Genomic DNA, 222,035 nt, shown 5'->3' with positions numbered 1-222,035 from the left:
TTCCTCCTCGTCTACGCCCTCTTCCTCCTCTGGCCGCTGCTCTACGGCGTCAAGATGAGCCTCGGCGACGACAACATCACCGGCACCGACAGCCACTTCATCGGCTTCGACAACTACGCCGAGGCCCTCCGGGACCCCGATGTGTGGTCCTCGCTGTGGAACACGGTCTGGTTCACCGTCCTGTCCACCGTCCCCCTCGTCCTCGTCGGCCTGGGCATGGCGCTGCTCGCGCACCATCTGCGCGTGGTCCAGTGGCTGTGGCGGCTGAGCTGGTTCGCGCCCTTCCTGCTGCCGTCCGGGGTGGTCGGGCTGCTCTTCATGTGGGTGATCTTCCCGTCCGACTTCGGCTTCGCCGACCAGGCGCTGGCCTCCCTCGGTCTGCACCCGGGGATCGGCTGGCTCACCGACGAGCGCTACGCCATGCTGTCCATCGTCCTGACCACGGTCTGGTGGACCGTCGGCTTCAACTTCCTGCTGTACCTCGCCGCGCTCCAGGCCATTCCGCAGCATCTCTACGAGGCGGCGGAGCTGGACGGCGCGGGCGCCTGGGCCCGGCTGCGCCACATCACCCTGCCGTTGCTGCGGCGCACCACGGGCGTTGTGCTGGTGCTCCAGATCCTGGCCTCGCTGAAGATCTTCGATCAGGTCTACATCATGACCGCCGGCGGCCCGGACGAATCCACCCGGCCGATCCTCCAGTACGTCTACCAGACCGGCTTCACCGGCTACCGCATCGGCTATGCCTCCGCCGTCTCGTATCTCTTCTTCGCCCTGATCGTGATCGTCTCCCTGGTGCAACTGCGGCTGACCCGCCGCTCGAGTGAGGAGGGTGCGCGGTCATGAGCGCGGAGACAGCTGGTCTGAAGGAAGGCGCGGAGCACAGGGGCCGCTGGGCACCGGGGCGGCTCGCCATGCTGCTGGTCGCGCTCGGGCTGGTGGTGGTGTGGCTGCTGCCGCTGGCCTGGGCGGTGGCCACCTCCCTCAAGCCGGAGGGGGAGACCACCACGACCCCGCTGAAGTGGATCGGCTCGACGATCACCTTCGACGCGTACCGCGAGGTGTGGAAGTCCGGCGACATCGGGCAGTGGATGTTCAACTCCGCCTATATCTCGGTGATGACGACCCTGCTGACCGTGGTGCTGTGTGCCATGGCCGCGTACGGCTTCTCGCGGACCGAGTTCCGCGGCCGCAAGGTGCTCTACGGTCTTGTGCTGGCCGGGATCATGGTGCCGCCGCAGGTGCTGATCGCCCCGCTGTTCGCGGAGATGGTCTCCATGGGGCTCGTCGACACCTACTGGGGCGTGATCCTGCCGCAGGTCGCCGTGCCCGCGATGGTCTTCATCCTGGTGAAGTTCTTCGACGGGGTGCCGCGCGAGCTGGAGGAGGCGGCGTTCGTGGACGGGGCGGGGCGGTGGCGGGTCTTCTGGACCATCGTGATGCCGCTGTCCCGGCCGGTGCTCGCGGCCGTGGCGATCTTCACCTTCATCTCGACGTGGAACAACTTCCTGTGGCCGTTCCTGGTCACCACCGACCCGAACGGGATGACGCTGCCGGTGGGGCTGGTCAACGTCCAGTCCTCGTACGGGCTGCGGTACGCCCAGATGATGGCCTCGGTCGTGATCGCGGGCCTGCCGCTGCTGGTGGTCTTCACCCTCTTCCAGCGCCAGATCGTCCGCGGCGTGGCCCACACGGGCCTGGCGGGCCAGTGAGCGTCCTCCCACGAGGTGTCCCCCCACGAGGTGTCCCCCCACGGGGTGGGCTTGGTTCACCCGGCCGGGTGAACCAAGCCCACCGGCGACGCTCAGCTCCCCAGCACCACCGTGGTCAGGGACCGCGCCGGAAGCTCGACGCCCAGCCTGCCGTCGCGGACGGCCGCCGACCCGACCCGGCTCAGCGAGTGCGTCTCGTCCGTGCGGTACACCGAGCCGCGCGCGGAGCCGCCCGCACCGCCGCCCGTCAGCGCGTAATCCGCCCGCACCGCGTCCGTCCCCGTGTTGAGGATCTCCAGCACCCGCGCCCCGTCCCGGTTCCGGAACGCCGTGACCTTGACGCCCTCCGCCCCGGACGACGCGGCCACCCGCACCGCCCCCGGCCGGATGAACCTGCTGTACGCGGCCAGGGCCCACAGCCGCTTGGAGACGTGGTAGTCCGCCCCGTCCAGCTGGATCAGCCCACGCGTCGCCCCGATCGACGCGCCGAACCAGTACACGTACGCGCTGGCGCGGGCGTCCGCGAGCGTGGTGTGGATGGCCTCCGCGACGGCCAGCCCGTCGTAGCCGGAGCCGTCGTCCCACGCCTCGTTCCAGGTGGCGCCGTTCGGGCTCCACTCGGACATCCAGGTGCGGCGTTCGGTCGGCAGCGGCTGGTCGGAGGGGGTGACGTACGGGTGGCCGGTGTGCACCCCGACCAACGCCGCGGCCCGCGGATCCGCCTCGATCGCCGCGGTCAACTCCGCCTGCTGGTCCCATCCGGCGGCGTCGCAGCACACCAGGTCGATCCCGGCGCGCCGCACGGTCGGCCCGAGCGCCTTGACGGTCTCCACCGCCTGCTCGGGCGTGAACTGCATGGAGGCGTACGACGTGGCGAGGTCCGGCTCGTTGGTGAAGCCGAGGTCGGTGATCCGGACGCCCTCCTGGCGGTAGAACTTCGCGTACTGGACGAGGTAGTCGGCGTAGGCCTGCCGCCACTCGGGCTTGAGCGTCCCGCCGTTGGCATCCGTGCCGTTGGTCTTCATATAGCCGGGCGCGCTCCAGGCGTCGGCGTAGAAGCGCTTGACGCCGTACGCCTTCGCCTCCTTCGCCAGCCACACCTGGCCGCCGTCGTCGCCGTCCCACTCATAGCGCGGCGTGGCCTCGGGGCCGCCCGGGTCGGTCGGCTGGATCGACTTCATGTGGTCGTACACCTCGTCCGAGGACGAGCCGATGCCCAGCCGCAGAATGCTCAGACCGGCCCCGGACTTCCGGTCCAGCAGCAGGTCGAGCACCTCCCGCTGGTGTTCGGGGGTCAACCCGCGCGCGCCGTGCATGATGTCGGCGCGCTGGAAGGCCTGCGAGAAGCCGAAGCCGTCGATGGGCTGGAGGCGTTGGCCGAAGTCCACCCGGCCCGAGGCCCCCGCCGCGGGGGCGTCACCGGCATGGGCCTCCGGTACGGTCGCCGCCGTGCCCAGGAGGGCGACGGCCAGCGCGCCCGTCACGGCGGCGCGCATCAGCTTGGTCACGAGAGCGTCCCTTCCCCTGCCTCCGAAAAACTTCCGGAAGGTCACCGAAACGTCCGGGGGAAAGTAGAGGCAGCTGAGGGGCTAGTCAATCCCCTGGGACGAGGGAGGTGTTGAGGCCACCGATCGCGCCATGTACGGCCATGTGTTTCGGAGGGGCACCGAAAACATTCCGAAGGAGAGCCGAATGATCCATGCCATGTTCGCGTATGCGCGCGCAGGCGGCCGGCGCATCGCCGTCCTGGCGGCCGCCGCGACCCTCGCCCTGCTGCCGACCAGCGCCTCCGCCTACCCCAACCCGGGCCTGGTGACGGGTGACATCGTCGTGCACGACCCCACCATGATCCGCGCGAGCGACGGCACCTACCTGCTGTACTCCACCCACGGCGGCCTCGAGGCCCGTACCTCCACCGACCGGATCGCCTTCAGCCGCTCGGGGAACGCCTTCAACACCCCGCCGTCGTGGTGGAAGAACTACTCCTCGAGCAATGACCCCTGGGCGCCCGACATCTCGTACCAGGGCGGCAAGTACCTGATGTACTACGCCGTCTCGTCCTTCGGGTCCAGCAACTCCGCGATCGGGTTCGCCACCTCGTCCAGCGGCAAGGCGGGCACCTGGACCGACTACGGCATCGTGCACTCCACCACCGGCAGCAGCAACTACAACGCCATCGACCCCAACCTCTTCGTCGACGGTGACGGCAAGTGGTGGCTGTCCTTCGGATCCTGGTGGTCGGGGCTGAAGATGCTACGTATCGACCCGTCCTCGGGCAAGCAGTACGCGGGCGACAAGACCGTCTACAGCATCGCCTCCCGGCCCACCGGCACCAAGGCGGTCGAGGGCCCCACGGTCGTCAAGCGCAACGGCTACTACTACCTGTTCGCCTCGTACGACACCTGCTGCGCGGGCACCAGCTCCACGTACAAGATCAAGGTCGGCCGCGCCACCAGCCCCACCGGGCCGTACCTCGACAAGAACGGGGTCAACCTGATGAACAACGGCGGCTCGGTGGTCCTGGAGTCCCACGGCCGCTACATCGGCCCCGGCGGGCAGTCCGTCATGAGCGATGTCGACGGCGATCTGCTCGTCTACCACTACTACGACGGTCAGGACAACGGCACGCCCAAGCTCGGCGTCAACCTCCTGAACTGGAGCGGAGGCTGGCCGACCGCGTACTGATCATGGCCTGACATGAACCTGACGGTTCGAGGAGGTGTACCCAGGGCAAATCTGGAGACGGATCACCAAGATCCTACGCGCGTAGCGCCCCCGTCCCCCGCCACCGAGGGACGGGGGCGCTACGGCACATCACCGACAGAGAGCGAAGATCCGTGACGCAAGACCGCACCTGGAACAGACGCCGGTTACTGAAACTCGGCGGCGGTGCCGCGGCGGGCGCCGCGCTCGGCCTGGGGGCCAAGGTGGCCACCGCGAGCGAGGCCGCCCCGACCGCCGTACCGACGTCCTCGCGCTTCGACCTGACCGAGCCCTCGTACGACCTGTTCCGCCACGCACGCCTGCACGATGCGAGAGTCCAGCAGTCGTTCTGCTTCGACAACGTCAACCGGCGCCTGTTCGTGGCCCAGCTCAAGGACGGCTCCGCGGACAGCAGCGGCGACCTGTGCATCACCCAGCTGGACTTCTCCGGCAATGAGCTCGGCTCTATGTATCTGCTCGGATTCGGGCACGCCGTGTCCATCGCCGCGCAGCCCGTGGGCACCAGCACCTATCTGTGGACCGAAGTGGACGTCAACAGCGGCGCCCGCGGCAAACGGCTGGCCCGCTTCCGCTGGAGCAGCGGGACGACCCTCTCCAACACCTCCTCCGCCCTGACCAAGCACTCGCCCGTCTCCGACGCGACGGAGACCACCTGCGCGATCGACCCGGTGAACAACCGGATGGCGATCCGCTATCTGAACACCGCGGGCAGCAGGCGGTACGCGATCTTCAACGTGAACGAGGTCGCGGCCGGCAACTACACCAACCGCCTCGCGGACTTCGCCCAGCCCAGCGACTCGGCCGTCTTCCAGGGCTACACGCTCTACGGAAGCTACGTCTACCAGCTGACCGGCACCGCCTACGGCGCCGACAACCCGTCCCCCGGCAACGCCTACACCTCCAGCGTCAACGTCAACACCGGCGCGCTCACCCAGCGGGCCTTCACCGGGGCGGGCTCGACGCTCACCTACCGGGAGCCCGAGGGGATGGGGGTGTACCGGACGGCCGCGGGGGAGGTCCGGCTGTTCCTCGGCTTCGCCTCCGGCGAGGCGGGCGACCGCCGCAGCAACCTCTTCTACAAGAACGTGCTCGTCTGAGCCGGTCCCCCATGGGCCGGGCTCGCGCCCAGCGTCCCGTCACGGTAGCCGCTGGGCGCGAGCCCGTGGACCGCGCGGAAGGCGCGGGTCGTTTGCCGAACCGGCAACAGGGCTCGCGGCGGGGCGGCATCCGGCACAGGATCGCCGCAACGAGCCGCCGCGCCCGGCACCTGGCAGATCGGGCGGCCGGCACATCGCAGTCCCGGACGGAGAAGTCATGTCGCAGCCCGCCCAGGCCATGGACGTCACCCATCGCATGGTCCCGACCCCCGCAGGCAGGATCCACCTGGTGGAGCAGGGCACCGGGCCGCTGGTGCTGCTGGTGCACGGCTTCCCGGAGTCCTGGTACTCCTGGCGCCGTCAGCTGCCGGCGCTGGCCGCCGCCGGGTACCGCGCGGTCGCCGTCGACGTGCGCGGCTACGGGCGGTCCTCGAAGCCGGAGAGCGTGGCCGCGTACCGGATGCTCGACCTGGTCGAGGACGGCGCCGCCGTGGTGCACGCGCTCGGCGAGGACACCGCGGTGATCGTCGGCCACGACTGGGGGGCGACCATCGCCGCGAACTCCGCCCTGGTCAGGCCCGACGTCTTCCGCGCGGTCGGCCTGCTGAGCGTCCCCTACGCCCCGCGCGGCGGACCGCGGCCCAGCGAGATCTTCGCGGGGATGGGCGGGGAGGAGGAGTTCTACGTCTCCTACTTCCAGGAGCCCGGCCGGGCCGAGGCCGAGATCGAGCCGGACGTCCGCGGCTGGCTCGGCGGCTTCTACGCCGCCCTGTCCGGCGACACCATGCCCGCGTCCGGCGCCCCCGACCCGCACTTCGTCAGCCGCGGCGGGACGCTGCGCGACCGGTTCCCCGCTGACCGGCTGCCCGCCTGGCTCGGCGAGGACGACCTCGACTTCTACGCCGGAGAATTCGAGCGGACCGGGCTCGGCGGCGCCCTGGGGCGCTACCGCAACATGGACCGGGACTGGGAGGACCTCGCCGACTTCGACGGCGCCCCCATCACCCAGCCGTCGCTGTTCCTCGGCGGCGCCCTGGACGCCTCCACCACCTGGCTGACCGCCGCGATCGACGCCTACCCCGCCACCCTCCCCGGCCTGCGCTCCTCGCACATCCTCGACGGCTGCGGCCACTGGATCCAGCAGGAACGCCCCGAGGAGGTCAACCGCCACCTGACCGACTGGCTCGCCTCCCTGCCCGCCTGACGGCGTAGCCCCGGGCGCTCGGGGTACCTGGAGGGTCCGTCCGCTGACGAAGGGAACCGGCAGTGACTGACCGACGACTGGAAGCGCCCGGGAACCATGCCCACGCCGTACCGAGGGATCTGCCGGACCAGCAGGTACACGACGGTCCGGACCCGCTTGATGTGGGCGGCCTGGATGTGGGCGGCCCGGACTGGGGTGGCCCGGACTGGGGCGGCCCGGACCGGGGCGGCGGTGCGGGCCGATACGGAGCACCGGACGGCCGCGACGACGGCGCGCATCCGACTCCGGACGAGCCATCCGGGTGAAACCGCGCAAAAGCTGCGAACATGAATGTAGGGACAATCGATCAGCTCAGCGCATCAGTGAAGAAGGTGCCCGCCATGGCCAACGTGGAATGGCACGCCGAGCATGTTCTGGTGACCCTCACCGGAATCTCGCGGGACGACGCCGGCGCGGTCTTTGACGTACTGCACCGGTGCTACCGCTCCGACGAGGCGTACGCAGGCTTGCCGGAGCACATGCTCGAGGGCCACCCGGTGGTGTGGACCTCGACCTTCGAGGTGACCCCGAGCCACCCGGAGCCCGAGCCCACCACCCTGACCGCCCCCATCACGGCAGACCTCCAGGGCTGCCCGTGCCAGGTGGAGCAGATGCGCGAGGTCCTGGCCCGCGCCTTCGCCATCGAGGAGCGGGGCCGGGTCGCCGGCGATCAGGAGCGCCAGATGGAGGTGCGGCTGGTGAGCCGGTGAGCGCCGGCGTCAGACGCCAACGGTCCCGTCGACGCCCTCGCGCAGGAAGTCGGCGTGGCCGTTGTGCCGCCCGTACTCCAGGATGACGTGCATCATCACCGCGCGCAGCGACACGTCCGTGCCCCACCGCGCGGCGTGGACGGTCACATCGAGCGACTCCGCGGCGGCCTCGATCCGCCGCGAGTGCTCCACCTCCGCCTGCCACGCCGCGAAGGCCTCCGCCCGCGTGGCCTCCCGCGCGTCGTAGGCGGCCTGGAAGTCGAACGAGTCCGACCACACGAGCGGGATGTCCTCGCCGTCGATCACCCGGCGGAACCAGTTGCGCTCCACCTCGGCCATGTGCCGCACCAGCCCGAGCAGCGAGAGCGTCGAGGGCGGCATGGACTGACGCCGCAGCTCCTCGTCGGACAGGCCGTCGCACTTGCCGGCGAGGGTCGCCCGGTGGAAGTCGAGGAAGCCGCGCAGCGTCTCGCGCTCGTCCGCGGTGGTGGGTATGCGGGGGCGTTCGGTGGTCACGGGTGAGTCCCTTTCGTACGGGCCGATGCTCGCGGAGGATTTCAGTCCGGCTCTACGCCGAACCGGCTTGCCCAGTTCCCCGTTCGTGCGTTGCCGTGACGCATGCCTTCCCATCGAGGCAAGTGAATCACGGAGTGATGTAAGGGCCCCATGGCCACGCTTCGGACTTCCCGCTCCGCCGCCACGTCCACGCCGTCGTCCCTGACCCGCCGCCGCGCCGTGCTCGCGGCGGGGGCGGGGGCGGTGGCCGCCGGGGCGGGGATCGCCTCGGCGCCCGGCGCCTCGGCCGACGCGAAGGCGACAACGCGCTCCGCCTGCTGCCCCGACTCGGGGCCCGGCTGAGGCACTGAGCCGACCTTGTGGTGGGAATGGGACAGCGACACGCCGTGACTTCGGCGTGTCGTCGTCCGAAAGTCACCGCAAACTCAACACCGGGGGTGCGTCGGCTTCTCCCGCGCGCCGAGCAGCGTCGCGCTGCGCGAGGCGTTGACGCGCGCGGGAGCGAGATCTTACCGTCTCGTTCGAAGTTGCGATCGGTATCCGAGATCTCGGACAAGCGACCAAGCGACAGCGCGCCAGCGCAGGAGAGAGACGCCGCAATGCAGCCGACGACCCCCAGCAACCGCACCGCCGCCGACACCCCCGCTCCCGCCCGACCGGCCCGCTTCACCCTCGACCCCGCCTTCGCCGTGGGCGACGTCGACCCGCGAATGTTCGGGTCGTTCGTGGAACACCTCGGCCGCTGCGTCTACACCGGCATCTACGAACCCGGCCACCCCACCGCCGACGACGCCGGGCTGCGCACCGACGTCCTGGAGCTGATCCGCGAGCTGGGAGTGACCGTCATCCGCTACCCGGGCGGCAACTTCGTCTCCGGCTACAAGTGGGAGGACGGCGTCGGCCCGGTCGACGAGCGGCCGCGCCGCCTGGACCTGGCCTGGCGGTCGACCGAGACCAACCGCTTCGGTCTCGGCGAGTACATCGACTTCCTCCGCAAGGTCGACAGCGAGCCGATGATGGCGCTCAACCTCGGCACGCGCGGCGTGGCGGAGGCGCTGGAGCTCCAGGAATACGCCAACCACCCCTCCGGCACCGCCCTGTCCGACCGCCGCGCCGCGCACGGCGACAAGGACCCGTACGACATCCGGCTGTGGTGCCTGGGCAACGAGATGGACGGGCCCTGGCAGACCGGCCACAAGGCGGCCGAGGAGTACGGGCGGCTGGCCGCCGAGACCGCCCGAGCGATGCGGCAGATCGACCCGGATGTGCAGCTGGTGGCCTGCGGCAGCTCCTCGCAGTCCATGCCGACGTTCGCGGAGTGGGAGGCGACGGTCCTGCGGGAGGCCTACGACCTCGTCGACTACATCTCCCTGCACGCCTACTACGAAGAGCTCGACGGCGACCGCGACTCCTTCCTCGCCTCGGCCGTCGACATGGAGTCCTTCATCGAGAACGTGGTCGCCACCTGCGACCACGTAGGCGCCCGGCTGAAGTCCAAGAAGAAGATCAACCTCTCCTTCGACGAGTGGAACGTCTGGTACCTGACCCGCTTCCACGGCGCCGAGCCGCCCAACTGGGACGAGGCCCCCCGGCTCCTGGAGGACAACTACTCCGTCACCGACGCCGTCGTCTTCGGCTCGCTGCTCATCGCGCTGCTGCGCCACGCCGACCGGGTCACCGTCGCCTGCCTCGCCCAACTCGTCAACGTCATCGCGCCGATCATGACCGAGCCGGGCGGCCCGGCCTGGAAGCAGACCACCTTCTTCCCGTTCGCCCAGGCCTCCCGCCACGGGCGCGGGCGGGTCCTCCAGGTCAACGTCGACAGCCCGACGTACGAGACGGCCAAGTACGGCGAGGTGCCGCTGTTGCACGCCACCGCCGTCGCGGACGAGGAGAGCGGCGAGGTCACCGTCTTCGTCGTCAACCGCGACCAGACGCGGCCGCTGCCGCTGGAGGTGGACCTGCGCGGGCTCGGCGTGGCCCGTGTCGTCGAGCACAGCGTCCTCGCGGACGCCGACCCCGAGGCCCGTAACACCCTGGCCGAGCCGGAGCGCGTCACCCCGCACCCCGCGACCGGCACGGTCCTGGCGGACGGGGTGCTGCGGGCCACGCTGGAGCCGATGTCCTGGAACGTCATCCGGCTGGGGTGAGCGGCGCGGTCAGCGCCGCGCGGTAGGCCTCCTCCGGCTGCGCGCCTTCGAGGACGGCCCCGTCCCCGAAGGCGACGTACGGCACCACGTCGACATGGACGCCGAGCGCGCGTACGCGGTCGAGTTCGGCGCGCAACTCGGCTGTTCCGTCGGTGTCGTCGGGGCCGGGGGCCGCCACCACCCCGGCCTCGGCGGCCAGCCGGGCCAGGGTGGTGCGGTCGGAGATCAGCAGCCCGTCGGTGAAGTACGCCCGGAACAGCCGCTCCGCCATCCGCTCGCCGAGCCCCTGGGCGGAGGCGTGGGCGACCAGCCGGTGGGCCTCGAAGGTGTTGGTGAACAGGGCGCGTTCGAAGCGCAGGTCCAAGCCGTCCGCCACACCGAAGGCGGTGTCGGAGGCCACCTGCTGGACGAACGCCTCACCACGGGTCCGCCGCCAGACCTCGAACAGCGGCTCACCGGCGGACGGCGCGTCGGGCTCGGCCTGGAACGGGCGGATGGTCAGTTCGGCCTCGCCGCCGGCGGCCCGGGTGAGGCGGGTGAAGCCGAGGTAGCAACGGACACAGACGAGGTCCAGGGCGATCTCAACACGGCGTTTGGTTCGCATGCCCATAAGCCTCGGCCTGGCGGGAAGGGACAGGAAGTACAAGGTTCTTCCTGGTAAAAGCGGTACCAGGCTGGGCCCGCGACGCCCGCCGCCCCCGGCCGGATACTGAACCGATGAGCGGAACAGGGAGCGGAGACGACGCGGCCGGCGACCTCGCGGGCGCGCTGCGCCGCTGGCGCGACCGGCTCGACCCGGCGACGGTCGGCCTGCCGGCCGGGCGCGTGCGCCGCGCGCCGGGGCTGCGGCGCCAGGAACTGGCCCAGCTCGCGGGGATGTCCGTCGACTACGTCATCCGCCTCGAACAGGGCCGCGCGACCTCCCCGTCCCCTCAGATCCTCACCGCCCTCGCCCGCGCCCTGCGACTCTCGGAACCGGAACGCCGCCACCTGTTCCTGCTCGCGGGCCGGCCCGCGCCCACCACCGACCGCATCTCGTCCTACCTCACCCCCGGCGTCCAGCGCATGCTCGACCAGATGCGGGCCACCCCGGTCGGGGTGTACGACGCGGCGTGGACCCTGATCGCCTGGAACCAGCTGTACGCCGCGCTGCACGGCGACCCCTCCGGGCGCTCGGAGCGCGAGCGCAACGTCCTGTGGCGCCACTTCACCGGACGCCCCGACCGCGTGACCCACACCCCCGAACAACAGGCCCGCTTCGAAACCGCCACCGTCGCCGACCTGCGCTCCGCCACCGCCCACTACCCCGCCGACCGGCCCTTGCGCACCCTCGTCGCCGACCTGCGCCGCGCCAGCGACCGCTTCGCCCGGCTCTGGGACGCCCACGCGGTGGGCAGTCACACCATGGACACCAAGACCGTCCACCACCCCGACGTCGGCCCGCTCGTCCTCGACTGCGATGTCCTCAACGCCCCCGGCAGCGACCTCCACGTCGTCATCCACACCGCCGCGCCGGGCACGGATGCGGCGGACAAGCTGAGCCTGCTCGCGGTGATCGGTACGCAGGCGATGACGGGAAACGCGTGTGCCTGACCCCACCGGGGCCAGGCACACGCGGTCCGGCTCGCCGCCGTCTCGTGGCGATACCCGCTAAACGACCAGCCAGAGCAGGCTCGTCAGCAGGAAGCCCGCCACGCCCATCGCGGTCGTCAGGACGGTCCAGGTGCGCAGGCCGTCGCCGACCTCCAGGCCGACCAGGCGGGTGAACATCCAGTAGCCGGCGTCGTTGATGTGCGAGACCGACAGGCCGCCCGCGCCCATCGCCAGGCAGACCAGGGCCAGCTGCTGCGGGGACAGGTCGGTGCGCTGGAGCAGCGGGGTGATCAGGCCGGCCGTGGTGACCAGGGCCACCGTGGTGGAGCCCTGCACCGCGCGCAGCAGCATCGTCATCGCGAAGGCCAGGGCCAGCAGCGGCAGGCCCGTACGGTCCAGGACGTCGGCCACGGCGTCGCCGATGCCGGTCTTCACCAGCACCTTGCCGAAGACACCGCCCGCGCCCGCCACCAGGATCACCATGGCCACGCCCGGCAGCGCCGAGCCCATGACCTCGGAGATACGGGCGCTCGACCAGCCGCGCCGGGCGCCCAGGAAGTACGCGGCGAGCGCCGCCGCGACGAGCAGCGCGACCATCGGGGCGCCCAGGACGGTGAGGACGGCGCGGAGGGTGGAGCCCTCGGAGAGGAAGTTGGTGCCGATGGTGCCGAGCAGGATCAGGACGATCGGGGTGACGATGAGGCTCACCACCATGCCGAAGGACGGCGGGTTCTCCGCGCCCTCGACCACGGCCTTGGGCGCGGGCCCGGCCTCGGCCCCGGCCTCGTTCTCGGACCCGTCCCCGGCGCCGAACACCTTCGCGTACACATCGGCCGTCATCGGGTACTCGCGGCGCGTCATCCGCTTGGCGAGCAGATAGCCCAGCAGGATCACGACCGCCGTCACCGGGATGCCGAAGAGCAGCACCCAGCCCTGGTCGGCGCCGATCGTCGTGGCCGCCGCCACCGCGCCGGGGTGCGGCGGCAGGAAGGCGTGCACGGTGAGCATCGCCGCGCCCATCGGCAGGGCGTACACCAGCAGCGGCTTGCGCGACGCGCGGGCCACGCCGTACGCGATCGGCATCAGGATGATCAGGCCGACCTCGAAGAACACCGGGATGCCGAGCAGAAATCCGGCCGCGGTGAGCGCGAGCGGGGTGCGCTTCTCCCCGAAGCGTTCCATGAGCGAGTGCGCCAAGGACGCGGCGCCGCCGGACAGTTCGATGATGCGGCCGATCATCGCGCCGAGGGCGATGATCGTGGCGATGTGGCCGAGCGTCGAGCCCATGCCCTCTTCGATGGTGGCCACCAGCTCCGCGGCCGGGACACCCGCCGTGAGCGCCACGCCGATGGACACCACGACCAGGGCGACGAAGGGCTGGATCTTCGCCTTGATGATCATCAGCAGCAGGAGGGCCACGCCCCCCGCCGCCACCGCCAGAAGCGCGCCGTGGCTCATCGGCCTTCTCCTCTCGGGGACAGGACGGTCACGATGGAGGAGTCGTCGCGGGCCGCGAGCCCGGCCCGCTCGCCCAGCAGATACAGCTGCTCGGCCGCCGAGGCCAGCGGCACCGGCACATGCGCGTGCTTCGCGATGCCGGTCACGATGCCCATGTCCTTGACGAAGATGTCGAGGCGGGAGCGGACCTCGACGGAGTCCGCGTCGTCCCCGTACACCTGCGCCATGCGCGGACCGCGGTCGGCGAACATGAACGAGCCCGCCGCGCCCTGGCTCAGGCTGTCGATGACCGTCTGCGGGTCGAGGCCGAGGCCGCGCGCGAGGGCCACCGCCTCGGCCGCGGCGGCGATGTGCACGCCCGCCAGCAGCTGGTTGATGGCCTTGAGGGCCTGGCCGTCGCCGGGCTTGTCGCCGATGACCGTCAGGGTGGAGGCGAGCCGGTCGAGCACCGGGCGGGCCGCCTCCAGGGCGGCCGGCTCCGCGCCGACGACGATCAGCAGATCGCCGTTCCCGGCGCGGGTCGGACCGCCGCTGACCGGGGCGTCGACGAGCCGTACGTCCGCGCCGCGCTCGGCGAGGGCGGCGGCGGTCGCGCGGGCCGCCTCCGGGCCGACGGTGCTGGTCAGTACGACCACGGCCCCGGCCTTCAGCGTCGCGGCGGCGCCCGAGTCGCCGAACAGCGCGCCGTCGACCTGGGCCTGGTCGCGTACGGCCAGCACGACGACATCGGCGTCGCGGGCCGCCTCGGCCGGGGTGGCGGCCTCGGTGGCCCCGTGCTCGACGGCGAGCGCGCGGCGCTCGGCCGCGATGTCGAACACGGCCACCGGGAACGCCCCGGCCAGCCGCTGGGCCATGGGCAGCCCCATGGCGCCCAGGCCGATGACCGCGGTCCGGGGTGTGGATGTTGACGGGTAAGCGGATGTGGACATGCGGGTTCCTTGGGAGGGAGGAGGGGGAGGGGACGAGAAAAAGGCATGAGAGGGCACAGCGGGGCTGTCGCCGCTGGGGGACGCCCACGCCCAGCGTCTGTGAGGGGTTGGCCCGGGCCGGCGCGGGTCGCGCCCGGCCCGAGCTACGTTGCGGAGGGGGAGCGGGGCTACGCCGCCGAAGTGGCCGGCGACAGCTTCCGCGTGATCCGGAGCGCGGTGGCGGCGACCGCCTCCCGCCCCGCGGCCCATGTCGACACGACATCCGAGCCGGGCAGCGCGCCGGGCAGGGCCGCAGCCATTGCGTCCAAGTACGCGCGCCGCAGCTCCGCGTTGACGTTCACCTTGGCCACGCCGCGCCGCACCGCCCCGAGTAGCTGCTCCTCGGGCAGCCCGCTCGCGCCGTGCAGCACCAGGGGCACCGGGACGACGTCACGGATGCGCTCCAGGCGGTCCAGGTCCAGCCGTACCGGCTCGGCCGTGAAGCCGTGGACGTTTCCGACCGCGACCGCCAGCGCGTCCACACCCGTCGCGGCCACGAACTCCGCGGCCTGCTCCGGGTCGGTCATGGAGCCGCCGGCCGCGCGCGCGTCGGTCGAGACGTCCTCGTCGCCCGCCAGCGCGCCCAGTTCGGCCTCGACCCAGACGCCCGCGGCGTGGGCGCGCTCGACGGCCTTGCGGGTGAGCGCCACGTTCTCCGCGAAGGGGAGGTGCGAGCCGTCGACCATGACCGAGGTGTAGCCCGCCTCGACGCAGGCGGTGATCTCCTCCAGGTCCCGGCTGTGGTCCAGGTGCACACCGAGCTCGGCGTCCGAGCGCCGGGCGGCGGCGAGGGCGAGGGCCATCAGGGCCTCGCGGCCCGCGTGCTTGAAGGCGCTCGACCCGGCTTGGAGCAGCACCGGCCGGCCGGCGGTCTCGGCCGCCGCGACGATGCCCTGCACGGTCTCGAGGTTGTAGGCGACGAAGCCGGGTATCGCCCGGCCCTCGCGGGCGGCGGCGGTCAGGGCGTCGGTTCCATGCAGCAGCATCATCGGCTCCGGAGCAGGTCGATGGCGTCGGCGAGGGCGTTGTCGTCACCGACGTTGCCGGCGAAGACGATGTACGGGATGCCCACGCTGGGGCCGGACTCGGGCTCCCAGAGCGAGACGATGCCGGGGAGCAGGGTGCCGCGGGCCCAGGCCCGGCGGATCTCCAGGCCCTCGGTCGCGATGTCGCTGGAGGTGATGCCGCCCTTGGCGACGACGAACGCGGGCCGCCGCTCGGCGGTGACCGCCCGTACGGTCTCGACCAGCGCGGCGGACACGCTCCGGGCGATGGCGAGCGAGTCGTCCGCGTCGGCGCCGGTGACGACCGAGCGGGTGGTGCGCACCACGACCTCGCCACCCTCCAGCGCCCCGGCGCAGGCCTTCGCCACCTCGGCGATGTGCGCGGCGCGGCGCTCTTCGTCGAGCAGGGCGGGCACATCGAGCTCGAACTCGGCGATCCCGCCGCGCTCGCGCAGCCGGTCCAACTGGCGGGTGGTCAGCCCCACATGCGAGCCGACGGCGATCAGGCCGTGGCCCGCCGGGGCGGCCGCGTCCCGTCCCGCCCGGAGCTCCGCCGCCGTCAGCGGGGCGCGGGCGGCCTGGCCGGCGCGGGCCCGTACGAAGGAGGGACCGCAGCGGTACAGCAGCCGGGCGCCGCCGGCCTCCGCCTTGGCCGAGGCGAGGGCGAGGACGCGCAGGTCGTCGTCGGCCAGGGCGTCGGCAACGGCCGTCCGGCCCTCGCGCAGCGAGCCCAGCAGCCCGGCCACGTGCTCGGGGCCGCGCACCCGCAGGTCCTCCAGCGTGATGCGCAGCACGTCGGCCGCGGCCACCCGGCCGCCGGTCTTCTCCTCGATCCACTCCGGGAGGCGGGAGTTGGCGTAGCCGAACGTGGCGTCGCGCGCGAACTCGCTCCGCCCGACCGGCAGCATCCCCTCCGCCGTGCGCATCCAGTGCACCGAGTCGGCCGTGAGCCGGCCGGCCTCGATGTACGCGGGGACGAGCACGACGCCGTCCACGGGCACCTCGTCGGCCAGGACGTCCGTCTCCAGCGGGAAGTGTCCGCGCAGCGTGGAGTCGCCGCGGCTGGCCAGTACGTAGCCGATGCCCTCGGCGGCCGACGCCTGGGCCAGGGCGCGGACGACCTCACGGTTGCGGGCGGCGGCCGCGTCCGGGTCGAGGCTGCGGGTGTTGGTGAGCACGAAGAAGGCCGTGCTGTCCTGGCGCAGCGCCCACCGCAGGTCCTCGACCGTCCAGGTGGTGAGGACGGGCACATCGGCGACGGTCTGGGTGCCGGTCGGGTCGTCGTCGAGCACGACCAGGCGGCGGTCCGCGGCGAGGGCGGCGGCCACCTCGGCGGGGGTCACCTCGCGGGGCGGGGGCAGCTCGTGCGCCTCGGGGAAGTGGAGGGTCTGGGACATCGGTGGATCTTCTTTCGTGCGGTGTCCGGGCAGGCCGGGGCCGTGGCCCGGCCCCTCGGGTGTGATGGGGGCGGGCCCGGGAGGTGGTGCGTCCGGCGAGGCGGGGTGAAGCGGTCGGCTCAGGCGTCCTGTTGCTGGTCGACCCGCATGACGTGCGTACGCAGATCGTCCGTCGTCTGCGCCATGTGGTCGTCCATCGCGCGCCGGGCCTTCTCCGGATCCGCCGCGCGCAGCGCCTCCAGGACGGCCTCGTGGTGCTGGATGGCGTTCGTACGGATCTGGGGCACGGCCGAGGTCTGCCGGCGGCCCTCGACGAGCAGCCTGCCGAAGGGCTCGAAGAGGAGGGGGACGAAGGCGTTGCCCGAGGCCCGCATCACCACGTCGTGGAAGGCGATGTCCGCCTCGACGAACTGCTCGGTGTCCCCGGCCCGCGCGGCGGCCCGCATCTCCTCCAGCAACTCGTCGAGCTGCGCCAGGTCGTCCGCCGAGCGCCGGGCGGCGGCCAGCTGGGCGGCCCCGACCTCGATCATCCGCCGGGCCTCGATCAGCTTCTCGGAGACCGCGCCGCCCGTCCGGGGCCCGGCGGCAGCGGCGCGGATCATCGGCTCCAGCGCGGTCCACTGGTCGGGCGTGTTGACGTAGGTGCCCCGGCCGCGGTGGATGCGGACGATGTTCTGCGACCGCAGAACCTTGATCGCCTCGCGGAGCGTGAGCCTGCTGGCCTCGTGCTGCTCGGCCAGCACGGCCTCCGGGGGGAGCGCGGTGCCGGGCGGGTAGTGGCCGTCGATGATCGCGGACAGCAGTCGCTCGGCGATGTCGTCGGACAGCGGCATTGCTGTCGACCTCCTTGCCGTGTGCATCAGACATCAGACATCTGATGTCTCAGCGAAGGTAGGCAGGGTTCGGGCGGCCGTCAACCCCCCGAGGCAAAAAAACGGCCCCCGCCGGGCCGTGGGTGGCGTGCCGGGCGGGGGCCGGAAGGGGTGAGGGGGGCGGGCCGGTCAGGCGTCCGGGTCCACGCCGACCGTGAGCGTGCCCTGGTAGCCCGCCGAGGGCGAGGAGCCGAGCGCCGTCAGGGTCAGCAGGCCGGAGGAGGCCCCGCCGCCGTCGTAGATCCCGTCGGCGTCGAGGGTGGTGCGGGGGACGGTGTTGGTGGAGTACGGGGAGAGTTTCGCGACGGCCTGGGTGACGGTCTCGGAGAAGAAGAGCTGGCCGGTGTGGAGCTCGTTGCCGCCGGTGAACGAGCCGTCGGAGGTGAGCGTGACGTCGGTGTGCACCTTGAGGTGGATGTGGATGCAGCGGCCCCGGTACCAGCCGGGATAGATGCCGGTGAGTTTGGCGACCCCGTCGGTGCCGGTGAGCACACCGCCGCGAAGGAACTTGCCGTTGTCCGGCTCCTGGTGGCCGTTGTTGCCGACGAAGCCGGAGTACTCGCCGAGCGCGTCGCAGTACCAGATCTCCACGAGCGCCTTGTCGAGGGGCGCGCAGGTGGCGTTGTCGACGACGGTGAGGGTGAGCTGGAGCGGGATCCCGGGCTTGCCCTCCGAGACGTCGGAGCGGACGAGCGCGTGCTGGAGGTAGTAGGGGCCTTCGGTGAGCTCCTTGGTGAGGGTGCATACGGCGGCCGCCGCGGGGGCGGCTTGGAGGGTTCCAGCTTCGGTTCCGGCTTCGGCGCGGCCGGTGGCGGTGGCGGCGGCCGTGCCCAGGCCGACGGCCGCGGCGGCGGCGCTGCCGGCGATCAGTACTCTGCGGCGCCCGATGGGGGCGTGAGATGAGTCTGTCATGAGCATGCAAAGTAGGAGGGCTCTCTGTGTGCGTGCTGTGGGTTCGGCAAAGTCTCGGCGCGTCAACGTCCCTTTAAGGCCATCTCCTTGTGACGCGAGTGAACCGATTGCCTTTCTGTGAAAGGTTGGCTGACGGCTGCGCAAGGGCGTTGACATGACTACAAGCGCTTACTAGCTTCGTCCGTGGTAGCTGCCCTCTGCTGGCGCGGACTGACCACCCGCTTGGCAGCAGAGTCGAAACACGTCAGAGCCGCACCTTTGGCGATCTCCACCGGCCCTAGCGACCAGCGTGCTTGCCGCCAATCAGCAAGCGCTTGCCTCCCCTCCCGTGTGGAGATCTTCTCGAAACGAGAGGACTCCCCCCATGACAGACCAGCGCACCATCCTCCGTCGGCGCAACCTGACCGCTGTCGCCGCGGGCGCCGTGGCCGCGCTCGCCCTCGGCACCATCTCGGCCGTCTCCGCCCAGGGCGCGCCGACCGACGCCGCCACCGACACCTCCGCCTCGGCCGCCTCGGCCGCCATCACGGCCGAGAACTCGCCGATCGGCTTCGGCGCGGGCACCACGGGCGGCGGAAACGCCTCCGCCACCACCGTCTCCACCCTGGACGCCTTCAAGAGCGCCGTCGCGAGCGACAGCGCGAAGGTCGTCAAGGTGTCCGGCCTCATCTCGCTGACCGGGCAGGTGGACATCGGCTCCAACACCACCGTGCTGGGGGTGGGTTCGTCGTCCGGCTTCACCGGCGGCGGGCTGCGGCTGAAGGAGTCGACCAATGTCATCATCCGCAACCTGAACATCAGCAAGCCGCGGAAGCCCTCCGACGCGATCACGATCCAGGAGTCCACGAGGGTGTGGGTCGACCACAACACCCTCTCGGCCGACCGGGACCACGACAAGGACTATTACGACGGCCTGTTGGACATCAACCACGGGTCCGACAACATCACCGTGTCCTGGAACAAGTTCGCCGAGCACTTCAAGGGCAGCCTGGTCGGGCACAGCGACAACAACGCAGGCGAGGACACCGGCCACCTGAAGGTGACCTACCACCACAACTGGTTCACCAACGTGTACTCGCGGATCCCGAGCCTGCGGTTCGGAACCGGACACTTCTACGACAACTATGTGCAGGGCGCGGAGACGGCCGTGCACCCCAGGATGGGCGCGCAGATGCTCGTCGAGAACAACGTGTTCCGTGACACCCAGGTGGCGGTGACCACCAACCGCGACAGCGACGTGGACGGATACGCGGTACTGCGCGGCAACGACCTGGGCGGCGCGGCCACCGAGATCTCCCAGGTCGGCAGCTTCACCAACCCGCCGTACTCGTACACCGCCGAGCCCGCGTCGTCGGTCGTCTCGACGGTGACCGGGCAGGCCGGGGCCGGCAAGCTCTGAGCACCACCCCCACACCCGTACCGCCCCGCCGGAGCCGACTCCGGCGGGGCGGTACTCCCCGTGAACCCCGGGAGAGGACCCCACATGAGACATGCCGGACGGCTGGGAATCGTACTGACGGCGGCGCTCGTCGCGGCCACGGCAGCGCTGGGCGGCGGCACACCGGCCGCGGCGGTGGACACCCCCAACGCCGCCCCCGACAGCGGCTCGTTCAACGTGCTCACCTACAACGTGGCCGGGCTGCCCGAGGGTCTTTCCTCCGGCCACCCCGAGAAGAACACCCCGCTCATCTCCCCGCGCCTGGGCGCGTACGACCTGGTCAACGTCCAGGAGGACTTCAACTACCACGCCGCGCTGTACGCGGGCGACGACCACCCGTACCGCACCCCGACCAGCGGCGGAGTGCCCTTCGGCGACGGCCTCAACACCCTTTCCGACCTGCCGTACGACGACTTCGAGCGGGTGAAGTGGGCCAGCTGCAATGGCACCGACTGCCTCACCCCCAAGGGCTTCTCCCTCGCGCGGCTGCGCGTGGCCGAGGGCGTCCACGTCGACGTCTACAACGTGCACACCAACGCGGGCACCACGGCCGCCGACCTCGCCGCCCGCCGCGCCAACATCACCCAGCTCTCCGACTTCATCGCCGCCAACTCCGCCGGCAACGCGGTCATCGTCATGGGCGACACCAACACCCGCTACACCCGCTCCGAGGACAACATCCGCGACCTGACCGGCCGCAACGGCCTCACCGACGCCTGGGTCCAGCTTGTCCGCGGCGGCTCCGCCCCGCCCGCCGGATCCGACGCCCTGGTCTGCGACCCGGACCACGTCACCAACACCTGCGAGGTCGTCGACAAGGTCCTCTACCGCTCCAGCCCGCTGCTCACCCTCACCGCCACCCGCTACAACAACGACCACCCCGGCTTCCTCGACGCCGCCGGTGAGCCGCTGTCCGACCACTACCCGCACACCGTCGACTTCTCCTGGAAGCTCCCGCAGGGCCTGCGCGCCAGCGACCAGTTCGGCGGCCCCCACGGCACGGCCTTCAACGACGCCGACGACCTCCCCGCCACCCCCGCCGCACCCCGCACCCTCACCCTGCGCGGCGCCTCCCGCCTCGACGCGGTGTCCCTGTCCCTCGACGGCGGCACCACCCTCACCCACGGCGGCCCCGGCGGCACCGCCACCTCCCTCACCCTCGCCCCTGCCGAACACCTCACCTCGGTCACCCTCACCCAGGGCACCAAGGACGGCCGCACCCGCCTCTTCTCCGCCGCGTTCACCACGGACACGGGCCGGCGGCTCGCCGCCGGAACGCCGACCGCCGACGCGGTGACCTACGCCGCGCCCGCCGGCTGGCAGATCACCGGCTTCACGGGGCGTGCGGGCGACGAGATCGACAAGCTGGGCGTGGTTTACGCGCCCAAGTAAGCTACGGCCCCATGCGTGATCTTGCGGCCGGGTTCGGCTACATGGTGAAGGGGCAGCGCTGGGTCGCCCGGCACGGACGGTGGTGGGGGTTCGGGATGATTCCCGCCCTCATCACCCTCGTCGGGTACGCGGCGGCGCTCGTCGCCCTGTTCTTCTGGACCGACGACATCATCGACTGGTCCACCCCCTTCGCCGACGGCTGGCCCTCGCCGTGGCTCGACGTCTTCCGGGGCGCGCTCGCCGTCCTCTTCGTCGGCGTCTGCCTCTTCCTCGCCATCCTCACCTTCACCGCGGTCACGCTGCTCGTCGGCCAGCCCTTCTACGAATCCCTCTCCGAGCAGGTCGACATCTCCGAGGGCGGCACCGCGCCCGAGTCCGGTCTGCCGCTGTGGCGCGAGCTGTGGATCGGCCTGCGCGAGGCCATCGGCCTGCTGCTGCGCGCCGCGATCTGGGGGGCGCTGCTCTTCGCGCTCGGCTTCGTACCGGTGATCGGCCAGACCGTGATCCCGGTGCTCGCCTTCTGCGTCACGGGCTTCTTCCTCACCGAGGAGCTCACGTCGATCGCGCTGCTGCGGCGCGGCGTGCTCCTCAAGGAGCGGCGTCGGCTGCTGAAGGGGCGCCGCATGTTCACCCTCGGCTTCGGCGTCCCGCTGGCGCTGGCCTTCTTGCTGCCGCTGGTCGCGGTGTTCCTGATGCCGGGGGCGGTGGCGGGGGCGACGCTGTTCACGCGCGACCTGATGGGGGAGGAGGCGCAGGCGGATGACGATGAGGACGGGGACGACGACCGTACGCCGCCGGGCTACCCTGCGGCGCCTTATTCCGGGGCGCAGCCGTAGCGGCTACGGGGTGAAGCGAACTGTCACGTTCGCCCAGCCGTCCGGACTCGCGTACTGCCATTCGCCGACTTCATCAGCCGACAGCATCGCCTCGGAGTACAGGGCTGCGACGAGGAGTTTCCAGGGCTCGTCTCGCTCGGCGGTTTCCTCGTGGGCCAGGTCCCGTAGCGATGTGGAGGCCGCTGTGAAGATGGCGGTGCGGATGTCGAAATACCGCGTGTGGTCGGCTTTTCCTGTGGTGACGCCGGATGTGCTGATGAACGTCCATTCGGCGTGCCAGGGGCCATCTGCCATGGGGGCTTACTCCGGCGAAGTGCTCTGCGGCATGACTTTGCGGTGAGTATGAGACGACGACACGCCGTGGGGTCGGCGTGTCGTTGTCTCATACTCACCGCAGATGGCGATCTTGACCGGTCCCGGCCATGCCTCGTTGGCGCTGGGCGTGAAGCGTGGCGATGGCGCGTAGCTGCCGCCGCTCGTACGCGGTGGCCGGTCGCACCGAGGCACAGTGCGATCGCCATTTGAGGCCGGTGGGTCGGGTGAGGCAGACCATCGGGCCGTCGAAGTCGGCGATGGTCGCGGGCATGTCGTAGTGCCGGTCGTAGACCACCATGCCGACCGCGAGGCTGGGCAGGAGGGTGGTCCAGTGCGCGCCGCTCACTGCGACCCCCGCGCCAGGTGCTGAGCGATCTGTTCGCCCAGGGCCACCGACTGCTGCCGCAGGTCCTCCAGGGTCGGCTGGTCGTCGCCGCGCTGCTGCCCCTGCTGTTCGTGCTGTTCGTCGGCCTGTCCTGGCGGGTTCACGGTTTCGCCAGCCATCGGCCGCTCCTCTCCGTAGTGTTTCCGCTACTAAGTGCGTTCAGCGTGGCCTACGGTGGAGACCCGTTCAACGTGTCGGCAAGGAATGGAAGGTAGCGAACGGACCATGAACAAGAACGAGTTGAACCCGGACGCCTCCGCTGAGGCGGCCTACGGGGCGCGTTTACGCAGCCTGCGGGAGGCTCGCGGCTGGACTCAAGAGAGCCTTGCCGAACGTACGGAATATTCCAGCGTGCATATTTCGGCCGTCGAGAATGGTCGGAAGCCTCCAACCCTCCGTTTCTCGCGCAGCGTGGATGTGGCGTTCGGTATCGCGGGCACGCCAGAGTCGTTCGAGCGCGAGTACCGCGAGATCAAACACGGCGGTCTGTTGGAGGGTTTCCCGGAGTACGTCGGGTTCGAGGGTCGGGCAGTCGAGATCCGGCTGTTTCAGATCGGGCTGATCCCCGGTCTGTTGCAGACCCCTGAGTACGCGCGGACGGTCGCGGATGGTGACGTGCGGCGCGGGGCCATCCCGCCCGAACAAGCTGAGGAGCGCGTGTCCTTCCTCGTGGAGAGGCAGGCCGCGCTGGTGCGTCCCCGGCCCCCCATGGTGCTTGTCGTGATGGATGAGAGCTGTCTTCGTCATGAGGTGGGCAACGCCGCAGTCATGGAGGGTCAGCTACGGCGACTGGTCGAAGTCGCCTCTCTTCCCAACTGGGTACTGCAAGTGTCGCCCTTTGCGATAGGAGCGCGGCGATCGTTCAACCTGCCGGTCAACCTCCTCACTCTGGCCGACCGATCCGTGATGGCGTACACCGAGTCACAGGCACGGGGGCACTTGGAGCGCGAAACCACCGCTGTCGTACCCATGCTGACGGCATACCATCAGTTGCAGGCCGAAGCACTGTCGCAGGCGGAATCCGTGGCCATGATCGAGCAGGTACGAAAGGGCATCTCGTGACGACCGAATCCCCCCGCTGGTTCAAGTCCTCCTACAGCAGCAACGGCGGCGACTGCGTCGAGGTCGCCGCCAACCTCGTCGCCTCGCGCGGCATAGTCCCCGTCCGTGACAGCAAGGAGCCGCACGGCCCGGCGCTCGTCTTCGAGTCGCCCGCCTGGTCGTCGTTCGTCGCCGCCGTCAAGGGCGGGGAGTTCCCCGCCGCCTGACCACGAAGAGAACGGTGCACCGCGTCGACCGTACGGCGACCTACCCCTCGTCCACGCCTTCGGTGAGCTGATCGAGCAGGGCAGCCAGCCACTCGACGTCTTGGTGGCGCGAGAAGGCGGTGTCGAGCGGTGCGAGTGAGGCGTACACGGTCCGGAGCGCGGAGATGTCTTCCGGGGTGAGGGGAGAGCCGAGAGAGCGCAGCTCGTCCACGGCCTCCCTGACCCAGTACAGGCTGCGGAGTTCGGTGTTGCCCGCAGACACCGCGAGCACCTTCCGGTACTCGGCGGCCGCCTCGCCCTGCTTGCCGCAGCATGCCAGGAAGCCGCCGAGCAACGCGAATTCGAAGGCGTACGTGGCCAGAGCTGACCACCGTCGGAGCACATCCTCCAGAGCCCCCCGCTCGCCGCACCGCTCCAGCATCCGGGCCAGATGCACCAAGTCCCGCCCGGACAGGTGGGGGGAGGCGGCCGCTTCGAGCAGCAGGGCCCGTCCCTCCTCGGGGCGGAGCGCGGACAGCAGCCGCAGGGGCGTGGCGAGATCCGCCCCCATCTCACAGGTGTCGGGATCGCCCATGCACGCGTGCACCAGGGTCAGCGCGAGGCGGCTGGCCTCGTCTTCCACCCCCGCACCGGCGAGGAGCCGGGCGATGTCCAGTGCCGCACTCCCCGATACCGGCCGCCGGGACAGTGCGATGAGCGTTTCGACCGCCACCGCGTGGAACTCTCCGCCGAGCAGGTCCTGGACCGCGCGCAGAGCAATTGAGACCTCAGTGTCCGGGTGGTTGGCGATGGTCAGCAGCGCCTCCAGGCCCCGCGGGTCTCCAGCCCATACGAGGTACTTGGCGATCTCCACCGCCTCGTCCAATGGGATGGGACGGGCGAGACGCGCCTCCGTGGCCTTCCGTACCTCGTCGACATAACCCTCGCCATGCAGCGTGCGGGCGACTTCGGCCCAGTAGGGCCCCCACAGCGGGGGTGAGGTGCCGTCCTGTCCGGGAGCCAGTGCGGCCAGGGCCGGCTCTGGTACGCCCGTTCGCACCAGCACGGTGTACGGGGTGGCGTTCACCTCGTCGGACGGGAGAGGAGCGCCGAGGATCCGCCGTGCGAGAGCCGCGGCTGCCTCATCCTGTCCGGCGGACAAGTAGGCCTCGGCAGTGGCACACAGAGCCTGGACGATGTCCCTGAGCCGGTACTCCCGCTCGCCCCTCCACATGTGGCTGTCAGCGGGCGGCCAGTTCTCGACCATGGTGAAGAGCGCGTCGGTCATGGAGTCCGCTGTGTCATACGCACCCGCCTGGATCAGTAACCGCATGTTGTCCTTGTCGGGCAGCCGATCACCGTCGGGGGACAGGTCCAGCAGGCGCAGCAGCGATACCGTATCCCCCAGTGCGAGAGCGCAGTTGCCAAGGAGGAAACGCCCCAGTCCGTCGGCGGCCCACAATGACACATCGGTGAGGACACGTCGCACGGAGCAGTGGATCCGGCTGCCCAGGGCCAGCAGGTGGTACGCCGCGGCGATCCGTCCTTCGCTGACCGCACCGCTCCAACTCCTCCCGGAGTTCGGCGACCTATAAGTCGTGTGCTCAAAATGCCGCGACGCCAGAAGACGCTCGGCCTTTGCCAGTGCGGCCTCGAAACCGAAGATGCGCCCGAGTGCAACGACGGCACCTGTGCGCGCGGTGATGCTGAGCCGATCGTTGTCGGCCATGGTCACCAGGGCCTGGTACGCCGCGTCGCGCATGGGCTGGGCAGCAATCAGAGCGCAGAACTCCTCTGCGTGCCAGAAGGAACCGGCCCTCTCCAGCAGCCGGTTCAGCACCGAGCTGGTGAGGACATCGGGCACTCGCACCCCCTCCGCCAGCAGCCGCCCGGCCAGCGCTGCGTGGTCGTCCGGAACACTGCTGTCCCCGCTCACGACGGCGATGCTGACCCTCCGGTGCACGCCAAAGAGGTCGTAGTCGTCACTGCTCCGCAGCAGCCACCCCACCAACCCCTCCGCATCGGCCCCCGCCCGCCTCGCCCAACATGCGATGGCCAGCACCCCGAAGTCCCGCCGCTCTCCCCGCAACGCATCCCGCACCAACTTGTCCCGCAGCGGCTCCGCCCCCGGCCAGTCGGCGGGCAGCCGACTCGCCGTGTCATGGGCGGCCAGGTATTCCGCGAAGCTGCGGTGAGCCCAATGCAACTCGCCCGAGCCCCGCTCGTACAACAACAACCCAGTGCCGCTCAGCAGACCGGTGACCACCTCGCGCCAGCCGTGTAGGAAGTCCGTGGCCTCGTCGGCCTGCTGCGCGATCCACCGCAGCGCCTCCTCCAGCAGCGGCGCGTCAGACGTCAGCGTGTTGTGGGCGAGCGCGGTGAGCAGCGGGACACGCGTGCCGTACAGCCACTCCGCGAGCCGCCGTGAGCCGCCCGCCTGAGCCACGGCCCGCAGCAGCCCGGCCCGCCGTTCCTCCTCCCCTGGACGGCCGCTGAGCAGATAGCCGACGCATTCCTGGTACAGGCCGGGGCGGCCGGTCGGGAGCGCGGCGCCCGGCGCTCGGCGGAAGATCGACAGGGTGATCGCCGCGACCAGGGGCGTACGGACCAACTGCCGCAGGCCGCTGCGTTCGACCTCCCGCAGGAAAGCCTCGGCCCGCTCGGCATTCCCGTTCAGCCAGCGGCGAGCCAGCTCGCGGAGCTGGGACTCGTCGAAGGGCGCGAGGGCGTACGAGGCGAGGCCCGCATCCCGCAAGGGGGCCAGCTCGTGCGCGGGCAGGAAGCGGGTGGTGACCACCCAGCGGTACGGCCCCGACGCGTTGGCCGCCACGATGGAGATCACGCGGCGCCGCGCCGCCGTGTCCACGATCTCGTCCAGGCCGTCGACCAACAGGAGCCAATTCGTGCCGCCGGACTCGAAGAGGTCGCGGGGGAGTTCGGTCCCCAAGTGGCCTCCCAGCCGCCGCTGCACCGACTCGCGCAGCAGGACGGGCAGCGGGGCGCCGCCGGTCAGGTCGACGGCGGGGATGCGTACGGCGTGTTCCCGCGCCCCGGGCGCCTCCGCACCGCGCCGCGCCACCCGCTGCGTGAACGTCGACTTGCCCGCCCCCGCCTCGCCCTCGATCAGCACATGCCGGTGCCGGTCCAGGATCTCCTCGGCCGGGATGGGCTCGGGGGTGGCCGCTTCGGTGTGTTCCACCACCCGCTGGTGGACATAGACGCGTTCCAGAGCAGGAGCGTCGGCGTCCAGGAAGCGGTAGGGCTGGACGTCGGAGTCCGTGCGCTCGGCGCTCAGCAGGGCCCGTATGGCCTCCTCCCGCTGCCCCGCTCGCCCGGCGGGCACGCGGACCTCCCGTAGCCCCTCCCGCCGCGCGGGAAAGCCGGTGAACAGGGCGAGTTGGGCCGACTCCGCCTGGCTCAACACCTCGTGCCAGCGGTCCACGCGTGAGGCCGTGAGCCGTCCCAGGCCCTCCGAAGCGTGATGTTCGATGACGACGCCGATGAGATGGCCCTCGCTCCACACCGCCGCACCCGACATGGCCTCCCAGGGGGACACCTCGGGGTCGGGGTCCGGAGCGGGGGCGTCGACCCGGATGGACAGGGTCTTCTGGCGGGCGTTGGACCAGGGGGAGGTGGTGCCCTGCTGGTGGTGGGCGTCTCGGAAACGGGTGCCCGAGCCGGGTGCGTCCTCGCGGAGCTTGAAGCGTGGGAAACCCATCATCGAGCAGGGGAGTTCGCCGTCGGCGGCCATGATCCGGCCGAAGGTGACCGGAGTGACGGGAGGCAGGTCCGGGGCGTCCACCACGGACACCACTGCTACGTCGATTTCCGGGGCCGTGAACACGACAACGCCGTCCGCGCTCCAGGCCCCGGGCTGGTCGGCCCGGAGGCGCAGGCGGACGGCGGTGGCCTCACGCACCACATGCGCGGCGGTCAGCACCGTACGACCGGTGACCAGGTACCCCGATCCGCGCTCACCCGGCCGCCCGTCACCGCGCTTGACGATGATCTCCGCGACCCGGTCAGGGTCCAGACCCGCCATGCGATCTCCCTCCCGCCCCGCACTGTAGCCAAAGCCCTGGCGGCGGGGCGGGAGGGAAACCTCAGCGCGTCGAGAACGAGTGCACCGTCGTCGACCGGTACGTCTCTCCCGGCCGCAGCACCGTGGACGGGAAGCCGGCCTGGTTGGGCGAGTCGGGGAAGTGCTGGGTCTCCAGGCAGAAGCCGTCGCCCTGCCGGTAGACCTGCCCCGATGTGCCCGCCAGCGTCCCGACCAGGAAGTTGCCGGTGTAGAACTGCACACCCGGCTCGGTGGTCGCGATCCGCATCACCCGGCCCGACTCCGGCTCGCTGACCGTCACGATGTGTTCGGGACGGCTCGTGATGCCCTTGTCCAGGACGAAGTTGTGGTCGATCCCCTGACCGAAGAGCACCTGCTGGTGCGCCTCGCGGATGTCCCGGCCGACCGCCTTCGACCGACGGAAGTCGAAGGGCGTGCCGGCCACCTTCGCCAGTTCGCCGGTCGGGATGAGGGTCTTGTTGACCGGGGTGTAGCGGGAGGCGGCGATCTGGAGCTGGTGGTCGTAGATGGAGCCGGTGCCCTCGCCTCCCAGGTTGTAGTAGGTGTGGTTGGTGAGGTTCACGACCGTGGGCTTGTCGGTCGTGGCCTCGTAGTCGATGCGCCAGTCGCCCGTCGGCGTGAGGGTGTAGTCGACGCGCACGGTGAGCTTCCCGGGGTAGCCCATCTCGCCGTCGGGGCTGACCCGGCGCAGGGTCAGGCCGACGTTGCCGCCGCCCTCGAACGGCTCGATGGACCACACCCGCTTGTCGAAGCCCTTGTCCCCACCGTGCAGGCTGTTGGGGCCGTCGTTGACGGGGAGTTGGTAGGCGTGTCCGTCGAGGGTGAACTTGCCGTTCGCGATGCGGTTGCCGTAGCGGCCGATCAGGGCGCCGAAGTACGGGCTGCCGGCCACGTACGAGTCCAGGTCGGCGAAGCCCAGCGACACATTGGCCATGCGGCCGTGGCGGTCGGGGATCTCCAGGGACTGGACGATGCCGCCGTAGGTGAGTACGGAGAGCCGGGTGCGGCCGTTCTCGATCGTCCAGCGGTCGACCTTGGTGCCGTCCGCCAGCGTTCCGAAGTGTTCCTTCACCGCGCGTCCGCCGCCCTTCGCGTCCTTCGCGTCCTTCGCGTAAGCCGTGCCCGTGCCCGTACCGACGGCCGTGGCCGCCAGCCCGGCGGCCGCTGCCGCCGTCATGAGTGTGCGTCTGCTCGTGGTCATGTGCGGCTCCATCGGTAGTGGTGGGAGACGGACTTACGAACCGACCCTGCGCTTGTTCCAGATGTCGAAGCCCACCGCGGCGAGCAGCACCAGACCCTTGATGACCTGCTGGTATTCGGTGCCGATGCCCACCAGCGACATGCCGTTGTTGAGCACACCGAGCACCAGACCACCGATGATCGCGCCCAGCACGGTGCCGACGCCGCCGCTGGCCGAGGCGCCGCCGATGAACGCGGCGGCGATGGCCTCCAGCTCGAAGTTGAGACCCGCGCTCGGGGTGGCGGAGCCCAGCCGGGCGGTGAAGACCAGGCCGGCGAGGGCGGCCAGCAGGCCCATGTTGACGAACACCATGAAGGTGACGCGCTTGTCGCGGACACCCGACAGCTTGGCCGCGGGCTGGTTGCCGCCCAGGGCGTACACATGCCGTCCGACGACGGTGTTGCGCATCACGAAGGCGAAGACGGCCAGCAGACCGCACAGGATCAGCAGACCGACCGGCGCGCCGTGCCAGCTGGAGAGGGTCATGGTGAAGGCCATCACCGCGGCCACGATCGCGGCGCACTTGACGTAGAAGAGGCCGATCGGCATCACGTCCAGCTCATACGCCGCACGCTGCTGCCGGCCCCGCCACTCCTGCCAGACGGCCGCCGCGCACACCGCGAGGCCGATGACCATGGTGGGGTTGTGGTACTGCGTGTACGGGCCCATCTCCGGGATGAAGCCGATGCTGATCTTCCGGAAGCCCTCCGGGAAGGGCGACAGGGACTGCCCGTCCAGCAGGATCTGGGTGCCGCCGCGGAAGACCAGCATCCCGGCCAGGGTGACGATGAAGGACGGGATTCCGACATACGCGATCCAGAAGCCCTGCCACGCCCCGGCCGCCGCGCCGACCAGCAGACAGAGGATGACCGCGAGTCCCCAGGGCACATCGTGGTTGACCATCAGCACGCCCGAGAAGGCGCCGACGAACGCGACCAGCGAGCCGACCGACAGATCGATATGGCCCGCGATGATCACGATCATCATGCCGATCGCGAGGATCAGGATGTAGCCGTTCTGCTGCACCAGGTTGGTGACGTTGAGCGGCCGCAGCAGGATGTTGTCGGACCATATCTGGAAGATGACGATGATCAGCGCGAGCGCCACCAGCATCCCGTACTGGCGCACATTGGCCCGCAGGCTCTGCACCAGCAGCGTCCCGATGCCCGGGGAGCCGTCGGCCGGCGGTGGTGCCGGGTTCTTGGTGTCCTGGGTCGCCGTGCTCATCCTTCGTCTCCTCTGTCCCTGGTCATGTGGCGCATCAGAACCTCCTGAGTCGCCTCGGCCCGCGGTACCTCCCCGGTCAGCCGCCCAGCCGCCATCGTGTAGATCCGGTCGCACATGCCCAGCAACTCGCCCAGCTCCGAGGAGATGAAGACGACGGCCTTGCCCTGTGCCGCCAGGTCGTTGATGACCGTGTAGATCTCGTACTTGGCCCCGACGTCGATGCCCCGGGTGGGCTCGTCGAGGATCAGCACTTCGGGACCCACATGGATCCACTTGCTCAGCACGACCTTCTGCTGATTGCCGCCGCTGAGCTTGCCCACCTGCTCGAACACCGTGGGGGCCTTGATGTTCATGGTCTTGCGGAACCGCTCGGCCACCCGCGACTCCTCGTGCTCGTTGACCACGCCGCGGCGCGCCACCTTGGCCAGCGAGGAGAGCGAGATGTTCCGGCTGATGGTGTCCTCGAGGTTGAGCCCGTAGTGCTTGCGGTCCTCGGTGACATAGGCGATGCCGTGCTCGATCGCCTCCGGGACGGTGCGGGTACGGACCTCCTTGCCGTCGCGGTAGACCCGGCCGCCGGTGTACCGGCCGTAGGCGCGCCCGAAGACGCTCATCGCCAGCTCGGTGCGGCCCGCGCCCATCAGGCCCGCGATGCCCACGATCTCGCCGCGCCTGACGTTCAGCGACACCCCGTCCACGACGTTGCGCTGCTGGTCGATGGGGTGGCGTACGGTCCACTCCTCGATGGCCATGGCCACCTCGGAGGCGTCGTCACCCTCGTACGGGGTGCGCTCGGGGAAGCGGTTGTCGAGGTCCCGGCCGACCATCCCGCGGATGATGCGGTCCTCGGAGACCTGCGGCTCCGCCTCCGGCGACTCGCGGACCACCATGGTCTCGATGGTCTGGCCGTCGCGCAGGATGGTGACGGAGTCGGCGACCCTGCGGATCTCGTTCAGCTTGTGCGAGATGATGATGCAGGAGATGCCCTGGGCCTTGAACTCCATCAGCAGATCGAGGAGTTTGCCGCTGTCCTCGTCGTTGAGCGCCGCGGTCGGCTCGTCCAGGATGAGCAGCTTCACCTCCTTGGAGAGCGCCTTGGCGATCTCCACGAGCTGCTGCTTGCCCACCCCGATGTCGGTGACCCGCGTCTGCGGCGACTCCGTGAGACCGACCCGCTTGAGCAGCGCGGTGGCGTGCTTGAGCGTCTCGTTCCAGCTGATCAGACCGCCCTTGGCGTGTTCGTTGCCCAGGAAGATGTTCTCGGCGATGGACAGATACGGGATCAGGGCCAGTTCCTGGTGGATGATGACGATGCCACGCTGCTCACTGGCCTTGATGTCCTTGAACGCGCACGCCTCCCCCTGGAACTGGATCTCCCCTTCGTAGCTGCCGTGCGGGTACACCCCGCTGAGCACCTTCATCAGGGTCGACTTCCCGGCGCCGTTCTCCCCGCAGATGGCGTGGATCTCGCCCTCGCGGATCAGGAGGTTGACGTCCGACAGCGCCTTGACGCCGGGGAAGGTCTTCGTGATGGAGCGCATTTCGAGAATGTGGTTCATGTTCCCGGCCTCCATCCCTACTTCAGCTGGCCGGCGGTGTAGTAGCCCTCTTTTACGAGGAGCTGGGTGTTGGACTTGTCGATGCTGACCGGGTTGAGCAGATAGGCCGGCACCGTCTTCTTGCCGTTGTTGTACGACTTGGTGTCGTTGACCTGGGGCTTGCCGCCGGTCAGCTCCGCGGTGGCCATCTGGACGGTGGCCTTGGCGAGCTTGCGGGTGTCCTTGTAGACGGTCTGCGTCTGCTCTCCGCGGATGATGGACTTCACCGAGGCGAGCTCGGCGTCCTGCCCGGACACGGCCGGGTAGGGCTTGTCCTTCGTGCCGTAGCCCACGCCGCGCAGCGCGGACAGGATGCCGATGGACATGCCGTCGTACGGCGAGAGCACGGCGTTGACGTCGGCGTTGCTGTAGGCCGCGTTGAGCAGGTCCTCCATGCGGTTCTGGGCGGCGCTGGCGCTCCACTTCGCCGTGTACAGCTGGTTGAGCTTCGTCTGCTTGCTGCGGACGACGAGCCGCCCGTCGTCGAGGTACGGCTTGAGCACGCTCATCGCGCCGTTGAAGAAGTACCGGGTGTTGTTGTCGTCCGACGACCCGGCGAACAGCTCGATGTTGAACGGGCCCTTCTTGCCCCCCTTGTCCTTGGGCAGCCCGAGCTTGTTCACGAGGTACGTGGCCTGGAGCACGCCGACCTTGAAGTTGTCGAAGGTCGCGTAGTAGTCGACGTACTTCGAACCCAGGATCAGCCGGTCATAGGAGATCACCGGTATGTTCGCGTCATGGGCGCTCTGCAGCACATCGGTCAGCGCGGAGCCGTCGATCGGGGCGATCACCAGCAGCTTGTACTGCTTGGTGATCATGTTCTCCAGCTGGGCCACCTGCGTGCGTACGTCGTCCTCGCCGTACTGCAGGTCCGTCTTGTAGCCCGCCGCCTGGAACTGCTTGGCCATGTTCTTGCCGTCGGCGATCCACCGCTCGGAGGACTTGACCGGCATCGCGATGCCGATGGTGTTGCTGCCGCCGCCTTTGTAGCGGCTGCCGCCGACCGCCTCCTGGCCGCAGGCGGTGGCGGTGAGCGAGAGCGTGAGCAGGGCGGCGAGGGCCGCCAAGGCTCGTACCGCTCTGGCCTTACGCATGATCATCGGGTCGTCCTTCCCTTGTGCGTCCGTGGCTCAGGATTCTTGGGGCGCGGGCTGTGACTGCGCCGTGGCGAAGCGCCGCAGCGGCCCGGGCAGCCGGGAGCCCAGCGGGGACATCCCGCCGTCCGCGCCCAGCCGGGCGAGCATGTCGAGCACGAGCCGGCCGCGGCGTACCCGCTCACGGGCGCTGTTCAGCGCGACATCGCGCAGCTGGGCGCCGTAGGGGTAGATGCCGGGGGACTTGCTGAGCCCGAACTTCAAGTAGATGGGGGCGCCGCGGCGGATCAGCTCGGCGGCGTCGTAGATGCGGACAAAGCCGCCCAGGTCATCGGGGGCCTCCACATAGAAGTCCATCGGGGCGCCGGAGACCCGGCGGATCTCGGTCAGGTGCTCCAGCGTCAGGTCCGAGGGGATGTTGATGGAGTCGGCGCCGAGCTGCTCGTACACCGCGAACGAGGCCGGGTTGACCGGGCCGACCAGCGCGGACAGCTTGAAGGTGGTGTCGGCCGGCAGCTCGCCGCGGTCGCGCAGCTGGTGCAGCAGCCACAGCACGCCCTCGTCCGCGACCAGCAGGCACTTGACGCCCAGCGAGGCGGCGCGCAGCGCGTCCTCGACGCAGCCGGCGACCGCGTCATGGCCGCGGGCGCGCAGGCCGCCGCCGCGGGAGTCGGTACGGGTGGCGGCGCCGATGTCCCAGGTGCCGCGCGGGCCGGTGAACAGGCACAGCTCGGCGTTGCGCTCGGCGCAGGACTCCACCATCTCGGTGATCTCGGAGTCGGTGAGCATCCACACGCCGCTGCCCTGGCTGATCCGGTGGATCGGCACATCGAGGCGACTGGCCTCCTTGAACACGGTGGCCAGCGCCTCGGGCCCCTCCACGGAGGGGATCTCGGTGCGCCAGGTGCCGCCGTCCGGGAAGGAGTGCGGGGAGGCGTCGGCGGGGTCGGCGGCGGGGGCGGAGTGGCCGAGCGACGCGAGGGCCGCGTCGGCGGGGCGGCGGGGGCCGGAGGTGGTGGCTGAGGCGGCGGTCACGGTGCTCCCTGTGGAGTGATGGCCGGTGTTTCGGCGTCCGGCTGCTGTGCTGCCCGGCACGTCGTCGTCCGGGGGTACGGAGTTGATCTCATGGCGCCGTCCGGCCGGTCGGTATGCGGCTAGCGCCGCGTGGTCGGACGACATTCGGGTGGCTGGGTGCACGCCGGTACGGGCCGTGTCAGGGCGGCCCGTACCGGCGCGCGGCTACGGGAGGCCCTGCGGGCGCAGCAGGACCTTGCCGACCTTCGGATCGCCGCTGCCGACCAGGTCGATCGCGGCGCCGAAGTCGGTCAGCGGGAGCTCGTGGGTGACCAGCGGGAGGAGGGACAGCAGCCCGGCGTCGAAGACTCGTACCGCGTGCGCCCATGCGCCGGGCGGGGCGCCGAAGACCGTCTGCACCTCGATCTGGCGCACCACCAGGTCGGTGGGGTCCAGGCCGTCCGCGCCCGCCGCCGGGATGCCGGTGAGCACCAGCCGCCCGCCGCGCCGCAGCAGTGCGGCGGACTCCCGGGCCGCGGAGGCGGAGCCCGCCGTCTCGATAACGATGTCGTACGTCCCGGCCTCGGCCTCTGTACCGGCCTCGGCCAGGGCGTCCCGAGTGTGGAACGCCGTCGCGCCGAAGGACAGCGACAGCTGCTCGCGGTCCCGGCGGGTGCCGACCACGAGCAGCTCGGCGGGGGAGGCGGCGGCGAGGAACTGGACCGCGATCATGCCGAGGGTGCCGGTGCCGACCACCGCGACCCGCTCGCCCGGCTGGGCGTTCGCCTTGAGCGCGGCGGCCGCGATGCACGCGGCGGGCTCCAGCAGCGCGGCGGCCGTGAGGTCGGCGTCGTCGGAGAGCGGGTGCAGCAGCCGGGCGGGCAGGGTGAGGGTGGTGGCCATCGCCCCCGGCTGGGTGAAGCCGGTCTCCTCGTAGCCCGCGGTGCACAGCGTGGTGTCTCCGGCGTGGCAGCGATCGCACACCTGGCAGTTGCGGAACCCCTCGCCGACCACCTTCCGCCCGACCAGCGAGACCGGCACCCCGGCCCCGACGGCCTCGACCGTGCCCGACCACTCATGGCCGGGGGTGACCGGATACCGGACGTATCCCTCGGGCCGGCTCCCCTGGAAGACCTCGCGGTCGCTGCCGCAGATCCCGGAGGCGTGCACCCGCACCCGAGCGTCCCCGGGCCCCGGCTCGGCCACGGGGCGGCGCTCCAGCCGGTGGCTGCCGGGCCCGTCGAGTACGAGGGCGTCTTCTGTGCCGCTCACATCTGCTCCGTTCCTGTCCCGCCCTGGACGGGGACCACCGGGTGGGCCCTCCCGCCGGGCGTGTTCTGCCCCCTCGCCTCCGCGGGAATCGCGTTTGTACACCCCTTCGGGCCAGGACGAGGGATATCCCTACTCACTCGGCACTCACTCGCCGCTGGTCTTTGAGGGTTCCCGCTTCTCCCAGCCCTCGGCCCACAGGTCGAAGCGGGCCTGCTGCTGCGGGAACTCGGCGGCCGCGTCGGTGTCGAGCTCGACGCCGAGGCCGGGCGCGTGGGACAGCTCGAAGTAGCCGTCCACGACCTGCGGGGCGCCCTTGACCACCTTCTTGATGTCCGAGTCGGCGAAGTCGTTGAAGTGCTCGAGGATCTTGAAGTTGGGCGAGGTGAAGCCGACCTGGAGGGAGGCGGCGGTGAGCACGGACCCGCCGACGTTGTGCGGCGCGACGAGCACGTAGTGCGTCTCGGCGGTGGCGGCCAGCTTGCGGGTCTCCCAGATGCCGCCGATGTGGCCGACGTCCGGCTGGATGATGTCCACCGCCTGACTCTCGAAGAGCTCGCGGAACTCGATGCGGTCGTGGATCCGCTCACCGGTGGCGACCGGGATGTCCACCTTGGCCGCGACCTTCTCCAGCGCCTTCAGGTTCTCCGGCGGCACCGGCTCCTCCAGCCAGGCCGGCTTGAAGGGGGCCAGCTCGTTCGCCAGGCGGACGGCGGTGGCGGGGGAGAAGCGGCCGTGCATCTCCAGCATCAGCTCGGCGTCCGGGCCGATCGCGTCCCGCACGGCCTCGATGAGCGAGACCGCGTACAGGGTCTCCTTGTGGTCGAGCTCGAAGTGCCCGGTGCCGAACGGGTCGATCTTCAGCGCCTTGTAACCGCGCTCCATGACCCCCTGGGCGGCCTTGTGGTAGGCCTCCGGCGTCCGCTCGGTCGTGTACCAGCCGTTCGCGTACGCCTTGACCTTGTCCGTCACCTTGCCGCCGAGGAGCTGCCACACGGGCACGCCCAGCGCCTTGCCCTTGATGTCCCAGCAGGCCATCTCGACGCAGGCGATCCCCGACATCACGATTTCGCCCGCCCGGCCGTAGTCGCCGTACTTCATCCGCCGTACCAGGTCCTCTACGGCGAAGGGGTCGGATCCGGCGATGTGATTGGCCTCGGCCTCACGGAGGTAGCCGACCAGTGCGTCGGTGTGGCCGAGCATGCGGGTCTCGCCGACGCCGGTGATGCCCTCGTCGGTGTGGACCTGCACGTAGGTCAGGTTGCGCCAGGGGGTGCCGACGACATGCGTGCTGATTCCGGTGATGCGCAAGGCAGTCTGCCCTTTCGCGAGTGGTGCGTTGCGTGGCGTTCGATATTTCGTCACACGTTCGAAATCCTGGCGTGACGGTAGTCACCGGGCGTAAGGGGTGTCAATGGCCATGCGTCGATCGGTTGTCGAATGATTTTCACGTTTGTGGCGGGGGCCGCGCGGGGGGTCGGCGCGTTCGTTGTCGAACGGATATCGGAGCGGGTCCCGGGGCGGCTCTGGCGTTCCGTGAGGTGCGCCCGACCGCGTGTTCGCGGCCGCCGTGGCTGCTTCCCCTCCCCCGGAGGGCGGCTGCGCGGAGTCACGGGCGGTCACTGAGAGCGGCCGGACCACCCCGAGCGCTGTCCAGTCGTGGGGTGGTCCGGCGTCGCATATGTGGTTGTCGTGCGGGGAACCCGCCCGGCCCAGGGCAGACCTCAGTACCGCTGTCGGCCGCCGGGGCGTGAACGCGTACGGCGCGCCCGTCTGGCACCTGCGCCGATACGGCGATCTCTCCCGGGGACGGCGGTCCGCGAGGTGAGGGAAGAGACCGGACTGGACGTAGAGATCACCGGACTCGTCGGTTGGTTACTTGATCTCTACTCGGATCTCGTTTCGCAGGTCAGCCGCGATCCTGGCGCCCTCTTCGAGGGACAGCTTCTCCTTGGTGGCATCGACCACGATGACCACGCCAACCGAGCTGTGGTCGCCCCAGACGCACAAGGGGGTGGTATCCGGCTGGCCGGGCTCGGCGTCGGCCTTCCGGTACTGACACTTCATGATCCCGTGCTTGAACCCTGCTGGTGACTGCTTCTCCTTACTGCCGATGGATTCGGAGGTCAGGGATCCTTGCTGCGCGATGTCGAAGTACGCGTCCACGGCCTTCTCCGGATCGTCCACATCGCCGTAGAAGCCCACGAAGACGATGCTCTTGTTGTTGTCGAAGTCCGAGTCGGGGTCGGTCGTGTCGAGCGTCGACCAGTTGTTGATGACCTGCCTCCCGTTACTGACGCCGAGCAGGAGCGCCTGGTCGCTCCCCCTGTCCTGCCCCTGGGCTGAATCACCCCAGACCTTGTACTCGCCCAATACGGTGTCCGGCGCGGTGAGTTTGTAGCGCTTTCCGTCATCGGGCACGGTTTCGGAGCCGTCACCGCCCCCGCCGAACAGTGCGAAGCCGCCGGCGATCGCGCCGACAACGATCAGCGCACCGACCGCGATGCCGATGGTCTTCCGCTTGGTGTCACCAGCCTGCGGAGGGGTGGGGGGATACCCCGGCCAGCCTGGGGGCGTGAGGGCTTGCGGGTAGCCATAGCCCCGTTGTTCCGGCGGAGGCTGACTGTGACTCATGGGTGAGATATCCCAACTGGACGCGAGGTTGGACGCTTCGTGGTGCGCTGATTCGATCACCGAAGTATCCCAGTCGCGCGCTGCCACCACCTGCCTACGGTGGAGTAGCGGCGGAGGCATCCGCCCCGTGAACCGATGGGCGGGTTGGGCCGGTTGGGCCTGTTGGCTCAGTGGCCGGCGGACCCGTTCCAGTCGACGAGCTGGACGATGACGCCATTGGGGTCGCGTACCTGGAAGGCGCGCTCACCCCACTCCTCCTCCTTCAGCGGCATGGTGATCGCGACGCCCTCTTCGCGCAGGCGGGCCAGCTCGCCTTCGAGGTCGTCGACGACGAGGGCGAGGATCAGGCCGGCGGCGTGCTCGTCCCGCTGGTCGGCGGGCAGGGACTCCAGCCCGCGGCGCAGGAAGATGACGTTCATGCCGAGGTCGTCGCGCGTCAGGGACGCGAAGCCGTCCGCGGCCATTTGCTCGTGGAACCCGAAGTGTTCGACGAGGAAGGCGCTGGAGGCGGAAACGTCCTCGACGTTGAGGGACACGGCACAAGAGGTGACCTTCACGGGCTCTCCTTACGAGATCGCACTGACCAGTTTCTCTATACACAGTACACTATACTGCGTATAGAGAAACTGGCTGTGGGGCGGCCTGGTACACCTGAGTCATGACCGCCGACGACCCCACCACGCTGCCCGGCCTCGGCGCGGAGCCCGCCACCCCGCGACGCCGTGTCACCTGCCGCATGTGCGGGCGGCCGTTGCGGGGGCGTGAGGCGCGGCTGTGGGGGCTCGGGGACGAGTGCCGGGCCAAGTTGGCGGTGCGGAGCGCGCCGAGGCCGCCCGCGCGTGATGTCGAGCAGGACACGCTGCCGGGGATCTGACGGCGGCGCGCTGCCGGGGGTGCCGGGGCGGTTTCGCCGGACCCGATGGCTGACCGCCGATGCGCCGGTGGGAGCATGATCCGGAAGGCTGACGGAGGCCGGCCGACGGATTCTCAGAAGCATGCCGTGATCACTCCTTGGCGCCGCGCTGCTTCCTGCGCGGCGGTCGGCCGTCCGGCGGAGGTGTGGGTTGTTGATGACGGGACGTCTTTCTCGCACGGCGCGGATCGCCGTTGGCGTGGCCGCCGCCGGGCTGGTTGTCGCCGGTGTTCTCGTGGTGCGTGAGGTGAGCTCGCCCGCGTACGGCGTGGAGGCGGCGCCGAGGGGCGACGCGCCTGAGTGCGGGCGGATCGCGAAGGGCTATCCGGCCGACCTGGCCGGGCGGGAGCGCGCTCGTGGCGGGGCGCCCGGGGTCGCTGTGTGGGGTGACCGGGCGGTGATACTGCGCTGTGGGGTGCGCCCGCCCCTGCCGACCGTCGACGCGTGCGTGAACGTCGACGGTGTGGACTGGGTGGTCGAGGAGGCGAAGCTCAGCACCGACCGGAAGGTCCTCGTCTCTTACGGCCGGGACCCGGCGGTGGAGGTTTTGGTCTCCGACCGGGTCGCCGAGATCGACGGTGTCCTGGTGGAGTTGAGCAAGGCCGTGAAGCCGATCCGGCAGGAGCGGAAGTGTCTGTCCCTCAGCGACGTCCCACGGGGCGGCGGCTACGCGCACTGAGCGCCGCCGTCAGTGCGATGCGCGCTTGCCCCCCGTCTGGCGGTCGCGCTCGTAGACCTCCTCGGGCGCGAGGAGTTCGGTCGCGCCGGTGAAGCGGAGGAACTCGGGGTCCAGGCAGTTGTCCCAGTCGTCGGCGCAGCGGTGCTGCCAGGAGGGGCCGTCCCAGTCGTCGTCCTCGCGGGCGCGGTGGACGACCCGGCCCCGCCAGCGGTACTCGATCAGCGTGGCGGCCGGGTGGTCGTCGGCGAACGGGGCGAGCCAGCCGGGGTCGATGGCGGCGAGCGGCTCGCCCCAGTCGGTCGGGGTGGTGGGGGTGGGCAGGGCCGTCGGCGGCGGGTCGGGCAGCGGGGTCGCGGGCGTGGCCATGGGGCCGACCTCGGCGTCACGGTTGTTGCCGGTGCGGTAACTGCCGTTGACGGACAGCCGCCACGAGCCGTCGGGGTGGCGCCGCCACGCCGCCTCGGGGGCGTCGGCCTCGGGCGCGACGGGCGGGCGGTCGCCGGTCGTGGTCGCCACCCGCACCTCGTCGAAGCCGTACCGGCAGTACCGGTACGGGCCGTCGTTCACATCCTCCTGCCAGATCAGGTCCAGTTCGCGGCCCTCGTTGTAGTGCCGGCCCCAGACCGCGCCGTAGAGGTAAGGGGCGTGGTCCTGGCAGAAGTTCACGATGTCGGGGCTTTTGCCCGAGCCGTACTGGATGTCGACGTAAGCCCCCTCCGGGCCGCACCGGGTCACCACCGGGACGTGGTACGAACCGCCGCGGCCGAGCAGCATCCAGGTGATCCACTGTGCCTCGACACCGTTGATGCGGTCGCCGGGGCGGGCGTAGACCCGTATGGCGTCGGTGAGGATGTTCGACATGCGCTCATGGTGTCATCCGGCGTGGCGCAGGTTCAGTTGGCGATCCCCACCGTGTGGCGCACCGTGTCCGGGTCGGCCAGGCAGGTCAGCAGCGCGTCCGCCACATCGGCGCGGCTGATGGTCATGCCGCCCGGGACGTTGTCGTCGATCACGCGCCGATACGTGCCCGTGTGGGGCTTGTCCGTGAGCTTGGGCGGCCGTACGACGGTCCACTGCGTGTTGCTCGCGCTGATCGCCTGCTCCATGGCCGCCAGGTCCGCGTAGAGGTCTCGCAGCATCCTGCGCAGCAGCGGATAGACCATCACGCGGGTGAGCGCGCCCTCGCCCTCGGCCACGGGGCCGACCGGGGCGGCGCTGATGGCCGACAGCCGGCGTACGCCCGCCTGGTCCATGGCCGTGGCGATCGCGCGCAGGGCGGTGCCGGCGATGGGGGTGCTCTTGGCCTGTGCGTTGTTCGTCGGGCCCACGGCGGAGATCACCGCGTCCCGGCTGGCCACGTGGGGGAGCAGTGGCTCGTGGTGGGTGAGGTCGGGGACGGTGACCACCTCGAGCCGCGGATGGGCGGGGACGGGCAGCCGCGCGGGGTCGCGCACCACCGCGGTCACCTGGTGTCCCGAGTCGAGGGCCTGCTGCACGACGTGACGGCCGACGCCGCCGGTGGCGCCGAACACGGTGAGCTTCATGGGGTTCCCTTCAGGGGCAAGGGGGGTGAGTGAGCACTTACTCACCCCCGTCTCCGGTAGGGTGAGTGAATGCTCACCCCGAAGTCAAATCGGCCCACCCCGGAGCGTCTGCTGGACGCCGCCGAGAAGCTGATGCGCACCACCGGACTGGCCAACGCCACCACCAAGGCCATCGCACGCGAGGCGGGCTGCTCGGAGGCGGCGCTCTACAAGCACTTCGCGAACAAGGAGGAGTTGTTCGTGCGGGTGCTCACCGAGCGCTCGCCCAACGCCGGGCCACTTCTCGCCGCGCTCACCGGCGACCCGGGGGAGCGCACCGTCGAGGAGCGCCTGGCGGAGATCGCCCGCCACGCCTCGCTCTTCTACGCCGACGCCATGCCGATGGCGGCCTCCCTCTTCGCGGAGCCGGCGCTGCTCAACCGCCACCGGGACGGCATCCAGCAGATCGGCAGGGGCCCGCACATGGTGCTGGAGGCGCTGACCGGCCATCTGCGGCGGGAGCGCGAACGCGGGCGGATCCGGGCCGACGCCGACCCGCGCGCCGCTGCCGCGCTGCTGCTCGGCGCCTGTTTCCAGCGGGCGTTCTTTCTGCACTTCTCGGGCGAGGACGCGGTGCAGCCGGTGGCGGAGTTCGCGCCGGCCGTGGCCCGTACGGTGTGGGCGGCGGTCGGGTGAGCCCGTCCCCGGGAGGCCTCTCGGGAGGCGTGCCAACTGCGCTGTCGCCGAAGGGCCTTGCGTATGATGCGGGCGGTCTCGCAGCCGCGGGGCCCTTGTGCGTTTCTTATGAGAAAGGCGGACCACCACCGTGTCCGATCACCAGGAGGACGAGGTCCACGAGGTGCTCGACGAGCTGGAAGACGCCCTGGAGGACATGGGCATCGACGTCGAGATCGACGGCGACTGAGCGGCGGGGGTAGCCGACGCCCGTTGGCTACCCTTCTCGTGCGAGCCAGTCCGCGAGCGTGGCGAAGCCGGCGAACCGCCCTTGTCTACCGCGTGGTGGTCCAGGCGCTCTGTCCGGGAGACGGGCTGGTCGAGGACGTCTCCTCCGGGGCGGACCAGGGGCTTACGCCCAGTTTGCCGGTGTTGCCGAGGTCGAGCATTTCGGTCACCGTGTGCGCGGGGCGCCCCGTGGCCGGAGTGACCTCCACCTGGCTGCCGGTGACGGCCGGGGTCGTCGCGTCGGTCACGGTGTTCCGCCACGCCAGGCCCGCCACCGCCTTCTCGCCGGGCCGCAGCGTGACCGGCCGCGGAGCGGCGTCGAAGTTGTCGAGGGTGGCGATGCCCGCGGACCCGTGGCTGACGCGGATGTCCAGTGCCTTTCCGTCCTCGTCCAGGACGCGGATGGCCGGATAGCCGTTCAGCGTGTACGTCTTCTTGCCGCAGTTGACCAGCTCCAGGGTCATGACGCGCAGGCCCATCGCGGCGCTCGGCTCCTCGCCCCGGACGGACACGCCGGCCGGTGAGCAGGTGGGCGGCGCGGTGGGGGTGGCGGTCGTCAGGTCGCCGTAGCGGGGGCCGTCCTGGAGGCGGTCGGGGGCGACGGGGGCGGGCGGCGGGGCGGGCGCCGCGACCGACTCGGAGGCGGGCTTGGTGCCGCAGGCGGTGAGCAGGCCGAGCAGGCCCGCCGTCGTGGCCAGCGCGGCCCGGTGGCGAAGGGGCGACCTACGGGGTGCGGCCGGGGCCGTCGGTCTGTCGGCCTCTGGGCCACTTGTCGTCATGGCGTCATCCTCGCACGGTCGGGCGTGAGTTCGAGTGGTGTCGCGGGTATCCCGACGAAAGTCGGATACGGACCTGGCGATCGGCAGTGGGGCGGGGGCCCGGCGCCGGGCCAGAGTCGGGACATGCGATTCATGACTTCCGCCGCGTCGCGGCTCTCACGGCGTCAACTGATCGGCGGCCTGGCCGCCACGGGGGCCGCGGTGGCCCTCGGGTCCGCCTCCCTCGCCTCCGGAGCGGTGACCCCCGGCAAGGGCCGCAAGGGCGGCACAGAACAGGCGCGCGACGGCGACGCCGTACGGGTCGAGTTGCCCGCGCCCACCGGCCGCCACCCGGTCGGGATGACCGAGCTGCACCTCGTGGACCAGGGGCGGAAGGAGCGGTGGGGGCCCGGGGACCGGGAGCTCATGGTGAGCGTGTGGTACCCGGCGCGGCAGGGGGCGGACGGGGCCTCGGCCCCGTATATGCGGGCGGGCGCGGCCGCGGCGTTCGGGGCGGGCGCCGCGCGGATCCTCCGGATCGAGCCCGGTGCCGTCGACTGGGCCGGGTTCACCACGCACGCCCGCGAGGGGATGGATGTGGCGCCCGGGCTGGGGCCCAGGCCCGTGGTGCTGTACTCGCCCGGGATGTACAACGAGCGCACGCTGGACACCGACGCGGTGGCGGAACTGGCCTCGCGGGGCTATGTCGTGGTGACCGTCGACCCGACCTACGAGGCACACGCGGTGGAGTTCCCGGGCGGCAGGGTCGTCGAGGCGTCGTCGGAGATCGGCAAGATCGAGCCGGTGGCCGAGCGGAACAAGACCGTGCTGGAGGTGCGCGTGGCCGATGTCCGGTTCGTGCTGGACCGGCTGGAGGCGCTGGCGCGCGGCGACAACCCGGACGCCGGACGGCGCCGGCTGCCCGGCGGGCTGGGCGCGGCGCTGGACATGGGGCGGGTCGGGATGTTCGGCCACTCGCTCGGCGGCATGACGACGGCGGAGGCCATGCGGCTGGACCGGCGGATCCGCGCCGGGGTCAACCTGGACGGGCCGCTCGGTTACGACTGGGCGGACCCCGATCTGCTGCTGCCGGTCGCGCACAGCGGGCTCGACCGGCCGTTTCTGCTGATGGGCGCGTGGCTGGACACCAAGTCGGAGCGGCTGCCGCACACCCATGAACACTCGCCGTCGTGGCGGGCGCTGTGGCAGAACTCCACGGGCTGGAAGCGCGACCTGTGGACACGGACGGCCGAGCACAACTCGTTCACCGACTACGAGATCGTCCTCCCCGCCCTCGCCGAGCGCCTGACGCTGCCGGAGGGGCTGCGGAAGCAGATGATCGGCACCGTGGACCCGGCCCGTTTCTCGGCGAGCCGGCGGGCGTACCTCACGGCGTTCTTCGACCGGCATCTGCGCGGGCTGCACCGGCCGCTGCTGGACGGGCCGTCCCCGCGCCACCCGGATGTGGCGTTCATCGGCTGAGCGGGGTGACGACGACGGGCGTCAGCCGCGCGGCGGCGCCGACTGCCCCAGCAGGGTGAGGAAGGAGCGGAAGGCGGCGGGCATGTCCAGCGCCTCCGGGTCGTGCAGCCACTGGTACTGGAGCCCGTCCATCACCGCCACCAGCAGTGGCGCGGCCTCCTCGGGCGTGAGCCCGCCGGGCAGCCGGTCGCCGAACTCGCCGCGGAGGGTGGCCGCCATGTCGGCGCGCACATGCTCATAGCGCCGGGTGAAGTACTCGCGGGCCGGGTGGTCCTCGGTGACGCTCTCGCCGAGGAGGGCGGAGAAGGTCTGCACGATGCCCGGCCGCATGGCGTTGTACTCCACCAGCGAGGCGAGCAGATCCAGCGGCCAGGCGCCCGACTCGCCCTTCCGCGCCGAGCCGGTGTCCCACTGGTCGCGCTCCTCGAGCACCGCGACGAGCAGCGACTCCTTGGTGGGGAAGTAGTGGAGCAGGCCCTGCTGGGTCAGGCCGACGCGCTCGGCGACCGCGCCCAGGGTGGCGCCCCGGTAGCCGCGCTCGGCGATGACCTCGAGCGCGCAGCGTACGATCTCGGCGCGCCGCTCCCCGCCGCGCGCCCCGCGTCTGGTGCCGCCGGGGCCGCGGCCGCCGTGGCCGCCACCACCCCGGCCACCCCCGCCGCCCCGCGTCCCCTCGGCCATCGCCGTCTCCGCCTTCCCGCTCGTGCCGTTTGTCATATGCCGTCGCCCGACCGTACGGCATTCCCGGATCGGCGCGGCCAGCCGAAATCGCATAACGAAAAGATAACTATACCTACCTGGCTACAGGTCATCGCGGGCGGTTACGGCCACCATGGCCTGAACCGTCAGCACTGATCAGGAGGTGGCGCGGTGAAGGCCGTGGAGAACGCGCTCGGCAAGCTCGATCTGGACACCAAGGCGCGGCTGCTCTCCGGCCAGGACATGTGGTCGCTGCCCGCCGTCCCCGAGATCGGGCTGCGGTCGCTGGTGATGTCGGACGGCCCGATCGGCGTGCGCGGGGTGCACTGGAGCGCCGACGACCCGTCCATCGCCCTGCCCAGCCCCACCGCCCTGGCCGCCACCTGGGACCCCGCCCTCGCCCGCCGCGCCGGCCACCTCCTCGCCCAGGAGGCGCGCCGCAAGGGCGTGCACGTGCTGCTGGCGCCGACGGTCAACCTGCACCGCTCGCCGCTGGGCGGCCGCCACTTCGAGGCGTACAGCGAGGACCCGTACCTCACCGGCGAGATCGGCACCGGCTATGTGACCGGCGTCCAGGAGGGCGGGGTGGGCACCACCGTCAAGCACTTCGTCGCCAACGACGCCGAGACCGAGCGCTTCACCGTCGACAACAGGGTCAGCGCCCGCGCCCTGCGCGAGCTGTACCTGGCCCCCTTCGAAGCCATCGTCAAGAACGCCCGCCCCTGGGGCGTCATGGCCGCCTACAACGGCGTCAACGGCTCGACCATGACCGAGCACCGCGAGCTGCAGCAGGGGGTGCTGCGCGGCGAGTGGGGGTTCGACGGCTTCATCGTCTCCGACTGGCTGGCCGCCCGCGACACCGTACGGGACCTGCTCGGCGGGCTCGACGTCGCCATGCCGGGGCCGCGCACCGTCTACGGCGAGGCGCTGGCCGCCGCCGTACGGGCCGGGGAGGTCCCCGAGGCCGATGTGGACGAGGCGGTGCGCCGCGTGCTGACCCTCGCCGCCCGCGTCGGCGCGCTGGACGGTGCGGACCCGGCGGTGGCCGCCGCCGACCGGCCCGAGCCCATTGATAACGCTGCCGGCGAGGCCCTGGCCCGTGAGATCGCCCGGCGCTCCTTCGTGCTGCTGCGCAACGAGCCCGCGACACCTGGGCGGGGTCGCCCCGCCCTGCCGCTCGACCCCGCCCGCCTGACGAGCGTCGCGCTGCTCGGCGCGGCGGCCCGCGACGCCCGGGTGCTCGGCGGCGGCTCCGCCCAGGTCTTCCCCGAGCGCGTCGTCTCGCCGCTGGAGGGGCTGCGCGCCGCCCTGCCCCCGGACGTGCTGACCTACGCCGTCGGCGCCGACCCCACCGATGAACTCGCCCCGGCGTCCCAGGGGTTCGAGCTGAGCGCCACCGTACGCGCCGAGGACGGCCGGACGCTGGGGGAGTCGCGGCTGCCCAACGGGGAGGTGCGCTGGCTCGGCGACTTCCCGGCGGGGGTGACGTACGAGGAGCTGCACACCGTCGAGATCACCGGCACCTTCACCCCGCGCGAATCCGGCCGCCACACTTTCGGCACCCGGGGCCTCGGCAGGTTCCGGCTGACCGTCGACGGCAAGGTGCTCTACGACGGGGTGCAGGACATGATGGAGGATGCGCGCGACCCCTTCGAGGCGTTCTTCGGCGAGCCCGAGCCGCGCGCGACCGCCGAGCTGACGGCGGACAAGCCCGTACGGATCAGCCTCACCTGCGTGGTCGTCAAGATCAAGGACGCGCCGCTGCAGGCCGTTGTCCTCGGCCTGATGCACCGCGCCCCCGAGCGCGACGCCGACGAGCTGATCGAGGAGGCCGTGGCGGCAGCGGCGGCCGCCGAGGTCGCCGTGGTGGTGGTCGCCACCACCGAGCGCGTCGAGAGCGAGGGCTTCGACCGTTCCGATCTGCGGCTGCCGGGCCGTCAGGACGAGCTGGTACGGCGCGTGGCCGCGACCGGCACCCCTACCGTCGTGGTCGTCAACTCCGGTTCGCCGGTGGAGATGCCATGGCGCGAGGACGTCGCCGCGGTGCTGCTGAGCTGGTTCCCGGGCCAGGACGCGGGCCTCGCGCTCGCGGACGTCCTGCTCGGCGCCGAGGAGCCCGGCGGCCGGCTGCCCACCACCTGGCCGGCCCGGCTGGCCGACGCCCCGGTGACCCGGGTCCGGCCGACGGACGGCCGGCTGTGCTACGACGAGGGCGTGTTCATCGGCTACCGCGCCTGGGAGCGGCGCGCGGCACAGCGGCCGCAGGACGCTCCGGCCCCCGCGTACTGGTTCGGCCACGGCCTCGGGTACACCGAATGGACCTACGAGTCGGCCGAGTTCACCCCGGCGGCGGAGCCGGGCGGCGACACTCTGGGCACGCTCACCGTCGAGGTCCGCAACACCGGGGCGCGGGCGGGCCGGGAGGTGGTCCAGGTCTATCTCGCGGTGCCCGAGGGCGACGGCGAGGAGCGCCCGGTGCGCCGCCTCGCCGGGTTCGCCTCCGTCACCGCCGGGCCGGGCGAGCGGGCCCGCGCCGACATCGTGCTGCCGCGCCGGGCCGCGGAGGTCTGGGACGAGGCGGCGCACGCGTGGCGGCTGGTCCCCGGCGCATACGCCGCGCAGGCGGGCCGCAGTGTCGCCGACCGCCCCCTGTCCGTGCGGGTGCCGGTGACCGGCGAGTGAGCCGAAGGGGCGCGGCCGCCCGCGCCGGAGGCGCTGATGTCACGGTGAAAGTGGAGAGCGCGCGGAGGCCCTGAGGCTGCCGTCAATATGCGGCTACCGCCGCGTGGAGGGCCGAGCACGGTCGACCGTCGACAGGGGGCACCCCCGGCCGAAGGCTGGGGGAGGCTGTAGCGCCCCGGCGGGGGCACCTCCCAGCGGTAGCTGGGGGAGAACCGAGCCCGGTTATGGCGCAGTGATGCGGCGGTAGGCCATGTCGGCGAGCTGCTGCTGGCCCTCCTTGCTCGGGTGGAACCAGTCCCACCGGCTCAACTCGTCCTCCGAGAACTGGTAGTTGTGCACCGCGCCGTCGTACCGGCACAGCGCGTCCTGGGCGCAGACGGACTTCAGCGCGGTGTTGTACTCGTCCACCCGGTTCTCCACCCGGCGGCGCCGCTCCACCGCCGCCGGGTCGGTGGCGTCGGCGTCCTTCAGCATCGACGGGCAGATCCCCAGCTTCCAGATCTGCCGGCCCAGCACGTTCTTGCGCCCCTCGGACCACAGCCGCTTCAGGTCGGGCACGCTGGCCACATACACCTGGGTCTTGGGCAGTTCGCGGCGCAGCGTCTTGAGCGCGGCGTCGAAGGCGGCCTGGAACGCGGCCGTCGGGGTCATGTCGTCGACCGAGTCCCGGCAGGCGTCGTTGGCGCCGATCAGGACGGTCACCAGCTCCGGCTTGTGGCCGACGGCCGACTGGATCTGCCCGGACAGATCGGACATCACCGCGCCCGTCTTGGCGTAGTTCCAGCTGCGCGCGCCGGAACGGGAGGAGGCGGGGAGCAGCCGGCGGGCGAGGCTGTTCACCTCCGTCCCGGTGGACCAGGACACCTCGGGGCAGTCGGACAGCACCGAGCAGGCGTCGAAGCCACGGGTGATGGAGTCCCCGAGGGAGGCGATGGAGCCGGGCTTGGTGTTCCACAGGACGCTGGGCTTGGCGGCGGGGCGCTTGCCGCCCCGTGGGCCGCCCGGGTGGGAGGCGTCGTCGGAGCCGCCGAAACAACCCCCCGACGCGAGCACGGCGCCGGCTGTGAGCACGGCGACGGCGGTACGGGTGGCGGTACGGGTCGTGGTCGTGGTGGTGGGCGCGGACGTGGCCGTGAGCGTCGGCCGGACCCGGCGTGCTGCGCTGCCCCGCATGGCTGTTCCCCCTCCGACTGTTGGGTGATTCTGTCCAGGACCGACGGTACGTCACTCCTCCGGTCGCGCCGCGCGGTAGCTTTTTCCCGTGCCAGTTGAGCTCCGCCCCTGGCGGGAGCGGGAGCGTTCCGGTACGGCTAAGTTACCCGGCGTCACATGCTGTCCGTTTTCATAAGGATTCTGCCCGAGAAATTTCACTGCTGGTAACCTCGGGGCTGGTGCGAGGGTGATCATTAGGGCAGAATGTCTAGTGCTGTCCCGGGCGTCACCGATACGGGCACGAGGCCGCTGGGGAAGGCGTACCTCGAACCGCACAGGAGGCCCAGGTGACGACACGTGGAGTTCTGTACGTGCACTCCGCTCCGCGCGCGCTGTGCCCACACGTCGAATGGGCCATCGCGGGCGTACTCGGCGTGCGCGTAACCCTCGACTGGATCAAGCAGCCCGCCGCTTCCGGCACTTGGCGCGCCGAGTTCTCCTGGCAGGGCGAGGTCGGCACCGCCTCCAAACTGGCCTCCGCGCTCCGCGGCTGGCACCTGCTGCGCTTCGAGGCGACCGCCGAGCCGTGCGCCACGGCCGAGGGCGAGCGCTACAGCTCCACCCCCGACCTCGGCATCTTCCACGCCGTCACCGGCATGCACGGCGACATCCTGATCCCCGAGGACCGGCTGCGCGCCGCGCTCGCGCGCTCGGCGCGCGGGGAGAGCGATCTGCACGCCGAGGTCGCCAAGCTGCTCGGCAAGCCCTGGGACGACGAGCTGGAGCCCTTCCGCTACGCGGGGGAGGGCGCGCCCGTCCGCTGGCTCCACCAGGTGGTCTGAGCACGGCACGTCACCCGGCCCGTCCTTGCCCTGGAGTCCGCTCCAGGCCCTAGCGTTCAGCCATGACGACCGAGAACCTCCCCACCCCCCGTCCCGCCCGATCCATCGCGGTCCTCGGCACCGGCATCATGGGCTTCCCCATGGCCCGTAACCTCGCCGGGGCCGGGCTCGAGGTCCGCGCGTGGAACCGCACCCGGAGCAAGGCCGAGGGGCTCGCCGCCCACGGCGTGCGCGTCGCCGACACCCCCGCCGAGGCCGTGGACGGCGCAGACGCCGTCCTCACCATGCTGTACGACGGCCCGGCCGCCCTCGACGCGATGCGGCAGGCCGCCCCGGCGCTGCGCCCCGGCATGGTGTGGTCCCAGTCCACCACCGCCGGCCTCGGCGGCCTCGACGCCCTCGCCGCGTTCGCCCGGGAGAGCGGGCTGGTCTTCGTCGACGCCCCCGTACTGGGCACCAAGCAGCCCGCCGAGAGCGGACAGCTGCTGGTGCTCGCCGCGGGCCCGGAGTCGGCCCGTACGGTCCTGGCCCCCGTCTTCGAGGGGATCGGCAGCCGGACCCTGTGGGTGGGCGACAACGGCGAGGAAGGGGCGGCCAGCCGGCTCAAGCTGGTGGCCAACAGCTGGGTGCTCACCGTCACCCACGGCACCGCCGAGGCGCTCGCCCTCGCCAAAGGGCTCGGCGTGGACCCGCGCGCCTTCCTGGACGCCGTCGCGGGCGGGTCGCTGGACATGGGCTATCTGCGGGCCAAGTCGGACCAGTTGCTGGGCGGCCGCCTGGAGGCCAGCTTCGCGACCAGGACCGCGGAGAAGGACGCGCGGCTGATCGTCGAGGCGGGGGAGGGGGCCGGGGTGCGGATGGATGTGGTGGCCGCGGGGGCGGAGCGGTTTCGGAGGGCGGCGGAGCTTGGGCATGGCGAGGAGGACATGGTGGCGTCGTACTTCGCGAGCTTCGGCTGACGCGCCGCGCCTGCGGCGGGCCTTGTCCCCTACCCGCCGCTTCCCGAAACTGGGGGCAAGCCCCCAGACCCCCGGACGCCCTTCGGGCGTGTCCTCAAGCGCCGGACGGGCTGGAACTAGCCCGTCCGGCGCTTGAGGACCGGGGTCCGGGGCGGAGCCCCGAGGGGTCAGACCGTGCGGAAGGCCAGGACCACGTTGTGGCCGCCGAAGCCGAACGAGTCGTTGAGCGCCGCGATGGTGCCCGCCGGGAGGGGGCGGGGTTCGCCGCGCACGATGTCGCCGTCCGCCTCGGGGTCGAGGCTGTCGAGGTTGATCGTCGGCGGGGCCAGCCGGTGGTACAGGGCCAGCACCGTGGCCACCGTCTCCACGCCGCCCGCGCCACCGAGCAGGTGACCGGTCATCGACTTGGTGGCGGAGATCGCCATGTGGTCGACGTCGTGGCCGAAGACCTTGCGCAGCGCCTTCAGCTCCGCCACATCGCCCTGCGGGGTCGAGGTCGCGTGCGCGTTAACGTGCACGATCTCGGCCGGCTTGAGCTCGGTGGAGTCGACCAGGTTCTGGAGGGCGTGGGCGATGCCGTTGCCGGACGGCTCCGGCTGGGTGATGTGGTGCGCGTCGGCCGAGATGCCCTGGCCGACGGCCTCGGCGTAGACCCGCGCGCCGCGGCGGGCGGCGTGGTCGGCCGACTCCAGGACGACGATGCCGGCGCCCTCGCCCATCACAAAGCCGTTGCGGTCGGTGTCGTACGGCCGCGAGGCGCCCTGCGGGTCCTCGTTGTTCTTCGACATCGCCATCATGTTGCCGAAGGCCACGATGGGCAGCGGGTGGATGGCCGCCTCGGTGCCGCCCGCGATGACCACGTCGGCGCGGCCGGTGCGGATCATCTCGATGGCGTAGCCGATGGCCTCCGCGCCCGACGCACAGGCGCTGACCGGGGTGTGGACACCGGCACGGGCGCCGACCTCAAGGCCGACGTTGGCCGCGGGGCCGTTGGGCATCAGCATCGGCACGGTGTGCGGGGACACCTTGCGGACGCCCTTCTCGCGCAGCACGTCGTGCTGGTCGAGGAGGGTGGTCACACCGCCGATGCCGGAGGCCACGACCGCGCCGAGCCGGTCGGGGTCGACCGTCGGGTCCTCGCCCGCCCTGGCGGTGAAGCCGGCGTCCGCCCAGGCCTCACGGGCCGCGATCAGCGCGAACTGCGCCGAGCGGTCGAGCTTGCGGGCGTGCGGACGCGGGATGACGGTGCCTGGTTCCACCGCGATCCGCGCGGCGATGCGGACCGGCAGATCGGCCGCCCAGTCCTCTTCGAGGAGACGGACGCCAGAACGCCCGGCGAGCAGTCCCTCCCAGGTGGAGGCGGTGTCGCCACCCAGCGGCGTCGTGGCACCAACACCGGTGACGACCACGGTGCGATTGGTCGAGCTCACAGGATTTCCTACTTTACGTGGAGAGAAGGTGCTGGACCTGCCACCGCTCGGGTGGCGACAAGCGCTCGGGCTCAGCCCTGGTGCTTGAGGATGTAGTCGGCGGCGTCGCCGACGGTCTTGAGGTTCTTGACGTCGTCGTCCGGGATCTTGACGTCGAAGCGCTCTTCGGCGGCGACGACGACCTCGACCATGGACAGCGAGTCGACGTCCAGGTCGTCCGTGAAGGACTTGTCCAGCTGGACGTCCTCGGTCGGGATGCCGGCGATCTCGTTGACGATGTCGGCGAGACCCTTGAGGATCTCTTCCTGGGTGGCGGCCATTGCGGCGCTCCTTCTTCGGTGATTGCGGTGAGTGCGCAGCGTCCGAGCTGTTCGGGGCTGCGTTAAGGATCTTGACTAAGGGAGGGTAACGACCGTCGCTGCGTACACGAGACCCGCCCCGAAGCCGATGACGAGCGCGGTGTCGCCGCTCTTCGCCTGCCCGGTCGCCAACAGCCGCTCCATGGCGAGCGGGATGGAGGCGGCCGAGGTGTTGCCGGTGGTCTCCACGTCACGGGCGACCGTGACGTGTTCCGGCAGATCAAGGGTTTTGACCATCGAGTCGATGATCCGCATGTTGGCCTGGTGGGGGATGAAGACATCGAGGTCCTGGGGGCTGACCCCGGCCTCGTCGAGGGCCTGCTGGGCGACCTTGGCCATCTCGAAGACCGCCCAGCGGAAGACGGCCTGGCCCTCCTGGGTGAGCGCGGGGAAGCGTACCTCGTCGGCCTTCTGGTTGCGGTACACATCCCACGGCAGCGTCTGGGTGATGGTCTCGGACTTGTCGCCCTCGGAGCCCCAGACGGTCGGGCCCATGGCGGGCTCCTTGGACGGGCCGACGACCACGGCACCCGCGCCGTCGCCGAACAGGAAGGCCGTCGAGCGGTCCTCCAGGTCGGTCAGGTCCGAGAGCCGCTCCACGCCGATGACCAGGACGTACTCCGCGGTGCCGTCGGTGACCATGCCCTTGGCGAGGGTCAGGCCGTAGCCGAAGCCCGCGCAGCCTGCCGAGACGTCGAAGGCGGCCGGCTTGCCCGTGCCGAGCAGATGGGCGATCTCGGTGGCCACCGCGGGGGTCTGCTTGAAGTGGGAGACGGTCGCGACGATCACGCCGCCGATCTGCTCCGGCGTCAGGCCCGCCGCGGCGATGGCCTTTCCGCCCGCCTCGACGGACATCGTGGCCACCGTCTCGTCCGGCCCGGCCCAGTGGCGTGTGGCGATCCCCGAGCGACTGCGGATCCACTCGTCGGAGGAGTCGATGTGCTTGAGGATCTCCTCGTTGGGCACCACACGGTGCGGACGGTAGCCGCCGACACCGAGGATGCGCGCGTACGGGGCGCCCTTGCTGGGCTTGATCTTCGCAGTCATGCTCTGGGAGCTCCTATTCGGCCGGGGTGTCGGCGACCGGAACAGCGTGCTCGGCGATCAGCGCACGGGCCGCCTCGAGGTCGTCGGGAGTCTTGAGGGCCAGCGTCTTGACGCCCGGCAGGGCGCGCTTGGCGATACCGACGAGTGTGCCGCCCGGAGCCACCTCGATGATCGCGGTGGCTCCCAGCTGCTGGAAGGTCTCCATGCACAGGTCCCAGCGGACCGGGTTGGACACCTGGGCGACCAGGCGCTGGGCGACCTCAGCGCCGGATGTGACGACCTGTCCGTCCCGGTTGGAGACGTAGGGGATGCGCGGATCGGCCACGGGGGCGCCCGCGATCAGGGTTTCGAGCGCCGAGACCGCCGGGGCCATGTGGTCGGTGTGGAACGCGCCCGCCACCTTCAGCGGGACGACCCGGCGCACCCCTTCCGGCTTGTCCTCGGCCAGCGCGGCCAGCTGCTCGGCGGTGCCCGCGGCCACGATCTGGCCGGCGCCGTTGACGTTGGCCGGGGTCAGCCCGAGCTTGGTCAGATGGGCGACGACGTCCTCCTGCTCGCCGCCGAGCACCGCGGCCATGCCGGTCTCGGCCTGGGCCGCGGCCTCGGCCATGGCGAGACCTCGCCGGCGGACCAGCACCATGGCGGTCTCGGCGGTGAGCACACCGGCGAACGCGGCCGCCGCGAGCTCACCGACGCTGTGGCCCGCGGTCGCGCCGAGCGAGCCCTGGAACTCCTCGGCGCCCTCGGAGAACAGCGCCTGGGCGGAGGCCAGTGCCGCGGCCACCAGCAGCGGCTGGGCGACGGCGGTGTCCCGGATCTCCTCCTCGTCGGCCTTGGTGCCGTAGTGGATCAGATCCAGGCCGGATACGGCGGACCACCACGTCAACCGTTCGGTGACGCCGGGGAGGTCGAGCCAGGGGGTCAGAAAGCCGGGCTTCTGGGCGCCCTGGCCGGGAGCGACGAGTACGAGCACCCTCACACTCTCTCTTGTGGTTGGTCTCGCCCGCCCGTGAGGACAAGGACGAAGAACCGTGTAGGGAATTGTTGGAGTCCGACAAAGACCTAGCCCTGGGGGTCCGCGTCGGTCAGACGCCCCAGGATCAGGGCTATGCGCAGAGTAAACGCGGACCGGACGTCGGAGGGAGACCATCCGGTGACGTCGGTCACACGTCGTAGCCGGTAGCGCACGGTGTTCGGGTGAACGAAGAGCATCCGCGCCGCGCCTTCCAGACTGCTTGCCTGTTCCAGATATACGCTCAGAGTTTCCAGCAGGGCGGAGCCCGCCTCTTCCAGCGGTCTGTAGATCTCCTCCACCAACTGCTCACGCGCGGCCGGGTCCGAGGCCATCGCGCGTTCCGGAAGAAGATCGTCCGCGAGCACCGGACGCGGTGCGTCCGGCCAGGCGGTGCACGCCTTGAGCCCGGCCGCGGCGGCCGCGGCCGACTTCGTCGCGGCCAGCAGGTCGGACACCACCGGGCCCGCCACCACCGGGCCCGCCGCGAACGGCCCGATCAGCGCCTTCGCGGCCTGGATCGGATTGTCCGAGCCGCCCGCGACCACCACCAGCCGGTCGCCGAGGACACCGGTGAGCACCTGGAGCTTGGCGTGGCGGGCGGCCCGCCGGATCGCCTCCACGGTCAGCTCGCTGTCCCCGTCGGGCGCCGTGCCCAGCACCACGCACACATGCTCCGGCGAGTTCCAGCCCAGGGCGGCGGCGCGGGACAGCGCGCCCTCGTCCGCCTCCCCCGACAGCACCGCGTTGACCACCAGCGACTCCAGCCGGGCGTCCCACGCGCCCCGGGCCTCGGCCGCCTGCGCGTACACCTGCGCGGTGGCGAAGGCGATCTCCCGCGCGTACACCAGCAGCGCCTCGCGCAGCACCGCCTCGTCGCCGGGCGCCGCCACCTCGTCGATCGCGGACTCCATGACCTCGATCGTGGTGCGGACCATCTCGACGGTCTGCCGCAGGGTGATCGCCCGGGTCAGCTCGCGCGGCGCGGTGCCGAACACATCGGTGCTGATGGCCTGCGGCGCCTCCGGGTGCCGGAACCACTCGGTGAACGCCGCGATGCCCGCCTGGGCGACAAGCCCGATCCAGGACCGGTTCTCGGGTGGCATCGCGCGGTACCACGGCAGCTGCTCGTCCATGCGGGCGATGGCGCTCGCTGCGAGCTTCCCGGAGGACTTCTCCAGGCGGCGCAGGGTGGCGCTGTGCGGATGAGGGCTGTTCGCGGCTGGTTCTGGCACGAGGACAAGACTGCCTTATCGGGTGACGGGCGCGGGGGTGTGGGTACCGTGGGCCGGATGATGCGGGTACAGCGCGCCGGTGAACGGTACCGGGGTGGACACGGGGCGGGCATCGAGACGCGCCACGCCTTTTCCTTTTCTGGGTATTACGACCCGGAGAATGTGAGATTCGGGTCACTCGTGGCCTGTAACGAGGAGCGGCTGGCGCCGGGGGCGGGCTTCGCCGAGCATCCGCACCGCGACCTGGAGATCGTCACCTGGGTGGTCGAGGGCGAGCTCACCCACGAGGACTCCGCCGGACACCGCACCGTGGTGCGCCCCGGCGATGTGCAGCGGCTCAGCGCGGGCGGCGGGGTGCGGCACAGCGAGCGCAACGAGGGCCGCGAGCCGCTGACGTTCGTCCAGATGTGGCTGGCCCCGGCGGCCGGCTTCACCTCGGCGGGCGCGGGCGCCGAGCCCGCGTACGAGGTGGTGCGCGGCCCGGCGGGCCCCGAGCCGTACGCCCTGGAGCGGGCGGACGCCGCGCTCGGCGTGTGGCGGCCGGCCGCCGGGGAGGGGACGGAGCTGCCGGTCGCGCCCTGGGTGTACGCGCATGTGGTGCGGGGCGAGGTGGAGCTCGCCGGGGAGACGCTGACGGCGGGGGACGCGGCGCGGATCACCGGCGCGCGGGGTGAGCGGGCCCGTGCCCTGACCGATGCGGAGCTGCTGGTGTGGGCGATGCGCGCGGAGCCCTCGTACGGCTGACCTCGGGGTCAGGGGCGCAGCTCGGCGAGGACCGCGTCGGTCAGCGCGGGCCAGACCTCGACGGCCCAGGGGCCGAAGGCGCGGTCCGTCAGGGCCGCACAGGCCGCCCGCGCCTCCGGGTCCACCCACAGGAACGTTCCGGACTGGCCGAAATGCCCGAACGTGCGCGGCGAGGACGAGGCGCCCGTCCAGTGCGGCGACTTGCCGTCGCGTATCTCGAAGCCGAGCCCCCAGTCGTTGGGCCGCTGATGTCCGTAGCCCGGCAGCACACCGCCGAGGCCCGGGAAGGCGACGGAGGTGGCCTCGGCCAGCGTCTGGGCGGCCAGCAGCCGCGGGGCCTGGAGTTCGGCCGCGAAGCGGGCCAGGTCGGCGGTGGTGGAGACGCCGTCCTTGGCGGGGGAGCCGGGCAGCTCGGTCGAGGCCATGCCCAGCGGCTCCAGCACCGCCTGGCGCAGATACTCGGCGAACGGGATGTCCGTGGCCTTGGCGATGTGGTCGCCGAGCACCTCGAACCCCGCGTTGGAGTACAGCCGGCGGGTGCCGGGCGCGGCGGCGGCGCGGTGCTCGTCGAAGGCGAGCCCGGAGGTGTGGGCGAGCAGATGGCGGACCGTGGAGCCCTCGGGCCCGGCCGGCTCGTCCAGCTCCACCGCGCCCTCCTCGACGGCGACCAGCGCGGCGTACGCGGCGAGCGGCTTGGTGACCGAGGCGAGCGGGAAGCGCCGGTCGGCCGGGCCGTATGATCCGGCCACCGTGCCGTCCGCGCGCACGACGGCGGCGGCCGCCGTGGGTACCGGCCAGTTCTCGATCATCCGCAGGCTCTCCATGACCCAGAGCCTAGCCAAGGGCGGACCCGGCCAAGAATTCGCCAAAACTGCGCTTGCTTGGAGTGCACTCCAAGTCAATAGCGTTGAGAACGTCGTGAAGGTTTACGGATCAGCGACTGCGAGAGGGTGGCGAGACGGCATGACCGTGTTGGAGAGCGCGCCGGTGAAGGTGCAGGCATGCGCGGGGACGGTCGGCCACCCCCGGCCCACCGGACAGGACCGCTACACGATCAGCGAGGTCGTCGCCCACACCGGGCTGACGGCGCACACCCTGCGCTGGTACGAGCGGATAGGGCTGATGCCGCATGTGGACCGCACCCACACCGGCCAGCGCCGCTTCAGCAACAAGGACCTGGACTGGCTCAGCCTCGTCGGCAAGCTCCGGCTGACCGGGATGCCGGTCGCGGACATGGTCCGCTACGCCGAGCTGGTGCGCGAGGGCGAGCACACCTTCGGCGAGCGCGAGGAGCTGCTGACCGCGCACCGGGCGAGCGTGCGGCAGCGGATCGCCGAGCTCCAGGACACCCTGCATGTCCTCGACTTCAAGATCGATATCTATGCCGACGCCCGCCGGGTGTCGGAGCGGGCCTGAAAGCCGCGAGTAATGAATTTCCGGAACTCGCCGGAAAAGCATTGCAGAGCGGACATGGCGCCCGTGGCGCTTTTGTCTTTTTGTGTCGCAGGCCACTGTTCGCCTTGTGTGCTGCCCCCTCGTCACCGGGGTTATTCAACGAATAGCAAAACTATCTACCGCTCGGGATCGCCGCCGCACTAAGATCGCCGACATGTTTATTCGTCGGATGTTACGAGCAACTGTCGGCCTCGCCGTTGTGGCCGGAGTCGCCCTCACCGGGACCGTCGAAGCCGGTGCCAAGACGGCGGGGGACTCGGAGAGACGGTCGTCGGCCGATGGGCAGTTGCTCTATTACAACCACTCCTATGGCGTGGTCGACCGCGAGACGGCCGACGCCGTCGAGAATTCGGACTTTTTGCGGGACTTCGCCAATTTCGAGGTCCGCACCACGAGCAGCGGTAACCTCACCTGGAAGGGCCGTTACCTCTACGGCGGCCAGACCTACATCGAGCTGTTCGGGACCGGCGACCTGCCGGGCCAGGACGCCAACTTCGGCTCCACCTCGGTCGCGTACTCCTCCGAGCACGACGGCGACCTGGCGAAGGTGAGCCAGAGGCTGCGGGATCAGGGCTTCGACAAGCTGGACGAATTCCTCCAGTCGCGTAACTTCGGCGACGGCGTCCTGGTGCCGTGGTTCGACGGCGTCCAGTTCCCCGTCGCCGACTATCCCTATGACGCCTTCGGCGCGTGGGCGATGGAGTACCGGGAGGAGTACTTCGCCGACCCGCGCAGCAAGACCGGTCCGGCGGCTTACCCCGGTGACATCACCCGTCAGCGCTATCTGCCGGACACCTACAAGGACCACCAGATGCGGGACCTGACCCGTATCCGCTTCGCCGTCACCGAACTCGACCTCAACACGCAGCTGCCGCTGTTCGAGGCCGGTGGGCTGGACATCAAGAAGGTCCCGGGCGGTGCCATCGTCAAGGACGGCCTGACCACGATCCAGTACGACGTGGTTTCGGCCGACAAGGTGGGTCTCAAGCAGATCCAGATGTCGCTCAACGCGTCGGTGGACGACCGGCACGAGGAGCGGATCGGCAACTCGACCCTCGTCGTGGGCCCCGGCGACCGCGCCGTCTGGACCTTCGACAAGCCGTAATAACGCACGACGGTAAAGCGCGACGCCGGTCCGGGCCTATTCAGACCGGCGTCGCCGCGTTACGCCAGGCCATGGCGGCAGTCGCGGTCGTAGCCCGTGCCCTCCGCGCAGTGGACCGCCGCGAAGTGGCCGAGGGCGATCCGCGCGAAGTTGCGGAGCGACTCCGTGCCGGGGGCGAAGTAGCCCGTGTGGCCGTGGGCCCGGTCCGCGGAGAGCACGCGCGCGCCGAAGGACGGGTCGGTCGGGTCCTGGCCGTGGCCCAGGCCCAGGAAGTCGAAGCCGGTGACCCGCCGGACCCAGTCGGAGCTGTCGCGGGTGGCCCAGACCCGGGCGGCCGGGCCCAGCTCCGCGGCGTCGTCGGCGCGTACGCCGGGGCTGCCGAACACCACCAGGTCGGAGATCTCGGCGCGGCCGAGACCGGAGGCGGCCAGCCCGCACACGACCGAGCCGTAGCTGTGGCAGAAGACGGCCGGCGGGGCCTGCGCCGACTCGCCCGCGGTCGCGGCGAGACCGGCGAGGAAGCGGTCGAGGCGGGGCACGCCCGCCTTGGCGAGGCGGCCGGTGGCGGCGTCCGGGCCGAGGCCGAGCGGGGTGGTGTAGCCGACCCAGACCACGACGGACGTACGGACCCCGGGCGCCTCCCGGGCCATCTCCGCGCGCAGCGACCTGGCCATGCCGGCCGCGGAACCGTACGGGTGGTGGTCCGTACGGTCGAAGTTCCCCAGGTCGGTGTCGGAGCCGGGGACGAGGACCGCGGTGCGCTGAGCGGTCGTCAGGTCCCCGTACACCTCGGCCACCTGGCCCCGGCCGCGCGGGTCGAAGGCCAGGATCCGGCGGCCGGGGGCGAGGAGCCCGGTGTAGCGGTCGACGAGGGGGCTCTCGGGGTCGGCGGCCCGCTCCTTGGCGCGCTCCGCCCTGATCGCGAGGGCGTTGGCGGTGTAGCGCAGCGCCACGGGCGCGCCGTCGAGATTGCCGACGACCAGCGGGTGACGGAGCGCCAGGGTCCGCTGCTGGGCCGCGGTGAGCCCGGCGAAGAACCGGGCGATCTCGGCGGGGGAGGCGGTGGCCGGGTCGGGCAGCCGGCCGGCGGCGCCGGGGCCCAGGGAGTGGTCCGCGCGCCAGGCGGCCGTGCCGGGCGGCGGTCCGGTGACGGCCTGCTGCTCATGGGCCACGGTCCAGCCGGCGGTGCCCGCCATGACGGTGACCACGAGCGCGGCGGTGATCAGGCTGCGGGCCCGGTGCCTGCCGACCGATGTGTGCGACATGGTCGCGTCCCCCTCTGTCCATTCGATGGCGGAGGGAAACGTAGGAAGGCGGTGGGTGGCGAAACGTCACACCCCGGAGCCAACTCCGGGGTCATACCTGGGTAGGGGGTGTAGCCCCTACCCGGGGTGACGCGCGGGTCGGCGGCGGGCTATTGACCGGGCGTCACCAGGCCCGACTCATACGCGAAGATCACCGCTTGGGCCCGGTCGCGCAGCCCCAGCTTGGCGAGCACCCGGCCGATGTGCGTCTTGACGGTCTGTTCGGCGAGCACCAGCGACTCGGCTATCTCCTGGTTGGACAGCCCGCGCGCGATCAGCTCCAGCACCTCGGTCTCGCGCGGGGTGAGCCCGCTGCGCCGCGTGGCGAGGTTCTTGCGCGGCGCGGGCCGCTGCCGGGCGAAGTCGGCGATGAGGCGGCGGGTGACGGAGGGGGCGAGCAGCGCCTCCCCGGCGGCCACGACCCGCACCGCCGAGATCAGATCGGCGGGCGGGGCGTCCTTGAGCAGAAAGCCGCTGGCGCCCGCGCGCAGCGCCTCGTACACATAGTCGTCGACGTCGAAGGTGGTGAGCATCAGCACCTTCGGGCGGTGGACGACGCCGGCCGGCGGGTCGAGTATCCGCCGGGCCGCCTCCAGGCCGTCCATCTCGGGCATCCGGACGTCCATGAGGACGACGTCCGGGTGGGTGCTGCGGCTGACGTCGACCCCCTGCTTTCCGTCGGGGGCCTCGCCGACCACGTCGATGTCGCTCTGCGCGGAGAGCAGCGCGGCGAAGCCCGCCCGCACCATGGCCTGGTCGTCGACGATGATCACCCGGATGGTCATGGGGCGAGTGGATCCCTTCCCGCGCTCGCTGCGCCTGCTGTGCTCTCCGTGGTTTCCATGGCTTCTGTGGCTCCCGGGGCCGCGCCGTCGGCGCCGTCGGCGGTGTTCTTCGCGGGCTGTGCCACCTCGACGAGCGGGAGCCGCGCCGCCAGGCGGAAGCCGCCGTCGGGCAGCGGGCCGGTGTCCAGCGTGCCGCCGACCAGGCGGACGCGTTCGCGCATGCCGACCAGGCCATGGCCGGTGCCGGTGGTCTCCAGGGGCGGGCCCGGCGCGCCGCTCGCCGGGCCGTTGACGACCAGCACGGTCAGCCCCGTACGGTCCGCGGAGGTCAGGATCGACACGTTCGTCGGGGCGCCCGGCGCGTGCCGCACCACATTGGCGAGCGCCTCCTGCACGATCCGGTACGCCGACAGATCCACCGCCTGCGGCAGCGGCCCGAGCGCGGCCACGTCCTTCGCGATCGACAGCGTGGTGGGGATCCCCGCCCGTACGGTCGCCTCGACCAGCTGTGGCACCCGGTCGAGACCGGGCTGCGGCGCGCGCTCCCCGCGCGCGTCCTCGCTGCGCAACACGCCCAGCAGCCGCCGCATCTCGGCGAGCGACTCGCGGGCGGTGGCCGCGATGGTGCCGAACTCCCGCTCCGCCTCGGGCGGCAGGCCGCCGATCCGGTACGGGGCGCTGTCCGCCTGCACCGTGATCACCGACATGTGGTGCGCCACCACGTCGTGCAGCTCGCGCGCGATCCGGGCGCGCTCCTCCAGCAGGGTGCGCCGGGCCCGCTCCGCCTCGCTGATCGTCTCCTGCTCGGCCAGCCGCCGCTGCGCGTCCCCGCGCTCCCGCAGCGCGCCGCCGACCAGCAGCACCACGCCGCCGAGCACGAACATCAGCACATTGGAGCCGTCGCTGTACCTCGCGCCGGGAATCCCCAGGAACACGCCCACGCCACCGGTGACCAGCCAGACCGCCATCAGGGTGTGGCGGGGCTCGCGCAGCGCGAGGAAGAGGAGGAGGAAGAGATAGCCGATGATGTTGGGCGGCTGCCACGGCCAGCTGCGCTCGGGGAGGTCGGCGTAGCCCAACACCGCCAGCGAGCCGACGGTGTCGGCGATGAAGGCGATCCACCAGGCGGGCAGCGGGCGGGTGACGGCCAGCAGCAGCGGCGCGGCCTGGGCGGCGGCCAGCACGCTGGCCAGCCCGCCGTTCAGGCCGTAGTCCCTGGTGAGGAGCTGGGCGGTGGTCGGGATCAGGATGATGGTGAGCAGCCCGGCGACCGCGTACGGCAGCCGCCGCAGCCAGCGCCTGGTCGACCGCGCGAGCAGCGGGGTCGCCGGGTACGAAGGCGTCACGAGCGCCCGGGCGAGGGCGGACAGGTGCCGCCGGGTGACTGACAGCAGGCTCTCGTGCGCGGCGGCGGACGGCGTGGGGGCGGGCGAGGGCTGGGACATGGCGGCTACAGCGTAGGGGGGACGGCGCGCCCGGACGTCATACCGGGGTATCAGGTCCGAGGCCCGCGCCGGAGACTTTGGCCGTGTCTACAGCTCCGCCAGCAGTTCGGCCTTCTTCGAGCTGAACTCGTCGTCCGTCAGCAGGCCCGCCGTGTGCAGCTCGCCGAGGTGGCGGATGCGGTCCGCGATGTCGGCGGGGTCGCGGCGGCCGGGCCGGGCCGTCGTGCGGGTGAGGCCCGAGGCCGGGTCCGGAGTGGCGGCCTGTACGGCCTCCAGCACCGCCGCGGCGAACGGCAGCGACTCATGGACCAGCCCGTAGCCGAGGCCGAAGACGACCGCGGCCGGGTCGTGGTCGGGCCGCGTCGCGACCGCGGGCCCTTCCGAACCCATCGCACCCGCCGCACCCGCGCCATCGCCGGCACGCGCGCCCGCCCGTGCCCCCGTACGCGCCGCGCCGCCGCCGGGCGCGGCCGGGCGCCCGTCCTCCGCGCCGCGCTCCAGCAGCCGCAAAAAGCCGCTGCGCCCCTGCTTGGGGGAGCCGCCGCCGGTCCCCTTGGACTCCGGCGAGCGCCATTCGACGCCCGACAGGTCGTCGATCCGGAAGCGCTGGTCCCCGACCTTCCACTTCGCCGAGGAGGCGCCGGTCCAGAACCAGCGGAAGGAGACGGCCTTGCCGTCGAAGGACGCCTTGCCGTCGTACGCCTTGAACGACAGCGGCGGCGCGGGCGCGGCGACCAGATAGGACTCGGCGGGGGTGGCGGCCGCGGGGCCGAGGGCGGCGCGTATCTCCTCGGCGTAGTACTCCGCGAGCGTGCCGCGCTCGGCGGGCAGCACCAGGCGGTACGGGTCGCCCCCGTCCTTGAGCTGGCCGTCGGCGGCGTCCATCAAGGGGTCGGCGCCGGGTCTGGGCACGGCGCGCAGCACTACGGTCCCCCGCTTGCCGGGGGTGACCTCCACCGCGGACAGCGCCTCGTAAGGGACGCGACGCTCGCCGAGCGCCTGAAGCAGCTTCGGCGTACGAATCCCCCGTTCGAAGCGGATGAGCACGGAGTCGGTGTCGAACTCCCAGACGGTCTGAAAACCGGCCAGCACATCACCCATGCGGCTCATCGTATGCGGCGGGGGCCCGCCCGTCCCCCCTCGGAGGTTACGCGCGTCAAATCAATTTGCGCCGTCAGCTAATTTTCAGCCGTCAGCTCAAGTTCCAGCCGTCAGCTGGAGCGGTGCCGGCAGTCGGATGGGGCGGTTCGGGCCGTCAGACGGGGCGGTCAGCTCAGTCCGGTCCGGCAGCTGTCGCCGTCCGCGCAGCTCACGGACCGGAGGGAGCCGACCCCCACCCGGGCGAAGTTGTCCAGGCTGGTGGTGCCCGGCACGAAGTACCCGGCGTGCCCCTGCGCCCCGTCGGCGGACAGGACACGGGCGCCGAAGCCGGAGGAGACCGGGTCCGCGCCGTGTCCGAGCCCGCCGAGCTCCACGTGCGGGATGTCCTGAATCCAGTCGCCGGAGTCGCGCATCGCCCACACCCGGGCGCTGGTGCCCAGGTCGGAGGCGTGATCGGCGCGCATCCCGGGGCTGCCGGCGACCGCGATGTCGGTGACCTTGGGCGCCAGGTCGCGGGCGGCCACCCCGCACACCACCGATCCGTAGCTGTGGCACATCAGCGAGACGCGGGTCAGCTCGGGCAGGCCGTTGACCAGCGCGCGCAGCCGCAGGGCGCCCTGGGCGGCGAGCCTGCCGGTGGCCGCGTCCATGCCGATGCCGCTGGGGGAGGTGTAGTCGGCCCAGGCGATGACGGCGTTCTTCCCGCGGGGGTCGACGACCCGCTCGGCGTTGTAGAGGGCGCGCGCCATGCCGGCCACCGCGCTGTAGGCGCGCCCGGGCTTCTCGAAGCTCAGGATGTCGGTGTCCACGCCGGGCACCACGACCGAGACGCGCGCGGCGTGTTCCAGGTCGCCGAAGACCTCTGCGGCCCGCCCGGAGCCGGTGGGGTCGAAGGCGAGGATCTGCCGCCCGCCGCTCAGCAGCTCCTCGTAGCGGTGCATCCGGCGCCCCGCGTCCTGCCGCCCGAGCGGGGTGAGCCCGCCGTCGTGCATCCGCTTGCGCTCGGCGTCGCGGGCCTGGGCGAGGGCGATCCGGTTGGCGCGGTAGCGCAGCTCCACCGGCGCGCCGTTCATATTGCCGACGACCAGCGGGTAGCGGCGGGCCAGGCGATCGCGCTGGGTCGCGGTGAGCGAGTCCAGGAAGCGGGCGAGGCGGCGCGGCGGGCCGGAGGGGTCGGGCAGGGCGCGGCCGCCCAGGCTGCCTCCCCCGGCTACCGCTGGGAGGTGCCCCTTCCGCCAGGCGGTCAGCTCCGCGGCCAGCGGGCCATCGGACCCTCGCTGGTTCCGCATGGCCGTCCAGCCGGTGGTGGCGAGCAGGACGAACACCACCGCCAGGGCGAGGAGTGCTCGCCAGGCGGTGGAGCCGGGGGAGGGGGAGCCGAGCTCAGAGAAGGAAGTCACCGCGGGACACCCTAGGAGAAGCGTGGTGGTGGCTGCCAAATGCCGTGACACTTCTCACGTTTGAGGAGAATCCGGACGGATCGTTTTGTCTGATTTATTCAGTCTTTGGGGTTATCTGTCCCATGGTTCGGCCAGTGCCGCCCCGAGGTGGTCGAGATGGAAGAGGGTGAGGTCCCGCAGCGACTCCATGCTGGTGCCCTCGCCCTCGTTCCACAGCTGACCGGCCACCCGGATCGCCCCGCCGAACGCCGCGACCACCAGGCGCGGCCGCGGGTCCGTGTCGACGCCAAGACCCTCGCGGCGGGCGATCTCCCGGGCCAGCCGGTCCTCCAGCTCGGCGGTCCGGCGCAGATGGACGGCCAGCAGGGCGGGGGTCGACTCGATCACGCAGTACATGCGCATATGGAGGTCCTGCGGGACCAGCTCGGCGATGATCTCGCCGGCGGCGCTCCAGGAGGTCTGGACGGCGCCCCGCAGGGCGGTGAGCGGTGCCTCCTCGGCGGGCCGGCCGGCCAGGGCGTCGAAGAAGTGACGCTCCGCCACGTCCTGGGTGGCGAAGGCGACTTCCTCCTTGTTGGCGAAGTACCGGAAGAACGTGCGCTGGGAGACATCGACCGCGTCCGCGATCTCGTCGACCGTCGTGTGGTCGTATCCGTTCCGGGTGAACAGCTCCAGGGCGGAGCGCACCAGGGCGGCCCGTGTGCGTTGCTTCTTGCGTTCCCGGAGTCCCGCCGGTGGTGGCGCCACCGCCTGGTCCGTTGTCACCTGTCGGCTCTCTTTCTGGCGCGATCGGGCTGCTCACCCTACCTGCGGGGAACCTGGCAGTTACCGAATCATGAACTTGTTTGTCAATTGTCAGCGGCTGACACTAGCCTCCGGATATGACGTCTGAGACCACCGTCGCCCACGCGGCGCCGGAACCTCCCATACCCGATCCCCCGAAGGGGCTGCGGGGACACCCGTGGCTAACGCTGCTGACGATCGCCGTCGGCGTGACGATGGTCGCCCTCGACGGCACGATCGTCGCGATAGCCAACCCCGCCATCGCCGAAGACCTCGACGCCTCGCTCGCCGACGCCCAATGGATCACCAACGGCTATCTGCTCGCCCTCGCCGTCTCGCTGATCACGGCCGGCAAGCTCGGTGACCGCTTCGGCCACCGCCAGACCTTCCTCGTCGGCGTCGTCGGCTTCGCCGCCTCCTCGGCGGCCATCGCCCTGTCCGGCAGCGTGACCCTGCTGGTGGTCTTCCGCGTGCTCCAGGGCCTGTTCGGCGCCCTGTTGATGCCCGCGGCGCTCGGCCTGCTGCGCGCCACCTTCCCGGCCGAGAAGCTCAACATGGCCATCGGCATCTGGGGCATGGTGATCGGCGCGTCCACCGCGGGCGGACCGATCGTCGGTGGTCTGCTCGTCGAGCACGTCAACTGGCAGTCCGTGTTCTACATCAACGTGCCCGTCGGCGTCCTCGCCCTCGCCCTCGGACTGGCGATCCTGAAGGACCACCGCGCCGAGAACGCCCCCAAGTCCTTCGACATCCCCGGCATCGCGCTGCTGTCCGGCGCGATGTTCTGCCTGATCTGGGCCGTGATCAAGGCCGGCGAATGGCAGTGGGGCGACTCCCGGACGCTGCTGTTCCTCGGGCTCGCCGTGGTCTGCTTCGCGGCCTTCGCGTTCTGGGAGACCCGCAGCAGCGAGCCGCTGCTGCCGCTGCGCATGTTCCGCTCCGTCCCGCTGTCCGCCGGCACCGTGCTGATGGTGCTGATGGCCTTCGGGTTCATGGGCGGGCTCTTCTTCGTCACCTTCTACCTTCAGAACGTGCACGGCATGAGCCCGGTCGACAGCGGGCTGCACCTGCTGCCGCTGACCGCCATGATGATCGTGGCCTCACCGCTGGCCGGGCTGCTGATCACCAAGCTCGGGCCACGGATCCCGCTGGTGGTCGCCATGCTGCTCACCTCCGCGGCGATGTTCGGCGCCTCCACCCTCGACGTGGACTCCTCCACCCTCGAGACATCCCTGTGGTTCGGCCTCCTCGGCCTCGGCCTCGCCCCGGTGATGGTCGGCGCCACCGAGGTCATCGTCGGCAACGCGCCGCTCGAGCTCTCCGGCGTCGCCGGCGGCCTCCAGCAGGCGTCCATGCAGGTCGGCGGCAGCATCGGCACCGCCGCGCTCGGCGCGGTCATGGCCGCCAAGGTCGACGACGACCTGCCCGGCTCCTGGCAGCGCGCCGGACTGCCGCCGCTGTCCGGGAAGGATCTGGACCAGGCGTCCCAGGCGGTCGAGGTGGGCAAGGCCCCGCTCGCCCCGGGCACTCCGCCGGAGCTCGTCGGGAAGATCACCGGCGTGGCGCATGACACCTTCGTGTCGGGGATGGGCGTCGCCTTCACCGTCGCGGGCGTCGTCTCGCTCCTGGCGGCCGTGGTGGCGGCGTTCACCAAGCGCGGCGAGAACGCGGAGGCGGGCGCGGGAGCGGCCCACATCTGACCGCACACGGCAAAGCGCCGGGCAGGCTGCACTCAGCCTGCCCGGCGCCCCTTTTTCGTGGCTCGGTTCTCCCCCAGCTACCGCTGGGAGGTGCCCCCCAGGGGCGCTACAGCCTCCCCCAGCCTTCGGCCGGGGGTGCCCCCTGTCGACGGTCGACCGTGCTCGGCCCTCCACGCGGCGGTAGCCGCATAGTGACGGCAGCCTCAGGGCCTCCGCGCGCTCTCCACTTTCACAGTGACATCAGCGCCTCCGGCGCGGGCGGCCGCGCCCCTTCGGTTCACTCGCCGGTCACCGCGGTCCCGTTACGCGTCGCCCCCGGCCGCGCCCGGGTCGGCGGCGGCCACGTCGAGCAGCTGATAGCGGTCGATCGCCTGCTTCAGCACCGAGCGGTCGATCTTGCCGTCCTTCGCGAGCTCGGTGAGCACCGCGAGGACGATCGACTGCGCGTCGATGTGGAAGAACCGGCGCGCCGCCCCGCGGGTGTCCGCGAAGCCGAAGCCGTCGGCGCCCAGCGACTGGTACGTGCCGGGCACCCAGCGCGCGATCTGGTCCGGAACGGCCCGCATCCAGTCGGACACGGCCACCTTCGGGCCCTCCGCGTCGGCCAGCTTCCGCGTCACATACGGGACGCGCTGCTCCTCCTCGGGGTGGAGCAGGTTGTGCTCCTCCGCCTCGACCGCGTCGCGCCGCAGCTCGTTCCAGGAGGTCGCCGACCACACATCGGCCTTCACATCCCACTCGTCGGCCAGGACGCGCTGCGCCTCCAGCGCCCACGGCACGGCGACGCCCGAGGCGAGGATCTGCGCCGGGATGGCGCCCTTCTCGCCCCGCTGGTAGCGGTAGAGGCCCTTGAGGATGCCCTCGCCGTCCACGTCGGCGGGCTCGGCCGGGTGCCGGATCGGCTCGTTGTAGACGGTGAGGTAGTAGAAGACGTCCTCACTGTCCTCGCCGTACATCCGGCGCAGACCGTCCTGCACGATGTGGGCGATCTCGAAGCCGAACGCCGGGTCGTACGCGACGACGGCCGGGTTGGTCGAGGCCAGCAGCTGCGAGTGGCCGTCCGCGTGCTGGAGGCCCTCACCGGTCAGGGTCGTACGGCCGGCGGTCGCGCCCAGCACAAAGCCGCGCGAGAGCTGGTCGGCCATCTGCCAGAACTGGTCGCCGGTGCGCTGGAAGCCGAACATCGAGTAGAAGACGTACACCGGGATCAGCGGCTCGCCGTGGGTGGCGTACGCCGAGCCCGCGGCGATCAGCGAGGCCGTACAGCCCGCCTCGGAGATGCCGTCGTGCAGCATCTGCCCGGTCGGCGTCTCCTTGTAGGCCAGCAGCAGCTCGCGGTCGACGGACTCGTAGGTCTGGCCCAGCGGGGAGTAGATCTTCGCCGACGGGAACAGCGAGTCCATGCCGAAGGTGCGGTACTCGTCGGGCGCGATCGGCACGAACCGCTTGCCGATCTCCTTGTCCCGCATCAGGTCCTTCAGCAGCCGCACGAACGCCATGGTGGTGGCGATCTGCTGCTGACCGCTGCCCTTCTTGGTCGAGGCGTACGTCTTGTCGCCCGGCAGCTGAAGCGGCTTGGCCCGCACCACGCGGGTCGGCACATACCCGCCCAGCGACTTGCGCCGGTCGTGCATGTACTGGATCTCCTCCGAGTCCCGGCCCGGGTGGTAGTACGGCGGCAGGCCGGACTCCAGCTCCTTGTCGGGGATCGGCAGGTGCAGCCGGTCGCGGAAGCGCTTGAGGTCGTCGACCGTCAGCTTCTTCATCTGGTGGGTCGCGTTGCGGCCCTCGAAGTTCGGGCCGAGCGTCCAGCCCTTGACCGTCTGGGCCAGGATCACCGTCGGCTGGCCCTTGTGGGCCTTGGCCGCCGCGTACGCCGCGTAGATCTTGCGGTGGTCGTGGCCGCCGCGGCCCAGGTGCAGAATCTGGTCGTCGGTCATGTGCTCGACCATGCTGCGCAGCCGCTGGTCGTCGCCGAAGAAGTGGTCGCGGATGTACGAGCCGGTCTCGGTGGCGTACGTCTGGAACTGGCCGTCGGGCGTGGTGTTCAGCTTGTTGACCAGGATGCCGTCGCGGTCCTGCGCGAGCAGCGGGTCCCAGGTGCGGTCCCACACCAGCTTGATCACATTCCAGCCGGCGCCGCGGAACTGCGACTCCAGCTCCTGGATGATCTTGCCGTTGCCGCGCACCGGGCCGTCGAGGCGCTGGAGGTTGCAGTTGACGACGAAGGTCAGGTTGTCCAGGCCCTCTCGGGCGGCCAGGGAGAGCTGGCCGAGCGACTCCGGCTCGTCCATCTCGCCGTCGCCCAGGAACGCCCACACATGCGAGGCCGAGGTGTCGGCGATGCCGCGCGCCTCCATGTAGCGGTTCATCCGCGCCTGGTAGATCGCCCCGAGCGGGCCGAGGCCCATGGAGACCGTCGGGAACTCCCAGAAGTCCGGCATCGACCGCGGGTGCGGGTAGCTGGACAGGCCGTGGCCGGCCTTCGACTTCTCCTGGCGGAAGGCGTCCAGGTGCTGCTCGTTCAGCCGGTCCAGGAGGAAGGCGCGGGCATAGATGCCGGGCGAGGCATGACCCTGGAAGAAGATCTGGTCGCCGCCGTCGCCGCCGTCCTTGCCGCGGAAGAAGTGGTTGAAGCCCACGTCGTACAGCGAGGCCGAGGAGGCGAAGGTGGCGATATGGCCGCCGACGCCGATGCCCGGACGCTGGGCCCGGGAGACCATCACCGCCGCGTTCCAACGGGTCGCGTTCAGGACCTTCCGCTCGATCTCCTCGTTGCCGGGGAAGAACGGCTCGTCCTTGGTCGCGATGGTGTTGACGTAGTCCGTGCTGCGCATCTCGGGCACCGCGACGCGCTTCTCGCGGGCGCGCTCGATCAGGCGGAGCATGAGGTAGCGGGCACGTTCCCGGCCTCGCTCATCGACAGCTGCGTCGAGCGAGTCGAGCCACTCCTGGGTCTCTTCAGGATCGAAGTCCGGGACCTGGCTGGGAAGGCCGCCAATGATGATCGGGTTGCGATCGGATCCGGAAGCCACGCTATTCCTTCGCTTTTCGGTCGTGCTGTGCACGCAATGGATTCGTGCTCTGCTGGTGTCGCGCCGATCTCCATCGTGTACCTCGGGTAGGGGATACGTCACCTCTACCGAGTGGTAACCATCACGTGGTGAGACGTACGCTGCGCGGGCGTCGGGGTGCGACGGCCAAATCGCAACCATACGCTCACCCCGGACGGCGTTCGCGTACGCCCGTTCGGCCCTGGGGCGCGTACTCGGCGTATCGTGACGATACGCTCGGGTAATCCGGGCGTATTGGAGTGATGTGACTCACTCGCGGCTGTTCGTCCATGATGGGAGTTGCGGCGCTCCGTGCTCCGCGGCATCCCCCATACTCCGTTGAACGCCGTATGGGGTGACCCCCCACGTTTGGGCGGGATCGCTGGCCAGGTACTTGCGCGATCCGCCCGGCCCGTGTGGACTACGCCCCAAGCCCCGCGTACGCGCGTGGCGTACAGCGACTCGAGGAATGAACGCAAGATGACAGGAGGCAATCCGTGAGCGCGACCGCGGACCACGCGGAGGAGCGGACCAACCTTGCCGTGAGGCTGGGTTTCCAGCCCGATCAGGTGGTCCAGGAGATCGGCTACGACGACGATGTCGACCAGGAGCTCCGCGAGGCCATCGAGGAGATCACCGGCCAGGAGCTCGTCGACGAGGACTACGACGATGTGGCCGACGCCGTTGTGCTGTGGTTCCGAGAGGACGACGGCGACCTGACGGACGCGCTGGTGGACGCCATCGGGATGATCGACGACGGCGCACCGGTCTTGCTGCTGACCCCCAAGACCGGCCGTGACGGCTATGTCGAGCCGAGCGACATCAACGAGGCCGCGACCACCGCCGGCCTGTCCACGACCAAGAGCATCAATGCGGGCAAGGACTGGACGGGCAGCCGTCTGGTCACCCCGAAGGCCGCCAAGTCCGGCAAGCGCTGAAGCGGCCCCGCGGGGCCGTCGGCGCACGGCCCCGCGACACCCTGCCGAGAGCCCCCCTCCGCACCGTTCGGAGGGGGGCTCTGCGCGTAGGGTGTACCCCGGTCAACCAGCCAATCCAGCCAGTCAGGCTGTCAATCCAGCTGCCAATGATCCAGGGAAGGGATGCCACCCATGGCGATAGAGGTCGGTGCGAAGGCCCCCGATTTTGAGCTGAGGAACCAGCACGGGGAGTCGGTCCGGCTCTCCGACTTCCGGGGTGAGAAGAACGTCGTCCTCCTCTTCTACCCCTTCGCCTTCACCGGCGTGTGCACCGGTGAGCTGTGCGCCCTCCGCGACGAGCTGCCGAAGTTCGTCAACGACGAGGTGCAGCTGCTCGCCGTCTCCAACGACTCGCCCTTCTCGCTGCGGGTCTTCGCCGAGCAGGAGGGTCTTGAGTACCCGCTGCTGTCGGACTTCTGGCCGCATGGCGAGGCCAGCCGGGCCTACGGCGTCTTCGACGAGGAGAAGGGCTGCGCGGTGCGCGGCACCTTCGTGATCGACAAGGAGGGCGTGGTCCGCTGGACCGTCGTCAACGGCCTCCCCGACGCCCGGGACCTCGACGACTACGTGAAGGCTCTGGAAAGCCTGTAGGCCCCGAAACCCTGTACCGAGGGGAACCGCTCACTAGGATCGACGCGTTGATCCTGGTGGGATCCCCGGGCATCCCCGGCCGCGTCCGGGTGGTGCCCCTGGCACCCGGCATAGCAATGAAGGGGCACGCAGTGCTCCTGACGAATCTTTTTGGGAGGACTCGTGGGAGTCAGCCTCAGCAAGGGCGGCAACGTCTCGCTGACCAAGGAAGCCCCTAACCTGACCGCCGTCTCCGTCGGCCTGGGCTGGGACATCCGCACCACCACCGGCACCGACTTCGACCTCGACGCCAGCGCCCTGCTGACCAACGCCGAGGGCAAGGTCGCCAGTGATCAGAACTTTGTCTTCTTCAACAACCTGAAGAGCCCCGACGGCTCGGTCGAGCACACCGGTGACAACCTCACCGGTGAGGGCGAGGGCGACGACGAAGTCATCAAGATCAACCTGGTCGGCGTGCCGGCCGATGTCGCCAAGATCGTGTTCCCGGTGTCGATCTACGACGCCGAGAACCGCCAGCAGAGCTTCGGCCAGGTCCGTAACGCGTTCATCCGCGTGGTCAACCAGGCCGATGGCAATGAGCTGGCGCGCTACGACCTGACCGAGGACGCCTCGACCGAGACCGCCATGGTCTTCGGCGAGCTGTACCGGCACGGGGCGGAGTGGAAGTTCCGGGCGATCGGCCAGGGGTACGCCTCGGGGCTGCGCGGCATCGCGCAGGACTTCGGCGTCAACGTCTGACAGGCCCGTAGCACCACCCGCGTATGTACATCCTGCGTACGCACCGCACCGCCAGCGCGTCCGGCGCCGTGTCCCTGCATCTCGGCAGGAGCGCGGCGCCGGGCGTGCTGCTTCGTATGCGCACGGTGTGCCCCGCTCGCTGCCCGCGCTCCTCGCGCGGTCCGCGAGCCGGGCGCCTCGCGCGCTCCATACGCTTCACGCGCTCTTTGCGACACTACGGGGAGGAATCAGGAACATGGGCGTAACCCTCGCCAAGGGGGGCAATGTCTCCCTCACCAAGGCCGCGCCGAATCTCACCCAGGTCATGGTCGGCCTGGGCTGGGACGCGCGCTCGACCACCGGAGCGCCGTTCGACCTCGACGCCAGCGCGCTGCTGTGCCAGTCGGGGCGGGTGCTCGGCGACGAGTACTTCGTCTTCTACAACAATCTGAAGAGCCCCGAGGGCTCGGTCGAGCACACCGGCGACAACCTCACCGGTGAGGGCGAGGGCGACGACGAGTCGATCCTGATCGACCTCGCCAAGGTACCAGCACAGGTCGACAAGATCGTCTTCCCGGTGTCGATCTATGACGCGGACACCAGGCGCCAGACGTTTGGGCAGGTCAGCAATGCGTTCATCCGCGTGGTGAACCAGGCCGACGGCGCCGAGCTCGCTCGCTACGACCTCTCGGAGGACGCGTCGAGCGAGACGGCGATGATCTTCGGGGAGGTTTACCGCTATGGCGGTGAGTGGAAGTTCCGGGCCGTGGGGCAGGGGTACGCGTCCGGCCTCCGCGGGATCGCTCTAGACTTCGGGGTCAACGTTTCGTAAAACCGCGTAACATGCGCGGGGGAGACCTTACGAAGAGGGATTGGACAGGAAGTGCTCCTCAAAACCTTTGGTTGGTCGTTCGCCGTGACGGCGGCCGGCCTGGCCCTGGCCGGCGTCCTCTGGGGGTGGAAGGGGCTCGCGATTGTCGGGATCCTCTCGATCCTGGAGATTTCGCTCTCTTTCGACAACGCGGTCATCAACGCGGGCATCCTCCGCAAGATGAACGCCTTCTGGCAGAAGATCTTCCTGACCGTCGGCATCCTGATCGCCGTCTTCGGCATGCGCCTCGTCTTCCCCGTGATCATCGTGGCGATCACGGCGAAGATGGGGCCGCTGGAGGCCGTCGACCTGGCGATCAACAACAAGGACAAGTACGAACACCTGGTCACCGCCGCGCACCCGGCGATCGCCGCCTTCGGCGGGATGTTCCTGCTGATGATCTTCCTCGACTTCGTCTTCGAGGAGCGCGACATCAAGTGGCTGGGCTGGCTGGAGCGGCCGCTGGCCAAGCTCGGCAAGCTGGACACCTTCTCGATCGTCATCGCCCTGCTGGCGCTGCTCGTGACCGCCATGACGTTTGCCACCGACGTGGCCCACGGCGGCGGTGACAAGAGCGCGACGGTGCTGCTGGCCGGCGTCGCCGGTCTGCTCACGTACCTGATCGTCGGCGGCATCTCCGGCTACTTCGAGGACAAGCTCGAGGAAGACGAAGATGACGACGAGGACGGCGACGAGTCCGAGAAGGCCGCCGCCGGAGCCCAGAAGGGCCAGGGCGCCACGGTGGTCGGCATGGCCGGCAAGGCCGCGTTCTTCCTCTTCCTCTACCTGGAGGTCATCGACGCGTCGTTCTCCTTCGACGGCGTCATCGGCGCCTTCGCGATCACCAACGACATCTTCGAGATGGCGCTGGGTCTGGGCATCGGCGCCATGTACATCCGGTCGCTGACCGTCTACCTCGTCCGTCGGGGCACCCTGGACGACTACGTCTACCTGGAGCACGGCGCGCACTACGCCATCGGTGCGCTGGCCGCCATCCTGCTCGTCACGATCAAGTACGAGATCAACGAGGTGATCACCGGCCTGATCGGTGTGGTCCTGATCGGCGCCTCGTACTGGTCCTCGGTGGTGCGCAACCGCCGGGAGGCGGAGGCGGAGGGAGCGGACGCCGAGAGCAAGCCGGAAGTCACTTCCGGAGTGTGACGCGGGTCCGTTTGAGGAACGCTCTGAGCGGGGCGGTCCGGGAGTTCTGTCTCCCGGCCCGCCCCGCGGGCAGTCCGGCGATCGAGAAGTTGACTGGTGGGGGTGCACAGGATGGCGTTCTGGGACAACTGGGGACGGGGCGCGTGGCGCGAGTTCGAGAGCGGGGCCGCCTCGGGGGTGGTCGCACTGACCAAGCGGCACCAGACCATCTCGCTGACCAAGCAGGGCGCGGCCAGCGGCAACCTGCGGATCAACCTGTCCTGGCGGATGCGCACGTCGGACTTCAACGACCGGGCGGGGCGGGGCTCGCTGCGCCATCCGCTGCGGATGTTCAAGCCGGATATGGTGCAGGCCCAGGGGTCCGCGATGGTCAATGTCGACCTGGACCTGGCCTGCCTGTACGAGCTGCAGAGCGGCGCCAAGGGCGTGGTCCAGCCGCTCGGCAACTTCCTGGGCAACCTCAACGAGGCGCCCTACATCAAGCTCAGCGGCGACGACCGGTTCGGGTCCGGGTCCGGCGAGACGATCTACATCAACATGGACCACAAGGACGACATCAAGCGGCTGCTCGTCTTCGTCTACATCTACGACGGCACCCCGGCCTTCGACCGCACCCACGGCATGGTGACGCTCTACCCGAGCAACGGGCCGCGGGTGGAGATCGAGCTCCATGAGCGCGCCCCGCAGGCCCGCTCCTGCGCCGTGGTGATGATCGAGAACGTGAAGGGCGAGATGGTGGTCCGCCGCGAGGTGAAGTACGTGTACGGCTTCCAGGCGGAGCTGGACCGGCTCTACGGGTGGGGGCTCCAGTGGGGCCGCGGCTACAAGGAGAAGGTCTGACCGCCCGCTGAGAGCGGGAGCGGCGCGGCCGGGCGCCTGGGGTGTGCCCCGGGCGCCCGGCCCGCCGGCCGCTCAGCGGTGCTGGAACTGCGGCCCCTGCGGCGGCAGCGTGAAGTTGGGGTCGGGCAGCGGGGGCGGTGGTATGGGCTCGGTGCGCTGCACCTGCTGCGGGTAGCCGTACGCGGGCTGCTGCGGATACCCGTACGCCGGCTGTTGCGGGTAGCCGTACGCCGCCGCCGGCTGCGGGTAGCCGTAGCCGGTGCCGGGCTGTGCCGGGGGCTGCGGCGGAGCGGTCGGCGGGGCGCTCGGCGGGGGTGGCATGGGGCCGTAGCCGGTCGGCAGCGGAGTGGGCGTCGCCATTGGCTGGGTCAGCAGTGAGTCGTCCCAGGAGTCCTGCCCGAAGGTGGGGCCGGGGGGCGCCGCGTGAGCGATCCCGTCCCTGGCGGCCACGGTGGGCGGTGGCGCGGGGGCGGGCGTGGACTCCGGCCGGCCCTCGTTTCCGTTCGTGGGGGCGTCTGCGCCCATGCCCGGGTCGAGTGCGGCGCCGGCTTCGCCGCTGTCCTCGCCGCCGCCCTCGCCCTCGTCCACCGAGATGCCGTACTCCGTGGCCAGCCCGACCAGCCCCGACTCATAGCCCTGCCCGAGCGCGCGGAACTTCCAGGAGTCCCCGCGCCGGTAGAGCTCGCCGCAGAGCAGCGCGGTCTCCTGGCCGGTCTCCGCCCCGACCTCGAACCTGGCGATCGGCTCCGCGTCCGCCGCGCCCGCGGCGTCGTACAGCAGCAGGCTCAGATCCGATACCTGGCCGAAGGTGCCGCCGTCCGCGGACGCGGCCAGCACCACCCGGTGGACGGCCGGCTCCAGGGCCGCCAGATCGGCCTCCACGGTGTCCGTCAGCCCCTCCGCCGCCCGCTTCTTGGGCAGATGCCGGACCAGGCCGGACGGGTGCCGTGGCTGGTTGTAGAAGACGAAGTCCTCGTCCGAGCGCACGCGGTCGTCCGCGCCCAGCAGCAGCGCCGAGGCATCCACGTCGGGTACGTCCGCGCCGGGAGTCCAGCGGAGCACGGCCCGTACGGCGGTGGCGTCCAGCGGGATGTTCGATCCCTTCAGCATCGCGTGCGTCATGGCCGCAATCCTGCCCTCCCGGGCCTCGCCGGGACAACGCAGGGGTGGGTGCGAAGTCGGGAAAACCAAGAAGAGGGGGCAGAGGAGGGGCAGAGGGGAGGGACGGGGCGGTCTCCCGGACACGGGCTGGACGCATATGAGTTACGTGATTTTCACGCTCTTGGGGAACTTTTGACCCATCCCCGCACGTACGATTATCGGCCACTACCTGGGTCGGAACGGCCAGCACGGGCATCGGCATGCGGGGAGAGCTATGCGGCATTTTGGACACCTGTCGGCCGAGGCACGGAAAGATCTGTTCCATCGGGAGCCCGGCGAGTTCACCCTGGACTCCCCGGCGCACACGCTCGCCGTCGCCCTCGGCGCCACCCTCTACTGCCCGGCAACCCGCCCCCGCCTCGCCGACGACGTCGCCAAACAGGCAGGTCAGGGCGTGACCTCCATGGTGCTCTGCCTGGAGGACTCCATCGATGACAACGAGGTGCCCGAGGCCGAGGAGAACCTCATACGGCAGCTGGGCGAACTCTCGGCGCGCGGCCCGCGCCTCTCCCTGCCGCTGCTGTTCATCCGGGTCCGGACCCCCGAGCAGATCGTCGATCTCGTCCACCGGCTCGGCCCCGCCGTCCGGCTGCTGTCCGGATTCGTACTGCCGAAGTTCACCGAGGAGCGCGGCGTCCCCTTCCTCGAGGCGCTGATTTCGGCCGAATCCGATGAGGCGGCGGAGGCGGCCGAGGCGCTGGGCGGCCGGCGGCTGTATGCGATGCCGGTCCTCGAATCGCCGGAGCTGATGCACCGGGAAACCCGCACCGAGACCCTGGCCGGCATCGGCCGCACCATCGACAAGCACCGCGAGCGGGTTCTGGCGCTCCGCCTCGGCGTCACCGACCTGTGCTCGGCCTACGGGCTGCGCCGGGCGCCCGACATGACGGCGTACGACGTACAGCTGGTCGCCTCCGTCATCGCCGACGTGGTCAACATGCTGGGCCGCGCGGACGGCACCGGCTTCACGGTCACCGGGCCGGTGTGGGAGTACTTCAAGCCCCACGAGCGGATGTTCAAGCCGCAGCTGCGGATCAGCCCCTTCACCGGCCGCGCCGCGTCGTCGCTGCGCAACGCCCTCATCGAGCACGACATGGACGGGCTGCTGCGCGAGATCGAACTCGACCGCGCCAACGGCCTTCAGGGCAAGACCTGCATCCACCCGACGCATGTCGCCCCCGTGCACGCGCTGTCGGTGGTCAGCCACGAGGAATACAGCGACGCCGTGGACATACTCGAACCGGAGCGCGGCGGGGGCGGTGTGCTGCGCTCGGCGTACACCAACAAGATGAACGAGGTGAAGCCGCACCGCGCCTGGGCCGAGCGGACGCTGCGGCGCGCCGAGGTGTTCGGCGTGGCCCGGGAGGACATCAGCTTTGTGGAACTGCTGGCGGCGGGGTTGCGCACGGGATGACGGGACGACGGGGTGACGGGTAAGTGATCGGGCTGACGGGGTTGATGGAGCGGATGGGGCGGATGGGGCGTACGGCGTGATGTGGTCGGGGCAGTGGGTCGCGGACCGGCTGGGAGTCGGGCTCGAAGGCGGCGACGAACTGCGCGAGTTGCTGGGGCTCGCGCTGCGCCGCAACCCCAAGCGCGCGCATCTGCTGGTGTCCAACGTGCTCGGCAAACACGTGCCGCAGCGGCCGCGGGCCGTCCACGGCGCGGGCGTACGGCTCGGGCGCCGGGTGCGCGAGCTGTTGGGCGACGAGGCCGCGGCGCGCGCGGTCGTGCTCGGCTACGCGGAGACCGCGACGGGCCTGGGCCACAGCGTCGCCGACGGCCTGGCCCTCGCCCCCTACCTCCACTCCACCCGCCGCCCGGTCGCGGGGGTCGCCCCGGTCGGCGGCTTCGAGGAGGAGCACAGCCACGCCACGTCCCACCTCCTCCTCCCCGAGAACCCGGACCTGCTGGCCACGGACGGCCCGCTCGTCCTCGTCGACGACGAGTTCTCGACCGGCCGGACGGTGCTCAACACCATCGCCGCGCTCCACCGGCGCTTCCCGCGCGAGCGGTACGTGGTGGTGGCCCTGGTCGACATGCGCTCGCCCGAGGACCGCGCCCGCCTGGACGCGTTCGCGGCCGACCTCGGCGCGCGCGTGGACCTGATCGCGGCGGCGACGGGCACGGTCAGGCTCCCGGCGGAGGTCCTGGAGCGCGGCCGGCGGCTGGTCGCGGAGCACGAGGCGGCTGCCGCCGGGGTTGGGGCCGCGGATCCCGCGCCCGCGGCTGCGCCCGGCCCAGCGCGCGCGCCTGCGGCCGCGCCTGGCCGGGGGCACGCGGCTGCGCCTCACCCGGCGCACGCGCCGAGGCATGACAAGGCGTCCGGGTCCGCGCCGGGGCCGGACGGCCACGCCGGGCATGCGGGGGCGGTCCGCGTCGAGCTCGGCTGGCCGCGGGGGGTGCCCGACGGCGGGCGGCACGGCTTCACCCCCGCCCACCGGGAGCGGCTGGAGGCCGCGCTTCCGGGCATGGCGGCCCGTATCGCGGCAGCGCTGGGCAGCGGGCCGCGGCGCGTGCTCGTCCTCGGCTTCGAGGAGCTGATGTACGCGCCGCTGCGGATCGCCGAGGCGCTGGACACTCCGCAGGCCACCGGAGCGACCACCGGCCCGGCCGGGGCCGAGGTGCGGTACTCGACCACCACGCGCTCACCCGTGCTCGCCGTGGACGACCCCGGCTACGCGATCCGGACCCGCCTCGCCTTCCCCGCGCACGACGCCCCCGCCGACGGGCCGGGGGAGCGCTACGCGTACAACGTCGCCCCCGGCGGCGACCCGGAGCGCCGGTTCGACGCGATCGTCGCCGTCGTCGACTCGGTCGCCGACACCCCCGAACTGCACGCCCCGGACGGGCTGCTGGCCCGCCTCGCCACGCACACCGACCGCCTCCTGCTGGCCGTCGTACCGTCCTACACGCCCAAGACCCACACTCCCGAGCGACAGGCACCCCCCATGGCACAACCGCCGCTGCCGGAGCCGCTGCGCGGCCCCGCGTTCTCCTCGTACGCCCCCGACGAGGTCGGCTGGCTGCTCCAGGACTTCTCCGACGTCACGCTCGAGGCGCCCACCGAGGAGCGCGAGGAGGCGATCCAGAGCGGCGGCGCGCACTACGCCGAGTCGCTGCCCGTCGAGTACCAGCCCACCGAGGAGTACCAGGCGCTGTTCCGGGCCGCGCTCACCGCCTCGGCGGCGCGCATCGCGCGGGCCGTCGGCGCGGTCACCGAGACCGTGCTGGCCGAGCGGTCGCCGCGCCCCGTCCTGGTCTCGCTGGCCCGGGCCGGCACCCCCGTCGGCGTGCTGATGCGCCGCTGGGCGCGCCACGCACACGGGCTCGACCTGCCGCACTACGCCATCTCCATCGTGCGCGGCCGCGGCATCGACACCACCGCGCTGCGCTGGCTGGCGGACCGTCACGACCCGGCCGACGTGGTGTTCGTCGACGGCTGGACGGGCAAGGGCGCGATCACCCGCGAGCTGGCGGAGGCCGTGCGGCCGTACCCCGGCTTCGACCCGCGGATCGCCGTGCTCGCCGACCCCGGCCGCTGCGTCGATACGTACGGCACGCGCGACGACTTCCTCATCCCCTCCGCCTGCCTCAACTCGACCGTCTCCGGGCTGATATCGCGCACCGTGCTCCGCGCCGACCTGGTCGGGCCCGATGACTTCCACGGCGGCAAGTTCTACCGGGAGCTGGCCGGCGCCGATGTCTCCGGGCTCTTCCTCGACACCGTCGCGGCCCGCTTCGACGAGGTCGCCGACCAGGTCGCCGCCGACGCGAAGGAGCTCGCGGCCGCCGACCGCACCCCGACCTGGGAGGGGTGGGCGGCCGTCGAGCGGATCAGCGAGGAGTACGGCATCCATGACGTGAACCTCGTCAAACCGGGCGTGGGCGAGACGACGCGCGTGCTGCTGCGCCGCGTCCCGTGGAAGATCCTCGCGGCGCGTGGCGCCGGCGCGGACCTGGCCCATGTGCGGCTGCTCGCCGAGCAGCGCGGGGTGCCGGTGGAGGAGGTGGACGGCCTGCCGTACTCGTGCGTCGGGCTGATCCACCCCCGCTACACGCGCGGCGCGACGGGCGCGGACGGCAAGGCGGTGACCGCCTGATGACGAGCCACGAGCAGCCGTCCGTGCTGATCGCGAGCGACCTCGACCGCACGCTGATCTACTCCGCGGCCGCACTCGGCCTCCGCATGCCGGACGCGGAGGCGCCGCGCCTGCTGTGCGTCGAGGTGTACGGCCACCAGCCGCTGTCGTACATGACGGAGACGGCGGCCGGGCTGCTGGCCGAGCTGGCCCGTGGCGCCGTCTTCGTACCGACCACGACACGCACCCGCGAGCAGTACGGCCGTATCCGCCTCCCCGGCCCCGCCCCCCGCTTCGCGATCTGCGCCAACGGCGGGCATCTGCTGGTCGACGGCGAGTCCGACCCGGACTGGCAGGTGTCCGTGCGCGCCCGCCTCGCCGCCGCGTCCGCGCCCCTGGAGGAGGTCCGCGCCCATCTCGTCCGCACCGCGGATCCGGCCTGGCTGCTCAAGGATCGGGTGGCCGAGGACCTGTTCGCCTATCTCGTCGTGGAGCGGGCCCTGCTGCCCGAGGGCTACGTGAAGGAGCTGGCCGCCTGGGCCGAGGAGCGCGGCTGGACGGTCTCGCTCCAGGGCCGCAAGATCTACGCCGTGCCGAAGCCGCTCACCAAGAGCGCGGCGGTGGCGGAGGTGGCGCGCCGTACGGGCGCGCGTGAGGTGCTCGGCGCCGGGGACTCCCTCCTGGACGCCGACCTCCTCCTGGCCGCCGACCTGGCCTGGCGCCCGGGCCACGGCGAGCTCGCCGACGAGGGCTGGACGGCGCCGCATGTGACCGCGCTGGAGGCGAGGGGCGTGGCGGCGGGGGAGGAGATCCTGCGAGCCTTCGCGGCGCGGGCCGGAGTGGCGGGCGCGGCGGGCGCGGGGACGGCGGGCGCGGGCGCGTGAAGCCGCCTGTCAGCCCCGCCGCCTCCCCCGCCCCGGGCGGAGGACCCTGACCCCCACGAACGCCACCACCCCCAGCACCACCACAGCCACCACCACCTTGGAGTACACCGACACGTACTCCGTCACCTCCTGCCAGCTGTCCCCCAGCGCGTACCCGGCCAGCACGAACACCGTGTTCCAGAGCAGGCTCCCGAGCGTGGTCAGGGCGAGGAAGGCGGGCACCGGCATCCGCTCGATCCCGGCGGGTACGGAGATCAGGCTGCGGAAGATCGGCACCATGCGCCCGAAGAAGACGGCCTTCGTGCCGTGCCGGGCGAACCACCGCTCCGTCCGCTCGATATCTGCCACCTTCACCAGCGGCAGCCGCGCGGCGATCGCGACCGTACGGTCGCGGCCGAGCAGCCCGCCCACCCAGTACAGGGCGAGCGCCCCGAACACCGAGCCCGCGGTGGTCCACAGCAGCGCGGCGTACAGGTTCATGTCGCCCTGCGCGGCGGCGAATCCCGCCAGCGGCAGGATCACCTCGCTGGGCAGGGGCGGGAAGAGGTTCTCCAGGGCGATGGCGGCGCCCGCGCCGGGCGCGCCCAGGGTGTCCATCAGGCCAGTGGCCCAGTCGGTGATCCGGTCGCTCATGTCCGACGACGCTAGAAAGCCGGCCGCCCCGCCACCATGAGGGCGCCCACCCGGCCCCGCGGCTGCGCACCACAGCCACAACCTGCGGAAATCCTCAGTGTGCGGGCCGACGCTCGCTACTAACGTGGCCGCTCATGGGGAGATGGCTACGGCGCGGGCTGCGCCTGGCGGGCGGGCTGCTGACCGGCGCGGGCACCGCCCTCGTGGAGCTGGTGTGCGTCGCCGTGGCGGGCCTGGCCCTGCTGTGCGTGCGGACCTGGCCGGGCGGGTGGCCGGCCGCCCGGCGGTGCGTGCTGCGCACGGTGACGGCCGGGGCGCGGCGGCTGACGGAGGCCGAGCGGCGTCGGCTGGCCCGCTTCATGGGCCATGACATCTCGGCCGACTACGACGACCGCGGCGCCCGCCAGTATGTGGCGGCGCGCTGGTCGCTGGGGCTGCTGGGCGGGCTGGTGCTGCTGGCTGTGGCGGTCGGCGCCGCGTACGGCAGCCTGCTGCTGTGGGGCTGGTTCATCATGCGCGACGGTGAGTGGATCACGATCACCACCTCCGCGATCGGCGGGCTCTTTCTGCTCTTCCTCGCCCTCCAGGGCATCGTCGGCGTCGCGATCCTGGAGGGGCAGCTGGCCCGCCACTTCCTCGGCCCCAGCCACCGGGACGCGCTGCGGCGCCGGATCGACGAGCTGTCCACCAGCCGCGCCGGGGTCGTGAACGCCGTGCACGACGAGCGCCGCCGTATCGAGCGCGATCTGCACGACGGGGTGCAGCAGCGGATCGTCGCCCTCGGCATGCTGCTCGGCCGGGCCCGCCGCAGCCAGGACCCCGACAAGGCGCGCGCCCTGCTCGTCCAGGCGCATGAGGAGAGCCGGGCGGCGCTGACCGATCTGCGCGAGGTGGCATGGCGGGTGTACCCGACGGCGCTGGACGAGGCCGGGCTGCGGGCGGCGCTGGAGGCGGTCGCCGAGCGGTCGGCCGTCCCGGTGCGGCTGGAGTACGGTCTGACGGCGGAGCCGGGGGAGGCGGTCCGTACGGTGGCGTACTTCGTGGTCGCCGAGGCGGTGACGAACGCGATCAAACACTCGGGCGCGGAGCGGGTCACGGTGGCGCTGACCTGGCGGGAGGCGGAGATGGGGCACGTGGGCGGCGGGCTGCTGGTACGGGTCACGGACGACGGCAGGGGCGGCGCGGACCCGGCGGGCGGCGGGCTGCTGGGGCTGGCCCGGCGGGTGGCGGCGCTGGACGGCCGGCTGCGGGTGGTCAGCCCGCCCGGCGGACCCACGACGGTCAGCGCGGAGCTGCCATGCGCGTGATCCTGGCCGATGACTCGACCCTGCTGCGCGAGGGCCTGGTGCGGCTGCTCGCCGAGGAGGGCCACGAGGTGGTGGCGGCGGTGGGCGACGGCACGGCGCTGGTCGGGGCGGTCGCGCTGGAGCCGGACGTGGACGCGGTGGTGGTCGACGTACGGATGCCCCCGACGCACACCGACGAGGGGCTGCGGGCGGCGCTGGAGATCCGGCGGCTGCACCCCGGCATCGGCGTGCTGGTGCTGTCGCAGTACGTGGAGAAGCGGTACGCGACCGAGCTGCTCACCTCCGAGGACGGCGGCGCGGGGGTCGGATATCTGCTCAAGGACCGGGTGGTGGAGGTCGACGAGTTCCTGGACGCCCTGGAGCGGGTCGCGGCGGGCCGCGCCGCCTTCGACCCCGAGGTCGTCCGCAGACTGCTGGCCCGCAGCACCCACACCGACCCCCTCAGCCGGCTCACCCCGCGCGAGCGGGACGTGCTCGGCGCGATGGCGCAGGGCCACGCCAACACCGCCATCGCGGAGCGGCTGCACGTCTCGCGGAGCGCCGTCGAAAAGCACATCAACGCGATCTTCGACAAGCTCGAACTCCCTGCCAGTTCGGGTTACAGTCGCCGCGTGCTGGCTGTACTGCGTTACCTGGGAAGCTGAAGGGGGCCACGTTGGCCGAGAGCAAGAGCACGCCGATCACGGACGAGCTGTACGGCTACATGCTGAGGCACAATCCGCCGCTCGACTCGGTCCAGCGCGAGCTCGTCGAGGTCACACACGCCCGGCTGCCCGACTACGCGGGCATGCAGTCCGCCCAGGAGCAGGGCCCGCTGCTGGCGTTCCTGGTGCGGCTGACCGGCGCCCGGCACATCGTCGAGGTCGGCACCTTCACCGGCTTCTCCGCTCTGTCGATGGCGCAGGCGCTGCCCGCCGGCGGCAGGCTGATCGCCTGCGACGTCTCGGAGGAGTGGACGGCGTACGGGCGCGAGGCCTGGGCTAAGGCCGGGGTCGCGGACCGTATCGACCTGCGGATCGCGCCCGCGCTGGACACGCTGCGGGCGCTGCCGACCGAGCCGCACATCGACCTGGCCTATCTCGACGCGGACAAGGGCAACTACATCGCGTACTGGGAGGAGCTGGTGGTGCGGATGAGCCCGGGCGGGCTGATCGTCGCGGACAACACGTTCTTCCACGGGTCCGTCGTCGACCCGGAGGCGACGGGCTCGGGCGCGGCGATCAAGGCGTTCAACGAGCATGTGGCCGCCGACACCCGGGTGGAGGCGGTCATGCTGACGGTCGCGGATGGGCTGACCCTGGCGCGCCGCCGCTGAGCCTGCGGCGGCGGAGCAGCCGCCGGGCGTGCCGCCGCCCGCCTTCCTGCCGCGCGTCTTCTTGGCGCGCGTCCGCTTGGCGCCTGCCTTCCTGCGGCCCGCCTTCTTGCCGCCCGCGTTCCTGCGGCCCGCCTTCTTGCGGCTCGTCGGACCGACGCTCGGAGGAGGCACCGGGGCCCTGATCCAGCCGACCCCACTTCCCGGGCGGCTGACCGCCACCGCCGCGACCGGCCTGGACCTCCCGGACGTGCGCCTCGCGCTCGGCGAGGTCGGGGTGGCGGGCCTGCCAGTACGGATTGTCGTGCGGCAGCCCGCCGCTGACCCGCCCGTACATGCCGAACCACATCAGCATCAGGCCGACCACAAAGCTGAACAGCACGTTCTGGAGGCGGAAGGCCAGGAAGTCGAAGGAGGTCTCCAGGAGAGCGAGGTTGACGAAACCGCTGACCAGGAAGGCGACTCCGAGCACGATGTTGAGGGTCGAGGCGAAGTTGCCGCCGATGACCATGCCGACGAACAGCAGCACGCCGATGATGATGGACAGCACGCTCAGCGCGCCGTTGGTGTTCAGCCCGGCGACGGAGGCGCCGCCGGTGTCAAAGAAGCCGATCTTGTGGACCAGGCCCAGGATGCCGAAGGCGACCAGGATCAGACCCACCAGGCCCGCACCGACGCGGTAGATCTGGCTGAGCCGGTGGTCGACCGGCAGATGCTCGTCGAGTTTGGTGCGGACGCCGATCCGCTCAGGGAAGTGGCGTCCGATCCCCGCCGGGTGGGGACCGATGGGGGAGGGGTGGCCCGTAGCCATGTCCGGCCTCCTTCGGGCTTACCGCTGCCGCTTGGGGAGGCCCCGGCCTCGCGGAGCTGTGCGCTGCGCGGTCGAGGCCGTACCTGCGTACGTACTCTCCCAGGATCCGCCCCCGCCGCGCCCCGCTCAACCTCAGCCGCAGCACCCCCCGCCACAGCACCCGCCGCCACCGCCGCCACCTGCGGCCGGGGTCCGTGCCGGGGCGGAGGAGGTGCCGGTCACGGCGACCGTCGAGAGCAGCTTCACCGTGTCGTCGTGCCCGTCCGGGCAGGACGCGGGCGCCGAGGACTCGGCCATGGGCCGGTTCAGCTCGAAGGTGGTCCCACAGGCGCGGCATCGGTATTCGTAGCGAGGCATAGGGGCAGCATAGCCAGGCACGGCGCGCCCCAACAGCGCACAAAAGGCAGGAAACAGCAGGTCGGCGGGGGCACGGCCGGAAACAAGCAGACGGCCGGGGGATCAGTGCTCGCCCGCGCGCTCCTCACGGATCTCCTGCACCACACGGCCGACGGTCTGCCGCACGGCCTCGGTCTCGGACAGGAAGTGCCACCAGTCCGGGTGCCGACCCTCCAGCCCGGCGATCGCCCGGTCGAGCCGCTCCACCGCGGCGTCCAGCGGCCGGGCGTGGCGCGGGTCGGGGGTGTCGCGCCCGGCCATCGCCAGCCGCTGCGCGTCCCGGATCGCGAAGCGCGTCCGCTCGACCTCCTTGCCCCGGTCGAACGACACCTCGTCGAGCCGCCGCAGCCGGTCCCCGGCCGCCGACACCGCCTCGTCCGTGGTGTTCAGCAGCGCTCGTACGGTGGAGAGCAGGGCGGTGGCATCCGCCCAGCGCTGCTCGCCCCGCGCCTCGCGCGCCTCCTTGAGCTTGGCCTCGGCCTGCGCGACATCCCGCGTGGCCTGCTCCGGGACGGTCTGGAGATCCTGCCAGCAGGCCGCGCTGTAGCGACGCCGCAACTCGCTCAGTACGGGCCCGACGCCCTCCGCCCGCGTGGTGATCGCCTGGGCCCGCGTACGCAGCGACACCAGCCGCCGGTCGATCTCCGCGGCCCGCTCCGGCAGCCGCTCCGCCTCGCCGCGCACCGCCTCCGCCCGGCGCAGCACATCGTCGGCGCGCCGGATGGTCTCCTGCACACCGTGGCGGCCCGCCCCCTCGTTGAGCTTGGTCAGCTCGGGCGCCAGCGCGGCCAGCCGCGCCGCCAGGTCGTCTGCCCGCAGCCCGGACCCCCGCACCGCGTCCAGCGCTTCACTCGCCGCGCGCAGCGCCTGCCGCGCCCGCTCCACGGCGGGCGCCAGCCGGGCCAGCTGCGTCTCGGCCTGCGCCAGCAGCGGGCCGAGCCCCTGCTCGAAGCGGTCGAGATCCGCCTTGGTGCGCCGCAGCTCGTCCTTCGCCCGGATCAGATCCGCGCGGGCCCGCGAGGCGGCCCCGGCGTCCAGGTCGTCGCGGTCCAGGTCATGGCTGTCCACGGCGGTGATGTAGTCCCGGCTGACCTGGTCGATCCGCTCCCCGAGCGACTCGTAGCCGGACTTCGCCCGCCGGGCGGCCGGTGAGTCGTCGACCGCCGTGATCGTCTCGATCGAGATCCGCAGGTCGCGCTGCGCGGTGTCCAGCTCATAGAACGCCGCCGCGGCCTCGTCCTTCGCCGCCTGCGCCTGCGCCCGCTGTCCTTCCCCCCGCCCCCCGAACCACCGCCGGGCCCCGCCCCCCGCGAAGGTGGCCGGCACCACCGCGACCAGCAACGGCAGCGGCGCCAGCACCAGCGCCACACCCCCCACAACCCCCTCGACCACCCGCCGCCCCAGCCCCCGCGGCCGCCACCCCGCCCGCAGGCGACGCGCTGGACCCCGACCATGCCCTGGACGCGGACGACGTACTGGACGTGCAGACTGCGCGGATGTCGCCGCCACTTCCCTCTCCCACATGGATCGCCCCAGGCCCGGCTGTCATTCTCCCACCCGTCACTGACGAACAGGCATGACGGATGGTTCGCGATCAGGCCCGTTCTTTCCCTCACCCACTGGATTGCGGCGGTGTGGCGCGGACAGGGTAGGCTGGCACCTCCTCCCGGGCGCATAGCTCAGCGGTAGAGCGCTGCCCTTACAAGGCAGATGTCGGCGGTTCGAACCCGTCTGCGCCCACAGTGATTGACCACAGGTGAGAGCCTGCTCCGGCCCTCCGATCCAAGCGGATCGGGGGGCCGCTTCACGAGGAGAGTCGGCTACGGGGCCGGGCGGCGGCCGCGCGGCGGTCCGCCTCCTGTCCCGTTGAGCGGGATCAGCGACTCCAGCGTGGAGCCTCGGACCCAGGCCCCGAGCAGGTCCCGGTGCATGGCGAAGATCCCGTGCTTCACGGCCAGCTTCCCCGCCGCCGCTGTGAAGTTGCAGGTGGCGACATACACGGCGATGTCCGCGCCGTGCTCGGCCTTCGCTGTGCCGAGGAACTTCTGCATCTCGCCGCTCCCTACGGTGCGGTGGCGTGCGTAGTGCTTGCACTGGATCACCAGCCGCCGCCCGTCCGGCATCAACCCGATGACATCGGCGCCCAGGTCGCCGGTCTTCCCGGACACCACGACCCGGGTGCAGCCGTCGCGGCGGCACAGCTCCGCGACGTACAGCTCGAACCGCTGCCAGGTCATCGCGTCGACATCGGACATGGCCAGTTCCCGCGCCTTGCGCTCCTCGCCGGCCTGCCAGGCGCGGTCACCGGACACGGCGTTTCGGTGGGCTCTCAGCAGCCACCAGCCGAGCCCGCCGAGCGATGCCGCGAGGACCGCCCCGACGGCGTAGGGCCACACCGTCTTCCACGCCAAGGCCAACACCAGCAGCATCACGGCGCCGATGCCCCACGCCCAGCGGCGTAACTGTGCCTTGAACCGCCGTGATGACCATGTGCGTCGTCGTCGTGCCGCCATCTCTCCCCCTCCCACGCGTACCCGGCAGTGTGGGGAGCGGTGGCTCGGCGCGGCAAGGGGGCCGGTGCGGGGCAGGGCTCAGTCGTGTGGCGTTGAAGGCGCGTGATTTTGTGGTGCGGTGCGGCCTTGGTCGGCCAGGTGGGGAACAATCACTCCGCATGGCCATCGACTATCGCAAGCGCCCCGCAATCGACTACCGCAAGCCGACCGAGGCACCCTCCGCCGCGATCAGCCTGGAGAAGGTCGCGGCCCGGGCTCCGGGGCTGGTCAGCCTGTACAAGACGGCTGCGGTCTCCTTGGCCAAGCGCGGCGTCGCCGGGCGGCGTGCCGCGGTGTACCTGGTTCTGGACCGCTCCGGGAGCATGCGTCCGTACTACAGAGACGGCTCCGTACAGCACTTGGCCGAGCAGACTCTCGCTCTCGCGGCCAACCTCGATGACGACGGCGTCGTGCCGGTCGTCTTCTTCTCCACCGGCGTCGACGGGACCGCTGAGATCGGCCTCGATGACTATCGGGACCGGATCAACCCGTTGCACGACTCGATGGGCCACATGGGGCGCACCAACTACCACCTCGCCATGCGGGCCGTGATCGACCACTACCAGTCGTGCGGAGCCGGCGATCCGGCGTTCGTGGTGTTCCAGACCGACGGTTCTCCCACGTCGAAGGCGGCCGCGCAGAGCATGCTGTGTTCGGCCGCGAGGCTGCCGATCTTCTGGCAGTTCGTCGGGTTCGGCGACGACGAGTTCCGCTTCCTCCGCAAGCTCGATGACCTTCCTGTGCCGAGCCGACGCGTCGTCGACAACGCGGGGTTCTTCGCTGCCGGGCCGTCACCGAAGGCGCTCTCCGACGCGGATCTCTACGATCAGCTGCTTCAGGAGTTCCCGTCGTGGCTGAGCGCCGCTCGCGACGCGGGCATCGTGAAGGACTGAGAACCGGCGGCCAGGAAGGGGCGCAAGAGGGCGAGGCCGCGGCCGCCCCCGACCTCACCCACGATCACATGGGGACGTGGCTCTTGCACTGGGCGACGAGGGTGGAGCCGGGCTTGTTCTTCTTCGTATCCTCGTCCACGAGCTTTCCGTTGACGAATATCTGGCAGCCGATTCCCGTCTTTGGATTCACTGAACCCGTTTGCAGCGACAGCGACCTTCCGGGCTTCACCTGAAACTTTTGGGACCACGGAGTCCTGACGGAATCGAGATCCACATCCCATTTGCTGCTGGGACCGCTGCTGTCCCCGCCGGTGTATTTGATGCCAGGGATGTATACGCTGGCCGGTGAATCCCCTGTCACCTTGAATTCGACAGTCGCCGTGCTGTCGCCCGCCTTGCTGTCGTCGGAGCAGCCTGTCAGCAGGGCTACCATGATGACCAGGCAGGACGCAGCCTTATGTGTACGCATTGTTTCCCAACTATATTTTCGAGCGGCCGGTTTCGGATTCCACGCAACCGGGCACGAGTAATCCTCACATGTGTTCCGCCGGGGAACCAGCGTTTCCTGCCACGTCTCTGGATCAGTTCTGCTGCACCGGAGATAAGTCCGCTGTCGCTCATCGTGTGCCTCCGCTGGGCCGGTCCTGCCCGGCCGGTCCGCGGGGTGCTGAGCAACCTCGTCGCCGTGTTCGAGGCGGCGGGCAGCAGTAAGGAGCGCATCGTCAAGTGCACGTGTTATCTGAGCGACAGGAAGAACTTTCCGGAGTTCAACCGCGTGTACCGGGAGTTCTTCGCGGACTGTTCGCCGCTGCCCGCCAGGACCACCGTGGTGGCGCAGCTCGTGCGTGAGGGTGTGCTCGTCGAGATCGACGCGGTGGCGGAAGTCTGAGCGGCGCGGGGGAGCGGGCTGTGGTGGATGGCGGATACGGGGTGGCCGCGCAGCCCTGGCAGCCGGACGGTCTGAGCCGCTGAACTCTTGGTGAAGTTTGGCGCGTATCAGTTCAGGAGAAGTTCAGCCAGTATCCGGCGCCGCGCATTCACCTGCGCATACGCCAGTTGTCGCGGCGGATTGGCTCTGTAATGTCCCGTTCTTCCCTCGCCCCAGGGCCCGGAACAAGATCATCCGGTTCGGCTAGTCTGCGCGATATCCAAGCCGATGGAGCGACGGGGGAAAGTCGATGGGCGGTCTCACCTACCACGATATGGTCGAAATCGACCTGGGGAAGCTCGGCAGTACGGTCACGGACTGGAAGTCGACCGTCGACGGTTTGAAGAAGCTGATGGAGGACGCGAGTTCCGGCTTGCTGAAGAAGTCGGAGGGGGCCGGGTGGGCCGGGCTCAACGCGGATGTCACGCGTGAATTCGTCAAGAAGACGGCGAAAGAGTTCGAGGATCTGCACAAGGAGGCCCACGCCGTCTGGAGCGTCCTGGACGACGCTCATTCCCAGCTGACCGAGATCCAGTCCAATATCAGGTCGACCGTCGCGGCGGCGCGGGAAATCAAGCTCCAGGTCGCCGACAACTACGACGGCACCGTGAAGTTCGTCTACCCGTTCGCGACCGAGGGGACGTACTCCCCGAAGGACCGGGAGGTCCAGCAGGAGTACAACCGCCACGTCAACGCGAAGATGGCCCGGGCCATCCAGATCGACGGCCTGGTCAAGGGCGCGCTGGCCAAGATTCACGGCGGCGACCCCTACGACGCCGGGCACACCCGGTACGACTCGCTCGACGACGTCGCGCTCGACCGGGCGACGGCGCTCGCCTCGCTCGGCAAGGACGTGAGCCCCAGGCAGCGGGCCGAGCTGCGGAAGCTCTGGGACGCGCTGAGCCCGGAATCGCGCGGCCAACTGTGGGATGCCGACCGGGTAAGGCTGATGGATGCCGGGGTCATCTCTCCGAAATTCAAGTGGAAGCCCACGGTCAAGGGTGACCCGGGGTGGGGATGGAGAGAGCCGACGGCGGGCGATCGCTGGACCTTGTTCGAGGCAAAAAGCAAGGTGGCGTGGGACAAACTGAACGGACTCAGCCACGGCGGCCAGGCTCTGGAGCACTACCTCTCGAACACGGGAACCCCTGTTGACGATCTGGACGTCGACAGCATGCTGCGCGACGACCCTCCCATGTACGAAGACGTCGAGTGGGCCATCGTCGACCATCAGGACAAGTGGGCGGAACAGGCGCGCAGGGAGCTGGAGAAGTCAGGGGCGCAGACCGTCACCGTTCCGGTGGAAACGAAGGGCCAGATTTTCGGTTTTGGCAACCAGGACTGGCGTGACGCCGTCGGCACCGGAACGTTCAACGTGTCCGGCGCGATGACGGCGAAGCTCAACGAATATGGGAAGCCCGAGTATTACCTCGACTATCAGGTGAACGTCTGGGATCGATACAGCCAGAACGAGAGCGAGCCCAACCTGACGGATCGCCCCGACCCGGACCTGGCCAAACTGCAGGAAGCGGGGCTGGCCGAGGACTTCGACATGCGCGGCAGCAGTTCGGTGACGCATTACGACTACCGACAGCCGGGGCCGGACGGCGTGTACGACGGGCCGGGGCCCAAGGTCTAGGACCCGGCGCCCCGGCCCGGGCCCGCAGTCCCGCGCCTCTTCCTTCGGCCCCGGCCCGCGGTTCCGCCCCCGGGCCGGGGCAGGCGCGAATCTTGCCCGGCCGTAGCCGGAGTGATGTCATCCGATTCAGCTACCATGCGTTTTGATCTGCGTTGTGGGTGCGGTGTGGCCAGGGGAGGAACGGCCGCGGCACCGGATGCGCGGATGTCCTCTACAGGAGGTAACGGGGAATGTCATTCGACAGCGAGTGGTCTCAACTCAAGGCGGACGCGGCCGGGCAGCAGAGCGCCCATACGCGGCTCAACCAGCTTCCCGCGGACGTCGGTGGCGGCGGAGGGGCTTCGGCCACGAGCGGCGGCGGGGGCTCCGATCTGGTCGTGCGCCAGGACGACTTGGGCGCCGTCGGCCATGAGGCCTTCGTCCTGCACGGAGAGTTGCAGAAGGTGGCCGACATCGCCGGGGCGGGGGCCGACAAGGACGGCGTGGGGTCGTCCATGCAGGCGGCCAAGGCGTTGAGCGACCACAACTTCACCATGGGCGACGCGCTGAGCACCACGGTGTCCGTCTGGAGTTCCCAGGTGAAGACCGTGCTCCAGATGTGCGCCCATATCTCCAATCACCTGGACTACTCGAAGAAGGCTCACGGGAACGACGATGCGCAGATCGCGGCCTCCTTGCGCAACCGGGACGGGTCGGCCGTGAGTGTCTCCGAGATATCCAAGTCGGTGAAGTAGCGGAAGCGACGGGGGAAAGACGATGGGGGCTCTCACCTACGCGGATCTCATCGGCGCTGATCTGGGGAAGCTCGGCACCGCGGTCACGGACTGGAAGTGTGCCGTCGACCGTTTGAAGACGCTCATGACCAACGCACATTCGGGTCTGCTGAAGAAGTCGGAAGGCGCGCGATGGGCCGGGCTCAACGCGACCGTCACGCGTGAGTTCGTCGCCAAGACCGCGAAAGAGTTCGAGGATCTGCACAAGGAAGCCAGCAGCATCTGGAGCGTCCTGGACGACGCGCACTCCCAGCTGACCGAGATCCAGGCCGGCGTCAAGTCGACCGTCGCCCAGGCGCAGGACGAAGGACTCCGGCTCGCCGACAATTTCGACGGCACCGTGCGTTTCTTCTACCCCCATTCGCCCGCGGACGACGGAACGCGGACGCAAACTCAGCTGGACACCCAGCAGGCATACGCCAACCGCGTCAACCGGAACCTCGCCCGGGCCGTCGAGGTCGACGGCATCGTCAAGGCCGCGCTGGCCAAGAGCCACGGCGGCGACCCGTACAACGCGGGCCACGCCGGGTATCACTCCCTGGACGACGCCAAGGTCGACCGGGCCATCGACCTTGCCGCGCTGGGCCAAGAGGTGAACCCCAGCCAGCGCGCCGAACTGCGCAGGATCTGGGACGGCCTCAGCCCGGAACTGCGCGGCCGGGTCTGGGATGCCGACGCGCTGGGGCTGGTGGCCGCCGGGATCACGGACCCGCAGTACAAGTGGAAGCCGGCGGATGTGGGATCCGGGAAGTTCCACTCGCGCGATCCCGGCTACAAGGACCATCTGTTCCAGCTCGAGGCGAAGGCCATGGCGAAGGGCGGCGGGCTGGCGGGCTACGACCAGGGGGCCCGCGCGTTGGCCCACTACCTCGGAGGGTCCGGAAAGCCGCTGGATCTGGACATCGACCGTATGTGGGACGAGGACAAGGGATTTCGGAAGGCCGCCACGGAGAACCTCGCCAAGCATGAGGACGAGTGGCGGCAAAAGGCCCTGAAAGCGTTCGAGGAGTCCGGCGGCCGCACAGTGTCCATTCCGGTGGAGACGAAGGCCGAGGGCTACGAGCAGAGCGACCGCGACTGGAACTTCGCCGTCGGCCACGCGATGGTGAACAATTCGGGAGTCGTGAGTGTGGTGCCCGATGAACACGGGAAGCCCAAGGTGTCCCTCGACTACCAGGTGAATGTCTGGGACCGATACAACTGGGATGACGACACGTCCTTCGACATCGCGGGCGTCACCGTCACGGGCGCGCAGATGCAAGGGCTCCACCAGACCGGCCTCGCCCAGGAATTCAATATGCACGGCAGCAGCTCGACTCAGTGGCGCGACCTGACTCAGCCGCGGAAGCCGGAGGGCTGACGGCTACGGGGGGTCCGGCGGGTGGTCGCCTTGGCGGGGCGGCGGCCACTGGCGCAGCGCCTCGCCGGGCGCCAGCCGGACCACCACCTCGGCGAGCTGGGTGCAGATCTGCTCGATCTGCTGCCGGGTGCGGTTCCGCTCCGTGATGATCGCCGACAGCAGCAGCGCGGTCAGCGCGGTCGAGCCGTTGAACGCCTGCAAGGTGACCATCCGCGCCAGCAGCGTATGCCCCGCGAACGGGCCGACGCCCGCCGCCGTCGCCTGGATCGCGATCACCGACACGATGAGCGCGCACGTCGCGGCCCCCGCCAGCTGGAAGCGCAGCGCCGCCCAGATCAGGAACGGGAAGACCAGAAAGAGCAGGCTGCTGACGGAGTGCGTGGCCAGCAGGGCGACGGCGGTGGTGCTCAGCACCAGCAGCACCGCCTCCGCCCACCGGTACGGGGGGATGTGGCGCGGCACCCGGGCCCTGCGCAGCACCAGCAGCAGCGGTGTGACGACCAGGACGCCCATCGCGTCCCCCGTCCACCACACCGACAAGGTCGACCAGAACTCGTCGGCCGGGAGCCCGCCCTCGAGGACCAGCACCCCGGTGCCCACCGTGGAGCTGATCAGCATTCCGGCCAGCGCGCCGAGGAAGACCAGCGACAGCGCGTCCCGCAGCCGGTCGAGCTCCGTACGGAACCCCATCCGCCGCAGCAGCAGGTACGAGCAGACCGGGGCCAGGGTGTTGCCCGCCACGATCGCGACGACCGCGGGGACCGTCGGGCCGATCGGCGCGTTGATCGCGAGGGCGCCCAGTGTGATACCCGGCCAGGTGCGCAGGCCGAGGAGAAGCAGGCAGGTCACGGCGATGCCGGTGGGCGGCCAGAGCGGGGTGACCTGTCCGCGCACCAGCTCCTGGAGCAGCCCGATCCGCGCCCCGGCGTAGTAGGCCGCCGCGACGGCGACGATCCGCAGACCCGTGGCGCCGTATCGCCGGATCCAGTCGTCGCCTGCCACAGCGGCCATCAGACAGCGTGGTCGTAGTCGGGTGCGGGTGACACGCAGAGCCGTGGCGCGGCGTCCGCCACACGGAGGAACGGCGGCGCGGCGCTCATGGGCGTACGTCGTCGTGGCGGAGCACCAGCACGGCCGCGTCGTCGCAGTGGCCGGTGCGGTCGGCGACCTTGCTCACCCGCGCGGCCAGCTCCTCCGCGTCGTCGTCGTAGCCCGCGCCGACCAGCCGGGACACCTCCGCCAGCCCCCGGTCGATCGGGTAGGACGGGCCCTCCACCACGCCGTCCGTGAACAGGACGAAGGCTCCCGCCCGGGTCAGCAGGTGCCGGGTCACCGGATAGGTCTCGCCGGGCTGGATGCCCAGCGGCAGGCCCCCGGGGTCCCAGACGACCTCGGCCGGGCGGCCGGCCGAGGCCCGGACCGCGGGGACGTGGCCCGCCCGGGAGCAGGCCAGCTCGCCCGAGGCGGGGTCGAAGCGGAGGAAGGTGCAGGTGGTGAACAGGTCGGTGCCCATCGAGATGAGCAGCTCGTTGACGCCGTGCAGCACCTCGCCCGGGTCGCAGGTGGCGGCGGCGATGGCGCGCAGCCCCGTGCGGACCTGGCCCATGAAGGCCGCCGCCTCCACGTCATGGCCCTGTACGTCGCCGATGGCGAAGCCGATCGAGGCGGTGCCGGGCAGCGCGAAGACGTCGTACCAGTCGCCGCCGACGTCCAGCCCGTCGCGGGCGGGCGTGTAGCGGGCCGCGGCCCGCAGTCCGGGGGGTGTGGGCAGCTCGGTGGGCAGCATATGGCGCTGGAGCGCCGCGGCAAGCTCCACCCGTGCCTGTTGCAGCTTGATCCGCTCGAGGATCTGAGCGGTCAGCCGCCCCAGGGAGCGCAGCGCCTCTTCGGTGCTCTCGTGCGAGGTGGTGCGACGGCGGTTCATCAGTGCTCCGATGGGCACCTCCCGGCGATGGCCGGAGGAGCTCTGCCCGGGTCTTATGTTACGCGCGGTTGTTACGCGCGGTCACGGCCGAAGGAGCCGCCGGCGGGCCGGGGAGGGCGGCGCGGACATCGCCATCCGTGCCGGTTGTCCGCACCGTACGTGAGCGGGAGCGGCCCGTACGTGAGCGGGGCGGCGACCAGCTCTCTGTCAGGTCACAGTCAGGCCCGGCTACGCATATGCGCAGCGGCCTTGCCGAGGCCGCCGGTTGACGCCACCGTTGTGCGGCAACGGGCACGCGCGCCGCGCGCCCGTCCTCGACTGGGACCGGAGGTGCCATGGGACCGATCGTTCCACCCCTCGTTCCACCGTATGAGCTCGTCGGCGAAGGACCACGCCGGATCATGGCCGTGCACGGCTGGTTCTCGGACCGCGCCGCCTACGCCGCCATGCTGCCGCACATCGACCGGCGGGCCTTCACCTACGCACTCCCCGATCTGCGCGGCTACGGGGAGGCGCGGGACATCCCCGGCGAGTACACCACCGGCGAGGCGGGCCGCGATCTGCTCGCGCTCGCCGACCACCTCGGCTGGCAGCGGTTCTCACTCCTCGGGCACTCGATGGGTGGCGCCGTCGTACAGCGCGTCGTGGCCGCCGCCCCCGACCGGGTCGAGCGGCTGCTCGGGGTCGCGCCCGTCCCCGCGAGCGGGATGCCGATGGAGGGCGAGCAGTGGCGGCTGTTCACATCCGCCGCCGAGCGCCCCGAGAGCCGCCGGGCGATCATCGACTACACCACCGGCGGCCGCCACCCGGCCGCCTGGCTCGACCTGATGGTCAGGCACTCGCTGGAACAGAGCGACGCCAAGGCGTTCCGGGCCTGGCTGGACTCCTGGGCCCTGGAGGACTTCCACGAGGACATCGTGGGGGCCCGGGTGCCGGTCCGGGTGGTGGTCGGGGCACATGACCCGGCGCTCACGGCGGAGCTGATGCGGCTGACCTGGCTGCGCTGGTATCCGCGTGCCGACCTCGTCGAGCTGCCCGACGCCGGGCACTACCCCGCCGACGAGGCCCCGCTGGAACTCGTGCGCGCCGTCGAGGACTTCATCACGGCGGACGCGTAATCACGGGCCGGGTGCGGCGGCTTCGGGCCCCGGCCCCGAGCCCGTCCCGGAACCGGATCCGGATCCGGAAGAGCGTGAAGGACGAGGTGAGGGGGACGGATGCGCCGCCGCGTACTTCGCCTCGCTCTCGCGGTACTGGGGGAGCAGCGTGTTGAGGATGCGGTCCACGTACTCGCGGGTCTCGGCGATCCTCGGGATCCCGCGGGCCCTGAGGACCGCGTTCGGACCGGCGTTGTACGCGGCGAGCGCCAGCTTGGTCGGGTCGCCCGGCAGGTCCTTCACCACGCCGTACAGATGGCACATGTAGCGCGCCTGCGAGGGGATGGCGTCCTTGGGCTCCCAGACATCGGCCTTGCCGTCGCCGTCCCCGTCGCGGCCCCACTCCTTCCAGGTCTCCGGGGCGAACTGCGAGATGCCCTGCGCATGCCCGGAGTCGGCGTCCGGCCGCCAGTCGCTCTCCGCGTGGATCTGCGCGGCCAGCAGCGGCACGCTCACCTCGGGGCAGGTGCGGGCGGCCGCCTCGACCACCGGGCGCTCGGCCTTGGGGATGGTCGGAAGCTCGGGCTCCGAGGGGCCGGTGAACTGCCGTACGACGAGGAGCGCGGCGGCGATCAGCAGGGCGCTGCCGACCAGGGTGCCGGTCGTACGGCTGCGGCGGGTCACCATGCGGGGGCCGGCGGGGTGGGGATACGCATGAGGGGACGGTAACGGGATTTCCGGGCCGGGTCCGGAATTCCTGTGCCACGCAGCCGTGCCGTCAGGGCTGTCCCGCCGCGCCCGCCGCCGGCTGGGCCGGGAGCGGCTTCTCTTCGGCGGGGCGCCGCATCACATACGCCGCGCCCGCGCCCGCCGCGAAGAGCGCGAGCACCGAGACCGCCGTGCCCAGCCACGTGGCGCCGAGCCACTGGCCGCCGACGTATCCGAGGCTCACGCTGTAGGCGGCCCAGGCCAGTCCGGCCACCGCGGACCAGGGCAGGAACTCCTTGACCCTGCGGTGCGCCGCGCCCGCGCCGAGGCTGACGACCGAGCGCCCCGCGGGCGCGAAGCGGGCTATCACGACCAGCGTGCCGCCTCCCCGGACCAGCGCCGTGCCCAACTTCTCCTGGGCGGAGGTGAGTCGGCGGGAGCGGGCGATGGCGCGGTCGAGGCGGTCGCTGCCGCGCCAGGCCAGCCGGAAGGCGACCATGTCGCCGAGGACCGAGGCGGTGGCTGCGCACAGCACGAGGGCGAGCATCTGGGAGAAGTCGGCGGCGCCCGCCTGGACGCGCACCACGCCCACCGCGTCCACGGTGGTTCCGGCGGCCGCGGTGGCCGCCGTGATGACGAGAACACCGCTCGGCAGGACGGGGAGGAACACGTCGAGGAGAACAGAGATGCCGACAACCGCGTAAATCCATGGGGTGTTGGTCAACGCCCCCAGATGTTCCAACAACGCTTCTCCCGATCCGGTTCCCCCCAGCCGTGTCGCCGCTGTGGGGAGCGGCGGACGGCATTCACAGCCATACAGCGTACGCCTGTGACAGGAGAGGATAGCGGTAACGGGCGCTGATGTTGTTCGAATCACGTTGCGCGGGGGTTGCCTCCCCCGGTGACGAAGGGGAGGTACCCCCGCATAACGCGTGAACGCGGCTTGAGGTTTCGGCTTGGGCGGCGCCGACTCAGGCGGCGTGGTTCATGTGATGGCTCGGGTGGTGATTCGGGCGGTGGCTCAGACGGCGGTGGGCTGACGGCGCGTCTCGGGGGCCGTGACCGTCTGGCGCGTCGAGCCCAGGAAGCGGTCGAGGGCCCAGGGGCCGGGGCCGGTGAAGACGATGAGCAGGAACGCCCAGCAGAACATCGCGGCCGCCTCGCCGCCGTTCTGGATGGGCCACAGCTTCTCCGGCTGGTGCTCGTGGAAGTAGGCGTACGCCATCGAGCCCGAGCTGATGAACGCCGCGCTGCGGGTGCCCAGGCCGAGCATGACCAGGCCGCCGCCGACGAGCTGGATCACGGCCGCGTACCAGCCCGGCCAGGTGCCCGCGTCGACGGTCCTGCCGGTGCCCATCAGGCCCCCGAACCAGCCCAGGAGCGAGGAGGCGCCGTGGCAGAAGAACAGCAGGCCGACGACTATGCGGAAGAGGGAGAGTACGTACGGTCTCGTACCGTCCAGTCGGTCGGCGAGGCCCTGGGGGGTGGCGGACGGAGGCATGGGGACGACTCCTTGTTCCGGGGACGGGAAGCAACGGAACCGTCAGGTTAGGTTCCCCTCACCTTTTGTTGCAAGTTCAAGTTCCGCCAACTCTGACACCGCCGCCCGCAGCGCCGCACGGGCCACCGCATCGGTGTCGCACAAGGTCACCGAGTTGACCCCGGGCCGCGCTCCCGCCGCCGTCACCCAGTGCACGCCCTCCGTCGGCACCCCGATGGCGAAGCGCCGCGGATGGGCCCGGCCCTCCGCGTCCACCAGGCGATATGGGCTCGGGGTGACGTCCAGGCCGCCCGTCTCGTACCCCTCCACCCGATGCGGGCGGCACGCTCCGGTACGCAGCAGGCGGGCCAGCAACTCGTCGGCCGTACGCCGCAGATCGGGCTCCGGAAGCCGTGCTTCGACGAGCGTCGTGGCCACCACCGGAGGGCCCGGCACCCGGGCGGAGCGGGCGACGAAACCGGGACAATCCCCGGGCGCCGCGGCGGCCTCCGCGGACACCTCCAGATGCGGACCGAGCACGTCCAGCACCCCCGCTTCGATCAGCGCGGCCATCTCCTCGATGCGCCGGCGCGGCGGGCCGATCGACAGAAAGGCGTTGAGCGGGGTGTACCAGCGGTCGAGATGGGCGCGGCGCGACAGCCCCGACAGACCGCCGTGGTCGACGATTTGCCGCAGCTCATTGCGCAGATCGCGAAAGACGTCGAGGGCCGCCTTGACGGGGCCCGACACATTCCCGAGGCGGGCGTGCGCCACGTCCTCGCGCGCGTACGACAGCAGCCACCGCCGGAAGTCCTCCCGGCCGGTGAAATCCCGGCCCTGGTGCGGGTGGGCCACCGCGTCCCAGGACCAGCGGTCGGCCGGTTTGATGCCGAAATCGTCCAGCACCGCCGCCTCTTCAGCCCCACCGTGCTCGGTGGCCAGAAAGCGCCCCCTGAAACCCGTGCGGCCCGTAGATCCCGGCCGCCCCGGCTGACCCGGCTGGCTCGATTCACCCGGCAGGCCCCGCTGGTCCTGCCGCCGGCTCCGTTGCTCCAGCAGCGCCTCGTAATAGACGGTCTCGGCCTCCTTCGCGACCAGCGGCCAGACCTCGGTCAGGAAGTCCGGCGGATCGCCGGATTCCGCGCGCTTGCGGAACTGGGCTATCGCCTCGGGCGTCAGCAGCAGCGGATGGTGCCGCCCGTGCGCCCCCTTCGCGTTGTCGCCCCGCGCGTGGTACGGAATGCCGCGCCGGGAGCCCGCGTACAGCCGCGGTTCGAGGCCCGAGGGACGGTAGACCAGCCGGCCGCCGTCGCCGGGCACGAACCTGCCGCCGCGGCCGACCGTCAGCAGCGCCATGTGGTCGAAGAAGTTGAGGCCAAGGCCGCGCAGCAGCACCGGCTCACCGGGCGCGACGGGCGACAGGTCGAGGTCCGCCGGGTTGGCGGGCGGGTAGTAGCGCAGCCCGTGCGACTCGGCGTGGGAGGCGAACCGTTCCTCCGCCTCGTCCGGCACCGTCGGCAGATGGCCCTGGGCGAGCACGACCGCCCGCAGCCCCTCGAGCCGGGTGCCGTCCTCCAGGGTCAGCGTCTGTTCGCCGTCCGCGCTCTCCTCCAGCCGTACGGCGCGCGCCTGGTGCACCCGGACGGTCACCGAGTCCGGCGCGCCCCGCACCGCCTCCGCGAACACCCACTCCAGATAGCGGCCGTACAGCGCGCGGCTGGGGTAGTCGTCCGGGCCGAGGCCGGGGCCGAGCCCACGGGCCGCGACCCACTCGTGCAGGCTCGGCCCGGTGCGCACCGGGCCCTCGCACTCGACGCTCGCGTCGGTGAACAGAGTCACCTGCGAGGCCACGGTGTTCATCAGCAGCTCGCCCGGCTGGGCCGTACGCCACACCCGGCCGGCGCCGGGCGGGGACGGATCCACCATGTGAACGGTGAGTCGTGCGCCGGGCGCCAGCTCAGGGGCCGAGGCACACAGCCGCTCGAGCACGCTGGTGCCGCGGGGACCGGCACCGACGACGGCTATGGCGTGGGGGTCTCCGGCCAAGATTGTGTCTCCCGGGGCAGATGTGACTCAGGATTCGCCCATCATGCCGCTCGGTTCCGGCGAATCGCGCCGTGGTACGGAACTCCGGCCTCCGTTGTGGTGCTCATCACGCCGGACGCACCCCGCTGGGGCGTGGGTTCGCCACGGCGGGGTCGGTTGACCGGTCGGCGCGCGGGCCGGTGCTCGGCTCAGCCTTCGGGCCAGTCCGTCTCCAGGGCCGTGACCAGCCGGGCCCGCTCGCCCGACGGTTCGGGCAGGGCCTGGTCGAGCCGCAGCCGCGCGGCGCGCCCGCGCAGCGTCAGCGTCATCAGCTGGTTGCCGAACCACGGGCCGCCCGTCTTGCGCCAGTCGAGCCGGCTCGGGGTGACCCGTCCGTGCCGGGCGAAGGCGCGGCCGAGCCGCCTGCCCGCCCGGCTCCAGCCGAAGCGGAAACCGAGCCGGATCGAGGCGTAGGTGCGGTTGTGCACCGGCGAACAGGTCAGCTGGCGCACCTGGCTGTCCGGCGGCTGCGGCCACCGCGACCAGTCGGGCTCGGCGACATACGCGTGATGCACATCGCCGGACAGCACGCTGATCGTCGCCGGCGCCGCGGGCCCGCCGCCGACCTTCGCGATCAGCTCGGTCAGCGCGTCGAAGGACGCGGGGAAGGCGGCCCAGTGCTCCAAGTCGCCGCGCTGGCGCAGGTCTTCCGCGAGGCGCGCCCAGCGCGGGCCGCGCCTGCCGCCGCACACCGACGCGTTCCAGGCCTCCACGTCATGGACGAAGTGCGGCAGCAGCCAGGGCAGCGAGGTGCCGATCAGCAGGTGGTCGTAAGGCCCGGCGCGGCCGCTCGTGGCGTAGCTGTCCGTGCCGTCCAGCGCCTGCTCGCGCAGCCACGCCAGCTCGGGCTCGGCGACCATCGCCCGCGCGCCCTCCGCCAGCACCCGCGCCGCGCGGGTGTCGACCATCAGCAGCCGCACCCGCCCGAAGTCGCGGCGGTAGCTCCAGCGGGTGTACGTGGGGTCGGCGTCCGCGCGGGCGGCGAACTCCCGCAGCTGCTCGGTGCCGTCGGGCGCGGTCCGCACCGCCGCGTACAGCGGATCGGCGGCCAGCTCGGCGGGGGAGAGGTTGCCCAGGTGCTGATACACCCAGTACGACATCAGGCCGCTGAGGATCCGCTCCTGCCACCACGGGGTGGCGCGCATCCGCCGCTGCCACGCCTCGCTGGTGTTCCAGTCGTCGATGACGTCGTGGTCGTCGAAGATCATGCAGCTGGGGACGGTGGAGAGCAGCCAGCGCACCTCGGGGTCCAGCCAGGACTCGTAGTACAGCCGGGTGTATTCCTCGTAGTCCGCGACCTGCTGCCACGGGGGCTGGGACACATCGCGCCGCTCGGCGAGCCAGCGGCGGGTCTCCTCGGAGGTCTCGTCCGCGTAGACCTGGTCGCCCAGCAGGATCAGCACGTCCGGGCGCTCGGCCCCGGGGGTGTGGGCGAGGGTGTGCGCCAGGGCGTCCAGGGCGTCGGGGCCGACCGGGTCGGGCGAGGCGTCGCCGGGCGGCGCGGCCCAGCGGCAGGAGCCGAAGGCGACGCGTACGGCGGCGGGGGCGGTGTCGCGGGCGGTCTCGGGGGCGCCGGAGTCGGCGTCAGGGGCGGCGGGGGTGCGGATCGTGGAGTCGGGGAAGGCCGTGTCGGGCAGCGGCCACACCTGCTCGCCGTCCAGCAGCACGCGGTAGGCCGTCTCGCCGCCCGGCCGCAGCCCGGTGACCGGGATCAGGGCGTAGTGGTGCCCGGCGATCGACCAGGTGCGGGCCGCGCCCCCGGCGCCGTCGGCGCAGCGCACCTCGGCCTCGCAGGGCCGGTCGGCCTCGATCCAGACCGTCGCGCTGGTGCCGGTCTCCCAGTCGACATGGCGCAGCAGCGGTCCCAGGCGCAACACGGCCATCCGGCCCTCCTCCGTCGCTTCGTGGCGTGCAAGCGGTCAAGCCGTCACGGTACGGAACGACGGGGGAGGGCGCGGCGGTTCCGGCTCGGCGGTTCGCCGACGTTCCGGACCGGTGGCTGTTGTCGGGGCTCAGCGGCCGTTCGGCGCTCAGCAGCCGTTCAGGATGGAGCTGAGGGTGCTCTTCTCGGCGGAGTCGACCGACAGGTTGTAGTAGTACTTCACCTGCACCCAGGCGCGGACGTAGGTGCAGCGGTACGAGGTGAGCGGCGGCAGCCACTCGGCCGGGTCCTTGTCGCCCTTCGACTGGTTCACGTTGTCCGTGACGGCGATCAGCTGCGGGCGGGTCAGGTCGTTGGCGAACGACTGGCGCTGGGCGGTGGTCCAGCGGCTCGCGCCGGAGTCCCAGGCCTCGGCGAGCGGGACGAGGTGGTCGATGTCGAGGTCGGAGGCGGCGGTCCAGGTGGCGCCGTCGTAGACGGAGCGCCAGGTGCCGCTGACCGCGGCGCAGCTGGAGTCCTGCTGGACGTTGGTGCCGTCGCGCTTGAGGACGACCTCGCGGGTGTTGCAGGCGCCGCTCTGGGTGATCCAGTGGGGGAAGAGATCGCGGTTGTAGCCCGTACGGTCCTCGGTCGCCACGGTCAGCGAGGCGAGGTAGGTGCGGGCGGTGGCGGCACTCACGGGGGTGGGCAGCGCCGCCTGGGCGGCCGGGCCGTTGAACAGGCCGGTCAGCGCGAGCAGACCGGTGGCCGCAGCCAGTACGCTCAGCCGTCGACGCGCGTAGAGCCCGCGCCGGGTGAAGGCATTGCGTATTCGGGACATGCGAACTCCCTTGGAGTGGGGGACGATTCGGCCCGGCCGGAGCCGGGTAACGCGGGGGTAATGCTGTCGCCGGAACGTTTCTCTCCGGGGTGCGACAGGTAACAGATTGGCGACATGGACACGTCATGTCGAGAGGGCCGGGCCAGGCAATTCCCGGCGGGCGCGCGGTTTTGGGTGTATGCCCCGCGTGGTCGGCGGCCTACTGTGAAGCGTGTCCGCCCTCGCAGCCGCCCCCGTCACCGCCGCCACGGCCTCTGCCGGCTCCGCCACCCTGCTCCCGGTCAACCCGGTCCTCGGGATCGTGCTGGGGGTGCTGCTCCTGACCGCCGTGGCCGTCGCCGCCCGGGCCCACCTCGCCGACCGCCGCGACCACCTCTACGCCCGCGCCATCGCCGTCGCGGGGCTGCGCGCCGCGGTCCAGCTGGCCGCCGTCTCGTATCTGATCGGCTGGGTGGTGCGCGCCCTGCCGACGCTGCTGGCCTTCGTCGCGGTGATGTTCGCCGTCGCCGTACGCACCGCGGGCCGCCGCATCACCGACAACCACACCTGGTGGTGGGCCGCGGTCCCGATCGGCGTCGGGGTGGTGCCCGTGATCGCCGTCCTGCTGCTGACCGGTCTGGTCCCGCTCAAGGGCGTCGCCCTGATCCCGATCACCGGCATCCTCATCGGCGGCGCCCTCACCGCGACCGTGCTCGGCGGCCGGCGCGCGCTGGACGAGCTGACCTCCCGCCACGGCGAGGTGGAGGCGGGCATGGCGCTCGGCCTGCCGGACCGGGACGCGCGGCTGGAGATCGCCCGCCCCGCGGCCTCGGACGCGCTGCTGCCGGGGCTCGACCAGACCCGGACTGTGGGACTTGTCACACTCCCCGGCGCGTTCGTCGGCATGCTGCTGGGCGGCGCCTCGCCCGTGATGGCGGGCGCGGTACAGCTGTTCGTGCTGGTCGCGCTGATGGCGGTGCAGGCGGTGGCGGTCTCGGTGGTCCTGGAGCTGGTCGCGCGGGGGCGGCTGCACCGGGCGCGTCGCGTATCCTTGCCGTCAGCAGAAGGGGAGTAGCTCTTCGCCGGACCGTCGACATACTGCCCGCCCCTCGTGGTGCGGGCCGGCGCCCGGAGCGTATGGCACCCGTCCCGGTGGGGCGGTGCGTACGCCAGCGAGACCTTCGGCCGCAGTGTTCGACGCTGCCGTGCCGAAGCGACCCCTCCCCAAGGGCCCCTCTCGGTGCGGCCCGACCCCCTTGAGGTAGTCAGCCCGTGTTCAGCTTCACCGTCGCCGCCATCGTCTTTGGCGTCGTCTTCCTGGCCGAGCTTCCCGACAAGACCGCCCTTGCCGGGCTGATGCTCGGCACCCGCTATCGCGCCTCGTACGTCTTCGTGGGCGTCGCCGCCGCCTTCGCCGTCCACGTCACCCTCGCGATCGCCGCGGGCAGCGTGCTCGGGCTGCTCCCGCACCGACTCGTCCAGGCGATCGTCGGAGTGCTCTTCCTCGCGGGTGCGGCGGTGCTGCTCCTGAAGAAGGACGACGGCGAGGAAGAGGTCCGCAAGCCTGCCGACCAGAGCTTCTGGAAGGTCTCCGGCGCGGGCTTCATGCTCATCCTGGTCGCGGAGTTCGGCGACCTGACCCAGATCATGACCGCCAACCTGGCCGCCCGCTACGACGACCCGCTGTCGGTCGGCGTCGGCGCCGTGCTCGCCCTGTGGGCGGTCGCGGGCCTGGGCATCGTGGGCGGCCGCACGCTGATGCGGTATGTGCCGCTGCGGCTGATCACGAAGGTGGCGGCGCTGGTGATGCTGGCGCTCGCGGGGTTCAGCCTGTACGAGGCGGTCGCGAGCTGACGCGGACGCCTCCGGCCCGGGCGTCGGCCCGGGCCGGAGGCGTCGTCGCGCGTGAGCCGGCCGGTGGCCGGTGAAGTGGCTCAGTCCGTGAAGCGCAGGCGCAGGGCGCCGGCCGGCAGCGCCTCGACGCGGACCTGCTCCAGGTCCCGTACATGCGCGTCCGGGGCGTGGGCCGCGGCCCGGGGGCCGACCCCGACGACCCGCATACCGGCCGCCCGGCCCGCCGCGATGCCCGCCTCGGAGTCCTCGAAGACGACGCAGTCCGCGGGCTCGATGCCCAGCTCGGCCGCGCCCTTGAGGAAGCCCTCCGGGTCCGGCTTGCTCGCCCCCACGCACTCCGCCGTGACCCGCACGCTCGGCATCGGCAGCCCCGCCGCGCCCATCCGGGCGCGGGCCAGCCCCTCGTCGGCGGAGGTGACCAGGGCGTATGGAAGACCCACGAGCGAGGCCAGGAAGGCGGGGGCGCCGGGGATGGGCACGACGCCGTCGAGGTCCGAGGTCTCCCACTCCAGCATCCGCCGGTTGTCCGCCAGGTTCTCCTCCATGGGCCGCTCGGGGAGCAGCACCGCCATGGTGGCGTACCCCTGCCGCCCGTGTACGACCTTGATGACGCTGTCCCCGTCGAGCCCCTGCTCGGCGGCCCAGTGGCGCCAGCAGCGCTCTACGACGGCGTCGGAGTTGACGAGGGTGCCGTCCATGTCGAGGAGGAGGGCGCGGGCGGTGAGCGGGGCGTGGGCCGGCATCGGCGTACTCCAGGGCGCGTGAAAAGAGACAAGTGGCCCCGCCCGCCGGTCAGGGGGTGCGGGCGGAGCCACTTTGTTCCTTCACGATACAAAAAGCGCCGCCCATACGCCAGTGCGCCCGCGAATCCCTGGTGGATCCGCGGGCGTCTCTGTTCTGCCGTCGGCGTTCTGGTGTCGTTCTTTACGGGTCGTCGGTCCGCGACTCCAGAGCACGGCGCGTATTGGGTCCGTAGACCCCCTTCGGGTCGCCCTCCACGCCGTAGGTGGTCTGGAAGCTGGAGACCGCGTTCCGTACGCCGTCGTCGTACTCGCCGTCCGACGGCCCGAGGTAGATCAGCAGCTGGCCGAGCCGCTTCTGGAGCTCGACCACCTCGGAGCCGCTGTCGCCCTCCTCGAGCACCGGCGGGCCGGTGGGGGTCGGGGTCTCGGTCGGGCCGGGGGAGACGCTGCCGGTGGCGTCGGTCGCCGAGGGCGTGGGCGGGGCGGCCGTTCTGGAGGCCTCATTCGACTTCAGGGTCGTCGGTGCCCGGCTGGGCCGGGCGCTCGGACTCGTCTCCCTGGAGGCGGAGGGCGTCGAGGTGGGGCCGGCGGACGACGACGCCGAGGGCGAGGGGGCGTCGGATGTCTCGTCGTCCTCGGTGGGCGGGTCGTCGGCGGGTGTGCTGGAGCTCTTGTCCGACAGCGCCCGGTCCGCCTCCTGGTCGTTCTTCTTGTCGCCGCCGAGTAAACCGGTGCCGATGGCCAGCGTGCCGGCCACCGCCACCGCGGCGGCCCCCGAGAGCACCGCCACCACCGGGCCCCGCCGGCTCTTGCGGTGGCGCCCACCGGGGCCGGGCGCGGCCACGACGTCGGGAGAGCCGGGGGAGGCGGGAGAGCCGGGGGAGGCGGGGGAGCCGGGGGCGTCGGCTCCGAGCCGTGCGGCCCCGACCGTGGCGATGGGCTGAGTGACGGGCTCGAAGCTCCGGGTCGCCGCGGCGGCCCCCGCGCCGGCTCTCTCCGCTCTCGCTGCGCTCTCCGCGTTCTCCGACTGTTCGGGATCCGCGTCCGCATGGTGGTCGGCATCCTGGCCGTCGCGGACGGATCTGCGGGTCGTCATGCGCTCGAACAGCCGTACGTCGCGGAGCTCGGGGCCGTTGCGGCGGCCTTCGCCGGAGAACGTGACGTATGGGCGCGGGCCCATGGGGTCGTCCTGTATCTCGTCGTCGGGGCCGTTGCGTCTGCCGTCGCGCAGGCCGTCGCGGTCGTCGCGTATGCGGTCCTCGCTGTCGCCCGCCGCCGCGGCGGCCGCGGCGGCGCGCGCTGCACACGCGCAACCGGGGCGGCCGTTGTCGCGCGCCGGCGCGAAGCAGTGCGGGCAGAGGTCTGCCGTCACAAGTCTTTCCCTCCCTGGAGTCGCAGCGATTATGCAGAGCCTGTCATGTTCCGCGCAGCGCTTCCCCCGGAGTCCAGTGCTCCTCGGCAGGCCGTAACGGGGCATAAAGGCGAGGATGGGGGCAGGAAGGAGAGCCATCATGGCGCAGGACGCGAGCCCGGCCCCTGCTCCGGGCCCGGTGGCGGTCGGCCCGGGAGAGGGCCGTACGAGGCGGACGGTCCTCGTGGCGATCGGCGCCCTGCTGCTCGGCCTGATGCTCGCCGCCCTCGACCAGACGATCGTCGCCACCGCCCTGCCCACGATCGTCAGCGACCTCGGCGGCCTGGAGCATCTGTCCTGGGTCGTCACCGCGTATCTGCTCGCCGCGACCGCCGCCACCCCGCTGTGGGGCAAGCTCGGCGACCAGTACGGGCGCAAGAAGCTCTTCCAGGCCGCCATCGTCATCTTCCTCGTCGGCTCGGCGCTGTGCGGGCTGGCCCGGAACATGCCGGAGCTGATCGCCTTCCGTGCGCTCCAGGGGCTGGGCGGCGGCGGGCTGATCTCGCTGTCCATGGCGATCGTCGGCGATATCGTCCCGCCCCGCGAACGCGGCCGCTACCAGGGCCTCTTCGGCGCGGTCTTCGGCGCCACCAGCGTGCTCGGCCCCCTGCTCGGCGGGCTCTTCGTCGACCACCTCAGCTGGCGCTGGGTCTTCTACATCAACCTCCCCCTCGGCATCGTCGCGCTCGCCGTCATCGCCACCGTCCTGCACATCCCGGCCCGCGGCGCCCGCCACACCATCGACTACCTCGGCACCTTCCTCATCGCCTGCGTCGCCGCCGCGCTGGTGCTGATGACCTCCCTCGGCGGCGTCACCTACGCGTGGAGCTCCTGGCAGATCGTCGGGCTCGGGGTGGCGGGGCTGGTGCTGCTGGCGGCCTTCGTCCGGGTGGAGGGGCGGGCCGTGGAGCCCGTGCTGCCGCTGTATCTGTTCCGCAGCCGCACCTTCGCGCTCTGCTCGGTCATCAGCTTCGTGGTCGGCTTCGCGATGTTCGGCACCCTGACCTACCTGCCGACCTTCCTCCAGGTCGTCCAGGGCGTCTCGCCGACCCTGTCCGGCGTCCACATGCTGCCGATGGTCTTCGGCATGCTGCTCGCCTCCACCGGCTCCGGCCAGATCGTCAGCCGCACCGGCCACTACAAGGTCTTCCCGATCCTCGGCACCGGCGTCGCCGTCGTCGGCCTGCTGCTCCTGCACCAGCTGAAGCCCTCCAGCAGCGTGGCCGCGACCAGCGCGTACTTCTTCGTCTTCGGCTTCGGGCTCGGCCTGGTCATGCAGGTCCTGGTGATCATCGTGCAGAACTCCGTCCGCTACCAGGACCTGGGCGTGGCCACCTCCGGCGCCACCTTCTTCCGCTCCATCGGCGGCTCCTTCGGCGTCTCCGTCTTCGGCACGATCTTCGCCAACTCCCTCGCCCCGCACCTCACCCGCGTACTGGCCGGGCAGCGGCTGCCCCCCGGCACCAACCCCGGCGCGCTGAGCGCCGACCCTCGGGCGGCGAGGCTGCTGCCCCCGGCGCTGCGGGCGAGCGTGCTGGACGCGTACTCCGTCTCCATCACCAATGTGTTCCTGTACGCGGCGCCGGTCGTGGTCATCGCCTTCGTCCTGGCCTGGTTCCTGCGGGAGGAGCCGCTGCGGGCCAGCGTCACCGCGCCCGAGGCCAGCGAGGTCGTCGCCAGCAACCCCGTCCAGCGCTCCTCGCGCGACGAGGTCGCGCGCGCCCTCTCGGTGCTCGGCAGCCGCGAGGGCCGCAAGCAGGTCTACGAGGACATCACCCAGCGCGCCGGGCTCGACCTCAAACCGGCCGCGAGCTGGATGCTGCTGCGCATGAGCCACCGCGGCGGGGTCGAGCCGTTCCAGCTGATGGAGCGTTCGACCGTGCCGCTGCGGGCCATCACCGAGGCGGCCCGGCAGATCGAGGAGCGGGGTCTTGGCGCACGGGACGGGGTGGCGCTGGTGCCCACCAGGGCGGGGAAGGAGGTGGCTGAGCGGCTCTACCGGGCCCGCGAGGAGTCGCTGACGGAGCTGCTGGGCGACTGGTGGTCCCCGGACCGCCCGACCGACCTGGTCGAGCTGGTGCGGGAGCTGAACCGGGAGCTGTGCGGTTCGGACGGGGAGCGGCCGGACGACGACGGGGACACGCGCCCACCGGGGCCACGGCGGGCGGCTTAGGCGCAATGCCAGTGACTTTGTGGTGAGTTTGAGACGGCGACACGCCGTCGCTTCGGCGTGTCGGTGTCTCTAACTCACCACAAGTCCATGCCTCGGCCGCGTGCCCCGGCGGTCAGCCGAGGCGGCCGCCGTCGAGCTCCTTGCCCAGCCAGACCTCCGAGTACGGCCCCTCGCAGAACGGCGGCACGTCCGCGTACCCATGGCGCGCGTACAGGGCCCGCGCCTCGGTGAGGTCCAGCCGCGTCTCCAGCACGATCCGCCCGGCGCCCAGCCCGCGCGCGGCCGCCTCGGCCGCCGCGAGGAGCACGGCGGCCGCGCCGAGGCCGCGCATAGTCGGCCGTACGAACATCCGCTTGAGCTCCGCCGTACGGCCGCCGTCGCCGTCCAGCAGCCGCACGCCCGCGCAGCCGGCGGGCTCGCCGCCGCGATGGGCCACCAGGAACGCGCCGTGCGGCGCGGCGAGGTCGTCGCTCGGCATCTCGGCGAGGTGCTTCTCGATCTCCTCGGGGGTCGTGGAACGCCCCTCGTACAGCTCGTACCAGCGGTCGGCGACATCGACGAGGTACTCGCGCAGCAGCCCGGCCGAGACGGGGTCGTCGACCGGGCGCGCGGCGACCGTCCAGGGCGCGCTGGGGCGGGGGAGAGACGTGCTGGTCATGGCGGGCATCCTGGCACCCGCCGGCGGACCGCGCACCCGAGTTACCGTGCGGGCCGCGCGGCCCGCACGGGCCGTGCGGGTCAGCCTGCCGTCCACGGGCGGAGCTTGTCGGGGTTGCGGACGACCCAGATGTGCGTGATCCGGCCGTCTGTGACGTCGAACGCGTACACCGCCAGGATGACGCCCCCGTGCTGGGCCATCAGGCCGGGTCGGCCGTTGACCGTGCGCTCCAGGACCGTCAGGTCGCCGGGTGCCCGGCCGGCGAGCTCGACGATGTACCGCGCGATCCGCTCGCCGCCTTCGACCGGCCGGAGCGCGGCGCTGACCAGGCCGCCGCCGTCCGCGGTGAGGGTGGCGCCGGGGTCGAGGATGCCGATGAGGGAGTCGATGTCCCTGGCTTCCCACGCCTGTTTGAAGTTCCTGACCAGGCCGGCCTGCTGGGCCGCCGGGGCCTCGGGCGGTCCGGAGGCGCGGATGCGGCGGCGGGCCGCGGAGGCCAGCTCGCGGCATGCCGCCGGGGTGCGGCCGGTGATCTCGGCGATTTCGGCGAAGGAGTAGCGGAAGACGTCGTGCAGGATGAGCGCGACGCGCTGGGCCGGGGTCATCGATTCGAGTACGACGAGGAAGGCCATGCTGACCGACTCGTCCAGCGTGACCCGGTCGGCCGGGTCGGCCGGGTCGGCGGTGGTGTGGCCCGGCCGTCCGCTGATCCACTCGGTACGGTCGGGCAGCGGCTCGGGAATCCACTCACCCACGTAGCGCTCGCGCCGGGCCCGCGCCGAACCGAGCAGGTCCAGGCAGATGCGGCTGGCGACCGTGGTCAGCCAGGCGCCCGGCGACTCGATGGCGTCCTGCTGCTGCCGGGACATGGCGTACCAGCGGGCGTACGTCTCCTGGACGGCGTCCTCGGCCTCGGCCAGGGAGCCGAGGAGCCGGTAGGCGAGATTGATCAGCTGACTGCGCTCGCTGATGATCGCGCTCAGGCCCGCGTCGGAGCGGTCGCGGTCGGACCGGTTGTGGCCGGACCGGTCGTGTCCTGGCACCGAGTGGTTGGTCATGGTTCCGGATGCTCCCTGCGTCGGATCTGCCCTCATCAGTCCGACGAGACGGCCCACGCAATTGTCAGGCCGCCGCGCCCCTGACATTCCGGCGGGCCGCGTCGTCGTACTGCTCGAAGGAGCTCACCGGCCAGGAAGCTCACGAGCTCACGCGAGACATGAAGGAGACACGATGATCAAGATCGGGATCATCCTCGGCAGCACCCGCCCCGGCCGCAGGGGCGAACAGGTCGCCCAGTGGGTCCACGGCGCGGCAGCGCGCCGCACGGACGTGGAGTTCGAGGTGATCGACCTGCTCGACCACCCGCTGCCGCACCTGGACGAGCCGACGCCGGCGGCGATGTCAGCGGGCCGGTATCAACACGGGCACACCAGGGCCTGGGCGGATGCCATCGCCTCGTTCGACGGGTTCGTGATGGTCACCCCCGAGTACAACCACTCCATCCCCGGAGCGCTCAAGAACGCCATCGACTACCTGTGCGCGGAGTGGAACAACAAGGCGGTCGGGTTCGTCTCCTACGGCGCCGCGGGCGGCGCCCGCGCGGTCGAACAGCTGCGGCTGATCTGCGGGGCACTTCAGATGGCCGACGTGACCCCGCAGGTCGCTCTGTCGCTGCTGACCGAATTCGAGAACTACACCACTCTCAAGCCGGGCGACCACAACGCCACCGCCCTGGACGCGCTGCTGGACCAGGTCATCGCCTGGAGCACCGCCCTCGCCCCGCTGCGCACCGCTTCCCCCGTCACCGTCGCCTGACGTCTTGAAAGGATGGGTAGAAATGCCCACGCAACGCGAGATCGAAGAAGTCGAGATCCGGCAGCAGGTCGAGAAGATAGTCGAAGGAATCCGGGCCAAGGATCTCGACGGCCTGAAGCAGCTCTACGCGACGGACGTCGTGTCCTTCGACGTGGAGCCGCCGCTCCAGCACGTAGGGATAGAGGCGAAACTGAAGAACTGGACGAACGCGTTCACGTTCTTCCAGGATGTGAATTACGAAGTTCGCGACCTGACGCTCACCGCGGGCGATGATGTGGCGTTCGGACACTTCTTCGGCCGGCTCAGCGGCACGCTGAGGAACGGGACGGCGACCAGCGGTATGTGGGTCCGGGCCACTCTCTGCTTCCGGAAGACCGACGGCAATTGGCTGATCGCGCACGACCAGGTTTCCGTGCCGCTCGATATAGCGAGCGGCAAGGGAGTGACCGACCTCGAACCCTGACGACTCGCGGCGGTGACGCCCCGGTCCGTACTGGCCGGGGCCTCACCGGCCGCGGTTCACCCCTCGAAACGGGCGACGAAGCGACGCTGCCAGGGGGTCTCCACCGCGCGCGACTTGTAGTGCTCCCTGACGTACGCCACCGCCTCGCCGTTCGGCACCCCGTCCAGCACGGCGAGGCACGCCAGCGCCGTCCCGGTGCGCCCGACCCCGCCGCCGCAGGCGACCTCGACCCGCTCGCCCCCGGCGCGCTCCCACGCCTCACGCAGCGCCTCCCCGGCCGCCGCACGGTCCGCCGGCAGCCGGAAGTCCGGCCAGCGGACCCAGCGGGTCTCCCAGGACACGGCGGGCGGCTCCTTGCCCAGCAGATACAGCGCGAAGTCGGGCTCCGGCCCGTCCGGCAGGGGGTGGCGCAGCCCTCTGCCCCGTACGAGTCGTCCTGAGGGCAGCCGCAGCACGCCCGCCGCCGTGGGCTCCCAAGTGGTGGTCATCCGAGCGAGCGTAGCCCTCGCGCCCAGCCCGCCCCCGGGATTCAGCTCAGCGCTGAGAGCGCTGACGGTCTGCACCGCCCAGCGGACCTATGGGGCGTCAGCCGCCGTGACATCGGCGCGAACCAGCCGGTCGTAAGCCACATCGAGCCTGTTCGCGATCTGGTCGACGCCTATGGTGTCAAGGCCCTTCTGCCTCGCGCTCGCAGCCGTCGCGGCCGAGAACGCGGAGTCGAACAGAGCCCACGAGTCAGCCGTGTAGTCGGCCTGCGACGGAGCTCCGACCTTGTCCAGGCTGGTCCGGATCGGTGTCGTGTCCACAGCGCCCTCCACGTGCCCGGAGAGGGTGTTGAAAGCGTCGAGGACGATCTTTCCGGAGGTGAGGACGAACTTCGCCGTGTGCCGGCCGTCAGGCAGTCCGCGGAGCATGTACGTCGCGAGGCGCTTGTCCGTGCTGGACGTCTTCGCGTTCTTTGCGACCAGCTTGCCGTCGACGTAGACATCGAGCACGGCGCTACCGTCATTGCCACCGATGACGTCGATGCCCGTGCCGGTGAACGGAACGGCGAACGACGCGCCGGCCTCCGTGCTCGTCGACGTCGACCTGTACCAGTCCATCGCGTCGCCGAACGAGCTCTTCCTGTTCCACGTGCCCTCGTACCCGACCGAGCTGTCCATGTTGTCGAGCTGCGCGCTGGCGTAGGGCGTGTATCCGTCGACTGTCTCGACCTTCAGATTGTCGAACGCCGTCTTGTAGAAGTCGGTGCCGAGCTTGACGCGGCCTTCCATCTGAGGAGTGGGGTCCTCGTACGTGGAGACGGCTTTTCCGTCGATGAAGGTGGTGATCCTCGCCCCCTTCGCCTCGATGGCGAGACGGTAGGAGTCAGCGGGCGCGACGTTCCCCTTCTTGACCTCCGTGCCGTACTCGTAAAACGTCCAGGTGCCGTTCGGGGAGATGCGGACGTTGTACGCGGCGTCGCCGGCCGCCATGCCCTTCTGCTGGCGGACGCCCAAGGTGGCGAGTCCGCCGTCCCGGTCCGGGAACGAGACGTCGACCGTGGCCTTGTAGTTCTCCCAGCGGAAGTCGCCGACCGTCGTGTTCGGCGTGTTCCGGTTCCAGGCGTGGGTGTCCTTCATGGACTGGTCCACGTACTGGTAGAGCACGTTGTTGCCGCGCGCGTCCTTCCCGACTTCCCAGGCGCCGGTCTGGTCGACCATGTAGCGAGGCTGATTGCCACGCGACTTCAGGTAGGGCTGGGACACCTTTCTCGTGCCATTGCCCGTCCCGACCTGGACATCGCCTTCCTCTTCGTACCCGAAGTCGTCGGCGTACAGAACGTTGTCGCTCGTGTCGCGCTTCTTGCCGGTCGCGTCCGTGTCGAGCACCGTGCGGTTCCCGGACTCGGGCAGACGTTGCTTCACGGCCATGTCGTGGCTTTTGTCGAGCGTTGTCAAGGTGACGATCGACCTGGGCTTGACCGTGTAGGTGTAGTACCCGTTGCTGTCGGGTTGGATCTCGTCGACGAGGTGCTTGAGGTTCGCGCCGTACGCCTGCCCCGCGTCCGCTCCGCGCGTCTCCCAGATCTCCATCGTCGGATCGCCGAGTCGCATGTTCTCGGCTTTGATCCGGTAGGTCTTGGACCGGTCGCTGTCGTTGACGACGACCGTGGAGAAGTCCTTCTTGCGGGGATCTGCGAGCGTCATGTAACTCGGAGCCCCGTTGGAGCCGTCGACGTTCTCGGTGCCGCTGACCCCGCTGTAACTGGCTTCCGGCACGGTGCGCCAGATGCCCGCGGTGTTCGTGTCGTTTTCCCAGCCGGTCTTCGCGAACTGGGTGAAGTGCTGCATCACATAGACGGCCGCGTCGTAGTGGAAGTAGCCCGACCACGGGTCGCGCGCGCTGACGAGTTCCTTGTGGCTGTACTGCGCGCCTTCGTAGAAGGACCCGATCGCCGGTTGGAAGATGTAGTGCGTCCTCTTCGAGTTCGCGTAGCTCTTGACAAGGCGGTTCGCAAGGTCGAGAGCGCTTTGGACGCCACCGATGCCGGTGCTCGTTCCGTTCGGCCCTTCGGTGTTGTTGACGCGGTACTCGGTGTAGCCGAACGAGGCCGTGCCCTCGCTGTACCAGACTTCCTTGTCCTCGTCGTACTTGTTCTCGCCGGTCGCCAGCTTGGTGTACGGGAGGTACGTGTCGCTGCCGGGATCCCCTTCGCGTCGGTCATCGGTGTTGTAGTGGTAGCCCACCGCATCGACCATGTCGAAGAGTTGCTTGTCGCTCAGCAGTGCAGGCCCGATGTTGTGTGTGTTGTTCTCATCGGAGGCGATGATCTTGATTTTCTGGTAGGCCTTCCTGACCTTGTCCTGTTTGCCTGCGGGGATGTTGTAGCGCGGGTTCGCGAAGTCGGTGTCGGTGAGAATCGCGTTCTTGTACCACTTGATGAAGGACTCGTCCGGATCCCGCGTCTCGTTCTTGTCCGGGTCGACGTAGTCGACCATGTACCCGTACTTCTCGTAGGCGTCGAGGATCGTCTCCTTGTACCACTTGTACATTTCATCGGAGCCCGTCCCCTTGTCCCATTCCTTCTGGACCCATTCGGGCATTTCCCAGCGGAGAATCGAGACCTTGAGGTTCGGATTGACCGTCTTGGCGTCGGCGGCCAGCTGGAAGCCCGGGGAACGGGACGAGTCAGCGAGTTCGTCCGGTGTGCGCATGGTCGCCGGATCGGAACCGGTCGACGTGTTCGTGTCCGTTCCCATCTCGATCTTGACATGGTTGATCAGTGGGCTCTTGCCGCCGAACAGAACCCTGATGAGCTGCCAGTACCGTTCGGGGTGCTCCGCCTTGTAGTCCATCAGCAGGTTGCTCGTGCTGTTGCAGCTGAGCACGCCGAGGCCCTTGTAGGTCAAGCCGTTTTTGTTGTCGCTGCGAACGTTGTCTCCGTTGACTATGACCTCCACGGAATCATCCGCGGTGTAGGCGGCAGGGGCGGCGATCACCCCTGCCGTCAGCGCCATCGTGGCCGCCGCGGCAAGCGAGATCCACCGGAGTCTTCTCTGTGCGCACATCCGGCTTCGGCTCCTTCTTCTTGTTGGAAGCGGTCGCGCCCCCTGGAAGGGCTCGGCTGTGAGCCGGTAGATCAGGCTGCGGCCCTGTATCAGCGGGCCCCGCGCGGCCGTGCCTCCGGGTGGTGGTGGTCGGTACAGGCGGCGCGGCCGCTCGCCTTACACTCCATCAGATGCGCAGGTTCGGCGCCGTGTCGGCGTTGCTGCGGCGGCAACTGTCGTGTGAAGCGCCATGACTTCCTCCTGTACCGGGCGTGTGCCGGCACAGTTCAGTCTCTGCCGTAGTCTGAAGTCAATAACTGTGAACAGAATCGATCGGATTCGAACAGAATCGATCGGATTCGATATGGGGGGTGGTCTCCCCGGTGCCGACCAGGTAATTCGCGCGACTGGTTGTACCCCGACGAGGCCCGCGCGGCGGCCGAGCGGGCACCGGACGGACCGCTGCGCGCCCACGGCTCACCACTCAGGAATCCGAGCCTGTCGCTTATGGCGCACTGTGTCATGCGCAAAAACGCAACGGCGCCTCATCAGAGGGTGAAGGGATCCTCGTCAAGGCCCCTCTCACCTGACGGCCCGTCGGCCTCGCCGAGCGTGCACGAGTTCATGGCCGCCTGACAGGTGAGACACCAAAGCCGCTAGCCCTCTGGCCGAGGTCAGAGGGCTAGCGATGTTCGCACGGGGCGCATGTCAGTGTTGCTTGGGCCCGGTCTGCTGCACGACTTCAAACGACCACAGCGTGGAGCCTGACGCGGCGGGCTTCTGCTGGGGTGCGCCCTCCCCGCCGCGCTGGTGGGCTGCCTTCATGGGACCTTCCATCCAGGCTTGGAAGTCCTCTTCGCTGCGCCACCTCGTGTAGACGAGGTACGTGTCGGTCCCTTCGACGGGCCGCAATAGTTCGAACCACTCGAACCCGTCTGAGTTCTCGACCGTCCCGGCCCGCGACGCGAAGCGCTTCTCCAGCACCTCGCGCTGCTCCTCGGGGACCGTCAGCACATTGATCTTCACGATGCTCATGTCCCCATCCTGCCTCAGAGCGCTGATCCCGGGCGGGACCGGGCCGCCACAGACTTTGGCGCTTGGCGATGATCCGGCAGGTTCATCAGCGCGAGCCTGGCCGGGTCGATCACGATCCTGATGTCGGTGATGCGGCCGTCGACGACGGTGAACGCGACGACCGAGAGCGGGGTGCCGTCCTCGCGCCAGGAAATGATCCCTGGGAGGCCGTTGACGAGCACCGTACGCCCCTGTGCGGCCGCGCCGGCGGACAGTTGCGCGCCGGCTGCGACCTTGGTGGCGCCGAGGGTGACGACCGCGCCGGACGGGGTGTCGACGGTCAGTTTCACCCCGGGGTCGAGTACTCGCAGCAACCCCTCGAAGTCGCCGCCGCGAGCCGCCGCCAGGAAGGCCTGGACCACCTCTCGCTCCTCCCGTCCGACGCCCGTCGGCCGCTCCATCGCCCGCACCTTCCTGCGGGCGCGGCTGGCGAGCATCTTGGTGGCGGCGGTGGACTTGCCGAGGATCTGGCCGATCTCGTCGAACGGCACCGCGAACAGGTCGTGCAGCACGAACGCCAGCCGCTCGCTCGGCCCGAGCGTCTCCAGGACGACGAGCAGCGCGAGCCCGACCGAGTCGGCGAGCACCGCGTCGTCCTCGGGAACAGGACTGTCGTCGAGCGTCACCATGACCTCGGACAGGCGGTCGTCGTAGAACGCCTCCGGGCGGGCCTGGCGCGATCGCAGGACATCGAGGCTGATCCGGCCGACCACCGTGGTCAGCCAGCCGGCGAGGTTGTGGATGGTCGCCGCGTCCTGGCGGGAGAGGCGCAGCCAGGCCTCCTGGACCACGTCCTCGGCGTCGGCGTGCGATCCGAGCATGCGGTAGGCGACCGAGCGCAGCCGGTCACGCTGGGTCTCGAACGCCTCGGCCATCGGGTCCGCCGGGCTGGTGTCGGACATGTTGTTACCTTCCTCGGCTCTGCTCCGTCACGGGGATGACGGGCCCGCAGGGGCTCAGGTAACCGATGAAGGAGCAGCACCGATGGAAGCACGCATGAACGGCTCGGCGAACCCCGACGTGATCACAGCGATCCAGCACCTCTACAAGGCGATTCACGCCGGGGGCGTCGACAAGCACCTGCTGTCGCTGGTCCATCTGCGCACCAGCCAGATCAACGGCTGTAGCCCCTGCGTCTTCGCCACGATCCAGGCGGCGCAGAAGGCCGGTGAGACAGACGAGCGGCTGCACCACGTGGTCGCGTGGCGCGAGACGCCCTTCTACACCGATGAGGAGCGAGCCGCTCTCGCCCTGACCGAGGCCGCCACCCGGCTCCAGGACGGCGCACCGGGCGTGACGGACGAGATCTGGGACGCCGCCGCCGACCACTTCAGCGAGGAGCAGCTGAGCGCGATCATCCTGGAGATCGCGATGACCAACTTCTTCAACCGGATCAACCGCACGATCCGGGAGCAGGCCGGCAAGGCCTGGTGAGCCGGGCGGGGTGTCTTCATGTCACGGCCAGGTGGCTGCGGTGGTGCCGTGGGGTCTCGGCCTCGTCGAGCAGGACGAGGGCGAAGTCCGCGTAGGAGATGCGCGCCGCGGTGTCACCGTGTTCGCGGATCTCGTAATGGCCGGTGCGCTCCCCCTCGTGGTCGAAGTCGCCGACCGGGCTGACGTACACCCAGTCCAGCGTGGCGCCTTCGGCGCGAAGCACCTCGAGACCGTCGGCGTGGGCCAGGCAGAAGGGCCGGAACTCGGCGGGGAAACCGGGCATGTCCAGCAGGCGGGTGCCGTCGGGGCCGGGCAGTAGCGATGCGAGCCCAACCGTGACGAGCCGGTCCACCCCGGCCTGCCCCAGGCCCTTGATGAGGGCATGTGCGGCGCTGGTGAAGAACGTCTCCGGGGCGATCGCCGCCGCCGTATTGATCGCGGCGTCATGCCCGGCCGCGAGGGCGGCGACGTCCGCCGCGTCGGTGACATCCCCGGCGGCGATCCGTACGCCGTCGTCCGCCAAACTGCTGTAGCGGGACGGGTCGCGGACCACCGCGGTGACCTGGTGTCCACGCCGACGCGCTTCGGCGACAGCCTGCCGGCCGGCCCGGCCACCGGCCCCGAAAATCACGAACCTGCCCATCGTCGGAATACCTCCCGTTGACTCGATGCTCCGGAAGGTATCCGCACGGGCGGTTACCTCCTGGATACCGTGGCCGGCTACCGGCCCCAGCCGACAGGCAGGAGAGATCATGACGCACCGCCAGCCGCTGCCTGCGGACATGTTCGACGAACTGTGTCCGTCCTCGCTGTTGCCCTTCCGCTTCGGCGACAAGTGGGCGGCTCTGATCATTCGCTGCCTGGAAGACGGCCCCCGCCGGTTCTCCGAGCTGCGTGTGCCACTGCACCGCGTCACCCCGAAGGTGCTCACACAGTCACTGCGTGGCCTGGAGCGAGACGGGCTCGTCTCCCGCACCGTGCACGCCGACCGGAAACTGGGGGTCGAGTACGCGCTGACGCCACTGGGGCGCAGCATGTTGGAGCCCCTGTATTCCGCATGCGCGTGGGCAGCGGAACACTGGGACGAGCTGCTTGACGCGCGGGAGCAGCACACGACTCCGTAACGGCGGGAGCGGAGATCGCGACTCTCTCGGCTCGTGTCAGTGCCGGGAACTACTGTGGCGAGCATGGTCGAACACGATGCCCTCAGTGCCACCCGCGAGGGCTACGACGCTGCTGCCCCCGTGTATGCGCAGTTGTTCAGCGGCGAGCTGAGTGACAGGCCCCTGGACCGTGCGATCTTGAGTGTCTTCGCCGAGGTTGTCAGCGCGGGTGGCGACGGTCAGGTCGTGGACCTGGGGTGCGGAACCGGCCATATCACCGCTCATCTCGATGAGTTGGGGCTGGCGGTGTATGGCGTTGATGCCTCTCCCGGGATGATCAAGTTGGCTCGGGATGCCTATCCGGGTCTGCGGTTCGACGTGGGCTCGATGGCCGAGGTGAACATCGCTGACGGGGTGCTGGGCGGCGTACTGTCACGCTGGTCCATCATCCATACTCCGCCGCAGGAAATTCCCGCCATCTTGGCGGAGTTCCACCGCGTGCTGGCTCCTGGCGGCCATCTTCTGATCGGCTTTTCGGCCACCGATGATCCGTCCCACCCGACGCAGGTCTTCGATCACGCGGTCGTGCCGGCCTATCGGTGGTGGCCGGATCACCTCGCCGCGCTGCTGCGCGAGGCCGGGCTCGCCGAGGTGGCCCGGATGGTGCGCCAGCCTCAGCCGACCGACCGACGGCAGTTCGAGGAGGTTTACCTGCTCGCCCGCAAAGCCTGAGCAGGGGCTGGAAGCCCGTTGTCAGAGGTGCGCGGTACGGTCCGGGGCATGGCAGCCAGATTCGATCTGACCTTCGACTGTACGGACGCCCAGCGCCTCGCCGAGTTCTGGAAGACGGCGCTGGGCTATGTCGACGAGCCACCGCCTCCTCCCTTCAGGACCCGTGAGGAGTGGCTGGCGCAGTTCGACCTGCCGGAGGACGATTCGGCGGACGACGGGGCGTGGCTCTGCGATCCGGAGGGGGTTGGGCCGCGGCTCTCGATCCTCAAGGTTCCCGAGCCCAAGACGGCGAAGAACCGGCTTCATATCGACGTCCGCGTGCCGGGCCACGGCGGCCCGGAGGAGCGGTGGGCGCGGATGAGGGCGGAGTCGGAGCGGCTGGTGAGGGCGGGCGGGAGCGTGGTGCAGGAGGTTGACGGGCACCACATCCTGATGGCCGACCCCGAGGGCAACGAGTTCTGCGTCGGCGCCGCTTCTGCATGAGGCCCGCGGGGAGGGCGGAGTGGTCAGTCCAGCGGGTCGGGCCACTCGTGCGCGGGCAGCAGATCGCGGAGCCGTGCCGTTCTGTCGCGGCCCAGGACCACTTCGGTGTCGATGTTCGCCCAGTCGATCTGGCGTATGAACTCCCGGCACCGGCCGCACGGGGGGAGGACGTACAGGACGCCCTCATCGTCGCGCCATACCGCGACCACCTTCGCGATCCGGTACTCGCGGGCGGTGACCATGGCGGCGATGGCCGCGTGCTCGGCGCAGAATCCGGTGCCCGATCCGGTGTCGATGCACACGCCCGAGTAGGTGTTGCCGGCTTCGGTGATCAGCGTGGCCCCCACGTTGCCGAACAGCCGCTCACCCACCCGGTGCGGATTCAGCACGGCCTCGGCGGCAGCGATCAGTTCGTCGTTCGACGTAGTAGTACTCATTTCGTGGAGGGTAGCGAGAAGTGGGCCGGGTCCATGAGGCTGCTCCGCCGGGCTCGCCACCACGGCACGAGCTGGACGACGCCGAACGCCACCTCCACGACGAGGAAGAGCCACAGCAGCCGCGGGGCACCGTGGTCCGGGGCGTACGCCAGCCACATGCTGAACAGCGTGCGCGCGGCGCCGTCGTAGAGCCCGTGGACCGGCAGCGGCTTGAGGATCCGCAGGAGTGCCCAGACCACCACGACCGAGCCCATCAGGTTCGCGTACAGGGTCTGCATCGGGTCGAGGGCGGGCAGGACGCCGAGCCCGAGTGCCTCGCCCAGCGACGACAGCGCGTCGTGCACCAGCGCATAGGTCCACGGGGTCGCGAAACCCGCTGTGATGACGAGGTCGTACCAGGCGCTCGCGCGTACGACGCGGAGGTAGGCGTGGTGGGAGGGGGCGAAGAGACGGATCATGACGAGGCTCCTGTCGGGATCACGGCAGCGACGCCTGACGCTAAACGGTGGAGTACTCTCCAAGGTCAAGTCCACGGAGCGGCGGAGGGCCATGCGTATCGGGGAGCTGGCCGCGCGAGCGGGGATTTCCAAGGACACCATTCGCTTCTACGAGAAGATCGGCCTCGTCACGGGTCGACGGCTGGCCAACGGCTACCGCGACTTCCCGCCGGAGACGTTGACCTGGCTGCATTACGTCCGCACCGCGCAGACGCTCGGCTTCTCGCTGGCCGAGATCGCCCGGCACGGCGAGGAACTGCGCGACGCGCCGGACTCGGCCGAGGCGCTGTCCGCGCTGTTCGAGGAGAAGATCCGGGTCATCGACGCGCGGATGGCGGAACTCGCCGAGCTGCGGGCCGACCTCGACGCGCGCGTCGGCACCGGATGTCCGCTGCGGGTGGCCGGGCAGGTGACGGCGGGCTGAGTACCCGGGCCTGTCACGCTCACGTCGGCCACGCCCGGGTGAACCTCGATCACGGCGAATTGACGGCCGGTCACCTTCCGCGTTCCGCCGCCCCGACTGGGGGTGTCCGGCGGCCACGCGGCGGAGCCGCACATCGATGCTGTTCCCCACCCCGCCCCTTCCCGTAACCATGGGCTTCGCCCCTGGACCCCCGGGGGCTGGGGCGGAGCCCCCACGCGGCGGAGCCGCATATCGGCAGGGGCCGGGAAGGGGCGGGGCGGAGCCCCGGTCTCCGGAGGGCCCGCCGCAGGGGTCAGGATCCGACGCCCCGGCTAGGCGCCGGCGGCCGGGCGGTAGGTGCACACCTGCACGCCCGTGTTGCCGGTGACCGTGGAGACCAGCTCCAGCGGGCGCAGCACCCCGTCGTCCGGGAAGATCGTCTTTCCGCCGCCGAGGATCACCGGCATGCGCATCAGCCGGAGCTCGTCGACCAGGCCCTCCCGCAGCAGGGTGCGTACGAGCGTGGGGCTGCCCATGACCGACAGGTCGCCGCCCTCGGCCCTGTGCAGCTCGCGGAGGCGGGGGAGGGCCTGGCCGCCGGGGATGAGCGTGGTGTTCTGCCAGGTCAGTTCGGCCTCGCCCAGGGTCTGGGACACCACGTACTTGCGCATGCTGTTCATCTGGTCGGCGAACGGGTCGCCGGCACGCTCGGGCCACGCCGCGGCCATCGTCTGCCAGGTGCGGCGCCCGAACAGCAGGGCGTCGGCCTTGGACAGGGTGTCCGCGAAGGCGCCGCCCACCACCTCCGGATCGAAGAACGGATGGCTCCAGCCCCCGTGCGCGAAGCCGCCGTCGGTGTCCTCCTCGGCGCCGCCCGGCGCCTGCACGACGCCGTCCAGGCTGATGAACTCACTGATCACGATGCGCATGGGACTCGCTCCCTCTTTCGGGTTTCGGGGTTTACGCCATGAAGACCGCTGAGCCGGTCCGAAGTCATCGCGCCCATGCGATCGGGTGATGTGAGGCGGGCCACACCAAGGGGACGATCAGAGCGTACGGCCGAAGAGGTCCAGAAGCGCGGTCCAGTGGCGCGCGTCCGCGTCGGCGTCGTAGGACGAGGCGTCGGCCTGGGTGTAGCCGTGCTGTGCGCCCGGATACACCTCGGAGCGGTGGCGCACGCCCGCGGCGGTCAGGGCCGCATCGAGGCGCTCGATCTGCTCGGGCGACATCGAGTGGTCCTTGTCGGCGTGGCCGAAGTACAGCTCGGCGGTGATGCGGTCGGCGACCAGGTGCGGGCTGTCGGGGGCGTCGGTGGCCAGGCCGCCGCCGTGGAAGCCGCCCACCGCCGCGACCCGGTCGGGGAACTCACCGGCCGTGCGCAGCGCCAGGCGGGCGCCCATGCAGTAGCCGGTGATGCCGACCGGCCCGTCCGTGGCCTGCGGGCAGTCGGCCAGCCAGCCCAGATACGCCCCGGCGTCACGCGCGATCCGCTCGGGGGTGAGCGCCTGGATCATGGGCATGAGCTGCTGGAAGATCTCGGGGCGCCCGGTGAGGTCGATGAAGTCGGGGAGTTCCACGATCGGGGCGCGGTGGTTGCGGTAGAAGACGTTGGGGACCAGCACGGTGTAGCCCGCCCCGGCCAGGCGGTCGGCCATCTTCTTCAGCTGCGGGCGCACCCCGAAGGCGTCCATGTAGAGCAGGACCGCGGGGTGGGGGCTGTTGTCGTCGGGGTGGGCCAGATAGGCGTCGGCGGTGCCGTCCGGGGTGGGGATGTCCACGGATGTTCCGTGCACGGCGGTCATCGGCGTCGCTCCTTTTTCTGTTGAGTTTCTGCCCAATATGTCTTGTGCGACTGTTGGGTATTCGGGGTGGGACGTGTGCGGGCCGCTTTGCGGCTTCCTTCCCGGCGATTCAAGAAACGCCCAAGGTTCCCGCACGTTCCCACCGGCACGGTGGTCGAAGTCGGCCAGTCGGCCGCATCACCGTACCGGGAGGGAACCACCGATGAAGCGCACACCGCTCATGATTTCCGCCGTCCTCGCCTCGTCGATGGCCGTCATGGCCACGGCGACCACGGCGGAGGCCGCCACCCGCCCCGCCATCGCGAAGTCGATACTCAACCACCGGGGCATATCCCTGGCCACCACGCACGAAAGTGGCGTGCGGGACAAGGCGAACGCCAAGCAGAACATCGTGGACACCGCTGCCGGGCGGAAGGCCAAGCGCAGCAGCTACGGCACCGCCCCGGGTCGGTCGGTCACGCTCAACAAGACCATGCTGAACGCGATGCTGAAGCTGAACACCGCAAAGCGGTTCACCTTCAGGGTCACCGAGGTCGCGGGCGGCAGTCACTCGCGCGGCTCGAAGCACTACGCGGGCCGGGCCTTCGACGTCGGCACCGTCAACGGCAAGCGGGTCAGCACCTCGGGGGCGGGCTACAACAACGCCAAGAAGTTCATGCGGGCGTGCCGGTCCTACGGGGCCGTGCTCGTGCTGGGCCCCGGAGACGCGGGTCACTCCACCCACGTCCACTGCCAGTGGTGACGGCTCCGGTGCTCCGTGTGATGGAGGCCGATTAGCCGAGCGCCCCGACCCCCTGGTGAAATTGGGGTGGACCTCGCGGCTCGTCCGGTCGACTGAGCGGTACTTTTCGGACAACCCTCGACGGCGGTCAGGTGACGAGGGGTATTCCGCGTCTGATTACAGGGCTCAGTAAGGTCTCAAACATCCGGATCGAGCGACAAGAGCGAGTGGGGGAGCGGCAGGGCGTGGCGAACGCGGAGCGAGGCGGACTGCGGAGATCCCCGGATACGGGGCCCCGCCCCGGCGCCGTCGTGGCACGGACTTCACGGAGCGTACTGGTGCTCGGGGCGCTGTGGCTCCTCGCCGGTGTGCTGGCCGTCCGTCAGGCCGCAGCGGTGCTGCGGCTGCCGCCCGACGAACGGTTGACCGACCTGGAGACCTGGACCGGCGAGCAGGGTGTCCTGCATGTGAGCGGGTCGCTGTACGACAGTGACGCGTTCACCGGGACACCCTTCTCGGGGCTGGTGCTCAAGCCGCTGACCCGCGCCGCCGAGCAGAGCCTCGGCTACGCCTGGACCTTCGGCACCCTGCTGCTGGTCGTGGTGCTCGCCCTGGTCGCGGCCCGCTCCCTGCCCGGCCCGGTCTCCCGGCGCACCTCGCTGCTCGCCGCGCCCGTGGCGCTCAGCCTGCTGGTGCTCTCGCTGCCCGTACGGAACACCTTCACGCTCGGCCAGACCAGCATCATCCCGGTGGTGCTGGTGCTGCTCACCGTGTTGCCCGCGACCTCGGGGCGGCAGACGAGCGTGCTCATCGGCGTGGCCGCGGCGCTCCAGCCCGCGCTGCTGCTGTTCGCGGTGGTCCTGTGGCTGATCGGGCGGCGGCGGGTGGCGGGCCTCGCGGCCGCCACCTTCGCCACGTGCACCGCGCTCGCCTGGGCGGCGATGCCCCACGACTCGTGGACGTACTGGGCTTATCACATCGGCGGGGCCGGGCTCGGCGCGCCCGCGGACAGCCTGGCCAACCAGTCCCTGCACGGGCTGCTGCTGAGGCTCGGGCTTTCGGGCCCGGCCGAGCTGGCGCTGCTGGTGGTGCTCGCGGTGGCGGTGGCCGTGGTCGGTCTGCGGCGGGCCGCGTACTACGCCAAGGACGGGCAGCTGCTGCTGGCCGCGGCGATCACCGGCAGTGTGGCGCTGGCGATTTCGCCCACGTCCTGGCAGTACCAGCAGTTGTGGATCCTGCTGGCCGTCGTCGGGCGGGTCGGCCGGCGCGCCACGGACCGGCTGGTGTGGCCGGTGCTGGTGGTGCTGGTGATGACCCTCAACCGCCGTGCGCTGCTGCCCGGTATCGAGATTCTGGGTTATATCGGATATAACGCACCGCTGCTGGCGGCCCTCGCCGCCGCCTGTCTGGTGCCCTTCCTCTCCCGTGACTCCCCCGCGTGGGACCGCCCCGAGCCGACGCCGGTGGCCGAACCGGACAAGGGGCGCTTCGCCTGGGTGCCGCTGCTGCGCTTCGTACGGCGGCCGCTCTCCCGCCCCAATCTGCTGCTCGAGCTGATGTTCATCCGCGTCGGCTACTTCGGATACTCCTACATCCGCGCGCTTGCCCCCGACTCACGGGCCCTCGCGGAGAGCCACGGACACCAGATCCTCACGGCCGAGAAATGGCTGGGAATCGACATCGAGCACTGGTTCAACAGCGTGGTGGCGGACACACCATGGCTGAGGGACAGCATGAACTGGTACTACAGCACCTTCCACTTCCTGGTGCCGCTGTCCCTCCTGGCCTGGCTGTATCTGCGCCGCCCCGTGACCTACCGCTGGGCCCGCACCCCGCTGGCCTTCGCCACGCTCCTCGCGCTGGTCGGCTTCTGGCTCTACCCGACCGCTCCGCCGCGCCTCATGGGCCTCGGCTTCGTCGACACCGCCCATGGGCCGCAGGACCTGGACAATCCGGACTTCGGCGCGCTGACCAAGCTCTCCAACCAGTACGCGGCCATGCCCTCGCTGCATGTGGGCTGGTCGCTGTGGTGCGGGGTCGTCATCGCGATCGTGGCGCCGTATGTGTGGCTGAAGGTGCTCGGCCTGATGTACCCGCTGATGACCACCGCGGTGATCGTCGGCACGGCGAACCACTGGCTGCTGGACGCGGTCGGCGGCGCAGCGGTCGTGGCCGCCGGGTTCGGGCTCCAGTACCTGCTGTTCGGCGTCGGGAAGCGGCCGAAGGAGGAGCCCGCCGGGCCGCTGTGGCCGATCAGATTCCGCAAGCGCGAACCGGGGCCGGAGGCCGTGGCATCGGCGGCGGTTTCGGTGCCGCCGCCCAGGCCGTCCAAGGAATCCGTCCCCGAGGCCGCCGAGCCGACGGAGGCCACCGGCCCCGGCTCGCGTTGAAGGGTGCGACGAAGCGCATTAGCGTGGGAAAGAGGGACGGGCCCGGCCGGGTGGGGCGTGGCGCGGGGCCCGCGCCACGGGGGCCGACCGAGGGGGGTGTCACACCCGGAGGAGTGATCCCCCATGTCCCTTGCCATGGTGGCCACCGCGGCGGCCGCGGCGTCGATGGTCGCGGTGTCCCCCGCGGTCTCGCCGCCCTGCCCCGTCGCGCTGGTGCACTCAAGGTTCGCGCCGGCCGCCGAGGCGGCCAGTCGCACGGCGGTGACGTACAACACCAAGCTGGTGCCCACCTCCGCCATGGTCGTCGTCGTGGAGTTCCTGGGCAAGCCGCGGTACGAGCACGGGCACAACCACGGACACCAGCACTACCGCATGCAGGGCGAGGCCCGGTCCACGCCGACCGGTACGCCCACCAGCTCGCCGAGCCCGCAAGCCAAGCAGGAAGGCACCAGTGTCATGGTGTGGCTGCACGGGGCCAAGGCGAACCACACCTTCGGGGCGCATGTCCATACGAAGACCTGCGGGACCAAGCCCGACGACTCGGGTCCGCACTACCAGAACACGAAGGACCCGAAGCAGCCGTCGGTCAACCCGAAGTACGCCAATCCGCAGAACGAGGTATGGCTGACCCTCAAGACCGACAGCTCCGGGGACGCCCACGCCATGACCCATGTGAACTGGCGGTTCCGGGACTCCCAGGCGCGCTCGTTTGTGATCCATGAGCATGCGACCGCCACGCAGAAGGGCAAGGCCGGAGTGGCGGGCGCGCGGGTGGCGTGCGTCAAGGTGCCGTTCAAGGGTGACAAGTAAGGGGCAGGCCCGCCGGTCAGGACGCGGCGGGTGTCTGCGGCGCGGGGATCAGCAGCCCGCGCCGCACCGACGCGTCGCGGACCTCCTCGTACAGCGCGCGCAGCGTGTCGCTGACGGCGACCCGCGGGAGCTGGTGCCGGTCCAGGGCGTCGGCGTCCATGGCGGCGTTGGCGTCGGTGGGCATGTCGTGCCAGCCCTGGCCGGTGAGGTAGCGCATCAGCGCGGGGTTGAGCCGGTCCACCCCGCGCACCAGGCAGGCCTCGGGCGTACGGCCCTCCTCGTACTCGTGCCACAGGGCCAGGAACTCGGGCCGCAGCGTGTCCGGGAGGGTGGCGAAGGGGTCCTCGTCGGGATCCACATCGATTTCGGAGTCGAGGCCGGTGTCGAGTTCGACGAGGTCGTGCATCAGACAGAGCTTGAGCATCTTGGTCAGATCGAGGCAGTGGCCGGCCTCCCGCTCGAACTCGGCGTGCAGTATCCAGCTGACCATCGCCAGGTGCCAGGAGTGCTCGGCCACGCTCTCCTTGCGGACGGCGGTGGCGTTGTTGGCGCGCTCGATCTCCCGCAGCCGGGCCGTGAAGGCGATGAAGTCGAAGAGTCTTCGAAACTCGTGCTCGTGCTGTGCGCCGGGCGTGCCGCTCATGTCGTTCATGGCCGACAGTGTGCCCCCGGCCGGGGGCACGGCGGCACTCCCGGGGCCGGTCGGCGGTCAGCCGTACGTCACCCGCAGCTCCTTGATCCCGTTCAGCCAGGGCGAGCGCAGCCGCCTGGGGTCGCCCGCGAGCCGGATGTCCGGCAGGGCGTCGGCGATCGCGTTGAAGATGAGCCGGATCTCCAGCTCCGCGAGGCTCTTGCCGAGGCAGAAGTGCGGGCCGCCGCCGCCGAAGCCCAGGTGCGGGTTGGGGTCGCGGGTGATGTCGAAGACCTCGGGCCGGTCGAAGACCTCCGGGTCGTGGTTGGCGGAGGAGTAGAAGATGCCGACCCGCTGGCCCGCCTTGATCCGCTGCCCGCCCAGTTCGGTGTCCTGGGTGGCGGTGCGCTGGAAGGACATGACCGGGGTGGCCCACCGGACGATCTCGTCGGCGGCGGTGGCCGGGCGCTCGCGCTTGAACAGCTCCCACTGGTCGGGGTGGGTGAGGAAGGCGTGCATCCCGTGGCTGATGGCGTTGCGCGTGGTCTCGTTGCCGGCGACCGCGAGCAGCAGGACGAAGAAGCCGAACTCGTCGGAGCCGAGGTTGCCGTGGTCCTCGGCGGCGACCAGCTGGCTGACGATGTCCTTGGCCGGGCAGGCCTTGCGGTCGGCCGCCAGGTTCATGGAGTACGAGATCAGCTCCATGGCCGACTCCGCGCCGATCTCCTCGGTGATGGCGAGCTCCGGGTCGTCGTACGCCACCATCTTGTTGGACCAGTCGAAGATCTTGGAGCGGTCCTGCTGCGGAATGCCGATCAGCTCGGCGATGGCCTGGAGAGGCAGTTCGCAGGCCACATCGGTGACGAAGTCGCCGCTGCCGTCCTCCTTGGCCCCGGCCACGATGCGGGTGGCGCGCTCGCGCAGCGCGTCCTCCAGCGAGCGGATCGCGCGCGGGGTGAAGCCGCGCTGGACGATCTGGCGGACCCGGGTGTGCTCGGGCGGGTCCATATTGAGCATGATCAGCTTCTGGACGTCGATCTGGTCGCGCTGGATGTGCTCGTTGAAGCGGATGATCGCGGTGTTGAGGTGGGAGGAGAAGATCTCCGGCTTGGTCGACACCTCTTTGACATCGGCGTGGCGGGTGACGGCCCAGTAGCCGTCGTCGCCGAAGCCCGCGATGCCGTGCGGCTGGGGGATCCACCACACCCTCGCGGTCTGCCTCATCCGGGCGAACTCCGGGAGTGGCAGACGGTGCTGGTAGATGTCGGGGTCGGTGAAATCGAAGCCTTCGGGCAGCGCTGGACAGGACATCGGCCACTCCAGATCTGACGGCCTATCAGAAGTACCCGCGAAGGTAGTAACGGGTTCTATAAGTGGCAAGTGCTATGGCGCCTTTGTTCCGGGCGGACGGGCGCACAACGGGCGCCAAGTGGGCGTCATGCGGGCCGACAACGGCCGACAACGGCCATGCACGCCCCTTGCGCCGTCAGGTCGGGCCTCAGCAGACTGACTGAGGAACTAGAACGCGTACTAGTTCCGTCGCGGGCGCTGCCGGGAGCCCCGCGGACACAGGAGAGGACTGACGAGTCATGGCCGCGGAACCCGTCATCGTCGAAGCCGTACGCACGCCCATCGGCAAGCGCGGAGGCGCGCTCGCCGCCCTGCACCCCGCCTATCTGCTCGGCGAGACATACCGCGAACTCCTCGCCCGTACCGGCATCCAGCCCGACTGCGTGGAGCAGATCGTCGGAGGCACCGTCACCCACGCCGGCGAGCAGTCGATGAACCCCGCGCGCACCGCATGGCTCGCCATGGGCCTGCCGTACGAGACCGCGGCCACCACTGTCGACTGTCAGTGCGGCTCCTCGCAACAGGCCAACCACATGGTGGCCAACATGGTCGCGACCGGGGTCATCGACATCGGCATCGGCTGCGGCGTCGAGGCCATGTCGCGGGTGCCGCTGGGCAGCGGCTCCAAGCACGGGCCCGGCAAGCCGTTTCCGGACGAGTGGAACGTCGATCTGCCCAATCAGTTCGAGGCGGCGGAGCGGATCGCCCGCCGCCGCGGGCTCACCCGGGAGAAGGTCGACGCCCTCGGGCTCCTCTCGCAGGAGCGGGCCGCCCGCGCGTGGGCCGAGGAGCGCTTCAAGCGCGAGACCTTCGCGGTGCAGGTGCCGACGGACGAGGACGAGCAGGCCGCCGGACAGGGCATGTGGCGGCTCGTCGACCGGGACGAGGGGCTGCGCGACACCAGCATGGAGGCGCTCGGCGGGCTCAAGCCGGTGATGCCGACCGCCGTGCACACCGCGGGCAACTCCTCCCAGATCTCCGACGGCGCGGCCGCGGTGCTGTGGGCGTCCAAGCGGATGGCGCGGGCGCTCAAGCTTAAAGCCCGCGCCCGGATCGTCGCCCAGGCGCTGGTCGGCACCGACCCGCACTACCACCTGGACGGGCCGGTCGACGCGACCCGCGCGGTGCTCGGCAAGGCGGGGATGAAGCTCAAGGACATCGATGTCGTCGAGATCAACGAGGCGTTCGCGTCCGTGGTGTTGTCGTGGGCGCAGGTCTTCGAGCAGGGCCTGGAGAAGGTGAACGTCAACGGCGGCGCGATAGCGCTGGGGCACCCGGTGGGCGCCACCGGCGCCCGCCTGATCACCACCGCCCTGCATGAACTGGAGCGCGCGGACAAGGAGTTCGCGCTGATCACGATGTGCGCGGGTGGCGCACTGGCGACCGGGACGATCATTCAGCGGCTGTGAGCAGCGCCTGCGACCAGGGCCTGGAGGGCGGGTCGCAGGGCGGCGGCGATCTCCTCCGGGGAGGCGCGGCGCAGGTCCTCGAGGCCGAGCAGTTGATGGCCGATGGTCACCCCGACCGTGGTGGCCACGGCGAGCGCGGCGTGCAGCCGGGCGTCCTGGGCCTCGTGGTCACCTTCGTGCCCGGCTGACATGGCCGCCGCGAGCCCGGTGATCTGACGGTCGAGGGTGGCGCGGGCCGCCTCCGCCGCCTCCGGGTGGGTGAGCATGGAGCGCAGCATCGCCAGCGAGGCCTCCGGCAGCCCGCCGATCTTCATCCCGAGCGAGGCCAGCAGGGAGTCCGTCAGCGCCTCGGGGCCGCCGGTCCGTGGCCGGCCCTCCGCCCCGGCGACCGAGATCCGCACGGCCTGGGAGAACAGCTCCTGCTTCGAGCCGAAGTACTGCATGACCAGCGCGGGGTCGACCTGCGCAGCCGAGGCGACCGCCCGGATCGTGGTGCGCTCGAAGCCGCGCTCGGCGAACAGCTCGCGGGCGGCGGCGAGGATGCGCTGCTCGGTGTTGCGGCGGCGCTCGGCGCGGGTGGGTCCGGCTGCTGCGGTCATATCTCCGACTCTACCGATCGCTCTACAGCTGTTGACCTGGTCGGCGCTCGCTCTACACTCGTTGAGTCAACGCATGTTGAGCGAAACTCCTGAGCGAACGGAGCGCATCGTGATGCCCGAAACCACCGCCGCAGCGCCACATGAGATCGTCGAGCGCTTCCACGGCGCGATGCTGAAGAAGTCCGCGGACGACCTGGCCGACCTGTACGCCGTCGACGCCCGCCACGAGTTCCCGTTCCTGTTCCCCGGGCTGCCCGCCTGCTTCAACGGGCGCGAGGAGATCCGGGCGGGCTACCGGGCGATGTGGGGCGCGACCCCCGTGGAGCCCGGGGCGATCCGCGATGTGGTGATCCACGAGGCCGCGGAGGCCGGCACGGTCGTCGTCGAGCAGACCGTGGTCGGGGCGCTGGCGCCGACCGGCCGCCCCGTCACCGTCCCGGGGATCCTGGTGATCCGGGTCAGGGACGGCCTGATCGTCCACACCCGCGACTACATGGACGGGCTCGGCGTGGCCAAGGCCACCGACCGCCTGCCGGACCTCGTCGCCGCGCTCGGCGGACAGCCCGCGGCTCCGGCGCGGTCTCCGGTCACGGCTCCCTGAAGGCGACCGGCGCGTCGAAGGCGGCCCGGCGGGTCGCGCGGCGCAGGGCCCGCAGGACCGTACGGCCGAGAGTGAGGGTGAGCACCACCGTCACCACCGCGCGCGGAAGGTCCCAGCCGAGGGATGTCGCCAGGCAGTACGCGACGAAGCGGGCCAGGTTGTGCGACAGCGGATCGCCGGGCACGAACGACACGCCCGAGGCCATCCCGGCGAGATACGGCCAGCCCTGGAGATTCATCACCGTGCCGTACAGGACGGAGGCCACCGCCCCGTATCCGGCGAGCAGCAGCAGCTCACCGCGCCCGCGCAGCCGGTCGGCCCCGGGCAGCAGGCCCGCGCCCATGCCCACCCACCCCATGGACAGCATCTGGAACGGCATCCACGGCCCCACCCCGCCCGTCAGCAGCGCGGAGGCGAACATCGACACCGCGCCGAGTACGAAGCCGAAGCCCGGGCCGAGCACCCGCCCCGAGAGCACCATCAGGAAGAACATCGGCTCGATGCCCGCCGTCCCCGCGCCCAGCGGCCGCAGCGCGGCGCCGGCGGCCGCCAGCACCCCCAGCATCGCCACCGCCTTGGCGCCGATACCGGTGTCGGCGATCGTCGCCACGACGACGGCCAGCAGCAGCGGCAGCAGGGCGGCGAACAGCCAGGGCGCGTCGGCGGAGTGGGCGAGCCCGGACGCGGAGTCGGCGAGCAGCGGCCAGCCGAAGGCGGCGACCCCGATCGCGGAGACCAGCACGAGGGCGGCGACGGAGCGGGCGCCGAGGCGGACGGCGCGGACCTGGCGCCCCGCGTTCGTCCCGTCCGCCCCTGCCGCCCCGCTCGGTACGGTGCCGTCGCCACGCGGCGTCATACGGTCCGCTCCCGCTTCTCCAGGGCCCGCCGCACCTGCCGGACCGTCAGCCACGGCTGCGGGGCCAGCACCTTGGCGACCTGCGGGGCGAACGCCGGCGAGTCCACCACGACCTGCGCCGTCGGGCCGTCGGCCACCACCTCCCCGTCGGCCAGGATCACCACCCGGTGGGCGAGCTCGGCGGCCAGCTCCACGTCATGTGTGGCCAGCACGGTCGCGTGGCCGTCGGCGGCCAGCCCGCGCAGGATCTCGACCAGGCGCGCCTTCGCCGCGTAGTCCAGGCCGCGGGTCGGCTCGTCGAGCAGGAGCAGCGGCGGGCGCGCGGTGAGGACGACCGACAGCGCGAGCGCGAGCCGCTGGCCCTCGGACAGATCGCGGGGGTGTGCCGAGTCCGCCACGCCCGGCAGCAGCCGGCCGACCAGCTCCCGGCAGCTGCCGGGGGCCGCGCCCGCGTCCCGGTCGGCCGCCGCGCACTCCGCGGCGACGGTGTCGGCGTAGAGCAGATCGCGCGGCTCCTGCGGTACGAGGCCGACGTGGCGCAGCAGTTCGGCGGGGCGCGTGCGGTGCGGTACCACAGCTCCTACGCGTACCGAGCCGGAGGCGGGCGTGTGCATTCCCACCAGCGTGGACAGCAGAGTCGACTTGCCCGCGCCGTTGCGGCCCATCAGCGCCACCGTCTCGCCCGGCCGCACCGACAGATCCACGCCCCGCAGCGCCTCGATTCGACCGTGGCGTACAGCCAGCCGCACCGCCTCGGCGACGGGCTCACCGTCCCCCGCGTGCGGATCTCCGTGCGGGGTGTGCGGCGCCAGCCGCTCCCGCAGCGGCGCCGCCTTGCGGCGGGCGTCCCGTACGGACAGCGGGAGCGGGGACCAGCCCGCGAGGCGGCCGAGCTCGACCACGGGCGGCTGGACGGGCGAGACCGCCATCACCTCGGCCGGGTCCCCGACGACGGGGGCCGCGCCGGGGGAGGGCAGCAGGATCAGCTGATCCGCGTACTGGACCACCCGCTCCAGGCGGTGCTCGGCCAAAAGCACGGTGGTGCCCAGGTCGTGCACCAGCCGCTGGAGCACCGCCAGGACCTCCTCGGCCGCCGCCGGGTCCAGCGCCGACGTCGGCTCGTCGAGGACCAGGACGCGCGGGTGTGTGGTGAGCACCGAGCCGATGGCGACCCGCTGCCGCTGGCCGCCGGAGAGCGTCGTGATGGGCCGGTCGCGCAGCGCGGCGAGGCCGAGCAGGTCCAGGGTCTCCTCGACCCGGCGGCGCATGGTGTCCGGCGGGACGCCCAGCGACTCCATGCCGTACGCGAGTTCGTCCTCGACGGTGTCCGTGACGAAGTGGGCCAGCGGGTCCTGGCCCACCGTGCCCACGACATCGGCCAGTTCACGCGGCTTGTGGGTGCGGGTGTCGCGGCCCGCCACGGTGACCCGCCCGCGCAGCGTGCCGCCCGTGAAGTGCGGCACCAGCCCGGAGACGGCGCCCAGAAGAGTCGACTTGCCGACTCCTGAGGGGCCGACGAGCAGACACAGCTCCCCCTCCGGAACGGTCAGGTCCACGCCCCGCAGTGCGGGGTGCGCGGCGGCGTCGTAGGTGACGGACACCTGCTCGAAGCGGATCACCGCGTGGCCTCCTTGCCGGTGTCCTCGCTGGTCTTCTGGGAGGTGGGGCGCGGCACGGCGGCCACCGGGGCCGGAGCCCGCGACGGGGCCTGTGACGGGGCCTGTGACGGGGCCTGCGACGGGGCCCGGTCGGGCGCGGGCGCCACGAACGCCGGGACCAGCCCGACCAGCACGCTCGCCGCCGGCCACAGCGGCAGCACGGGCGAGGTGAGCGGTACGGCGGGCGGGTCCAGGGCCTGCGGGGCGTACGAGGCCGCCCAGATCATCAGACCCGCCACCGCCACCCCGGACCCGGCCACCAGCCACGCCCGCGCGTCCCACCGGTCCGGCCGGTAGCGGCTGCGCACCGAACGGCGGCCGCCCAGCCACAGCCCGCCGAGCGCGGCGGCGAGCCCCGCCAGCAGCACCGGCAGGCCGAAGCCCGCGCCCTGCGCGGCCAGCAGCCCGTACGTACCGGCGCACACGCCGAGCAGCCCGCCGAGCGTGAGCGCGGCGGTGGCGCGGGCCACGGCGGGCGGGACCTGGGCGGTGCGGCCGTAGCCGCGCGCGTCCATCGCGGCCGCCAGCGCCACGGACCGCTCCAGCGCCCCCTCCAGCACCGGCAGCCCCACCTGGAGCAGGGCGCGCACCCCGCGGTCGGGGCGGCCGCGCAGCCGGCGGGCGGCGCGCAGCCGCTGGACGTCCGAGACCAGGTTCGGAGCGAAGGTCATCGCGACCACGACCGCCACGCCCGCCTCGTACAGCGCGCCGGGCAGCGACTTGAGCAGCCGGGCGGGGTTGGCGAGCGCGTTCGCCGCGCCCACGCAGACCAGGAGGGTGGCCAGCTTCAGCCCGTCGTACAGCGCGAAGACCAGCCCCTCGGCGGTGACCCGGCCGCCGATCCGCACCCCCTGCGCCCAGTCGGGGAGCGGGATTTCGGGGAGCGTGACCAGTACGTGTGTGCCGGGGATCGGCGAGCCGAGGAGCACCGCGAAGCACAGCCGGATCGCCAGCACCAGGAGCCCCAGCTTGAGGAACGCGCCGTACGAGCGCGCCCACGGCGCGTCCGTACGGCGCGCGGCGACCACATAGCCCGCCACGCCGACGAGCAGCCCCAGCAGCAGCGGGTTGGTGGTGCGGGAGGCGGCCGTGGCCAGCCCCAGGGCCCACAGCCACCAGGCCCCGGCGTGCAGCGCGCCACGCGAGCTGTGCGTGGCGTGCGTGGTGCGCGCGGTGCGCGGGTGTCCGGCGGCGGCCCGGTCGGCGCCGCTCATCGCCGGTGGTGGCGGCGCGACTGCCAGACGGCGGCGGCCCCCAGCGCGACCACGGCGGCCAGGCCGCCGATCAGCCCGGCCGACGGGCCGCCGCCTCCGCCGCCCTGTCCGCCGCCCCCGCTGTCCCCGCCGTCTCCGACCTGTCCGCCACTGCCGCCGTCCGACGGGGCGTCGACCTGCTCGCCGCAGCCCGTGGCGGGGTAACCGGCGATGGCGCACAGCAGGGCGGCGGAGTTGTAGCGCAGCGGCTTGGCGACGGCCGCCAGCGCGTCCCCGGCGCTCGCGTCCTCGCCGACCCGCGCGCACTCCGTGCGGGGCTCGGGCGGGGTGCGGTGGTCGGGGGCGTCGGCGGCGGTGCCGAAGTCGAGGACCACGGCGACGCGTTTGGTGCCGCCCTTCGCGGGGGTGTCCGCGCACACCGTCTCGAACCCGGCCGAGCTGCGCGGCCGGGTCGCGTCCCCCGAGTCCTCGCTCACCGCGAACCGGAACCCGACCGTGTCGCCGTCGCCCGGCCGGGCCGTGGCGGGCCCCTGCGTGGCGTACGTCCAGCCGTCCTCGCCCCGCTCCCGCTGCCAGAACGACCAGTAGCGGTAGCCCGCGGCCTGCGCGGGGGAGGCGCCGAGGGCGAGCGCGGACACCATCGTGGACACGAACACGGCGCAGAAGGCGAGGGCGGCGCGGGACGGACGCGCGGCGGCGAACCGCGGCGCAGGGCGAGCGGGCTCCCGCTGCTCCGGCTGGTCGGCCGATGACCTTGGGGCCGCCGGCGCGGGTTCGGGTCGCTCGGCGGGAGGCAGCCCCATCAGAGCTGCTGCTTCTTCCGGCCGCTCAGCAGGAAGCCGATGCCGATGCCGGCCACCGCGAAGACGCCCACCGTCCACCAGACGCCGCCGACACCCCCCTTGTCGTCGTCCTTCTTCTCCCCGTCCTTGTCCTTGCCCTCATCCGAGTCCGCCTGCGACCCGGACGCGGAGACCGACTCCGGCTTCGGGCCGGTGGCGTTCAGCTGCTGGACGAGGTCGACGCCGCCGAAGCTGCGCGGATCCGCCCCGGCCGCGTGCGCCGCGAGGACCAGCTTGGCCAGCGCCCCCGGGTCGCCCTTCGCCCACGCCAGCGCGCCGTTCTTCTCGTTCTGGAGCCACTGGAGGGGCTTCGCCGCGGTCGCGCTGTGCTCCCCGGCGGCCAGGGCTACTATCGCGTCCGCCGTGCCGCCGAAGTCGGGCTGGTCCTCGGCGCCGGGCATCGCGGACAGCAGATGGCTGCCGTGCCCGGCCATGGTGTCCGCCAGATACGCGGCGGCGGCCCGCGCGGCCTCGGTCACCTTGGCCGGCTTGGCGCTCCCGCTCTTGTCGCTCTTGTCGTCCTTGCCGTCCTTGCTGCCCGAGCCGCAGTCCAGCGGCTCCGGGGCCTTGCCGGCGTCCTTGCCCGCGGGCTCGAAGACCCAGCCCTTGCCCTCGGTGGCCAGCGCGGCGGCCGTCGTCGCCAGGTCGTTCGCGACCGGCTTGCCCTTGTCCGCCGTATACGCGAACGCCCCGCGCTGCCCCTCCTTCGCATCACACCCCAGCTGGAGGCCGAGCAGCACGTCGTACGGCGTCCGGCCGCCCTTGGCCGACTTCACCTGCTTCGGGTCCTGGCCCGCGGCGGCGAAGGCGCCGACGGCGGCGGAGGTGGAGTTGGCGTCGCTCGGGCTGCCCGGGTTCATGCCCCAGCCGCCGTCGTCGTTCTGGCTCTCCTTCAGCCAGCCGACGCCCTTCTCGACCGCGGCGCTGCGCCCACCGACCGCGGCCAGCGCCTGTACCGCCGCCGCTGTCGCGTCGGTGAACTCGCCCTTCTTCGGGTCGCACGCGGCGGAGGCGTCGGCCCGGTACGCGGCGAAGCCGCCGTCCTCGCACTGCTGGCCGGCCAGCCAGTCGATGGCCGATCTCGCCGGGGTGACCCCGACCGCGTCCTGCGCCAGCAGCGCGAGCGACTGCCGCCACACCCCGTCGAACTTCGGGTCCTTGGCGCCGTACAGCCCCTTGGGCAGCGCCGCCGAGCCGGACGGCTTGGGCGAGGGCGAGGCGTCGGCGAACGCGGCGGGGGCGGCGGCCGTGCACAGGGCGGCCAGGGCGGCCAGAGCCGTGGCGCTGCGGCGTACGTTCATGGCGACGGTGCCTCTCGGTCGGGGGTCTCGGCGGTGGCTGGGCAGCGGTACGCGGCCGCGCACGGCCGACCACCCCGCACGCCGAGGGACGTGCGAACGCGATGACACCGGGCTCAGCTCCGCATACCTCGACGGTGCCGCCGCCGGGCGGGCCGGCGGCGGGAGCCTGCGGTGCGCCCGACCAGGTGTCCCGGCTCGTACGCCCTGCGGCACACAGCCCGTACTCACGGTTGCGGGTCAGCGCCGGAATCTCACCGGCTTCCCCCGATCGGACGCGGATGAAGTTTTCACGCATACCTTATCCGGCGCCCACCGGGGCCGGACCACGGCGGTCGGGCCCTTGGGGGTGGGCTGGGAGGCGGGCTGTAGGGCGGGCCCATACTCTCCCTATGGATCAGGACATCCGGTTCCGTTTCGGCCTGACCCCCTTGGAGCAGGTGCGGCCGTGGGGGCGGCGCGAGCGTCCCGTACTGCACTGGTTCGGGCTGACCGACGGCTGGTACGTCATCGACCTCGGCGAGCATGAGCTGCTGCGCTACTCCGAGCGCACGGTGCGGCGGCTGCGGGGCGGCGGGGACGGCCCGTCCCACCCGTACGTGGACTACTACGTGGTCCGGCTCTGGGAGGACCTGCTCGCGCTCCTGCCCGCGGCGCTCGAGCCCGTACCCGAGGACCTGGCCGCCTTCGTGGCCCGCGACTCCTCCGACTGGCGCTGGGAGGAGACCCTGGAGGCCGAGGCGGCCGCGCAGTGGCACGGCGGCCGCACCCTTAACACGGGGTATCTGCGCGTAGCGCCGGACATCCGCTGCTGGCGGACCGTCGCCGGGGACGACGACGCCATGGAGGACGTCATGAACGTCAGCTGGACGCATCAGCCGGATCCCGAGGACGAGATCGAGTTCACCGCGCCGGCCACGGGCCGGGTGACCGTGCCGACCAGCGCCTTCGTCGCCGCCGTGGCCGAGCTCGACCGTGCGCTGCTGGAGGCCATGGAACAGCGGATCGGCGAGCTGGCGGCCGCGGGGCCGCCGCCGGGCGTCGAGCTGGACCTGGAGCAGCTGCGCCGCGAGCACCAGGACCGCGCGGGGTGGCTGCGGCGGACCCGGGAGTACGAGTACGCCACCGACTGGGCCGCCGTACGGGCGGGCGCGGTGGCGCTGCTCAGATCACCAGGCCGGGGCTGCGGGTGAGGCCCAGGAGGCCGAGCAGGCGGTCCATCATGTCTTCGAACAGCGGCACCGGGTCGTCCAGGGCGTAGGACAGATGGCCGTAGACGGCCAGGCAGAGCATGCCGTAGATCTGGCGCCAGCAGGTGAGCATCAGGAACGCGACGCCGAGGGGCACTTCGAGGCCGATGACCTTGCGGTAGGTCCGCAGTTGGGCCACCAGCGCCGGATCGAGCTCGTCGTCCGCAGGGCAGGCCAGCCTCCCCTCGCGCCACAGCCGGGTGAATCCCCGTCCGAACACCCCGCCCAGCTCACGCGATATGACCTGCGGGATGTCGTCCGCGGTTTTGGCCGCCGAGGGGTAGCCGGCGCCCATGAGCAGGTTGAACTCCGCCGGGTTGGCCACGGACCAGTCCAGCACGGCACGGGTGGCGGCGTGCAGCTGCGCGCTGACGTCATCGGGGTCTTGGCGGCCCACCGCATGGTCGACGGTCTGGATGAACTCCGTGGTGACGTCGTCGTAGACGGCGCGGATGAGCCCGTTCCTGCCCTCGAAGTAGCGGTAGAGGGCGGGTGAGGTCACGCCGACGCTGCGGGCCACGGCGGCGACGGTGAGCCCCTCGATGCCCTCCGCGGCGGTGATCCGGCGGGCGGCGGCCCTGACATCGCGCTCCAGCTCCACGCGCAGCCGCTCCCGCCGCGTCAGCCCTGCCGCGCGCTCGCCTCCGTCTCCGTCTGTGCCGGACACCGTCGCCTCCTTGTCGTGGTGGGGTGCGCCCCAATGATCCTTCATCGGCGGTCGGGCGCACGGGGCAACCGACTTGCCGTGAAGGTGCGTTGCATGGTTAATACTATTCTCGCTTCTAAGGGCAGTCACGTTCGGGGGAAGGCGGAGAGCTGAGTGAGTAAGGCGTATGCGCCCGGGGTGCGTGGGTGGGTCGCGGTGGCGGCGGCGACCGTGCTCGCGGTGGGAGGCGTGACCGCGTGCGGCGCGTCCGACGACCCGGGAAAGGGCGGCTCCGGGCGATCCGGCGCCTCGGACGGCAGTGGGCGCAAGTCCGGGGCGGACGTGACGGATTCGGCGGAAGCGGAGGGATCCGGGCTCGCCGCGGCGATGCGAGACCTCTCCCGTGTGACCTCGGCCACCGGGCCGGTGATCTGCTGGGACGACGATGACGGCAAGGGTGAGCAGGTAGCGGCCTTCGACGCCACGTTCAGCAAGCGCGTCGCCACGTACTCCGAGGAGCCGCTGTTGGCCCGGCTAGCCGAGATCGCCGAGGAGGGGGACGCGGATCGGGCGTTCGTGCGCAGCCTCTGCGGAAAGCCGCAGTACGGCAAGAGTGCGGCGGACCTGGGGGTCAGCCCGGTCTCCCCGGACGGCCGGCGCGTCGCGGTCGAGGTGGTCACGGACGAGGTGGGCGCCCTCACGTCCTCGCATGTGGGGTGGCTGGACCTGGCCACGGGGGAGTTCACGGACATCACCGAGGCCGCACAGAAAGGGGGCTACAGCCCGGAGACGCACTCCGACGGGTTCCCCGGATTCGCCCCGGACGGATCGCTGTGGTTCCTGCGGGACGAGCAGGTGTACTACTCGGCGGATGAGAGCGGCCGTCTGACCCGGCACCCGATCAGCAAGGCCTGCCATGACGAGCGATCCGGGAACGATGGCTTCTACCGCCCGGTGAACTCGACGGCCGTCACCTGTCCGCGCCTCATTCACCCGAGCGGGAAGTTCGCCGTCTCCCCCGGCAAAATCATCGACGGCATCGACTCGTATGACGGGTTCGACCTCGATCTCCTGGCTCCCCACATGGACCGGCTCGACGACGACACGGTCTTCGGCGACCCCACCGACCAGATGGTCGTGCGCGACGGCGGCGATGTGCGCGACTGCGACCCCGTGGCCTGGATCAACGCCGACGACGTCCTCTGCGAGGAGGCGTCCACCTTCTTCACCGTGCGGGCCGACGCGAGCGAGCTGGGGGAAAAGCCCGACGGCCCGCTGGCGGCCGAGGTGAAGGCGGAGATCGCCCCCGAGACGGACAACAAGATTCTTTCCGTGGCCCTGTCCACGGATCGTCAGTACCTCTACATCGCATCGAAAGAGGTCCTGGACGACGGCGACATCAAGCTGTATCGGGCCGGCTTGACGTCGCCCGGGAGGCCGGAGGAGTTGGGACCGCTCCCGCAGGGGGTGGGGGACGACTTCGTGCTCCGCGGAAACTTCCAGACCGGCGATTTCCAGTAGTCGGCGCGCGAGCAGAGCACAACGGGGGCATCGAATGTCGAAATGGTGGCCGCGCGGGCGGTCGTTGCGGGTGTTGTTGTCGGTCGGGATCGCGCTGGCCGTCGCGGCCGGCCTGCTGACCGCGTGGCAGATGGCGGCCAGCCGACCGGGAAAACTGGCCGTCAAGGTCACGGGCCTTCCCGCCAAAGCGCGTTTCGCTCTCCACATCAGCGGGGCGAACGGGTTCAGCGAAGAGCTGACGAGCGACAAGACGTTCTCCGTCGATCCCGGTGATTACCGCATCACGGCGAAGGCCAGTCACGCGAAGGGAAACGTCTACTACACGGCGGACGAGACCACGACCTGGACGGTGGACGGCGGCGAAACCGAGCGGGCGGTGATCGATTACGCCGTGGCCCTCTCCGAGAGGACCACGGTCCTGAGTGCCCCGGACTCCGCCGACTCCGGACTCCTCAAGCGCCCCGGCACGTCGGAGCTGGTCTTCGCCGCGGGCTCGGCGACGGCGCGCAAGCTGAAGAAGGGCGACTTCGTCGTCGCCGCGGAGAGCGAGCGGACGCCGCGGGGGCTGGTGCGCGAGGTGCGCGGGGTGACCCGGGAGAAGGACCGGATCGTCGTCCGGACCAAGGACGCCACGCTTCAGCAGGCGATGCCCAAGGCCGTGCTGCGGGTCGAGGACCCGCCGGACTCCGCACGCGGAACGAAGACCGAGATGCAGCCCGCGTCGTATCAAATGCCGCAGGCGCCCGCGTCGTCCAGTCCCGACCCTGAGGGTTTTCAGCCCGAAGTTTCCATCGGCGTGGACACCTGGAGAGGGAAGGGCGCGCTCTCCAATATGAAATGCAGCGGCTCGCTGGCGCTCGTCAAATATGAGCACGGTCCGCTGAAATTCGGTATGGCGGGTTCCGATTTCGGCTGGAACCGGCAAGACGGGGCCTGGGCCCGTATGAACGTCCAGGTGCAGCAGAGACACAAACTGACCCTGGGCTCGCCGGTGGGCGCGTCATGCGGCTTCGACTGGGAATTCGCGAAGTTTCGGGTGCCCCACGTCACCGCGAAGCTCCTCAAGGTCGGGTACTTCAACCTGGACCCCGAGGTCGCCATCTATCTCAACGGGAAGATCAAGGGCGATGCGGGGGCGAAGCTTGAAATCGAGAGTCCCCTGGACTATCGGGGGAGCACGCAGCTGAACCTCCTCCGGAAGCCGTCGGCCCGCGCCACCGGCTGGCCTCCGAAGGCCACGGGCAAAATGCCTTCGGCGGCCGGACTGGGGGCGAGGGCAAAGCTCGGCGTCCGGATCAGCCTGAAGGTGAGCCCCGTGATCGAAGTCCTGGTGGCCGGGATCGACCTGGAAACGGCACTGGTCTTTGACGGCAGGATCGATGTCATCCATGACTCGGCCAAGGTCAAGTTCCTTCCGGAAGTGACGGTCAGTATGAGCCTCGGTCCGGGCAACCTCGGCCTTGATCCCAACCTTCCCCCGCCCCGCAGCATCGACGTCTCGTTCCCGATCGCCAAACCCACCACCATCTGGGAGTCGGCCCCGGGCGAAGTCAAGGCCAAGGTGAAGAAGGCCGACCCCGACAAGGCGGTGGCCTGCCCCTCCCGGTCGTGGATGAAGACAGAGCTCGAGGCCATCGCCAAGTACGACACGGAGGCGCATCTGGGCCAGTCGACGTGCTGGCCCGGATGGGCGGCCGTCACCTGGTCCGACGAACCGGCCTCGGACTTCGTGACGATCAGCGTCTTCAAGCGCAACGCCCGCCACTTCTACCCCGCCGTTCATCTGCTGCCCGTCATGGACGACCCGTACGACCCCGACTGGCTCCGTGACTGCGAAACCCTCCGCAGGATGAAGCCCCCGGCCGCGCTGCTCTCCTTCGTCGGCTGCACCGGGCAACCAACTGTGAGCCAGGACAAGCTGGACGCGGCCGCCGCCCTGCGGCTGATGAAGAACGCGAACTACACCCCCGAGATCACAGCCGACGAGCTCGGCGCTCTCCCCGGCCCGCTGCGCGCCGTCAGGGCGATGTGCACGGGCAGCTACGACGGAAACTGCGCGGCCGTGTTCTTCTTCCACGGAAACCGCTTCGTGGGCCAGGCGAGCGGACCAGGGGCGATGACCATCGAAGCGCAGGACGGCAGAACGGTGACCCTGGCCCGCCCCATCTTCAAGGACAGCGACCCGAGCTGCTGCCCCTCGGGCGGCACCGCCCGTAACCAGGTCCGCTGGAGCGGTGGGGCGCTGGCGTCCACCCCGTCCCTGGAGGACTTCACGCCGCACAACGAGCCGGTCCGTTGACCACCGTCGTGGGAGATCATGGCGGGGGACGGTCCGGCGGGCCGTCCCCCGCCCGCGAAAGAAGGCAGACCATGGCCGACGCCAGCGACTTCCGCAGCATCCCCCCGACCACCCTCGCCGACATCCTGGGCCGCGCGCAGGTCATGGACATCGGCATCCGCCCCCTCTGGTCCCCGATCCCGCGCGTCGCCGGCCCCGCGTTCACCGTGCGGTGCCCTCCCGGCGACAACCTCATGCTCCACGCCGCCATCCACCGCGCGGAGCCCGGCTCGATCGTCGTCGTCGAGTCGGGCGACGTGGACTACGCGCTCGCCGGAGGCAACGTCTGCGCCGTCGCGCAGCGCCGCGGCATCGCGGCGTTCGTGCTCGACGGAGTGATACGCGACATCGGCGAGGTGCGCGAGATGGGCTTCCCCGTCTTCGCCCGGGGAGTCATCCCCATCCCGGGCACCAAGGCGGCCGCCGAGCCGCTCAATGTCCAGGTGCGGTGCGGCGGTGTCGACGTCAACGCCGGTGACATCGTGGTGGCCGACGAGGAGGGCATCGTGGTCACTCCCCACGCCCGACACGACGAGGTGCTGCGCGCCGCGCGGGCGAAGTTGGCCAAGGAGGCCGGGGAATCCCTCGACGCCTGGGAGGCGGCGCACCGCGCCCGTATCGACAAGATCCTGAACGACAAGGGTTTCAAGGGCTGAACGGCCGTCGTCGGGACAAGTACGCATCTCTGCGAAATGTGAGGGCGGGAGCATAGTCACGGGCTGGACGTGGGACGACACGTTGTTCTCGGGCGCGGCCGCCCACTACCAGCGCGGGAGGCTCCCATGAGCGGGTGGGGAGCCGCGACTTACCCACCGGACGGGCCCCGCCTGCTGGGCCATGTGATGCTCTGCCCATCCGGTGTCACCGTGATCTCGAACCGCTCCAACCCGGGCGCGCCATCGCTGCGCCACCGGACGACGTATTCCTCCACCGCATCCCAGATCCGGGCAGGGCCGCCCTGCCGTACGGTCCAGCCCCCACCCGCCTCCCGCAGCACCGCCCACGCCCCGGACCCCACGTCGATGAGGACGTGTTCCGAGCGTCCACCGTCGGCCATGCTGAACTGCTGCGCCCGGGGCGCGGCGAGTTGGGCGACGAACCGGGCGGCCCAGTCGGCGGTGAGGGCGTCGGGACCGAGAACGGCTCGGCGCTCCTCCCCGCCCGCGAAGTCGGGCAGCAATCCGAGTGGAGGCGGTAGCTGCGGCCGGGCCAGCATGAACGAGACCTGCCCGCCCAGAAGGCGGCCGGTGGCCGTGGCGTCGCCGTGGACGGTCAGCCGCGCCAGTTCGGAGGAGTACAGCCAGCCGCACACCGTGGCCAGGACGGTTCCACCGGACCGGGTCTGCTCGATCCAAGTCCAGGGGATGTCCAGGACACCGCAGGTGGCGATGGTCCTGTCGTAAGGGGCGCCGCCTTTGTGCCCGGACAAGCCGTCGCCGACCACCAGCTCCGGGTCATACGTACAGGCAGCCAGCGCGGTACTGGCCCGACCGGACACCTCTTGGTCCACCTCCACCGAGGTCACCAGATCGTCGCCGAGCCGGTGGCAGAGAAGAGCGGTCGAATACCCGGTTCCCGTGCCGATCTCCAGGACCCTGTTCCCGTCCTCGACCACAAGCTCCTCCAACATCCGTACGACCAGGCTCGGCATCGTGCTGGAGGAGGTGGGAGCGCGCATGATCGCTCCGCGGATGTCTTGTGGCAGGATGGTGCCCGCGATCTGTGTCACCAGGGACTCATCCTCGTAGGCGCGCTCCAGCCAACGGTCGTCGTCCGGCATGACCGGACGCCATGCAGTGGGGCCCGGGCCGTCCTCCCGCACGAAGAACCCCGTGCGCAGGAACTCATGACGCGGAACGGCTTCCACCGCCTCGCGCCACTGCCGGGTACGGAGATGGCCGGCCTGCGCTAGACCTTTCGCGAGTTGCGCGCGCAGCCGATTGGCCTGCGTCATGTGCGTTTCCTTTCCAGTAGGTCGGCCATGGCAGCCACCATCGGAAGCCCGGTCTCCGGCTCCAGCCACGCCCACTGGCCGGAGGGGGTGCACTCCAGAAACCACCATCGACCGTGTCGGTCCACAGCGAAGTCGAAAGCGCCGAAGACCAACCGGAAGTGTGCGAGATAGCTGAACAGGGCCTCGGCGATTCCCCCGGGCGGCTGAGTGACGGAGTACGTCAGGCGGCCGTAGTCGGCGCGCCAGTCCAGCAGGTCGGAGTCGATGCGGACGCAGAACACCCGCTCACCGATCACGGTCACGCGGACGTCCGTGACCTTGTCGACGCGTTGCTGGAACAGGTGAGCCGTACCGGCTACGTCCTCGTCGATCTCGTCGACCGTCACTTCAGCGACCTTGACGGTGCACGACACGCCGTCGATTCGATACAGCGGCGCGGACAGCGGCTTGTAGATCACCGGCCCGTGGCGCTTGATGAATGCCCGCGCCGCACCCGGGTCGGAGCTGAGCAGCGTAGGCGGGATACGGAATCCCGCCTCGACAGCGGCCGCCAGACCTGAAGGCTTGAACTCCGCGTCACCGATACGGTGTGGGTGATTGACATATCGGCATCCGGGCAGAGCCGCCAGGATCCCGCCCAGCCCGTATCGGGCCTGAGTAACGGCGAAGCGGGCCGTCTGCTCATCCAGATGTGGGAAGGGGAAACCGGAGGGCCTGCGGTAGTAGAGGGACCGCACCTGGGACAGGTCGGCCATCCGAGATGGGGTTGTGAGTCTCCCCTTGATGCCGTTCGACGTGATGGCAGCCGCAACCGAGAGGCGTGTGGGGAAGTCTCTCGAGTCGAACCGCACGATCGGGACGTCCCGGTCGTGCAGCTCCCGGATCACCAGGTCGGTCGTGGGGTCGTCCAGGTTGGTGACGACCAGCACAGGGCGAGAGTCGGGGGTCACTGGTCGTTGTCGTTTCCGGTGTCCTGGTCACCGCCCCCGGAACCGCCGGGCCCTGAGCCGTCCGACGGATTTCCGGTGTTCGTGGGGGGATTGGTGCCGGTACTGGTGCCGTGGCCCGGCATTTCCAGCACTCGGCCTTCGGCGTCGAAGTAGCGGGCGGTCTGGGTCGACGGATTCAGCTCGGTGCGGGCGTAACTCGGCGCGAAGGCCGGGTACGGCGCCATGCGCCGCAGGCCCCACGGCAAGGGGCTCGCGGAGCCGGATGGCAAAGGGGTGCCGGCAGGGGGCCGGTCGGAGTGGTTGAACATGGCGTTTCTTCTCTCCCACTTTGGGCTGGTGTTGTGCGTTCTTGCTTAGTGCGCGTTGGTCGAAGTGCCGATTACTGCTCCTGCTCGATAAGCAGTTCGGCCCATACACGCTTCCCCCAGGGCAGCCGGTCCGTGCCCCCACCGGTCGGAGACGGCCTCGACGATGGCGAGGCCCCGTCCGTTCTCGTCGTCAGCGTCCGCCGTGCGCGGCGCGGGAAGAACACGCGACTTGTCGGTGACTGCGACCCGGACCCAGCGTGGGCCCGGGCGGGAGACGGTGACGCGCAGGCAGCGGCTGCCGCTGTGCATGACGGCGTTGGCGACCAGTTCCGACATGATCAGCGCTGCGGGGACGGCGAGATCCGGCAGCCCCCACGCGGTGCACGCCGCCCGCACCAGGCGACGGGCGCGTATGGCCGACGTTGCCTCGGACAGCATGCTCTGGCTGTAGGAGGGGCGGCCGGTCGCGGCGGGGCGCACGTGCTGGTTGGCCGTGAGTCCGGCGGCCACGGTGTCGCTGGAGGGCTTCGGAGGCATCGTCGGTCCTTCCTGGGGAGCGGAGGGTGGTGGCGAAGGGCGCCACCGTGTCCGCGCTTGTCCAGGTAACCGGCAGGAACTGCGGCGAGGGTATGCCGGTCTCGGCAAGGCCTCAGGGCCCGACCCTGTCGTTTTGACCCATTCGTATCCCCCGGCGAGTGGGGCCACCCCTTAACGTTCTGTCATGACGCGAACACGGAATGAGGTGCTCGCCGCCTGGATGGCCGAGCACGGGGTGAGCGCCAATGGGCTCGCGACGCAGGTCAATTCGGCTATCGCTGAGTTCACGGGTTCGTACGGGACGTGCACCGAGCGAGGTGTCTTCCGATGGCTCTCGGGGGAGGTCACCTGGCCGCACGCGCGACAGCGCGTTGCCTTGGAGCGGGTCACCGGTCGAACATCGATGCAGTTAGGGTTCCGCCCTCGGGGGCGCCAACCCGACCCGCCCGCCTCACTCGAGGAGGATCCGATGTATCGACGTGCCTTCCTCACGGCGGCGACGGCCGCCGGTGCGAGCCTCACCACGTCAGCTATAGAAGCACCGCGCCGCCTCGGTTCCACCGACGTTGACCGCCTGAACGAGAAGCTTGCCGCCGTCGTCGCCATGGACGACCGCTATGGGGGCACCCCGCAACTTGAACAACACGCCCTTTCACTTGCCCAGGAAACCCTGGATCTCCAGCAGCGCGGGACGGCATCAAGCCGAATCCGCTCCGACCTCTACGCTGTCGCCTCCGCGTTCACCTCGAGCGCCATGTGGGCTGCCATCGACGGCCGACGTTTGGACGCTGCCCAGGGCCATCTGAACCAGGCGGTCACCCTGGCCGGGCTCGCGGGGGACTCCACTGTCCAGTTCAGGGTCTGGGGTCACGCTGGGTCCCTCTACCGCCAGCTCGGCCGTTACGCCGACGCCATGGCTGCCTCCGAGGCATCCCGTGCCACAGCGATTACCCGACGCGACCCGCTCTTCACCTCGCTCGCCTTGGCGCGACTCGCTGTCGACCACGCCGACTCTGGGGACGCCAGGGCTGCACTGCGCGCCATTGACCAGGCGCAAGACGCGTTTGACCGTGCCGATCACTCTCCGTCCCGTCCCACGTGGATGCGCTTCTTCGACCAAGCCGAGCTCGACAGCTTGGCCTTGTTCGCTCATCTCAGCCTCGGCAAATGGGCCGAGGCTGAACACCACGCCCACCGTTGCCTGACTCGTCTACGTCCCGATCTCGAGCGCAACCGTGCCCTTACCCATGCCAATCTCGCCCTCGCCCAGCTGGGCCAAGGCGACATCGAACCGGCCGTTGCTTCCGCCATGACCGTGGCTGCGGAGATGGCTCACCAAGGGCGTGTTCGCAAGCTGCTTGGCGAATTCACCTACCGGTTGAACGCCATGGCGCCCAAAACTCCCGAAGCCCGCGCCTGGCGCGACCACAGGATGGAGATCGCATGACCGACACCAGTGGCCTTGCCTTCCGCCATGTGACGGACGTAAGGGACGTTCGGCAACTCTTGCTCGACATTCACGTCGAGGTGCGTGGCGGGTTCGGCATGATGGACCGGCCCTTCTACGCAGTCGAGCGCTTTGACGAACGGCTGAGCAGCTACGCCTCGCGCCCCGGCTGGGAGTCGGTCATCGCTTATCAGGGTGAGGAGCCTGTGGGCTACGCCTTCGCCACGCCGCTCGGCTCCCATACCGCTTGGTGGCAGGGGATGGCGCCGTCGCTACCGGACGATTACGTGGAGGAGACGGGTACCCGTACGCTGGCTCTGAACGAAATCCTCGTTCGCGCATCGTGGCGTGGCACCGGTGTCGCCCGCCATATTCATGAGGAACTCCTCGCCGGACGGAAAGAGCAGCGCGTCACGCTGCTGGTCAACCCGCTGATCGCAGACGGCCGTCTCCAAGCCGTATATGAGGCGTGGGGATATGAGCAGATCGCGACGCAGCAGCCGTTCCCCGACTCTCCGGTTTTCGCCGCCATGATGCGTCCGCTGCGCATCGCCTGAGCCACCGATCCAGATGCCGGGCGGCCGTCCCCGGCTTTCGGCTCGTCGCCGCGGCATCAAGAATCGGCGCATGCTGAGAATCGGATCCATCGTGCTGGGTGTATCGGATGTGCCGCGCGCTGCCGCGTTCTGGATGGAGGCCTTGGGGTACGTCCCGCGTGAGGAGGCGGTAGACGACTGGGTGGTGCTGGTTCCGGGCGAAGGGGACGGGCCCCAGCTGTCGCTGGGGCTGAGCGGGACGCCGGTGCAGGAGTATCCGCGGATCCATCTGGATTTGTATGCCGGGGACGCGGCGGACCAGGCCGCGGAGGTCGAGCGGCTGGTGGCCCTGGGCGCGCAGCGTGTGGACTGGGATCTTTATCCGGACGACGCCGACTTCGTCGTGCTCGCGGACCCCGAGGGCAACCGCTTCTGCGTCATCGACACCAGCCACGGCTGACGCGCCAACCGCGACCAGGGAACACTACGGGTGAGGGGTGGGGCAGTAGCACCCGAACTGTTGGTACCGGGGCCCGGTCGGTGTGCCGCCGGGCCCCGTGGGAGCACCGCTCAGCGGAGGTCGGTGCTCGTGATCCTGAAGCGGGCCAGGTTCTCCTCGGTGGCCCACCGGTGGAAGCCCGCCTTCTCCAGCACGCGGAGCGAGGCCGGGTTGGACAGCTCCACGGAGGCGGTGACGGTGTGGACATCCGGTGCGGTGAGGGCGTACTCCGCCAGGGCCCGGGTGGCCTCGGTGGCGTAGCCCCGGCTGCGGCGGGAGGCCACGATGCCGTATCCGATTTCGAGGATTCCTTCGCTCGGCGGCCAGAACAGGCCGAGCGAGCCCACCGTCAAGCCGCTGTCGCGCTCGATGATCAGGCGGTGGCCGTATGCGCCGAGCCAGTCGGGGTGCTGCTCGAAGAGGTTCGCGATCACCCGGTCGCCGTCGGCGGGGAAGTCGTCCGCCCAGTACACCGACCTGGTGTTGTCGATGACCGCGGCGGCCTCGATGATGCTCCACCGCTGAAGGACGAGGCGGTCGGTGGTCAGTTCATCGGGGGAAGTCGAGCAAGGGGAAGACACGCGTCACTCCTGGATGTTGGAACGACCCGGGCCGCGCTCTGCTACGGCGCGGGCCGGACGAGGGCATACCGATGAGGGCCGGCGGCGGCCATATTCATCAACCTCCTCGTCACGTGATCACGCGTCTCTCGCGGCGGAGTGATCGTAGCAACCGCGTCTGAGCTGCGCGCCTTCCAGGGGCCGTGACGGCCATGGCTGTGACAGCCACGGCCGCGACGTCCACGGCCGGTGGCTCTCAGCCGGTCGGCTCCGCTATCCCGCCCAGGTGCACCGGAAGGGCCTGGTGGCCGTTGGAGATGAGGGTGGGCAGGGGGAGCAGGTCCTCCTGGGGGACCGCGAGCCGGAGGTCCGGGAAGCGTTCGAAGAGGGCGGGGAGGGCGATCTGGGCCTCCAGGCGGCCCAGCGGGGCGCCCAGGCAGTAGTGGACGCCGTGGCCGAAGGCCAGGTGCTCCTTGACGGCGCGGGTGATGTCGAACTGGTCGGCGTCCTCGCCGTGGACGTCGGGGTGGCGGTTGACGGCCGTGAGGGAGAGGAGGATCGCGTCCCCCTGCTTGATGGTGACGTCCGCGAGCTCGATGTCCTCGACGGCGTAGCGCAGCGGCACGTTGACCACCGGGGACTGGGCGCGCAGGGTCTCCTCGATCACGTCGTCCCAGGTGGCCTTGGACGAGCGGACCAGGGCGAGCTGGTCGGGGTGGGTCAGCATGGCGTGGACGGCGTTGTCGAGCAGCTGGACGGTGGTCTCGAAGCCGGCGGCGATGAGCAGGCCGACGGTGTCGGCGAGCTCCTGCTCGTTGAGGCGGGAGCCGTCCTCGTCCCGGACGGAGATCAGGTCGCTGGTGATGTCGTCGCCGGAGTTGTCCCGCTTGATCGCGACCAGTTCACGCAGCAGGGCCTCGTGGCCCTGGAAGGCGGCAACGGCCTCCTCGGGGGCCGCGGTCGTACGGAACATGGTGTCGACGTACCCCAGCTCGCGCTCGCGCATCTCGCCCTCGGGGATGCCGAGCAGCTCGCAGATGACGGCGATGGGGAGGGTGTGGCAGTACGCCGCCTTCAGATCGACCGCCGTGTCGGGGCCGGCCGCCGCGAGGTCGTCCAGCAGGCCGGACACCAGCTGCTCGATACGGGGGCGCATCGCGGCCGTGCGGCGGGTGGTGAAGGCCTTGGCAACGAGCCTGCGCAGCCGGGAGTGGTCGGCGCCGTACGCGGTGAACATGTTCTCCACCGCGACCCAGCCGATCAGGGGCCAGGTCGGGGGTATCTCGCCGCCCATGAACTTGGGCCAGTGGAGCCGGGGGTCCTTGGAGACGCGCGCGTCGGTGAGCAGCCGTTTGAGGAGAGCGGGGTCGGTTATCGCCCACGCCACCACGTGGTCAGGGAGTTCCACCAGGGTCGCTGGGCCGCGTTCCCGGAGCCGCGCCCCCTCCCCGTGGACGTCGCGCCCTTGGGGGTCGAGGACGAGGGGTCTGTCGAGGGGTCGGGGGTGGGGTTCCATGCGTTGCCTCCGGTGGTCTGGTCGGTCGCGGTGGCGCCCGCTTGATCGTACTTGGCGGCTACGGGAGGGAAACGGACCGGAAGGGCGGCCAGAGCCCGGTGGAACGGGCCCGGGCGCCACTGGAGTCGGGCGGGGTCGACGGTCAGCTCGATGTCCGGAATGCGGTCCAGGAGCTTCTCGACGGCGGTGGAGGCGATGATCCGCGCCGGATCCTTCGCGGGGCAGGCGTGCGGGCCCGCGCCGAATGCCAGATGGGCGCGGTTGCCGCGGCGGTCGGAGACCAGCTGCGGGTCGTTGTTGGCGGCGCCCATGCTGATGAGGAGGGGGGTGCCCTTGCCCACCCGGTGTCCGGCGATGGTGACGTCGCGGACCGGGAAGTGGGTGGCGTAGTTGGCGATCGGCGGGTCGGTCCACAGCGCCTCGTCGAGCGCCTCGTCGACCGGCATCGTGCCGCCCGACAGATCGCCCGCGAACCGGTCGTCGGACAGCAGCAGCCGCAGCGCGTTGCAGATCAGGTTCTTCACGGGCTCGACCCCGGCGCCCAGGAGGAGGATGAGCTGACTGACCAACTCCTCGTCGTTGAGCCGGGCGGGGTGGGCCAGCAGCCAGGAGGTGATGTCCGCCCCGGGTTCGCGCCGCTTCAAAGCGATCAGCGCGAGCAGGGTCTCGATGAGGACGCCGTTGGCCTCGACCGCGTCCTCGCTGGCGTCCAGCAGCGCGGTCATGCCCTTGACCATTGGCTCGCTCATCTCGGGCGGGCAGCCGAAGAGCTGGTTGAAGACCAGCAGCGGCAGCCGGGCGCAGTACTCGCTGAGCAGTTCGGCCTCGCCCTCGGGGCCGAAGAGGTCGATGAGCAGGTCGGCGCTCTCCTCGACGTAGGTGCGCAGGGCGTGCGGGTTCAGCCGGTTGAGGGTGTCGGAGACCGCGCCGCGGTACCGGTCGTGCTCCTCGCCGTCGGTGTACATGGGGTTGGGCCGGTACATCATCATCGGCACGACGGGGCTGTCCATGGGGACCGTGCCGTTGTTGAGCGCTTCCCAGCGGCGCGGGTCCCGGGGGAAGGTCTCGGTGTTGCGCATGACCTCCAGGGCGGTGGAGTAGCTGGTGACCAGCGAGGCGTGGACGCCGGGGGAGATCTCCACGGGCGCGACGGGCCCGTACGCGCGCAGCCGTGCGTAGATCGCGGACGGGTCGGCGGCGAACTCGGGCCCGTACAGCGACTCGGGGCGGCCCGGTTCCGGGCTCTGGCCGGAGTGCGCGGGGCAGCCGGGGGGCGGGGTCGGACCAGAGCCGGGGGTGGAGGTCGGCACACGTACTCCTGGGCGGTGCGGGGATCAACCGGGCATGACAGTGGCAGCGTGAGGGTGGGCCCGGCTCGATCCCGTGAGGCGGTGACGTCGTACGGCACGGCCGAACGGGGGCAAGGTTAGCTGTGGATCACTGTCGCCTCCACCCCTGAGGGAGACTCAAACCGCCTGGTACGTCACCGGGTCCGTGCCCGGCACCGGCTCCGCCCGGCCCTGCTTCACCAGGCGGCGCAGATGCGCCTCGGCCTCCGAAACCGCGATATTCCGCGATCCGTAGGGGATATCGGCCCAGGGGCGGTTCCACTCCATGGCCTCGGCCAGCTGCCACGGCGTCAGCGGCGCGCCGAGCAGCAGGGCGCGCAGCCCGGCCAGCCGCTCCTCGTGGTGGCGCAGCAGGGCCCGCACCCGGCCCGGGGCGTCGGTGAAGGCGTGCTGGTGGGCGGGGAGCACCTCGGCCGGGTCGAGGGCGGCGACGCGTTCGAGGGAGTCCAGATAGTCGCCGAGGGGGTCGGTGACGGTGGCGTCGTCGGGGTCCTCGTACAGGCCGATGTGGGGGCTGATCTCGGGCAGCAGATGGTCGCCGGAGAACAGCCGGCCGTGGCCGGGCATGCCCTCGCCCGCCGCCGGGTGGGCTTCTTCGAGGTGCAGACAGACATGGCCGGGGGTGTGGCCGGGGGTCCAGACGGCGCGGAGCCGGCGGCCGGGCAGGTCGAGGAGTTCGCCGGGGGTGATGTGGCGGTCGGGCTGGGCGGCGCGCGTGCCCGGGAGGGCGTCGGTTTGGCCGGAGGCGCGGCCGGACGCGCGGGCGGCGCGCAGCGGGGCGAGGTGTTCCTCGGGTGCTCCGGCGGCGGCGAGCTTTACGGCGAGATAGCCGAGCCAGCGGGTGGGTTCGGCCTCGCGGGTGCGGCGGACGACCTCGGCGTCGGCGGCGTGCATGGCGATCCACGCGCCGGAGGCCTCGCGCACTTGGGCGGACAGCCCGTGGTGGTCGGGGTGGTGGTGGGTGATGAGCACGCCGTGGACGGCGGAGACCGAGGTGCCGCAGGCGGCGAGGCCCGCGGTGAGGGTGTCCCAGGCCGTCGGGTCGTCCCAGCCGGTGTCGATCAGGACCGGGCCGCGGTCGGTGTCGAGGAGGTGGACGAGGGTGTGGCCGAGGGGGTTGTCCGGGATGGGGACCGGGATGCTCCACACCCCGCCGCCGTGGTCCGTGACCCCTGGGCCTGTGCCTTCCTTCTTCGCTGCCCCCGCCATGGACATCCCTCTCTCCCGGCCGGCCGCTCCCGCGAGCCGCGCGAGCATTGCCCACTATAACTGGAACTGGTATCAGTTCTGATGCAGCGTCAGATTTTAGATTCAGCGTCAGATCTGGGCGAGCGGCGGGAGGCTCGGCGATGAGCGACCTCATCGAGCACGGACAGCTCTTCATCGGCGGCACATTGACCGATCCGGCCGGTACGGACGTGATCGAGGTGGTCTCGCCGCACACCGAGGCGGTCATCGGGAGGGTGCCGCACGCCTCGCGCGAGGACGTGGACCGGGCGGTCGCGGCGGCGCGCACCGCCTTCGAGGAGGGGCCCTGGGCCCGCGCCACGCTGGAGGAGCGGATCGAGGTCGTCACCCGCGTCAAGGACGCCGTCGCCGCCCGCCACGAGGAGATCGCCAAGTCCATCAGCGCGCAGAACGGCTCCCCGTACTCCTGGAGCGTCCTGGGCCAGGCGCTCGGCGCGCTGATGGTGTGGGACTCCGCGATCACGGTGGCGCGCGGCTTCGTCTTCGAGGAGCGGCGCGCCGGGGTGCTGGGGCCGCTGCTGGTGCGGCGGGAGCCGGTCGGGGTGGTCGCGGCGGTGGTGCCGTGGAACGTCCCGCAGTTCACGGCGGCGGCGAAGCTGGCGCCCGCGCTGCTGGCCGGGTGTTCGGTGATCCTCAAGCCCTCGCCCGAGACCCCGCTGGACTCCTACATCCTGGCGGAGATCGTGGCCGGGGCCGGGCTGCCGGAGGGGGTGCTGTCGATCCTCCCGGCCGACCGCGAGGTCAGCGAGTACCTGGTCGGGCACCCGGGCGTGGACAAGGTGTCCTTCACCGGCTCGGTCGCGGGCGGCAAGCGGGTCATGGAGGTCGCCTCGCGCAATCTGACCCGGGTGACGCTGGAGCTGGGCGGGAAGTCCGCCGCGGTGATCCTGCCGGACGCCGACCTGGACGCGGCGGTCGCCGGGATCGTGCCCAACGCGTGGATGAACAACGGGCAGGCGTGTGTCGCCCAGACCCGTATCCTCGCCCCGCGCAGCCACTACGACGAGATCGCCGAGCGCCTCTCGGCCGCCGCCTCGGCCCTGGTCGTCGGCGACCCGCTGGACCCCGCGACCCAGGTCGGCCCGCTGGTGGCCCGGCGGCAGCAGCAGCGGTCGCTCGACTACATCGCCACCGGGCAGCGAGAGGGCGCCAAGGTGCTGACGGGCGGCGGGCGCCCGGCGGACCTGGAGAAGGGCTGGTACGTCGAGCCGACGCTCTTCGGCGATGTGGAGAACACCATGCGCATCGCCCGCGAGGAGATCTTCGGGCCGGTGATCTGTCTGTTGCCGTACCGGGACGAGGCGGAGGCGGTGCGCATCGCGGACGACTCCGACTACGGCCTGTCCGGCAGCGTATGGACCGCGGACGTGGCGCACGGCATCGACATCGCACGCAGGATTCGCACCGGCACGTACTCCGTCAACACCTTCAGCCTCGACATGCTCGGGCCGTTCGGCGGCTACAAGAACTCCGGCCTGGGGCGGGAGTTCGGGCCCGAGGGCTTCTCCTCGTTCCTGGAGCACAAGATGATCCACCTGCCGCAGGGCTGGGACGGGGAGCAGGGCTGATGGGCGACCGCTGGCACATCGAGGTGGACCGCGACGTCTGCATCGGCTCGGGGCTGTGCGTGAGCTCCGCGCCCGGCGGGTTCCGGCTCGACGGGGCACGGCAGTCGCATCCGGTCGCGGTGGAGACGGACGCGTCGGAGGCGGTGCTGGCGGCGGCCGAGGGATGCCCGGTCGAGGCCATCGCCATCCGGCTCGTCGGGGGCGCGGCGGGCGGGGACGGGGGTTCCCGAGGCGAGCAGGTGTTCCCGCCGGAGGAATGAGCGCGCCGAATTTCGAACTTCTGTTCATCGAACTTACTCATGCGTATTGCACGGTCTGTTCATGACGGATGTGACTGTTCCCCTCGGCGGCGGCGTGGAAATCTCTAGGCCATCACCGCCGAGGGGGGCTCGATGGACAAGAGGTATGAGGTCTTCTGTCTTGCCGACAGATATTTCTATGAGACCCCCGACCGACTGTCCGCCCGCCGTCCGGCCGCCGAAGCGAGTAATTCCGGCGTCACGGATTCCGGCGCAACGGGCTCCGACTCCTTTTATGAGGCCGCGCAGCGCCCCGCGCCCGTGGGCTGGGACAGCTTCGTCTCCGGGGACTGGCTGCACGTCAGCCCCGTGCGGGAGGACGGCACTCCGCGACCGGGCCGGCCGAGCCAGGGCTGGAAGGTGCATGTCTCGGCCTGCCTCGACAACGCGGAGAAAACCGCGGCCAAGGTCTGGGACTACTGCGTTCCCAGGGAAATACCCTTCAAATTCGTGCCCGCCGCGCATGCGCTGCTCCTGCGCAACTCGAAATACGCGGGGCGGGGCTCCAGCGGAAAGTTCGCCACCATCTATCCGGCGGACGAGGCGGAACTCCACACCATTCTCCGTGAATTGGGTGAGCTGCTGGCGGGGGAGCCGGGCCCGTACATCCTCACCGATCTGCGCTGGCAGAACGGCCCGCTGTATGTGCGATACGGCGGCTTCGCGCAGCGCTACTGTGTCGATGGCGCGGACGCCGAAGACTCGGGCTCCGGTTCCGGCTCCGGCGGCGCGCTCGTGCCCGCCATCGAGGACCCGACCGGCAGGCTCGTCCCCGACCGCCGCGACCCCGCTTTCCACGTCCCGGAATGGGTGACGCTGCCCGACTTCCTCGCGCCGCAGCTCGCGGCCCGAAACGCCACCACGACCGCCGACCTGCCGTACCGCATCGAGAAGGCCCTGCACTTCTCCAACGGAGGCGGGGTCTATGTGGGGACGGACACCCGCAGCGGCGAGAAGGTCGTCCTCAAGGAGGCGCGCCCGTACGCCGGGCTGGCCTCCGACGGGGCGGACGCGGTGACCCGCCTGGAGCGGGAGAAGGCCGCGCTGGAGCGGCTGTCCGGGCTGGGCGTGGCGCCCGAGGTGCGCGACTGGTTCACCCTGGGCGACCACCGCTTCCTGGTCATGGACCATGTCGCGGGCCGCACCCTCAACTCCTTCTTCGCGCGGCGCCACCCGCTGCTGGCCGCCGAGCCCGACCCCGCCGCGGTCGCCGAGTACACCCGCTGGGCGCTGCGGATCCACGGCGCGGTCGAGGAGGCCGTCGCCGCGGTCCACGGGCGCGGGGTGGTCTTCAACGACCTGCACATGTTCAACATCATGGTCAGCCCCGACGAGTTGTCCGTCATGCTGCTGGACTTCGAGGCGGCCGCGCACGTCGGCGAGGGGCGGCGGCAGGCCATCGCCCACCCAGGCTTCGTCGCGCCGCTGGACCGCCGCGGCTTCGAGGTCGACCGCTACGCGCTCGCGTGTCTGCGGCTGGCCCTCTTCGTGCCGATGACCACGCTGCTGGTGGTGGACCGGGGGAAGGCGGCGCACCTGGCGGAGGTGGCGGCCGCGCAGTTCCCGGTGGACCGGGCCTTTCTGGACGAGGCGGTGAAGGTGATCGCGGGCGGGGCGCGCGGCGACGCGGGCCCGGTGGCGGGTGGTGGCGCCGGGTCGGCGGCGGCCGGTGGTGTCGCGGCGGCCGGGACGGGGTCGGCTGGGATGGGGTCGGCCGGGTCGGGGGCGGCGGTGGCGGGCCGCGGCGGCGGCTCGTATGTGCCGGTGGACCCCGCCGACTGGCCCCGCAGCCGCGACTCGATGGCCCGCGCCATCCTCGCCTCGGCCACGCCCGAGCGCGACGACCGGCTCTTCCCGGGCGACATCGGCCAGTTCGCCGACGGCGGCGGGCTCGGGGTGGCCCACGGCGCGGCGGGCGTCCTCCACGCCCTCGATCTGACCGGCGCCGGGCGGTACGAGGCGGGGGAGGAGTGGCTGCTGAAGCACACCGCCCCGCCCCCGCGCTCCACCCCGCTCGGCTTCTACGACGGGCTGGCGGGCGTGGCGTACGTCCTGGAGCGGCTCGGCCACCCGCAGCGCGCGCTGGAACTCATCGAGCGGGTGCTGGACGAGAAGTGGCAGCGGCTGGCGCCCGACCTGCACGGCGGCCTCGCGGGCGTCGGCCTGGCGCTGGACCACCTCGCCCGCGCGACCGGCGAGCCGGGGCTGCGCGAGCGGGCCTCGGAGGCGGCGCGGCTGCTCGCGGACAGACAGGCCGGCGGCGCGCGGCTGACCGGCAGGCGGGCCGGGCTGCTGCACGGCGCGTCCGGCCCGGCGCTGCTCTTCCTGCGGCTGTACGAGCACTCCGGCGACCCCGCGCTGCTCGACCTCGCCGCCACCGCGCTCCGCCAGGACCTCGACCGCTGCGTCCCGGACCGCCACGGCACCCTGCTCGTCGACGAGGGCTTCCGCACCATGCCGTACCTGGGCGCGGGAAGCGTCGGGATCGGGATGGTCCTCGACAGCTGGCTCGCCCACCGCGCCGACGACGACTTCGAGGCGGCGCGCGGCTCCATCGCGGCCGCGGCGTCCCTGCGCTACTACGCCCAGCCGGGGCTGTTCAACGGCCGCGCCGGAATGGTGCTGCACCTCGGCCGCACCACCACCCCGGACCTCGCGCCCGAACGGCTCGCCGCGCAGATCGCGAGCCTGGGCTGGTACGCCGTGCGGTACCAGGGTCATCTCGCCTTCCCCGGCGAGCAGATGATGCGACTTTCCATGGATCTGGCCACCGGGACCGCGGGCTGCCTGCTCGCGCTCGGCGCGGCGTGCGCACCGCCGCCGCGCTCCGGCGAACCCGTCGGCCTGCCCTTTCTGCCGCCGCTCCGGCGGCTCTAGGACCGGCCCTCCGCGAGGGGGGCCGTAGCAAGAAAACCCATCCCCAGGGAATATTGAGAGAGAGGAACGATCATGACACTTCTCGACCTCCAGACGCTCGAGACCGAACAGTCCGAGGACTTCGGCGGTGGCGGTGGCGGCGACGAGAGCAGCGTCAGCCTGCTGCTCTGCGACAAGCACAGCTCGCACAGCAACCTGCTGTGTCTGTGACGGCCTGACGGTCTCACACTGACGCGGCCCTGGCGGATCACCCGCCCGGGGCCGCGTCCCCGCGGACCTCGCGCCGGGCTTCCGGACCGGTGCGGGGTTTCGCGGCGCTTCCGGCCCGCCCGACCTGCCACGCACACTCGCGAGGAGGCGAGGACCTGCCGCGTATGGCTTCTTCCACCAGCACAGACGCCGAAGGGCGGGCGGGCGACGGGCTGTTGCGGCAGCTGCTGCGGCGCAGTCTCGGCCGCGGGGTCGCGGTGTTCTGCGTCAGCACCGCGTCGGCCGCCGTCGGGCTCGCGCTTCCCGCCGTCCTCGGCCGTACGCTCGACGCCCTGCTCGCCGACCCCCATGGCGCGGCGGCCGGGCGCTGGGTGCTGGGGAGCGCGGGGCTCACCTGCCTGCTCGTCGTGCTGGACGCGCTGGACTCGCTCCTCACCGGCACCGCCAACGCCCGCTCCATCGCCTGGCTGCGGCGCCGTCTGCTGCGCCATACGCTGCGCGCCGGGCCGCGCGCGGGACGGCGGCTCGCGCCCGGGGACCTGGTGACCCGGCTCGTGGGGAACGCCGCGCAGGCCGGGACCGCGCCGACCGCGCTCGCCTCGGCGCTCGCCGCCGTCGTCACCCCGGTCGGCGGGCTGGTCGCGCTGGCCCTCATCGACCCCTGGCTCGCCCTCGCGTTCCTCCTCGGGCTGCCGCTGCTCGCCGCTTCGCTGCGTTCCTTCGTCCGGGACACCACCGACAGCGTCGCCCGCTACCAGCACAGCCAGGGCGAGATCGCGGGCCGCCTGGTGGAGGCGCTGGGCGGGGCGCGGACCATCGCGGCGGCCGGGACGGCCGGCCGGGAACGGGCGCGGGTGCTCGCGCCGCTGCCGGAGCTCAGCCGTCAGGGGCACCGCATGTGGCGGGTCCAGGGCCGCTCCGCCGCGTGGGCCGCCGCGATCGTCCCGCTCCTCCAGATCGCCGTGCTGGCGGTGGCCGGGCTGCGGCTGACGGCGGGGGCGCTGAGCGTCGGCAGCCTGCTGGCCGCCGCCCGCTACGCGGTGCTGGCCACCGGCGTCGGCATGCTGGTCGGCCACCTCAACGGCCTGGTGCGCAGCCGCACCGCCGCCCGTCGCTTCGCGCCCGTCCTGGCCGAGCCCGCCACCGCGTACGGCACGCGCCCGCTGCCGCCCGGGGACGGGACGCTGGAGCTGCGCGACGTCCGGGCGGTGCGCGGCGGGCGGGCGGTGCTGAGCGGCGTCGACCTGGTGGTGCCGGGCGGGCGCTGCCTCGCCGTGGTCGGCCGCTCCGGCTCCGGCAAGTCGACGCTGGCCGCGCTCGCCGGGCGGCTCGCCGACCCGGACGGCGGCCAAGTGCTGCTCGACGGCGTGCCACTGCCCGAACTCACCCACGACGCGCTGCGCCGCGCGATCGGCTACGCCTTCGAACGCCCCGCGCTGCTCGGCGGCACGATCGGCGGGACCATCGCGCTGGGGCCCGCTCCGGCGCCGCCCGGGCGGGTGGTCGAGGCGGCGCGCGCGGCCTGCGCCGACGACTTCGTACGGCTGCTCCCGGACGGGTACGACACGCCCTGCGCGGGCGCGCCGCTGTCGGGTGGCGAGACCCAACGCCTGGGTCTGGCCCGGGCCTTCGCCCATGACGGGCGGCTGCTGATCCTCGACGACGCGACATCGAGCCTGGACACCGTCACCGAGCTGCGGGTGAGCCGGGCCCTGTCCGGCCGCCTCCCCGGCGCCCGGCGGCCCCGCACCCGGGTGATCGTCGCGCACCGCGCGGCGACTGCGGCCCGCGCGGATCTGGTGGTCTGGCTGGAGGACGGGCGGGTCCGGGCCGCGGGCCGCCACGCGGACCTCTGGGAACTGGCCGGGTACCGGGCGGTGTTCGTCGACCCGGATGTATCCGGCGAGCAGGACGTATCGGAAGTGCCATATGCGGACGGGGTCGTTCAGGGTGGCTGAATCCGGCCGGTATAAAAGGGGCGGCCGGGCGGGGCGCGGCGGGGGCAGGCCGGGGCCATATGCCGAGGGCATTCGCTTTCTGTGGGGGCGGCGCCGGGTGCTCGCGCGGCTCGCGGCGTGGTCGGTGCTGGAGTCCGGGCAGACGTTCCTGGGCGGATACGCGCTGGCCCGCGCCCTGGACGACGGGTTCCTGGCGGGGGAGCGGGGCGTCGGGCTGGCCTGGCTGGGGCTCGCCGCGCTGGCCGTGGCCCTCGGCGCGTACGGCACCGGCCGCGTCTACGGCGCGGTGGCCACCCTCGTCGAGCCGCTGCGCGACGGGCTCGTGCGGCGCGTCGTGACGCGGGCCGTGGGCGGGGACGAGGGCGCGGGCAGCACGGCGGTCTCCCGGCTCACCCACCAGGTGGAGATCGCCCGCGACACCTTCGCGGGCCTGGTCATGGTCTCCCGCTCGTTCGTGTTCGTCGCGGCCGGCGCGCTGGTCGGCCTCTTCTCGCTCGCCCCGGTCCTGCTGCTCGTCGTCCTCCCGCCGCTGGTCCTCGGACTCGCGCTGTTCCTGGCGACGCTGCGTCCGATGGCCCGCCGTCAGGAGGCCTTCCTCGAAGCGGACGAGAACATCGCGGAGACGCTCGGCGCCGTCGCCTCCGGGCTGCGGGACATCACCGCGGCGGGGGCGGAGAAGCCGGTCGGCGCGGCCGCGGGAGAGCGGATCGACGCCGAGTACCGCGCGGCGCGCGCCCTCGCCCGCTGGGGCGTGGTGCGCGTGCTCGCGACGGGGGTCGGCGGGCGGCTGCCCGTCGTACTGCTGCTGGCGGCCGCCCCCTGGCTGCTGGCGCGGGGGGTCACGCCGGGCGCCCTGGTGGGGGCGCTGGCCTACCTCCAGCAGTCGCTGCTGCCCGCCCTCCAGAGCCTGATGCAGGCACTCGGTACAGGCGGCTCCCGACTCGCGGTAGTGATCCGCCGGCTGACCGCCCCCGCGGAACCGGCCCCCGGGGCGGGACTCGCCGCGGGCGCCCCGGGGACGGGCCTGGGCGCAGGGCCTGCGGGGAGGAGCCCCGGCGCGGGCGCCCAGGAGACGGCCCTTCGCCCGACGCCCTCCGCCGGCGCGGCGCTCCCCGCCGCGCCGGGACGGGCCCCATCGGGCCCCGACCCCGCCGCCGTTGAGCTGCGCTCGGTCACCTTCGCCTACGGCGACCGCGCCGCGCCCGTCGTCCAAGGCCTGGACCTCCGCGTGCCGGCGGGTGGTCATCTGGCCGTGGTCGGGCCGAGTGGGATCGGCAAGTCGACGCTGGCGGGTCTGATCGCGGGGCTGTTGGAGCCGCGGTCGGGGGAGATCCGGGTGTGCGGCGAGCCCGTACGGGGGCTCGCGGGAGCGCCGCGGGTGCTGATTCCGCAGGAGGCGTACGTCTTCTCGGGCACCCTCGCCGACAACCTCCGCTATCTGTGCCCCGAGCCCGATGTCCCCACCCACGCCGAACTGACCGCCGTCGCCGACGAGATGGGGCTCGGCGCGCTGCTGTCCCGGCTCGGCGGGCCGGGCGCCGACGTCGACCCGGCCGCGCTGTCCGCGGGGGAGCGCCAGCTGATCGCGCTCGCCCGCGCCTATCTCTCCCCCGCCCCCGTGGTGCTGCTCGACGAGGCGACCTGCCATCTCGACCCGGCCGCCGAGGCCCGCGCGGAGCGGGCCTTCGCGCGGCGCCCCGGTACCACGCTGATCGTGATCGCCCACCGCGTCAGCTCGGCGCGCCGGGCCGGGCGCGTGCTGGTCATGGACGGTCGGCACACGGTCTGCGGCCGCCATGCCGAGCTGCTGGAGCGCTCGGCGCTCTATCGCGATCTCGCGGGAAGCTGGGACGGCGGGCTCTCAGAGCCAGCCCTTGCCCCGGGAGATGCGGATGGCGTCCACGCGGTTGCGCGCCCCGGTCTTCCGGGTGATCGCGGCCATGTAGTTCCGTATGGTCCCGTTGGACAGGTGCAGGCTGCGGGCGATCTCGGCGACCGAGGCGCCTTCGGCGGCCAGTGAGAGCACGCTCAACTCACGTGCGGTCAGCGGCATCCGGGCCGCCTGGAGAAAGCCGTAGCCCAAGGAGTCGTCGATGAACCGCTCCTTCTTCGCGACGCTCCGGATGCCGTCCAGCAGCCGGTGCGGCGGGGCGTTCCGGTCGATGTAGCCGAGGGCCCGCGCCTCGTGGGCCCGCCGCAGCGGCCCCGGCCGCTCCGCGTCCGCCAGCACCAGCAGCTCGCCCCGGCCGTCCTTGCCCGATATCTCGCCCGATATCTTGGCTAATTCTCCCTTTCTCGCGGCCCCGTCCGAGCCCGGACAGTGGGTGTCCACCACACAGACGTGTGGTCGTATCGAGCGGGCTCTGCATCGCGCGTCACGCCACGATGTCGTCGTCACTTCGATGTCCGGCTCGGCGTCGATCAGTCCCCCCAATGCGGATCGCAGCAAACAAGAGTCGTGCACCAGAAGTACCCGGATCACGTACTGTCCCTCCAACCCCGTGCGGTTTTGCCCGGTTCCGGGCGTCGTTGATGATTACCGGGGTTGCCCCTGCCGTGAACGCGCATATTGAGCCAACGGGGAGCGCACAGGCGCACAAAAGAGCTTATTCGCGATTTTCTGCTGTCGCGCGCGCCGCTTGCGCCCCTGGCGCCCCCGGTGCGGTGAGGTCGATCAGCCGGCAGACCGTCTCGATGTCGATCTTCACCTGGGCGATGGAGGCGCGCCCCGACAGCCAGGTGATCAGCGCCGAGTGCCAGGTGTGCTCGATGACGCGCACGGCGGACAGCTGCTCGGGCGTCGGCGGTCCGTCCAGCCCCATCGCGTCGAGGATGATCGCGGTGGTGAGGCGGGAGACGGTGTCCACCTCCGGGCTGACCGAGCGGTCGGCGAAGGTGAGGGCCCGGACCATCGCGTCGGCCAGATGGGGCTCGCGCTGGAGCGCCCGGAAGGCGCGCATCAGGGTCTGGGCGACCCGGGCGGTGGGCTCCTCGTCGGCCGGGGGCTGCTTGCGCAGCGTCTCGTGCATGTGCTGGAGCTGGTCCTGCATGGTCGCGACCAGCAGATGGACCTTGGACGGGAAGTAGCGGTAGAGCGTGCCGAGGGCGACGCCCGAGTTCTCGGCGACCTCGCGCATCTGCACCGCGTCGAAGCCGCCGCGGCTGGCCAGCCGGGCGCTGGCGTGCAGGATCCGCCGACGGCGCGCCTCCTGCCGCTCGGTCAGCTGGAGGGAGGCCGGCTTGGCTTCTGCGGTCATCTGTCTCACTTCGGTGCGGTACAGAGGTGATCCGCCGGCGGCCGGCCGGTCCCGGGGGCCGGAACGGGCGCGTGGCGAACCACTGAAACTCGTTCTAGGTTAGCGCGGTGGGTCGCCGTCCACACCGGCGTTTGCGCAGTTGAGACAGGTGACGGCGCTACTCGCGAGTATCCGGCGGGCCGCCCGCGCGTCGCCGCAACGCCCCGACCTGTGCCCGCAGTGGTGCGGATCACCCTTCCCGGCGCCGGTGCCGATGTCCTGACCAGGTATCTTCGAGACTTCTCGGGCGATCCGTTAGTGAAACTTGTTCTAGATAAACGCGAGCGGTTACGCTCCCGCTGAGTTGCACCTAGGAGGGGGCGCGAGTGACCGCTGAGGCCGCGCAGGAGACCGGGACCGGACCAACTCCCGACACACCTCCAGCCGCCGTCGACAGGGATCCCGGGGATCCGGACGGACCGCTGCGGATCGCGCTGCTCACCTACAAGGGGAATCCGTTCTGCGGCGGCCAGGGCGTCTACGTACGCCACCTCTCCCGCGAACTCGCCCGGCTCGGCCACACCGTGGAGGTCATCGGCGCCCAGCCGTATCCGATCCTCGACGACGAGGACGGCGTCACCCTCACCGAGCTGCCCAGCCTCGACCTCTACCGGCAGCCCGACCCCTTCCGCACGCCCCGGCGCGAGGAGTTCCGCGACTGGATCGACGCGCTGGAGGTCGGCACGATGTGGACCGGCGGCTTCCCCGAGCCGCTGACCTTCAGCCTGCGCGCCCGCCGCCATCTCGCCGCCCGCCGCGGCGCGTTCGACGTCGTCCACGACAACCAGACCCTCGGCTACGGGCTGCTGGGCCTGGACCGCGTCGGCTTCCCACTGGTGACCACCATCCATCACCCGATCACCGTCGACCGGCAGTTGGAGCTGGACGCCGCGCCCGACTGGAAGCGCCGCGCCTCGGTGCGCCGCTGGTACGGCTTCACCCGGATGCAGAAGCGGGTGGCCCGGCGGCTGCCCTCCGTGCTCACCGTCTCCGGCTCCTCCCGCCGGGAGATCGTCGGCCACCTCGGGGTGCGCCCGGGGCGGGTGCACGTGGTGCACATCGGCGCGGACACGCGGCTGTTCTCCCCCGACCCCGCCGTGCCCGAGGTGCCCGGCCGGATCGTCACCACCTCCAGCGCGGATGTGCCGCTCAAGGGCCTGGTCCACCTCGTGGAGGCGCTCGCGAAGGTCCGCACCGAGAACGACGACGCGCATCTGGTCGTCGTCGGCAAGCGCCCCGAGACCGGCCCGGTGGCCGAGGCGATGGCCCGGTACGGACTCGAAGGCGCCGTCGAGTTCGTCAAGGGCATCAGCGACGCCGAACTCGTCGACCTGGTGCGTGGCGCGCAGATCGCCTGCGTGCCCTCCCTGTACGAGGGGTTCTCGCTCCCCGCCGCCGAGGCCATGGCCACCGGCACCCCGCTGGTCGCCACCACCGGCGGCGCGATACCCGAGGTCGCGGGCCCCGACGGCGAGACCTGTCTCGCGGTGCCGCCCGGCGACGCGGGCGCCCTCGCCGCCGCGCTCACCCGGCTCCTGGGCGACGCGGAGCTGCGCCGGAAGCTGGGCGCGGCGGGCCGGGAGCGGGTCCTCGCGCACTTCACCTGGGAGCGGGCCGCGATCGGCACGGTGGAGCGCTACCGCGAGGCCATCGCGGCCCAGGCGACCCAGGCCGGATCCCTGCGCGCCCGGCCCGCCGCCCGCCGTCCCGGCTGACCGCCCGGCCCACCGACCCCCGCCCGCACGCCGACCCGACCCGCCGGATTCCCCCTGATCAGAAGGCAGATCACGTGCTGACCGTGGATTTCTCCCGCTTCCCGCTCGCCCCAGGCGATCGCGTGCTCGACCTGGGCTGCGGCGCCGGCCGGCACGCCTTCGAGTGCTACCGGCGCGGCGCGCGGGTCGTCGCCCTCGACCGCAACGGCGAGGAGATACGGGAAGTCGCCAAGTGGTTCGCCGCCATGAAGGAGGCCGGGGAGGCCCCCGCGGGCGCCACGGCCACCGCCATGGAGGGCGACGCGCTGGCCCTGCCCTTCCCCGACGACAGCTTCGACGTCGTCATCATCTCCGAGGTGATGGAGCACATACCCGACGACAAGGGCGTGCTCGCCGAGATGGTGCGAGTGCTGCGCCCCGGCGGCCGGATCGCGGTCACCGTGCCGCGCTACGGGCCGGAGAAGGTCTGCTGGACGCTGTCCGACGCGTACCACGAGGTCGAGGGCGGCCACATCCGCATCTACCGCGCCGACGAACTCCTCGGCAAGATGCGCGAGGCCGGGCTGCGCCCCTACGGCACCCACCACGCCCACGCGCTGCACAGCCCCTACTGGTGGCTCAAGTGCGCCTTCGGGGTGGACAACGACAAGGCCCTGCCCGTCCGGGCGTACCACAAGCTGCTGGTGTGGGACATCATGAAGAAGCCCATGGCCACCCGGCTCGCCGAGCGGGCCCTCAACCCGGTCGTCGGCAAGAGCTTCGTGGCGTACGCGACCAAGCCGCACATCCCCGCCCAGGACTCCCAGGGGGCGGCGTGACGGCCTTCGGCCCCGGGCCCGGCCGCACCGAACGCCTCGTCCTGCCCGGCGTGCTGACCGCGGAACAGGCCACCCGGACCGTGGCGGGCATCGCCGCCGTCCAGCGCGGCGACGGGGCCATACCGTGGTTCCGCGGCCACCACCTCGACCCGTGGGACCACATCGAGGCCGCGATGGCGCTGGACGCGGCGGGCGAGCGGGAGCGCGCCGAGGCCGCGTACCAATGGCTGGCCCGCAACCAGAACCCCGACGGTTCCTGGTACGCCGCCTACCCCGACATCGCGAGCGGGGTCGACGCCGCACACCCCACCGACCCCGGCCGGGAGTCCAACTTCTGCGCGTACGTCGCCGTCGGCGTCTGGCACCACTACCTGGCCACCGGCGACGACGCCTTCCTGGACCGCGTCTGGCCGACCGTCTTCGCCGCCGTCGAGTTCGTCCTCGGCCTCCAGCAGCCCGGCGGACAGATCGGCTGGCGGCGCGAGGCCGACGGCACCGCGGCGACCGACGCCCTGCTCACCGGCTCCTCGTCCGTCTACCAGGCGCTGCGCTGCGCCCTGGCCATCGCGGAACACCGCGAGGAGCCCCAGCCGGACTGGGAGCTGTCGGCGGGGCTGCTGGGGCACGCCATCCGCCACCACCCCGAGCGGTTCCTCAACAAGGACCACTACTCGATGGACTGGTACTACCCGGTGCTCGGCGGGGCCCTGACCGGCGCGGACGCCAAGGAGCGCATCGAGGCCGACTGGGACCGCTTCGTCGTCCCCGGCCTGGGCGTGCGCTGCCTGTCCACCAACCCCTGGGTCACCGGCGGCGAGAGCTGCGAACTCGCTCTGGCCCTGTGGGTGATGGGGGAGTCGGACCGGGCGGTGGAGATACTCCAGTGGATCCAGTCCCCGCTGCGCGCGGAGGACGGGATGTACTGGACGGGGTACGTCTTCGACGACGACGCCGTCTGGCCCGAGGAGCGCACCACCTGGACCGCGGGCTCGCTGCTGCTGGCGGTGGCCGCGCTCGGCGGGGACGAGCCGACCACGGCGGTCTTCGGCGGGGAGCGGCTGCCGCGCGGGCTGGACTCGGACTGCTGCGGGTAGCGGGCCGGACCGGGCCGGGCCCGGGTGTCGGCCGTTGACCGGCTTCAGCAGTCGTTCAGCTGTTGAGGTCGGCCAGCGTCCGCAGCGTCTCCGGGTCGGGCGCGGTCACCAGCAGGTCGGTCACCGGCCCCTTGCGCCACAGCTCCAGCCGCTCCGCGATCCGCTCGCGCGGCCCGACCAGCGAGATCTCGTCCGCGAACGCGTCCGGGACCGCCTGGACCGCCTCCGCGCGGCGGCCCGCGAGAAAGAGCTCCTGGACCCGCCGCGCCTCCTCCTCGTAACCCATGCGCGCCATCAGGTCGGCGTGGAAGTTACGGGCCGCGTGGCCCATGCCGCCGATGTAGAAGCCGAGCATCGCCTTCACCGGCAGCAGCCCCTCGGCGACGTCCACGCACACCCGGGCCTGGGCCATGGGCGCCACCATGAACCCCTCGGGCGCCTCGGCGAGCGCCGCCTCGTACAGCTCCGTGCGCTGCGGCGACCAGTACAGCGGCAGCCAGCCGTCGGCGATCCGCACCGTCTGCGCGATGTTCTTGGGGCCCTCGGCGCCGAGGAGGAGGGGCAGATCGGGCCGGAGCGGGTGCACGATCGGCTTCAGCGGCTTGCCGAGCCCGGTGGCGTCCGGCCCGGCGTACGGGTGCGGATGGAATCGCCCGTCCAGCCGCACCGGGGCCTCGCGGCGCAGCACCTGGCGGATGACGTCCACGTACTCGCGGGTGGCGGTCAGCGGGCTCTTGGGGAACGGGCGCCCGTACCAGCCCTCGACGACCTGCGGGCCGGACAGCCCGAGGCCGAGCATCATCCGGCCGCCGGAGAGATGGTCGAGGGTGAGGGCGTGCATCGCGGTGGCGGTGGGGGTGCGGGCGGCCATCTGTGCGACGGCCGTGCCCAGCCTGACGCGGCTGGTGTGGGCGGCGATCCAGGTGAGCGGGGTGAAGGCGTCGGAACCCCAGGACTCGGCCGTCCAGACGGAGTGATAGCCGAACCGCTCGGCCTGCCGGGCGAGTTCCAGATGGCGGGGGTCGGGGCCGCGGCCCCAGTAGCCGAGCGCCAGTCCGAGCCGCATGGCGTCCCTCCATCCCCGTGCGCGACATGACGGTATGTCAGGTGGCATGACGGTCGGACTGTACGGCCCGGGTCCGGGAATGGCAACGGCCCCCCGCCCTTGACCGGGCGGGGGGCCGATGAGTTTCCCGTGGGCGTCAGCCGCGCTGGATTCCCGTGGTGTCCTGGAGAACGCCACGACGGCCGTCCTGCGTCTGGGCGACCAGCGCCTGACCGCGCTGCTCGACCGCGAGGTACCAGGTGCCGGGGGCCAGCTCGGCGATGGTCGACGACGAGCCGTCCTCCGCGTACAGCGGACGGGCCACCGGCACCGCGAACCAGAACGGGGTGAAGTCCGAGCCGGCCGCCGCCGGAGGCGGGGTCGGCTGGCCCGCGCCCGGCTGGGCGCCGAACGGCTGGCCGGGCTGACCGGGCTGGGCACCGTACGGGGCCGGGGCGCCGGGCTGCGCACCGCCGGGGCCCGGGTAGCCGTAACCGGGCTGCGGGGCGGCGCCGTACGGAGGCACGGCCGCCGGGGCGGCGGCGTTCATCAGCGGGAGCTTCAGGGCGGGGATGCGCTGCGTGAGCAGGGCGCCCGCGGCCAGCGCGAGGTTGGCGATCAGGCCGAGGATCTGGCCGACGCCCTTGTCGAGTCCGTCAGGCCCGCCGATGATCGTCCACAGCGAGCTCCAGGCGGCGAACACCGCGAGCGCGGTGCCCCACTGGTCGAGCGAGAGCCCGAAGAGGTTCCGGCCCGCGGGCTGGAAGCGCGCGGAGACGATGAGAGCAGCAGCGATCACACCAGCCAGGAAGATCGACGGCAGCACCGGGAAGAAGTCGGACTTCCATCCGTTGACGCTGGGGCTGCTGCCGCAGTACTGACCGCTGCAACTGTACGAGTAAAAGTCGAGGAACGAGGCGATGAAGAGCAACACCGCTGCTCCGATCACCACGCCGTCGCCTCGAGTGAGGGAGCGGATGTTCAACGTAGAGGTCCTTTGTCGGTTTCGTCGGTACGGACGGCAGTCGCCGGGCGCATGGCGCGAAGGCGTCGGGGGTGGTGCCCCATCGTACGGGTGATTCTGCCGCCGGTGAGCAGGGGTATCCGATCGGTGTCCCGCTCGTGACCTGCCGTTCGGAGAGTTGTTGCGTTAACCGTTCAAGAAGTCCGTAATGCCCTGTGCGATCCCCCGTGCGGCGCGCTGCCGCCATGCCGCGTCGGTCAGTTGTGCCGCGTCTTTCGGGTCACGCATGTTGCCGCACTCGATGAACACCTTCGGCACGGTGGACAGGTTGAGTCCGCCGAGGTCATCGCGCACTTTCAGGCCGTCCCCGTCGCCCATGTAGTTGGCGGGCGCGTCTCCGGTCGCCGCTTCGAAGCCCGAGACCAGCCGCTTGCCGAGGCGGCGGGAGGGCGCGGTGATCGACGAGGTGTCGGCGTCGCCGCCGCGTACGGAGGCGGGCAGGATGACATGGAAGCCGCGCTGCCCGGCCGCCGCGCCGTCCGCGTGGACGGAGACGACCGCGTCGGCGTGCGCCTTGTTGCCGATCTCCGCCCGCTCGTCCACGCACGGTCCGTACGCCCGGTCGCCGTCCTGGGTGAAGACGACCTTGGCGCCCCGGTCTTGGAGCAGGGTGCGCACGCGGCGTGAGACGTCGAGTGTGAAAGACGCCTCGGAATAGCCGGAGTTGGTGGCCGTACCGGTGGTGTCGCACTCCTTCTTCGCCGTGCCGATGTCGACGCTGCGGGCGATCTCGGAGGTGTGGTCGCGGTTGTGTGGATTGTGGCCGGGGTCGATGACCACGACCTTGCCGGCGAGTGACCGGCCGGGGTCTCCCTTGTCCCCCTCCGGATCTCGGGTGGCCGCGCCCGACGCGCCGCCGCTCCGGGGCGGGGCGATCGAGGTGCTGTCGGCGGTCGGCAGGGGAGCGACGCCGCCGCTCTTCGAGTCGCCCATGGAGTCCCAGATCAGCCAGCCGGCGAGACAGGCGGGCACCAGCGCGGTCAGCACGACCGCGAGGGTTCCGCCGCGGCGGCCGGGGCGGCCGGGGCTGGGGGGAAAGCTTCCGTTCGGCACCCGGGCGATGGTAGCCGTGCGGGGTGAAGGCCCGCGGGCGGGGCGCACAGTCGGTCGCGGGCCCTTGTCGCGCGGTGCGCCGGGTCGGGGTCAGGGTGTCAGGGCACGAGGCTCTTGAGGTCGATGTCGAGCGAGAACGGGACGGTTGCCTTCAAGTGGTCACGGTGGATGCCGGTGGCCACATACGTGCTGGTCATGTCGTCGAGTTCGTAGGTGTGGACGGTGGGGGCACCGGCCTCGTCCTCGATGCGCCAGAAGTGGGGGATCTTGGCCTGTGCGTATTTGAAGGGCTTCAGGGACCGGTCGCGATCCGCCGACTCCTCCGAGGCGACCTCGATGACCAGAGCGATCTCTTCGGGTGCGTACCAGGTGCGGTCCGGGTCGTATGAGGCGGTGGTGACCAGAATGTCTGGTTCGGGCCGACTTTTCTTGTCGAGTCGAATGGTCATCTCACGCTCGGTCTCGAGTCCTGCCGGGGCCGCCTGCCGGAGGGCGAAGGTCAGGTTCTCCACCAGCCGGGAGTGCCGGGACCGCCGCGGCGACATCATGAAGATCAGGGCCCCGTCGATCAGTTCGGTGTGCCGCGGTGCCTGGGGAAGGTGATCGAGGTCGTCCGCTTCCCAGCCGCTCGGCCTGGGCGGGATCATCCAGTCGGGGAGTTCGGCGGTCACGGCTTCCTCCGGGCGTGTCACGGAGCGGTGCGGGCCTCGATCCCTGATCGCCGACTCGGTCGCACGGCTGGTGTCAGCGTAGTGGATGGCGTCGGCTGTCGAGTGTTCACGAAGCCCGGCCGAGGTTGTCGGGCATTGCTCGGGCCAGGCGTGGACGCCGCGGTCGCCATGGAGGGCGCGGACGTGTGCGGAGGCGCGGGGGTCGTGCCCGTCCGGGCCCGTCAGGAAGGGGCGGGGCAGGGGAGAGAATCAGCCGGCCACGCCCCCGCCCACGCGCCGCAGAACGCGCAGCGAGCCGGTCACGGACAGTTCCGCGAAGGCGCCGGAGGTGAGCGCGCGGCGGTAGATCCGGTACGGGGCCTGGCCGCCGTCGGCCGGGTCGGGGAACACGTCGTGGATCACCAGCAGCCCGCCGGGGGCCAGGTGCGGGGTCCAGCCCTCGTAGTCGGCCGCCGCGTGCTCGTCGGTGTGGCCGCCGTCGATGAACACCAGCCCGACCGGTCCGCCCCATATCGCCGCGGCCTGCGGGGACCGGCCGACGACCGCGATGACGTGGTCCTCGAGACCGGCGGCGTGGAGGGTGCGGCGGAAGGTCGGCAGGGTGTCCATCCGGCCGACCTCCGGGTCGACGACCTCCGGGTCGTGGTACTCCCAGCCGGGCTGCTGCTCCTCGGAGCCGCGGTGGTGGTCGACGGTGATCGCGACCGTGCCCGCCGCGCGGGCGGCGGCGGCCAGCAGGATCGTGGAGCGGCCGCAGTACGTGCCGACCTCCAGGAGCGGCAGCCGCAGCGCGCCGGCGGCGTCAGCGGCGGCGGCGTACAGGGCGAGGCCCTCGTCCACGGGCATGAAGCCCTTCGCGGCGCGGAACGCGGCGAGCGTGGCGGCGTCGGGGGGCCCGGAGGTCTCGGGGGTCTCGGGGGTCTCGGGGGTCTCGGTGGGGGCGGAGGCAGGAGGGGTCACCGGGTCATCGTGCCGTACCGCTCGGCGGCGGCGGGGCGGCGGGGGTGCCCCATGGATTCGCGACATCCTCGTGCCCGTCCTGTCATCTGACCTTCCGTCAGATTGGAACACGTTCTACCATCGCCCACGGCCGGCCGGTTCGAGATCCGAGAGAGGCGCTCCATGGGCATCGCCATCACGGAAGACCAGCGGGAACTGGCGCGCGCGGTGCGGGGGTGGTGTGCGCGGGCCGTGCCGCCCGAAGAGGTGCGCAAGCTGCTGGACGCCCCCGCGGGCGGGTCGGGGCGGCCCGCGTACTGGGCCGGGCTGGCCGGGCAGGGGCTGCTCGGGCCGCATCTGCCCGAGGCGTACGGCGGGGGCGGCGGCGGGCTGCTCGACCTCGCCGTGGTCCTGGAGGAGACCGGGCGCGCGGCGCTCCCCGGGCCGTATCTGCCGACCGTGCTGGCCTCGGCGGTGCTGGCGCGCGCGGGGCAGGGCGAGCTGACCGCCGCGCTCGCCGAGGGCGTGTGCGTCGGGGCGGTCGCCCTGGGCGCCGGATCGCTCACCGCGACCCCGGCCGACGCGGCGCGGGGCTGGGCGCTGGACGGGTGCGCCCCGCCCGTGCTCGGCGCGGCCGAGGCCGACCTCGTCGTGCTGGCCGCCACGACCGCCGACGGCGGTACCGCGTGGTTCGCCGTCGACGCCCGCGACCTGGAGATCCGCGCCCACGACGGCGCCGACCCGACCCGCCCGACCGCCGAGGTGAGGGCGACGCGCACGGCCGTCCCCGCCGACCGGGCGCTCGCGGTGGACCCGGGGCTGGTACGGGACCTGGCGGCGGTCCTCCTCGCCGCCGAGGCCTGCGGGACGGCCGGGTGGGCCCTGGACACCGCGGTCGCGCACGCCAGGACGCGCGAGCAGTTCGGGCGGCCCATCGGCCAGTTCCAGGCGGTCAAGCACCTGTGCGCCGACATGCTCGTCCGCGTCGAGCAGGCGCGCGCCCTCACCTGGGACGCGGCCCGCGCGGCGGGCGAGGCGGGTGAGGAAGGGGCGCGCGCCCTGACCGCCGCGCTCGCCGCCGCCACCGCGCTCGACGCCGCCCACAGCTGCGCCAAGGACTGCATCCAGATCCTCGGCGGCATCGGCTTCACCTGGGAGCACGACACCCACCTCCACCTCCGCCGCGCCACCGCCGCCCGGGCCCTGCTCGGCCCGGGCGGCGCCCACCGGCTGCGGGCCGCCCGGCTCGCCGCCGCAGGCGCGCGGCGCGAGCTGCGGCTGGAGCTCCCGGCGGAGGGGGAGGTCCGCCGGGACTACGAGCGGCACCGGGAGCAGGCGCGGGCCGCGATCGGGGCGGCGCGCGGCCTGGACCCCGGCGCCGCCCGCCGCGCCCTCGCGCCCACCGGCCACGCCGCCCCGCACCTGCCGCCCCCGTACGGGCTCGGCGCCGGACCCGTACAGCAGCTCGCGGTGCAGCGGGAGTTGGCCGACGCGGGGGTGGTCCTCGGCGACCTGGGGGTCGCCACCTGGGTCGTGCCCTCGCTCATCGCGTACGGGACGCCGGAGCAGCGGGAGCGCTATCTGCTGCCGACGCTGCGCGGCGAACTGCGGTGGTGCCAGCTGTTCTCCGAGCCGGAGGCGGGGTCCGACCTGGCGGCGCTGCGGACGAGGGCCGAGCGGACCGAGGAGGGGTGGCGGGTCAACGGGCAGAAGGTGTGGACGTCGGGGGCGCGGCGGGCGCACCACGGCATCCTGCTGGCCCGTACGAACCCCCGGGCGCCCAAGCACAAGGGGCTCACCTACTTCCTCGTCGACATGGAGCGCACCGCCGGGATCGACATCCGCCCGCTGCGGGAGATCACCGGGGAGTCGCTCTTCAACGAGGTCTATCTGGACGACGTCCTGCTGCCGCACGACGCGGTGGTGGGCGAGGTGGACGGCGGCTGGGCGGTGGCCCGCAACACGCTCGGCAACGAGCGCGTCCACATGGCGGACCAGCTGACCTTCGACACCGGCCTGGAGGCCCTGATCGCGCGCACGGCCGCCGACGGGGTCGGCGCCGACGACTGGGTGCGGGAGCGGGTCGGGGCGCTGGCGGCCGAGGCGCACGCACTGGCGTGCCTGGCGCTGCGCACCACCTTGCGGCAGGTGTCCGGCGTGGAGCCGGGGGCGGGCGCGAGCGTCCGCAAGCTCATCCAGACCGCGCACCAGCAGAAGGTCGCGGAGCTGGCACTGGAACTGCTCGGCCCGGCGGGCGCGGTGCGCGAGGGCGTGGGGGAGCGGGCGCTGCACGGCTTTCTGATGTCCCGCTGTCTGACCATCGCCGGGGGTACGACGCAGGTGCAGCTGAACGTCGTCGCGGAGCGGATGCTGGGGCTGCCGCGCGACCCGGCGCCCGCGTAACGCGCGACCGCGCATCGCGCAGCCGGGCCCGTACCCGTACGAGCCGGGGCTCGCACGGCACACGCCCCGGGGCCCGGGGCGCACGGTCCACGCCCGAGGCGGGCGCGCACCCCCGCTTGTGCCCGTGCACATGCGCCTTTCGTGCGAGCCCTACGCCCAACGACCCAGGTAGGTACGACAAAAATACGATGCACTGTGCATGGGTCGGTGCCAGCATCACGCCCATGCCGGCCCACACCCCCTCCGCCACAGGTCACTCGTCCGCCGCAGCACGTGTCACCCCACCGGCCTGGGCGGTGCTGCTGGCCGCGTGTGCGGGGCAGTTCCTGGTCGTCCTCGATGTGTCCGTGGTCAATGTCGCGCTGCCGTCGATGCGTACGGACCTCGGGCTCGGCGAGACCGCGCTCCAGTGGGTGATCAACGCCTACGCGCTCACCTTCGCCGGGTTTCTGCTGCTCGGCGGCCGGGCCGCCGACCTCTTCGGGCGCAAGCGGGCCTTCCTCGTCGGCCTGGGCCTGTTCACCGTGGCCAGCCTGGCGGGCGGACTCGCCCAGGAGCCCTGGCAGCTGGTCGCCGCCCGCGCCGCCCAGGGCCTGGGCGCGGCCGTGCTCTCCCCGGCCACCCTCACCATCCTCACCACCTCCTTCCCGGGCGGCGCGGCCCGCACCCGGGCCATCGGCACCTGGACGGCGGTCGGCGCGGGCGGCGGCGCCGCGGGCGGGCTGGTCGGCGGGGTGCTCACCGACTACCTCTCCTGGCGCTGGGTGCTGCTGGTCAATGTGCCCGTGGGCGCGCTGGTGCTGGTCGCCGGGGCGGTGTGGCTGGCCGAGAGCCGGGCGGCGGCCGGGCGCCGGCTCGACGTACCGGGCGCGGTCCTCGTCACGGCGGGGGTCTCCTCGCTCGCGTACGGCATCGTGCAGACCGAGCGGCACGGCTGGGCCGCCACCGCCTCGCTGGTACCGCTGCTCGGCGGGCTGGCCCTGCTCGGCGTCTTCCTCGCCGTCGAGGCGCGCACCCGGGCCCCGCTGATGCCGCTGAGGCTGTTCCGCATCAGGGCGGTGTGGGCGGCGAACTCGGTGATGCTGGTGTGCGGCGGCGGCATGTTCGCGATGTGGTACTTCATGTCGCTGTATCTCCAGAACGTGCTGCACTTCAGCCCCGTCGAGGCCGGTCTCGCCTTCCTCCCGCACACCCTGTCCATCGTCCTCGGCTCCAAGCTCGCGCCCCGGCTGATGGCGGTGTTCAGCGGCAAGGCGCTGGCGATGACCGGCGGGATCCTGGCCGTCGTCGGCTATGCCTGGCAGAGCCGGATGGACGCCGACGGCACCTTCGCCGGTACGGTCCTGGGCCCCGCGATCGTCATGTCGCTCGGCTCCGGGCTGATGATGACCCCGCTGGCCTCGGCCGCCACCTCGGGCGCCGCGCCGTCCGAGGCCGGGCTGGTGGCGGGCCTGGTCAACACCAGCCGGCAGATCGGCGGCGCGCTCGGCCTCACCGTGCTGACCACGGTCGCCGCCGAGCGCATCGCCGCGACCGAGGGCGGCAGCGGCGGCAGCGGTGGGGGCGCTGACGGGCCGGGGCCGGTGGCGCTGGCGGCCGGATACGCCCACGCGTTCACCGTCTCCTCGGGCATCATCGCGGCCGCTGTGGTCCTGATGGCCGTGGCCCTGCCGCGCCGACGCGCCTGAGAATTCCTCCGCGGCCGGGCAACGGTTCGCCGCCCCCATGGACTCCGTAGAGCGAAGGAGGTGCCCATGGGGGACAAGACGGCGAACCGGGACGAGGAGTTCCGGGAGTTCGTCACCACGCGATGGCCGAGGCTGCTGCGCACGGCGTATCTGCTCAGCGGCGACCAGCACACCGCCGAGGACCTGGTCCAGTCGGCCCTGGTGCGGACCTACGTGGCATGGCGGCGGGTCAGCGCTGCCGACGAGCCGGACGCCTATGTGCGCCGCATCCTCGTCAACGAGCACGCGCGGCGGCACCGCAGAAGGCTGAAGGAGTTCCTGACCTTCGGCCCGGGCGACCTGGCCCACCAGGCGACCGACCGGGACCGGATGGCCCTGGCCGACGACCGGGCCATGCTGCGCCACGCCCTGGCGCAACTGCCGCCCCGGCAGCGCCAGGCCGTCGTGCTGCGGTACTGGGAGGACCTCAGCGAGTCGCAGGTGGCGAGCGCCATGGGCTGCTCGGTCGGAACGGTCAAGAGCCAGGCGGCGAAGGGGCTGGCGAAGCTCCGGGCCGCGCTGGCGCTCGAAGGCGTGACCGCGGGTCACGGGGAGGCGCGATGAACAGGGAGTCGTGGTACGTGGAGTCCGAGCACGGGAACGACCCGGACCGGGAGACGGGCGCGGTGGCGGGCCGGCTGGCCGCGATCGCGGACGAGGTGACGGTCGGACCCGCGCCCTACCCGGACGTGGTCCGCGACGGCCGCCGGCGCAGGACCCGCCGCCGAGCAGCGGGGGCCACCGCCCTGGCGGTCACGGCCGTGCTGGTGGCCGGAGGGGTGAGCCTGGGGGACTTCGGCGGCTCCGGCCAGGGCGGGACGGCGACGGCGGCCGCCGCCCCGGTGTCCGCGCCGGGCGCGCTGCACCCGGTCACCACCGTGGTGAGCAAGGGGAAGGCCGACGGGAAGCGCTGGCAGGTCTCGGTCACCGTCTACGGGCCCGCGCGGACGAAGGAGGAGGCACACCGCCAGTACGACCTGGCGATGCGCCGGGGGGACGCCTATCCGATCCTGGACGACAGGTGGGAGGGGAAGTACCCGAAGAACCTGCGCATCGGCGTGACCTGGTTCTCCACCCGGGTGACCGAGGGCACGGGGAAGCCGCGGACGATGGCGGACTGGGTGTCGCCGAAGCCCGGCAAGGGGGAGACGCTGCTGGGCGGCTCGTATCAGCACCAGGGCGCCGAGGCCGCCCCGGTGGGCCTGGCGTGGCTGGCGCCGAAGGTGGAGCGCGTGGTGGTCCACTGGAAGGGCGGTTCGACCGACGAGCCGAAGATAAGTTCGGTGAAGGGCACCGACGTTCGCTGGATCGTGAGCGAGCGCCCGGCCGCCGGGGTGCCGGACGATTTCATCGATCTCTACGACGACAAGGGGAAGCGGACGCGGCTCGGGCCCGCCATACGGCTGGAGGACGTGAAGAAGCAGACGCGGCGGGCGGCCGTGAAGAAGGAGCAGCTGAAGGCCCTGACGAAGACCGGCCGGGAGACGCCGGTGAAGATCACCGAGCTGAGGTGACCGCGTTGACCGAGATGGCCACGGCGACCGAGGTGGCCACGGCGACCGAGGTGACCTGAGGCGACGGGCCGGGCGGCCCCGGGGCGGCGCGACGGGGGCGCGCCGCGGGGCCGCCCCTCCGCGTCACAGCCACCCGTTCTGCCGCGCCGCCCGCACCGCCTCCATGCGATTGCGGGTCTGGGTCTTCCCGATGGCCGAGGACAGATAGTTCCGGACGGTCGCGGGGGACAGATGGACCCTGGCGGCGATGTCCGCGACGGTCGCCCCGTCCACCGCCGCCGCCAGCACGTCCCGCTCGCGCGGCGTCAGCGGGTTGGGGCCCGCGCTCAGGGCGGCCGCGGCCAGGCCCGGGTCGATGACCCGCTCGCCCGCGAGCACCCGGCGCACCGCGACGGCCAGCTCCTCCACCGGGCCGTCCTTGACCAGGAACCCGGAGGCCCCCGCCTCCATCGCGCGGCGCAGATAGCCGGGGCGGCCGAAGGTGGTCAGGATCAGCACATGGCAGCCCGGGAGCTCCTCGCGCAGCGCCGCGGCGGCGTCCAGGCCGCTGCGGCCCGGGAGTTCGATGTCGAGGAGGGCCACGTCCGGCCGCGCCTCCAGCGCGCGGGGCACGATCTCGTCGCCGTCGCCGACCTGCGCGACGATCTCGAAGTCCGGCTCCAGGCCGAGCAGCAGGGCCAGCGCGCCCCGCATCATGCCCTGGTCCTCGGCGAGCAGTAGCCTGATCACGAGGTGTGGACCCCCTTGACGTCCATCGGTCCCTCTTCCTCGCCGTCCGCGTCGTGTTGGTCCACCGGCAGCGCGGCCGCGAGCCGGAAGCCACGGCGCCCGGCCGGGCCGGACTCCAGCGAGCCGCCCGCCGCGGCCAGTCGCTCGGCCAGGCCCTTCAGCCCCGTCCCGCCGACCCTGTCCGCCGCGCCCGCCGCGGACTTGTCGGGCGCACCGGCGGAACGGGAGCCTACGCCGTTCCCGTCGTCGACGATCTCCAGATGCACCTGATCGGCCCCCTGACCCACCTCGATCTCGCACCGGCGCGCCCCGCTGTGCCGCACCACATTGGTCACCCCCTCGCGGACCACCCAGCCCAGCAGTGCCTCGGCCTGCGGGGGCAGCGGCGGCCCGGACCGGCGGACCACGGCGTCGATGCCCGAGGCGTCGAGCAGCGAGCGGGCGCGGTCCAGCTCGGTGGCCAGGCTGCCCTCGCGGTAGCCGGTGACGGCCTCCCGGATCTCGGTGAGGGCCTGGCGGCCGACGGCCTCTATGTCGGCGGCCTGGCCCAGCGCGGCGTCCAGGTCGCGCGGGGCGAGCCGGCGTACGGCCTCGGCCTTGACCACCACGACCGACATGGTGTGGCCCAGCAGGTCGTGCAGATCGCGGGAGAAGCGCAGCCGCTCCTGCTCGACGGCGGCGTGGGCCAGCTCCTGGCGGGTCGCGCGCAGCTCGGCGACGGTGTCGAAGAGCGACAGGACCGCCGCGGCCACCAGGCCGGACAGCACCGTTCCGTAAGGGACGGTCAGCGCGTCGTCCGAGCCGCCGCGCCAGCCGGAGACGACCCCGGCGGAGCCCGCGTACCCCAGCAGCAGCGGCCCCAGCCGGCGGCCGCGGACCACGATGCCGGTGGCCAGCGACAGCAGCGGGAAGCAGAGCAGCCAGTTGCCCGCGTAGCCGATGGACAGGGCGTACGTGAGGGCGGCCAGCCCGGCGAGCGAGCCGAGGCACAGCGGGGCGGAGCGGCGGCGCTTGTCGAGGCCCGTGTAGACCACCGTGACGTACAGCGCGCAGAAGGCGGTCACCCCGGCGGCGCCGAGCCACGGCAGCGGGGTCCTGCCCTGGACCAGGTCCTTGACGTCACCTGTGAGCATGAAGAGCCAGGGCAGGAAGGCGCGCGGGCCGGGCGGCTTGCGCCGCTCGATGTCCGGGGTATCCGAGGTGGCCGTGGTTCTGGCAGGCATGGTCCGAGGTTACGGAAGCCATGGGTGAGCTGGGCAGATGCGGTTGTCAGGGACAGACCCATGACATGTGTCCCGGGCGGGCGGGACAGGGCCGGTCAACCTATCTGACAACCCGTCAGCAGTCTTCCCAGTGCATGGGGATTGGGCTATACAAGGGGCCATCGGCTAGAACACGTTCCTGTGTCGATATGCGGCTCCGCCGCGCGGGCTGCCGTACGCGTCCGTACGCGTCCGTACGCGGGACCCGCGGCTGCCGACCAGTTACGACCCCGGCGCGGCCGACGGTGCGGACGGGCGGGCCGGGGTCTTCCACACCGTGGCGAGGAGTGCTCTCAGCAATGCCCATCGATGCAGCCAAGGCCGTCTCGGCCGAACCCCGGACGACCGCTCTCACCTGGGGCCACAAGGACATCCAGCTCTACCACCTCGGCGTGGGGGCGGGCGTCCCGGCCACCGACCCCGACGAGCTCCGCTACACCCTCGAGAGCAGGCTGCACGTCCTCCCCAGCTTCGCCACGGTCGCGGGCGGCGGCATGGCGGTGGCCGGCGGCCTCAGCGCCCCGGGCATCGACGTCGACCTCGCCGCCGTCCTGCACGGCGGCCAGACCATCGCGCTGCACCGGCCCATCCCGCTCGCCGGGGCCGCCACCCAGACGTCGAAGGTCGCCGCCGTCCACGACAAGGGCAAGGCCGCGGTCATCGTGCTGCGCAGCGAGGTCGCCGACGCGGACGGGCCGCTGTGGACCTGCGACACCGGGATCTTCGTACGCGGAGAGGGCGGCTTCGGCGGCGAACGCGGGCCCGCCGACCGGCTCGAACTCCCCGCCCGCGAGCCCGACCTGACCGTCGAGCGAGCGATCCGCGAGGACCAGGCGCTTCTCTACCGCCTGTCCGGCGACTGGAACCCGCTCCACGCCGACCCCGAGTTCGCCAAGGTCGCGGGGTTCGACCGGCCGATCCTGCACGGCCTGTGCTCGTACGGGGTCGCCCTCAAGGCCGTCGTGGACACCGCCCTGGGCGGCGACGTCGCCCGCGTCCGCTCGTACACCACGCGGTTCGCCGGGGTCGTCTTCCCCGGCGAGACGCTGCGCATCCGCATGTGGCGAGACTCAGGCTCAGCCTCCGACTCCGTGCAGTTGCTGGCCACGGCCGTGGAACGGGACGACGCGCCGGTCCTCACCGACACGGTCGTCAAGCACGACTGAAGAAACAGAGACCCCGCACGGACGAGAGGAGCCGCTGTGCGCGCAGCCGTACTGCACGAGATAGGGCAGGACAAGCTCGAAGTCCTCGACGACATGGAGGCGGTGGGCTTCGGCCCGGGCAAGGTCAGGCTGCGCGTCAAGGCCACCGGGCTGTGCCACTCCGACCTGTCGGCCATGAGCGGCGTACTGCCCCAGCCGGGGCCCTTCGTCCCCGGGCACGAGGGCGCGGGCGAGATCGTCGAGGTGGGCGAGGGGGTGACCGGCCTGAGCCCGGGCGACCGGGCGCTGGTCTGCTGGCTGCCCGCCTGCGGCGCGTGTCCGGCCTGCGAGCGCGGCCAGTCCCATCTGTGCCTGACCGGGTTCATGAACGCCGGCACCCCCAACTTCAAGCGCCCCGGCGGCGCCCCCGAGGACGTCTTCGGCTTCGCCGGGACCGGCACCTTCGCCGAGGAGGTCGTGCTGCCCGCGCAGTGCGCCGTGCCGATCCCCGACGATGTGCCGTACGACATCGCGGCCCTCATCGGCTGCGGGGTGACCACGGGGCTCGGCGCGGTCCTCAACACGGCCGGGGTCGAGGCGGGCTCCTCGGTCGCGGTCATCGGCTGCGGCGGCGTGGGCATCAGCGCCGTCCAGGGCGCCCGGGCGGTGGGCGCCGCGCAGATCGTCGCCGTCGACCCGGTCGAGTCGCGGCGCCAGGCGGGCTTACGCTTCGGCGCCACGGAAGCGGTGGCGCCCGAGGGCCTGGACGACGCCAAGAACCGCGTCACCTCGGGCGAGGGCTTCGACTACGTCTTCGAGGTCGTCGGCAGGTCCGCCACCGCCCGCACGGCCTACGAGGCGACGCGGCGCGGCGGCACGCTGTGCGTGGTCGGGGCGGGGGCGCTGGACGACTACCTGAAGCTCAGCATGTTCGAGCTGTTCTTCGACGAGAAGCGCATCCTGCCCTCGCTGTACGGCGGCGGCGATGTGCTCCGCTCGTACCGGCGGGCCGTCGCGCTGTGGCGGGCGGGCCGGATCGACCTCGAAGGGCTCATCACCCACCGTGTACGGCTCGGCGAGATCAACGACGCGCTGGACCAGATGCGGACGGGGGAATCGCTGCGCACCTGCATCCAGATCTGAACGACACGGACGACACGGACGACACGGACGACACAGACGACACAGACGACACGGAGGATGTTCATGCCGCGCATGCCGCTGGCGGGGAAGACCGCGATCGTCACGGGCGCCGGGCGGGGCCTCGGCCGCGCCGAGGCGCTGGAGCTGGCGCGCCTGGGCGCGAGCGTCGTCGTCAACGACTTCGGCCGGCCCGGACGCGACGGCTCCGGCGAGGCGTCGGCCGCCCCGGCCGAGGAGGTCGCCCAGGAGATCCGGGCGGCCGGCGGACAGGCCACGGCCCACGTCGGGGACGTGGCCGACTTCGAGCAGGCGGGCGAGCTGGTGCGGCTGGCGGTCGACACATACGGCGCGCTCGACATCCTGGTCAACAACGCGGGCATCCTGCGGGACCGGATGGTCTTCTCGATGTCCGAGGACGAGTGGGACTCGGTCATCCGCGTCCATCTCAAGGGCCACTTCAACATGACCCGCTTCGCCGCCGCCCACTGGCGGGAGCGGTCCAAGGCGGCGGAGGGCGGCCCGGTCGGCGGCCGGATCGTGAACACCTCATCCGAGGCGTTCCTCGCCGGCTCCCCGGGCCAGCCGAACTACGCGGCGGCCAAGGGCGGCATCGTCGGGCTGACGACCTCCACGGCGGGGGCGCTCGCCAAGTACGGGGTGACGGCCAACGTCATCTGCCCGCGCGCCCGCACCCGGATGACCGAGGACGTCTTCGCGGCCCTCGAACTCCCCGAGGGCGGCGGCCTCGACGCGCTCGCGCCCGAGCATGTCGCCCCGCTCGTCGGCTACTTGGCGGCGCCGGAGGCGGCGGGGATCAGCGGGCAGGTCTTCGTCGTCCACGGCGGGATGGTGGCCGTCCTGGAGCGGCCGAGGGTGGCGACGAAGCTGGACACGGCGAAGGAGGCGTTCACCTTCGAGGAACTGGACGGGGCCCTGACGCCGTACTTCGCCGGACGGCCGCGCGGGGAGACCTTCGCGGCGGTGGAGGTGCTGGGGCTCAAGCGGGGGTGACCCGGAGTGGATCTGGACCGTCGGTCCTATTGCATCTAGCCTTGGCCACGGCCTGACATCCGATCACGTGGCATGAGCGGGGCCGTCGTCGTGCTCCGGCAAGATTCCGCGTGCTGTGTGCCGTGTGCCGTGCGCCGTGGGTGCGTACGGCCGGTGACCGCTGCCGCTCGCCCAGGGAGTGCTCCACCATGACCACCACCCCCTCCACGGCGCCCGACATCCTCTCCCCGGAGTTCGCGGCGGACCCTTACCCCGCCTACCGGACCATGCGCGAGGACTTTCCGCTGATCCACCACCAAGCGACCGACGCCTACATCGTCTCCCGCTACGAGGACGTCGCCCGGGCGTTCAAGGACCCGGTGTTCACCAGCCGCAACTACGACTGGCAGCTGGAGCCGGTGCACGGCCGGACCATTCTCCAGATGGACGGGCGCGAGCACTCCGTGCGCCGCGCGCTGGTGGCCCCCGCCTTCAGAGGAAAGGATCTACAGGAGAAGTTCCTGCCCGTCATCGAGCGCAACTCCCGGGAACTCATCGATGCCTTCCGGGACGCGCCGGAAGCCGATCTGGTGGGACAGTACGCGACCCGCTTCCCGATCAACGTGATCGTCGACATGCTCGGTCTTGACCGGGCGGACCACGGCCGGTTCCACGTCTGGTACACCTCGATCATCGACTTCCTGGGCAATCTGAGCCAGGACCCCGAGGTCGCGGCGGCGGGGGTGCGCACCCGGGACGAACTCGCCGCCTACATGATCCCGATCATCCAGGACCGGCGCGCGCGTCCGGGTGACGATCTGCTCTCCGTCCTGTGCGCCGCCGAGATCGACGGCACGCGGATGAGCGACGAGGACATCAAGGCGTTCGTCAGCCTGCTGCTCGCGGCCGGCGGTGAGACGACGGACAAGGCCATCGCCGGTCTCTTCCGTAATCTGCTGGCCCATCCGGAGCAACTGGCGGCCGTGCGCGAGGACCGTACTCTCATTCCGGCGGCCTTCGCCGAGACGCTGCGCTTCACGCCTCCGGTGCACATGATCATGCGTCAGCCGAGTGAGGACGTGGAGATGAGCGGCGGCACGATTCCGGCGGGTGCCACCGTCACATGTCTGATCGGAGCGGCCAACCGTGACGAGAGCCGCTACGCCGATCCCGACACGTTCAACATCTTCCGTGAGGACCTGACGACCAGCAGCGCCTTCTCGGCCGCCGCGGACCATCTGGCGTTCGCGCTCGGACGGCACTTCTGTGTGGGGGCGCTGTTGGCGAAGACCGAGGTCGAGGTGGGCGTCAACCACCTGCTGGACGCCTTCCCGACGATGGCCTTCGCCGATGGCGATGGCGAGGTCCCCGCCGAGACAGGCGTGTTCACCCGGGGCCCCGGCTCGCTGCGGGTGCGGTTCGCCCAGCGGGTTTAAGGCTCTCCGACCCCGGTGTCAGGACGCTGCCGCCGCCTCCTCGCCGGGGCGGCGGTGGCGGCCGTGGGGCGCGGTCTGGGCGTCCTCGGGCGCGGCCTGGCCCCGGTGCTTGCCGTGGGCCGTGGCGTCGGCCCCGGCCGCCGCGACCGCCTCCTGTGGACGCGCCTCGGTCGTGTTCGTGCGGGCTTGGGACATCTGGGAAGTCACCCCGTCAGATTGCTGCGTACGGTGCGCGGGGGGCCGGTCGTGAGGACAGAAGACGCCATGACGCTGTCCCTGCGTGACGCATCAAACGTCCCGCGGGTCTACGGAACGCACAGCTGTCACAGCCCCCGAACGATTTTAACCAGAGCGTCGATCTCGGACCCACCGGGGTGGACGGGGCGGACGGGACTGATGGGACGGGTGGGTCGGGTGAGCGGGGCGGAGTTGCTCGGGGCGGGCGAGCGGCGCCTGCTGTAGCGGTACGGGGCGTGCGGCGGTGCCGGACTCCTGCCCGGGGACGGGCCCCACGGCGGGCTCGGGGGCGAGCTCGGGTCTGAGCCGGCGGACGGGCAGGCGCCCGGCCCCCCGCTCCCGCTTCTGCCCCCGCTCGGAGCCGGGCGGCGGTACGGCGGGCGGTGCGATCGGCCCGATGGTCGGCGCGGTCCTCGCCGTCGGCGCCCCGGGGCCCGGCTCCGCCTCCGGGCCGGTCTCCTGCGCGACCCCGGCCCAGGACCCCGTCCCGGCCCACGGCTCGACCCCGGTCTCGCCCGCGGGGGGCGCCCCCGCGCCTCCCGCCCGGACCCGGGTCCAGGACGCCACCGCCGCGCCCGCCGCCAGAGAAGGCGCCTGAGAGAGCGCCGGGGACGGCGACGGCGCGGGCCGCGCCGGCCCCGCCGACCCCACCGGCCGCGGCAGATCCAGCGGCCCCACCACACGGTCCACCCGGGCCACCCGCGCGATCCGCGCCGCCCGCGGTGACTCCTGCGGCTCTTGCGGCTCCGCCGGCTCGGGCATCCGCAGCCGCGCCACCCCGCACGGCACCTGCCCCGTCGCGTACGGCAGCCGCAGCTCGCCGTCCCGGGTCCACAGGCCCGCGCCCGCCAGCCACCCCTCCGGCGCCGGGAGCTGCCGCAACCGCCGCTCGGAGGGCCGCCACAGGCCCACCCACGGCCGCCCGGCCGGGCCGTCGAGGCGGAAGGCCACCGCGCACGCCTCCGGCGTCAGCACCTGGCCCGGCTGCACCGCGAAGGGCGTGGCCTCGGCCTGCGCGGGCCGCAGGCAGTCGGGGAACCTGACCGGGCGGGTGCTGCCCAGCACGCCCCACCCCAGCCGCTCGTCCCCGGGCGCGTCGGACCGTACGAGCAGCAGGCCGCTGTCCGGGTCGGCCAGCAGCAGCCGGTCGTCGCTGTCGTCGGTGATCTGGAGCAGCGGGCTGGTCTCGCCGGCCCGCCGCAGATCGACGACCACGGTCTTGGTGCGGCCGTCGAGCCGCCGGTCGAGGGCGAGCAGCCGCCCCGTACGGTCCAGCCAGATGCCGCCCGTGCAGCGGCCGGGCAGCTCGGCCAGGTGCTGCGGCCCGAAGCCGCCGCCGTGCACCAGCCACACCGAGGTCGACCGCTCGCCGTGGCCGAGCGCGAAGGCGAACGAGCCGCCGGGGGCGGGCGGCAGCAGCGACAGCTCGGCGCATTCGATGGCGCCCAGCGGCCGCTCGCCGGTGCCGGGGCCGGCCGGATAGAGCAAGGAGAGGGTGTGGCGGCCGGCCACCCGGCGGCGGATGAGCACCTGCCCGTCGGCCAGGGGCAGCACCTCGCTGTCCGGCTCCTCGGGCTGGGCCGCGGGCAGCGGCACGGTATAGGGCTCGGGTCCGTCGAGCGTCCAGCGCTCGGGGAACCAGCAGCCCGCCTCGCCGCTGAGCGCGAGCCGGGCTCCGTACGAACCGTCCGCGGCGATCGTGAACGCCGCTCGGCGCCGGTGAGCGGCGCCCTGGGCACCGGTGGCGCCTGCGGCGAGCGCGGCATCGAAGGCACAGGCTGTCATGGTTCAGTCCACCTCCGGCCACTGAACGTAGTTATCGCACTCGCTGCCGAACGCCGAAATCGGCGCGATTCACGCGTAAGTGTGTCTGTTGCCCGATTCGCCTGAGAAGTCGAGCCGGGCTGTGCTGTGTGCCGGGCCTGCCCATGTGGTCGCGGTGAGTAAAGACAGGGGCAAGGCTTGGGGGTGATCCGGGAGGTAGCCTTGCCCCGTGCCCGCACTCTCTGACGTCCTCGCCGCACTCGACGCACTCTGGCCCCCCGAGCGGGCGGAGCAGTGGGACGCCGTCGGTACGGTCTGCGGGGACCCCGGCGCCGAGGTCGGCCGCGTCCTGTTCGCCGTCGACCCCGTGCAGGAAGTCGCCGACGAGGCGGTGAAGCTGGGCGCCGATCTGCTGGTCACCCACCACCCGCTCTATCTGCGCGGCACGACCACGGTCGCGGCCTCCACCTTCAAGGGCCGGGTCGTGCACACCCTGATCAAGAACGACATCACGCTGCACGTCGCGCACACCAACGCCGACCGCGCCGACCCCGGCGTCTCCGACGCCCTCGCCGGCGCCCTCGACCTGCGGATCACCGGCCCGCTGGTGCCCGACCCCACCGACCCCGCGGGCCGCCGCGGCCTCGGCCGGGTCTGTGAGCTGGACCACCCCGTCGCGCTGCGGGACTTCGCCGAACGCGCCGCCGCCCGGCTGCCCGCCACCGTCCAGGGCATCCGCGTCGCGGGCGACCCCGACCGGCTGATCCGTACGGTCGCCGTCTGCGGCGGCTCCGGCGACAGCCTCTTCGACGAGGTGCGCGCGGCCGGGGTCGACGCCTACCTCACCGCCGATCTGCGCCACCACCCCGCCTCCGAGGCCCAGCAGGCCGCGGCGATGTCCGCGTCCGCCGGCGGGGACGGTCTCGCGCTGCTGGACGCGGCCCACTGGGCCACCGAGTGGCCCTGGGTCGAACAGGCCGCCGCGCAGCTCGACGAGATCTCCGACCGGCACGGCTGGGGTCTGCGCACCCATATCTCCCGTACGGTCACCGACCCTTGGACCGCTCACGCGCCCACCACCGCTCACGTCCCTTCCACCACCCCTGGAGCCCCACGCTGAACGCCGCGCCCGCCGACCAGATCCGCCTCCTCGAGGTCCAGGCCCTCGACGTCCGGCTCTCCCAACTCGCCCACAAGCGCCGGACGCTGCCCGAGCACGCGGAGCTCGACACCCTGAACGCCGACCTCACCCAGCTGCGCGACCTCCTTGTGGCGGCGCAGACCGAGGAGAGCGACACCGCCCGCGAGCAGACGAAGGCGGAGCAGGACGTGGACCAGGTGCGCCAGCGCGCCGCCCGCGACCAGAAGCGCCTCGACTCCGGCGCCGTCACCTCCCCGAAGGACCTGGAGAACCTCCAGCACGAGATCGTCTCCCTCGCCAAGCGCCAGAGCGACCTGGAGGACGTCGTCCTGGAGGTCATGGAGCGCCGCGAGTCCGCGCAGGAGCGGGTGGCCGAGCTGACCGGCCGCGTCGAGTCGCTCCAGGCCAAGATCGGCGACGCCACCGCCCGGCGGGACACGGCGGCCGGGGAGATCGACACCGAGGTGGCCACGGTCACCAAGGAGCGCGGGGTCATCGCCGGGACGATCCCCGCCGACCTGCTCAAGCTCTACGACAAGCTGCGCGAGCAGCAGGGCGGCGTCGGCGCGGCCCGGCTCTACCAGCGGCGCTGCGACGGCTGCCGCCAGGAGCTGGCGATCACCGAGCTCAACGAGGTGCGGGCGGCGGCTCCGGACACGGTGGTGCGGTGCGAGAACTGCCGCCGCATCCTGGTCCGTACGCCCGAATCGGGGCTGTAGGCCGATGGCGCGTCGCTTCGTCGTCGAGGCGGACGGCGGCTCCCGGGGCAACCCGGGGCCGGCCGGCTACGGCGCGGCCGTCCTCGACCCGGAGACGGGCGAGACCCTCGCCGAGGCGGCGGAGTACATCGGCACGGCGACCAACAACGTCGCCGAGTACAAGGGCCTGATCGCCGGGTTGCGGGCGGCGCGCGCCCTCGACCCGGAGGCCGAGGTCGAGGTCCGGATGGACTCCAAGCTCGTGATCGAGCAGATGTCGGGCCGCTGGAAGGTCAAGCATCCCGGCATGCGCCCGCTCGCGGCCGAGGCCAGGGGGATCTTCCCGCCCGCACAGGTGTCGTACGAGTGGATTCCGCGCGAGCGGAACAAGCACGCGGACCGGCTCGCCAACGAGGCGATGGACGCGGGCAAGCGGGGCGAGCAGTGGCGGCCGGCCGCCGACGAGGCCCTTGAGGCACCCGCCGTACCCGCCGAGGCCGCCGCCCCGGCCGTGGCGCCCCCCGGCTGGGCCGCCCCCGCGGACCTGGGCGCCCCGGCCACCTTCGTGCTGCTGCGGCACGGCGAGACCGCGCTGACCCCCGAGAAGCGCTTCTCCGGCACCGGCGGCTCCGACCCCGAGCTCTCGCCCGTGGGCCGCCGCCAGGCCGAACTCGTGGCGGCGGCGCTGGCCGCGCGCGGCACCATCCAGGCCGTGGTCAGCTCGCCGCTCAGGCGCTGTGTCGGCACGGCCGAGGCGGTGGCGGCGCGGCTCGGCCTCGACGTCCACATCGAAGAGGGGCTGCGGGAGACCGACTTCGGGGCCTGGGAGGGGCTGACGTTCGCCGAGGTGCGGGAGCGCCACCCGGGCGACCTCCAGGCCTGGCTCGGCTCCTCGAAGGCCGCCCCCACGGGCGGCGGCGAGAGCTTCGCGGCGGTCGCCCGCCGGGTCGCGGTCACCCGCGACCAGCTCGTCGCGCGCTACGCGGGCCGTACGGTGCTGCTGGTCACGCATGTGACGCCGATCAAGACCCTGGTCCGGCTGGCGCTGGGCGCGCCGCCGGAGGCGCTGTTCCGGATGGAGATCTCCGCGGCGTCGCTGTCGGCGCTGGCGTACTACGCGGACGGCAACGCGTCGTTGCGGCTGCTGAACGACACGACGCACCTGCGGTAGCCGTCAGCCGCCGCTACCGCAGGGCCGCCGCCTCGCGCGCGAGATCCGTCACCCGCGCCCAGTCGCGCGCGGCGATCGCGTCCGGCGGCAGCATCCAAGTGCCGCCGACGCAGCCCACGTTGGGAAGGGCGAGATAGCCCGGGGCGCGGGAGGCGTCGATGCCGCCGGTGGGGCAGAAGCGGGCCTGGGGGAGCGGAGAGGCGAGCGACCGCAGATACGCCGTCCCCCCGGCCGCCTCCGCCGGGAAGAACTTCATCTCGGTCACCCCGTGCTCCAGCAGCGCCACGACCTCCGACGTGGTGGAGACCCCCGGCAGAAACGGCACACCCGAGGCGCGCATCGCGCCCAGCAGCCGGTCCGTCCAGCCCGGGCTGACCAGAAAGCGCGCGCCGGCCGCGACGGACGCCTCCACCTGCTCGGGCGCCAGCACCGTACCGGCGCCGACGACCGCCTCGGGCACCTCCTCGGCGATGGCCCGGATGGCGGCCGGGGCGGCCGGGGTGCGCAGCGTCACCTCGATCGCGGGCAGCCCGCCCGCGACGAGCGCGCGGGCCATCGGCACGGCGTCATCCGCGTCGTCGATGACGACGACGGGGATGACGGGGGCGAGGTCGAGTACGGAGGGGGAGGCGGAGGAGGCAGCGCTAGTCACGGCGGCCATCCTGCCGCCGCCGGGCACGTGGCGCAACGGCCGTTGCGCAGGGTGCAACGCCGCTGGCTGGCCCTGACCGCCTACAACTCCGTGACCACCACATCCACGGCCCAGCCCCGCCCCGGTCGGCCCGGTGCGGCCGCCTCCACGGTGTAGCCGAGCTTCCGCAGCGCGTCCACCAGCGCCTCGGGCCCGCTCGGCTCTGCTCCCGCCACCAGCAGATCCCGCACCAGCCGCCCCTTGGTCGCCTTGTTGAAGTGGCTGACCACCGACCGCTTCTCGACCCCGTTCACGATCTTCGACTGGAGCACGCGCACGGTCGCCGTACGCTCCGCCACCTCACCCTTCGGCTTCCACGCCGTGGCGTACGCCGCCGACCGCAGATCCAGCACCAGCCCGTCCCCGGCCGTCTCCGGCAGCACCTCGCTCATCGGCCCCCGCCAGAACGCCCCGAGCGCGCCGAGGCCCGGCAGCTTCACGCCCATCGAGCAGCGGTACGACGGGATCCGGTCGTCGATCCGCACGGCGCCCCACAGTCCGGAGAACACCAGCAGCGACCGCTCCGCGCGGCGCCGGGCGGCGGCGGGCAGGGTGGCCAGCCCGAGCGCGTCGTACAGCACACCGGTGTAGATCTCCCCGGCCGGGCGCGTCCCGGCCTCCCGCAGCCCCGCGTTCTTGGCCACCTCGCCGCGCAGCCCCTCGCTCAGCCCGAGCACCTCGGCGGCCTTCCCCACATCGCCCGAGCACAGCGACACCAACTCATCGAGCACCGCCGCCCGCGCCTCGCCCAGCCCCGGCAGCGACAGCGCCCCCGGCTCCAGCGGGCTCCCCGACTCCGCCGGGGCCTTTCCCTCCGACGGCGGCAACAGCACGAGCACGGCGTTCTCTCCTTCGCTCCACGACTCCCGGCGGGCGGGCCCGTCGCAGCCTACGGCTTGACGACACGGTGCCTTGCGCGCGGGCTTCTGTGTGCACGATCGGGTGAGGCGGACTTTCTTTCCTGCGGTGCCTGCCTCCTCGGTACCTACTGTGGCGACAAGACAGGGAAGGGGGCGTGGCAGTGAGCGCCATGGCAGATGGACCGGTGACGCAGGAGGAAGTCCTGCTGGAGGGTTTCTTGGCCCTGGATACGCCGGAAGGCTTCCGGGCCGAACTGATCGAGGGGGAGATCATCGTGACAGGGCTGCCGGACGGGGATCACGAGCGACACATCAGCGTGATCATTGAGCAGGTGTTCACCAAGGCCGTCATCGATATGGACTTCTCCGGCAACAAGGGGCTCAAGGTTCCCCGCGACGCATGGAGTGTGCCAGACCATGTGATCCCCGACGGAACCGTCGTGCCCAGCGAGCAGCGGCTCTTCCGGGGCGCCGCACCCTGGATGCCCTGCGAGGGCGTCTCGATGGTCGTCGAGGTCACCTCGACCAGGCCGGACCGCGACCGGGAGACCAAGCGCCACTGCTACGCGAACGGGAGCATCCCGCTCTACCTCCTCGTCGGCCGCGAGGAGAGCTCGGTGACCCTGTTCAGCGACCCGGACAAGGCCGATTACCGGGAAGCCATCAGGGTCCCCTTCGGCAAGTCGATCGACCTTCCCGCGCCCTTCTCCTTCTCCCTGGAGACCGCCGACTTCCTCTGATCCCCGCCGCTGTCCGGGGCACCGCGCGCCCCCGGTACCATGGTCACTACGGCGGACGAGCCGGCCGGGCGGTCGCGTCGGGGTCTTTCGGGATCCCGCCGAGGAACGTCCGGGCTCCACACGGCAGGGTGGTGGGTAACGCCCACCCGGGGTGACCCGCGGGACAGTGCCACAGAAAACAGACCGCCGGGAGCCGCGAGGTTCCCGGTAAGGGTGAAACGGTGGTGTAAGAGACCACCAGCGTCCGAGGTGACTCGGACGGCTCGGTAAACCCCACCCGGAGCAAGGTCAAGAGGAGCGCCGTAGAAAGCGCTCTGCGCGGACGATCGAGGGCTGCCCGCCCGAGTCCGCGGGTAGACCGCACGAGGCCGGCGGCAACGTCGGTCCTAGATGGATGGCCGCCGCCCCGGGGGCCGTAAGGGCCCTGGGGAACAGAACCCGGCGTACAGGCCGGTCTCGTCCGCCCCACCTGCGACTTTTCCCTGGAAAGGGCCTCTGACCTGTGTCGGAGGCCCTTTCGGATCTTTCACGGGCTTACTGTCTTACGCGGCGGAAAGTCCCTCGGAAGTCCCTCGGACAGCACTGAAAACAGCGCGCACCTGTCCCTGTCGAGTTTCGGCAACCACCCGCTGAGGGTGTCGCTGCCATGCGTGGGAAGCGGCGCTGCGGTCCGCGACCGCCTGCGGCCGCTGCCTGTCGAAGCCCGAAGTCCTAGACGTGCTGGCTTTTTCGCCCTGACGTGGGCGGTGTCGAGGACGACGCGGGTGACGTCGATCAGGCGGGCGTCGTCCAGCCGGTGCAGCACGGCTTCGTGTAGGCAGCCCCACAATCCGGCTCTGGACCAGATCAGCACGTAGATGATGGCTGCGAACGGCGTCTCATCAGGGGTGTTGGCCGTTCCGCCGCGCTGCGGACGTGTTCGTTGCTCCGGGGGCAGCGGCCTTGCGATCTCCCGCAAGCCGTCCGGCGCGATCCAGTTCCACGTTCCCCGCCGCATGCCGGGTCAACATCCGCCTCACCACACAGGACACGGTTCAAGTCATCAGTATTGGGGCTGGTCGGATATCGGCAGCAGCAGGGTGAAGGTGGTCGGCGAGGCCCGTACGAGCGTGAGCCGGCCCCCGGCCGCCCGCGCCATGTCGCGCGCCAGGGGCAGGCCGATGCCGCTGCCGGAGCGTGAGGTGGTGGTGCCCCGCGCGAAGACGAGCCCGGGTTCGAGGGCCAGCGACCCCTCGTCGGCCACGTCCACGGCGACCGCGCCCGTCATCTCCCGCACCGTGACTCCGACCGTCCCGCTCCCGTGCCGGAGCGCGTTGTCCAGCAGCACATCCAGGATCTGCTCGGCGGTCCGGTCCGGTACGCGGATCGTCTCGCTGCCCGGTTCGAACGCGAAGTCCAGGCGGCGGCCTTCGGCGGCGAACGCGCCGTGCCAGCGGCGCTCCACGCTCTCGGCCAGCTCCCCGAGCGGCCCGGACCGCTCGGGGAGTCGCGGTCCGGGTGCCGCTCTGGCCAGGCGCAGGACCTCGTCGACCGTCTGCTGAAGGTGCCGGGACCGCTCCAGGGCCTCCTCGATCGCCGCCCTGAGGCGCGCGAGGTCCGCGCCCGGATCCGCGGCGGCCGCTTCGAGGCCCAGCTGGAGGCCCGCCAGCGGCGTACGGAGCTGGTGGGAGGCGTTGGCGCTGAACTGCCGCTCGTGTTCGAGCAGCGTGGTCAGCCGCTCGACCATGGTGTTCTGGGTGCGCGCCACCTGGTCGATCTCGGCGATCGCGCTGCGTCCGGCGCGGGCGGTCAGATCGCCGCCGGCGACGGCCACGGCCGTGGCCGACAGCGCCTCCAGCGGAGCGGTGAGCGTCCTCGCCTGGTGCCGCGCTACCAGTACGCCGGTGGCGAGCGCGGCCAGGGCGGTGCCGACGAGCGCCGCCCACGCGAGGCCCACCCGGGCCCAGACCTCCTGGGTGCCGTCCGCCGCGCGGACCACGCCGGTGACCCGCTCCGCCGTCGACACGGGCACGGCGGCGACCAGGTCCTGGCCGTCGCGGCCGCGCGCCACGACCCCGGCCATGGCCCGCCGGGTCACCGCATCCGCGGTCGCGGGCCCGTGTCCGTCGCGCAGGCGGCCGGCCAGGTCGTACAGGCCCACGCGGGCATCCGATTCGCTGGTGGGCAGCTCCGTGCGGTCCCCCGCCGCGAACTTCGAGCCCACGCGCACGGCGGCTGCCAGGGCCGCCCTCTCGAGCTCGCCGCGCTCGTCCGAGATGAAGGACCGCTGGATCCCCACGGCCAGCGGCGTGGCGAGCAGGACGAGGGCCACCATGACCGCGACCACCGCCACGCGCACCACGCGCTTCCTCATGCGCCCATCATGACCCCCGGACACCCCGGCGGTGCCAGGTATGACGGGCAGGCCGCATTTCGCCCCCGTGTTTTGCCGTCGTCTCACCTTCGTCGCAGCGGGCTTTGAGCACCGTCTCCCTAGCGTCGTGGACATCACCGGACCGCCCCCCGCGGAGGACAGACACCATGACCAAACGAGGCATTCTTGCCGTCCCGGCCGCGATGGCCCTGGCCGCCGCGGTCCTCGCGGGCTGTTCGGGAGGCGGGGGCGGCTCCGGCTCGCACAGCGGCTCGACCGGCTCCTCGTCGCACCAGCCCGGCCCCGCGCCCACGGAGTCCAACCCGCCCGGCGACATCCCCGACAACCAGGCCTATGTCTCCTACCGGCCCTCCGGCGCCGGCTTCACCGTCAAGGTCCCGGAGGGGTGGGCCCGCTCGTCCGCCCACGCCACCACGACCTTCAGCGACAAGCTGAACACGGTCAAGATCGGCTTCGCCCCGGCATCGGCGGCGCCGACGGTCAAGTCGGCCCGGGCCCAGGTGGTCCCGGCCCTCAGGAAGCAGGCACAGCGCTTCTCCCTGGAGAAAGTCACGACAGTTTCCCGCAAGGGCGGCCAGGCCGTACGGATCACCTACCAGGCCGACTCGGCCCCCAACCCGGTGACCGGCAAGGCGGTGCGCGACTCCGTCGAGACGTACCTCTTCTTCCACAACGGCCGCCAGGCCACCCTGACCCTGTCCGGACCGACGAACGCCGACAACGTGGATCCCTGGCGCATCGTCAGCGACTCGCTCCGGTGGCAGCGATGACCGGCCCGACGACAGCGCCCGCCCCGGCGACAGCGACCAGCCCGGACGAGGCGGCCGCCATCGAGGCCAGGGACCTCTACCGCTTCTTCCGCACGGGCGAGGAGGAGACGCTCGCGCTGCGCGGGGTGTCCCTGAGCGTGGGGCGGGGCGAGACCGTGGCCGTGGTCGGGCCGTCGGGCTCGGGCAAGTCGACCCTGCTGGCCTGTCTGGCGGGGCTCGACGAGCCGGCCGGCGGCTATGTCCATGTCGGCGGGGAGCGGATCAGCCACCGCCCCGAGGCCCAACGGGCGCGGGTGCGCGCCCGGCGCGTCGGGGTGCTGCTCCAGTCCGGCAACCTCATCGCCCACCTGGACGTACGGGAGAACATCCGACTCGCACAGGCGGCCGCCGGGCGCCGCACCCACACCCAGGACGTCGCCGAGCTGCTGGAGGGGGTCGGCCTCGGCGGTCGGGCGCACGCCCTGCCGCACCAGCTGTCCGGCGGCGAGCTCGCCCGCGCCGGTCTGGCCGTCGCCCTGGCGAACGACCCCGATGTGCTGCTCGCCGACGAGCCCACGGGCGAGTTGGACGGACGTACCGAACGCCGCGTGCTCGACCTGCTGGGGAGCCGCGCCGGGGCGGGCCGCGGGGTCCTCGTCGTCACCCACAACACCGAGGTCGTCGGCTTCGCCGACCGGGTGCTGGTGCTGCGCGACGGGAGGATCGAGCCATGAGCGCCGACGTCGTCGCCGACGTCCTCATCGACTGCCGGGACGCTTCCCGCACCTACGGCCAGGGGGAGAACGCGGTCGTCGCGGTGCACGGCGCCAGCTGCCTGGTGCGGGCCGGCGACCGCATCGCGATCATGGGACCCTCCGGGTCCGGCAAGTCTACGCTGCTGCACCTGATGGCGGGCCTGGAGCGGCCGACCAGCGGCGAGATCGACTGGCCCGGCCTCGGTCGGCGAGCCGCCGCCGGGGACATCGGCGTGGTCTTCCAGTCGCCGAGCCTGATCCCGGCCCTGGACGTCGCCGAGAACGCCGCGCTGCCGTTGGTTCTGGCGGGCACCGCGGAGTCCGCGGCCCGCCGCCGCGCGCTGGCGGCGCTGGAGGCCGTCGGCGTGGCGGACCTCGCGGACAAACTGCCGGAGGAGATCTCCGGCGGGCAGGCCCAGCGGGTGGCTGTGGCCCGGGTGCTGGCCCTGGGGCCGCGCGTGGTCCTCGCCGACGAACCCACCGGCCAGCTCGACCGCGCCACCGGCGGGCACGTCCTGGACGTCCTGCTGGACGCCGTGGCGCGACTGGGCGCCGCGCTCGTGGTGACCACCCACGACCCCACCGTCGGCGAGCGCCTCGCCGAGCGCTGGCCCATGCACGAGGGGCGGCTGGTCGTCCCCGCCCGAACCGAACCCGGGCCGAACGGGGCGCCACCCGCGCCCACCCACGTACGTCAAGGAGAGAACCCGTGATCACCACCTGGCTGTCCGGGCTGGTCAGGCGCCGCCGGGGCAGACTGCTGGCCGCCGCGCTCGGCATCTCGCTCGCCGTCGCGCTGGTCGCGGCCTTGGGCTCCTTCCTGACCGCCTCGAAGTCGACGATGACCGATCGCGCGGTGCGCTCGGTCGCCGTCGACTGGCAGGTCGAGGTCCAGCCGGGTGCCGACCCCGGCCAGGTGCTGGGCACCGTACGGTCCGCCCCGGGGGTGCACACCGCCCTCCCGGTCGGCTTCGCGCACACCACCGGCTTCCAGGCCACCACCGGCGGCTCCACCCAGAGCACCGGACCCGGCGTCGTCCTCGGCCTGCCGCCCGGCTACCGCGGCGCCTTCCCCGGCGAGATCCGCCAGCTGACCGGCGGCACGTCCGGGGTGCTCATCGCCCAGCAGACCGCGGCCAATCTGCATGTCGCCCCCGGGGACACCGTCACCTTCGGCCGCCCGGGAGGGCACCCGGCGCATGTCAAGGTGGCCGGTGTGGTCGACCTCCCCCAGGCCGACTCCCTGTTCCAGAAGGTCGGCGCCCCTCCCCAGTCCCAGCCCTCGGCACCGCCCGACAACGTGATCCTGCTGCCCGCCGCGCAGTTCGCCTCCGTCACCGCCCCCGTCAGGGCCGCCGACCCGGCCGCGGTCGCCACCCAGATCCATGTCGCCCGCGACGCACGCCTGCCCGCCGACCCCGCTGCCGCGTACACCGCGGTGACCGGCGCCGCGCACAACCTCGAGGCGCGCTCCGCCGGTGGCGCGCTGGTGGGCGACAACCTCGGCGCCGCACTCGACAGCGCACGCCAGGACGCTCTCTACGCCCAGATCCTCTTCCTGTTCCTCGGCGTGCCGGGTGCCGTGCTCGCGGCCCTGCTGACCGCGGCCCTCGCGGGCGCCGGCGCCGACCGGCGCCGCCGGGAGCAGGCCCTGCTGCGCACCCGGGGCCTCGGGTTCCGCAAGGTCGTCGGGATCGCGGCGACCGAGGCCGCCGTGGTCGGCGTGGCGGGCGGGCTGCTCGGGCTCGGCATCGCCGCCGTCGCGGGCCGTATCGCCTTCGGGACCGCGTCCTTCGGCTCCGGCACCTCCGCCGCGGCGGGCTGGTTCCTGCTGGCCCTGCTGCTGGGGCTGGTCATCGCGGCCCTGGCCGTCCTGCTGCCCGCCGTGCGCGATCTGCGGCAGGGCACCGTCGCCGAGGCCCGGCGGGTCGTCGGCCGGGCCGGGACCCCGCGGTGGATGAGGTTCTGCCCCGACCTGATCCTGCTGGCCGTCTCGTTCTTCGTCTTCCGCGCCTCCAGCGGAAACAACTACTCCCTGGTCCTGGCGCCGGAGGGGGTCCCCACCATCTCCGTGTCCTACTGGGCCTTCCTGGGCCCGGCCCTGCTGTGGCTCGGCTCCGCCCTGCTGCTGTGGCGGCTGGTCGTGCTCGCCCTCACCTACGGGCGCCGACCGCTGGCCCGGCTGGTCCGGCCGCTGACCGGAGCCCTGGCCGGGACCACCGCGGCGGGCCTGTCCCGGCAGCGCCGCCCGCTGGCCCGGGCCATCGTCCTGCTCGCGCTGGCCATCTCCTTCGCCGTGTCCACGGCGGCGTTCAACGCCACCTACCGACAGCAGGCGGAGGTCGACGCCCGGCTCACCAACGGCGCGGACGTGACGGTGACCGAGTCGCCCGGCTCGACCGTCGGCCCCAGCGCCGCCCACCCGCTGGCGGCCATCCCGGGAGTGCGCCATGTCGAACCGCTTCAGCACCGGTTCGCCTACGTCGGCGCCGACCTCCAGGATCTGTACGGGGTCCGGCCCTCCACGATCACCTCCGCCACCTCTCTCCAGGACGCCTACTTCGCCGGCGGCAGCGCCAAGAGCCTCATGGCCAAGCTCGCGGCCCGGCCCGACTCCCTCCTGGTCAGCGAGGAGACCGTCAAGGACTTCCAGCTGGCCCCGGGCGACACGCTCAAGCTGCGGCTCCAGGACTCCAGGACCAAGGCGTTCCACACCGTGCCGTTCCACTACGCGGGCGTCGTCAAGGAGTTCCCGACCGCGCCGCGCGACAGCTTCTTCGTGGCCAATGCCGGCTATATCGCCAAGACCACCGGCAGTGGCGCCGTCGGCACCTTCCTCGTCGACACCGGGGGCACACACCAGAAGGCCGTCGCCGCGAAGCTGCGCCACCAGCTCGGCACCACCGCGAAGGTCACCGACATCACCCAGACCCGGTCCGCCGTCGGATCCAGCCTCACCTCCGTGGACCTGGCCGGCCTCACCAGGATCGAACTCGCCTTCGCCGTCCTGCTGGCAGCGGGCGCGGGCGGCATCGTGCTGGCCCTCGGGCTCGCCGAGCGCCGCCGGACCTTCGCCATCGCCACCGTGCTGGGCGCCACCCGGCGGCAGCTGCGCGGGCTGGTGTTCAGCGAGGCCGCCGCGCTCACCGCGGCCGGGCTGGCCGGAGGCGCGCTCATCGGCTGGGCCCTGACCCAGATGCTCGTCAAGGTGCTGACCGGCGTTTTCGACCCACCGCCCGCGGGGGTGGCCGTACCCTGGCCGTATCTGGGCCTGACCCTCCTGGCGGCCCTCGCGGCCATTGCCACCGCCGCGCTCAACGGCGTGCGCAGATCCACCCGGCCGGCTGTGGAGGAACTCCGTGAACTCTGATCCCGGCCCGGCCGCGCGCGTCCACCGACCCGCCCGGCCTACCCTTCGGGGCATGCGTACGACACGGGCCGAGGACGCCGTATCCGTTCTGGTCATCGAGGACGACGACGTCATCGGACGACATCTGGAGACCGGGCTGCGCGGCAGCGGCTACCAGGTGGCCTGGAGCCGGACCGGCGGCTCGGGGCTGGCCGAGGCCCGGCGGCTGCCCCTCGACGTCGTCCTGCTCGACCTCGGCCTCCCCGACGTGGACGGCATCGAGGTCGCGCGGGAGCTGCGCGACGAGTTCCCCGATCTCCTCATCCTCATTCTGACCGCGCGCGGCGAGGAGATCGACGTGATCGTGGGCCTGGACGCGGGCGCCGACGACTACCTGGTCAAACCCTTCTCGCTGACCGTGCTCCTCGCCCGGCTCCGCGCCCATCTGCGCCGTCGCCCGGCCGGCCCGCCGGGCTTGAGCGAGCCGGTCAGGCTGGGGGACCTGACGGTGGACATCGCGGCCCGCCGCTGTCGGCTCGGCGACGGCGAAGTGGAACTGCGCCCCAAGGAGTTCGAGCTGCTCGCCGTGCTGGCCCAGCACCCGGGCGAGGCCGTCTCGCGCGAGACGCTGATGGCGCGGGTGTGGGACGAGAACTGGTACGGCCCCACCAAGACCCTGGACGTCACCATGTCCTCGCTGCGCCGCCGGCTGCAGACCGCCGCGGCGGCCTGCCCCGTCCCGCTCGAGCTGCCCGAGCTCACGACCCTGCGCGGACACGGCTACCGGCTCGAACCGCCCGGCCCCGGCGCGGCGAGGTAGGGCCGTGACACGGCGAGCTGGGCGGAGTGGTCACAGCCACCGCCGCAAGTTCAGGCGGTTGCTGTCGTCAAGGGCTGCGCGGCCGTGAGAGCGGCGCTGTAGCGGCGCAGCAGGAGGATCGCTGTTGCCGCGAGGCCGGTGAGGAGGCCGAGCCAGATGCCGATGGTTTCCAGGCCGAGGGCGTAGGCGAGGAGCCAGGCTGAGGGGAGTCCGACGACCCAGTAGCCGATGACGGTGATGCGGAAGCCGCTCTTGGTGTCGTGGAGTCCGCGCAGGAGTCCGACGCCGATGTTCTGGGCGCAGTCGAAGAACTGCAGGAACGTGGTGACGATCAGCAGGTGGGTGGCGATGGTGAGGGCCCGGGCGGAGCCGGTGTCGAGGAAGGGGGCCAGGACCAGCCGGGGCAGGGTGAGATAGAGGATGCCGACGCAGGTCATGACGGCGGCGGCGCAGGCGAGTGCGGTGTTCTTGATGCGGCGGGCGGTGTCGTGGTTGCCGAGCTCGAGTTCGCGGCTGACGTTGATGGACGCGGCGTGGGACAGGCCGACGGCGACCTGGAAGACGATGTAGACGAGTTGGTTGACGGCAGTGTGGGCGGCAAGCGCGTCGGGGCCGAAGGAGCCGGCCATCAGGGCGGTGACGGAGAAGAAACCCGCCTCGGAGCCGTACGTGAGGGCGATCGGGACGCCGAGACCGAGGAGGCGCTTGAACACCGCCGGGTCGGTGCGGGTGATGTCGAGGGTGAGGAGTGGGGCGAGCATGCTGTCCCTCCGCGCCGCGACGTACAGAGCGACGAAGGACAGCAGGTAGACGGCGGAGGTGGCGATGCCGACGCCCGTCAGCCCGAGGCGGGGAAGCCCGAAGGTGCCGTGGATGAGGATCCAGTTGAGGCCGGCGTTGACGCCGATGGACACGAGGGTGATCTGGAGGAGGGCCTGGGGGCGGCGCATGCCGACGGTGAACTGGCGGACGGCCTGGAACCACAGGCAGGGCAGCAGCCCGGGGGCGAGCGCGTACAGCATGTGCTGGGTGAGGCCGACGACGTCCGCGTCCTGACCGAGCCAGGCCAGCAGTTGCCCGATGAGGATCATCATCGCGGTGCCGGCGATCCCGGCAAGGGTGGCGACGGCCAGGCTCGCGCGGACCACGCCCCGCACCTCGTCGTGTGCCGGGTGCGCCGGCTCCTGCGGGTCGTCCGTGCTCTGGGCCGCCTGTTCGGCGCGGGCTGCTGCGGCGGCGACCTGGTTGCCGACGGAGGTGACGAGGCCGACGCCCATGGTACGGATCTGGTTGAAGATCACGATGGCGAGGCCGCCGGCGGCGAGCTCGGTGGTGCCGAGCAGTCCCATCATCACCGTGTCGGTGGTCGTGAGGGCGACCTGGGCGAGCTGGGTGAGAATGAGCGGGACCGCGAGCACGCTCAGGGCACGGCTGTCGTGGAGGAGCGTGGTCAGCATGTGGTCTACCGGTTCCTGCGGAGTTTGGTGAGGAGTTCGTCGACTTCCCGCTCGGTGTCGGGGCTCAGGAGGTCTCGATCGCTCATCCAGTCGTCGTTGAAGACGGTGTCCATGTACTTCTCACCACCGTCGTTGACCAGGGCGACCATAGTCGTTTCCGGCGGCAGGGCGGACAGGCGGGTCAGGGCTTCGTAGACGACGCCGCCGGCCGAGACGCTAGCACCTAATTTAGGTTAGGCAAACCTAACTCATTGGTCACCTGGCTCCCGCGGGTGAGCTCCTCGCGGTAGGCGCCCTCTTGCGAAGGCGGTTGTTATTAGGATAGGCAAACCTAAGCAATTCGTGGCTTCGTGGAGCGAGGACGTACGTGAACATCAACAGGCGCCAAGTGCTGTGGGCCGGCGGGGCGATGGGCGCGACGGCCCTGCTCGCCGCCTGTTCCTCCGGCGGTGGCGGTACCTCCTCCGACCCGGCGGCCGGCGGCAAGCCCAGGAACGGCGGCACCCTGCGGGTGGGCGCGCTGGGAAAGGCAAGCGCGATCACCCGCGACCCGCACGGCACCCAGACCAACGAGAGCGACTACCTGATCATCGCGCTCGTCCACGACACCCTCACCGTCCCCGGCGCCGAGTCCAACACCGTTGCCCGTCTGGCCAGTTCGTGGGAGTCGTCGGCCGACCTGAAGACCTGGAAGTTCAAGATCGCCAAGGGTGCGGTGTTCCACGATGGCACCCCGCTGACCGCCGAGGATGTCGTCTGGTCCCTCAAGCGGCTGCGTAACACCCCGTCCGGTTCGGCCCGGCTGCCCGGGATCAAGGCCGAGAACATCACCGCCGAGGGCACCGACACCGTCGTCATCATCTCCGACTACGCCAATGCCGAGTTCCCGGTCCTGACCCGGTTCACCACCTTCGTCCTGAAGAAGGGGACCAAGGACTCCGAGATCGCCAAGGCTCCCGGCACCGGCCCGTTCAAACTGGACTGGTACCGCGGCGGCAACGCGCGCCTGGTGAAGAACGACAAGTGGTACGGCCCGGCGGTGCACCTCGACGCCATCGAGGTCACCATGTTCGAGACCCCGCAGGCCATGGCCAACGCGCTGCTCGCCGGGCAGATCGACCTCGCCTCCAACGCGGGCGCGATCGCAGCCCGCACCGCCCAGACGCGCAAGGACATCCAGATCCTGCGCCGCCCCAACGACATGGCCATGCCCATCGTCATGCGCACCGCGAAGGGCAGCCCGTTCGCGGACGCGCGGGTGCGCGAAGCGATGCGCCTGGTCATCGACCGCGAGGCGATGGTCAAGCAGGTCCTGTCCGGCTACGGCACCGTCGCCAATGACATCCTCGGCACCGGCGACCCCGACTACGCCAAGGACATCCCCCAGCGCACGCGTGACCTCGCCAAGGCCAAAACGCTGCTGAAGGACGCCGGCTTCGACCTGTCCAAGACCTACGACCTGATCACCACAGACGACATCGCGGGCCTCGCCGACTCCGCGACCCTCTTCGCCAACCAGGCCCGCGAGGCCGGCATCAAGGTGAACGTCGTCAAGCAGGAGTCCGGCGCCTTCTGGCAGAAGACCTGGAAGACCGGCGACCTCTACACCACCTACTGGGGCACCAACGACTCGGTCGTCTTCTTCGCCTCCAAGACCATGGTCAGCGGCGCCGGACAGAACGAATCCGGCTGGGCGGACAAGGAATTCGACGCCGCCTACCGCAAGGTCATCGGCACCAAGGACGAAAAGCAGCGCGCCGCCCACCTCAAGCAGCTCCAGCAGACCGAGTACGACAGCTCCGGCTACCTGCTGTGGGGCATGGCCGACGGCATCGACCTGGCCGCCGCCAAGGTGCGCAACCTGCCCAGGCTGGCCGGCTACGGACGCGTCCAGCTCGAAGGCGTGTGGCTGAGTTGAGCCCCCTCACCAAGGCCGGTGCGGTGCCCGCTCCCCCCGCGGGGACGGGCACCGCACCGCGCCGCCCGTACCACCCGGCCGTAAGGGTGCCCGCCGCGGTCGCCCATCGGGCACTCATGCTGATCGTCCTGCTGGCCCTGGTCTTCGCCGCCGTCGAGCTACTGCCCGGGGACGCGGCCGGCGCCACCTCCGAACGCGGCGCCACCGCGGCCGACATCGCCGCCCGCCGGCACCAGTTGGGCCTGGACCGGCCGGTGTGGGCACGGTTCTGGGACTGGATGACCGCCCTGCCGACCGGTGACCTGGGCACCTCCGCCCAGGGCCAGAAGGTGACCGCCCTGCTCGCCGACCCGCTGCCCAACACCCTGGTCCTGGGCCTGAGCGCGTTCGCCCTCACGATGGCGCTCTCCCTGCTGCTGGGCTGCTGGGCCGCCGCCCGCCCTGGCCGGCTGACCGACCGGATCATCGGCCACGCCTCGACCGCCGCGTTCGCCCTGCCCGAATTCGTGATCTCCGTGGCCCTCCTGCTGGTGCTGTCCCTGTGGACCGGCTGGCTCCCGGCGGTCACCGTCACCGGCAGCGACGGCAGGCCCGCCCAGTGGACCATGCTGATCATGCCGGTGGTCGCCCTGGTCATCCCGCAGACCGGCTGGAACGTCCGGATCGTGCGCGGTGCCCTCGCCGACCAGGCCACCACCCCCCACGTCGAGGCCGCCCACCTGGACGGACTGCCGGTCCACCGGGTGCTGCTGCGCCACCAGTTGCCCGGCGCCGTACCCGCCATCGCCACAGGCTTCGCCACCACCACCGGCATGCTGCTGGGCGGGGCCGTGGTCGTGGAGACCCTCTTCAACTACCCCGGCATCGGCAACCTGCTGGCCGGCGCCGTCGCCTCGCGCGACACCCCGCTGATCACCGGAGTCGTCGCCTGCGCGGGCGCCGTCATCAGCCTCGTCCTGCTCGCCGCGGACCTGATCCGCGAGGCCACCGTGGGAGACCGCCCATGACCACCACCCTCGCCCCGGCGGTCGGGCGCCGGCGCACCGGACGCACCCGCACCCTGGCGCTGACCGCCTTCGCAGTCCTGCCCCTCCTGCTCACCGTCGCCGGTCCCCTGCTCGCCCCGCACTCCCTCTCCTCACCGGTCACCGCCCCGTTCACAGCCCCCAGCGCAGACGCCCCGCTGGGCGGAGACCAGTTGGGCCGCGACGTTCTCAGCCGCCTCCTGCACGGCGGCACCCTCCTCGTCGCCGGCGCGCTGCTGGTGGCCGCCGTGGTCACCGTGGCCGCCACCGTCATCGGCTGCTTCGCCGTCCTGCGCCCCGCACTCGGCCGGGCGGTCGAACGCTGCGCCGACGTCGCGATCCTGCTGCCTCCGCTGCTGGGCATCATGCTGATCGCGCTCGCCTGGCCCGGCGGCGGACGCTGGGCCGTCATCGCGGCAGCGATCGTCCTGGGAACCCCCTACGCCGTACGAGTCGTCGCCGCTGCTGCTGCCCCGCTCGCCTCCGCCGGCTACGTCGAGGCGGCCATCACCCGCGGCGAGTCCACCGCCTACATCGCCTTGTGCGAGCTGCTGCCCAACCTGCGCTCCACGGTCCTGACCCTCTTCGGACTGCGGTTCGTGGACGCCGTCTACGTCATCTCCATGGCGGGCTTCCTCCAGATCGGGCCCCAGCCCCCGGCCTCCGACTGGTCGTTGATGGTCCGCGAGAACGCCCCGGGCATCCTGCTCAACCCCTGGGCCGTCGTCGCCCCGAGCCTGGCGATCGCGGCCGTGGCCATCACCGTCAATCTCGCCACCCAGGCCCTGGCCCCCGACACCACGCAGAAGGCGGGCACCCGCTCGTGAGCGACCTCACCCACCACGACCGCGCTGATGCCCCGGCCGACGTGGCACAGCCGGTGGCGTCCGTCACCGGCCTGGAAATCGCCCTGCCCGACGGCACGGTGCTGCTGCCCGTCACCTCCGCGGTCGTCCGGCCCGGTCAGGTGACTGCTCTCACCGGTGCCTCGGGTTCGGGCAAGACCACCTTGCTGCGCGCCCTCATCGGCCACCTCCCCGACCGGGCCACGATCACCGCCGGCACCGTCGACGTCCTCGGCACACAGCCCCACACCCTCACCCCCGACGCGCTACGACGCCTGCGCCGCACCCGCGTCGCCTATGTCGGCCAGGACCCCGGCTCGGCGCTCAACCCCCGGATGACCGTCCACCGCCTGGTCGCCGAACTGGCCACGGACCCCTCCGCCGGCTCGGTCCGCTCCCTGCTGACGGAGTGCCGGCTCCCCACCGACCTTCTCGGCCGGCGTCCCACCGCCCTGTCCGGCGGACAGCAGCGCCGCGTCGCCCTCGCCCGGGCCCTCGCCCGCACCCCTCAGATCCTCCTCCTGGACGAGCCCACCGCCGGCCTCGACACCGCCCTGCGCGACGAGATCGCCCACCTGCTGCGCCACCTCGCCACCAGCCGTAACCTGGCCGTCGTCCTCGCCACCCACGACTCCGCCCTGGTCGAAGCGTGCGCCGACCACACCGTGCGGCTCACCGCGCCTGGCACGCAGCCGCCAAATGACGTGTCCTGTACGGCAGTAGAGCCGTCGGCAGCGGCCGCGCCGACCCGCACGGCCGGACCGGCACTCTCCGCCCAGGGTGTCGAGGTCTACTTCCGGAACGGCCGCACCCGCCGCCCCGCCCTGACCGGACTCGACTTCACCGCACCGGTCGGATCGGCCACCGCCGTGATCGGCCCCTCCGGATCCGGCAAGACCACCCTCCTACGGGTCCTCGCCGGACTGCACCCGCCCACCAGCGGCCGGCTCACCCTCGACGGCCAGACCTTGGCGGCCACGGCCCGGCGCCGCACCCGCGAACAGCAGCGCCGTATCCAGCTCGTCCCGCAGAACCCGCTCGCCTCGCTCAACCCCCGGCGCACCATAGGACACCAGCTTTCCCGCCCCCTACGCCTGCACACCAGCCTCACCGCGAGGGAGATACCCGAGCAGATCACCCAACTCCTTCAGCAGGTGGAACTCCCCGCCGGCTTCGCCAACCGCTACCCCGGCGAGCTGTCCGGCGGCCAGCGCCAGCGAGTCTCCATCGCGCGCGCCCTCGCCGCCGGCCCCGACATCCTCCTCTGCGACGAGGTCACCTCCGCCCTCGACACCACCACCGCCACAGCCGTCATGGATCTCCTCACCCGCCTGCGCGAAGAACACGGCACCACCCTCGTCGTGGTCTCCCACGAACGCCACCTGATCACCCACTACACCGACATCGCGCACCTGATGGACACCGGCCGGATCACCACCAGCGGCCCCACGGCCGAACTCCTGCCGACGGCGTGACCCAGTCGCCCGACAGGGCACCCGCCTGAAAGGCCGGATGCCCTGTGCGATGCCGGCCCCCGCGTCCTGCTCGACCGACTCGTTCTCGATCCGTAGGCATGATCTCGTCCTGGTGCTGGAGGGCATGTGTTCCGCGGTGGTCCGCAGGCGGTATGTGTGCAGGTCGCAGCGCTTTTCGGGAAAGGCGATGATTATCCCCGGCGTACAGGCCGACTCGTCCGCCCCACCACTCCGTCCTTTGCCTGGTCGCCCGGGCTCTGATCGAGTCTCGCGGGCGTTGAACCAGCATGGTTGAAGGGGAGTATCCGATTGACAGGGATCCAGTGAAGAGCAGCGAGGAACAAGCCCAGGTTGCGTACCGTCGTCTGGCGCTGGTGGACTTTCCCGAGGATCTTCGGCTGGGTCTCAACCTGGGTTTCTACCGGACGTTCGCCGTCCCGACCATCGCCAAGGTGCTGGTCGGGACGGGCAAGATGACCAGAAACCCCAGGGCGCGGGCCAAAGCCACTGGTGAACTGATGTACACACTCATCGAGCATGGCCTGGATTCGTCTGCTGGGCGCGAGGCGGTCGTGGCGTTGAACCGGCTGCACAGCGGCTTGCCGGTGGGTGAGGAGGAGTTCGTATACGTATTGGCGGCCTTCTGCGTCGCTCCTGTGCGCTGGATCGACCGACGCGGTTGGCGGGCGACCACGACTGATGAGAAAAACGCGGCGTACGGCTTCTACGCCGGCCTGGCGGAGCGGATGCACATCAACCTGCTGCCCCGCTCATATTCGGAGCTCGCCTCGTGGATGGACACATTCGAAGAACAGCACTTCGCGGTAACCGGTGAAGGGCAGGCCCTCATGGATGCCACCCGATGTCTGCTTGCCGCCCGTTTTCCCTCCCCGGTCGCGCCATTGGTACGGCTCGGTGCGGATACCTTGCTCGACGAACGGCTACGCGCAGGCGTCGGAGCGGCTCGCCCGCCGGCTGTCATACGCGGGCTGGTGGCAGTCGCTCTGTGGGCCCGCGCGGGAAGGCTGCGCCGCCGTAACCGACAGACGGCATGACGCGCCGCGACTGACAAGGTCCGGTCGGCCCGGATACCTCACCCGCATCCGCCCGGCCTCGGGCGCTACTCGTTGTGCAGCACCTCCGCGATCGTCAGCCGCGCCGCGCGCCGTGCCGGGATCAGGGCGCCCAGGACGCCGATCACCAGGCCCGCCAGGGCCAGGCCGGCCAGGGTCGGGGGGCGCCAGACGTCCGTCATGTACGGGGGCAGGGCGATGTCCACCGCGTCCGCCATCCGCGGCACCACCAGGTCGTAGCCCGCGATGCCCAGCGGGATGCCGAGCAGGGAGCCGAGTGCGCCGAGCAAGGCCATCGACGTCACCATCATCGCCGTGACCTGACGTGGTGTCATGCCGATGGACTTGAGCATGCCCAGGTCGCGGCGGCGGTCGTGGGTGTTGAGGACGACCGTGTTGAAGACACCCAAGGCGGCGACGACGGCCAGCATCAGGGTGAGGGCCACCGCGGAGCCGATGATGGCCTGGGCGGCGGAGTTCGGTCCGGTCGGTGTCGTAGTGATCCCGGAGTCGGCGTCCCTGGCCGCGCGCGCGTAGGTGTCCGGGTCCGCTCCGTCGCGGAGTTGCACGTGGTACGCGATGGGCTTCTCCTGGGGTGACAGGGCCGCCATCGTCGACCATTCGCCCACGACCAACCGGCTGTTGTCCTCCATGTACTCACCGACGACGACCACCCTCTCCCGGCGGTCGCCCTTCTCCAGGGTGAGGTGGTCGCCGATCCGCAGGCCGTGCTGGCGCAGGAAGGCCGAGCCGGCCACGATCTCACCCGTCCGGCGCGTCCACCGGCCGTCGGTGAGCACACTGTCCAGCCGCGGTAGACCACCCCGGCGGGCCTCGAGCAGGACGCTCTTCGCCGAGCCGGCCACGCTGGCTTCGACGTCCGCCCTCGCGGTGACTTCGCGGGCACCGGGCAGCGAGCCCAGCAGGGACTGGAGTTCCCGGTCGCCGTGCTCGGGCTCGATGACCTTGCCGTGCCTGAAATTGTTCGCGTACACCGTGACCTGGTAGGAGTCCTGGCCCGCCGCCGCGAACCGGGTCATCGTCGTGGCCAGGCCGGTCGCGAGCGTCACCGTGGTCACTCCCAGGACCACGGCGGCGAGCGTGAGGGCGCTGCGGCCCGGCCGGGCCAGGGGCAGGCCCACCCCCAGGCTCACCGACCGGGGCAGCCCGCTGCCCGCCAGCCGGCGCTGGACGCCGAGCGCCCGTCCGGCGCGCGGGGCGCTGCCCGCGCTGATCGCCCGCGCCGCGGGGAGCCGGTGTGCGCGCACCGCGGGGGCGAGCGCGGCGAGGGCGCAGACGAGGGGCATGCCGAGCAGGGCGAGAAGGCTCACCCAGCGCGGGACGCCGACGTTGTTGTGGAACACCCCCGAGTCGGGCCCGGTGAACACGAACCGGAAGAACGGGCGCGACACCAGGTTGCCGAGGGCGGTGCCGAGCGCACAGCCGACGACGGCGGGGAGGGAGACCATGGTGAGGTAGACGGCGACGACCTGTCCTGGGGTGAAGCCCAGGGACTTGAGGATCCCGATGTGCCGGAACCCGGAGATCACGGCTCCGCTCACCACGTTGGCGACGATCAGCACCGCCACCAGGACACCGAGGACGCCGAAGGCCAGCAGATAGCTGGCGTAGAGCCGGGCCGTGCCGCCCGCCCGGTGCTTGAGGGCGAGATACGACTCGGAAGCGGCCAGGGCGTTCTTCGGCAGCCCTTGGGTCACCGTGGCCAGTTGGTCGCGCAGCCGGGCCTCCGACGACGCGTCCGTGAAGCGGAACAGCATCTGGGTGGCGGTCGGGTGCAGGGCCGCGATCTGGTCGGGCGCGACCCAGGCGTCCGCCGTATGGCTGAGTTCGAAGGCGAACCCGACGATGGTGAGCGTCGGTCCGGAGGGCACCTGGATCCGCTTGCCCAGGTCGCGCGCGGTCCAGTCCGTCTGCCGGTTCAGGACGACCTCGCCCGGCCGGGTGGCCCAGCGGCCCGCCCAGAGGTCCACCCGGTCCACCGGGCCCGCCGGGCCGGAGCGGCCCACGACCGTCACCTGGCCGCCGAGGCCAAGGTTCCCCGGTCCCGTCGGCATCTCGATCTTCGCCTGGGCGAACGGCCCGGCGGCGGCCTCGACTCCGGGCTGCCGGGCCGCCCGGGTCAGCTCCGTGTCCGAGACCTTGGCGGGGTCGAACGCGGCGACCATATGCGGGCCGCGCTGCCTGGCGAGGGTCTTCTCGAACGGTGCCGAGGCCGAGTCGACCAGGCCGAGCGCGACCACCATCGCTCCGGTGGAGACCAGTGTGACCAGCAGGATGACGATCGTCTGGAGCCTGCGCCGCCGTACGGCCGCGCGCGCGGCCCGCCACACGGCCCTCATGCGGACGCCTCCAGGGTGTGTTCGCCGGTCACCCGGCCGTCGGCGAGGAGGACCAGCCGACTGGCGCAGCGCCGCGCCAGGTGCTCGTCGTGCGTCACCATGATCAGCGTCTGGCCGATCTGGTTGAGGTCCAGCAGCAGGTCCATCACCTGCTCGCCGGCGCGGCTGTCCAGCGCGCCCGTGGGCTCGTCGGCCAGCAGCAGGGCGGGGCGGTTCATCAGCGCCCGGGCCACCGCGACCCGCTGCCGCTCGCCGCCGCTGAGCACCGCCGGATAGGCCCGGGCGCGGTCCTCGATGCCCAGTTCCTCGAAGAGCTCCAGCGCCCGGCGGCGGGCCTGCCGGGCGGGGGTGCCGGTCAGCTGGGCGGCCAGGGCGACGTTGTCGAGCGCCGACAGGTCGTCGACGAGGTTGAAGAACTGGAAGACCATGCCGATGCGGCGGCGCCGGTAGAGGGCGAGGCCCTTCTCGCTCAGCTCCCCCACACTCTCGCCGTGCACGGTGACCGTGCCGTCCGTCGGACGGTCCAGACCGGCGATCATGTTGAGCAGGGTGGACTTGCCGCACCCCGAGGGCCCCATCACCGCGACCGCCTCCCCGGCCCGGATCTCCAGCGACACGCCGTCCAGCGCGGTCGTCTCCCCGTATTCCTTGCGTACGCCGTCGAGCCGTACGACGGCCTCCGCGTTGCTGTGATCGGTGAACATGCACAGGACGCTAAACGGGGCGCCGGGCCGGAACATCCCTCCCCGGATGGCACCTTCGCGCGCGCCTCATCCCCGGGATGCAGGGTCTGCATCCCCAGGCTGATGCGGATCCCGGGGCGGTCTGCCACAGTGGCCCCCGTGTCGGAGTGGGAGACAAAGGCGCTGGTGGTGGCCGTGGGGGTGGTGTCGCTCGCCACGCTGTGGCTGGCGGTGGCGCTGGTGCGCACACGGCGCCGGTGGCAGGCGGCCGTGGGAGAGCGTGGCTGGCTGCTGGAGCGGGAGCGGGAGAGCGCCGCGCGCGCCGCGGTCGCGGCCGAGCGCGACCGTATCGCCCGGGAGTTGCACGACATCGTCAGCCACAATGTGAGCGTCATGGTGGTGCAGGCCGGGGCCGCCCGCGAGGTGCTGGGCACCATGCCGGACGAGGCCACGGCGGCCCTGCGGGCCGTCGAGGACGCGGGGCGTGGCGCGATGACCGATCTGCGGCATCTGCTGGGGCTGTTGGCGCCGTCGGCGAGCGGTGAGGACACGGAGCAGGCGCCGGGCGCGGCCGACGACGGCGGCGCGGCGGAGCTGGCACCGCAGCCGGGCCTCGACCGGCTGGGCCCGCTCGTGGACCGGATCTCCTTCGCCGGGCTGCCCGTCGAGGTGCGCGTCTCCGGTGAGCCGTGCCCGCTGCCCCAGGGGGTCGACGTGACCGCCTACCGCATCATCCAGGAGGCGCTGACGAACGCGCTCAGGCACGGCGACGGCGCCGGCAAGGCCGAGGTGACCGTGCGCTACGCCGACCGCGCGCTGCGCGTGGAGGTGCTCAACACCGGCCCCAGCGTGCTGACCGGCGACGCACCGGCACAGCTGACACCGCGGCGGGCCGCCCCGCGGCGGCGGGAGGGCACCGGCCGCGGGCTGCTGGGTCTGCGTGAACGGGTCGCGGTGTACGGAGGAGACCTGGACGCCAGGCGCCGCCTCGGCGGTGGCTACCGGGTCCGGGCGCGCATCCCCCTGGACCGCCCATGACGGCGGCGCCCGCGGGCGAACGGGCTCCACGCGTGCTCATCGCCGACGACCAGACACTGATCAGGACGGGCTTCCGGCTGATCCTCACCGCCCGGGGCATCGAGGTGGTGGGCGAGGCGGCCGACGGCGCGGAAGCGGTGGCGGCTGCCCGCGAACTGAGGCCGGACGTGGTGCTGATGGACATCCGCATGCCGACCATGGACGGCCTCGAAGCCACGCGCCGCATCCTGCGCCGGGACCCGGACTGCCGGGTGCTCATGCTGACCACCTTCGACCTGGACCACTACGTGTACACGGCGCTGTCCATCGGGGCCAGCGGCTTCCTGCTGAAGGACGTCACCCCGGAACACCTGGCGGCGGCCGTCCGGCTGGTGGACACGGGCGACGCCCTGCTCGCCCCGTCCATCACCCGGCGGCTGGTGGAGCGCTTCGCCTCGGAGCCCGCCCGCACCCCCGCCGTACACGCCGACCTCGCGGCTCTGACCCCCCGCGAACTGGAGGTCCTGACCCTGCTGGGCCGCGGCCTGTCCAACACGGAGCTGGCCGCCGAACTGACGCTGAGCGAGGCCACGGTGAAGTCCCATGTGGCCCGGATCTTCGCCAAGCTGGCCCTCCGCGACCGCGCCCAGGCGGTTGTGCTCGCGTACGAGACGGGGCTGGTCAAGCCGCAGGACCCCGGGACGGACTCGTGACGCGGATCGAGAGGGCGTGGCGGAAGACATCGCGCGGGTCCCAGTGCGCCTTGACGGCGCGCAGCCGGGCGTGGTTGGCCTTGTAGTAGAGGGTCTGCCAGGGCGTGCCCGAGGTGTTCCAGCGCGGGTCGGCGAGGTCGGTGTCCGGGTAGTTGATGAACGCGCCGTCGGCGATCTCGCCGGGTACGGGGACGCCGCCGGTGTCGGCGAACAGGTCTCGGTAGCAGGCGCGGATCCAGGCCAGGTACTCGGGCGCCTGGGCGGGCTCGGCCCAGGACGCGAGGCAGGAGAGCTTCAGCACCGAGTCGCGGTGGGGCATGGCCGTATCGGAGGAGGACAGGGTGTTGACGGCGCCCCCGTACGTGTTGAGGACGACGCTCCCGGCGACGACCTCGGTGTCCGCGCGGGTGAGGTGGCGGTGGACGGCGGCGATCTGGGGGTCGGTCAGACGGCGGCGCAGAAAGGCCGACTTGATCTTGATATGCCAGTCGCCCACCGCCTCTCCCGAGCCGTTCAGCGCGGCCGTGAGCCAGGGCAGCCGGCGGACCTTGAGGTTGCCGGGGCGGGTGGTGCCCGCGCTCACCGCGCCGAGGAAGCCGTCCAGGAGCCGCCGGTCCGCGCCGGGCTCCGCGGCGACCTGGCCGAGCAGCAGATGGGACCCGGCCGCGCGGCGGGTCAGGGCGAACTCGGCGTAGAGCGCGGCGTTCGGGTCGTCGGCGGCGGCGTGCCGCTCGGCCCACTGCCCGTGGTTGCGCACCATGCGCGTGAAACGCTGCTCGTCCATCCCCTCCCAGCTCCAGTCGGCGGTGAAGGTGAGCGCGGTCCTGGTGGGGGCGGGCAGCATCCGGGCCGGGTCCGTGTCGTCCGTGGCCTCGGGGGAGCGGAACCAGAAGCGGGTCACCACACCGAAGTTGCCGCCCCCGCCGCCCGTGTGGGCCCACCACAGCTCGCGGTGCGGGTCGTCCGCCTCCCGGGTGGCCACCACGGCGCGCACCTCGCCCCCGCGGTCCACGACGACGACCTCCACCGCGTAGAGGTAGTCGCTGACCAGCCCGAACAGCCGGCACAGCGGCCCGTATCCGCCGCCGGGCACATGCCCGCCCGCGCCCACCTCGGCGTGGTATCCGGCCGGTAAGGTCACGCCCCAGCCGAGGTACAGCTTCCGGTACACCTCGCCGAGGGTGGCCCCGGCCTCCACGACGAACGCCCGGCGCCGTTCGTCGAAGGAGACCTCCCGCATGGGCGACATGTCGATGACCGCCATGACGTCGGGGTTGTCGACGAAGTCCTCGAAGCAGTGCCCGCCGCTGCGGACGGCCAGCCGGGCCCCGGACCGCACGGCCTCCCGTACGGTCCGTACGACGTGCTCCGTCGAGCCGACCAGATAGACGCCCTCGGGCCTGCCCCGGAAGCGGTTGCTGGCGCCCCGCGCGACCAGATGGGCGTAGCGGGGGTCGGCGGGGGACACCAGCAGCGGGCCGTCGGGCAGCCAGCCCGAGTCACATGCCGGGGAGGTCTCCGGGGCGGCCCCCGGGGAGGCCGCCCGCGCCGCCTGTGGGGTCAGCGCCAGCCCCGCGCCCGCCGCGGACACGGCCCGCAGGACGGTGCGCCGCGCGTGCTTGTCGTTCGAACTCATCGTTGTTTCCTCGCCGTTCGGTGGACGTGGTGCGCGCCGTGCGGCGGCACACGTCCGACGGTAGGGAGACACGGCGGCCCTGAGAGGTGGGCTGGACGGTGGATCCGGGGTACATCAGGCACCACCACGCCCCGGGGGATTTCCACCCGGGAGCCGGGGGCTCGCAGTCCCCACGCGGCACGAGCGCCGCCGCGCACCCCCTGAGGTTGATCCGGGGTGCCGCGGAAGGTTGAGGCCGGACTTCCGCTCCGGTTGCAGCATGACTACACCGGGCGCCGGATTCCGTGAAGTGCGCCGCTCGGTATTTTCTTGCCGTGTCGCGCGGCGCCGGGGCCGGAAATCCGGTCCGGCAAAACGGTGCCCCCCTGTCATGGGGTGTACGTGCACGTGGAGGTTTCCAGCACGTGAGCTTGTCTCGTGTCATCGCTCGGTTGTCGTCAACCACCCGGGGTTTCACCTTTGTCTCCGGGGATTCCACTGATTTCCTCAGCTTCGCGGAGCTGAAGGCCGCCGGTGAGGACTTCGGCAGAAGGCTCGCTTCCGCGGGTTTTCAGCGAGGTGACCGCGGCATTCTGATGCTGTCCGGTCAGCGTGAGTTCATCGTCGCCTTTATCGGCATGGTGCGGGCCGGGGTCATCCCGGTGCCGGTTTTCCCCCCGGCCATGCTGACCCGGATCGAGGCCTACCGGGAGCGTCTGCGCTCGATCCATTCGTCCTGCGGGCCGCGGCACATCGTCGCCGACGAGGCGCTCTTCGACATCTGTGTCGAGGCGGTGGGGGCGAAGCCCATCGGCTACGCGGAGATCGCCGACGGGGAGGCGACCGGGGAGTTGGTGGAGCCCGAGGGCGGGGAACCGCTCTTTCTCCAGTACACCTCCGGCTCCACCGCCAGCCCCAAGGGCGTGGTCGTCACGCACGACAACCTCTTGGAGAACCTGCGGGCCATGAACGAGGCGCTGGGGACCTCCGAGCGCGACCGGTTCGTCAGCTGGCTGCCGCTTTACCACGACATGGGCCTCATCGGCTGCATGCTCGGGCCGCTGGTGTACGAGATCCCCGCCTGGTTCATCCCGCCGTACGACTTCGCGCGGCGCCCCACCAGCTGGCTGGACTGGATGTCCCGGGTCTCGGGCACCTTCAGCTACGCCCCCAACTTCGCGTATGAGCTGATCACCCGCCGGGCGACCGACGAGCAGCTGGCCGGCTGGGACCTGTCCGCGTGGCGGGTGGCGGGGATCGGCGCGGAGCCGATCCGGCCCCGGACCATCCGGGAGTTCGCCGAGCGGCTGGCCCCCGCGGGCTTCGACGCGGCCGCGCTCACCCCGTCCTACGGACTGGCGGAAGGCACCCTGGGGGTCGCCTTCACCCGGATCGGCGAGGGGCTGCGCACGCTGTCGGTGGCCGGCGCGGACTTCGGCGAGGACGGCGTGGTCCACCCGGTGGAGGCCGGGTCCGGGACCCGTGAACTCGTCTCGTGCGGACGGCTGCTGAGCGGCTGGGACATCCGCATCCGCGCCGCCTCGGGCGAGCTGGCCGCGGAAGCCGTCGAGGGGCGGATCGAGATCCACGGCGGCAGCGTCGCGCGCGGCTACTGGGGGGCGCCGGAGCTGACCGAGGAGACCTTCGGGGACGGCTGGCTGCGCACCGGAGACCTCGGCTTCGTGTACGAGAACGAGGTGTATGTCACCGGCCGGACCAAGGACATGGTCATCCACCACGGCCGCAAGTACCACCCGACCGACATCGAATGGGCCTGTCTGGGGCTCGAGGGGATCCGCCCCGACCATGTGATCGCCTTCTCCACCCCGGACGAGAAGCTGGTGGTGGTGGCCGAGCACAAGCCGGCGGCCTCGCCCCCTGACCTGGCGCGGCAGATCGCCACCCGGGTCCGCGGCTCGGTCGGGGTGACGCCCGACGACGTGGTGCTGGTGCGCCCCGGCACGCTGCCCAAGACCAGCAGCGGCAAGCTGCGCCGCGCCGCCTGCCGCGACGCCTACTCCCACAACGCGTATTCCCACAACGCCCTCGCGGGCCATGGAGGAGCGAAGTGACGATCGCCGATCTGACGGAAGAAGAAGCACTGCGCATCGTCGCCAAGGCCGCGGCCGAGGTGGATGCCCGGCTGGCCGAGCGGACGTTCACGCCGGCGGACGACATCGGGGAGATCGGCCTCGACTCGGTGGCCACCCTCGAACTGATCGTCTCCATCGAGGACCAGACCGGGCTCAGCTTCGACGACGACGTGCTGTTCGGGGTCAACACCGTCGGCGACGTCGTCGAGCTGATCCGGTCCGGCACGCCCGCGGTCCGGGAGGGCTGAGCCGTGGACCTCCTTTCCGAGGAGACCCTGTACCGCCAGTACATGGAGTTCTTCGAGCTCGCCGAGCGCCGCCGCCGCTGGAGCGTCTTCGACGACATCCCGTGGGACAAATGGCACGAGCAGAACCAGGACGAGAGCCTGGCCCAGTGCGCGGAGACGTTCCTCGGCGTGGAGATGTATCTCCCCGACTATGTGTCCGAAGGGCTCAACCTCGTACGGGAGTCCTTCGGGCAGGCCTGGTTCCAGGTCAACTGGGGATATGAGGAATCCAAGCACGCGCTCGCCCTGAAGGAATTCCTGCTGCGCAGCGGACAGCGCACCGAGGAGCAGATCCGGGAATTCGAGAGCAAGGTGCTGAGCCGGCGCTGGACGATGCCGTTCTCCACGCCGCGCAGAATGTTCGTGTACGGCGCCATCCAGGAGAAGACGACCTGGATGAGCTATCGGCAGCAGCTGAACCGGGCCCGTGACCTCGGCGACCCCGTGATGGCCGAGGTCTGCCGCTACATCGCGCGTGACGAGGCCGCGCACGCGGATTTCTACCGGCGCACGCTCCAGGCCTGCCTTCAGGAGGACTACGAGGGCACGCTCAAGGACATCGCGCATGTGGTCAAGGAATTCAAGATGCCGGCCTATGACCTGCTGCCCGACTACGACAAGCGGCTGGCCGTCATGCAGGTCATCGGGATCGACCGCGAGGTGTTCTTCCGCGACGTCCTGATGCCGACGCTCAAGAAGGTCGGGGTCAGCCGCCGCGATCTGGTCAGGGCCCGGGGACAACTGCGCCGGGAAGGCCAGGAACACCCGGAACGTCAGGCACATGGAGAGGACGCGTGATGGCAGAGCAGTCGACCCGGGTGACGGATGACGAGGTCCTGAAGGTGATCGAGGACCACCTGGTGGTCCGGGGGGTGTCCGCCGAGCGCATCGTGCGCGGCGCGACCTGGAAGGCCGACCTCGGCATCGACTCGCTCGACATCCTCACCCTCACCCAGGAGCTCGAGGACACCTTCCACGTGAAGATCGGCGAAGAGGACGCGATCGACATCCGCACGGTGGGGGACGCCGTCGACTACATCGTGCGCGTGTCCGGCGCCCGGACCGAAAGCGAGGCCCACGGTGTCTGAGTACACGGCGAGTTGGCTGGGGGACCTGCGGTCGTCGGAGTTCGTCACGGCGTACCACCGCGGCGTCTCCAACGGGAACCTGCCGTTCTTCCGGAACGCGGAGTCCCTGCTCGACCCGGTCGTCACCATGGAGGGCGAGCCGCGGCTGATGCTGGGCTCGCCCAACTATCTGGGCCTGGCGAGCCATCCCCGGGTGCTGGCCGGTGCCAAGGCCGCGGTGGACCGCTACGGCACCTCGCTCACCGGCTCGCGGATCCTCAACGGCACCACGGCCCTGCACCGGGAGCTGGAGGAGGAGCTGGCGGACTGGCTGGGCGTCGAGTCCACCCTGTTGTTCACCACCGGCTTCCAGACCAACATCGGCACCATCAGCGCCCTGGTGGGCGTGGGCGACACCGTGGTCTCCGACTCCTTCGCACACGCCTCGATGCTCGACGGGGTCGGGCTCTCCCGGGCCAAGCTGCGCGGCTTCCGGCACAACCGGATGGACCTGTTCGCCGACAGCGTCCGCCGGGCCAAGGGCGACGGCGGCCGGATCCTGGTCATCCTCGACGGGCTCTACTCGATGGAGGGGGACCTGCCGCCGCTGGACGAGATGCTGGACATCTGCCGGGAGAACGACGCGGCCGTGATGCTGGACGAGGCACACTCCCTCGGCGTCCTCGGCGAGCACGGCACCGGCGCGGCCGAGGTCTTCGGCGTCCAGGACCAGATCGACATCCGCATGGGCGCCCTGTCCAAGGCGCTGGCGGGCGTCGGCGGATTCATCGCCGGCAGCCGCGAGCTGATCGACTATCTCCAGGTCACCGCGCGCTCCTTCGTGTTCACCACGGTCGGCGTCCCGGCGGCCCTGGGCGGCTCGCTGGAGGCGATACGCATCCGCCGCTCGCCCGAAGGCGCCGAGCTCGCCGAGCAGCTGCGCCGCAACTCCCGCTATCTGCGCACCGAACTCAAGGGCCTGGGCCTGCCGATGGGCCCCGACTCGGACCTCCCCGAGCGGACCACCCCCATCATCCCGGTCATCCTCGGCGACGACGACCTGGCCATGGAGTGGTGGCGGCAGCTCTACGACCGCGGGGTGTTCACCGGCGTGGCGCTGTACCCCGGCGTCCCGCCGACCGGCGCCATGCTGCGGATCTGCCCGATGGCCACCCACACCACCGCCCAGCTGGAACACGCCCTCGAGGTGTTCGCCGAGGTGCAGAAGGTGATGAAGCGGAAGGCGGGTACCCCGTGACCGGTGCTGCGCCCGGCGCCGCCCCCTCACCCCTGCTGTCCTGGCTGGTCGAGCCGCGCACCGACCGCGGTATGCGCTTCGCCCGGGGCTCGGGCGGCTGGGACCGCTACAGCTACGCCGACCTGGCGCGGCTGGTCTCCCTGGCCAGCGCGGCGTTCCGGGAGCGGGCGCTGCCGGACCGCCCGGGGGTGGTGCTGGCCACGCCCAACAGCGTCGGCTTCGTGGCCGGTTACTTCGGCGCCGTGAACGCGGGCCTGGTCCCCACCGCCATCGCGCCGCCCGCCCGCTTCGGCAGCCGCGAGGACTACGTACGCCATGTCGCCCGGGTGCTGCGGCTGACCCGGGCCTCGGCGGTGGTCGGCGACCCGGTGCACCTGTCGATACTGACCGACGCCGCCGAGGCGGCGGGCGAGGACGGCGGCGCCGTCGCCGTCCTCTCCAGCGACTTCTCCACCGGCACCGGCACCGACCGGCTCAGCGCGGTCCCCGCCACCGAGCTGGCCACCCTCCAGTTCACCTCCGGCTCGACCAGCAGCCCCCGCGGGGTGCGCATCACCTGGGCGAACATGGAGGCCAACGCCCACGGCAACGGCCGGCTGATCGACTACGACGGCTCGCTGTCCACCGTGAGCTGGGTG

Annotated in this window: 207 protein-coding genes, 1 tRNA gene, 1 other RNA gene, 4 pseudogenes and 1 riboswitch (2 of these 214 only partly in view); of the genes and pseudogenes, 108 read left to right on the top strand and 105 right to left on the bottom strand. The window is 71.5% G+C overall.

Going from position 1 to position 222,035, the window contains the following annotated elements; all coding sequences use genetic code 11:
• Positions 1-843: the 3' portion of a carbohydrate ABC transporter permease gene (locus tag ACZ4WQ_RS03860; protein ID WP_398369691.1), read on the top strand. Its footprint begins 123 nt before the window's first position; 843 of the gene's 966 nt are visible here — the last part of the coding sequence; its start codon lies off the left edge, out of view; its stop codon occupies positions 841-843.
• Complete coding sequence (locus ACZ4WQ_RS03855) at positions 840-1,709, top strand: carbohydrate ABC transporter permease (RefSeq protein WP_398369693.1); 870 nt, start codon at positions 840-842, stop codon at positions 1,707-1,709. Before ACZ4WQ_RS03860 ends, ACZ4WQ_RS03855 begins: the two co-directional genes overlap by 4 nt.
• A 92-nt stretch (positions 1,710-1,801) precedes the next feature.
• Here the strand turns inward: ACZ4WQ_RS03855 and ACZ4WQ_RS03850 are convergent, their stop codons facing one another.
• The gene (locus tag ACZ4WQ_RS03850) at positions 1,802-3,217 is read right to left on the bottom strand and encodes a glycoside hydrolase family 30 protein (protein ID WP_398369695.1); all 1,416 of its coding nucleotides are present in this window, start codon (positions 3,215-3,217) and stop codon (positions 1,802-1,804) included.
• A 184-nt stretch (positions 3,218-3,401) separates the two neighbouring features.
• Here ACZ4WQ_RS03850 and ACZ4WQ_RS03845 point away from each other — a divergent pair, with 184 nt between their 5' ends.
• From ACZ4WQ_RS03845 to ACZ4WQ_RS03825, 5 genes are all read left to right on the top strand, one after another.
• Positions 3,402-4,394 (top strand): arabinan endo-1,5-alpha-L-arabinosidase, encoded by a 993-nt coding sequence (locus tag ACZ4WQ_RS03845; RefSeq protein WP_311722705.1) that lies wholly within the window; start codon positions 3,402-3,404, stop codon positions 4,392-4,394.
• A 152-nt stretch (positions 4,395-4,546) separates the two neighbouring features.
• Entirely contained in the window at positions 4,547-5,530 is a 984-nt protein-coding gene (locus tag ACZ4WQ_RS03840; RefSeq protein ID WP_398369698.1) for a phage baseplate protein, read from the top strand.
• A gap of 217 nt (positions 5,531-5,747) precedes the next feature.
• Positions 5,748-6,734, top strand: a complete 987-nt coding sequence (locus tag ACZ4WQ_RS03835) for an alpha/beta fold hydrolase (protein ID WP_398369700.1) — start codon at positions 5,748-5,750, stop codon at positions 6,732-6,734.
• Positions 6,735-6,796: 62 nt separating this feature from the next.
• Positions 6,797-7,039 carry a hypothetical protein gene (locus tag ACZ4WQ_RS03830; protein ID WP_398369702.1) on the top strand — a complete coding sequence of 81 codons (243 nt, stop codon included), beginning with the start codon at positions 6,797-6,799 and terminating at the stop codon, positions 7,037-7,039.
• Between the two features lie 75 nt (positions 7,040-7,114).
• Positions 7,115-7,483, top strand: a complete 369-nt coding sequence (locus ACZ4WQ_RS03825; RefSeq protein WP_385345769.1) for a hypothetical protein — start codon at positions 7,115-7,117, stop codon at positions 7,481-7,483.
• Between the two features lie 9 nt (positions 7,484-7,492).
• Here ACZ4WQ_RS03825 and ACZ4WQ_RS03820 read toward each other — a convergent pair whose 3' ends face one another.
• Positions 7,493-7,999: a DinB family protein gene (locus ACZ4WQ_RS03820; protein WP_311722709.1), complete on the bottom strand. Its 507-nt coding sequence runs from the start codon at positions 7,997-7,999 to the stop codon at positions 7,493-7,495.
• Positions 8,000-8,149: 150 nt separating this feature from the next.
• Here ACZ4WQ_RS03820 and ACZ4WQ_RS03815 point away from each other — a divergent pair, with 150 nt between their 5' ends.
• Together ACZ4WQ_RS03815 and arfA are read left to right on the top strand one after the other, a co-directional pair.
• Positions 8,150-8,341 carry a hypothetical protein gene (locus ACZ4WQ_RS03815; protein WP_361192755.1) on the top strand — a complete coding sequence of 64 codons (192 nt, stop codon included), beginning with the start codon at positions 8,150-8,152 and terminating at the stop codon, positions 8,339-8,341.
• A 257-nt stretch (positions 8,342-8,598) separates the two neighbouring features.
• Positions 8,599-10,149, top strand: coding sequence for an arabinosylfuranosidase ArfA (gene arfA / locus ACZ4WQ_RS03810; protein WP_398369705.1), 1,551 nt, complete (start codon positions 8,599-8,601; stop codon positions 10,147-10,149).
• Here the strand turns inward: arfA and ACZ4WQ_RS03805 are convergent.
• Positions 10,133-10,753, bottom strand: a complete 621-nt coding sequence (locus ACZ4WQ_RS03805) for a DsbA family protein (protein ID WP_398369707.1) — start codon at positions 10,751-10,753, stop codon at positions 10,133-10,135. The genes arfA and ACZ4WQ_RS03805 overlap by 17 nt on opposite strands.
• A 113-nt stretch (positions 10,754-10,866) precedes the next feature.
• On the opposite strand from ACZ4WQ_RS03805, the gene ACZ4WQ_RS03800 reads away from it, so the two are divergent.
• Complete coding sequence (locus ACZ4WQ_RS03800; RefSeq protein WP_398369709.1) at positions 10,867-11,742, top strand: helix-turn-helix transcriptional regulator; 876 nt, start codon at positions 10,867-10,869, stop codon at positions 11,740-11,742.
• Between the two features lie 57 nt (positions 11,743-11,799).
• On the opposite strand, the gene ACZ4WQ_RS03795 is transcribed toward ACZ4WQ_RS03800, so the two are convergent.
• The 6 genes from ACZ4WQ_RS03795 to ACZ4WQ_RS03770 form a co-directional block, all read right to left on the bottom strand.
• The gene (locus ACZ4WQ_RS03795; protein ID WP_398369711.1) at positions 11,800-13,200 is read right to left on the bottom strand and encodes a GntP family transporter; all 1,401 of its coding nucleotides are present in this window, start codon (positions 13,198-13,200) and stop codon (positions 11,800-11,802) included.
• The gene (locus ACZ4WQ_RS03790) at positions 13,197-14,129 is read right to left on the bottom strand and encodes an NAD(P)-dependent oxidoreductase (RefSeq protein ID WP_311722715.1); all 933 of its coding nucleotides are present in this window, start codon (positions 14,127-14,129) and stop codon (positions 13,197-13,199) included. The genes ACZ4WQ_RS03795 and ACZ4WQ_RS03790 overlap by 4 nt, the downstream gene beginning before the upstream one ends.
• A gap of 167 nt (positions 14,130-14,296) precedes the next feature.
• Positions 14,297-15,154, bottom strand: coding sequence for a ketose-bisphosphate aldolase (locus ACZ4WQ_RS03785; RefSeq protein WP_398369714.1), 858 nt, complete (start codon positions 15,152-15,154; stop codon positions 14,297-14,299).
• Positions 15,154-16,569 carry a four-carbon acid sugar kinase family protein gene (locus ACZ4WQ_RS03780; protein ID WP_398369716.1) on the bottom strand — a complete coding sequence of 472 codons (1,416 nt, stop codon included), beginning with the start codon at positions 16,567-16,569 and terminating at the stop codon, positions 15,154-15,156. Before ACZ4WQ_RS03780 ends, ACZ4WQ_RS03785 begins: the two co-directional genes overlap by 1 nt.
• Before the next feature lie 119 nt (positions 16,570-16,688).
• Positions 16,689-17,402 (bottom strand): FadR/GntR family transcriptional regulator, encoded by a 714-nt coding sequence (locus tag ACZ4WQ_RS03775; protein WP_361192735.1) that lies wholly within the window; start codon positions 17,400-17,402, stop codon positions 16,689-16,691.
• A 168-nt stretch (positions 17,403-17,570) separates the two neighbouring features.
• Positions 17,571-18,353, bottom strand: a complete 783-nt coding sequence (locus tag ACZ4WQ_RS03770; protein ID WP_398369718.1) for an intradiol ring-cleavage dioxygenase — start codon at positions 18,351-18,353, stop codon at positions 17,571-17,573.
• 364 nt (positions 18,354-18,717) lie between these two features.
• Between ACZ4WQ_RS03770 and ACZ4WQ_RS03765 the strand changes: the two genes are divergently transcribed.
• The 3 genes from ACZ4WQ_RS03765 (at position 18,718) to ACZ4WQ_RS03755 (ending at position 22,019) form a co-directional block, all read left to right on the top strand.
• Positions 18,718-19,752 (top strand): pectate lyase family protein, encoded by a 1,035-nt coding sequence (locus ACZ4WQ_RS03765; RefSeq protein ID WP_361192729.1) that lies wholly within the window; start codon positions 18,718-18,720, stop codon positions 19,750-19,752.
• 84 nt (positions 19,753-19,836) lie between these two features.
• Positions 19,837-21,183, top strand: coding sequence for a jacalin-like lectin (locus ACZ4WQ_RS03760; RefSeq protein ID WP_398369721.1), 1,347 nt, complete (start codon positions 19,837-19,839; stop codon positions 21,181-21,183).
• 11 nt (positions 21,184-21,194) lie between these two features.
• On the top strand, positions 21,195-22,019 hold the full coding sequence (locus tag ACZ4WQ_RS03755; RefSeq protein ID WP_361192724.1) for an EI24 domain-containing protein: 825 nt from the start codon (positions 21,195-21,197) through the stop codon (positions 22,017-22,019).
• A 3-nt stretch (positions 22,020-22,022) separates the two neighbouring features.
• On the opposite strand, the gene ACZ4WQ_RS03750 is transcribed toward ACZ4WQ_RS03755, so the two are convergent.
• The 3 genes from ACZ4WQ_RS03750 to ACZ4WQ_RS03740 all read right to left on the bottom strand — a co-directional run bounded on the left by ACZ4WQ_RS03750 (position 22,023) and on the right by ACZ4WQ_RS03740 (position 22,838).
• The gene (locus ACZ4WQ_RS03750; protein ID WP_398369723.1) at positions 22,023-22,313 is read right to left on the bottom strand and encodes a hypothetical protein; all 291 of its coding nucleotides are present in this window, start codon (positions 22,311-22,313) and stop codon (positions 22,023-22,025) included.
• Between the two features lie 94 nt (positions 22,314-22,407).
• Complete coding sequence (locus tag ACZ4WQ_RS03745) at positions 22,408-22,680, bottom strand: hypothetical protein (RefSeq protein ID WP_398369725.1); 273 nt, start codon at positions 22,678-22,680, stop codon at positions 22,408-22,410.
• Positions 22,677-22,838 (bottom strand): hypothetical protein, encoded by a 162-nt coding sequence (locus ACZ4WQ_RS03740; RefSeq protein ID WP_385345793.1) that lies wholly within the window; start codon positions 22,836-22,838, stop codon positions 22,677-22,679. The genes ACZ4WQ_RS03745 and ACZ4WQ_RS03740 overlap by 4 nt, the downstream gene beginning before the upstream one ends.
• A gap of 106 nt (positions 22,839-22,944) precedes the next feature.
• Here ACZ4WQ_RS03740 and ACZ4WQ_RS03735 point away from each other — a divergent pair, with 106 nt between their 5' ends.
• Together ACZ4WQ_RS03735 and ACZ4WQ_RS03730 are read left to right on the top strand one after the other, a co-directional pair.
• Entirely contained in the window at positions 22,945-23,781 is an 837-nt protein-coding gene (locus tag ACZ4WQ_RS03735; protein WP_385345795.1) for a helix-turn-helix domain-containing protein, read from the top strand.
• Positions 23,778-23,987: a DUF397 domain-containing protein gene (locus ACZ4WQ_RS03730; protein WP_385345797.1), complete on the top strand. Its 210-nt coding sequence runs from the start codon at positions 23,778-23,780 to the stop codon at positions 23,985-23,987. Before ACZ4WQ_RS03735 ends, ACZ4WQ_RS03730 begins: the two co-directional genes overlap by 4 nt.
• A gap of 40 nt (positions 23,988-24,027) precedes the next feature.
• Here the strand turns inward: ACZ4WQ_RS03730 and ACZ4WQ_RS03725 are convergent, their stop codons facing one another.
• The 8 genes from ACZ4WQ_RS03725 to ACZ4WQ_RS03690 form a co-directional block, all read right to left on the bottom strand.
• Positions 24,028-28,008: a trypsin-like peptidase domain-containing protein gene (locus ACZ4WQ_RS03725; protein WP_385345799.1), complete on the bottom strand. Its 3,981-nt coding sequence runs from the start codon at positions 28,006-28,008 to the stop codon at positions 24,028-24,030.
• A gap of 61 nt (positions 28,009-28,069) precedes the next feature.
• The gene (locus ACZ4WQ_RS03720) at positions 28,070-29,248 is read right to left on the bottom strand and encodes an aldose epimerase family protein (protein WP_385345801.1); all 1,179 of its coding nucleotides are present in this window, start codon (positions 29,246-29,248) and stop codon (positions 28,070-28,072) included.
• A gap of 33 nt (positions 29,249-29,281) precedes the next feature.
• Positions 29,282-30,514 (bottom strand): multiple monosaccharide ABC transporter permease, encoded by a 1,233-nt coding sequence (mmsB, locus tag ACZ4WQ_RS03715; protein WP_311722730.1) that lies wholly within the window; start codon positions 30,512-30,514, stop codon positions 29,282-29,284.
• Complete coding sequence (gene mmsA / locus ACZ4WQ_RS03710; protein ID WP_398369730.1) at positions 30,511-32,073, bottom strand: multiple monosaccharide ABC transporter ATP-binding protein; 1,563 nt, start codon at positions 32,071-32,073, stop codon at positions 30,511-30,513. Before mmsA ends, mmsB begins: the two co-directional genes overlap by 4 nt.
• A 17-nt stretch (positions 32,074-32,090) precedes the next feature.
• A complete protein-coding gene (chvE, locus tag ACZ4WQ_RS03705; protein ID WP_311722732.1) occupies positions 32,091-33,206 on the bottom strand; it encodes a multiple monosaccharide ABC transporter substrate-binding protein in 1,116 nt (371 codons plus the stop codon).
• Positions 33,207-33,242: 36 nt separating this feature from the next.
• Positions 33,243-34,241, bottom strand: a complete 999-nt coding sequence (locus tag ACZ4WQ_RS03700) for a hypothetical protein (protein WP_311722733.1) — start codon at positions 34,239-34,241, stop codon at positions 33,243-33,245.
• A gap of 204 nt (positions 34,242-34,445) precedes the next feature.
• Positions 34,446-35,492 (bottom strand): zinc-binding dehydrogenase, encoded by a 1,047-nt coding sequence (locus ACZ4WQ_RS03695; RefSeq protein WP_398369733.1) that lies wholly within the window; start codon positions 35,490-35,492, stop codon positions 34,446-34,448.
• Between the two features lie 144 nt (positions 35,493-35,636).
• Complete coding sequence (locus tag ACZ4WQ_RS03690; RefSeq protein ID WP_311722735.1) at positions 35,637-36,800, bottom strand: mandelate racemase/muconate lactonizing enzyme family protein; 1,164 nt, start codon at positions 36,798-36,800, stop codon at positions 35,637-35,639.
• A 486-nt stretch (positions 36,801-37,286) separates the two neighbouring features.
• Here ACZ4WQ_RS03690 and ACZ4WQ_RS03685 point away from each other — a divergent pair.
• Positions 37,287-37,368 (top strand): annotated as a pseudogene (locus ACZ4WQ_RS03685) (DNA mismatch repair protein MutT); the annotation flags it as partial.
• Here ACZ4WQ_RS03685 and ACZ4WQ_RS03680 read toward each other — a convergent pair.
• On the bottom strand, positions 37,365-38,213 hold the full coding sequence (locus ACZ4WQ_RS03680; RefSeq protein ID WP_361192769.1) for a hypothetical protein: 849 nt from the start codon (positions 38,211-38,213) through the stop codon (positions 37,365-37,367). The pseudogene ACZ4WQ_RS03685 and the gene ACZ4WQ_RS03680 overlap by 4 nt on opposite strands.
• A gap of 77 nt (positions 38,214-38,290) precedes the next feature.
• Complete coding sequence (locus ACZ4WQ_RS03675) at positions 38,291-38,680, bottom strand: VOC family protein (RefSeq protein WP_385345811.1); 390 nt, start codon at positions 38,678-38,680, stop codon at positions 38,291-38,293.
• 101 nt (positions 38,681-38,781) lie between these two features.
• Between ACZ4WQ_RS03675 and ACZ4WQ_RS03670 the strand changes: the two genes are divergently transcribed.
• Together ACZ4WQ_RS03670 and ACZ4WQ_RS03665 are read left to right on the top strand one after the other, a co-directional pair.
• Positions 38,782-38,997: a DUF6011 domain-containing protein gene (locus ACZ4WQ_RS03670; protein ID WP_311722737.1), complete on the top strand. Its 216-nt coding sequence runs from the start codon at positions 38,782-38,784 to the stop codon at positions 38,995-38,997.
• A 196-nt stretch (positions 38,998-39,193) separates the two neighbouring features.
• Positions 39,194-39,715: a DUF3515 family protein gene (locus ACZ4WQ_RS03665; protein WP_385345813.1), complete on the top strand. Its 522-nt coding sequence runs from the start codon at positions 39,194-39,196 to the stop codon at positions 39,713-39,715.
• 9 nt (positions 39,716-39,724) lie between these two features.
• Here the strand turns inward: ACZ4WQ_RS03665 and ACZ4WQ_RS03660 are convergent, their stop codons facing one another.
• Positions 39,725-40,576 carry a hypothetical protein gene (locus ACZ4WQ_RS03660; protein ID WP_398369737.1) on the bottom strand — a complete coding sequence of 284 codons (852 nt, stop codon included), beginning with the start codon at positions 40,574-40,576 and terminating at the stop codon, positions 39,725-39,727.
• A gap of 32 nt (positions 40,577-40,608) precedes the next feature.
• On the bottom strand, positions 40,609-41,259 hold the full coding sequence (locus tag ACZ4WQ_RS03655) for an NAD(P)-dependent oxidoreductase (RefSeq protein WP_398369739.1): 651 nt from the start codon (positions 41,257-41,259) through the stop codon (positions 40,609-40,611).
• Between the two features lie 69 nt (positions 41,260-41,328).
• Between ACZ4WQ_RS03655 and ACZ4WQ_RS03650 the strand changes: the two genes are divergently transcribed.
• Positions 41,329-41,934 (top strand): TetR/AcrR family transcriptional regulator, encoded by a 606-nt coding sequence (locus ACZ4WQ_RS03650; RefSeq protein WP_361192694.1) that lies wholly within the window; start codon positions 41,329-41,331, stop codon positions 41,932-41,934.
• 314 nt (positions 41,935-42,248) lie between these two features.
• On the opposite strand, the gene ACZ4WQ_RS03645 is transcribed toward ACZ4WQ_RS03650, so the two are convergent.
• Positions 42,249-42,980, bottom strand: a complete 732-nt coding sequence (locus ACZ4WQ_RS03645) for a DUF4232 domain-containing protein (RefSeq protein ID WP_361192691.1) — start codon at positions 42,978-42,980, stop codon at positions 42,249-42,251.
• A 123-nt stretch (positions 42,981-43,103) separates the two neighbouring features.
• Between ACZ4WQ_RS03645 and ACZ4WQ_RS03640 the strand changes: the two genes are divergently transcribed.
• Complete coding sequence (locus ACZ4WQ_RS03640) at positions 43,104-44,441, top strand: alpha/beta hydrolase family protein (RefSeq protein ID WP_398369742.1); 1,338 nt, start codon at positions 43,104-43,106, stop codon at positions 44,439-44,441.
• Between the two features lie 21 nt (positions 44,442-44,462).
• Here the strand turns inward: ACZ4WQ_RS03640 and ACZ4WQ_RS03635 are convergent, their stop codons facing one another.
• Complete coding sequence (locus tag ACZ4WQ_RS03635; protein ID WP_398369744.1) at positions 44,463-45,158, bottom strand: TetR/AcrR family transcriptional regulator; 696 nt, start codon at positions 45,156-45,158, stop codon at positions 44,463-44,465.
• A gap of 162 nt (positions 45,159-45,320) precedes the next feature.
• Here ACZ4WQ_RS03635 and ACZ4WQ_RS03630 point away from each other — a divergent pair, with 162 nt between their 5' ends.
• Complete coding sequence (locus ACZ4WQ_RS03630; RefSeq protein WP_398370507.1) at positions 45,321-47,822, top strand: glycoside hydrolase family 3 protein; 2,502 nt, start codon at positions 45,321-45,323, stop codon at positions 47,820-47,822.
• Between the two features lie 222 nt (positions 47,823-48,044).
• Here the strand turns inward: ACZ4WQ_RS03630 and ACZ4WQ_RS03625 are convergent, their stop codons facing one another.
• On the bottom strand, positions 48,045-48,995 hold the full coding sequence (locus tag ACZ4WQ_RS03625) for an SGNH/GDSL hydrolase family protein (RefSeq protein ID WP_398369746.1): 951 nt from the start codon (positions 48,993-48,995) through the stop codon (positions 48,045-48,047).
• Between the two features lie 326 nt (positions 48,996-49,321).
• On the opposite strand from ACZ4WQ_RS03625, the gene ACZ4WQ_RS03620 reads away from it, so the two are divergent.
• Positions 49,322-49,816: a DUF3145 domain-containing protein gene (locus ACZ4WQ_RS03620; RefSeq protein WP_311722746.1), complete on the top strand. Its 495-nt coding sequence runs from the start codon at positions 49,322-49,324 to the stop codon at positions 49,814-49,816.
• Positions 49,817-49,878: 62 nt separating this feature from the next.
• Complete coding sequence (locus ACZ4WQ_RS03615) at positions 49,879-50,775, top strand: NAD(P)-dependent oxidoreductase (protein WP_398369749.1); 897 nt, start codon at positions 49,879-49,881, stop codon at positions 50,773-50,775.
• A 167-nt stretch (positions 50,776-50,942) separates the two neighbouring features.
• Here the strand turns inward: ACZ4WQ_RS03615 and fabF are convergent, their stop codons facing one another.
• The 5 genes from fabF to ACZ4WQ_RS03590 form a co-directional block, all read right to left on the bottom strand.
• Positions 50,943-52,205, bottom strand: a complete 1,263-nt coding sequence (gene fabF / locus ACZ4WQ_RS03610) for a beta-ketoacyl-ACP synthase II (RefSeq protein ID WP_311722748.1) — start codon at positions 52,203-52,205, stop codon at positions 50,943-50,945.
• Positions 52,206-52,276: 71 nt separating this feature from the next.
• Positions 52,277-52,525 (bottom strand): acyl carrier protein, encoded by a 249-nt coding sequence (locus tag ACZ4WQ_RS03605; protein WP_311722749.1) that lies wholly within the window; start codon positions 52,523-52,525, stop codon positions 52,277-52,279.
• A 75-nt stretch (positions 52,526-52,600) separates the two neighbouring features.
• The gene (locus ACZ4WQ_RS03600; RefSeq protein ID WP_398369753.1) at positions 52,601-53,611 is read right to left on the bottom strand and encodes a ketoacyl-ACP synthase III; all 1,011 of its coding nucleotides are present in this window, start codon (positions 53,609-53,611) and stop codon (positions 52,601-52,603) included.
• Positions 53,612-53,624: 13 nt separating this feature from the next.
• On the bottom strand, positions 53,625-54,584 hold the full coding sequence (locus ACZ4WQ_RS03595; RefSeq protein WP_311722751.1) for an ACP S-malonyltransferase: 960 nt from the start codon (positions 54,582-54,584) through the stop codon (positions 53,625-53,627).
• An 89-nt stretch (positions 54,585-54,673) separates the two neighbouring features.
• A complete protein-coding gene (locus tag ACZ4WQ_RS03590) occupies positions 54,674-55,858 on the bottom strand; it encodes a PucR family transcriptional regulator (RefSeq protein ID WP_398369756.1) in 1,185 nt (394 codons plus the stop codon).
• Between the two features lie 57 nt (positions 55,859-55,915).
• Between ACZ4WQ_RS03590 and ACZ4WQ_RS03585 the strand changes: the two genes are divergently transcribed.
• Positions 55,916-56,602: a pirin family protein gene (locus ACZ4WQ_RS03585; RefSeq protein ID WP_468022003.1), complete on the top strand. Its 687-nt coding sequence runs from the start codon at positions 55,916-55,918 to the stop codon at positions 56,600-56,602.
• An 8-nt stretch (positions 56,603-56,610) separates the two neighbouring features.
• Here the strand turns inward: ACZ4WQ_RS03585 and ACZ4WQ_RS03580 are convergent, their stop codons facing one another.
• Complete coding sequence (locus ACZ4WQ_RS03580; RefSeq protein ID WP_398369758.1) at positions 56,611-57,426, bottom strand: serine hydrolase domain-containing protein; 816 nt, start codon at positions 57,424-57,426, stop codon at positions 56,611-56,613.
• 139 nt (positions 57,427-57,565) lie between these two features.
• On the opposite strand from ACZ4WQ_RS03580, the gene ACZ4WQ_RS03575 reads away from it, so the two are divergent.
• Positions 57,566-58,018, top strand: a complete 453-nt coding sequence (locus tag ACZ4WQ_RS03575) for a MerR family transcriptional regulator (protein ID WP_311722754.1) — start codon at positions 57,566-57,568, stop codon at positions 58,016-58,018.
• A gap of 208 nt (positions 58,019-58,226) precedes the next feature.
• On the top strand, positions 58,227-59,162 hold the full coding sequence (locus tag ACZ4WQ_RS03570; RefSeq protein WP_358848994.1) for a DUF5829 family protein: 936 nt from the start codon (positions 58,227-58,229) through the stop codon (positions 59,160-59,162).
• Between the two features lie 59 nt (positions 59,163-59,221).
• Here ACZ4WQ_RS03570 and ACZ4WQ_RS03565 read toward each other — a convergent pair whose 3' ends face one another.
• The 6 genes from ACZ4WQ_RS03565 to ACZ4WQ_RS03540 form a co-directional block, all read right to left on the bottom strand.
• Complete coding sequence (locus tag ACZ4WQ_RS03565) at positions 59,222-60,427, bottom strand: alpha/beta hydrolase (RefSeq protein ID WP_385351507.1); 1,206 nt, start codon at positions 60,425-60,427, stop codon at positions 59,222-59,224.
• Positions 60,428-60,576: 149 nt separating this feature from the next.
• A complete protein-coding gene (locus ACZ4WQ_RS03560) occupies positions 60,577-61,251 on the bottom strand; it encodes a response regulator transcription factor (protein ID WP_311722757.1) in 675 nt (224 codons plus the stop codon).
• Positions 61,248-62,696, bottom strand: a complete 1,449-nt coding sequence (locus ACZ4WQ_RS03555; protein ID WP_398369762.1) for a sensor histidine kinase — start codon at positions 62,694-62,696, stop codon at positions 61,248-61,250. Before ACZ4WQ_RS03555 ends, ACZ4WQ_RS03560 begins: the two co-directional genes overlap by 4 nt.
• 87 nt (positions 62,697-62,783) lie before the next feature.
• Positions 62,784-63,797: a DUF4429 domain-containing protein gene (locus tag ACZ4WQ_RS03550; RefSeq protein ID WP_385351513.1), complete on the bottom strand. Its 1,014-nt coding sequence runs from the start codon at positions 63,795-63,797 to the stop codon at positions 62,784-62,786.
• 167 nt (positions 63,798-63,964) lie between these two features.
• A complete protein-coding gene (locus ACZ4WQ_RS03545; protein WP_358848989.1) occupies positions 63,965-65,197 on the bottom strand; it encodes an alpha/beta hydrolase in 1,233 nt (410 codons plus the stop codon).
• A gap of 111 nt (positions 65,198-65,308) precedes the next feature.
• Positions 65,309-65,962 carry a TetR family transcriptional regulator gene (locus ACZ4WQ_RS03540; protein ID WP_358848988.1) on the bottom strand — a complete coding sequence of 218 codons (654 nt, stop codon included), beginning with the start codon at positions 65,960-65,962 and terminating at the stop codon, positions 65,309-65,311.
• Between the two features lie 116 nt (positions 65,963-66,078).
• Between ACZ4WQ_RS03540 and ACZ4WQ_RS03535 the strand changes: the two genes are divergently transcribed.
• Positions 66,079-67,680: a DHA2 family efflux MFS transporter permease subunit gene (locus tag ACZ4WQ_RS03535; RefSeq protein WP_311722762.1), complete on the top strand. Its 1,602-nt coding sequence runs from the start codon at positions 66,079-66,081 to the stop codon at positions 67,678-67,680.
• Between the two features lie 302 nt (positions 67,681-67,982).
• On the opposite strand, the gene aceE is transcribed toward ACZ4WQ_RS03535, so the two are convergent.
• Positions 67,983-70,715: a pyruvate dehydrogenase (acetyl-transferring), homodimeric type gene (aceE, locus tag ACZ4WQ_RS03530; RefSeq protein WP_311722763.1), complete on the bottom strand. Its 2,733-nt coding sequence runs from the start codon at positions 70,713-70,715 to the stop codon at positions 67,983-67,985.
• Positions 70,716-71,230: 515 nt separating this feature from the next.
• On the opposite strand from aceE, the gene ACZ4WQ_RS03525 reads away from it, so the two are divergent.
• The 6 genes from ACZ4WQ_RS03525 to ACZ4WQ_RS03500 all read left to right on the top strand — a co-directional run bounded on the left by ACZ4WQ_RS03525 (position 71,231) and on the right by ACZ4WQ_RS03500 (position 75,890).
• Positions 71,231-71,671, top strand: a complete 441-nt coding sequence (locus ACZ4WQ_RS03525; RefSeq protein WP_311722764.1) for a DUF3052 domain-containing protein — start codon at positions 71,231-71,233, stop codon at positions 71,669-71,671.
• Positions 71,672-71,842: 171 nt separating this feature from the next.
• A complete protein-coding gene (locus tag ACZ4WQ_RS03520) occupies positions 71,843-72,301 on the top strand; it encodes a peroxiredoxin (RefSeq protein ID WP_311722765.1) in 459 nt (152 codons plus the stop codon).
• 162 nt (positions 72,302-72,463) lie between these two features.
• Positions 72,464-73,039, top strand: a complete 576-nt coding sequence (locus ACZ4WQ_RS03515) for a TerD family protein (RefSeq protein WP_311722766.1) — start codon at positions 72,464-72,466, stop codon at positions 73,037-73,039.
• A gap of 235 nt (positions 73,040-73,274) precedes the next feature.
• On the top strand, positions 73,275-73,850 hold the full coding sequence (locus ACZ4WQ_RS03510; RefSeq protein ID WP_311722767.1) for a TerD family protein: 576 nt from the start codon (positions 73,275-73,277) through the stop codon (positions 73,848-73,850).
• Positions 73,851-73,901: 51 nt separating this feature from the next.
• Positions 73,902-75,050: a DUF475 domain-containing protein gene (locus tag ACZ4WQ_RS03505; RefSeq protein WP_311722768.1), complete on the top strand. Its 1,149-nt coding sequence runs from the start codon at positions 73,902-73,904 to the stop codon at positions 75,048-75,050.
• Positions 75,051-75,161: 111 nt separating this feature from the next.
• Positions 75,162-75,890, top strand: coding sequence for a TerD family protein (locus ACZ4WQ_RS03500; protein ID WP_311722938.1), 729 nt, complete (start codon positions 75,162-75,164; stop codon positions 75,888-75,890).
• Positions 75,891-75,962: 72 nt separating this feature from the next.
• Here the strand turns inward: ACZ4WQ_RS03500 and ACZ4WQ_RS03495 are convergent, their stop codons facing one another.
• Entirely contained in the window at positions 75,963-77,012 is a 1,050-nt protein-coding gene (locus tag ACZ4WQ_RS03495; protein WP_398369770.1) for a TerD family protein, read from the bottom strand.
• A gap of 253 nt (positions 77,013-77,265) precedes the next feature.
• Between ACZ4WQ_RS03495 and ACZ4WQ_RS03490 the strand changes: the two genes are divergently transcribed.
• The 3 genes from ACZ4WQ_RS03490 (at position 77,266) to ACZ4WQ_RS03480 (ending at position 82,017) form a co-directional block, all read left to right on the top strand.
• Positions 77,266-78,465 (top strand): HpcH/HpaI aldolase/citrate lyase family protein, encoded by a 1,200-nt coding sequence (locus tag ACZ4WQ_RS03490; protein WP_385341833.1) that lies wholly within the window; start codon positions 77,266-77,268, stop codon positions 78,463-78,465.
• A gap of 79 nt (positions 78,466-78,544) precedes the next feature.
• Complete coding sequence (locus ACZ4WQ_RS03485; RefSeq protein ID WP_398370510.1) at positions 78,545-81,154, top strand: phosphoribosyltransferase; 2,610 nt, start codon at positions 78,545-78,547, stop codon at positions 81,152-81,154.
• Positions 81,154-82,017 (top strand): HAD family hydrolase, encoded by an 864-nt coding sequence (locus ACZ4WQ_RS03480; protein ID WP_398369773.1) that lies wholly within the window; start codon positions 81,154-81,156, stop codon positions 82,015-82,017. The genes ACZ4WQ_RS03485 and ACZ4WQ_RS03480 overlap by 1 nt, the downstream gene beginning before the upstream one ends.
• Positions 82,018-82,026: 9 nt before the next feature.
• Here the strand turns inward: ACZ4WQ_RS03480 and ACZ4WQ_RS03475 are convergent, their stop codons facing one another.
• On the bottom strand, positions 82,027-82,650 hold the full coding sequence (locus ACZ4WQ_RS03475) for a DedA family protein (RefSeq protein WP_311722772.1): 624 nt from the start codon (positions 82,648-82,650) through the stop codon (positions 82,027-82,029).
• Between the two features lie 134 nt (positions 82,651-82,784).
• On the opposite strand from ACZ4WQ_RS03475, the gene ACZ4WQ_RS03470 reads away from it, so the two are divergent.
• From ACZ4WQ_RS03470 to ACZ4WQ_RS03460, 3 genes are read left to right on the top strand one after another with little or no spacing between them, the layout of a single operon-like run.
• Complete coding sequence (locus ACZ4WQ_RS03470; protein ID WP_468022002.1) at positions 82,785-83,957, top strand: sensor histidine kinase; 1,173 nt, start codon at positions 82,785-82,787, stop codon at positions 83,955-83,957.
• Positions 83,948-84,601, top strand: a complete 654-nt coding sequence (locus ACZ4WQ_RS03465) for a response regulator transcription factor (RefSeq protein ID WP_311722774.1) — start codon at positions 83,948-83,950, stop codon at positions 84,599-84,601. Before ACZ4WQ_RS03470 ends, ACZ4WQ_RS03465 begins: the two co-directional genes overlap by 10 nt.
• A 59-nt stretch (positions 84,602-84,660) precedes the next feature.
• A complete protein-coding gene (locus ACZ4WQ_RS03460; protein ID WP_358844056.1) occupies positions 84,661-85,272 on the top strand; it encodes an O-methyltransferase in 612 nt (203 codons plus the stop codon).
• Positions 85,273-85,522: 250 nt separating this feature from the next.
• Here ACZ4WQ_RS03460 and ACZ4WQ_RS03455 read toward each other — a convergent pair.
• The 3 genes and pseudogenes from ACZ4WQ_RS03455 to ACZ4WQ_RS03445 form a co-directional block, all read right to left on the bottom strand.
• Positions 85,523-86,080, bottom strand: a pseudogene (locus ACZ4WQ_RS03455) (DUF4383 domain-containing protein); the annotation flags it as partial.
• A gap of 132 nt (positions 86,081-86,212) precedes the next feature.
• Positions 86,213-86,437: an FmdB family zinc ribbon protein gene (locus tag ACZ4WQ_RS03450; protein ID WP_311722776.1), complete on the bottom strand. Its 225-nt coding sequence runs from the start codon at positions 86,435-86,437 to the stop codon at positions 86,213-86,215.
• A gap of 102 nt (positions 86,438-86,539) precedes the next feature.
• Positions 86,540-87,844, bottom strand: coding sequence for a hypothetical protein (locus ACZ4WQ_RS03445; protein ID WP_468022001.1), 1,305 nt, complete (start codon positions 87,842-87,844; stop codon positions 86,540-86,542).
• 300 nt (positions 87,845-88,144) lie between these two features.
• Between ACZ4WQ_RS03445 and ACZ4WQ_RS03440 the strand changes: the two genes are divergently transcribed.
• Positions 88,145-88,216, top strand: a tRNA-Val gene (locus ACZ4WQ_RS03440).
• A gap of 80 nt (positions 88,217-88,296) precedes the next feature.
• Here ACZ4WQ_RS03440 and ACZ4WQ_RS03435 read toward each other — a convergent pair.
• Positions 88,297-88,989: a restriction endonuclease gene (locus tag ACZ4WQ_RS03435; protein ID WP_468022000.1), complete on the bottom strand. Its 693-nt coding sequence runs from the start codon at positions 88,987-88,989 to the stop codon at positions 88,297-88,299.
• Between the two features lie 158 nt (positions 88,990-89,147).
• On the opposite strand from ACZ4WQ_RS03435, the gene ACZ4WQ_RS03430 reads away from it, so the two are divergent.
• On the top strand, positions 89,148-89,921 hold the full coding sequence (locus ACZ4WQ_RS03430) for a vWA domain-containing protein (protein ID WP_468021999.1): 774 nt from the start codon (positions 89,148-89,150) through the stop codon (positions 89,919-89,921).
• A 64-nt stretch (positions 89,922-89,985) separates the two neighbouring features.
• On the opposite strand, the gene ACZ4WQ_RS03425 is transcribed toward ACZ4WQ_RS03430, so the two are convergent.
• Positions 89,986-90,390 (bottom strand): hypothetical protein, encoded by a 405-nt coding sequence (locus ACZ4WQ_RS03425; RefSeq protein ID WP_398369783.1) that lies wholly within the window; start codon positions 90,388-90,390, stop codon positions 89,986-89,988.
• Between the two features lie 195 nt (positions 90,391-90,585).
• On the opposite strand from ACZ4WQ_RS03425, the gene ACZ4WQ_RS03420 reads away from it, so the two are divergent.
• The 4 genes from ACZ4WQ_RS03420 (at position 90,586) to ACZ4WQ_RS03405 (ending at position 94,621) form a co-directional block, all read left to right on the top strand.
• On the top strand, positions 90,586-90,810 hold the full coding sequence (locus ACZ4WQ_RS03420; protein WP_385341818.1) for a RidA family protein: 225 nt from the start codon (positions 90,586-90,588) through the stop codon (positions 90,808-90,810).
• 289 nt (positions 90,811-91,099) lie between these two features.
• Positions 91,100-92,488, top strand: coding sequence for a hypothetical protein (locus tag ACZ4WQ_RS03415; RefSeq protein ID WP_468021998.1), 1,389 nt, complete (start codon positions 91,100-91,102; stop codon positions 92,486-92,488).
• A 230-nt stretch (positions 92,489-92,718) separates the two neighbouring features.
• The gene (locus tag ACZ4WQ_RS03410; RefSeq protein ID WP_311722783.1) at positions 92,719-93,222 is read left to right on the top strand and encodes a hypothetical protein; all 504 of its coding nucleotides are present in this window, start codon (positions 92,719-92,721) and stop codon (positions 93,220-93,222) included.
• A gap of 22 nt (positions 93,223-93,244) precedes the next feature.
• Positions 93,245-94,621 carry a hypothetical protein gene (locus ACZ4WQ_RS03405; protein WP_468021997.1) on the top strand — a complete coding sequence of 459 codons (1,377 nt, stop codon included), beginning with the start codon at positions 93,245-93,247 and terminating at the stop codon, positions 94,619-94,621.
• Positions 94,622-94,624: 3 nt separating this feature from the next.
• On the opposite strand, the gene ACZ4WQ_RS03400 is transcribed toward ACZ4WQ_RS03405, so the two are convergent.
• Together ACZ4WQ_RS03400 and ACZ4WQ_RS03395 are read right to left on the bottom strand one after the other, a co-directional pair.
• Positions 94,625-95,632 (bottom strand): MASE1 domain-containing protein, encoded by a 1,008-nt coding sequence (locus tag ACZ4WQ_RS03400; RefSeq protein WP_311722785.1) that lies wholly within the window; start codon positions 95,630-95,632, stop codon positions 94,625-94,627.
• Positions 95,633-95,717: 85 nt separating this feature from the next.
• Positions 95,718-96,545: a PP2C family protein-serine/threonine phosphatase gene (locus ACZ4WQ_RS03395; protein ID WP_311722786.1), complete on the bottom strand. Its 828-nt coding sequence runs from the start codon at positions 96,543-96,545 to the stop codon at positions 95,718-95,720.
• A gap of 335 nt (positions 96,546-96,880) precedes the next feature.
• Between ACZ4WQ_RS03395 and ACZ4WQ_RS03390 the strand changes: the two genes are divergently transcribed.
• A complete protein-coding gene (locus ACZ4WQ_RS03390) occupies positions 96,881-97,663 on the top strand; it encodes an alpha/beta fold hydrolase (RefSeq protein WP_311722787.1) in 783 nt (260 codons plus the stop codon).
• On the opposite strand, the gene ACZ4WQ_RS03385 is transcribed toward ACZ4WQ_RS03390, so the two are convergent.
• The 6 genes from ACZ4WQ_RS03385 to ACZ4WQ_RS03360 form a co-directional block, all read right to left on the bottom strand.
• Entirely contained in the window at positions 97,664-98,329 is a 666-nt protein-coding gene (locus ACZ4WQ_RS03385; RefSeq protein WP_468021996.1) for a lytic transglycosylase domain-containing protein, read from the bottom strand.
• A 91-nt stretch (positions 98,330-98,420) separates the two neighbouring features.
• The gene (locus ACZ4WQ_RS03380; RefSeq protein WP_358844034.1) at positions 98,421-99,095 is read right to left on the bottom strand and encodes a DedA family protein; all 675 of its coding nucleotides are present in this window, start codon (positions 99,093-99,095) and stop codon (positions 98,421-98,423) included.
• Positions 99,096-99,371: 276 nt separating this feature from the next.
• Complete coding sequence (locus tag ACZ4WQ_RS03375; protein WP_311722790.1) at positions 99,372-99,851, bottom strand: DoxX family protein; 480 nt, start codon at positions 99,849-99,851, stop codon at positions 99,372-99,374.
• Positions 99,852-99,893: 42 nt separating this feature from the next.
• Positions 99,894-101,876 (bottom strand): FAD/NAD(P)-binding protein, encoded by a 1,983-nt coding sequence (locus tag ACZ4WQ_RS03370; protein ID WP_468021995.1) that lies wholly within the window; start codon positions 101,874-101,876, stop codon positions 99,894-99,896.
• Positions 101,877-102,064: 188 nt separating this feature from the next.
• The gene (locus ACZ4WQ_RS03365; RefSeq protein ID WP_468021994.1) at positions 102,065-103,798 is read right to left on the bottom strand and encodes an alkaline phosphatase D family protein; all 1,734 of its coding nucleotides are present in this window, start codon (positions 103,796-103,798) and stop codon (positions 102,065-102,067) included.
• Positions 103,799-103,945: 147 nt separating this feature from the next.
• Positions 103,946-104,617 carry an HNH endonuclease family protein gene (locus ACZ4WQ_RS03360; protein WP_468021993.1) on the bottom strand — a complete coding sequence of 224 codons (672 nt, stop codon included), beginning with the start codon at positions 104,615-104,617 and terminating at the stop codon, positions 103,946-103,948.
• 211 nt (positions 104,618-104,828) lie between these two features.
• On the opposite strand from ACZ4WQ_RS03360, the gene ACZ4WQ_RS03355 reads away from it, so the two are divergent.
• Together ACZ4WQ_RS03355 and ACZ4WQ_RS03350 are read left to right on the top strand one after the other, a co-directional pair.
• Positions 104,829-105,671 (top strand): ABC transporter permease, encoded by an 843-nt coding sequence (locus ACZ4WQ_RS03355; protein ID WP_311722794.1) that lies wholly within the window; start codon positions 104,829-104,831, stop codon positions 105,669-105,671.
• 197 nt (positions 105,672-105,868) lie between these two features.
• The gene (locus ACZ4WQ_RS03350) at positions 105,869-106,450 is read left to right on the top strand and encodes a TMEM165/GDT1 family protein (RefSeq protein WP_311722795.1); all 582 of its coding nucleotides are present in this window, start codon (positions 105,869-105,871) and stop codon (positions 106,448-106,450) included.
• Positions 106,451-106,530: 80 nt separating this feature from the next.
• Here ACZ4WQ_RS03350 and ACZ4WQ_RS03345 read toward each other — a convergent pair whose 3' ends face one another.
• On the bottom strand, positions 106,531-107,193 hold the full coding sequence (locus ACZ4WQ_RS03345; protein WP_385341798.1) for an HAD-IA family hydrolase: 663 nt from the start codon (positions 107,191-107,193) through the stop codon (positions 106,531-106,533).
• 181 nt (positions 107,194-107,374) lie between these two features.
• Entirely contained in the window at positions 107,375-108,565 is a 1,191-nt protein-coding gene (locus ACZ4WQ_RS03340) for a peptidoglycan-binding domain-containing protein (protein ID WP_468021992.1), read from the bottom strand.
• A 139-nt stretch (positions 108,566-108,704) separates the two neighbouring features.
• Here ACZ4WQ_RS03340 and ACZ4WQ_RS03335 point away from each other — a divergent pair, with 139 nt between their 5' ends.
• Positions 108,705-110,777 carry an MFS transporter gene (locus ACZ4WQ_RS03335; protein ID WP_311722798.1) on the top strand — a complete coding sequence of 691 codons (2,073 nt, stop codon included), beginning with the start codon at positions 108,705-108,707 and terminating at the stop codon, positions 110,775-110,777.
• Positions 110,778-110,889: 112 nt separating this feature from the next.
• On the opposite strand, the gene ACZ4WQ_RS03330 is transcribed toward ACZ4WQ_RS03335, so the two are convergent.
• Complete coding sequence (locus tag ACZ4WQ_RS03330) at positions 110,890-111,435, bottom strand: GNAT family N-acetyltransferase (RefSeq protein WP_311722799.1); 546 nt, start codon at positions 111,433-111,435, stop codon at positions 110,890-110,892.
• 80 nt (positions 111,436-111,515) lie between these two features.
• Positions 111,516-112,493 carry an RNA polymerase sigma factor SigJ gene (sigJ, locus tag ACZ4WQ_RS03325; protein ID WP_311722800.1) on the bottom strand — a complete coding sequence of 326 codons (978 nt, stop codon included), beginning with the start codon at positions 112,491-112,493 and terminating at the stop codon, positions 111,516-111,518.
• Between the two features lie 172 nt (positions 112,494-112,665).
• Here sigJ and ACZ4WQ_RS03320 point away from each other — a divergent pair, with 172 nt between their 5' ends.
• Entirely contained in the window at positions 112,666-113,250 is a 585-nt protein-coding gene (locus ACZ4WQ_RS03320) for an NADPH-dependent FMN reductase (RefSeq protein WP_311722801.1), read from the top strand.
• A 22-nt stretch (positions 113,251-113,272) separates the two neighbouring features.
• Positions 113,273-113,713, top strand: coding sequence for a YybH family protein (locus ACZ4WQ_RS03315; RefSeq protein ID WP_311722802.1), 441 nt, complete (start codon positions 113,273-113,275; stop codon positions 113,711-113,713).
• Positions 113,714-113,769: 56 nt separating this feature from the next.
• On the opposite strand, the gene ACZ4WQ_RS03310 is transcribed toward ACZ4WQ_RS03315, so the two are convergent.
• The 4 genes from ACZ4WQ_RS03310 to ACZ4WQ_RS03295 all read right to left on the bottom strand — a co-directional run bounded on the left by ACZ4WQ_RS03310 (position 113,770) and on the right by ACZ4WQ_RS03295 (position 119,219).
• Positions 113,770-114,201 (bottom strand): protein-tyrosine phosphatase family protein, encoded by a 432-nt coding sequence (locus ACZ4WQ_RS03310; RefSeq protein WP_311722803.1) that lies wholly within the window; start codon positions 114,199-114,201, stop codon positions 113,770-113,772.
• Positions 114,202-114,288: 87 nt separating this feature from the next.
• Entirely contained in the window at positions 114,289-117,264 is a 2,976-nt protein-coding gene (locus ACZ4WQ_RS03305) for a GH59 galactosidase (protein ID WP_468021991.1), read from the bottom strand.
• A 687-nt stretch (positions 117,265-117,951) separates the two neighbouring features.
• Entirely contained in the window at positions 117,952-118,278 is a 327-nt protein-coding gene (locus ACZ4WQ_RS03300) for an antibiotic biosynthesis monooxygenase family protein (protein ID WP_352131289.1), read from the bottom strand.
• A 14-nt stretch (positions 118,279-118,292) separates the two neighbouring features.
• Positions 118,293-119,219, bottom strand: coding sequence for a sigma-70 family RNA polymerase sigma factor (locus tag ACZ4WQ_RS03295; RefSeq protein WP_468021990.1), 927 nt, complete (start codon positions 119,217-119,219; stop codon positions 118,293-118,295).
• Positions 119,220-119,301: 82 nt separating this feature from the next.
• On the opposite strand from ACZ4WQ_RS03295, the gene ACZ4WQ_RS03290 reads away from it, so the two are divergent.
• The gene (locus ACZ4WQ_RS03290) at positions 119,302-119,751 is read left to right on the top strand and encodes a carboxymuconolactone decarboxylase family protein (RefSeq protein WP_468021989.1); all 450 of its coding nucleotides are present in this window, start codon (positions 119,302-119,304) and stop codon (positions 119,749-119,751) included.
• Between the two features lie 16 nt (positions 119,752-119,767).
• Here the strand turns inward: ACZ4WQ_RS03290 and ACZ4WQ_RS03285 are convergent, their stop codons facing one another.
• Positions 119,768-120,394 carry an NAD(P)-dependent oxidoreductase gene (locus ACZ4WQ_RS03285; protein ID WP_468021988.1) on the bottom strand — a complete coding sequence of 209 codons (627 nt, stop codon included), beginning with the start codon at positions 120,392-120,394 and terminating at the stop codon, positions 119,768-119,770.
• Positions 120,395-120,503: 109 nt separating this feature from the next.
• Here ACZ4WQ_RS03285 and ACZ4WQ_RS03280 point away from each other — a divergent pair, with 109 nt between their 5' ends.
• The 3 genes from ACZ4WQ_RS03280 to ACZ4WQ_RS03270 all read left to right on the top strand — a co-directional run bounded on the left by ACZ4WQ_RS03280 (position 120,504) and on the right by ACZ4WQ_RS03270 (position 122,069).
• Positions 120,504-120,875 (top strand): winged helix-turn-helix transcriptional regulator, encoded by a 372-nt coding sequence (locus tag ACZ4WQ_RS03280; RefSeq protein WP_468021987.1) that lies wholly within the window; start codon positions 120,504-120,506, stop codon positions 120,873-120,875.
• Between the two features lie 63 nt (positions 120,876-120,938).
• The gene (locus ACZ4WQ_RS03275) at positions 120,939-121,586 is read left to right on the top strand and encodes a class I SAM-dependent methyltransferase (protein WP_398369815.1); all 648 of its coding nucleotides are present in this window, start codon (positions 120,939-120,941) and stop codon (positions 121,584-121,586) included.
• Positions 121,587-121,634: 48 nt separating this feature from the next.
• Positions 121,635-122,069, top strand: coding sequence for a VOC family protein (locus ACZ4WQ_RS03270; protein WP_398369817.1), 435 nt, complete (start codon positions 121,635-121,637; stop codon positions 122,067-122,069).
• A 23-nt stretch (positions 122,070-122,092) separates the two neighbouring features.
• Here ACZ4WQ_RS03270 and ACZ4WQ_RS03265 read toward each other — a convergent pair whose 3' ends face one another.
• Positions 122,093-122,506, bottom strand: coding sequence for a cytidine deaminase family protein (locus ACZ4WQ_RS03265; RefSeq protein WP_398369819.1), 414 nt, complete (start codon positions 122,504-122,506; stop codon positions 122,093-122,095).
• Positions 122,503-122,964 carry a hypothetical protein gene (locus ACZ4WQ_RS03260; RefSeq protein WP_398369821.1) on the bottom strand — a complete coding sequence of 154 codons (462 nt, stop codon included), beginning with the start codon at positions 122,962-122,964 and terminating at the stop codon, positions 122,503-122,505. The genes ACZ4WQ_RS03265 and ACZ4WQ_RS03260 overlap by 4 nt, the downstream gene beginning before the upstream one ends.
• Before the next feature lie 91 nt (positions 122,965-123,055).
• On the opposite strand from ACZ4WQ_RS03260, the gene ACZ4WQ_RS03255 reads away from it, so the two are divergent.
• Positions 123,056-123,427, top strand: coding sequence for a MerR family transcriptional regulator (locus tag ACZ4WQ_RS03255; RefSeq protein WP_398369823.1), 372 nt, complete (start codon positions 123,056-123,058; stop codon positions 123,425-123,427).
• Between the two features lie 311 nt (positions 123,428-123,738).
• Here the strand turns inward: ACZ4WQ_RS03255 and ACZ4WQ_RS03250 are convergent, their stop codons facing one another.
• Both ACZ4WQ_RS03250 and ACZ4WQ_RS03245 read right to left on the bottom strand, forming a co-directional pair.
• Entirely contained in the window at positions 123,739-124,335 is a 597-nt protein-coding gene (locus tag ACZ4WQ_RS03250; RefSeq protein WP_385341752.1) for a dihydrofolate reductase family protein, read from the bottom strand.
• Between the two features lie 117 nt (positions 124,336-124,452).
• Positions 124,453-125,208, bottom strand: coding sequence for a dienelactone hydrolase family protein (locus tag ACZ4WQ_RS03245; RefSeq protein WP_311722817.1), 756 nt, complete (start codon positions 125,206-125,208; stop codon positions 124,453-124,455).
• Between the two features lie 202 nt (positions 125,209-125,410).
• Between ACZ4WQ_RS03245 and ACZ4WQ_RS03240 the strand changes: the two genes are divergently transcribed.
• From ACZ4WQ_RS03240 to ACZ4WQ_RS03230, 3 genes are all read left to right on the top strand, one after another.
• The gene (locus ACZ4WQ_RS03240; RefSeq protein ID WP_385341748.1) at positions 125,411-125,950 is read left to right on the top strand and encodes a hypothetical protein; all 540 of its coding nucleotides are present in this window, start codon (positions 125,411-125,413) and stop codon (positions 125,948-125,950) included.
• A gap of 314 nt (positions 125,951-126,264) precedes the next feature.
• Positions 126,265-128,319, top strand: a complete 2,055-nt coding sequence (locus tag ACZ4WQ_RS03235) for a phosphatase PAP2 family protein (protein WP_311722941.1) — start codon at positions 126,265-126,267, stop codon at positions 128,317-128,319.
• Positions 128,320-128,442: 123 nt separating this feature from the next.
• Complete coding sequence (locus tag ACZ4WQ_RS03230; RefSeq protein ID WP_311722819.1) at positions 128,443-129,129, top strand: superoxide dismutase family protein; 687 nt, start codon at positions 128,443-128,445, stop codon at positions 129,127-129,129.
• A gap of 16 nt (positions 129,130-129,145) precedes the next feature.
• Here ACZ4WQ_RS03230 and ACZ4WQ_RS03225 read toward each other — a convergent pair whose 3' ends face one another.
• Together ACZ4WQ_RS03225 and ACZ4WQ_RS03220 are read right to left on the bottom strand one after the other, a co-directional pair.
• Positions 129,146-129,781: an HD domain-containing protein gene (locus ACZ4WQ_RS03225; RefSeq protein ID WP_468021986.1), complete on the bottom strand. Its 636-nt coding sequence runs from the start codon at positions 129,779-129,781 to the stop codon at positions 129,146-129,148.
• Between the two features lie 57 nt (positions 129,782-129,838).
• Positions 129,839-131,071, bottom strand: a complete 1,233-nt coding sequence (locus ACZ4WQ_RS03220) for a cytochrome P450 (protein WP_311722821.1) — start codon at positions 131,069-131,071, stop codon at positions 129,839-129,841.
• 278 nt (positions 131,072-131,349) lie between these two features.
• Between ACZ4WQ_RS03220 and ACZ4WQ_RS03215 the strand changes: the two genes are divergently transcribed.
• Positions 131,350-132,519, top strand: coding sequence for a steroid 3-ketoacyl-CoA thiolase (locus ACZ4WQ_RS03215; protein WP_398369829.1), 1,170 nt, complete (start codon positions 131,350-131,352; stop codon positions 132,517-132,519).
• Here ACZ4WQ_RS03215 and ACZ4WQ_RS03210 read toward each other — a convergent pair.
• Positions 132,507-133,118, bottom strand: a complete 612-nt coding sequence (locus tag ACZ4WQ_RS03210) for a TetR/AcrR family transcriptional regulator (RefSeq protein WP_398369831.1) — start codon at positions 133,116-133,118, stop codon at positions 132,507-132,509. The genes ACZ4WQ_RS03215 and ACZ4WQ_RS03210 overlap by 13 nt on opposite strands.
• A gap of 112 nt (positions 133,119-133,230) precedes the next feature.
• On the opposite strand from ACZ4WQ_RS03210, the gene ACZ4WQ_RS03205 reads away from it, so the two are divergent.
• Positions 133,231-133,719: a nuclear transport factor 2 family protein gene (locus ACZ4WQ_RS03205; protein WP_398369833.1), complete on the top strand. Its 489-nt coding sequence runs from the start codon at positions 133,231-133,233 to the stop codon at positions 133,717-133,719.
• Here ACZ4WQ_RS03205 and ACZ4WQ_RS03200 read toward each other — a convergent pair.
• The 5 genes from ACZ4WQ_RS03200 to ACZ4WQ_RS03180 form a co-directional block, all read right to left on the bottom strand.
• The gene (locus tag ACZ4WQ_RS03200) at positions 133,706-134,575 is read right to left on the bottom strand and encodes an ECF transporter S component (protein WP_398369835.1); all 870 of its coding nucleotides are present in this window, start codon (positions 134,573-134,575) and stop codon (positions 133,706-133,708) included. The genes ACZ4WQ_RS03205 and ACZ4WQ_RS03200 overlap by 14 nt on opposite strands.
• Positions 134,572-136,194, bottom strand: a complete 1,623-nt coding sequence (locus ACZ4WQ_RS03195; RefSeq protein ID WP_398369837.1) for an ABC transporter ATP-binding protein — start codon at positions 136,192-136,194, stop codon at positions 134,572-134,574. Before ACZ4WQ_RS03195 ends, ACZ4WQ_RS03200 begins: the two co-directional genes overlap by 4 nt.
• The gene (locus ACZ4WQ_RS03190) at positions 136,191-137,447 is read right to left on the bottom strand and encodes an energy-coupling factor transporter transmembrane component T (RefSeq protein WP_468021985.1); all 1,257 of its coding nucleotides are present in this window, start codon (positions 137,445-137,447) and stop codon (positions 136,191-136,193) included. Before ACZ4WQ_RS03190 ends, ACZ4WQ_RS03195 begins: the two co-directional genes overlap by 4 nt.
• Positions 137,444-138,088, bottom strand: coding sequence for an SCO2322 family protein (locus ACZ4WQ_RS03185; protein WP_352131418.1), 645 nt, complete (start codon positions 138,086-138,088; stop codon positions 137,444-137,446). Before ACZ4WQ_RS03185 ends, ACZ4WQ_RS03190 begins: the two co-directional genes overlap by 4 nt.
• A gap of 161 nt (positions 138,089-138,249) precedes the next feature.
• Complete coding sequence (locus ACZ4WQ_RS03180; RefSeq protein WP_468021984.1) at positions 138,250-139,590, bottom strand: prenyltransferase/squalene oxidase repeat-containing protein; 1,341 nt, start codon at positions 139,588-139,590, stop codon at positions 138,250-138,252.
• Positions 139,591-139,752: 162 nt separating this feature from the next.
• Positions 139,753-139,878: riboswitch (cobalamin riboswitch) on the bottom strand.
• Between the two features lie 101 nt (positions 139,879-139,979).
• Between ACZ4WQ_RS03180 and ACZ4WQ_RS03175 the strand changes: the two genes are divergently transcribed.
• The gene (locus tag ACZ4WQ_RS03175; protein ID WP_468021983.1) at positions 139,980-140,780 is read left to right on the top strand and encodes a DUF5984 family protein; all 801 of its coding nucleotides are present in this window, start codon (positions 139,980-139,982) and stop codon (positions 140,778-140,780) included.
• Here the strand turns inward: ACZ4WQ_RS03175 and ACZ4WQ_RS03170 are convergent.
• Complete coding sequence (locus ACZ4WQ_RS03170; RefSeq protein WP_468021982.1) at positions 140,752-141,504, bottom strand: TetR/AcrR family transcriptional regulator; 753 nt, start codon at positions 141,502-141,504, stop codon at positions 140,752-140,754. The two genes, ACZ4WQ_RS03175 and ACZ4WQ_RS03170, sit on opposite strands and share 29 nt — an antisense overlap.
• A gap of 153 nt (positions 141,505-141,657) precedes the next feature.
• Between ACZ4WQ_RS03170 and ACZ4WQ_RS03165 the strand changes: the two genes are divergently transcribed.
• The 3 genes from ACZ4WQ_RS03165 (at position 141,658) to ACZ4WQ_RS03155 (ending at position 145,998) form a co-directional block, all read left to right on the top strand.
• On the top strand, positions 141,658-143,004 hold the full coding sequence (locus ACZ4WQ_RS03165) for a hypothetical protein (RefSeq protein WP_468021981.1): 1,347 nt from the start codon (positions 141,658-141,660) through the stop codon (positions 143,002-143,004).
• Positions 143,005-143,038: 34 nt separating this feature from the next.
• Positions 143,039-145,303 carry an LppP/LprE family lipoprotein gene (locus ACZ4WQ_RS03160; RefSeq protein WP_468021980.1) on the top strand — a complete coding sequence of 755 codons (2,265 nt, stop codon included), beginning with the start codon at positions 143,039-143,041 and terminating at the stop codon, positions 145,301-145,303.
• Positions 145,304-145,374: 71 nt separating this feature from the next.
• Positions 145,375-145,998, top strand: a complete 624-nt coding sequence (locus ACZ4WQ_RS03155; protein ID WP_398369851.1) for an RraA family protein — start codon at positions 145,375-145,377, stop codon at positions 145,996-145,998.
• Positions 145,999-146,147: 149 nt separating this feature from the next.
• Here ACZ4WQ_RS03155 and tgmC read toward each other — a convergent pair whose 3' ends face one another.
• The 4 genes from tgmC to ACZ4WQ_RS03135 are packed head-to-tail and all read right to left on the bottom strand — an operon-like array spanning position 146,148 to position 149,091.
• Positions 146,148-147,296, bottom strand: coding sequence for an ATP-grasp peptide maturase system methyltransferase (gene tgmC, locus ACZ4WQ_RS03150; RefSeq protein ID WP_385341724.1), 1,149 nt, complete (start codon positions 147,294-147,296; stop codon positions 146,148-146,150).
• Positions 147,293-148,225: an ATP-grasp ribosomal peptide maturase gene (gene tgmB / locus ACZ4WQ_RS03145; RefSeq protein ID WP_468021979.1), complete on the bottom strand. Its 933-nt coding sequence runs from the start codon at positions 148,223-148,225 to the stop codon at positions 147,293-147,295. Before tgmB ends, tgmC begins: the two co-directional genes overlap by 4 nt.
• 17 nt (positions 148,226-148,242) lie before the next feature.
• Entirely contained in the window at positions 148,243-148,554 is a 312-nt protein-coding gene (tgmA, locus tag ACZ4WQ_RS03140; RefSeq protein WP_385341718.1) for a putative ATP-grasp-modified RiPP, read from the bottom strand.
• Between the two features lie 45 nt (positions 148,555-148,599).
• Positions 148,600-149,091, bottom strand: coding sequence for an ATP-binding protein (locus ACZ4WQ_RS03135; RefSeq protein WP_398369855.1), 492 nt, complete (start codon positions 149,089-149,091; stop codon positions 148,600-148,602).
• 184 nt (positions 149,092-149,275) lie between these two features.
• Between ACZ4WQ_RS03135 and ACZ4WQ_RS03130 the strand changes: the two genes are divergently transcribed.
• The 3 genes from ACZ4WQ_RS03130 (at position 149,276) to ACZ4WQ_RS03120 (ending at position 151,534) form a co-directional block, all read left to right on the top strand.
• A complete protein-coding gene (locus ACZ4WQ_RS03130; protein ID WP_311722838.1) occupies positions 149,276-150,538 on the top strand; it encodes a tetratricopeptide repeat protein in 1,263 nt (420 codons plus the stop codon).
• On the top strand, positions 150,535-151,095 hold the full coding sequence (locus tag ACZ4WQ_RS03125) for a GNAT family N-acetyltransferase (protein WP_468021978.1): 561 nt from the start codon (positions 150,535-150,537) through the stop codon (positions 151,093-151,095). Before ACZ4WQ_RS03130 ends, ACZ4WQ_RS03125 begins: the two co-directional genes overlap by 4 nt.
• Before the next feature lie 70 nt (positions 151,096-151,165).
• Entirely contained in the window at positions 151,166-151,534 is a 369-nt protein-coding gene (locus ACZ4WQ_RS03120) for a VOC family protein (protein ID WP_311722840.1), read from the top strand.
• Positions 151,535-151,644: 110 nt separating this feature from the next.
• Here the strand turns inward: ACZ4WQ_RS03120 and ACZ4WQ_RS03115 are convergent, their stop codons facing one another.
• The 4 genes from ACZ4WQ_RS03115 to ACZ4WQ_RS03100 all read right to left on the bottom strand — a co-directional run bounded on the left by ACZ4WQ_RS03115 (position 151,645) and on the right by ACZ4WQ_RS03100 (position 156,207).
• Complete coding sequence (locus ACZ4WQ_RS03115) at positions 151,645-152,154, bottom strand: GNAT family N-acetyltransferase (RefSeq protein WP_468021977.1); 510 nt, start codon at positions 152,152-152,154, stop codon at positions 151,645-151,647.
• Positions 152,155-152,389: 235 nt separating this feature from the next.
• Positions 152,390-153,523: a cytochrome P450 family protein gene (locus tag ACZ4WQ_RS03110; protein WP_468022095.1), complete on the bottom strand. Its 1,134-nt coding sequence runs from the start codon at positions 153,521-153,523 to the stop codon at positions 152,390-152,392.
• Entirely contained in the window at positions 153,505-154,959 is a 1,455-nt protein-coding gene (locus ACZ4WQ_RS03105; RefSeq protein ID WP_361188279.1) for a cytochrome P450, read from the bottom strand. The genes ACZ4WQ_RS03110 and ACZ4WQ_RS03105 overlap by 19 nt, the downstream gene beginning before the upstream one ends.
• A gap of 156 nt (positions 154,960-155,115) precedes the next feature.
• Entirely contained in the window at positions 155,116-156,207 is a 1,092-nt protein-coding gene (locus ACZ4WQ_RS03100; protein ID WP_468021976.1) for an MBL fold metallo-hydrolase, read from the bottom strand.
• 140 nt (positions 156,208-156,347) lie between these two features.
• Here ACZ4WQ_RS03100 and ACZ4WQ_RS03095 point away from each other — a divergent pair, with 140 nt between their 5' ends.
• The 6 genes and pseudogenes from ACZ4WQ_RS03095 to ACZ4WQ_RS03070 all read left to right on the top strand — a co-directional run.
• On the top strand, positions 156,348-157,814 hold the full coding sequence (locus ACZ4WQ_RS03095; RefSeq protein WP_468021975.1) for an aldehyde dehydrogenase: 1,467 nt from the start codon (positions 156,348-156,350) through the stop codon (positions 157,812-157,814).
• Positions 157,814-158,074 carry a ferredoxin gene (locus ACZ4WQ_RS03090; protein WP_311722845.1) on the top strand — a complete coding sequence of 87 codons (261 nt, stop codon included), beginning with the start codon at positions 157,814-157,816 and terminating at the stop codon, positions 158,072-158,074. The genes ACZ4WQ_RS03095 and ACZ4WQ_RS03090 overlap by 1 nt, the downstream gene beginning before the upstream one ends.
• A 132-nt stretch (positions 158,075-158,206) precedes the next feature.
• Positions 158,207-160,990, top strand: a complete 2,784-nt coding sequence (gene lanKC, locus ACZ4WQ_RS03085; RefSeq protein ID WP_468021974.1) for a class III lanthionine synthetase LanKC — start codon at positions 158,207-158,209, stop codon at positions 160,988-160,990.
• A gap of 72 nt (positions 160,991-161,062) precedes the next feature.
• Complete coding sequence (locus ACZ4WQ_RS03080) at positions 161,063-161,200, top strand: SapB/AmfS family lanthipeptide (protein ID WP_385341702.1); 138 nt, start codon at positions 161,063-161,065, stop codon at positions 161,198-161,200.
• Positions 161,201-161,364: 164 nt separating this feature from the next.
• On the top strand, positions 161,365-163,158 hold the full coding sequence (locus tag ACZ4WQ_RS03075) for an ABC transporter ATP-binding protein (RefSeq protein WP_468021973.1): 1,794 nt from the start codon (positions 161,365-161,367) through the stop codon (positions 163,156-163,158).
• Positions 163,094-164,788, top strand: a pseudogene (locus ACZ4WQ_RS03070) (ATP-binding cassette domain-containing protein); the annotation flags it as partial. The gene ACZ4WQ_RS03075 and the pseudogene ACZ4WQ_RS03070, both read left to right, overlap by 65 nt.
• Before the next feature lie 231 nt (positions 164,789-165,019).
• Here the strand turns inward: ACZ4WQ_RS03070 and ACZ4WQ_RS03065 are convergent.
• Together ACZ4WQ_RS03065 and ACZ4WQ_RS03060 are read right to left on the bottom strand one after the other, a co-directional pair.
• Positions 165,020-165,640, bottom strand: a complete 621-nt coding sequence (locus ACZ4WQ_RS03065) for a response regulator transcription factor (RefSeq protein WP_352131258.1) — start codon at positions 165,638-165,640, stop codon at positions 165,020-165,022.
• A gap of 124 nt (positions 165,641-165,764) precedes the next feature.
• Positions 165,765-166,415, bottom strand: a complete 651-nt coding sequence (locus tag ACZ4WQ_RS03060) for a TetR family transcriptional regulator (RefSeq protein WP_311722850.1) — start codon at positions 166,413-166,415, stop codon at positions 165,765-165,767.
• Between the two features lie 365 nt (positions 166,416-166,780).
• Here ACZ4WQ_RS03060 and ACZ4WQ_RS03055 point away from each other — a divergent pair, with 365 nt between their 5' ends.
• The 3 genes from ACZ4WQ_RS03055 (at position 166,781) to ACZ4WQ_RS03045 (ending at position 170,081) form a co-directional block, all read left to right on the top strand.
• Entirely contained in the window at positions 166,781-168,169 is a 1,389-nt protein-coding gene (locus tag ACZ4WQ_RS03055; protein WP_311722851.1) for a glycosyltransferase family 4 protein, read from the top strand.
• 74 nt (positions 168,170-168,243) lie between these two features.
• Entirely contained in the window at positions 168,244-168,987 is a 744-nt protein-coding gene (locus tag ACZ4WQ_RS03050) for a class I SAM-dependent methyltransferase (RefSeq protein WP_311722852.1), read from the top strand.
• Entirely contained in the window at positions 168,984-170,081 is a 1,098-nt protein-coding gene (locus tag ACZ4WQ_RS03045) for a prenyltransferase/squalene oxidase repeat-containing protein (RefSeq protein WP_311722853.1), read from the top strand. Before ACZ4WQ_RS03050 ends, ACZ4WQ_RS03045 begins: the two co-directional genes overlap by 4 nt.
• A gap of 55 nt (positions 170,082-170,136) precedes the next feature.
• On the opposite strand, the gene ACZ4WQ_RS03040 is transcribed toward ACZ4WQ_RS03045, so the two are convergent.
• The 5 genes from ACZ4WQ_RS03040 to ACZ4WQ_RS03020 form a co-directional block, all read right to left on the bottom strand.
• Positions 170,137-171,147, bottom strand: coding sequence for an LLM class F420-dependent oxidoreductase (locus ACZ4WQ_RS03040; protein WP_358843985.1), 1,011 nt, complete (start codon positions 171,145-171,147; stop codon positions 170,137-170,139).
• Positions 171,148-171,283: 136 nt separating this feature from the next.
• Positions 171,284-172,111 (bottom strand): hypothetical protein, encoded by an 828-nt coding sequence (locus tag ACZ4WQ_RS03035; protein WP_358843984.1) that lies wholly within the window; start codon positions 172,109-172,111, stop codon positions 171,284-171,286.
• Positions 172,112-172,276: 165 nt separating this feature from the next.
• Positions 172,277-173,203, bottom strand: coding sequence for an N-acetylmuramoyl-L-alanine amidase (locus ACZ4WQ_RS03030; protein ID WP_468021972.1), 927 nt, complete (start codon positions 173,201-173,203; stop codon positions 172,277-172,279).
• A 98-nt stretch (positions 173,204-173,301) separates the two neighbouring features.
• Positions 173,302-173,874, bottom strand: a complete 573-nt coding sequence (locus ACZ4WQ_RS03025; RefSeq protein WP_468021971.1) for a Uma2 family endonuclease — start codon at positions 173,872-173,874, stop codon at positions 173,302-173,304.
• A 249-nt stretch (positions 173,875-174,123) separates the two neighbouring features.
• Positions 174,124-174,720 (bottom strand): class I SAM-dependent methyltransferase, encoded by a 597-nt coding sequence (locus tag ACZ4WQ_RS03020; protein WP_361188334.1) that lies wholly within the window; start codon positions 174,718-174,720, stop codon positions 174,124-174,126.
• 276 nt (positions 174,721-174,996) lie between these two features.
• On the opposite strand from ACZ4WQ_RS03020, the gene ACZ4WQ_RS03015 reads away from it, so the two are divergent.
• The 4 genes from ACZ4WQ_RS03015 (at position 174,997) to ACZ4WQ_RS03000 (ending at position 180,457) form a co-directional block, all read left to right on the top strand.
• Positions 174,997-177,216, top strand: a complete 2,220-nt coding sequence (locus ACZ4WQ_RS03015) for an acyl-CoA dehydrogenase (RefSeq protein WP_468021970.1) — start codon at positions 174,997-174,999, stop codon at positions 177,214-177,216.
• Positions 177,217-177,440: 224 nt separating this feature from the next.
• Positions 177,441-178,904 (top strand): MFS transporter, encoded by a 1,464-nt coding sequence (locus tag ACZ4WQ_RS03010; RefSeq protein ID WP_398369881.1) that lies wholly within the window; start codon positions 177,441-177,443, stop codon positions 178,902-178,904.
• 66 nt (positions 178,905-178,970) lie between these two features.
• Positions 178,971-179,507 (top strand): SigE family RNA polymerase sigma factor, encoded by a 537-nt coding sequence (locus ACZ4WQ_RS03005; protein WP_398894785.1) that lies wholly within the window; start codon positions 178,971-178,973, stop codon positions 179,505-179,507.
• On the top strand, positions 179,504-180,457 hold the full coding sequence (locus tag ACZ4WQ_RS03000) for a hypothetical protein (RefSeq protein WP_468021969.1): 954 nt from the start codon (positions 179,504-179,506) through the stop codon (positions 180,455-180,457). Before ACZ4WQ_RS03005 ends, ACZ4WQ_RS03000 begins: the two co-directional genes overlap by 4 nt.
• Positions 180,458-180,580: 123 nt before the next feature.
• Here ACZ4WQ_RS03000 and ACZ4WQ_RS02995 read toward each other — a convergent pair whose 3' ends face one another.
• Positions 180,581-181,186, bottom strand: a complete 606-nt coding sequence (locus ACZ4WQ_RS02995; RefSeq protein ID WP_311722862.1) for a response regulator transcription factor — start codon at positions 181,184-181,186, stop codon at positions 180,581-180,583.
• Positions 181,183-182,409, bottom strand: a complete 1,227-nt coding sequence (locus ACZ4WQ_RS02990; protein WP_361188302.1) for a sensor histidine kinase — start codon at positions 182,407-182,409, stop codon at positions 181,183-181,185. Before ACZ4WQ_RS02990 ends, ACZ4WQ_RS02995 begins: the two co-directional genes overlap by 4 nt.
• Positions 182,410-182,747: 338 nt before the next feature.
• On the opposite strand from ACZ4WQ_RS02990, the gene ACZ4WQ_RS02985 reads away from it, so the two are divergent.
• From ACZ4WQ_RS02985 to ACZ4WQ_RS02970, 4 genes are all read left to right on the top strand, one after another.
• On the top strand, positions 182,748-183,614 hold the full coding sequence (locus ACZ4WQ_RS02985) for a MaoC/PaaZ C-terminal domain-containing protein (protein ID WP_468021968.1): 867 nt from the start codon (positions 182,748-182,750) through the stop codon (positions 183,612-183,614).
• A gap of 36 nt (positions 183,615-183,650) precedes the next feature.
• Entirely contained in the window at positions 183,651-184,736 is a 1,086-nt protein-coding gene (locus tag ACZ4WQ_RS02980; RefSeq protein ID WP_385341671.1) for a Zn-dependent alcohol dehydrogenase, read from the top strand.
• Between the two features lie 72 nt (positions 184,737-184,808).
• Positions 184,809-185,747: a 3-oxoacyl-ACP reductase gene (locus ACZ4WQ_RS02975; protein WP_468022094.1), complete on the top strand. Its 939-nt coding sequence runs from the start codon at positions 184,809-184,811 to the stop codon at positions 185,745-185,747.
• Positions 185,748-185,935: 188 nt separating this feature from the next.
• Positions 185,936-187,162, top strand: a complete 1,227-nt coding sequence (locus ACZ4WQ_RS02970) for a cytochrome P450 (protein ID WP_468021967.1) — start codon at positions 185,936-185,938, stop codon at positions 187,160-187,162.
• Between the two features lie 18 nt (positions 187,163-187,180).
• On the opposite strand, the gene ACZ4WQ_RS02965 is transcribed toward ACZ4WQ_RS02970, so the two are convergent.
• Together ACZ4WQ_RS02965 and ACZ4WQ_RS02960 are read right to left on the bottom strand one after the other, a co-directional pair.
• A complete protein-coding gene (locus tag ACZ4WQ_RS02965) occupies positions 187,181-187,357 on the bottom strand; it encodes a hypothetical protein (protein ID WP_311722867.1) in 177 nt (58 codons plus the stop codon).
• 147 nt (positions 187,358-187,504) lie between these two features.
• Positions 187,505-189,184, bottom strand: a complete 1,680-nt coding sequence (locus ACZ4WQ_RS02960) for a hypothetical protein (RefSeq protein WP_468021966.1) — start codon at positions 189,182-189,184, stop codon at positions 187,505-187,507.
• Between the two features lie 208 nt (positions 189,185-189,392).
• Between ACZ4WQ_RS02960 and ACZ4WQ_RS02955 the strand changes: the two genes are divergently transcribed.
• The 3 genes from ACZ4WQ_RS02955 to ACZ4WQ_RS02945 are packed head-to-tail and all read left to right on the top strand — an operon-like array spanning position 189,393 to position 192,173.
• Entirely contained in the window at positions 189,393-190,283 is an 891-nt protein-coding gene (locus ACZ4WQ_RS02955; protein WP_468021965.1) for a Nif3-like dinuclear metal center hexameric protein, read from the top strand.
• A complete protein-coding gene (locus tag ACZ4WQ_RS02950) occupies positions 190,280-191,023 on the top strand; it encodes a zinc ribbon domain-containing protein (RefSeq protein WP_361188339.1) in 744 nt (247 codons plus the stop codon). Before ACZ4WQ_RS02955 ends, ACZ4WQ_RS02950 begins: the two co-directional genes overlap by 4 nt.
• A 4-nt stretch (positions 191,024-191,027) precedes the next feature.
• Entirely contained in the window at positions 191,028-192,173 is a 1,146-nt protein-coding gene (locus ACZ4WQ_RS02945; RefSeq protein WP_468021964.1) for a bifunctional RNase H/acid phosphatase, read from the top strand.
• A 13-nt stretch (positions 192,174-192,186) separates the two neighbouring features.
• On the opposite strand, the gene eda is transcribed toward ACZ4WQ_RS02945, so the two are convergent.
• The gene (gene eda, locus ACZ4WQ_RS02940) at positions 192,187-192,834 is read right to left on the bottom strand and encodes a bifunctional 4-hydroxy-2-oxoglutarate aldolase/2-dehydro-3-deoxy-phosphogluconate aldolase (RefSeq protein WP_468021963.1); all 648 of its coding nucleotides are present in this window, start codon (positions 192,832-192,834) and stop codon (positions 192,187-192,189) included.
• Between the two features lie 71 nt (positions 192,835-192,905).
• A complete protein-coding gene (gene yaaA, locus ACZ4WQ_RS02935; protein WP_468021962.1) occupies positions 192,906-193,703 on the bottom strand; it encodes a peroxide stress protein YaaA in 798 nt (265 codons plus the stop codon).
• Between the two features lie 191 nt (positions 193,704-193,894).
• Between yaaA and ACZ4WQ_RS02930 the strand changes: the two genes are divergently transcribed.
• Entirely contained in the window at positions 193,895-194,464 is a 570-nt protein-coding gene (locus tag ACZ4WQ_RS02930) for a Uma2 family endonuclease (protein ID WP_468021961.1), read from the top strand.
• A gap of 56 nt (positions 194,465-194,520) precedes the next feature.
• Positions 194,521-194,927, top strand: an RNA gene (gene rnpB / locus ACZ4WQ_RS02925) — RNase P RNA component class A.
• 261 nt (positions 194,928-195,188) lie between these two features.
• Here rnpB and ACZ4WQ_RS02920 read toward each other — a convergent pair.
• Positions 195,189-195,461: pseudogene (locus ACZ4WQ_RS02920) on the bottom strand (IS5/IS1182 family transposase); the annotation flags it as partial.
• Between the two features lie 45 nt (positions 195,462-195,506).
• Entirely contained in the window at positions 195,507-196,817 is a 1,311-nt protein-coding gene (locus tag ACZ4WQ_RS02915) for a HAMP domain-containing sensor histidine kinase (RefSeq protein WP_385341653.1), read from the bottom strand.
• Between the two features lie 167 nt (positions 196,818-196,984).
• Here ACZ4WQ_RS02915 and ACZ4WQ_RS02910 point away from each other — a divergent pair, with 167 nt between their 5' ends.
• The 5 genes from ACZ4WQ_RS02910 to ACZ4WQ_RS02890 are packed head-to-tail and all read left to right on the top strand — an operon-like array spanning position 196,985 to position 202,511.
• Positions 196,985-197,608 carry a hypothetical protein gene (locus tag ACZ4WQ_RS02910; protein WP_385341650.1) on the top strand — a complete coding sequence of 208 codons (624 nt, stop codon included), beginning with the start codon at positions 196,985-196,987 and terminating at the stop codon, positions 197,606-197,608.
• Positions 197,605-198,321 (top strand): ABC transporter ATP-binding protein, encoded by a 717-nt coding sequence (locus ACZ4WQ_RS02905; RefSeq protein ID WP_361193845.1) that lies wholly within the window; start codon positions 197,605-197,607, stop codon positions 198,319-198,321. The genes ACZ4WQ_RS02910 and ACZ4WQ_RS02905 overlap by 4 nt, the downstream gene beginning before the upstream one ends.
• On the top strand, positions 198,318-199,055 hold the full coding sequence (locus ACZ4WQ_RS02900) for an ABC transporter ATP-binding protein (protein WP_361193842.1): 738 nt from the start codon (positions 198,318-198,320) through the stop codon (positions 199,053-199,055). The genes ACZ4WQ_RS02905 and ACZ4WQ_RS02900 overlap by 4 nt, the downstream gene beginning before the upstream one ends.
• Positions 199,052-201,712, top strand: coding sequence for an FtsX-like permease family protein (locus ACZ4WQ_RS02895; protein WP_468021960.1), 2,661 nt, complete (start codon positions 199,052-199,054; stop codon positions 201,710-201,712). Before ACZ4WQ_RS02900 ends, ACZ4WQ_RS02895 begins: the two co-directional genes overlap by 4 nt.
• A gap of 52 nt (positions 201,713-201,764) precedes the next feature.
• On the top strand, positions 201,765-202,511 hold the full coding sequence (locus ACZ4WQ_RS02890; protein ID WP_468021959.1) for a response regulator transcription factor: 747 nt from the start codon (positions 201,765-201,767) through the stop codon (positions 202,509-202,511).
• A 50-nt stretch (positions 202,512-202,561) separates the two neighbouring features.
• Here ACZ4WQ_RS02890 and ACZ4WQ_RS02885 read toward each other — a convergent pair whose 3' ends face one another.
• Together ACZ4WQ_RS02885 and ACZ4WQ_RS02880 are read right to left on the bottom strand one after the other, a co-directional pair.
• Positions 202,562-203,968 carry an MATE family efflux transporter gene (locus tag ACZ4WQ_RS02885; protein WP_468021958.1) on the bottom strand — a complete coding sequence of 469 codons (1,407 nt, stop codon included), beginning with the start codon at positions 203,966-203,968 and terminating at the stop codon, positions 202,562-202,564.
• Positions 203,969-203,973: 5 nt separating this feature from the next.
• Positions 203,974-204,117, bottom strand: a complete 144-nt coding sequence (locus tag ACZ4WQ_RS02880; protein ID WP_385341639.1) for a hypothetical protein — start codon at positions 204,115-204,117, stop codon at positions 203,974-203,976.
• A 218-nt stretch (positions 204,118-204,335) separates the two neighbouring features.
• On the opposite strand from ACZ4WQ_RS02880, the gene ACZ4WQ_RS02875 reads away from it, so the two are divergent.
• The 5 genes from ACZ4WQ_RS02875 (at position 204,336) to ACZ4WQ_RS02855 (ending at position 210,286) form a co-directional block, all read left to right on the top strand.
• Positions 204,336-205,886 carry an ABC transporter substrate-binding protein gene (locus ACZ4WQ_RS02875; RefSeq protein ID WP_468021957.1) on the top strand — a complete coding sequence of 517 codons (1,551 nt, stop codon included), beginning with the start codon at positions 204,336-204,338 and terminating at the stop codon, positions 205,884-205,886.
• 86 nt (positions 205,887-205,972) lie between these two features.
• Complete coding sequence (locus ACZ4WQ_RS02870; RefSeq protein ID WP_468022093.1) at positions 205,973-206,893, top strand: ABC transporter permease; 921 nt, start codon at positions 205,973-205,975, stop codon at positions 206,891-206,893.
• Positions 206,890-207,738 (top strand): ABC transporter permease, encoded by an 849-nt coding sequence (locus tag ACZ4WQ_RS02865; RefSeq protein WP_468021956.1) that lies wholly within the window; start codon positions 206,890-206,892, stop codon positions 207,736-207,738. The genes ACZ4WQ_RS02870 and ACZ4WQ_RS02865 overlap by 4 nt, the downstream gene beginning before the upstream one ends.
• Positions 207,735-209,231: an ABC transporter ATP-binding protein gene (locus tag ACZ4WQ_RS02860; RefSeq protein WP_468021955.1), complete on the top strand. Its 1,497-nt coding sequence runs from the start codon at positions 207,735-207,737 to the stop codon at positions 209,229-209,231. The genes ACZ4WQ_RS02865 and ACZ4WQ_RS02860 overlap by 4 nt, the downstream gene beginning before the upstream one ends.
• Positions 209,232-209,554: 323 nt before the next feature.
• A complete protein-coding gene (locus tag ACZ4WQ_RS02855; protein ID WP_385341630.1) occupies positions 209,555-210,286 on the top strand; it encodes an oxygenase MpaB family protein in 732 nt (243 codons plus the stop codon).
• 65 nt (positions 210,287-210,351) lie between these two features.
• Here the strand turns inward: ACZ4WQ_RS02855 and ACZ4WQ_RS02850 are convergent, their stop codons facing one another.
• Together ACZ4WQ_RS02850 and ACZ4WQ_RS02845 are read right to left on the bottom strand one after the other, a co-directional pair.
• Complete coding sequence (locus tag ACZ4WQ_RS02850; RefSeq protein WP_468021954.1) at positions 210,352-212,664, bottom strand: ABC transporter permease; 2,313 nt, start codon at positions 212,662-212,664, stop codon at positions 210,352-210,354.
• Positions 212,661-213,368, bottom strand: coding sequence for an ABC transporter ATP-binding protein (locus tag ACZ4WQ_RS02845; protein WP_385341625.1), 708 nt, complete (start codon positions 213,366-213,368; stop codon positions 212,661-212,663). Before ACZ4WQ_RS02845 ends, ACZ4WQ_RS02850 begins: the two co-directional genes overlap by 4 nt.
• Positions 213,369-213,506: 138 nt before the next feature.
• On the opposite strand from ACZ4WQ_RS02845, the gene ACZ4WQ_RS02840 reads away from it, so the two are divergent.
• Complete coding sequence (locus ACZ4WQ_RS02840) at positions 213,507-214,385, top strand: sensor histidine kinase (RefSeq protein WP_398369923.1); 879 nt, start codon at positions 213,507-213,509, stop codon at positions 214,383-214,385.
• On the top strand, positions 214,382-215,077 hold the full coding sequence (locus ACZ4WQ_RS02835) for a response regulator (RefSeq protein WP_398369925.1): 696 nt from the start codon (positions 214,382-214,384) through the stop codon (positions 215,075-215,077). Before ACZ4WQ_RS02840 ends, ACZ4WQ_RS02835 begins: the two co-directional genes overlap by 4 nt.
• Here the strand turns inward: ACZ4WQ_RS02835 and ACZ4WQ_RS02830 are convergent.
• Positions 215,046-216,713, bottom strand: a complete 1,668-nt coding sequence (locus ACZ4WQ_RS02830) for an FAD-binding oxidoreductase (RefSeq protein ID WP_468021953.1) — start codon at positions 216,711-216,713, stop codon at positions 215,046-215,048. The genes ACZ4WQ_RS02835 and ACZ4WQ_RS02830 overlap by 32 nt on opposite strands.
• A gap of 431 nt (positions 216,714-217,144) precedes the next feature.
• Between ACZ4WQ_RS02830 and ACZ4WQ_RS02825 the strand changes: the two genes are divergently transcribed.
• The 6 genes in view from ACZ4WQ_RS02825 to ACZ4WQ_RS02800 are tightly spaced (at most 3 nt apart) and all read left to right on the top strand, a layout consistent with a single transcriptional unit that may run on beyond the window.
• On the top strand, positions 217,145-218,764 hold the full coding sequence (locus tag ACZ4WQ_RS02825) for a fatty acyl-AMP ligase (protein ID WP_398369929.1): 1,620 nt from the start codon (positions 217,145-217,147) through the stop codon (positions 218,762-218,764).
• Positions 218,761-219,033 carry an acyl carrier protein gene (locus tag ACZ4WQ_RS02820; protein WP_468021952.1) on the top strand — a complete coding sequence of 91 codons (273 nt, stop codon included), beginning with the start codon at positions 218,761-218,763 and terminating at the stop codon, positions 219,031-219,033. The genes ACZ4WQ_RS02825 and ACZ4WQ_RS02820 overlap by 4 nt, the downstream gene beginning before the upstream one ends.
• A gap of 3 nt (positions 219,034-219,036) precedes the next feature.
• Complete coding sequence (locus ACZ4WQ_RS02815) at positions 219,037-219,870, top strand: acyl-ACP desaturase (RefSeq protein WP_311722898.1); 834 nt, start codon at positions 219,037-219,039, stop codon at positions 219,868-219,870.
• Positions 219,870-220,160: an acyl carrier protein gene (locus tag ACZ4WQ_RS02810; RefSeq protein WP_311722899.1), complete on the top strand. Its 291-nt coding sequence runs from the start codon at positions 219,870-219,872 to the stop codon at positions 220,158-220,160. Before ACZ4WQ_RS02815 ends, ACZ4WQ_RS02810 begins: the two co-directional genes overlap by 1 nt.
• Entirely contained in the window at positions 220,153-221,397 is a 1,245-nt protein-coding gene (locus ACZ4WQ_RS02805; protein ID WP_385341611.1) for an aminotransferase class I/II-fold pyridoxal phosphate-dependent enzyme, read from the top strand. Before ACZ4WQ_RS02810 ends, ACZ4WQ_RS02805 begins: the two co-directional genes overlap by 8 nt.
• A protein-coding gene (locus ACZ4WQ_RS02800) for an AMP-binding protein (RefSeq protein WP_468021951.1) crosses the window boundary here: on the top strand, positions 221,394-222,035 show its 5' portion. Its footprint extends 1,086 nt past the window's final position; 642 of the gene's 1,728 nt are visible here — the first part of the coding sequence; it begins with the start codon at positions 221,394-221,396; the stop codon falls past the right edge of the window. Before ACZ4WQ_RS02805 ends, ACZ4WQ_RS02800 begins: the two co-directional genes overlap by 4 nt.

The sequence above is a fragment of the Streptomyces sp. NPDC028305 genome, from assembly GCF_055569495.1.
The sequence above is the reverse complement of the archived record's forward strand: the minus strand, read 5'-3'. Positions and strand labels throughout refer to the sequence as shown.

Coding starts and splice junctions, on each gene's coding strand:
- ACZ4WQ_RS03015 (WP_468021970.1), top strand. CDS start 174,997: ATGGGCATCGCCATCACGGAAGACCAGCGGGAACTGGCGCGCGCGGTG.
- ACZ4WQ_RS03785 (WP_398369714.1), bottom strand. CDS start 15,154: ATGCTGCTGCATGGAACCGACGCCCTGACCGCCGCCGCCCGCGAGGGC.
- ACZ4WQ_RS02970 (WP_468021967.1), top strand. CDS start 185,936: ATGACCACCACCCCCTCCACGGCGCCCGACATCCTCTCCCCGGAGTTC.
- ACZ4WQ_RS03310 (WP_311722803.1), bottom strand. CDS start 114,201: ATGACCACCACTTGGGAGCCCACGGCGGCGGGCGTGCTGCGGCTGCCC.
- ACZ4WQ_RS03090 (WP_311722845.1), top strand. CDS start 157,814: ATGGGCGACCGCTGGCACATCGAGGTGGACCGCGACGTCTGCATCGGC.
- ACZ4WQ_RS03655 (WP_398369739.1), bottom strand. CDS start 41,259: ATGAAGCTCACCGTGTTCGGCGCCACCGGCGGCGTCGGCCGTCACGTC.
- ACZ4WQ_RS03360 (WP_468021993.1), bottom strand. CDS start 104,617: ATGTCCCGAATACGCAATGCCTTCACCCGGCGCGGGCTCTACGCGCGT.
- ACZ4WQ_RS03100 (WP_468021976.1), bottom strand. CDS start 156,207: ATGGCGGGGGCAGCGAAGAAGGAAGGCACAGGCCCAGGGGTCACGGAC.
- ACZ4WQ_RS02880 (WP_385341639.1), bottom strand. CDS start 204,117: ATGGTCGCCCTGGTCAACGACGGTGGTGAGAAGTACATGGACACCGTC.
- ACZ4WQ_RS03320 (WP_311722801.1), top strand. CDS start 112,666: ATGATCAAGATCGGGATCATCCTCGGCAGCACCCGCCCCGGCCGCAGG.
- ACZ4WQ_RS03485 (WP_398370510.1), top strand. CDS start 78,545: ATGTGGTCGGGGCAGTGGGTCGCGGACCGGCTGGGAGTCGGGCTCGAA.
- ACZ4WQ_RS03520 (WP_311722765.1), top strand. CDS start 71,843: ATGGCGATAGAGGTCGGTGCGAAGGCCCCCGATTTTGAGCTGAGGAAC.
- ACZ4WQ_RS03825 (WP_385345769.1), top strand. CDS start 7,115: ATGGCCAACGTGGAATGGCACGCCGAGCATGTTCTGGTGACCCTCACC.
- ACZ4WQ_RS03490 (WP_385341833.1), top strand. CDS start 77,266: ATGCGGCATTTTGGACACCTGTCGGCCGAGGCACGGAAAGATCTGTTC.
- ACZ4WQ_RS03510 (WP_311722767.1), top strand. CDS start 73,275: ATGGGCGTAACCCTCGCCAAGGGGGGCAATGTCTCCCTCACCAAGGCC.
- ACZ4WQ_RS03800 (WP_398369709.1), top strand. CDS start 10,867: ATGAGCGGAACAGGGAGCGGAGACGACGCGGCCGGCGACCTCGCGGGC.
- ACZ4WQ_RS03615 (WP_398369749.1), top strand. CDS start 49,879: ATGACGACCGAGAACCTCCCCACCCCCCGTCCCGCCCGATCCATCGCG.
- ACZ4WQ_RS03460 (WP_358844056.1), top strand. CDS start 84,661: ATGCTGAGGCACAATCCGCCGCTCGACTCGGTCCAGCGCGAGCTCGTC.
- ACZ4WQ_RS02905 (WP_361193845.1), top strand. CDS start 197,605: ATGACCGGCCCGACGACAGCGCCCGCCCCGGCGACAGCGACCAGCCCG.
- ACZ4WQ_RS03300 (WP_352131289.1), bottom strand. CDS start 118,278: ATGAGCATCGTGAAGATCAATGTGCTGACGGTCCCCGAGGAGCAGCGC.
- ACZ4WQ_RS03735 (WP_385345795.1), top strand. CDS start 22,945: ATGAACAAGAACGAGTTGAACCCGGACGCCTCCGCTGAGGCGGCCTAC.
- ACZ4WQ_RS03845 (WP_311722705.1), top strand. CDS start 3,402: ATGATCCATGCCATGTTCGCGTATGCGCGCGCAGGCGGCCGGCGCATC.
- ACZ4WQ_RS03375 (WP_311722790.1), bottom strand. CDS start 99,851: ATGCCTCCGTCCGCCACCCCCCAGGGCCTCGCCGACCGACTGGACGGT.
- ACZ4WQ_RS03780 (WP_398369716.1), bottom strand. CDS start 16,569: ATGTCCCAGACCCTCCACTTCCCCGAGGCGCACGAGCTGCCCCCGCCC.
- ACZ4WQ_RS03240 (WP_385341748.1), top strand. CDS start 125,411: ATGAAGCGCACACCGCTCATGATTTCCGCCGTCCTCGCCTCGTCGATG.
- eda (WP_468021963.1), bottom strand. CDS start 192,834: ATGGCCGCCGTGACTAGCGCTGCCTCCTCCGCCTCCCCCTCCGTACTC.
- ACZ4WQ_RS03220 (WP_311722821.1), bottom strand. CDS start 131,071: ATGTCCTGTCCAGCGCTGCCCGAAGGCTTCGATTTCACCGACCCCGAC.
- ACZ4WQ_RS02960 (WP_468021966.1), bottom strand. CDS start 189,184: ATGACAGCCTGTGCCTTCGATGCCGCGCTCGCCGCAGGCGCCACCGGT.
- ACZ4WQ_RS03160 (WP_468021980.1), top strand. CDS start 143,039: ATGTCGAAATGGTGGCCGCGCGGGCGGTCGTTGCGGGTGTTGTTGTCG.
- ACZ4WQ_RS03365 (WP_468021994.1), bottom strand. CDS start 103,798: ATGGCCGTGTTGCGCCTGGGACCGCTGCTGCGCCATGTCGACTGGGAG.
- ACZ4WQ_RS03660 (WP_398369737.1), bottom strand. CDS start 40,576: ATGTCGAACATCCTCACCGACGCCATACGGGTCTACGCCCGCCCCGGC.
- tgmC (WP_385341724.1), bottom strand. CDS start 147,296: ATGACGCAGGCCAATCGGCTGCGCGCGCAACTCGCGAAAGGTCTAGCG.
- ACZ4WQ_RS03305 (WP_468021991.1), bottom strand. CDS start 117,264: ATGTGCGCACAGAGAAGACTCCGGTGGATCTCGCTTGCCGCGGCGGCC.
- ACZ4WQ_RS03560 (WP_311722757.1), bottom strand. CDS start 61,251: ATGACCATCCGGGTGATCATCGTCGACGACCAGGCCATGGTGCGGGCG.
- ACZ4WQ_RS02930 (WP_468021961.1), top strand. CDS start 193,895: ATGGCAGATGGACCGGTGACGCAGGAGGAAGTCCTGCTGGAGGGTTTC.
- ACZ4WQ_RS03570 (WP_358848994.1), top strand. CDS start 58,227: ATGTTACGAGCAACTGTCGGCCTCGCCGTTGTGGCCGGAGTCGCCCTC.
- ACZ4WQ_RS03285 (WP_468021988.1), bottom strand. CDS start 120,394: ATGGGCAGGTTCGTGATTTTCGGGGCCGGTGGCCGGGCCGGCCGGCAG.
- ACZ4WQ_RS03245 (WP_311722817.1), bottom strand. CDS start 125,208: ATGACCGCCGTGCACGGAACATCCGTGGACATCCCCACCCCGGACGGC.
- ACZ4WQ_RS03260 (WP_398369821.1), bottom strand. CDS start 122,964: ATGATCCGTCTCTTCGCCCCCTCCCACCACGCCTACCTCCGCGTCGTA.
- ACZ4WQ_RS03740 (WP_385345793.1), bottom strand. CDS start 22,838: ATGGCTGGCGAAACCGTGAACCCGCCAGGACAGGCCGACGAACAGCAC.
- ACZ4WQ_RS03295 (WP_468021990.1), bottom strand. CDS start 119,219: ATGTCCGACACCAGCCCGGCGGACCCGATGGCCGAGGCGTTCGAGACC.
- ACZ4WQ_RS03005 (WP_398894785.1), top strand. CDS start 178,971: ATGGGGGACAAGACGGCGAACCGGGACGAGGAGTTCCGGGAGTTCGTC.
- ACZ4WQ_RS03210 (WP_398369831.1), bottom strand. CDS start 133,118: ATGACCGCAGCAGCCGGACCCACCCGCGCCGAGCGCCGCCGCAACACC.
- ACZ4WQ_RS02810 (WP_311722899.1), top strand. CDS start 219,870: ATGGCAGAGCAGTCGACCCGGGTGACGGATGACGAGGTCCTGAAGGTG.
- mmsB (WP_311722730.1), bottom strand. CDS start 30,514: ATGAGCACGGCGACCCAGGACACCAAGAACCCGGCACCACCGCCGGCC.
- ACZ4WQ_RS03395 (WP_311722786.1), bottom strand. CDS start 96,545: ATGAACCGCCGTCGCACCACCTCGCACGAGAGCACCGAAGAGGCGCTG.
- chvE (WP_311722732.1), bottom strand. CDS start 33,206: ATGCGTAAGGCCAGAGCGGTACGAGCCTTGGCGGCCCTCGCCGCCCTG.
- ACZ4WQ_RS03645 (WP_361192691.1), bottom strand. CDS start 42,980: ATGACGACAAGTGGCCCAGAGGCCGACAGACCGACGGCCCCGGCCGCA.
- ACZ4WQ_RS03770 (WP_398369718.1), bottom strand. CDS start 18,353: ATGACAGACTCATCTCACGCCCCCATCGGGCGCCGCAGAGTACTGATC.
- ACZ4WQ_RS03665 (WP_385345813.1), top strand. CDS start 39,194: ATGACGGGACGTCTTTCTCGCACGGCGCGGATCGCCGTTGGCGTGGCC.
- ACZ4WQ_RS03215 (WP_398369829.1), top strand. CDS start 131,350: ATGGCCGCGGAACCCGTCATCGTCGAAGCCGTACGCACGCCCATCGGC.
- ACZ4WQ_RS03750 (WP_398369723.1), bottom strand. CDS start 22,313: ATGGCAGATGGCCCCTGGCACGCCGAATGGACGTTCATCAGCACATCC.
- ACZ4WQ_RS03060 (WP_311722850.1), bottom strand. CDS start 166,415: ATGACCGCAGAAGCCAAGCCGGCCTCCCTCCAGCTGACCGAGCGGCAG.
- ACZ4WQ_RS03290 (WP_468021989.1), top strand. CDS start 119,302: ATGGAAGCACGCATGAACGGCTCGGCGAACCCCGACGTGATCACAGCG.
- ACZ4WQ_RS03010 (WP_398369881.1), top strand. CDS start 177,441: ATGCCGGCCCACACCCCCTCCGCCACAGGTCACTCGTCCGCCGCAGCA.
- ACZ4WQ_RS03835 (WP_398369700.1), top strand. CDS start 5,748: ATGTCGCAGCCCGCCCAGGCCATGGACGTCACCCATCGCATGGTCCCG.
- ACZ4WQ_RS03190 (WP_468021985.1), bottom strand. CDS start 137,447: ATGAGCGGCGCCGACCGGGCCGCCGCCGGACACCCGCGCACCGCGCGC.
- mmsA (WP_398369730.1), bottom strand. CDS start 32,073: ATGAACCACATTCTCGAAATGCGCTCCATCACGAAGACCTTCCCCGGC.
- ACZ4WQ_RS03130 (WP_311722838.1), top strand. CDS start 149,276: ATGACGCGAACACGGAATGAGGTGCTCGCCGCCTGGATGGCCGAGCAC.
- ACZ4WQ_RS03470 (WP_468022002.1), top strand. CDS start 82,785: ATGGGGAGATGGCTACGGCGCGGGCTGCGCCTGGCGGGCGGGCTGCTG.
- ACZ4WQ_RS03550 (WP_385351513.1), bottom strand. CDS start 63,797: ATGGGTGATGTGCTGGCCGGTTTTCAGACCGTCTGGGAGTTCGACACC.
- ACZ4WQ_RS03795 (WP_398369711.1), bottom strand. CDS start 13,200: ATGAGCCACGGCGCGCTTCTGGCGGTGGCGGCGGGGGGCGTGGCCCTC.
- ACZ4WQ_RS02830 (WP_468021953.1), bottom strand. CDS start 216,713: ATGAGTTCGAACGACAAGCACGCGCGGCGCACCGTCCTGCGGGCCGTG.
- ACZ4WQ_RS03640 (WP_398369742.1), top strand. CDS start 43,104: ATGCGATTCATGACTTCCGCCGCGTCGCGGCTCTCACGGCGTCAACTG.
- sigJ (WP_311722800.1), bottom strand. CDS start 112,493: ATGACCAACCACTCGGTGCCAGGACACGACCGGTCCGGCCACAACCGG.
- arfA (WP_398369705.1), top strand. CDS start 8,599: ATGCAGCCGACGACCCCCAGCAACCGCACCGCCGCCGACACCCCCGCT.
- ACZ4WQ_RS03480 (WP_398369773.1), top strand. CDS start 81,154: ATGACGAGCCACGAGCAGCCGTCCGTGCTGATCGCGAGCGACCTCGAC.
- tgmA (WP_385341718.1), bottom strand. CDS start 148,554: ATGTTCAACCACTCCGACCGGCCCCCTGCCGGCACCCCTTTGCCATCC.
- ACZ4WQ_RS03755 (WP_361192724.1), top strand. CDS start 21,195: ATGCGTGATCTTGCGGCCGGGTTCGGCTACATGGTGAAGGGGCAGCGC.
- ACZ4WQ_RS03585 (WP_468022003.1), top strand. CDS start 55,916: ATGATGCGGGTACAGCGCGCCGGTGAACGGTACCGGGGTGGACACGGG.
- ACZ4WQ_RS03450 (WP_311722776.1), bottom strand. CDS start 86,437: ATGCCTCGCTACGAATACCGATGCCGCGCCTGTGGGACCACCTTCGAG.
- ACZ4WQ_RS03415 (WP_468021998.1), top strand. CDS start 91,100: ATGGGCGGTCTCACCTACCACGATATGGTCGAAATCGACCTGGGGAAG.
- ACZ4WQ_RS02975 (WP_468022094.1), top strand. CDS start 184,809: ATGCCGCTGGCGGGGAAGACCGCGATCGTCACGGGCGCCGGGCGGGGC.
- ACZ4WQ_RS03720 (WP_385345801.1), bottom strand. CDS start 29,248: ATGACCACGAGCAGACGCACACTCATGACGGCGGCAGCGGCCGCCGGG.
- ACZ4WQ_RS03635 (WP_398369744.1), bottom strand. CDS start 45,158: ATGACAAACGGCACGAGCGGGAAGGCGGAGACGGCGATGGCCGAGGGG.
- ACZ4WQ_RS03230 (WP_311722819.1), top strand. CDS start 128,443: ATGTCCCTTGCCATGGTGGCCACCGCGGCGGCCGCGGCGTCGATGGTC.
- ACZ4WQ_RS03555 (WP_398369762.1), bottom strand. CDS start 62,696: ATGTCCCAGCCCTCGCCCGCCCCCACGCCGTCCGCCGCCGCGCACGAG.
- ACZ4WQ_RS03465 (WP_311722774.1), top strand. CDS start 83,948: ATGCGCGTGATCCTGGCCGATGACTCGACCCTGCTGCGCGAGGGCCTG.
- ACZ4WQ_RS03250 (WP_385341752.1), bottom strand. CDS start 124,335: ATGCGCATCGTGATCAGTGAGTTCATCAGCCTGGACGGCGTCGTGCAG.
- ACZ4WQ_RS03580 (WP_398369758.1), bottom strand. CDS start 57,426: ATGGAGAGCCTGCGGATGATCGAGAACTGGCCGGTACCCACGGCGGCC.
- ACZ4WQ_RS03405 (WP_468021997.1), top strand. CDS start 93,245: ATGGGGGCTCTCACCTACGCGGATCTCATCGGCGCTGATCTGGGGAAG.
- ACZ4WQ_RS03805 (WP_398369707.1), bottom strand. CDS start 10,753: ATGCGAACCAAACGCCGTGTTGAGATCGCCCTGGACCTCGTCTGTGTC.
- ACZ4WQ_RS03575 (WP_311722754.1), top strand. CDS start 57,566: ATGACCGTGTTGGAGAGCGCGCCGGTGAAGGTGCAGGCATGCGCGGGG.
- ACZ4WQ_RS02915 (WP_385341653.1), bottom strand. CDS start 196,817: ATGAGGAAGCGCGTGGTGCGCGTGGCGGTGGTCGCGGTCATGGTGGCC.
- ACZ4WQ_RS03335 (WP_311722798.1), top strand. CDS start 108,705: ATGGCGCAGGACGCGAGCCCGGCCCCTGCTCCGGGCCCGGTGGCGGTC.
- ACZ4WQ_RS03790 (WP_311722715.1), bottom strand. CDS start 14,129: ATGTCCACATCCGCTTACCCGTCAACATCCACACCCCGGACCGCGGTC.
- ACZ4WQ_RS02965 (WP_311722867.1), bottom strand. CDS start 187,357: ATGTCCCAAGCCCGCACGAACACGACCGAGGCGCGTCCACAGGAGGCG.
- ACZ4WQ_RS03855 (WP_398369693.1), top strand. CDS start 840: ATGAGCGCGGAGACAGCTGGTCTGAAGGAAGGCGCGGAGCACAGGGGC.
- ACZ4WQ_RS02865 (WP_468021956.1), top strand. CDS start 206,890: ATGACCACCACCCTCGCCCCGGCGGTCGGGCGCCGGCGCACCGGACGC.
- ACZ4WQ_RS03725 (WP_385345799.1), bottom strand. CDS start 28,008: ATGGCGGGTCTGGACCCTGACCGGGTCGCGGAGATCATCGTCAAGCGC.
- ACZ4WQ_RS03075 (WP_468021973.1), top strand. CDS start 161,365: ATGGCTTCTTCCACCAGCACAGACGCCGAAGGGCGGGCGGGCGACGGG.
- ACZ4WQ_RS03280 (WP_468021987.1), top strand. CDS start 120,504: ATGACGCACCGCCAGCCGCTGCCTGCGGACATGTTCGACGAACTGTGT.
- ACZ4WQ_RS03410 (WP_311722783.1), top strand. CDS start 92,719: ATGTCATTCGACAGCGAGTGGTCTCAACTCAAGGCGGACGCGGCCGGG.
- ACZ4WQ_RS03040 (WP_358843985.1), bottom strand. CDS start 171,147: ATGCGGCTCGGACTGGCGCTCGGCTACTGGGGCCGCGGCCCCGACCCC.
- ACZ4WQ_RS02845 (WP_385341625.1), bottom strand. CDS start 213,368: ATGTTCACCGATCACAGCAACGCGGAGGCCGTCGTACGGCTCGACGGC.
- ACZ4WQ_RS02910 (WP_385341650.1), top strand. CDS start 196,985: ATGACCAAACGAGGCATTCTTGCCGTCCCGGCCGCGATGGCCCTGGCC.
- ACZ4WQ_RS03400 (WP_311722785.1), bottom strand. CDS start 95,632: ATGGCCGCTGTGGCAGGCGACGACTGGATCCGGCGATACGGCGCCACG.
- ACZ4WQ_RS03180 (WP_468021984.1), bottom strand. CDS start 139,590: ATGAACGTACGCCGCAGCGCCACGGCTCTGGCCGCCCTGGCCGCCCTG.
- ACZ4WQ_RS02835 (WP_398369925.1), top strand. CDS start 214,382: ATGACGGCGGCGCCCGCGGGCGAACGGGCTCCACGCGTGCTCATCGCC.
- ACZ4WQ_RS03120 (WP_311722840.1), top strand. CDS start 151,166: ATGCTGAGAATCGGATCCATCGTGCTGGGTGTATCGGATGTGCCGCGC.
- ACZ4WQ_RS03255 (WP_398369823.1), top strand. CDS start 123,056: ATGCGTATCGGGGAGCTGGCCGCGCGAGCGGGGATTTCCAAGGACACC.
- ACZ4WQ_RS03775 (WP_361192735.1), bottom strand. CDS start 17,402: ATGCCGCTGTCCGACGACATCGCCGAGCGACTGCTGTCCGCGATCATC.
- ACZ4WQ_RS02990 (WP_361188302.1), bottom strand. CDS start 182,409: ATGCCTGCCAGAACCACGGCCACCTCGGATACCCCGGACATCGAGCGG.
- ACZ4WQ_RS03425 (WP_398369783.1), bottom strand. CDS start 90,390: ATGCGTACACATAAGGCTGCGTCCTGCCTGGTCATCATGGTAGCCCTG.
- ACZ4WQ_RS03270 (WP_398369817.1), top strand. CDS start 121,635: ATGGCAGCCAGATTCGATCTGACCTTCGACTGTACGGACGCCCAGCGC.
- ACZ4WQ_RS03535 (WP_311722762.1), top strand. CDS start 66,079: ATGACGTCTGAGACCACCGTCGCCCACGCGGCGCCGGAACCTCCCATA.
- ACZ4WQ_RS03475 (WP_311722772.1), bottom strand. CDS start 82,650: ATGAGCGACCGGATCACCGACTGGGCCACTGGCCTGATGGACACCCTG.
- ACZ4WQ_RS03815 (WP_361192755.1), top strand. CDS start 8,150: ATGGCCACGCTTCGGACTTCCCGCTCCGCCGCCACGTCCACGCCGTCG.
- ACZ4WQ_RS02900 (WP_361193842.1), top strand. CDS start 198,318: ATGAGCGCCGACGTCGTCGCCGACGTCCTCATCGACTGCCGGGACGCT.
- ACZ4WQ_RS03600 (WP_398369753.1), bottom strand. CDS start 53,611: ATGACTGCGAAGATCAAGCCCAGCAAGGGCGCCCCGTACGCGCGCATC.
- ACZ4WQ_RS03155 (WP_398369851.1), top strand. CDS start 145,375: ATGGCCGACGCCAGCGACTTCCGCAGCATCCCCCCGACCACCCTCGCC.
- ACZ4WQ_RS03185 (WP_352131418.1), bottom strand. CDS start 138,088: ATGGTGTCCGCGCTCGCCCTCGGCGCCTCCCCCGCGCAGGCCGCGGGC.
- ACZ4WQ_RS03205 (WP_398369833.1), top strand. CDS start 133,231: ATGCCCGAAACCACCGCCGCAGCGCCACATGAGATCGTCGAGCGCTTC.
- ACZ4WQ_RS03435 (WP_468022000.1), bottom strand. CDS start 88,989: ATGGCGGCACGACGACGACGCACATGGTCATCACGGCGGTTCAAGGCA.
- ACZ4WQ_RS02850 (WP_468021954.1), bottom strand. CDS start 212,664: ATGAGGGCCGTGTGGCGGGCCGCGCGCGCGGCCGTACGGCGGCGCAGG.
- ACZ4WQ_RS03495 (WP_398369770.1), bottom strand. CDS start 77,012: ATGACGCACGCGATGCTGAAGGGATCGAACATCCCGCTGGACGCCACC.
- ACZ4WQ_RS03020 (WP_361188334.1), bottom strand. CDS start 174,720: ATGCCCGTGGACGAGGGCCTCGCCCTGTACGCCGCCGCCGCTGACGCC.
- ACZ4WQ_RS03175 (WP_468021983.1), top strand. CDS start 139,980: ATGGATCAGGACATCCGGTTCCGTTTCGGCCTGACCCCCTTGGAGCAG.
- ACZ4WQ_RS03670 (WP_311722737.1), top strand. CDS start 38,782: ATGACCGCCGACGACCCCACCACGCTGCCCGGCCTCGGCGCGGAGCCC.
- ACZ4WQ_RS03605 (WP_311722749.1), bottom strand. CDS start 52,525: ATGGCCGCCACCCAGGAAGAGATCCTCAAGGGTCTCGCCGACATCGTC.
- ACZ4WQ_RS03000 (WP_468021969.1), top strand. CDS start 179,504: ATGAACAGGGAGTCGTGGTACGTGGAGTCCGAGCACGGGAACGACCCG.
- ACZ4WQ_RS03650 (WP_361192694.1), top strand. CDS start 41,329: ATGCTCACCCCGAAGTCAAATCGGCCCACCCCGGAGCGTCTGCTGGAC.
- ACZ4WQ_RS03135 (WP_398369855.1), bottom strand. CDS start 149,091: ATGCCTCCGAAGCCCTCCAGCGACACCGTGGCCGCCGGACTCACGGCC.
- ACZ4WQ_RS03760 (WP_398369721.1), top strand. CDS start 19,837: ATGAGACATGCCGGACGGCTGGGAATCGTACTGACGGCGGCGCTCGTC.
- ACZ4WQ_RS03345 (WP_385341798.1), bottom strand. CDS start 107,193: ATGCCGGCCCACGCCCCGCTCACCGCCCGCGCCCTCCTCCTCGACATG.
- ACZ4WQ_RS03200 (WP_398369835.1), bottom strand. CDS start 134,575: ATGACGCCGCGTGGCGACGGCACCGTACCGAGCGGGGCGGCAGGGGCG.
- ACZ4WQ_RS03095 (WP_468021975.1), top strand. CDS start 156,348: ATGAGCGACCTCATCGAGCACGGACAGCTCTTCATCGGCGGCACATTG.
- ACZ4WQ_RS03625 (WP_398369746.1), bottom strand. CDS start 48,995: ATGCGGGGCAGCGCAGCACGCCGGGTCCGGCCGACGCTCACGGCCACG.
- ACZ4WQ_RS03565 (WP_385351507.1), bottom strand. CDS start 60,427: ATGTCGCACACATCGGTCGGCAGGCACCGGGCCCGCAGCCTGATCACC.
- ACZ4WQ_RS02890 (WP_468021959.1), top strand. CDS start 201,765: ATGCGTACGACACGGGCCGAGGACGCCGTATCCGTTCTGGTCATCGAG.
- ACZ4WQ_RS03330 (WP_311722799.1), bottom strand. CDS start 111,435: ATGACCAGCACGTCTCTCCCCCGCCCCAGCGCGCCCTGGACGGTCGCC.
- ACZ4WQ_RS02985 (WP_468021968.1), top strand. CDS start 182,748: ATGCCCATCGATGCAGCCAAGGCCGTCTCGGCCGAACCCCGGACGACC.
- lanKC (WP_468021974.1), top strand. CDS start 158,207: ATGGACAAGAGGTATGAGGTCTTCTGTCTTGCCGACAGATATTTCTAT.
- ACZ4WQ_RS03125 (WP_468021978.1), top strand. CDS start 150,535: ATGACCGACACCAGTGGCCTTGCCTTCCGCCATGTGACGGACGTAAGG.
- ACZ4WQ_RS02945 (WP_468021964.1), top strand. CDS start 191,028: ATGGCGCGTCGCTTCGTCGTCGAGGCGGACGGCGGCTCCCGGGGCAAC.
- ACZ4WQ_RS02885 (WP_468021958.1), bottom strand. CDS start 203,968: ATGCTGACCACGCTCCTCCACGACAGCCGTGCCCTGAGCGTGCTCGCG.
- ACZ4WQ_RS03385 (WP_468021996.1), bottom strand. CDS start 98,329: ATGGTGACCCGCCGCAGCCGTACGACCGGCACCCTGGTCGGCAGCGCC.
- ACZ4WQ_RS03080 (WP_385341702.1), top strand. CDS start 161,063: ATGACACTTCTCGACCTCCAGACGCTCGAGACCGAACAGTCCGAGGAC.
- ACZ4WQ_RS03765 (WP_361192729.1), top strand. CDS start 18,718: ATGACAGACCAGCGCACCATCCTCCGTCGGCGCAACCTGACCGCTGTC.
- ACZ4WQ_RS03315 (WP_311722802.1), top strand. CDS start 113,273: ATGCCCACGCAACGCGAGATCGAAGAAGTCGAGATCCGGCAGCAGGTC.
- ACZ4WQ_RS03390 (WP_311722787.1), top strand. CDS start 96,881: ATGGGACCGATCGTTCCACCCCTCGTTCCACCGTATGAGCTCGTCGGC.
- ACZ4WQ_RS03265 (WP_398369819.1), bottom strand. CDS start 122,506: ATGAGTACTACTACGTCGAACGACGAACTGATCGCTGCCGCCGAGGCC.
- ACZ4WQ_RS03275 (WP_398369815.1), top strand. CDS start 120,939: ATGGTCGAACACGATGCCCTCAGTGCCACCCGCGAGGGCTACGACGCT.
- ACZ4WQ_RS03430 (WP_468021999.1), top strand. CDS start 89,148: ATGGCCATCGACTATCGCAAGCGCCCCGCAATCGACTACCGCAAGCCG.
- ACZ4WQ_RS03500 (WP_311722938.1), top strand. CDS start 75,162: ATGGCGTTCTGGGACAACTGGGGACGGGGCGCGTGGCGCGAGTTCGAG.
- ACZ4WQ_RS03225 (WP_468021986.1), bottom strand. CDS start 129,781: ATGAACGACATGAGCGGCACGCCCGGCGCACAGCACGAGCACGAGTTT.